The organism is Nocardia sp. NBC_01327, assembly GCF_035958815.1.
Classification (GTDB): Bacteria; Actinomycetota; Actinomycetes; order Mycobacteriales; family Mycobacteriaceae; genus Nocardia.
Genome location: NZ_CP108383.1, coordinates 7,636,803 through 7,863,124 on the forward strand (window position 1 = coordinate 7,636,803; position 226,322 = coordinate 7,863,124).

222 protein-coding genes and 2 tRNA genes (1 of these 224 only partly in view) are annotated in these 226,322 nt (G+C 66.7%); 116 read left to right on the top strand and 108 right to left on the bottom strand.

All coding sequences use genetic code 11. The features are described from left to right. Both OG326_RS35280 and OG326_RS35285 read right to left on the bottom strand, forming a co-directional pair. On the bottom strand, nt 1–514 hold the beginning of the coding sequence (locus tag OG326_RS35280) for a PhoH family protein (RefSeq protein ID WP_327146679.1). It extends 545 nt beyond the left edge of the window; the window shows 514 of its 1,059 coding nt (coding positions 1–514); the start codon lies at nt 512–514; the stop codon falls past the left edge of the window. 186 nt (nt 515–700) lie between these two features. Then, complete coding sequence (locus OG326_RS35285) at nt 701–1,603, bottom strand: LysR family transcriptional regulator (protein WP_327141446.1); 903 nt, start codon at nt 1,601–1,603, stop codon at nt 701–703. 185 nt (nt 1,604–1,788) lie between these two features. Here OG326_RS35285 and OG326_RS35290 point away from each other — a divergent pair, with 185 nt between their 5' ends. Further along, nucleotides 1,789–3,015, top strand: a complete 1,227-nt coding sequence (locus OG326_RS35290) for an MFS transporter (protein ID WP_327141447.1) — start codon at nt 1,789–1,791, stop codon at nt 3,013–3,015. 131 nt (nt 3,016–3,146) lie between these two features. Here the strand turns inward: OG326_RS35290 and OG326_RS35295 are convergent, their stop codons facing one another. The 5 genes from OG326_RS35295 to hemW all read right to left on the bottom strand — a co-directional run bounded on the left by OG326_RS35295 (nt 3,147) and on the right by hemW (nt 8,644). Continuing rightward, a complete protein-coding gene (locus OG326_RS35295; protein WP_327141448.1) occupies nt 3,147–3,887 on the bottom strand; it encodes a 16S rRNA (uracil(1498)-N(3))-methyltransferase in 741 nt (246 codons plus the stop codon). Between the two features lie 4 nt (nt 3,888–3,891). Continuing rightward, entirely contained in the window at nt 3,892–5,040 is a 1,149-nt protein-coding gene (gene dnaJ, locus OG326_RS35300; RefSeq protein WP_327141449.1) for a molecular chaperone DnaJ, read from the bottom strand. A gap of 35 nt (nt 5,041–5,075) precedes the next feature. Then, on the bottom strand, nt 5,076–6,116 hold the full coding sequence (hrcA, locus tag OG326_RS35305; RefSeq protein WP_327141450.1) for a heat-inducible transcriptional repressor HrcA: 1,041 nt from the start codon (nt 6,114–6,116) through the stop codon (nt 5,076–5,078). Between the two features lie 165 nt (nt 6,117–6,281). Further along, the gene (locus tag OG326_RS35310) at nt 6,282–7,427 is read right to left on the bottom strand and encodes an epoxide hydrolase family protein (protein ID WP_327141451.1); all 1,146 of its coding nucleotides are present in this window, start codon (nt 7,425–7,427) and stop codon (nt 6,282–6,284) included. Nucleotides 7,428–7,486: 59 nt separating this feature from the next. Then, a complete protein-coding gene (gene hemW / locus OG326_RS35315; RefSeq protein WP_327146680.1) occupies nt 7,487–8,644 on the bottom strand; it encodes a radical SAM family heme chaperone HemW in 1,158 nt (385 codons plus the stop codon). A gap of 319 nt (nt 8,645–8,963) precedes the next feature. On the opposite strand from hemW, the gene OG326_RS43105 reads away from it, so the two are divergent. The 7 genes from OG326_RS43105 (at nt 8,964) to OG326_RS35345 (ending at nt 15,817) form a co-directional block, all read left to right on the top strand. After that, the gene (locus OG326_RS43105) at nt 8,964–9,056 is read left to right on the top strand and encodes an Ms4527A family Cys-rich leader peptide (RefSeq protein ID WP_354835468.1); all 93 of its coding nucleotides are present in this window, start codon (nt 8,964–8,966) and stop codon (nt 9,054–9,056) included. Between the two features lie 122 nt (nt 9,057–9,178). Further along, a complete protein-coding gene (locus tag OG326_RS35320) occupies nt 9,179–10,969 on the top strand; it encodes a nitrite/sulfite reductase (RefSeq protein WP_327141452.1) in 1,791 nt (596 codons plus the stop codon). A 15-nt stretch (nt 10,970–10,984) separates the two neighbouring features. Next, nucleotides 10,985–11,695 carry a phosphoadenylyl-sulfate reductase gene (locus OG326_RS35325; RefSeq protein ID WP_327141453.1) on the top strand — a complete coding sequence of 237 codons (711 nt, stop codon included), beginning with the start codon at nt 10,985–10,987 and terminating at the stop codon, nt 11,693–11,695. Then, nucleotides 11,692–12,627, top strand: a complete 936-nt coding sequence (cysD, locus tag OG326_RS35330) for a sulfate adenylyltransferase subunit CysD (protein WP_327141454.1) — start codon at nt 11,692–11,694, stop codon at nt 12,625–12,627. The genes OG326_RS35325 and cysD overlap by 4 nt, the downstream gene beginning before the upstream one ends. Then, nucleotides 12,627–13,913: a sulfate adenylyltransferase subunit 1 gene (locus OG326_RS35335; protein WP_327141455.1), complete on the top strand. Its 1,287-nt coding sequence runs from the start codon at nt 12,627–12,629 to the stop codon at nt 13,911–13,913. The genes cysD and OG326_RS35335 overlap by 1 nt, the downstream gene beginning before the upstream one ends. Nucleotides 13,914–14,094: 181 nt before the next feature. Beyond that, complete coding sequence (locus OG326_RS35340) at nt 14,095–14,928, top strand: sirohydrochlorin chelatase (protein ID WP_327141456.1); 834 nt, start codon at nt 14,095–14,097, stop codon at nt 14,926–14,928. A 241-nt stretch (nt 14,929–15,169) separates the two neighbouring features. Beyond that, nucleotides 15,170–15,817, top strand: coding sequence for an HAD family hydrolase (locus OG326_RS35345; RefSeq protein WP_327141457.1), 648 nt, complete (start codon nt 15,170–15,172; stop codon nt 15,815–15,817). Between the two features lie 582 nt (nt 15,818–16,399). On the opposite strand, the gene OG326_RS35350 is transcribed toward OG326_RS35345, so the two are convergent. The 7 genes from OG326_RS35350 to OG326_RS35380 all read right to left on the bottom strand — a co-directional run bounded on the left by OG326_RS35350 (nt 16,400) and on the right by OG326_RS35380 (nt 26,400). After that, the gene (locus OG326_RS35350) at nt 16,400–18,682 is read right to left on the bottom strand and encodes an Hsp70 family protein (RefSeq protein WP_327141458.1); all 2,283 of its coding nucleotides are present in this window, start codon (nt 18,680–18,682) and stop codon (nt 16,400–16,402) included. Nucleotides 18,683–19,234: 552 nt separating this feature from the next. Next, a complete protein-coding gene (locus tag OG326_RS35355; protein ID WP_327141459.1) occupies nt 19,235–20,821 on the bottom strand; it encodes an FAD-dependent oxidoreductase in 1,587 nt (528 codons plus the stop codon). A 15-nt stretch (nt 20,822–20,836) separates the two neighbouring features. Next, nucleotides 20,837–21,841, bottom strand: coding sequence for an AurF N-oxygenase family protein (locus OG326_RS35360; RefSeq protein WP_327141460.1), 1,005 nt, complete (start codon nt 21,839–21,841; stop codon nt 20,837–20,839). Between the two features lie 152 nt (nt 21,842–21,993). Further along, nucleotides 21,994–23,028, bottom strand: coding sequence for an Hsp70 family protein (locus tag OG326_RS35365; RefSeq protein ID WP_327141461.1), 1,035 nt, complete (start codon nt 23,026–23,028; stop codon nt 21,994–21,996). 344 nt (nt 23,029–23,372) lie between these two features. Continuing rightward, a complete protein-coding gene (locus OG326_RS43110; RefSeq protein ID WP_442790867.1) occupies nt 23,373–24,995 on the bottom strand; it encodes an N-acetylmuramoyl-L-alanine amidase in 1,623 nt (540 codons plus the stop codon). Nucleotides 24,996–25,260: 265 nt separating this feature from the next. Next, nucleotides 25,261–25,731 carry a QcrA and Rieske domain-containing protein gene (locus OG326_RS35375; RefSeq protein WP_327141462.1) on the bottom strand — a complete coding sequence of 157 codons (471 nt, stop codon included), beginning with the start codon at nt 25,729–25,731 and terminating at the stop codon, nt 25,261–25,263. Nucleotides 25,732–25,821: 90 nt separating this feature from the next. After that, a complete protein-coding gene (locus OG326_RS35380; protein ID WP_327141463.1) occupies nt 25,822–26,400 on the bottom strand; it encodes a sigma-70 family RNA polymerase sigma factor in 579 nt (192 codons plus the stop codon). Nucleotides 26,401–26,696: 296 nt separating this feature from the next. Here OG326_RS35380 and OG326_RS35385 point away from each other — a divergent pair, with 296 nt between their 5' ends. From OG326_RS35385 to OG326_RS35400, 4 genes are all read left to right on the top strand, one after another. Then, nucleotides 26,697–27,011, top strand: a complete 315-nt coding sequence (locus tag OG326_RS35385; RefSeq protein ID WP_327141464.1) for a hypothetical protein — start codon at nt 26,697–26,699, stop codon at nt 27,009–27,011. Between the two features lie 76 nt (nt 27,012–27,087). Beyond that, nucleotides 27,088–27,390 (top strand): hypothetical protein, encoded by a 303-nt coding sequence (locus OG326_RS35390; RefSeq protein WP_327141465.1) that lies wholly within the window; start codon nt 27,088–27,090, stop codon nt 27,388–27,390. Next, nucleotides 27,383–27,700, top strand: a complete 318-nt coding sequence (locus OG326_RS35395; RefSeq protein WP_327141466.1) for a hypothetical protein — start codon at nt 27,383–27,385, stop codon at nt 27,698–27,700. The genes OG326_RS35390 and OG326_RS35395 overlap by 8 nt, the downstream gene beginning before the upstream one ends. 42 nt (nt 27,701–27,742) lie before the next feature. Beyond that, nucleotides 27,743–28,495 carry an alpha/beta fold hydrolase gene (locus OG326_RS35400; protein WP_327141467.1) on the top strand — a complete coding sequence of 251 codons (753 nt, stop codon included), beginning with the start codon at nt 27,743–27,745 and terminating at the stop codon, nt 28,493–28,495. A gap of 25 nt (nt 28,496–28,520) precedes the next feature. Here OG326_RS35400 and OG326_RS35405 read toward each other — a convergent pair whose 3' ends face one another. The 4 genes from OG326_RS35405 to OG326_RS35420 all read right to left on the bottom strand — a co-directional run bounded on the left by OG326_RS35405 (nt 28,521) and on the right by OG326_RS35420 (nt 32,853). Continuing rightward, a complete protein-coding gene (locus OG326_RS35405; protein WP_327141468.1) occupies nt 28,521–29,900 on the bottom strand; it encodes a bifunctional lysylphosphatidylglycerol flippase/synthetase MprF in 1,380 nt (459 codons plus the stop codon). A gap of 109 nt (nt 29,901–30,009) precedes the next feature. After that, a complete protein-coding gene (locus OG326_RS35410; protein WP_327141469.1) occupies nt 30,010–31,008 on the bottom strand; it encodes a DUF5996 family protein in 999 nt (332 codons plus the stop codon). Nucleotides 31,009–31,096: 88 nt separating this feature from the next. Next, a complete protein-coding gene (locus OG326_RS35415; protein ID WP_327141470.1) occupies nt 31,097–31,747 on the bottom strand; it encodes an FMN reductase in 651 nt (216 codons plus the stop codon). After that, nucleotides 31,744–32,853, bottom strand: coding sequence for an LLM class flavin-dependent oxidoreductase (locus OG326_RS35420; RefSeq protein WP_327141471.1), 1,110 nt, complete (start codon nt 32,851–32,853; stop codon nt 31,744–31,746). The genes OG326_RS35415 and OG326_RS35420 overlap by 4 nt, the downstream gene beginning before the upstream one ends. Nucleotides 32,854–33,078: 225 nt before the next feature. On the opposite strand from OG326_RS35420, the gene OG326_RS35425 reads away from it, so the two are divergent. Next, the gene (locus OG326_RS35425; protein WP_327141472.1) at nt 33,079–33,390 is read left to right on the top strand and encodes a hypothetical protein; all 312 of its coding nucleotides are present in this window, start codon (nt 33,079–33,081) and stop codon (nt 33,388–33,390) included. 144 nt (nt 33,391–33,534) lie between these two features. Here the strand turns inward: OG326_RS35425 and OG326_RS35430 are convergent, their stop codons facing one another. Beyond that, entirely contained in the window at nt 33,535–35,376 is a 1,842-nt protein-coding gene (locus OG326_RS35430; protein WP_327146681.1) for an alkyl/aryl-sulfatase, read from the bottom strand. 368 nt (nt 35,377–35,744) lie between these two features. On the opposite strand from OG326_RS35430, the gene OG326_RS35435 reads away from it, so the two are divergent. The 3 genes from OG326_RS35435 to OG326_RS35445 all read left to right on the top strand — a co-directional run bounded on the left by OG326_RS35435 (nt 35,745) and on the right by OG326_RS35445 (nt 38,411). Then, on the top strand, nt 35,745–36,383 hold the full coding sequence (locus tag OG326_RS35435) for a TetR/AcrR family transcriptional regulator (RefSeq protein ID WP_327141473.1): 639 nt from the start codon (nt 35,745–35,747) through the stop codon (nt 36,381–36,383). A 478-nt stretch (nt 36,384–36,861) separates the two neighbouring features. Next, complete coding sequence (locus OG326_RS35440) at nt 36,862–37,830, top strand: patatin-like phospholipase family protein (RefSeq protein WP_327141474.1); 969 nt, start codon at nt 36,862–36,864, stop codon at nt 37,828–37,830. Next, the gene (locus OG326_RS35445; RefSeq protein WP_327141475.1) at nt 37,827–38,411 is read left to right on the top strand and encodes a QsdR family transcriptional regulator; all 585 of its coding nucleotides are present in this window, start codon (nt 37,827–37,829) and stop codon (nt 38,409–38,411) included. The genes OG326_RS35440 and OG326_RS35445 overlap by 4 nt, the downstream gene beginning before the upstream one ends. On the opposite strand, the gene OG326_RS35450 is transcribed toward OG326_RS35445, so the two are convergent. Continuing rightward, nucleotides 38,400–39,074 (bottom strand): DUF3159 domain-containing protein, encoded by a 675-nt coding sequence (locus OG326_RS35450; RefSeq protein WP_327141476.1) that lies wholly within the window; start codon nt 39,072–39,074, stop codon nt 38,400–38,402. The genes OG326_RS35445 and OG326_RS35450 overlap by 12 nt on opposite strands. A 68-nt stretch (nt 39,075–39,142) precedes the next feature. Next, complete coding sequence (locus tag OG326_RS35455) at nt 39,143–39,271, bottom strand: hypothetical protein (RefSeq protein WP_327141477.1); 129 nt, start codon at nt 39,269–39,271, stop codon at nt 39,143–39,145. A 160-nt stretch (nt 39,272–39,431) separates the two neighbouring features. Here OG326_RS35455 and OG326_RS35460 point away from each other — a divergent pair, with 160 nt between their 5' ends. Beyond that, nucleotides 39,432–40,856, top strand: a complete 1,425-nt coding sequence (locus OG326_RS35460) for a DUF1254 domain-containing protein (RefSeq protein ID WP_327141478.1) — start codon at nt 39,432–39,434, stop codon at nt 40,854–40,856. Between the two features lie 87 nt (nt 40,857–40,943). On the opposite strand, the gene OG326_RS35465 is transcribed toward OG326_RS35460, so the two are convergent. Both OG326_RS35465 and OG326_RS35470 read right to left on the bottom strand, forming a co-directional pair. Next, a complete protein-coding gene (locus OG326_RS35465) occupies nt 40,944–43,076 on the bottom strand; it encodes a heavy metal translocating P-type ATPase (RefSeq protein WP_327141479.1) in 2,133 nt (710 codons plus the stop codon). A 76-nt stretch (nt 43,077–43,152) separates the two neighbouring features. Beyond that, entirely contained in the window at nt 43,153–44,475 is a 1,323-nt protein-coding gene (locus OG326_RS35470) for a serine hydrolase domain-containing protein (RefSeq protein ID WP_327141480.1), read from the bottom strand. Nucleotides 44,476–44,748: 273 nt separating this feature from the next. Between OG326_RS35470 and OG326_RS35475 the strand changes: the two genes are divergently transcribed. Then, complete coding sequence (locus OG326_RS35475) at nt 44,749–45,402, top strand: double zinc ribbon domain-containing protein (protein WP_327141481.1); 654 nt, start codon at nt 44,749–44,751, stop codon at nt 45,400–45,402. 69 nt (nt 45,403–45,471) lie between these two features. Here OG326_RS35475 and OG326_RS35480 read toward each other — a convergent pair whose 3' ends face one another. Together OG326_RS35480 and OG326_RS35485 are read right to left on the bottom strand one after the other, a co-directional pair. After that, a complete protein-coding gene (locus tag OG326_RS35480) occupies nt 45,472–45,753 on the bottom strand; it encodes a hypothetical protein (protein ID WP_327141482.1) in 282 nt (93 codons plus the stop codon). A 129-nt stretch (nt 45,754–45,882) separates the two neighbouring features. Continuing rightward, the gene (locus OG326_RS35485) at nt 45,883–46,533 is read right to left on the bottom strand and encodes a TetR/AcrR family transcriptional regulator (protein ID WP_327141483.1); all 651 of its coding nucleotides are present in this window, start codon (nt 46,531–46,533) and stop codon (nt 45,883–45,885) included. Between the two features lie 186 nt (nt 46,534–46,719). Here OG326_RS35485 and OG326_RS35490 point away from each other — a divergent pair, with 186 nt between their 5' ends. Further along, a complete protein-coding gene (locus tag OG326_RS35490) occupies nt 46,720–48,759 on the top strand; it encodes a CocE/NonD family hydrolase (RefSeq protein WP_327141484.1) in 2,040 nt (679 codons plus the stop codon). A gap of 53 nt (nt 48,760–48,812) precedes the next feature. Here the strand turns inward: OG326_RS35490 and OG326_RS35495 are convergent, their stop codons facing one another. From OG326_RS35495 to OG326_RS35510, 4 genes are all read right to left on the bottom strand, one after another. Next, entirely contained in the window at nt 48,813–50,078 is a 1,266-nt protein-coding gene (locus tag OG326_RS35495) for a CHAT domain-containing protein (protein WP_327141485.1), read from the bottom strand. 205 nt (nt 50,079–50,283) lie between these two features. Next, nucleotides 50,284–51,738: a tetratricopeptide repeat protein gene (locus OG326_RS35500; RefSeq protein ID WP_442791079.1), complete on the bottom strand. Its 1,455-nt coding sequence runs from the start codon at nt 51,736–51,738 to the stop codon at nt 50,284–50,286. A 67-nt stretch (nt 51,739–51,805) separates the two neighbouring features. Next, entirely contained in the window at nt 51,806–52,822 is a 1,017-nt protein-coding gene (locus tag OG326_RS35505; protein WP_327141487.1) for a hypothetical protein, read from the bottom strand. Continuing rightward, nucleotides 52,819–54,120, bottom strand: a complete 1,302-nt coding sequence (locus OG326_RS35510) for a hypothetical protein (RefSeq protein ID WP_327146682.1) — start codon at nt 54,118–54,120, stop codon at nt 52,819–52,821. The genes OG326_RS35505 and OG326_RS35510 overlap by 4 nt, the downstream gene beginning before the upstream one ends. 147 nt (nt 54,121–54,267) lie before the next feature. Here OG326_RS35510 and OG326_RS35515 point away from each other — a divergent pair, with 147 nt between their 5' ends. Together OG326_RS35515 and OG326_RS35520 are read left to right on the top strand one after the other, a co-directional pair. After that, entirely contained in the window at nt 54,268–54,831 is a 564-nt protein-coding gene (locus OG326_RS35515) for a lipoprotein LpqH (RefSeq protein ID WP_327141488.1), read from the top strand. Between the two features lie 128 nt (nt 54,832–54,959). After that, nucleotides 54,960–55,748, top strand: a complete 789-nt coding sequence (locus OG326_RS35520; RefSeq protein WP_327141489.1) for a hypothetical protein — start codon at nt 54,960–54,962, stop codon at nt 55,746–55,748. A gap of 75 nt (nt 55,749–55,823) precedes the next feature. Here the strand turns inward: OG326_RS35520 and OG326_RS35525 are convergent, their stop codons facing one another. After that, nucleotides 55,824–57,002 (bottom strand): ROK family transcriptional regulator, encoded by a 1,179-nt coding sequence (locus OG326_RS35525; protein WP_327141490.1) that lies wholly within the window; start codon nt 57,000–57,002, stop codon nt 55,824–55,826. Nucleotides 57,003–57,131: 129 nt separating this feature from the next. Here OG326_RS35525 and OG326_RS35530 point away from each other — a divergent pair, with 129 nt between their 5' ends. The 3 genes from OG326_RS35530 to OG326_RS35540 are packed head-to-tail and all read left to right on the top strand — an operon-like array spanning nt 57,132 to nt 60,630. Further along, nucleotides 57,132–58,589 (top strand): APC family permease, encoded by a 1,458-nt coding sequence (locus OG326_RS35530; RefSeq protein ID WP_327141491.1) that lies wholly within the window; start codon nt 57,132–57,134, stop codon nt 58,587–58,589. 56 nt (nt 58,590–58,645) lie between these two features. Beyond that, entirely contained in the window at nt 58,646–59,596 is a 951-nt protein-coding gene (locus OG326_RS35535) for an ROK family protein (protein WP_327141492.1), read from the top strand. Further along, nucleotides 59,593–60,630, top strand: a complete 1,038-nt coding sequence (locus OG326_RS35540; protein WP_327141493.1) for an SIS domain-containing protein — start codon at nt 59,593–59,595, stop codon at nt 60,628–60,630. The genes OG326_RS35535 and OG326_RS35540 overlap by 4 nt, the downstream gene beginning before the upstream one ends. Here the strand turns inward: OG326_RS35540 and OG326_RS35545 are convergent. From OG326_RS35545 to OG326_RS35565, 5 genes are read right to left on the bottom strand one after another with little or no spacing between them, the layout of a single operon-like run. Next, nucleotides 60,614–61,477 (bottom strand): STM4011 family radical SAM protein, encoded by an 864-nt coding sequence (locus tag OG326_RS35545; RefSeq protein WP_327141494.1) that lies wholly within the window; start codon nt 61,475–61,477, stop codon nt 60,614–60,616. The two genes, OG326_RS35540 and OG326_RS35545, sit on opposite strands and share 17 nt — an antisense overlap. 4 nt (nt 61,478–61,481) lie before the next feature. Beyond that, nucleotides 61,482–62,807 carry an STM4012 family radical SAM protein gene (locus OG326_RS35550; RefSeq protein ID WP_327141495.1) on the bottom strand — a complete coding sequence of 442 codons (1,326 nt, stop codon included), beginning with the start codon at nt 62,805–62,807 and terminating at the stop codon, nt 61,482–61,484. Then, nucleotides 62,804–63,634 (bottom strand): STM4013/SEN3800 family hydrolase, encoded by an 831-nt coding sequence (locus OG326_RS35555; protein WP_327141496.1) that lies wholly within the window; start codon nt 63,632–63,634, stop codon nt 62,804–62,806. Before OG326_RS35555 ends, OG326_RS35550 begins: the two co-directional genes overlap by 4 nt. After that, complete coding sequence (locus OG326_RS35560; protein ID WP_327141497.1) at nt 63,621–64,751, bottom strand: STM4014 family protein; 1,131 nt, start codon at nt 64,749–64,751, stop codon at nt 63,621–63,623. Before OG326_RS35560 ends, OG326_RS35555 begins: the two co-directional genes overlap by 14 nt. Next, entirely contained in the window at nt 64,748–65,701 is a 954-nt protein-coding gene (locus tag OG326_RS35565; protein WP_327141498.1) for an STM4015 family protein, read from the bottom strand. The genes OG326_RS35560 and OG326_RS35565 overlap by 4 nt, the downstream gene beginning before the upstream one ends. A gap of 183 nt (nt 65,702–65,884) precedes the next feature. Between OG326_RS35565 and OG326_RS35570 the strand changes: the two genes are divergently transcribed. The 3 genes from OG326_RS35570 (at nt 65,885) to OG326_RS35580 (ending at nt 69,321) form a co-directional block, all read left to right on the top strand. Further along, nucleotides 65,885–66,205, top strand: a complete 321-nt coding sequence (locus OG326_RS35570) for a hypothetical protein (protein WP_327141499.1) — start codon at nt 65,885–65,887, stop codon at nt 66,203–66,205. Between the two features lie 73 nt (nt 66,206–66,278). Then, nucleotides 66,279–67,307, top strand: coding sequence for a DUF6745 domain-containing protein (locus OG326_RS35575; RefSeq protein ID WP_327141500.1), 1,029 nt, complete (start codon nt 66,279–66,281; stop codon nt 67,305–67,307). A gap of 322 nt (nt 67,308–67,629) precedes the next feature. Next, the gene (locus OG326_RS35580) at nt 67,630–69,321 is read left to right on the top strand and encodes a DEAD/DEAH box helicase (protein WP_327141501.1); all 1,692 of its coding nucleotides are present in this window, start codon (nt 67,630–67,632) and stop codon (nt 69,319–69,321) included. Nucleotides 69,322–69,531: 210 nt separating this feature from the next. On the opposite strand, the gene OG326_RS35585 is transcribed toward OG326_RS35580, so the two are convergent. Further along, complete coding sequence (locus tag OG326_RS35585) at nt 69,532–70,335, bottom strand: TIGR00266 family protein (RefSeq protein ID WP_327141502.1); 804 nt, start codon at nt 70,333–70,335, stop codon at nt 69,532–69,534. A 27-nt stretch (nt 70,336–70,362) separates the two neighbouring features. Here OG326_RS35585 and OG326_RS35590 point away from each other — a divergent pair, with 27 nt between their 5' ends. From OG326_RS35590 to OG326_RS35615, 6 genes are all read left to right on the top strand, one after another. Continuing rightward, entirely contained in the window at nt 70,363–71,187 is an 825-nt protein-coding gene (locus OG326_RS35590) for a heavy metal-binding domain-containing protein (RefSeq protein WP_327141503.1), read from the top strand. Between the two features lie 3 nt (nt 71,188–71,190). Next, nucleotides 71,191–71,568 carry a DUF5073 family protein gene (locus tag OG326_RS35595; protein ID WP_327141504.1) on the top strand — a complete coding sequence of 126 codons (378 nt, stop codon included), beginning with the start codon at nt 71,191–71,193 and terminating at the stop codon, nt 71,566–71,568. A gap of 56 nt (nt 71,569–71,624) precedes the next feature. Beyond that, entirely contained in the window at nt 71,625–72,554 is a 930-nt protein-coding gene (locus OG326_RS35600; protein ID WP_327141505.1) for an AraC family transcriptional regulator ligand-binding domain-containing protein, read from the top strand. Nucleotides 72,555–72,588: 34 nt separating this feature from the next. Continuing rightward, the gene (locus tag OG326_RS35605; RefSeq protein ID WP_327141506.1) at nt 72,589–73,578 is read left to right on the top strand and encodes an AraC family transcriptional regulator; all 990 of its coding nucleotides are present in this window, start codon (nt 72,589–72,591) and stop codon (nt 73,576–73,578) included. Between the two features lie 153 nt (nt 73,579–73,731). Next, entirely contained in the window at nt 73,732–73,923 is a 192-nt protein-coding gene (locus OG326_RS35610; protein ID WP_297613687.1) for a hypothetical protein, read from the top strand. Nucleotides 73,924–73,943: 20 nt separating this feature from the next. Then, nucleotides 73,944–74,747 carry a transglutaminase-like domain-containing protein gene (locus OG326_RS35615; RefSeq protein ID WP_327141507.1) on the top strand — a complete coding sequence of 268 codons (804 nt, stop codon included), beginning with the start codon at nt 73,944–73,946 and terminating at the stop codon, nt 74,745–74,747. A 21-nt stretch (nt 74,748–74,768) separates the two neighbouring features. On the opposite strand, the gene OG326_RS35620 is transcribed toward OG326_RS35615, so the two are convergent. Next, nucleotides 74,769–75,413 carry a DedA family protein gene (locus OG326_RS35620; RefSeq protein ID WP_327141508.1) on the bottom strand — a complete coding sequence of 215 codons (645 nt, stop codon included), beginning with the start codon at nt 75,411–75,413 and terminating at the stop codon, nt 74,769–74,771. A gap of 49 nt (nt 75,414–75,462) precedes the next feature. After that, a complete protein-coding gene (locus tag OG326_RS35625) occupies nt 75,463–76,137 on the bottom strand; it encodes a TMEM175 family protein (protein ID WP_327141509.1) in 675 nt (224 codons plus the stop codon). Nucleotides 76,138–76,436: 299 nt separating this feature from the next. On the opposite strand from OG326_RS35625, the gene OG326_RS35630 reads away from it, so the two are divergent. Together OG326_RS35630 and OG326_RS35635 are read left to right on the top strand one after the other, a co-directional pair. Continuing rightward, complete coding sequence (locus OG326_RS35630) at nt 76,437–76,970, top strand: Imm42 family immunity protein (RefSeq protein ID WP_327141510.1); 534 nt, start codon at nt 76,437–76,439, stop codon at nt 76,968–76,970. After that, complete coding sequence (locus OG326_RS35635) at nt 76,967–78,376, top strand: ABC1 kinase family protein (RefSeq protein ID WP_327141511.1); 1,410 nt, start codon at nt 76,967–76,969, stop codon at nt 78,374–78,376. The genes OG326_RS35630 and OG326_RS35635 overlap by 4 nt, the downstream gene beginning before the upstream one ends. On the opposite strand, the gene OG326_RS35640 is transcribed toward OG326_RS35635, so the two are convergent. Further along, complete coding sequence (locus OG326_RS35640) at nt 78,369–81,818, bottom strand: tetratricopeptide repeat protein (RefSeq protein ID WP_327141512.1); 3,450 nt, start codon at nt 81,816–81,818, stop codon at nt 78,369–78,371. The genes OG326_RS35635 and OG326_RS35640 overlap by 8 nt on opposite strands. 196 nt (nt 81,819–82,014) lie before the next feature. Here OG326_RS35640 and OG326_RS35645 point away from each other — a divergent pair, with 196 nt between their 5' ends. Beyond that, nucleotides 82,015–82,992: a hypothetical protein gene (locus tag OG326_RS35645; protein ID WP_327141513.1), complete on the top strand. Its 978-nt coding sequence runs from the start codon at nt 82,015–82,017 to the stop codon at nt 82,990–82,992. Between the two features lie 188 nt (nt 82,993–83,180). Continuing rightward, a complete protein-coding gene (locus OG326_RS35650; protein WP_327141514.1) occupies nt 83,181–83,747 on the top strand; it encodes a YbhB/YbcL family Raf kinase inhibitor-like protein in 567 nt (188 codons plus the stop codon). Here OG326_RS35650 and OG326_RS35655 read toward each other — a convergent pair whose 3' ends face one another. The 4 genes from OG326_RS35655 to OG326_RS35670 all read right to left on the bottom strand — a co-directional run bounded on the left by OG326_RS35655 (nt 83,748) and on the right by OG326_RS35670 (nt 86,762). After that, entirely contained in the window at nt 83,748–85,178 is a 1,431-nt protein-coding gene (locus OG326_RS35655) for an MFS transporter (protein WP_327141515.1), read from the bottom strand. A 70-nt stretch (nt 85,179–85,248) separates the two neighbouring features. Then, nucleotides 85,249–85,725 carry a MarR family winged helix-turn-helix transcriptional regulator gene (locus tag OG326_RS35660; RefSeq protein WP_327141516.1) on the bottom strand — a complete coding sequence of 159 codons (477 nt, stop codon included), beginning with the start codon at nt 85,723–85,725 and terminating at the stop codon, nt 85,249–85,251. 41 nt (nt 85,726–85,766) lie between these two features. Further along, nucleotides 85,767–86,108 (bottom strand): hypothetical protein, encoded by a 342-nt coding sequence (locus tag OG326_RS35665; RefSeq protein WP_327141517.1) that lies wholly within the window; start codon nt 86,106–86,108, stop codon nt 85,767–85,769. A gap of 18 nt (nt 86,109–86,126) precedes the next feature. After that, nucleotides 86,127–86,762, bottom strand: coding sequence for a TetR/AcrR family transcriptional regulator (locus OG326_RS35670; protein ID WP_327141518.1), 636 nt, complete (start codon nt 86,760–86,762; stop codon nt 86,127–86,129). Between the two features lie 103 nt (nt 86,763–86,865). Between OG326_RS35670 and OG326_RS35675 the strand changes: the two genes are divergently transcribed. The 4 genes from OG326_RS35675 (at nt 86,866) to OG326_RS35690 (ending at nt 91,889) form a co-directional block, all read left to right on the top strand. Next, nucleotides 86,866–87,792, top strand: a complete 927-nt coding sequence (locus OG326_RS35675) for a metal-dependent hydrolase (protein WP_327141519.1) — start codon at nt 86,866–86,868, stop codon at nt 87,790–87,792. Then, a complete protein-coding gene (locus tag OG326_RS35680) occupies nt 87,792–88,925 on the top strand; it encodes a hypothetical protein (protein WP_327141520.1) in 1,134 nt (377 codons plus the stop codon). Before OG326_RS35675 ends, OG326_RS35680 begins: the two co-directional genes overlap by 1 nt. Before the next feature lie 173 nt (nt 88,926–89,098). Then, on the top strand, nt 89,099–90,259 hold the full coding sequence (locus tag OG326_RS35685) for a cytochrome P450 (RefSeq protein ID WP_327141521.1): 1,161 nt from the start codon (nt 89,099–89,101) through the stop codon (nt 90,257–90,259). A 346-nt stretch (nt 90,260–90,605) separates the two neighbouring features. Next, the gene (locus tag OG326_RS35690) at nt 90,606–91,889 is read left to right on the top strand and encodes an acyltransferase family protein (RefSeq protein WP_327141522.1); all 1,284 of its coding nucleotides are present in this window, start codon (nt 90,606–90,608) and stop codon (nt 91,887–91,889) included. Between the two features lie 9 nt (nt 91,890–91,898). Here OG326_RS35690 and OG326_RS35695 read toward each other — a convergent pair whose 3' ends face one another. After that, a complete protein-coding gene (locus OG326_RS35695; protein ID WP_327141523.1) occupies nt 91,899–92,504 on the bottom strand; it encodes a response regulator transcription factor in 606 nt (201 codons plus the stop codon). A gap of 69 nt (nt 92,505–92,573) precedes the next feature. Here OG326_RS35695 and OG326_RS35700 point away from each other — a divergent pair, with 69 nt between their 5' ends. The 5 genes from OG326_RS35700 to OG326_RS35720 all read left to right on the top strand — a co-directional run bounded on the left by OG326_RS35700 (nt 92,574) and on the right by OG326_RS35720 (nt 97,193). Next, entirely contained in the window at nt 92,574–94,373 is a 1,800-nt protein-coding gene (locus tag OG326_RS35700; protein WP_327141524.1) for a sensor histidine kinase, read from the top strand. Between the two features lie 66 nt (nt 94,374–94,439). Next, nucleotides 94,440–94,718, top strand: a complete 279-nt coding sequence (locus OG326_RS35705; RefSeq protein ID WP_327141525.1) for a hypothetical protein — start codon at nt 94,440–94,442, stop codon at nt 94,716–94,718. Nucleotides 94,719–94,731: 13 nt separating this feature from the next. Then, nucleotides 94,732–95,082 carry a DoxX family protein gene (locus OG326_RS35710; protein WP_327141526.1) on the top strand — a complete coding sequence of 117 codons (351 nt, stop codon included), beginning with the start codon at nt 94,732–94,734 and terminating at the stop codon, nt 95,080–95,082. Between the two features lie 203 nt (nt 95,083–95,285). After that, nucleotides 95,286–95,513 (top strand): hypothetical protein, encoded by a 228-nt coding sequence (locus tag OG326_RS35715; RefSeq protein WP_327141527.1) that lies wholly within the window; start codon nt 95,286–95,288, stop codon nt 95,511–95,513. A 228-nt stretch (nt 95,514–95,741) separates the two neighbouring features. Then, a complete protein-coding gene (locus tag OG326_RS35720) occupies nt 95,742–97,193 on the top strand; it encodes an amidase (protein ID WP_327141528.1) in 1,452 nt (483 codons plus the stop codon). Nucleotides 97,194–97,224: 31 nt separating this feature from the next. Here the strand turns inward: OG326_RS35720 and OG326_RS35725 are convergent, their stop codons facing one another. After that, nucleotides 97,225–98,349, bottom strand: a complete 1,125-nt coding sequence (locus OG326_RS35725) for an FAD-dependent oxidoreductase (RefSeq protein WP_327141529.1) — start codon at nt 98,347–98,349, stop codon at nt 97,225–97,227. 96 nt (nt 98,350–98,445) lie between these two features. Here OG326_RS35725 and OG326_RS35730 point away from each other — a divergent pair, with 96 nt between their 5' ends. After that, nucleotides 98,446–99,171, top strand: a complete 726-nt coding sequence (locus OG326_RS35730; RefSeq protein WP_327141530.1) for a TetR/AcrR family transcriptional regulator — start codon at nt 98,446–98,448, stop codon at nt 99,169–99,171. A 39-nt stretch (nt 99,172–99,210) separates the two neighbouring features. On the opposite strand, the gene OG326_RS35735 is transcribed toward OG326_RS35730, so the two are convergent. Continuing rightward, nucleotides 99,211–99,567, bottom strand: coding sequence for a VOC family protein (locus tag OG326_RS35735; protein ID WP_327141531.1), 357 nt, complete (start codon nt 99,565–99,567; stop codon nt 99,211–99,213). Between the two features lie 4 nt (nt 99,568–99,571). Then, entirely contained in the window at nt 99,572–100,210 is a 639-nt protein-coding gene (locus OG326_RS35740) for a GNAT family N-acetyltransferase (RefSeq protein ID WP_327141532.1), read from the bottom strand. Nucleotides 100,211–100,587: 377 nt separating this feature from the next. Between OG326_RS35740 and OG326_RS35745 the strand changes: the two genes are divergently transcribed. After that, on the top strand, nt 100,588–101,034 hold the full coding sequence (locus tag OG326_RS35745) for a VOC family protein (protein WP_327141533.1): 447 nt from the start codon (nt 100,588–100,590) through the stop codon (nt 101,032–101,034). 138 nt (nt 101,035–101,172) lie between these two features. Here OG326_RS35745 and OG326_RS35750 read toward each other — a convergent pair whose 3' ends face one another. The 3 genes from OG326_RS35750 to OG326_RS35760 form a co-directional block, all read right to left on the bottom strand. Beyond that, nucleotides 101,173–101,571, bottom strand: coding sequence for a hypothetical protein (locus OG326_RS35750; RefSeq protein WP_327141534.1), 399 nt, complete (start codon nt 101,569–101,571; stop codon nt 101,173–101,175). A 134-nt stretch (nt 101,572–101,705) separates the two neighbouring features. Further along, entirely contained in the window at nt 101,706–102,098 is a 393-nt protein-coding gene (locus OG326_RS35755; protein ID WP_327141535.1) for a hypothetical protein, read from the bottom strand. Between the two features lie 151 nt (nt 102,099–102,249). Then, nucleotides 102,250–102,819, bottom strand: a complete 570-nt coding sequence (locus tag OG326_RS35760) for an LppP/LprE family lipoprotein (protein WP_327141536.1) — start codon at nt 102,817–102,819, stop codon at nt 102,250–102,252. 145 nt (nt 102,820–102,964) lie between these two features. On the opposite strand from OG326_RS35760, the gene OG326_RS35765 reads away from it, so the two are divergent. The 3 genes from OG326_RS35765 (at nt 102,965) to OG326_RS35775 (ending at nt 106,043) form a co-directional block, all read left to right on the top strand. Further along, complete coding sequence (locus OG326_RS35765; protein ID WP_327141537.1) at nt 102,965–103,705, top strand: SDR family NAD(P)-dependent oxidoreductase; 741 nt, start codon at nt 102,965–102,967, stop codon at nt 103,703–103,705. A gap of 180 nt (nt 103,706–103,885) precedes the next feature. Further along, the gene (locus OG326_RS35770; RefSeq protein WP_327141538.1) at nt 103,886–104,386 is read left to right on the top strand and encodes a hypothetical protein; all 501 of its coding nucleotides are present in this window, start codon (nt 103,886–103,888) and stop codon (nt 104,384–104,386) included. Between the two features lie 16 nt (nt 104,387–104,402). Next, on the top strand, nt 104,403–106,043 hold the full coding sequence (locus tag OG326_RS35775) for a hypothetical protein (protein WP_327141539.1): 1,641 nt from the start codon (nt 104,403–104,405) through the stop codon (nt 106,041–106,043). A gap of 697 nt (nt 106,044–106,740) precedes the next feature. On the opposite strand, the gene OG326_RS35780 is transcribed toward OG326_RS35775, so the two are convergent. Genes OG326_RS35780 through OG326_RS35790 form a run of 3 tightly spaced genes read right to left on the bottom strand, consistent with a single transcriptional unit; the run spans nt 106,741 to nt 109,345 of the window. After that, nucleotides 106,741–108,303: a multicopper oxidase family protein gene (locus OG326_RS35780; protein ID WP_327141540.1), complete on the bottom strand. Its 1,563-nt coding sequence runs from the start codon at nt 108,301–108,303 to the stop codon at nt 106,741–106,743. 5 nt (nt 108,304–108,308) lie between these two features. After that, on the bottom strand, nt 108,309–108,701 hold the full coding sequence (locus OG326_RS35785) for a hypothetical protein (RefSeq protein WP_327141541.1): 393 nt from the start codon (nt 108,699–108,701) through the stop codon (nt 108,309–108,311). Then, nucleotides 108,698–109,345 carry a class I SAM-dependent methyltransferase gene (locus OG326_RS35790; protein ID WP_327141542.1) on the bottom strand — a complete coding sequence of 216 codons (648 nt, stop codon included), beginning with the start codon at nt 109,343–109,345 and terminating at the stop codon, nt 108,698–108,700. Before OG326_RS35790 ends, OG326_RS35785 begins: the two co-directional genes overlap by 4 nt. 139 nt (nt 109,346–109,484) lie before the next feature. Here OG326_RS35790 and OG326_RS35795 point away from each other — a divergent pair, with 139 nt between their 5' ends. The 7 genes from OG326_RS35795 to OG326_RS35825 all read left to right on the top strand — a co-directional run bounded on the left by OG326_RS35795 (nt 109,485) and on the right by OG326_RS35825 (nt 115,335). Continuing rightward, the gene (locus OG326_RS35795) at nt 109,485–109,952 is read left to right on the top strand and encodes a MarR family winged helix-turn-helix transcriptional regulator (protein WP_327141543.1); all 468 of its coding nucleotides are present in this window, start codon (nt 109,485–109,487) and stop codon (nt 109,950–109,952) included. Nucleotides 109,953–110,101: 149 nt separating this feature from the next. Next, nucleotides 110,102–111,484: an ATP-binding protein gene (locus tag OG326_RS35800; protein ID WP_327141544.1), complete on the top strand. Its 1,383-nt coding sequence runs from the start codon at nt 110,102–110,104 to the stop codon at nt 111,482–111,484. A 77-nt stretch (nt 111,485–111,561) separates the two neighbouring features. Next, complete coding sequence (locus OG326_RS35805) at nt 111,562–111,933, top strand: roadblock/LC7 domain-containing protein (RefSeq protein WP_327146683.1); 372 nt, start codon at nt 111,562–111,564, stop codon at nt 111,931–111,933. Continuing rightward, entirely contained in the window at nt 111,930–112,274 is a 345-nt protein-coding gene (locus tag OG326_RS35810) for a DUF742 domain-containing protein (protein WP_327141545.1), read from the top strand. Before OG326_RS35805 ends, OG326_RS35810 begins: the two co-directional genes overlap by 4 nt. 52 nt (nt 112,275–112,326) lie before the next feature. Next, nucleotides 112,327–112,881, top strand: a complete 555-nt coding sequence (locus tag OG326_RS35815; RefSeq protein WP_327141546.1) for a GTP-binding protein — start codon at nt 112,327–112,329, stop codon at nt 112,879–112,881. Further along, on the top strand, nt 112,878–114,104 hold the full coding sequence (locus tag OG326_RS35820; protein WP_327141547.1) for a cytochrome P450: 1,227 nt from the start codon (nt 112,878–112,880) through the stop codon (nt 114,102–114,104). Before OG326_RS35815 ends, OG326_RS35820 begins: the two co-directional genes overlap by 4 nt. 10 nt (nt 114,105–114,114) lie before the next feature. Next, on the top strand, nt 114,115–115,335 hold the full coding sequence (locus OG326_RS35825) for a cytochrome P450 family protein (RefSeq protein ID WP_327141548.1): 1,221 nt from the start codon (nt 114,115–114,117) through the stop codon (nt 115,333–115,335). Between the two features lie 65 nt (nt 115,336–115,400). On the opposite strand, the gene OG326_RS35830 is transcribed toward OG326_RS35825, so the two are convergent. The 3 genes from OG326_RS35830 to OG326_RS35840 all read right to left on the bottom strand — a co-directional run bounded on the left by OG326_RS35830 (nt 115,401) and on the right by OG326_RS35840 (nt 118,013). Further along, on the bottom strand, nt 115,401–116,021 hold the full coding sequence (locus tag OG326_RS35830; RefSeq protein ID WP_327141549.1) for a pentapeptide repeat-containing protein: 621 nt from the start codon (nt 116,019–116,021) through the stop codon (nt 115,401–115,403). 116 nt (nt 116,022–116,137) lie between these two features. Further along, nucleotides 116,138–117,052, bottom strand: a complete 915-nt coding sequence (locus tag OG326_RS35835; RefSeq protein WP_327141550.1) for a D-alanyl-D-alanine carboxypeptidase family protein — start codon at nt 117,050–117,052, stop codon at nt 116,138–116,140. A 118-nt stretch (nt 117,053–117,170) separates the two neighbouring features. Further along, on the bottom strand, nt 117,171–118,013 hold the full coding sequence (locus tag OG326_RS35840; protein WP_327141551.1) for an SDR family NAD(P)-dependent oxidoreductase: 843 nt from the start codon (nt 118,011–118,013) through the stop codon (nt 117,171–117,173). Nucleotides 118,014–118,079: 66 nt separating this feature from the next. On the opposite strand from OG326_RS35840, the gene OG326_RS35845 reads away from it, so the two are divergent. Both OG326_RS35845 and OG326_RS35850 read left to right on the top strand, forming a co-directional pair. Then, nucleotides 118,080–118,685, top strand: a complete 606-nt coding sequence (locus OG326_RS35845; protein ID WP_327141552.1) for a TetR/AcrR family transcriptional regulator — start codon at nt 118,080–118,082, stop codon at nt 118,683–118,685. A gap of 67 nt (nt 118,686–118,752) precedes the next feature. After that, the gene (locus OG326_RS35850) at nt 118,753–119,607 is read left to right on the top strand and encodes a hypothetical protein (protein ID WP_327141553.1); all 855 of its coding nucleotides are present in this window, start codon (nt 118,753–118,755) and stop codon (nt 119,605–119,607) included. Nucleotides 119,608–119,755: 148 nt separating this feature from the next. Here the strand turns inward: OG326_RS35850 and OG326_RS35855 are convergent, their stop codons facing one another. Next, nucleotides 119,756–120,235: a hypothetical protein gene (locus tag OG326_RS35855; RefSeq protein WP_327141554.1), complete on the bottom strand. Its 480-nt coding sequence runs from the start codon at nt 120,233–120,235 to the stop codon at nt 119,756–119,758. A gap of 296 nt (nt 120,236–120,531) precedes the next feature. On the opposite strand from OG326_RS35855, the gene OG326_RS35860 reads away from it, so the two are divergent. After that, nucleotides 120,532–121,221 carry a respiratory nitrate reductase subunit gamma gene (locus OG326_RS35860; protein WP_327141555.1) on the top strand — a complete coding sequence of 230 codons (690 nt, stop codon included), beginning with the start codon at nt 120,532–120,534 and terminating at the stop codon, nt 121,219–121,221. 9 nt (nt 121,222–121,230) lie between these two features. On the opposite strand, the gene OG326_RS35865 is transcribed toward OG326_RS35860, so the two are convergent. After that, nucleotides 121,231–121,983, bottom strand: coding sequence for a DUF1460 domain-containing protein (locus tag OG326_RS35865; protein ID WP_327141556.1), 753 nt, complete (start codon nt 121,981–121,983; stop codon nt 121,231–121,233). Between the two features lie 294 nt (nt 121,984–122,277). Here OG326_RS35865 and OG326_RS35870 point away from each other — a divergent pair, with 294 nt between their 5' ends. The 5 genes from OG326_RS35870 to OG326_RS35890 all read left to right on the top strand — a co-directional run bounded on the left by OG326_RS35870 (nt 122,278) and on the right by OG326_RS35890 (nt 127,107). After that, on the top strand, nt 122,278–123,240 hold the full coding sequence (locus OG326_RS35870; protein WP_327141557.1) for an SDR family NAD(P)-dependent oxidoreductase: 963 nt from the start codon (nt 122,278–122,280) through the stop codon (nt 123,238–123,240). After that, a complete protein-coding gene (locus OG326_RS35875; RefSeq protein ID WP_327141558.1) occupies nt 123,230–124,852 on the top strand; it encodes an AMP-binding protein in 1,623 nt (540 codons plus the stop codon). The genes OG326_RS35870 and OG326_RS35875 overlap by 11 nt, the downstream gene beginning before the upstream one ends. An 88-nt stretch (nt 124,853–124,940) precedes the next feature. Further along, entirely contained in the window at nt 124,941–125,576 is a 636-nt protein-coding gene (locus OG326_RS35880) for a TetR/AcrR family transcriptional regulator (protein ID WP_327141559.1), read from the top strand. 96 nt (nt 125,577–125,672) lie between these two features. Next, on the top strand, nt 125,673–126,578 hold the full coding sequence (locus OG326_RS35885; protein WP_327146684.1) for an RNA polymerase sigma-70 factor: 906 nt from the start codon (nt 125,673–125,675) through the stop codon (nt 126,576–126,578). A 40-nt stretch (nt 126,579–126,618) separates the two neighbouring features. Next, the gene (locus OG326_RS35890) at nt 126,619–127,107 is read left to right on the top strand and encodes an SRPBCC family protein (RefSeq protein ID WP_327141560.1); all 489 of its coding nucleotides are present in this window, start codon (nt 126,619–126,621) and stop codon (nt 127,105–127,107) included. Between the two features lie 3 nt (nt 127,108–127,110). Here OG326_RS35890 and OG326_RS35895 read toward each other — a convergent pair whose 3' ends face one another. The 6 genes from OG326_RS35895 to OG326_RS35920 all read right to left on the bottom strand — a co-directional run bounded on the left by OG326_RS35895 (nt 127,111) and on the right by OG326_RS35920 (nt 135,288). Then, nucleotides 127,111–128,256, bottom strand: a complete 1,146-nt coding sequence (locus tag OG326_RS35895) for a hypothetical protein (RefSeq protein WP_327141561.1) — start codon at nt 128,254–128,256, stop codon at nt 127,111–127,113. Then, a complete protein-coding gene (locus tag OG326_RS35900) occupies nt 128,253–129,449 on the bottom strand; it encodes a glycosyltransferase 87 family protein (protein ID WP_327141562.1) in 1,197 nt (398 codons plus the stop codon). Before OG326_RS35900 ends, OG326_RS35895 begins: the two co-directional genes overlap by 4 nt. A 132-nt stretch (nt 129,450–129,581) precedes the next feature. Further along, complete coding sequence (locus OG326_RS35905; RefSeq protein ID WP_327141563.1) at nt 129,582–130,544, bottom strand: S1 family peptidase; 963 nt, start codon at nt 130,542–130,544, stop codon at nt 129,582–129,584. A gap of 387 nt (nt 130,545–130,931) precedes the next feature. Beyond that, the gene (locus tag OG326_RS35910; protein WP_327141564.1) at nt 130,932–132,080 is read right to left on the bottom strand and encodes an alpha/beta fold hydrolase; all 1,149 of its coding nucleotides are present in this window, start codon (nt 132,078–132,080) and stop codon (nt 130,932–130,934) included. Nucleotides 132,081–132,133: 53 nt separating this feature from the next. Further along, nucleotides 132,134–133,915 (bottom strand): gamma-glutamyltransferase family protein, encoded by a 1,782-nt coding sequence (locus tag OG326_RS35915; protein WP_327141565.1) that lies wholly within the window; start codon nt 133,913–133,915, stop codon nt 132,134–132,136. 11 nt (nt 133,916–133,926) lie between these two features. Beyond that, nucleotides 133,927–135,288: a flavin monoamine oxidase family protein gene (locus OG326_RS35920; protein WP_327141566.1), complete on the bottom strand. Its 1,362-nt coding sequence runs from the start codon at nt 135,286–135,288 to the stop codon at nt 133,927–133,929. A 55-nt stretch (nt 135,289–135,343) separates the two neighbouring features. On the opposite strand from OG326_RS35920, the gene OG326_RS35925 reads away from it, so the two are divergent. Beyond that, on the top strand, nt 135,344–135,946 hold the full coding sequence (locus tag OG326_RS35925) for a TetR/AcrR family transcriptional regulator (protein ID WP_327141567.1): 603 nt from the start codon (nt 135,344–135,346) through the stop codon (nt 135,944–135,946). Between the two features lie 77 nt (nt 135,947–136,023). On the opposite strand, the gene OG326_RS35930 is transcribed toward OG326_RS35925, so the two are convergent. Next, nucleotides 136,024–136,650 (bottom strand): peptide deformylase, encoded by a 627-nt coding sequence (locus OG326_RS35930; RefSeq protein ID WP_327141568.1) that lies wholly within the window; start codon nt 136,648–136,650, stop codon nt 136,024–136,026. Between the two features lie 170 nt (nt 136,651–136,820). Between OG326_RS35930 and OG326_RS35935 the strand changes: the two genes are divergently transcribed. The 4 genes from OG326_RS35935 (at nt 136,821) to OG326_RS35950 (ending at nt 139,903) form a co-directional block, all read left to right on the top strand. After that, entirely contained in the window at nt 136,821–137,111 is a 291-nt protein-coding gene (locus OG326_RS35935) for a hypothetical protein (protein WP_327141569.1), read from the top strand. A 68-nt stretch (nt 137,112–137,179) separates the two neighbouring features. Further along, nucleotides 137,180–138,814 (top strand): adenylate/guanylate cyclase domain-containing protein, encoded by a 1,635-nt coding sequence (locus tag OG326_RS35940; RefSeq protein ID WP_327141570.1) that lies wholly within the window; start codon nt 137,180–137,182, stop codon nt 138,812–138,814. Beyond that, nucleotides 138,811–139,479, top strand: coding sequence for a Crp/Fnr family transcriptional regulator (locus OG326_RS35945; RefSeq protein ID WP_327141571.1), 669 nt, complete (start codon nt 138,811–138,813; stop codon nt 139,477–139,479). Before OG326_RS35940 ends, OG326_RS35945 begins: the two co-directional genes overlap by 4 nt. A 73-nt stretch (nt 139,480–139,552) precedes the next feature. Further along, nucleotides 139,553–139,903: a hypothetical protein gene (locus tag OG326_RS35950; RefSeq protein WP_327141572.1), complete on the top strand. Its 351-nt coding sequence runs from the start codon at nt 139,553–139,555 to the stop codon at nt 139,901–139,903. On the opposite strand, the gene OG326_RS35955 is transcribed toward OG326_RS35950, so the two are convergent. After that, complete coding sequence (locus OG326_RS35955; protein ID WP_327141573.1) at nt 139,900–141,177, bottom strand: glycosyltransferase 87 family protein; 1,278 nt, start codon at nt 141,175–141,177, stop codon at nt 139,900–139,902. The genes OG326_RS35950 and OG326_RS35955 overlap by 4 nt on opposite strands. A gap of 728 nt (nt 141,178–141,905) precedes the next feature. After that, nucleotides 141,906–142,127 carry a hypothetical protein gene (locus OG326_RS35960; protein WP_327141574.1) on the bottom strand — a complete coding sequence of 74 codons (222 nt, stop codon included), beginning with the start codon at nt 142,125–142,127 and terminating at the stop codon, nt 141,906–141,908. Nucleotides 142,128–142,280: 153 nt separating this feature from the next. Between OG326_RS35960 and OG326_RS35965 the strand changes: the two genes are divergently transcribed. After that, complete coding sequence (locus tag OG326_RS35965) at nt 142,281–143,201, top strand: helix-turn-helix domain-containing protein (protein ID WP_327141575.1); 921 nt, start codon at nt 142,281–142,283, stop codon at nt 143,199–143,201. Between the two features lie 83 nt (nt 143,202–143,284). On the opposite strand, the gene OG326_RS35970 is transcribed toward OG326_RS35965, so the two are convergent. After that, nucleotides 143,285–143,512, bottom strand: coding sequence for a DUF397 domain-containing protein (locus tag OG326_RS35970; protein ID WP_327141576.1), 228 nt, complete (start codon nt 143,510–143,512; stop codon nt 143,285–143,287). A 248-nt stretch (nt 143,513–143,760) separates the two neighbouring features. Further along, nucleotides 143,761–144,117, bottom strand: coding sequence for a winged helix-turn-helix transcriptional regulator (locus OG326_RS35975; RefSeq protein ID WP_327141577.1), 357 nt, complete (start codon nt 144,115–144,117; stop codon nt 143,761–143,763). 36 nt (nt 144,118–144,153) lie between these two features. Here OG326_RS35975 and OG326_RS35980 point away from each other — a divergent pair, with 36 nt between their 5' ends. After that, nucleotides 144,154–145,047, top strand: coding sequence for an SDR family oxidoreductase (locus tag OG326_RS35980; RefSeq protein WP_327141578.1), 894 nt, complete (start codon nt 144,154–144,156; stop codon nt 145,045–145,047). A 47-nt stretch (nt 145,048–145,094) separates the two neighbouring features. Here the strand turns inward: OG326_RS35980 and OG326_RS35985 are convergent. Next, nucleotides 145,095–145,167, bottom strand: a tRNA-Ala gene (locus tag OG326_RS35985). Between the two features lie 338 nt (nt 145,168–145,505). On the opposite strand from OG326_RS35985, the gene OG326_RS35990 reads away from it, so the two are divergent. From OG326_RS35990 to OG326_RS36010, 5 genes are all read left to right on the top strand, one after another. Beyond that, nucleotides 145,506–145,979 (top strand): phosphatase PAP2 family protein, encoded by a 474-nt coding sequence (locus OG326_RS35990; protein ID WP_327141579.1) that lies wholly within the window; start codon nt 145,506–145,508, stop codon nt 145,977–145,979. 75 nt (nt 145,980–146,054) lie between these two features. Continuing rightward, entirely contained in the window at nt 146,055–147,134 is a 1,080-nt protein-coding gene (locus OG326_RS35995; RefSeq protein ID WP_327141580.1) for a serine/threonine-protein kinase, read from the top strand. 10 nt (nt 147,135–147,144) lie between these two features. Further along, nucleotides 147,145–147,291 (top strand): hypothetical protein, encoded by a 147-nt coding sequence (locus tag OG326_RS36000; protein ID WP_327141581.1) that lies wholly within the window; start codon nt 147,145–147,147, stop codon nt 147,289–147,291. A gap of 10 nt (nt 147,292–147,301) precedes the next feature. Next, nucleotides 147,302–148,492, top strand: coding sequence for a hypothetical protein (locus OG326_RS36005; RefSeq protein ID WP_327141582.1), 1,191 nt, complete (start codon nt 147,302–147,304; stop codon nt 148,490–148,492). Further along, nucleotides 148,489–150,702 (top strand): GAP1-M domain-containing protein, encoded by a 2,214-nt coding sequence (locus tag OG326_RS36010; protein ID WP_327141583.1) that lies wholly within the window; start codon nt 148,489–148,491, stop codon nt 150,700–150,702. Before OG326_RS36005 ends, OG326_RS36010 begins: the two co-directional genes overlap by 4 nt. 6 nt (nt 150,703–150,708) lie before the next feature. Here OG326_RS36010 and OG326_RS36015 read toward each other — a convergent pair whose 3' ends face one another. After that, nucleotides 150,709–152,211, bottom strand: coding sequence for a condensation domain-containing protein (locus OG326_RS36015; RefSeq protein ID WP_327141584.1), 1,503 nt, complete (start codon nt 152,209–152,211; stop codon nt 150,709–150,711). Nucleotides 152,212–152,499: 288 nt separating this feature from the next. Further along, on the bottom strand, nt 152,500–153,675 hold the full coding sequence (locus OG326_RS36020; RefSeq protein WP_327141585.1) for a cytochrome P450: 1,176 nt from the start codon (nt 153,673–153,675) through the stop codon (nt 152,500–152,502). A gap of 34 nt (nt 153,676–153,709) precedes the next feature. On the opposite strand from OG326_RS36020, the gene OG326_RS36025 reads away from it, so the two are divergent. Then, nucleotides 153,710–154,522: an SAM-dependent methyltransferase gene (locus OG326_RS36025; RefSeq protein ID WP_327141586.1), complete on the top strand. Its 813-nt coding sequence runs from the start codon at nt 153,710–153,712 to the stop codon at nt 154,520–154,522. A gap of 19 nt (nt 154,523–154,541) precedes the next feature. Here OG326_RS36025 and OG326_RS36030 read toward each other — a convergent pair whose 3' ends face one another. From OG326_RS36030 to OG326_RS36040, 3 genes are all read right to left on the bottom strand, one after another. Next, the gene (locus OG326_RS36030; protein ID WP_297614430.1) at nt 154,542–154,979 is read right to left on the bottom strand and encodes a hypothetical protein; all 438 of its coding nucleotides are present in this window, start codon (nt 154,977–154,979) and stop codon (nt 154,542–154,544) included. Continuing rightward, a complete protein-coding gene (locus tag OG326_RS36035; protein WP_327141587.1) occupies nt 154,976–155,827 on the bottom strand; it encodes a hypothetical protein in 852 nt (283 codons plus the stop codon). The genes OG326_RS36030 and OG326_RS36035 overlap by 4 nt, the downstream gene beginning before the upstream one ends. Before the next feature lie 303 nt (nt 155,828–156,130). After that, nucleotides 156,131–157,204 (bottom strand): polyprenyl synthetase family protein, encoded by a 1,074-nt coding sequence (locus tag OG326_RS36040; RefSeq protein WP_327141588.1) that lies wholly within the window; start codon nt 157,202–157,204, stop codon nt 156,131–156,133. A gap of 419 nt (nt 157,205–157,623) precedes the next feature. On the opposite strand from OG326_RS36040, the gene OG326_RS36045 reads away from it, so the two are divergent. Continuing rightward, entirely contained in the window at nt 157,624–158,832 is a 1,209-nt protein-coding gene (locus OG326_RS36045) for a UDP-N-acetylglucosamine--N-acetylmuramyl-(pentapeptide) pyrophosphoryl-undecaprenol N-acetylglucosamine transferase (protein ID WP_327141589.1), read from the top strand. 165 nt (nt 158,833–158,997) lie between these two features. Here the strand turns inward: OG326_RS36045 and OG326_RS36050 are convergent, their stop codons facing one another. Continuing rightward, the gene (locus tag OG326_RS36050; protein WP_327141590.1) at nt 158,998–159,528 is read right to left on the bottom strand and encodes a PaaI family thioesterase; all 531 of its coding nucleotides are present in this window, start codon (nt 159,526–159,528) and stop codon (nt 158,998–159,000) included. Between the two features lie 54 nt (nt 159,529–159,582). Between OG326_RS36050 and OG326_RS36055 the strand changes: the two genes are divergently transcribed. Both OG326_RS36055 and OG326_RS36060 read left to right on the top strand, forming a co-directional pair. Next, entirely contained in the window at nt 159,583–160,062 is a 480-nt protein-coding gene (locus OG326_RS36055; RefSeq protein WP_327141591.1) for a winged helix-turn-helix transcriptional regulator, read from the top strand. 85 nt (nt 160,063–160,147) lie between these two features. Continuing rightward, nucleotides 160,148–160,504 (top strand): ribosomal subunit interface protein, encoded by a 357-nt coding sequence (locus tag OG326_RS36060; protein WP_327141592.1) that lies wholly within the window; start codon nt 160,148–160,150, stop codon nt 160,502–160,504. 13 nt (nt 160,505–160,517) lie between these two features. Here OG326_RS36060 and OG326_RS36065 read toward each other — a convergent pair whose 3' ends face one another. Beyond that, nucleotides 160,518–161,393, bottom strand: a complete 876-nt coding sequence (locus OG326_RS36065; RefSeq protein ID WP_327141593.1) for a helix-turn-helix transcriptional regulator — start codon at nt 161,391–161,393, stop codon at nt 160,518–160,520. 62 nt (nt 161,394–161,455) lie between these two features. Here OG326_RS36065 and OG326_RS36070 point away from each other — a divergent pair, with 62 nt between their 5' ends. The 4 genes from OG326_RS36070 to OG326_RS36085 all read left to right on the top strand — a co-directional run bounded on the left by OG326_RS36070 (nt 161,456) and on the right by OG326_RS36085 (nt 166,162). Further along, complete coding sequence (locus OG326_RS36070; protein WP_327146685.1) at nt 161,456–163,108, top strand: AMP-binding protein; 1,653 nt, start codon at nt 161,456–161,458, stop codon at nt 163,106–163,108. Next, complete coding sequence (locus tag OG326_RS36075; protein ID WP_327141594.1) at nt 163,105–164,820, top strand: AMP-binding protein; 1,716 nt, start codon at nt 163,105–163,107, stop codon at nt 164,818–164,820. The genes OG326_RS36070 and OG326_RS36075 overlap by 4 nt, the downstream gene beginning before the upstream one ends. 45 nt (nt 164,821–164,865) lie before the next feature. Further along, a complete protein-coding gene (locus OG326_RS36080) occupies nt 164,866–165,060 on the top strand; it encodes a hypothetical protein (protein ID WP_297614420.1) in 195 nt (64 codons plus the stop codon). A gap of 367 nt (nt 165,061–165,427) precedes the next feature. After that, nucleotides 165,428–166,162: a phosphoribosyltransferase gene (locus OG326_RS36085; RefSeq protein ID WP_327141595.1), complete on the top strand. Its 735-nt coding sequence runs from the start codon at nt 165,428–165,430 to the stop codon at nt 166,160–166,162. A 92-nt stretch (nt 166,163–166,254) separates the two neighbouring features. On the opposite strand, the gene OG326_RS36090 is transcribed toward OG326_RS36085, so the two are convergent. Continuing rightward, complete coding sequence (locus OG326_RS36090) at nt 166,255–166,896, bottom strand: TetR/AcrR family transcriptional regulator (RefSeq protein ID WP_327141596.1); 642 nt, start codon at nt 166,894–166,896, stop codon at nt 166,255–166,257. A gap of 107 nt (nt 166,897–167,003) precedes the next feature. On the opposite strand from OG326_RS36090, the gene OG326_RS36095 reads away from it, so the two are divergent. Continuing rightward, complete coding sequence (locus OG326_RS36095) at nt 167,004–167,726, top strand: SDR family NAD(P)-dependent oxidoreductase (RefSeq protein ID WP_327141597.1); 723 nt, start codon at nt 167,004–167,006, stop codon at nt 167,724–167,726. A gap of 39 nt (nt 167,727–167,765) precedes the next feature. Here the strand turns inward: OG326_RS36095 and OG326_RS36100 are convergent, their stop codons facing one another. Continuing rightward, on the bottom strand, nt 167,766–168,344 hold the full coding sequence (locus OG326_RS36100; RefSeq protein WP_327141598.1) for a TetR/AcrR family transcriptional regulator: 579 nt from the start codon (nt 168,342–168,344) through the stop codon (nt 167,766–167,768). Between the two features lie 75 nt (nt 168,345–168,419). Here OG326_RS36100 and OG326_RS36105 point away from each other — a divergent pair, with 75 nt between their 5' ends. After that, nucleotides 168,420–170,219 carry an ABC transporter ATP-binding protein gene (locus OG326_RS36105; protein WP_327141599.1) on the top strand — a complete coding sequence of 600 codons (1,800 nt, stop codon included), beginning with the start codon at nt 168,420–168,422 and terminating at the stop codon, nt 170,217–170,219. Here the strand turns inward: OG326_RS36105 and OG326_RS36110 are convergent. From OG326_RS36110 to OG326_RS36120, 3 genes are all read right to left on the bottom strand, one after another. Further along, entirely contained in the window at nt 170,209–171,003 is a 795-nt protein-coding gene (locus OG326_RS36110) for an alpha/beta fold hydrolase (protein ID WP_327141600.1), read from the bottom strand. The genes OG326_RS36105 and OG326_RS36110 overlap by 11 nt on opposite strands. A gap of 117 nt (nt 171,004–171,120) precedes the next feature. After that, nucleotides 171,121–171,369, bottom strand: coding sequence for a hypothetical protein (locus tag OG326_RS36115; RefSeq protein ID WP_327141601.1), 249 nt, complete (start codon nt 171,367–171,369; stop codon nt 171,121–171,123). 158 nt (nt 171,370–171,527) lie between these two features. Beyond that, nucleotides 171,528–171,600 (bottom strand) — tRNA-Ala (locus OG326_RS36120). A 127-nt stretch (nt 171,601–171,727) separates the two neighbouring features. Between OG326_RS36120 and OG326_RS36125 the strand changes: the two genes are divergently transcribed. Further along, nucleotides 171,728–173,800: a DUF222 domain-containing protein gene (locus tag OG326_RS36125; protein WP_327141602.1), complete on the top strand. Its 2,073-nt coding sequence runs from the start codon at nt 171,728–171,730 to the stop codon at nt 173,798–173,800. Nucleotides 173,801–174,384: 584 nt separating this feature from the next. Here the strand turns inward: OG326_RS36125 and OG326_RS36130 are convergent. From OG326_RS36130 to pgm, 3 genes are all read right to left on the bottom strand, one after another. After that, complete coding sequence (locus OG326_RS36130) at nt 174,385–175,125, bottom strand: DsbA family protein (protein WP_327141603.1); 741 nt, start codon at nt 175,123–175,125, stop codon at nt 174,385–174,387. An 83-nt stretch (nt 175,126–175,208) separates the two neighbouring features. Continuing rightward, nucleotides 175,209–176,381 (bottom strand): MFS transporter, encoded by a 1,173-nt coding sequence (locus tag OG326_RS36135; protein ID WP_327141604.1) that lies wholly within the window; start codon nt 176,379–176,381, stop codon nt 175,209–175,211. 34 nt (nt 176,382–176,415) lie between these two features. Further along, nucleotides 176,416–178,056 (bottom strand): phosphoglucomutase (alpha-D-glucose-1,6-bisphosphate-dependent), encoded by a 1,641-nt coding sequence (pgm, locus tag OG326_RS36140; protein ID WP_327141605.1) that lies wholly within the window; start codon nt 178,054–178,056, stop codon nt 176,416–176,418. Nucleotides 178,057–178,684: 628 nt separating this feature from the next. On the opposite strand from pgm, the gene OG326_RS36145 reads away from it, so the two are divergent. Further along, entirely contained in the window at nt 178,685–179,857 is a 1,173-nt protein-coding gene (locus tag OG326_RS36145) for a lipase family protein (RefSeq protein WP_442791080.1), read from the top strand. A gap of 135 nt (nt 179,858–179,992) precedes the next feature. On the opposite strand, the gene OG326_RS36150 is transcribed toward OG326_RS36145, so the two are convergent. Beyond that, nucleotides 179,993–181,495: an MFS transporter gene (locus OG326_RS36150; RefSeq protein ID WP_327141606.1), complete on the bottom strand. Its 1,503-nt coding sequence runs from the start codon at nt 181,493–181,495 to the stop codon at nt 179,993–179,995. A gap of 118 nt (nt 181,496–181,613) precedes the next feature. Between OG326_RS36150 and OG326_RS36155 the strand changes: the two genes are divergently transcribed. The 7 genes from OG326_RS36155 to OG326_RS36185 all read left to right on the top strand — a co-directional run bounded on the left by OG326_RS36155 (nt 181,614) and on the right by OG326_RS36185 (nt 188,065). Next, complete coding sequence (locus tag OG326_RS36155; protein ID WP_327141607.1) at nt 181,614–182,288, top strand: TetR/AcrR family transcriptional regulator; 675 nt, start codon at nt 181,614–181,616, stop codon at nt 182,286–182,288. Between the two features lie 34 nt (nt 182,289–182,322). Then, complete coding sequence (locus tag OG326_RS36160; RefSeq protein ID WP_327141608.1) at nt 182,323–183,621, top strand: D-arabinono-1,4-lactone oxidase; 1,299 nt, start codon at nt 182,323–182,325, stop codon at nt 183,619–183,621. Between the two features lie 103 nt (nt 183,622–183,724). Next, nucleotides 183,725–183,916, top strand: a complete 192-nt coding sequence (locus tag OG326_RS36165; protein WP_327141609.1) for a hypothetical protein — start codon at nt 183,725–183,727, stop codon at nt 183,914–183,916. A 9-nt stretch (nt 183,917–183,925) separates the two neighbouring features. Continuing rightward, nucleotides 183,926–184,225, top strand: a complete 300-nt coding sequence (locus tag OG326_RS36170) for a hypothetical protein (protein ID WP_327141610.1) — start codon at nt 183,926–183,928, stop codon at nt 184,223–184,225. 89 nt (nt 184,226–184,314) lie between these two features. Further along, nucleotides 184,315–185,883 (top strand): BCCT family transporter, encoded by a 1,569-nt coding sequence (locus OG326_RS36175; protein WP_327141611.1) that lies wholly within the window; start codon nt 184,315–184,317, stop codon nt 185,881–185,883. 125 nt (nt 185,884–186,008) lie between these two features. After that, nucleotides 186,009–186,422 (top strand): large conductance mechanosensitive channel protein MscL, encoded by a 414-nt coding sequence (gene mscL / locus OG326_RS36180; RefSeq protein WP_327141612.1) that lies wholly within the window; start codon nt 186,009–186,011, stop codon nt 186,420–186,422. A 92-nt stretch (nt 186,423–186,514) separates the two neighbouring features. Beyond that, nucleotides 186,515–188,065, top strand: a complete 1,551-nt coding sequence (locus tag OG326_RS36185) for an MFS transporter (protein WP_327141613.1) — start codon at nt 186,515–186,517, stop codon at nt 188,063–188,065. Nucleotides 188,066–188,101: 36 nt separating this feature from the next. Here the strand turns inward: OG326_RS36185 and OG326_RS36190 are convergent, their stop codons facing one another. After that, on the bottom strand, nt 188,102–188,779 hold the full coding sequence (locus OG326_RS36190) for a CDGSH iron-sulfur domain-containing protein (protein WP_327141614.1): 678 nt from the start codon (nt 188,777–188,779) through the stop codon (nt 188,102–188,104). 4 nt (nt 188,780–188,783) lie between these two features. Further along, nucleotides 188,784–190,088 carry a YhgE/Pip domain-containing protein gene (locus OG326_RS36195; protein WP_327141615.1) on the bottom strand — a complete coding sequence of 435 codons (1,305 nt, stop codon included), beginning with the start codon at nt 190,086–190,088 and terminating at the stop codon, nt 188,784–188,786. 79 nt (nt 190,089–190,167) lie between these two features. On the opposite strand from OG326_RS36195, the gene OG326_RS36200 reads away from it, so the two are divergent. The 3 genes from OG326_RS36200 to OG326_RS36210 all read left to right on the top strand — a co-directional run bounded on the left by OG326_RS36200 (nt 190,168) and on the right by OG326_RS36210 (nt 192,183). Beyond that, nucleotides 190,168–190,773 (top strand): TetR/AcrR family transcriptional regulator, encoded by a 606-nt coding sequence (locus OG326_RS36200; protein WP_327141616.1) that lies wholly within the window; start codon nt 190,168–190,170, stop codon nt 190,771–190,773. 87 nt (nt 190,774–190,860) lie between these two features. After that, nucleotides 190,861–191,490, top strand: coding sequence for a TetR/AcrR family transcriptional regulator (locus OG326_RS36205; protein ID WP_327141617.1), 630 nt, complete (start codon nt 190,861–190,863; stop codon nt 191,488–191,490). Nucleotides 191,491–191,520: 30 nt separating this feature from the next. Then, nucleotides 191,521–192,183, top strand: coding sequence for a DUF4132 domain-containing protein (locus tag OG326_RS36210; RefSeq protein WP_327141618.1), 663 nt, complete (start codon nt 191,521–191,523; stop codon nt 192,181–192,183). Here OG326_RS36210 and OG326_RS36215 read toward each other — a convergent pair. The 5 genes from OG326_RS36215 to OG326_RS36235 form a co-directional block, all read right to left on the bottom strand. Beyond that, on the bottom strand, nt 192,159–193,616 hold the full coding sequence (locus tag OG326_RS36215) for an FAD-binding protein (protein WP_327141619.1): 1,458 nt from the start codon (nt 193,614–193,616) through the stop codon (nt 192,159–192,161). The genes OG326_RS36210 and OG326_RS36215 overlap by 25 nt on opposite strands. Next, nucleotides 193,613–194,104, bottom strand: coding sequence for a VOC family protein (locus OG326_RS36220; protein ID WP_327141620.1), 492 nt, complete (start codon nt 194,102–194,104; stop codon nt 193,613–193,615). Before OG326_RS36220 ends, OG326_RS36215 begins: the two co-directional genes overlap by 4 nt. A gap of 98 nt (nt 194,105–194,202) precedes the next feature. Then, nucleotides 194,203–194,457, bottom strand: a complete 255-nt coding sequence (locus OG326_RS36225) for a hypothetical protein (RefSeq protein ID WP_327141621.1) — start codon at nt 194,455–194,457, stop codon at nt 194,203–194,205. A gap of 120 nt (nt 194,458–194,577) precedes the next feature. Next, the gene (locus OG326_RS36230; protein WP_327141622.1) at nt 194,578–195,258 is read right to left on the bottom strand and encodes a VC0807 family protein; all 681 of its coding nucleotides are present in this window, start codon (nt 195,256–195,258) and stop codon (nt 194,578–194,580) included. Between the two features lie 125 nt (nt 195,259–195,383). Further along, nucleotides 195,384–195,821: a MarR family winged helix-turn-helix transcriptional regulator gene (locus tag OG326_RS36235; RefSeq protein ID WP_327141623.1), complete on the bottom strand. Its 438-nt coding sequence runs from the start codon at nt 195,819–195,821 to the stop codon at nt 195,384–195,386. Nucleotides 195,822–195,884: 63 nt separating this feature from the next. On the opposite strand from OG326_RS36235, the gene OG326_RS36240 reads away from it, so the two are divergent. Next, nucleotides 195,885–196,964 (top strand): substrate-binding domain-containing protein, encoded by a 1,080-nt coding sequence (locus OG326_RS36240; protein WP_327141624.1) that lies wholly within the window; start codon nt 195,885–195,887, stop codon nt 196,962–196,964. A 41-nt stretch (nt 196,965–197,005) separates the two neighbouring features. On the opposite strand, the gene OG326_RS36245 is transcribed toward OG326_RS36240, so the two are convergent. Further along, nucleotides 197,006–198,730 (bottom strand): purine-cytosine permease family protein, encoded by a 1,725-nt coding sequence (locus tag OG326_RS36245; RefSeq protein WP_327141625.1) that lies wholly within the window; start codon nt 198,728–198,730, stop codon nt 197,006–197,008. A 222-nt stretch (nt 198,731–198,952) separates the two neighbouring features. Here OG326_RS36245 and OG326_RS36250 point away from each other — a divergent pair, with 222 nt between their 5' ends. Both OG326_RS36250 and fmdA read left to right on the top strand, forming a co-directional pair. Further along, a complete protein-coding gene (locus OG326_RS36250; protein ID WP_327141626.1) occupies nt 198,953–199,234 on the top strand; it encodes an FmdB family zinc ribbon protein in 282 nt (93 codons plus the stop codon). A gap of 14 nt (nt 199,235–199,248) precedes the next feature. Then, nucleotides 199,249–200,502 carry a formamidase gene (gene fmdA, locus OG326_RS36255; protein WP_327141627.1) on the top strand — a complete coding sequence of 418 codons (1,254 nt, stop codon included), beginning with the start codon at nt 199,249–199,251 and terminating at the stop codon, nt 200,500–200,502. Nucleotides 200,503–200,523: 21 nt separating this feature from the next. Here the strand turns inward: fmdA and OG326_RS36260 are convergent, their stop codons facing one another. Together OG326_RS36260 and OG326_RS36265 are read right to left on the bottom strand one after the other, a co-directional pair. Beyond that, on the bottom strand, nt 200,524–201,846 hold the full coding sequence (locus OG326_RS36260) for an MFS transporter (protein WP_327141628.1): 1,323 nt from the start codon (nt 201,844–201,846) through the stop codon (nt 200,524–200,526). A gap of 107 nt (nt 201,847–201,953) precedes the next feature. Next, entirely contained in the window at nt 201,954–202,478 is a 525-nt protein-coding gene (locus OG326_RS36265) for a PadR family transcriptional regulator (RefSeq protein WP_327141629.1), read from the bottom strand. Nucleotides 202,479–202,574: 96 nt separating this feature from the next. Here OG326_RS36265 and OG326_RS36270 point away from each other — a divergent pair, with 96 nt between their 5' ends. Continuing rightward, entirely contained in the window at nt 202,575–203,132 is a 558-nt protein-coding gene (locus tag OG326_RS36270) for a hypothetical protein (protein ID WP_327141630.1), read from the top strand. Then, the gene (locus OG326_RS36275) at nt 203,129–204,451 is read left to right on the top strand and encodes a carotenoid oxygenase family protein (protein ID WP_327141631.1); all 1,323 of its coding nucleotides are present in this window, start codon (nt 203,129–203,131) and stop codon (nt 204,449–204,451) included. Before OG326_RS36270 ends, OG326_RS36275 begins: the two co-directional genes overlap by 4 nt. A 56-nt stretch (nt 204,452–204,507) precedes the next feature. On the opposite strand, the gene OG326_RS36280 is transcribed toward OG326_RS36275, so the two are convergent. Beyond that, nucleotides 204,508–205,446, bottom strand: a complete 939-nt coding sequence (locus OG326_RS36280) for an alpha/beta hydrolase (RefSeq protein WP_327141632.1) — start codon at nt 205,444–205,446, stop codon at nt 204,508–204,510. 301 nt (nt 205,447–205,747) lie between these two features. On the opposite strand from OG326_RS36280, the gene OG326_RS36285 reads away from it, so the two are divergent. The 3 genes from OG326_RS36285 (at nt 205,748) to OG326_RS36295 (ending at nt 207,957) form a co-directional block, all read left to right on the top strand. Then, complete coding sequence (locus OG326_RS36285; protein ID WP_327141634.1) at nt 205,748–206,452, top strand: tat pathway signal sequence; 705 nt, start codon at nt 205,748–205,750, stop codon at nt 206,450–206,452. Between the two features lie 77 nt (nt 206,453–206,529). Beyond that, nucleotides 206,530–206,946, top strand: coding sequence for a nuclear transport factor 2 family protein (locus OG326_RS36290; RefSeq protein ID WP_327141635.1), 417 nt, complete (start codon nt 206,530–206,532; stop codon nt 206,944–206,946). A gap of 258 nt (nt 206,947–207,204) precedes the next feature. After that, nucleotides 207,205–207,957 (top strand): dienelactone hydrolase family protein, encoded by a 753-nt coding sequence (locus OG326_RS36295; RefSeq protein WP_327141636.1) that lies wholly within the window; start codon nt 207,205–207,207, stop codon nt 207,955–207,957. Nucleotides 207,958–207,993: 36 nt separating this feature from the next. On the opposite strand, the gene OG326_RS36300 is transcribed toward OG326_RS36295, so the two are convergent. Next, nucleotides 207,994–208,983 carry a helix-turn-helix transcriptional regulator gene (locus tag OG326_RS36300; RefSeq protein ID WP_327141637.1) on the bottom strand — a complete coding sequence of 330 codons (990 nt, stop codon included), beginning with the start codon at nt 208,981–208,983 and terminating at the stop codon, nt 207,994–207,996. Nucleotides 208,984–209,077: 94 nt separating this feature from the next. Between OG326_RS36300 and OG326_RS36305 the strand changes: the two genes are divergently transcribed. Then, nucleotides 209,078–209,641 (top strand): DinB family protein, encoded by a 564-nt coding sequence (locus OG326_RS36305; protein WP_327141638.1) that lies wholly within the window; start codon nt 209,078–209,080, stop codon nt 209,639–209,641. Nucleotides 209,642–209,712: 71 nt separating this feature from the next. On the opposite strand, the gene OG326_RS36310 is transcribed toward OG326_RS36305, so the two are convergent. After that, nucleotides 209,713–210,954 (bottom strand): cytochrome P450 family protein, encoded by a 1,242-nt coding sequence (locus OG326_RS36310; protein ID WP_327141639.1) that lies wholly within the window; start codon nt 210,952–210,954, stop codon nt 209,713–209,715. Between the two features lie 143 nt (nt 210,955–211,097). Here OG326_RS36310 and OG326_RS36315 point away from each other — a divergent pair, with 143 nt between their 5' ends. Beyond that, nucleotides 211,098–211,910, top strand: coding sequence for an MmyB family transcriptional regulator (locus tag OG326_RS36315; protein WP_327141640.1), 813 nt, complete (start codon nt 211,098–211,100; stop codon nt 211,908–211,910). Between the two features lie 42 nt (nt 211,911–211,952). Continuing rightward, the gene (locus OG326_RS36320) at nt 211,953–212,894 is read left to right on the top strand and encodes an aldo/keto reductase (RefSeq protein WP_327141641.1); all 942 of its coding nucleotides are present in this window, start codon (nt 211,953–211,955) and stop codon (nt 212,892–212,894) included. On the opposite strand, the gene OG326_RS36325 is transcribed toward OG326_RS36320, so the two are convergent. Both OG326_RS36325 and OG326_RS36330 read right to left on the bottom strand, forming a co-directional pair. Next, the gene (locus OG326_RS36325) at nt 212,875–214,476 is read right to left on the bottom strand and encodes a DHA2 family efflux MFS transporter permease subunit (protein WP_327141642.1); all 1,602 of its coding nucleotides are present in this window, start codon (nt 214,474–214,476) and stop codon (nt 212,875–212,877) included. The two genes, OG326_RS36320 and OG326_RS36325, sit on opposite strands and share 20 nt — an antisense overlap. Continuing rightward, on the bottom strand, nt 214,473–215,105 hold the full coding sequence (locus tag OG326_RS36330; RefSeq protein ID WP_327141643.1) for a TetR/AcrR family transcriptional regulator: 633 nt from the start codon (nt 215,103–215,105) through the stop codon (nt 214,473–214,475). Before OG326_RS36330 ends, OG326_RS36325 begins: the two co-directional genes overlap by 4 nt. A 92-nt stretch (nt 215,106–215,197) precedes the next feature. Here OG326_RS36330 and OG326_RS36335 point away from each other — a divergent pair, with 92 nt between their 5' ends. Beyond that, nucleotides 215,198–216,001, top strand: coding sequence for an SDR family NAD(P)-dependent oxidoreductase (locus OG326_RS36335; protein ID WP_327141644.1), 804 nt, complete (start codon nt 215,198–215,200; stop codon nt 215,999–216,001). Nucleotides 216,002–216,008: 7 nt separating this feature from the next. Here the strand turns inward: OG326_RS36335 and OG326_RS36340 are convergent, their stop codons facing one another. Beyond that, a complete protein-coding gene (locus OG326_RS36340; protein ID WP_327141645.1) occupies nt 216,009–216,968 on the bottom strand; it encodes a DNA polymerase domain-containing protein in 960 nt (319 codons plus the stop codon). 51 nt (nt 216,969–217,019) lie between these two features. Next, nucleotides 217,020–217,640, bottom strand: a complete 621-nt coding sequence (locus tag OG326_RS36345) for a TetR/AcrR family transcriptional regulator (RefSeq protein ID WP_327141646.1) — start codon at nt 217,638–217,640, stop codon at nt 217,020–217,022. Nucleotides 217,641–217,760: 120 nt separating this feature from the next. Here OG326_RS36345 and OG326_RS36350 point away from each other — a divergent pair, with 120 nt between their 5' ends. Then, nucleotides 217,761–218,309 carry an SRPBCC family protein gene (locus tag OG326_RS36350; RefSeq protein WP_327141647.1) on the top strand — a complete coding sequence of 183 codons (549 nt, stop codon included), beginning with the start codon at nt 217,761–217,763 and terminating at the stop codon, nt 218,307–218,309. Here the strand turns inward: OG326_RS36350 and fabG are convergent. Continuing rightward, entirely contained in the window at nt 218,241–218,939 is a 699-nt protein-coding gene (gene fabG / locus OG326_RS36355) for a 3-oxoacyl-ACP reductase FabG (protein WP_327141648.1), read from the bottom strand. The two genes, OG326_RS36350 and fabG, sit on opposite strands and share 69 nt — an antisense overlap. Before the next feature lie 63 nt (nt 218,940–219,002). Further along, nucleotides 219,003–219,203 (bottom strand): hypothetical protein, encoded by a 201-nt coding sequence (locus tag OG326_RS36360; protein ID WP_327141649.1) that lies wholly within the window; start codon nt 219,201–219,203, stop codon nt 219,003–219,005. A gap of 145 nt (nt 219,204–219,348) precedes the next feature. Between OG326_RS36360 and OG326_RS36365 the strand changes: the two genes are divergently transcribed. The 3 genes from OG326_RS36365 (at nt 219,349) to OG326_RS36375 (ending at nt 221,576) form a co-directional block, all read left to right on the top strand. After that, on the top strand, nt 219,349–220,038 hold the full coding sequence (locus OG326_RS36365; RefSeq protein ID WP_327141650.1) for a DUF899 domain-containing protein: 690 nt from the start codon (nt 219,349–219,351) through the stop codon (nt 220,036–220,038). A gap of 61 nt (nt 220,039–220,099) precedes the next feature. Then, nucleotides 220,100–220,312, top strand: coding sequence for a DUF5302 domain-containing protein (locus OG326_RS36370; RefSeq protein WP_327141651.1), 213 nt, complete (start codon nt 220,100–220,102; stop codon nt 220,310–220,312). Nucleotides 220,313–220,424: 112 nt separating this feature from the next. Then, nucleotides 220,425–221,576: a serine hydrolase domain-containing protein gene (locus tag OG326_RS36375; RefSeq protein WP_327141652.1), complete on the top strand. Its 1,152-nt coding sequence runs from the start codon at nt 220,425–220,427 to the stop codon at nt 221,574–221,576. A 13-nt stretch (nt 221,577–221,589) separates the two neighbouring features. Here the strand turns inward: OG326_RS36375 and OG326_RS36380 are convergent, their stop codons facing one another. The 3 genes from OG326_RS36380 to OG326_RS36390 form a co-directional block, all read right to left on the bottom strand. Then, the gene (locus tag OG326_RS36380; RefSeq protein ID WP_327141653.1) at nt 221,590–221,916 is read right to left on the bottom strand and encodes an EthD family reductase; all 327 of its coding nucleotides are present in this window, start codon (nt 221,914–221,916) and stop codon (nt 221,590–221,592) included. A gap of 120 nt (nt 221,917–222,036) precedes the next feature. Beyond that, the gene (locus tag OG326_RS36385; protein WP_327141654.1) at nt 222,037–224,271 is read right to left on the bottom strand and encodes an MMPL family transporter; all 2,235 of its coding nucleotides are present in this window, start codon (nt 224,269–224,271) and stop codon (nt 222,037–222,039) included. Nucleotides 224,272–224,335: 64 nt separating this feature from the next. Beyond that, nucleotides 224,336–225,925: an ArnT family glycosyltransferase gene (locus tag OG326_RS36390; protein ID WP_327141655.1), complete on the bottom strand. Its 1,590-nt coding sequence runs from the start codon at nt 225,923–225,925 to the stop codon at nt 224,336–224,338. Nucleotides 225,926–226,322: the final 397 nt, after the last annotated feature.

Sequence of the window (226,322 nt, forward strand, 5' to 3'; positions counted from 1 at the left end):
GAATGATGCGGCTGACCTGCTTGGCCTGCAAGGCCTGCACGGCCTTGGCCATCGCGAGGTACGTCTTACCGGTACCGGCCGGGCCGACGCCGAACACGATGGTGTGCTTGTCGATGGCATCGACATAGTGCTTCTGGTTCAACGTCTTCGGGCGGATGGTCTTACCACGCCGGGACAGGATGTCCAGGCTCAGCACCTCCGCCGGGGAGTCCGAGGAACCCTCGGTGAGCATGGAATACGTGTGCCGCACGGCTTCCGGCGTGACCACCTTGTTGCGGGCCGTCAGCGCCACCAACTGGGCGATGACACGTTCCGCGAGGGCGATATCGGCAGGTCTGCCGGTGAGTGTGACGGAGTTGCCGCGCACGTGGATGTCGGCGTCGAGCAGCCGCTCGAGTTCACGCAGGTTCTCATCGGCCGAACCCAGGAAGCCGAATACCGACTCCGGTTCCAATTCGATGCTGGAACGAACGGTCCGGCCCGCCGGTCCGGACCCATTGTCGCCGACACCGATGCCGGCAGTAGGGGTACTCTGGTCGCCGATTTCGCCTGGTGTTCTCAAAAGTCGCTATGGCCTGCTTCCCGGTCTCGAGCACTACCTCTTTGAGGGAAGTTTACCGCCGACCACCGACACCGCCCAGTGAATAGATCGCTACCAGCTGCGGTGACACGAGACCGTCGCGCCCTCGCGGCCTGGGCGTTATTCGATTCCGGGCCGTACCCGGGCCCAGTCGAAGGTGAAATCCCGGAACCGGCGCACCGCCTCGGAGGGCGTCGCGGCGGTCGACCAGACCAGGCCGACCTCGCGCATCGGCTCCGGATCGGCGAGCGGGATCAGCGCGGGATCCGGTTGCGGGCCGCCCATCGGCGGGTACTCCAGCGGCAGAATCGACACTCCGAGACCCACTGCGACCAGGCCCGCGATGGTGTCCAGATTGCTGCATTCGAAACCGATGCGGGGGCGGAAATCGGCTGCGGCACAAAGCTCGTCGAGAACCCGGCGCATGCCGAATCCCGGGTGCATGGCGATGAATTCGGCGTCCGCGACCTCCGCGAGGCGTACCTGCCGCCGGGTCGCGAGGCGATGGTCGGGCGGCACGGCGAGCGCCAGGCGCTGCCGCAGCAGCGGCCGCCAGCCCACCCCGGCCGCGGACGGTCTCGGAGACACCAGCCCGAGATCGGCGGTGCCGTCCAGGACCGCGGCGGTCACCACATCGGCGGCGTCCTGGTTCAGCGTGAAGGTGATGCGCCCGGAGAGGCGGCGAAAACCCGCGATGAGTTCGGGCACCACCCGCGCACCCAGGGAATGCTGGAAGGCCAGGCGCACCACACCCCCGGCGGGATTGGACAGATCGGCGAGTTCGCCTGCGGCGGCATCGAGTTCGGCCTGGGCGCGGCGGGCGTGCTCATAGTAGACACGGCCGAACTCGTTGAGGGTCAGGCGTTTTCCGTGCCGGTCGAAGAGCAGGACGCCGAGGCGGCGTTCCAGGCGGGCCAGCATGCGGGAGAGCGTCGGCTGCGTCAGATGCAGGCGCTCGGCGGCGGCTCCGACGCGTTCGAGCTCGGCGAGCGTGAGAAACCAGTGCAGATCATCACTCGCCACCGCGGCACCCCCTCCGATAACCCCGAAACCGTCCGCACCTCGGTTGGGCGGCCCGGGCTTGACCATGTTGATCGTCACTCGCCGCGGTCGGCTCCGCGCCGATACCTCCACTAATACCGCCGACGCATCAGTTCTGCAATCATTATGCATTTCCTTTCGAAGCACCGCGCGCCCATGCTCGGCATATGACCACCGCGGCCGCTCTCGCCCCCGTCGACACCGCTGCGCACGAACGCCGGATCACGGTCGCGCTCTTCGCCGCCGGGCTGACCACCTTCGCCTCGATGTACAGCGCACAGGCGCTACTGCCGAGTCTGTCGGCGGCATTCGGTGCGACACCGGCGCGCGCGGCCCTGGCGGTATCGCTGACCACCGGACTGCTGGCGGTCACGATCTTGCCGATGAGCGTGCTGTCGAACCGATTCGGCCGGACTCGGATGATGATCGGCTCGGCGGTGGCCGCCAGTGTGATCGGGCTGCTGCTGCCCTTCAGTCCCTCGCTGGGAGTGCTGCTGGCCGGGCGGGCGGTGCAGGGAGTCGCGCTGGCCGGGGTGCCCGCGGTGGCGATGGCATATCTGGCCGAGGAGATCGGCGCGGCCGGGCTGGGCGCGGCCATGGGCGTCTACGTCGCGGGCACCACGGTGGGCGGGCTGGCCGGGCGGCTCATCCCGGCCTTCACCCTCGAAGTGGGGTCGTGGCGCTGGGGTCAGGCCACCGTCGCGGTGGCGGCGGCGCTCTGCGCGGGGATATTCGTGCGAATGCTGCCGCCGTCGCGCCGATTCAGCGCCCGGCCGCTCGATATCCGCACGCTCATCGCCGATTTCGCGGGGCACCTGCGGGATCGCACGCTGCTGCCGCTGTTCGCCCTCGCGTTCGTCATGATGGGCGGCTTCGTCTCGGTCTACAACTTCCTCGGGTATCGGCTGACGCGTGATCCGTTCGGATTATCCGCCGCCACAGTGGGTTTGGTGTTCGTGCTGTATCTGGCGGGCACCGTCACCGCCGCCGCGGCGGGCCGGTTGACCGATCGGCACGGGCGGTCCCGGGTGCTCGGGATATCGATTCTCGCCATGGGCGCCGGGCTGTCGCTCACCCTGCCTGATTCGCTGCCGATCATTCTGCTCGGCGTACTGCTGTGCACCGCAGGGTTTTTCGCCATTCACGCGGTAGCCAGTGGCTGGGTCGGCAGTGCGGCCACCGGCAATCGCGCAGCAGCTTCGGCCCTGTACCTGTTCGCCTACTACCTCGGGAGTTCGATTGCCGGAGGGGCGGGCGGGATCGCCTACGGCCGCTACGGCTGGACCGGACTCACCGCGTACGTGGCGGTTCTGCTCGTACTCGCGGCCGGGCTCGTGGGAGTGCTCGTCGTTCGGTCCCGCGCGGCCGGCGCAGGCGAAACAGCGCGCGCCTGAACGAGTTCAGCGAACCGGGCCAACGGACACGAGGTATCGCCATCCGCTTGAAGCCACTACCTGCCAGCGCGGGGTCGGTGCCTGCTACCAGCGCGGGAACAGTGGCCACTACCAGTGGGAGGCAGTGCCCACTACCAGCGCGGGGTCAGTGCGCCGAGAGCGCCGAGAGCGACGGCTGCGGCGGTGGAGGTGCGCAGGACGGTCGGGCCGAGCAGCACGATATCCGCGCCCGCCTCGGCCAGCGCCTTCAGTTCGGCATCATCGAGGCCGCCTTCGGGGCCGACAATGAGCACAACCTCGGCCACGTCCTCGAAGGACAGCTCGGTGAAGCGTCCCGCTCCGGATTCGTGCAGGGCGGCGACAATTGCGCCGCCGGACTTGGCTTCTCGTACCAGCGCCACCAGATCGCGGGTGCTGTGCAGATCCGCCACATCGGGGATATATGCGCGGCGGGACTGCCGGGCGGCCGATTTCGCGGTGGCACGCCATTTCTCGACGGCCTTGTGCGCCTTGTTCTCCCAGTTGGAGACACAGCGCGAAGCCTGCCACGGAACGATGGCGTCGGCCCCGGCCTCGGTCATGAGTTCGACCGCGAGTTCGGAGCGGTCGGACTTCGGCAGCGCCTGCACCACGGTCACCTGCGGGGTCGCCGGGGCTGCGACCCGGCGATCGAGGACCTTCAGTTCGAGGCGATCCTTCTGGGCCGCAATCACTTCCGAATCGGCGAGAATCCCGTGCCCGTCCGAGAGCGTGATCGGCTCGCCGACCCGGATGCGCCGGACGGTCGCGGCATGGCGACCCTCCGGGCCGTCGAGGACGGCGGTGGCACCCGGCTCGGGAACCTCGTCGAGGTAGAAGACGGTGGCGGCCAACGGATCAGCGTCCGCTGAAGGATGCTCGCAGCCGCGCGAACAACCCGCTGTTGTGCTCGGACTGGGTCGAGAGCACCTCGGTGCGCTCGTTCGGGCGCATGGCCTTGTACTTGCGCATGAGATCGGACTGCTTGGAGTCCATCTTGGTCGGCACCACGATATCGAGGTGCGAGATCAGATCTCCGCGCGAATTGGCGCGCAGCTTGGGCATACCGTGGCCGCGCAGCACCGAGACCTCGCCCGGCTGGGTGCCGGCCGGGATGGTGAGCTCGACCGGGCCGTCGAGGATGGTGTCGATGACGACCGTGGTGCCCAGCGCCGCATCCACCACGGGAACCCGGATGGTGCAGTGCAGATCGTCACTGTCGCGCACGAAGGTGTCGTGCGGCTGCTCCACGATCTCCACGTAGAGGTCGCCGGCGGGACCGCCGCCGGGGCCGACCTCACCCTGTGCGGCCAGGCGCACCCGCATACCGCTCGCGACACCGGCCGGAATCGGCGCGGCGATCTCGCGGCGGGCGCGCACGCGGCCGTCGCCACCGCACTTGCGGCAGGGATCGGGAATGGTCTCGCCCGCGCCGCGGCAGGTGGGGCACGGCCGCGAGGTCATGACCTGGCCGAGGAAGGAGCGCTGCACCGTCTGCACTTCACCCGCGCCGCCGCAGGTTTCACAGCGAACGGGCTTGGAGTTGCCATTGGTGCCCGCGCCCACGCACACATCGCAGATGATGGCGGTGTCCACGGTCAGGTGCTTGGTGACACCGACCGCGCACTCCTGCAGCGAGAGGCGGGTGCGCAGCAGCGAATCCGCTCCCGGCTGCACCCGGCCGCGTGGTTTGCGCGGGTTGGAGGTGTTCATCCCGCCGAAGAAGGCCTCGAACACGTCGCCGAGGCCGCCGAAACCGGCGCCGGAGAAACCGCCGCCACCGCCGCCGGACTCCATGGGGTCACCGCCGAGGTCGACGATGCGCCGCTTCTCCGCGTCGGTCAGCACCTCGTAGGCGGTCGACACCTCGCGGAACCGCTCCTGCGCCTCCGGTTCCGGGTTGACGTCGGGATGCAGTTCACGCGCCAGCTTTCGATAGGCGCGCTTGATCTCCTGGTCGGTCGCGTTGCGTGCGACGCCGAGCAGTGCGTAATAGTCCCGTGCCACTTGTGCTCTCTAGTCCGTTTCGTCTCTCCGCTTGCTCACCGTTCGGCGAGCACCTCACCGATATACCGGGCCACGGCCGCTACCGAGGCGATGGTCCCCGGATAGTCCATGCGGGTCGGGCCCAGCACCCCCATACCTCCCAGAACGGTACCGGGCATCCCGTATCCGGTGGACACCACCGCCGTTCCGCGCATCTGTTCGACCTTGGTCTCCTCACCGATCTGCACGGTGACCGTACCCGGCTGCTGGGCCGCTGCCAGCAACTTCAGCACGATCACCTGCTCTTCGAGGGCCTCGAGCACCACGCGTAGCGAGCCCGGAAATCCGTTCCCGGCGAAGTCGCCGGCATTGCGTGTGAGGTTCGCCGTACCGCCGAGCACCAGTCGCTCCTCGGGGTGCTCGACAAGGGTCTCCACGAGCAGTGTGGACACCCGCACGAGGACGTCCCGCAGCCGCGCGGGCGAATGTTCGGGCAGTTCGGCCACCGAGGCGGAGGCGGCGGACAGCCGCTTGCCCTCCATGGCCTTGCCGAGCATGCCGCGCAGAGCGGCCAGATCCTCTTCGCCGATGACATTGCCCAGATCGACCAGGCGCTGATCGACGCGGCCGCTGTCGGTGATGACCACGAGCAGCAGACGGGCGGGATTGAGCGCGACCACCTCGATGTGCCGGACCGTCGAAGCCGACACGGTCGGGTACTGCACCATGGCGACCTGGCGGGTCAGCTGTGCGAGCAGGCGCACACCCCGGCGCAGGACATCGTCGAGATCGACGCCGCTCTCCAGGAACTCCATGATCGCGCGGCGCTCGGCATTGGAGAGCGGCTTGACCTCGGAGATGTGATCGACGAACTGCCGGTAGCCCTTATCGGTGGGGATACGACCGGAACTGGTGTGCGGCTGGGCGATATAGCCCTCGGCCTCGAGCACGGCCATGTCATTGCGCACAGTCGCGCTGGAGACACCCAGATTGTGCCGTTCCACCAGGGTTTTGGAGCCTATCGGCTCCTTGGTCGATATGTAGTCCGCGACGATCGCCCGCAGGACTTCGAGCCGTCGCTGCTCCGTGGTCGCCATCGGCCCCACCTCCTCGCTCGCCGTCGGGTTCCGCCGCGCAGGCCTGTGGGGCATATTCGCAGGAATTCCCGGATGTTCCCGCCAGTTTAGTTGGCCGTTCGCAAATTGCCTGTACGCCGCCGGTCGGGTGCGGGACGAGGAGGTCTGGTTCAGGGAGCAGCGGTGTCAGGCGAGCAGATCTGTGAAGAAGGAGCGGATATCGGCGGTCAGCAGATCGGGGGTCTGCATGGCGGCGAAGTGGCCGCCGGTGTCGAACTCGGTCCAGCGGACGATGGTATTGAGCTGTTCGGCGAAGCGGCGGATGGCCATATCGCCGGCGAAATTGGCGACCGCGGTCGGAACCGGCGAGTGCGTGGGCTGATTCGGGGAGTGCAGGGATTCGTAGTACAGCTGCGCCGACGAGCCGCCGGTCTCGGTGAACCAGTAGATCGAGATTCCGGCCAGCATGTGATCGCGATCCAGCCGATCCTCGAGCGTTCCCGCGGCGCCGGTCCAGGCGTGGAACTTCTCCACGATCCAGGCCAGCTGCCCGGCCGGGGAATCGTTGAGGGCGAAGGCGAGGGTATGCGGGCGGGTGCCCTGGATCTGGTAGTAGCCGCCGCCGTCGGAGAGGAATTCGCCTATGAGCGTGAGCTTTTCGCGCTCCGGCTCGGTGAGGGTCGCGGCGGCGTCCGCGGGCAGGGGGCCGTGCGGGATGAAGCCCCAGGTGGCGGCATTGACGTGCACGCCGATCACCCGCTCGGCATCGAGGCGGCCCAGATCGGGGCCGATGAACGCACCGAAGTCGCCGCCCTGCACGCCGTAGCGCGGATAGCCCAGGCGGCGCATGAGTTCCGCGTAGGCGAGCGCGATGCGCGGGCTGTCCCAGCCCGGATCCGGTGCGGGACCGGAGAATCCGAAGTTCGGATGCGAGGGAATGATGAGATCGAAAGCGGGACCGCCGTCCTCGGGATCGGTGAGCGGTTCGATCACCTCGAGGAACTCCAGCACCGAACTCGGCCAGCCGTGCAGCATGAGCAGCGGGGTGGCGCCGGAGCGGTGAGATCTGATGTGCAGGAAATGAATTCGGGTGCCGTCGATCACCGTCGTGTACTGCGGATAGGAATTGAGCCGTTTCTCCCAGGCGAGCCAGTCGAATCGCTGCGCCCAATAGTGCGCCAGTTCCCGCAGATATTCTACCGGTACGCCGCGCGCCCAGCCGACGCCGGGAACCTGTGCGGGCCAGCGGGTTTCGCTCAACCGTCGGCGGAGATCCCGCAGTCGATCCTGCGAGATCTCGACCCGAAATGGAACAATATCCTCGTCGAACATAGCGATGAACAGCAGCGTAACCCCGCACCCCGGCACCCGTGGGGGATTACCGAACGCGCTCAGGTGAGCAGCGTGCGCACCACCGCATCGGCCAGCAGCCGCCCGCGATCGGTCAGGACCAGGCGCCCGTCCTGCCGCAGCGCCAGACCGTCGGCGACCACCCGCTCCGCGGCCGCACGACCATCGGAATCCAGGTCGCCGAGCGGCAGGCCGGTGCGCAGCCGAGCGGTGAGCATGACGCGCTCGGTGTAGCGCTCTTCATCGGTGAGCGCCTCCCACCCCGCGGCGGGCAATCCGCCGTCGGCGACCCGATCCGCATAGCGCGCAGGGTGTTTCACGTTCCACCAGCGCACCCCGCCGATATGACTGTGCGCACCCGGCCCGGCGCCGAGCCAGTCACCGCCGTCCCAGTACCCGAGGTTGTGCCGGCAGCGCGCACCGTCGTTCGCGGCCCAGTTGGAGACCTCGTACCAGGCCAGCCCCGCCGCCTGCAGCCGCGCATCGATGCGCTCGTAGCGGGCGGCCAGCACATCGTCGTCCGGCGCGGGCAGCTCCCCGCGCCGCACCCGCCGCGCCAGCGCGGTGCCGTCCTCGACGATCAGCGAATACGCGGAGACATGATCGACCCCCGCCGCGAGCACCGCATCCAGACTGGCATCCAGATCCCCGTCCCGCTCCCCCGGAGTCCCATAGATCAGATCCAAATTCACATGCTCGAACCCCGCCGCCCGCGCCTCCCGCGCGGCCGCGACCGCCCGCCCCGGCGTATGCGTGCGATCGAGCACCTTCAGCACATGCGCCGCCGCCGACTGCATCCCCAGTGAAACCCGCGTGAACCCCCCCTCGAGCAGCCGCTCGAAGAACTCCGGCGACGTCGACTCCGGATTCGACTCGGTCGTCACCTCCGCATCACCGGCCACCACAAAGTTGTCCCGCACCGCACCCATGACATTCGCCAACCCGTCCCCACCGAGCAGCGACGGCGTACCCCCACCCACAAAAATGGTCTCCACCGGCGGCGTAGCAGTCGGAAACGCATCGAATCGCGCTGCTGCAGTGGCCAATTCCCCGCGCAGCGCCTCGAACCACGACTGCGGCGACGCGGAAGTCCCCAACTCCCCCGCCGTATAGGTATTGAAATCGCAGTACCCACATCTCGTCGCACAGAACGGCACATGGATGTAGATCCCGAATGCCCCGCCCCCGAAGTCGCTCAGTACGGGAACGAGCGAATCGTCACCGGCCGGAACGGTCGCGGCGGCGGAGGTCGGGGCAGAAGTCACCCCACCAGTGTGACCCGTCGCGCGGGTCACACCCCACGCGCCTCGGACACCCTCCCGAGCCCGCGAGGAGTACCGGTCTCTCGCTATCTTGGAACCCCCGAGGGGATGACGGTCAACTGTCCAAGATCGATTCGGTCGTGATCTATGAGACCTGTCACAAATGGGGGGTGGTATCCAGGGGATTTCCCTTGAAAGTCCGGAAAATATCGGCGGACGGTCGGAACAGCCTGTCTGAGGTGGCACAATAGGCTCCATGACAGGACTCGGAGTGCGACTCGTGGCGCGGCGCCACGTCGACTTCAAGCGTGTCTGCAGCGCGAGCTGTCTGCCCGGAAGCCTCCGGTAGATCAGCTCCCCCTTCTTCCCGGATCGACGTCCTTCTTCGACGCCGAACTCCCCGGTTCGCTGATATCGGAGGCGTGAGTCAGCCCCTCTCGCCTGCCCGCAAGACCTTCAGGAGCGACCCCTATGACGTCGAGCACCGACGCCGACAGTTCCGGATCAGCTCGTCCCGCCCGGCCGCAACGGCCCGAAGCGGAACGACGCGTGCGTCCGGATCGCCCCCGTTCGGACGCGCCCACCGCGCCCCGCGAGCGCACCGGAAAGCCGGTGCAGCGCCGTTCGGAAGGGCAGTGGGCGCTCGGCTACCGCGAGCCGCTCAATGCGAACGAGCAGAGCAAGAAGGACGACAACCCGCTCAATGTGCGCGCGCGCATCGAGAACATCTACTCGAAGCAGGGTTTCGACTCGATCGACAAGGGCGATCTGCGTGGCCGCATGCGCTGGTGGGGTCTGTACACCCAGCGTGAACAGGGCTACGACGGCACTTTCACCGGCGATGAGAACATCGACATTCTCGAGGCCCGGTACTTCATGATGCGGGTGCGCTGCGACGCCGGCGCACTGAGCGCACAGCAGTTGCGCACGCTCGGGCAGATCTCCACCGAGTTCGGCCGCGATACCGCCGATCTGTCGGATCGCGAGAATGTGCAGTTCCACTGGATCGAGATCGAGAACGTGCCGGAGATCTGGCGGCGGCTCGAAGCGGTCGGCCTCCAGACCACCGAGGCGTGCGGCGACTGCCCGCGCGTGGTGCTCGGCTCACCGCTCGCCGGTGAATCGTTCGGCGAGGTGCTCGATCCGACTCCGGCCATCGACCAGATCGTCGAGCGCTATATCGGCAAGAAGGAATACTCCAACCTGCCGCGCAAGTTCAAGACCGCCATCTCCGGCCAGCAGGATGTGGTGCACGAGATCAATGACATCGCCTTCGTGGGTGTCGAGCATCCCGAGCACGGCCCCGGCCTGGACCTGTGGGTCGGCGGCGGCCTGTCCACCAATCCGATGCTGGCGCAACGGGTCGGCGCGTGGGTGCCGCTCGACGAGGTGCCGGATGTGTGGGAGGCCGTGGTCTCGCTCTTCCGCGATTACGGGTACCGCCGCCTGCGCACCAAGGCGCGGCTGAAGTTCCTGGTCAAGGATTGGGGCATCGAGAAGTTCCGCGAGGTGCTCGAGACGGAGTACCTCAAGCGCAAGCTCATCGACGGCCCCGCGCCCGCGAAGCCGGAGCGTCCCATCGACCACATCGGTGTGCAGAAGCTGCGCAACGGCCTCAATGCCGTCGGCTTCTCCCCCATCGCCGGCCGGGTCTCGGGCACCATCCTGAGCAAGGTCGCCGACATCGTGGAATCCATCGGCTCCGACCGGATTCGGTTCACCCCGTACCAGAAGCTCATCGTGCTCGACGTGCCCGACGACAAGGTCGAATGGCTCATCGAGGAGCTGAAACCGCTGGGCCTGCACGGGCGTCCGTCACAGTGGCGGCGGAATCTGCTGGCGTGCAGCGGTATCGAGTTCTGCAAGCTGTCCTTCACCGAGACCCGCAAGCGGTCGCAGGTGCTGGCGCCGGAGCTCGAGCAGCGGCTGGCCGATATCAATGCCCAGCTCGATGTTCCCATCACCATCAATATCAATGGCTGCCCGAACTCCTGCGGCCGTTCGCAGATCGCGGATATCGGCTTCAAGGGCATGCTCGTCGACGATGGCGAGGGGAATCAGATCGAGGGGTTCCAGGTTCACCTCGGTGGCAGCCTCGGACTCGACAGCGGCTTCGGCCGCAAGCTGCGTCAGCACAAGGTGACCAGCACCGAGCTCGGCGATTACATCGAGCGCGTAGTGCGCAACTTCGTCAAGAACCGTGACGAGAGTGAGCGTTTCGCGGTGTGGGCTGTCCGCGCCGATGAAGCGGACCTGCGGTAGTTGGAGGAGACGGCAATGACCACAACAAAACTCGCTGAGGCAGAGCTGCGCGCACTCGCGGAGAAGGGCGCGGCCGAACTCGGGCCGGACGCCACCGCGCAGCAGCTGCTGCAGTGGACCGAGGAGAACTTCGGCGCCGATTACATTGTCGCCTCGAATATGCAGGACGCGGTGCTGGTGCAGCTGGCCGCGCAGGTGCATCCGGGTGTGGATGTGCTGTTCCTGGATACCGGCTACCACTTCGCCGAGACCATCGGCACGCGGGACGCGGTCGAAATGGTGTACGGCGTGAACATCGTGAATGTGCAGCCGGAAAACACTGTGGCGCAGCAGGATCAGCTGCTGGGCAAGGATCTGTTCGCCCGCGATGCCGCCGAATGCTGCCGCCTGCGCAAGGTGGTGCCGCTGGGCAAATCGCTGCAGCCGTACAACGCCTGGGTCACCGGCATCCGCCGCGTGGAGGCCCCCACCCGCGCCAATGCGCCCCTGATCTCCTATGACGAGGGCTTCGGGCTGGTGAAGATCAATCCGATCGCCGCCTGGTCCGACGATGAGATGGCCGCCTATATCGAGGCCAATGGCACTCTCGTCAATCCCCTTGTGGAGGAGGGATATCCGTCCATCGGTTGCGCTCCGTGCACACGGAAGCCGGAACCGGGATCCGATCCGCGAAGCGGCCGCTGGGCCGGCCTCGCCAAGACCGAATGCGGGTTGCACGCCTCATGAGCGCTTTCATTTCCGAGCCCCCCGTCCTGTCCGCGTCCGAAGAGTTCGACACTCTTGCCGCGCTGGAGAGCGAATCCATCCACATCTTCCGCGAGGTCGCGGGCGAGTTCGAGCGACCGGTGATCCTGTTCTCCGGCGGCAAGGACTCCACGGTGCTGCTGCACCTGGCGCTGAAGGCGTTCTGGCCTGCGCCGCTGCCGTTTTCGCTGCTGCACGTGGACACCGGGCACAATCTCGACGAGGTGCTCGCCTTCCGCGACCATGTGGTGGAGAAGTACGGCCTGCGGCTGCACGTCGCCTCCGTCGAGGAGTACCTCGCCGACGGACGGCTGACCGAGCGGCCGGACGGCATCCGCAATCCGCTGCAGACGGTGCCGCTGCTGGACGGCATTGCCGAGCACCGCTTCGACGCGGTCTTCGGCGGCGCCCGCCGCGATGAGGAGCGTTCGCGCGCCAAGGAGCGCATCTTCTCGCTGCGCGACGCCTTCGGACGCTGGGATCCCAAGCGGCAGCGGCCGGAACTGTGGAACCTGTACAACGGCAAGCACGCTCCGGGTGAGCATGTGCGCGTCTTCCCGCTCTCCAACTGGACCGAGCTGGATATCTGGCGCTATATCGCCCGCGAGGACATCGAGCTGGCCAGCATCTACTACGCGCACCAGCGCCCGGTGTACCAGCGCGACGGCATGTGGATGACGCCCGGCGTCTGGGGCGGCCCGGCCGAGGGTGAGGAGCTGTCGGTCAAGTCGGTGCGCTACCGCACCGTCGGCGACGGATCCACCACCGGCGCAATCATTTCCGATGCGGCCGACAATGAGGCGATTCTCGCCGAGGTGGCGGCCTCCCGGCTCACCGAACGCGGCGCGACCCGCGGAGACGATCGTGTCTCCGAGGCCGCCATGGAAGATCGCAAGCGAGAGGGTTACTTCTGATGTCCGACCTACTCAGACTGGCCACCGCCGGCAGTGTCGACGACGGCAAGTCCACCCTGGTCGGACGTCTGCTGTACGACACGAAATCGGTGCTGGCCGACCAGATCGACGCGGTCACCCGCGCCTCGGTCGACAAGGGCCTGTCCACTCCGGACCTGTCGCTGCTCGTCGACGGCCTGCGCGCCGAGCGTGAGCAGGGCATCACCATCGATGTGGCGTACCGCTACTTCGCCACGCCCGCACGGTCTTTCGTGCTCGCCGATACGCCGGGGCATGTGCAGTACACCCGGAACACGGTGTCCGGCGCGTCGACCGCACAGCTGGTGATCCTGCTCGTGGATGCCCGCAAGGGTGTTATCGAGCAGACCCGCCGTCATGCCGCCGTCATGGCGCTGCTGGGTGTGCCCAAGCTGGTGCTCGCCGTGAACAAGATCGACCTGGTCGATGATCCGGCCGGGGTGTTCGCGCGCATCGTCGCCGAATTCTCGGAGCTGACAGCCAAACTCGGCTGGGCGCCCGAGGATGTGGTGGAGATTCCGGTCTCCGCGCTGCACGGTGACAATGTCGCCTCGCGCTCGGCGAATACGCCGTACTACACCGGTCCGTCGCTCATCGAGCACCTGGAGTCGGTGCCCGCGGATGCCGACAGCACCCGCCACGAGGTCGGCCTGCGCTTCCCGGTGCAGTACGTGATCCGGCCGCGCACCGCCGAATATCCGGACTACCGCGGTTATGCCGGTCAGGTCGCGGCGGGCACCGTGCGCAAGGGCGACGCGGTCGTCGTGCTGCCGTCCGGTACCCGCACCACCGTCGAGCGCATCGACACCCCCAATGGTGAACTGGCGTACGCGCAGCCGGGCCGCAGTGTGACGCTCATCCTGGCCGACAATGTGGACGTCTCCCGAGGCGACACCATCGTGGCCGCCGATGACGCACCCGAGCCGATCGACACGTTCGACGCCACCGTGTGCTGGCTGGGCGACAAGCCACTGCGCCCCGGCGCCCGCCTGCTGCTCAAGCACGGCGCGCGCACCACGCAGGCCATTGTCGGCGCCCTCATCGAGCGCTTCGACGAACAGCGCCTGGCCGCCGACCCGAACCCGGAATCGCTGGCGCTCAATGACATCGGCCGCATCGCCATCCGCGTCGCCGAGCCCATTGCCGCCGACGACTACAGCGTCAACCGCTACACCGGCAGCTTCCTGCTGATCGACCCCGCGGGCGGCAATACGCTGGCCGCCGGCCTCGTCGGTGACGCACTGACCAAGGTCGAAGTCGGGGCCTGAGATGAATTCGCCTGTCCGCGGCGCTGTTCCAGCGGCCCCGCCGCCGGTCGCGCCGCCACAGGCGAACCTTCCGGCTGGCGTGGTCTCGGCGGACCTGCTGCCCGAAGCAGCTGTGCGGACGACCGCCGCGCCGCCGGTCTCGGTGCGACGGAGCCTCATTCGGCCTCGCCCTACGTACACGATGGAACAGACTGCAGCCGACACCGGCCATTCTGTCGGCGCGACGACACTGCAGACCCCCGTAGTGGACCGGATCATCGGCCCACGGCCGGCGCTGATCGCGGTGGCGCACGGCAGTCGTGACCCGCGGTCGGCGGCGACCATGTACGCCGTGGTGGAGCAGCTGTCCACCGCACGGCCGGATCTGGATGTGCGGCTGGCATTCCTGGATCTGAACGCGCCGTCGGTGGATCAGGTCGTGGATGCGGTTGCCGCCGAAGGGCATTCGCACGCAGTGGTGGTTCCACTGCTGCTGGGCAGCGCCTTTCACGCTCGCGTGGACCTGCCGGGCATGCTGGCGGCCGCTCGTGCCCGGCATCCCCGAATGCAGCTGACGCAGGCCGATGTACTCGGGGCCGATACGCGAGTGATCGCGGCCCTGCGTGATCGAGTGTGGGAGGCCCTGGCCGTCTCCTCGTTGGGCCAGGGCTTCCCGGCTCGTTCACGACTGGGTATCGCCATGGCCGCGGTGGGCTCATCCTCCGAGGCCGCCAATGCGCGCACCGCACAGATCGCCCGTCAACTCGCGGCGATCACCGGCGTACCCACCGAGATCTGCTTCGCCACCACCGAACCCAGCCTCCCCGAAGCGGTTTCGGCACTCCGCGCACGCGGCGCGGACCACATCCTGGTCGCACCCTGGTTCCTGGCCCCCGGCCTGCTCACCGACCGCCTCGAAGCAGCCGCACCCAACCTCGTGCACGCCCCCACCATCGGCGCCCACCCTCTCCTGACCGACGTCATCCTGGACCGCTACACCGCCGCTTCGGCGCTACCGCTGAAGCTCTCGGCCTGACGCGGGACTACCCATCGATCGGCCGCCACTGCCGGGCTGATCGGAGCCTCGACTGTCGGGCTGATCGGAGCCTCGACTGCCGGGCTGAGCGTTCATCAATCGATTCGGGGCGACGGTTTTGCCCGTGTCAGCGGGGTTCGTGACCGTGTATGCCGGTCGCGCCGTGACCGAAAGGTCATCGATCAATCGCAGCACCGAGATCCCGGCCATCCGGCGCCGCGCCGCCCGATAGGCTGGGCCGATGATCAAGGCTGTGGTGTTCGATGTGGGCGAGACGCTGATCGACGAGACGCGGATCTGGAGCCGATGGGCCGACCGGCTCGGCATTCCCGGCTTCGCGCTACTCGGAGTGATCGGCGGCATGGCGGCTACCGGGCGGCCGCTGACCGACGCCTTCGAACTACTGCTGCCCGGAGTGGATCTGGACAGGGAGCAGGTCAGCTGGGCCATGGACGAGCCCGAAAGCCTGCGCAACAATTTCGATGCCGACGACCTGTACCCGGATGTGCGGCGCGCCCTCGCTGGACTGCGGGAACGTGGGCTCAAGGTGATCATCGCGGGAAATCAACCGCCGCAGGCCAAATCGGCGCTGGAGAAGATGAATCTCCCCGTGGACGCCATCTACACCTCCGCGGAGTGGGATCTGGAGAAGCCCGACCCCAAGTTCTTCCTGAAGGTCGCCGAGGTGGCGGGCGTCCCGGCCGGCGAGATCTGCTACGTCGGCGACCGGGTGGACAACGATGTGCTGCCCGCAAGCGGCGCCGGCATGATTCCGGTGCTGATCCGCCGCGGGCCCTGGGGCTACCTGCACGCGGAGTTGCCGCAGAGCGCCTACAGCATCGTGGTCGACAGCCTGGACGCCCTGGCCGACCTGATCGCCCCGGTCTGACGTTCGCCGGCCACCGCCCGCGCCACCCGCTGTTCCCACGACCAGGAACTGGTGGCGGGGGCTACTCGCGAAATGCCGCCGCCAGTTCCTGGTGATCTTGAAGTACGCGCGGGGGTGATGTGCCGCAGCGGATTCCGGCTGTCGGCGGGACTGCTGCGGAAAGGACCTGGCCCACCCTGCGCCTGGGCACTGAGCGCGGGGTGGGCCGGTCCGTTCGACGTCGGGGTGGGGGTTCGAGGGGATTCCACACCCACCCGCGTCGCCGTCTTTTATCGGGTAAGCCGCGTAGGTTGCTGGGGCACTGCGTAAGTGAGGTCGGCGGCCGTCATGGTTCGGCCCGGCCGGAGCGTGTACTCGGCGCGGGTCGCTGGCCTCTGATGCACAGCAGTTGCAGTCGGCGCCGGGTCGCATAGTCGTTCGGGTCCACTCGTTTGGCCGCGAGTTCCGACCACGAGCCGCCCCCGCCACCCGACCGCTCATGTGTCGGCCCGCTAGCGATGACCATCACCGCCTCCGCCCGCATGACCTCCGCCGCGAAGGGCGCCGCCACCGCCGCCGCAGGATTGCATATGGCTCGCCCGGCTAGCGATGGCCGCCACCGCCTCCGTGGCCTCCGCCACCACCGGCACCGCCGCCGTGGCCCGCACCACCGCCTCCGCCACCAGCACCGCCTCCGGCACCACCGCCAGCGCCTCCTCCGGCACCACCACCGGAAGCTGCCCCGCCGTGCGCAGCGCCACCTGCGCCACCACCGGTCGCACCGCCACCGCCTGAGGTGCCGCCGCCGGAACTCGCGCCTCCACCGGAAGTTGCTCCGCCGCCAGCGGTTCCGCCGCCGGCCGCGCCGCCACCCGAGGTCGCTCCGCCACCGGTCGCGCCGCCACCCGAGGTCGCTCCGCCACCGGACGCGCCGCCACCGGACGTTGCTCCGCCACCCGAAGTCGTTCCACCACCGGTGGTTCCGCCGCCAGCTGTCGAACCGCCGGATGTCGAACCGCCGCTGGTTCCGCCTCCCGTCGTGGATCCTCCTCCGGTGGTGCCACCCCCTGTTGTGGTACCACCGCCGGTAGTTGTTCCACCGCCGGTCGTGGATCCGCCGGTCGTCCCGCCACCGGTAGATGCTCCGGAAGTCGTTCCGCCCGTGGTCGAACCGCCGGTGGTCGTGCCACCCGTGGTCGTACCACCGCCGGTTGTCGTTCCACCACCGGTGGTCCCGCCATCGCCGGGAGTTGTTCCGCCGGGCGAGGTTTCGCCGCCGGTGCCGCCCGTGGTGGTGCCGCCAGGTGCTGTCGTTCCGCCGCCCGTGCCGTCACCGGGCTTGGTCCCACCGTCCGTGGTGCCACCGCCGCTGGTCGTGCCGCCCGTCGTGGTGCCGGGACTTGCCGGGGCGGCTCCGCCGGAATCCGTTCCGCCGGGCGCGGTTCCGGGTGCACCACCGGGCGCGGTTCCCGGTGCGCCCGGGGTGGACTGTCCGGGCTGCGGTGCGCTGTTGCCGGGCTGGGCGGGAGGTCCGGGGAGGGTGCGGGGCAGGCTGACCGAGGGGATTTGGCCCGGGTAGGCGCCCAGGGCGAAAGGTGAGGCGAAGGGCAGCGGGTTGATGAATTGGGCCGGGTTGGCGTAGGTCGGAATGTCCTCTACTACACGGGTTTCGCAGTGGCCGCCGGGGCCGGTGTCCACGGGATGCCCAGCCGTCCAGTTCTGGGTGACCGTGGCCGGCATCGGGCCGTAGCTGGTGACGACGGCCGCGGTGACCACCCGATGCACGCGGACCATACCGTCGGGAGCGGAGGTGGCGTCTTCGAGGAGCAGGACATCGCCCGCACCGAGCGTCGCCCCGCCCGCATCGGCGCCGGGGGCCGCCTGCAGCGTCGGCGGTCCGGCCACCGGACCGCCGAGCACGGTGGCGGCCGACATGGCGAGCGCGGAAGCGACTGCGGCGCCGGAGAATACCGCCGCCCGGGGCGCATACCTGCCGATGGCGGAGCCGGTATCGACACTCCGGAAGGCCGCGATGGCCGCGCCGACCGCCACGGTGTGCGCGGGATCGGGCGACATGATGACCGGCCGCCCCAGATCGGCGAGCACCCGCGCCACCTCGATCGGCCGGGACGCGCCGCCGATGAGCAGCACCCGGTCGATGTCCTCCATGGCCAGCCCGGTCTGATGCACGCAGGCCCGCACCACCCGGAGCGAATTGCGAATGTGCCAGCTGCGCAACCGATTCGTATCGGCGGCCGAGACCACCGACGACACCGGCTGCGCCGCATCGGGCGCGATACTGCGGGCGTACCGCGCCAGCAGCGCACCGAGCGGCCGTCCGCCGTAGTCGTAGGAGCGTTCCGCGAACCCGAGAACGCCGCGTTCCTCGCGATCGGCCTCGGTGCGCACCACCGCGACATCGAGGCAGTTGCCCCCGAGGTCGTAAACGAGGGTGATACCGGAACTCGAGATGCCGTACTCGTTGTCCAGCCATTCCACCGCCGCAACGGATTCCGGCATGAGCATGACGTCCGAGGCGCCCGACCAGTCCAGCGCCCGCCGCAGCCGCGTCACATGCTTCTCGGTATAGCAGGCGGGGTAGGTCGTCACCGCCGGCGCCTCGGGGGCATTGGTCTCGATGAACCCGTTCACCACCGCCGCGATCAGATCGGCCGGTGACCAGATACGCCCGCCGATAACCACGGGGTCCGGATCGGCGGTGAGATCGGCGAAATCGGTGACCACCGGGGCGAAGCGAGGAATGCCTCCGATGCGAGCTCCGCCCGCACTGTCGAACGTCACCGCGGTCCGGCGAACCCGAACGGCGGGCCGGTTCGAACCACCAGCAGCAGTTGCCCATACGGAGTTCACTGTGCCGATGCTCATGCCAAATCCAACAGTCATCGCTATCCCGTCAACGCACCGAGACCACGGCCTCACAGGCGTACCAACCATGTGGACGCGGTCGTTTACCAAACAGCTGGTTCAGGTTAACTGGCACATGCCGGATGTGAATATCGAATCTAGAGAAAAGATTTCGCGTCCAGTAGCGAAGTTAGCGAACCTACTGGTCAGGCAAGGTATGCATCAAGATCGAATCGAACTGGACAACAAGAGAGTTCAGAAACAGGGGCGCTGTGGCTACGGTGCAGCGAACGACTAATTCATACCAACCGGTCGCTGATTAGTGTCCGGAAAAGAAAACCGCCACGTCAGTTTCACTGCGCGGATTACCGATCACTGGTCGGTTGCTGCCATCGAGTTCCCCACCCGCAACGCCTCATCGACCGTGATTCGCAGTCAAATCGTCCCTACTACACGTGATGTCGTACTGGACAAACGCAGCATTACAACTCGCACAACACAATCCGTATACAAAAAAAGGACCGCCCCGTATGACCTGAGGTCATACGGGGCGGTCCGTAGGTTTACTGCGGGCTAGCGGCTGCGCACCAGCAGCGGCAGTCGCCGCCGCGGCTTGGTCACCGCACCGCCGCGAATCGCGTGCGGCTGACGCTCACCGACCAGTCGGTCGAATTCGTGTGCGCCACGACCCGGTTCGCCCAACCGGCCCACATTGAAGTCGTCGACCAGCTGCCGCACCGTCTCCTGCGCACAGGACTTATTGGTCCCGATGAACCCGGTCGGCCCGCGCTTGATCCAGCCGGTCACATACGCACCCGGCACCACGGCGCCACCGGATTCCTCCAGCACCCGCCCGTCGAGATTCGGGATCACACTGGTCTTCTCATCGAACGGCAGACCGCGCAGCGGTACACCGCGATACCCGACGGAGGTCAGCACGAGCCCCGTCTCCAGAACGTCGACGCCGGCGGTGGCCTCGGCCCGCACCACACCGTCGGCGCCGGTGACCAACTCATTGCGCACCACCTCGACACCGGTCACATGGTCCACGCCGGTGAAGGCGACGGGCGAGGACAGGTATCGGAAGACGATCCGCTTACGCGCTCCGACCGGCCGATCGGCCAGCCCACGCAATAGCTTCAGCTTCTGCTCGACCTTCAGCGGCATGCTCGCATCGGTCTCCGGGATCTCACCCTCGACCACGATGTCCACATCCGCTCCGAGCAGACCGACGAATTCCGGCACAGTGAAGGCGGATTCGGCCGGACCGCGGCGGCCGAGCACGACCACTTCCTCGATCTTGCTGCGGCGCAGAGCAGTCAGCGCGCGCGGCGAAATATCCGTACCGGCCAGCAGTTCCGGATCGGTGGTGAGAATGCGCGCCACATCCAGGGCCACATTGCCGTTGCCGACAATCACCACCCGCTTCTGCGACAGATCGAAGTATCGACCGGCATGATCGGGATGCCCGTTGTACCAGGCCACGAACTCGGTGGCGGAGACGCTGCCGGGCAACCCCTCCCCCGCGATGCCGAGCTTGCGATCACTCGACGCACCGACGGCGTAGATCACCGCGTGGTGATGCGCCAGCAGCTCGTCGTGCGAAATATGTTCCCCGACATTCACATTCAGATACGACCCGAAACCGTGCTGCGCGGAGATCACCTCGAACAGCTCGCCGACCTGCCGCGTGCTGGTGTGATCCGGTGCGACGCCGAAGCGGGCCAGACCGTACGGCGTGGCCAGCCGGTCGAAGACGGTCACCGAAACCCCGTGCTGCGTCAGCAGTTCATCGGCCGCGTACATGGCCGAGGGACCCGATCCGACGATCGCCACCCGCAGCGGCTCCCGCCCGGGCTTGACCTCCGCCGCCGGAATCGGCTGCGCCAGTAGCGGTCGCGGCCGCTCCTCGCGGTAGAAGTCGGCATTGATCTCGATGAAGGGCAGCTGCGCATCGGTCAGCTTCTTCGTCGAGGTGATGGCGTCCACCGGGCAGGCGGTCGCACACGCGCCGCAGTCCACGCACGCCTGCGGATCCACGAACAGCATCTCCGCCGTCCGGAAATCCGGCTCATCGGGCGTGGGATGGATGCAGTTGACCGGGCATGCGTAGACGCAAGACGCGTCACTGCAACACGATTGGGTGACTACGTACGGCACTGTACGTCCCCTGTCCTAGGCGGCTTTGCCGGAGCGGATCGGCTCCGAGCGGTAACGCGAGGCGGTGCCGGCAATGCCGAGCATCTTCCACACCCGCTTGGAGATCGGGTTCATCAGGCCGATCTCGCTCGCCAGCGCGCGCACGTCGATGAAGTAGTCGCTGAAGGCCTGCTTGGCGTCCTTGGAACCGTAGAACAGCTCCTTGCGCACCTGCTCCGGCACATCGAACTCGTCGAAGAACGCCTTCGGCGGCGTCACGATGGAACGGCCCAGGATGAACATGACGATCGGCATGGCAATCGACAGCACCACCCGGCTGGGCAGATTCTTCTCCGGCACATGGCGCTTGAGGAATTCGTGCGCGAACGAGATATGGCGCGCCTCCTCCGCGACGTGAATCGCCATGACGCCGCGCATGATCGGGTGCACCTCCTCGCCCGAACGCAGGATCTGCTTCTGAATGTGGTCGATCGGCTCCTCGCCGGCGAGCACGGCCATGAAGAACAGGTTCGGGAACAGCACCGCGACGGGGACGGCGACCTGACGGAACTGCCGCACCAGCGGACCCATACCGGGCACGTCGGCGCCGATGCGGTTCACCATCTCCTGGAACATCAGGGTGTGGTTGAGCTCTTCGGACATCTCGTGCGTGCAGTACCGGAATTCCGGGTCACCGTTCGCGAGACCGAAGGTGTGGTTCACCATGCCGCTGATCAGAATCGACTCGAACTGCAGGCCGACCTTGGCCACATTGGCCTGGCGGTACTTGCCGACCTCGATCTTCTGCTCCTCGGAGAGGGCGAGATACCAGGGGTGGCGGCCGATGGTGTCGGCGGAAGCGGGCAGAATCCAGCGCTCGGGCTTCGTATTCGGATCGAAGTCCGGGTTCTCCCAGTCGATGTCCTCGTACGGATCGAAGCTCTTGTTGACCGATCCCTCGGAAAGCAGCAGCAGCTTCTGCGCGTATTCGAGAGCTTCGGCAACTACGGGGTCATCGACGTGGGTCGCGGTCGGAGACATCGTCGTCACCTCTCCTCTTCCAGCATTGGCGTTATCTGTATCTAATGGTTACACCAAACTGGAGAAGCGTCAACCAGTGCTAGCAAGATGCTTGCACGTGTTGCCTCGCCCCGATCCATGATCGAGGGCAAACCGGCCGGTAACCGGCCGGATTACAGTGCTGCCACCCGGGTGACGCGCCGGAACAGATCAGCTAGCACATGATGGCGATGCGCCGCGGAATCCTGTGACTGCGCCGCCTCCCGGGCCACGATGGCCGCACCGTCGGCGATGGTGCGTTCCGGATCGGGCGCCACGCTCACCGGGCGGGCCAGCTCCTTCGCCAGCACATCGGCCACCTCCGGCGGGCGGGCCGCACCGCCGACCACCAGTATCCGATCGACATCAGCCATGGTGACGTCGGCAATGCGCAGGCATTTGTAGACCAGCCGCAGCGAGCTCTGCACATGTTCGGTGCGCAGCGCCCCCGTATCGGAATCGGAGCTCACCCGGGAGATCACCGGCGCATCCACGGCGCCGCGCAAGCGTTTGGCGACCATGCCGCCGAAGGCCCGGCCACCGAAGTCGGTGCAGTGCAACGGCAATCCCACGATCGGATTACTGGGCGCGCCCGCGCCCACCCGCACCAGCGTCACATCGAGACCGGAACCGCCCAAGTCGTAGACGAGCGCCAGCCCCGGCATGAGCGGACCGCGCTGGGCCGCCAGCCAGGCGGCCGCGGCCACCGGTTCGGACAGCAGCCGCACACTCGTCAGCCCGATACCGTCGAGCGCGGTGCGCAGGTCGTTCACCAGGATCTCGGAGTACCCGGCCGGATAGGTCACGGTGATAGCGGTGTCCGCCTTACCGTCCTGCCCGGCCGGAGCCTTCCCCAGCACCTCCTCGATCACGCTGTTGGCCACGGTGGCAACAAGATCCGCGGCCGACAGCGCTCGGTGACCGACCCGCGCGACCGGCGCCCCGCGCTGGGTCAGGTCGGCGAATTCGGTAATGACCCGCCCGTGCCGCGGAATGCGGCCGACCCGGGCGGTACCGGAACTGTCGAAGGTGAGGGTGGTGCGCCAGGTGGTGGGCGGAGGAGCACCGCGGCGAGCCGCTAATTGGGCACTGCGACGGACCGACCGATCGGCGGCCGTCACACACACCGTATTTACCGTGCCGATACTCAAGCCCACACCGAACGCCATCACATCCACCTCGATCGACCAGTCGCTCCACGCGGCCGCACTGTCGTCAGCCGTCGTGACCCGACCCGAGATTCATGCAACTCCTGCGCCGAATGCTTGCCAACCACCGGACACGAGGTTGTCCGCACGTGCACCTCCCGGCGCGCACAGCCGTGCCTGCCAGGCCGGGGACGGCGGACACCCCTCCCGCGGCATCGATCGCGAAGTGTTTGCCCGACTTCGGTACTTCACGAGTCACGAGGCCGGAGATACCGGTCGGACGGAAATGACCGGGAGGGACGAAAATCGCCCCCGCTCCGAAGGATTCGAAGCGGGGGCGATTCGGTGGAACTACGCCGCCGGGACTACTTGGCGGTCGGCTGCAGCGTGGTGCTCAGTACGGACACCACGCTGTAGGCCAGGTTGACCAGATCCGAGGCGACACCGTTCTGCCCCATGAGAATCTTGGCCAGCGGGCCGAACATCTTCACCACGGACTGCACCAGACCGCTCATCGATTCGACATCCAAGGTATCGGCCGGCTTGGAGTTCTTATCGGTGGTGGACGGAGCCTGTGCACCCGGAGCCGTCTGCGCACCCGGAGCCGTGATCCCTGGATTGGGAATCGCGCCCGGATTGGACTGCGGCAGTTGCGGTGCGGAGTAACCCGGCCCCTTGGGCTCGATCGGTGCGGCAATGGGCCGCACCCCACCCGGAAGACCGGCGGACGCATTGCTGACCTTGAACGACGCACCCGGAACCGGCGGCACCGCGGGCTGTGCACCCGGCGCGGGCTGACCCGGCAGGGCCACCTGCGGCTGCACCGGACCCTCCGGCGCGGTCGTGGGAGCGACCGTCTGCTCCGGAGCCGATTGCGGCGGCACCGCAGCCGGCGGCGTGGTCGGCGCCGGAGATCCCGACGGGGCCGGCTGCGGCTCGACCGGAGCCACGGCGCCCTGCGGAACCGGTTGCGGCTGCGGCTGACCCGCACCGTTCTGCGGCGCCGGCGGCGCTGTGGTGGTCGGAACCACGGTCGGCTCCGGGCTCTGCGGCGCAGCCTGTGGCGCGGGCTGCGCCCCACCCTGCGGCAGTGCCTGCGGACGGACATCGTTCACCGACGGCACCTGCAATTGCGCGGGCTGTGCCGGCAGTGGCGCGGACGGCGCGACGGCCTGTTCGGCACTGTTCGGCGGAATCGCTACGCCGAGCAGGTACGACACCACACCGGTGGTGATGGTGACCGCGTGCCGCAGCTGACCCTCCTGCGATTCCAGCAGGGCCGCATCCTCGGCATTGGCGCCGTTCCCCATTTCGAGGAAGACATCCGGCACGGTGGTCAGCGCCGGTCCCGCGATATCGGCGCGCGTCTGCAGTCCTTCGACCGCGCCGTTGTAGGTGGCGACCGGGAATCCGGCCTGCGCGTAGGCATCTCGCATGGCCTTGCTGGCCGCCAGGCCCGCGCCGGACTGCACCTCATTGGCCTTGGGATCGGTGATCGGCAGCTGCGGGATGATCAGGTGGAAGCCGCGCGCATCGGCGGCGGCGCTGTCGGCGTGAATGCTGACAGCGATGTCGGCGCCGGATTGGTTTGCGGCACGGGCGCGTTCGTCGACGCATCCGCCCCAGCCGATGTCATCGGGGCGGCTCATGACGACGTGAGCCCCGAGTCCCTCCAGCGAGGTGCGCACCAATTGCGAGACATCCCAGTTGATGGTGTGTTCGGCGATTCCGTGCAGGCTGGTCATGCCGGTGGTCTGGCATGCCTTGGTGCCGCCGCGGCCGTCATCGACCTGCTTGGCGACATCCTGATTGTGGTTGGGGCCCTGATGACCCGGGTCCAGGAAGACGGTTTTCCCGGCCAGCCGCTGCGGCAGGTCCGGCAAAACGGGCGATGCGAGAGTTGTCGCCGGGATCAACCCGGCCACTGTCGAAAATGCCGCGGCCGTTACGGCGGTGAAGATACCGGCCTTGACCATGTTCGGCTTCATACGCGGCGGCGCTCCCTGGGCACGGGGCGCCCCTCCCTTCCCACTAGTAACACCAAACCCAGCAGTTCACTGTGGCCCCACAGCTATCTCCTGGCAAGCATGGTCATCAAACTGTTACTTGTGGTCAAACGCCCAATATGCATATGTCGAACTCATTTTCGACACCCTGGGCAAAGGCAGAGCTTCGCCACCGCGCGTGGACCGGGGGATCTGCGATCAGAGCCGGTCCGGCCGCACGGAGACGACCATTCGAATCCGGGTCGCGCTAGCCCGACACGACCGCGTCGCCCTCGACATGCACGGCTCGGGCATCGAGCGCACGCGGTGCGGGCCCGCCGGCGACAGTGCCGTCGAGATGGAAGGTGCTGCCGTGGCACGGGCATTTGATCAGCCCGTCGGTGACCTCACTGACCTTGCAGCCGAGGTGGGTGCAGGTGGAGGAGAACCCGGCGAAGGCGCCGGCGCTCGCCTGGGTGATCACGGTGTCACCCTTGATGACACCGCCGCCGACCGGCACCTCGGCGGTTTTGGCCAGCTCCGCGCTGCCGTCCTGCTTCTGGTCCGCAAGTCCGTTCGGCTTGTTCTGCACTCCGTTCGGAGCTGCTGATGCTTTATCACTGACGCTGTTACTGCTGCAGGCCACCGCGGTCAGCGCGGTTGCGGCCACTCCGGTCACGACCAGCGCTGTCCGGCGATCCAGCCGGAAGCCGCCGGGCGCCCCATCCTGTTCGGTCATGGGCTTACTCCTCGATCGAGGCGGACGAATACCGTCCACACCTGTGTGACGTGGCAGCCGCACCGGAGGTTCACTCGGCCCGGAGGTTCACTAGGCGCTGACGGGCAGGCGGCGCAGCGAGCGCAGCGCGTAATGCACGCGGGTCTTGACCGTGCCGACGGGAATGCCCAGATCGGCGGCCACATCCTGATAGGCGCGGTCGCGCAGGATGACCTGGACGACGGCGTCGCGCTGCGGTCCGGGCAGGTGGGCGAGGAGTTCGGTGACCAGGAGACCGTCGGCGAGCCGGTCGGTGAAGTCGGGTCCGGCGCCGCGGCCCTCGGCGAGATCGGTGATCTCGTCCCAGTGCGCGTCACCGGGCCGGGCCGCGCGCACCCGGGCGATATCGGTGAGGATATTGCGCTCGATGGTGAGCAGCCAGGTGCGAACGCTGCCACGGGCCGGGTCATAGCTGGCGCAGGCCTTCCACGCCCGCAGCAGGGTCTCCTGAACAGCGTGTTCGGCGAGGCCGGTATCGCCGAGCCGGCGCAGTGCCCGCCAGTGCAGCAGCGCCTTGTCCGAGGTGAGGACGTCGGAAAGACCGGATTCGGTACAGAGCCGGGCGCAGTCGGTGGCGCAGGTGAGCGGGCCGGTCCCGGCGCCGTCCGCGAGCGGGCGAAGACTTCTCATATCTGAATATCGTTGGCGGGGGCCAGAAGAGCATCGAAGTTCGAGACCGATTTCCGGAGACAAACCGCACAATCGAAACCGGTTAGTACGCAATCAATTACGCGGAACGCCCGAAACGGACGCCGAATATCTGATAGACCCCTCCCGGGAGATAGCGGGGATCACCCAGACCGTGCGCGTTCGCGAGGCCGCGCCGATTCAGTGAGTTCGAGGAGGGAAACACTGTGCGTGCACGCGCGCTCGTGACCGCGGGGGCCATAACTTCCGCACTGCTTATGTCTTTATCCGGTACAGCCATGTCCGGAACGGCCGCCGCCGCCCCGGCGGATCAGATCCCGGGTGACGGCCTCTACCTGGTGAACGTGGATATCCAGCCGGGCAACTACGTCTCCGACGGCACCGGCAATGCGGACGCCTGTTTCTGGCGGCGGCTCTGGCATGTGCAGACCGATACCGATTACAACGATCCGAACTACTACGTGATCGCCAGCGATTTCACGCGCCAGCATCCCCTGCATATCGTTATCAAAGCTACCGATGTCGCATTCCGTACCGATAACTGCGGAGCCTGGCGCCCGGACCCCAATCCACTGAGCACCGGCTCGTCTTAGTGACAATTGTCAATTCGTTGCAGGCGCCCCACAAAAATAGCCTCTAACCAGCGGTAGTCTCATGGTAGTCTGAATCGTGGCAATCGAGTGGTACTTTGCGCTGGCTCAGGTACTGACCCGCGCCGGGATCGACATCGACGACGTATTCGATCTGGTGAATGCCTGGCTAGCCGGCGAACGCCCGGTATGGCTGCGGCCTGCGGACGACCGCGCTACAGGTACCCGGTACGTGGTGCTGTGGGCACGCACCGGAGAGGGTCGGCCACTCGCGGTCCTGGCCCGCGTCATGGGCCCCGATCTCTACATCTGCGGCGCAAACTACCTACGCCCCGAACAGGTCACCGAATTCGAGAAATGGGAGGCGACCCGCAATGACTGACCCGTACCCCACCAACGCCGACGATATGAACGCCATCATGGATCGACTGAACTACCGCGACGACGAACCGGTGGACGTGCCGGTCCAGACCGGCCAGGATACCGGGGCTGACCTCGTCCCACGATCCATCAAGCTGCCTGGCGAGCTCGACACCCGATGCAAGGCTCGCGCGTTGCGGCTCGGGATGAGCCAGAGCGCCTACATCCGCTCGTTGATCGAACGCGACCTGGCCCAAGACGAACAGCATGATCGTCCGGTGATGTGGTCGGATCTGGCGCGGATAGTCACCGAGCTAGGCCGTACCGCGTGATTGCCGCCCTGATGCCGCGGTCGCAGCACTAACATCGGCCCGATGGCGAAGTTCACGACCTGGGACGGCTTACAGCTCAACTACCGCGTGTGGGAGGGCGAGGGCATGCCCGTCGTGCTGCAGCACGGCGTGGTCGCCGACACCAATGCGAATTGGATGAGTGTGGGCATCGTGGCGGCGCTGCAGGCCGCCGGGCATCACATCATCTCGCTCGATGCGCGCGGGCACGGGCGCTCGGAGAAGCCGCACGATCCGGCGCGCTACTCCTGGCAGGCCATGACCGCGGATATGCGGGCGCTCTTCGACGAGCTCGGCCTGGATGAGGTTGCGCTGGTCGGATATTCGATGGGCGGGATCATCTCGATCCTGGTGGCGCAGGCCGACGATCGGGTCAAGCGGCTGGCGGTGGGCGGCATCGGGTCCGGCGTGGTGGACTGCGGCGGAATCGATTGGCGGGTCATCGAAGCCGCCGATATCGCCGCCGCCATGACGGGCGACGGGTCCACCGCCGCACCACAGGCACAGATGTTCCGCATGCTGGCGGACGTACTCGGCACCGATCGCGAGGCGATCGCCGCACTGGCGGCGGGCCTGAACGAGGCGCCGATCAAGACCGTCGCCGATATCACGATCCCCACCCTGGTGGTGGCCGGTGACGCCGATCCGTTCGCGGCCGAACCGCAGCGGCTGGCCGCGGCGTTCCCGGATGCGCGCCTGGTGACGGTGCCCGGCGATCACCTGGTGGCCACCGCCGATCCCGGTTTCGCGGCGGCCCTGGTGGAGTTCCTGCGCTGAGCCGCAACAGCTCTCGATGCGGCGCTCAGTACTGGCGGCGGTGCGGCACGAACTCCAGGGTGAGCAGGGCGATCGCCGCGATCAGCACCTCGCGCCAGCGAATCAGCACGTAGCGCTGATCGGCGAAGGCATTGAACTTGCGCAGGAACCGGTACAGCGATTCCAGCCGGATGAGCGGATCACCGAGTCGCACAGCCATATACGCCGTCTGCCCGAGCCGCGAGCGCCCCTTCTCCGCGAAGAGCTCCGGAAAAGCCGCGAAGGCCAGCGAGATTCGGGTGATGCCGTGCGCGCGGGCGTACTCGACGAGGTCGACGATCATGCGTTCGTCGAGCCCGTTGGGGGCGTCCTTGCGCCGCCACGGCACGTCCAGACTCAGCTCGCGGCCATCGCCGGAGACGCCGTAGCGCTGGAAGCCGGCCACCTGGCCGTCGGCGTCGCGGGCCATGACCACCAGCATGCCCGGATGCCGTCCGTCGAGCAGGTGGTCGAGGATCATGGAGAATCCGCGGGTCTGCCGCCCGTGACCCCATTCGTCGACAATGGCGAGCAGCGTTTCGCGCTGCGGTTCGGTGAGCGCGGCCTCCGGAATCACCTCGGTGGTGACACCGAAGTTGCGGGTGCGGCTGACCGCCTGGCGCAGATTGCGGAAGTGGCGTCCCACCATGTCGAATCCAGCGACCTCGATCACCACGTCCCGCCCGATCGGGACGGCGTGCAGGCCGCGGTGCTCCAGGGCGCGGTGCTGCCAGATCTCGGTGAGTTCCGGGCTCGCCCCCAGCACCGCGATGCGCCAGCCGTGATCACTGGCGAATTCCGAGAATTCGGTGACCAATTCGCGGAATCTGCCCTTGTCACCGATGGGATCGCCCGCGACGACGGCAATGCCCAGCCGGGTCCGGTACGCGACGGCCGCCGAGGAATCGGCATTGAAGTAGTAGCTCTTGGACGAGTGCAGCGCGAACGGCGCGACCGGATCGTCGGTGCTGCGCCGCACCAGGTCGGCCACACGCGGCAGCTGCTCGGGTTGCGGCTTGCTGTTCTGCGGGGCCATCAGGATCAGCCCGGTCGCGGCGAGGAAGACGAAACCCACCCCCGCGTGATCGGTGCGATAGCTGAAGTTCGCGATCACCAGCACGACGGCGGCGGCGGTGAGATGCGGGAGCGTGAGGGGACGCCGCAGGTACAGCCCGCGCGCCACGAACAATCCGGCAATGGAGACCGCCACGAACCAGCCGTGGTCGTTGCCCTCGCTGGACGCGCGCTCGGCCGCCCAGGTCAACACCAGGCTGGCCAGCACCAGAGCACCTATGAGCGGGACGCGGGTGCCCGGTCCGGCGGTGAAAACGGTCTCTCGATAAGCGGTCAGGCCGGAGGTCCGCACCGCCATATTCTCATCAGACATGCCGCTTCCTTTGCTTGCTATGCGGCCCGCTCACCAGTCGTCTCCCCATGGTGATCCTCCTCGGTCCCTATCAACACACTATGCGGGAGAGACGATTCGAAGCACGCAGTTATTCCGGCCATCCCCGCCACGGGCTCTCGAGTACGGGGTCGGTAATGCCTCCGGGGCAGGCCAGAGCGGGTGCGTCCCAACCAGCGAGACGCGATCCCGCGGCATAGGCGGAGTGCAGGAAATCCAGGGTCGCGCCCACCGGGTCGGGGCTGCGCCGGGCCGCGTCGTAGGCGTAGTAGGCGGCGTGCGCGGAACCGGACGGCACCCAGCGGGCCTCGGGCGGCTGCAGTGGAAGTTCGGTCAGCCCTTCGGGTTCCGGTGCGGTGTAGGAGTAGAAGGTGGGTTCGGGCACTTTGCTGTCGCCGAACCAGAATCCGGCGCTGATCTCCTCACGCGAATACGCTTCGCGCGTCACGGGATCCACGCTGGCGGGCAGATCGATCTTGCGGTCGGAGAAGCGCTGCACCGCCAGATCGAAGGTGTGCCAGAACAGTTGGACCGGGCTGATCTTGCCCGAATAGGTGGCGCTGAACTCCTCGAGAATGCGGGCCACCTGGCTGGTGACCTGGAACGCGCGCTGGGCGGCGACCGGGTCGTAGTGGTGGTGCTCCTCGTCCTCGGCGAAGGGGCGGCCGTGGTCGGGCAGATCGTAGGGCGTGGGATGCGCGATCGTGACCTCGATGCCCAGATTCTCCAGGGCCCGCACGACCTCGCCGTAGAAGCTCGCCACCGACTGGCCGCCGAGCGGGATCTCCTCCTGGGTGCCGCGGTCGCTGGAGATGCGCAGGACGTGATCGAAGAAATCGAAGTCGCAGGTGAACACGGGACCGTCGGTGGCGGTGCCCAGCGGCACGGTGGACCATCCGCGCGCGGTCACGCGGTAGGTCATATGCCACCAGTGATTGCGGCGGATGCCTTTGGCCAGGGCCACCTTGCCGACGATCTGCACAAAGCGGTGCAGCGTCTCCTTGGTCGGCCGCCACGCGTCCAGCGGCAGCGCGGGCAGCGCCTCCCCCGTCGCCGGGCCCAGTGTGCTGGTTCCCGCGGACTCGCCCATGTCCCTACCCACTTTCGTCGAGACGTTCGTGTTCGAGGCCGGCAGTGCGGGCGGCCGATATCGGGCAGCCGCCGCAAAGCCTACTCAGCTACTGAGTAGCTATAACATCCGTCCGCCGATCTGCCCGCACCCGGTCCCCGCCGAGCAGCTGCGCGAAGGGCACCGGCTGGTCGTACGGATCGGCGGTCACGCGCCCCGGGTGCCGTGCCACCAGATCGGCGAATTCTCCTGCCGCACGCAGAATTCTGTCACTCAGTCCGGTGTCCGCGCCGGAACTTCCGGACCCCCAGTCCTCGGAGGCGGCGTATACCGACGTCGGCGCGACCACCGCACGCAGATAGGCGAAGAGCGGCCGTACCGCGTGCTCGAGCGCCAGCGAATGGCGTGCGGTACCTCCGGTGGCCGCGATGAGCACCGGCTTCCCGATGAGCGAATCCGGTTCGAGCACATCGAAGAAGGTCTTGAAAAGGCCGCTGTAGGAGGCATTGAAGATGGGTGTGACCGCGATGACGCCGTCGGCGGTCACCACCTTGTCGACGGCTTCACGCAGGGCGCCGGCCGCGAACCCGGTGACCAGGTTGTCGGCCAGACCGTGGGCGAGATCGCGCAGCTCGATGATGTCGAATTCGAGCTCCGCTCCGGTCAGGGCCGCCCCGGTGGCAGCGATCAGGCGATCGGCCAGCAACCGGGTCGACGAGGGCTGCGAGAGCCCGGCGGAGAGCACTGCGATACGGGTCATGCCTGCACCTCCGAGGTGTCGGCGGCGGCCGCGGTGTCCCGGGCGGCCAGCAGCGCGGCGTGGGTGGGACCGTCCGGCACGTGCGCCGGGCGCAGTGCGTCGAATTCCTTGCGCAGCACGGGGACCACCTCCTCGCCCAGCAGATCCAACTGCTCGAGCACGGTCTGCAGCGGCAGTCCGGCGTGATCCATCAGGAACAGCTGGCGCTGGTAGTCGCCGAAGTGCTCGCGGAAGGTCAGCGTCTTGTCGATGACCTGCTGCGGGCTGCCGACGGTCAGCGGCGTCTGGTCCATGAAGTCCTCCAGCGACGGCCCGTGCCCGTAGACGGGGGCATTGTCGAAGTAGGGCCGGAATTCGCGAATGGCGTCCTGCGAGTTCTTGCGCATGAACACCTGCCCGCCCAGCCCGACGACGGCCTGATCGGCGGAGCCGTGGCCGTAGTGCTCGAAGCGGCGGCGGTACAGCTCGATGAGCCGCTGGAAGTGCCCGGTGGGCCAGAAGATGTTGTTGGCGAAGAAGCCGTCACCGTAGTAGGCGGCCTGCTCGGCGATCTCCGGACTGCGGATGGACCCGTGCCAGACGAACGGCGCGACGCCGTCGAGCGGGCGCGGAGTGGAGGTGAAGCCCTGCAGCGGGGTGCGGAAGTTGCCCTGCCAGTCCACGACGTCCTCGCGCCAGAGCCGGTGCAGCAGCGCGTAGTTCTCGACGGCCAGCGGAATGCCGTCGCGAATGTCCTTGCCGAACCACGGATAGACGGGCCCGGTATTGCCACGGCCCAGCATGAGATCGACTCGGCCGTCGGCCAGATGCTGCAGCATGGCGAAGTCCTCGGCGATCTTCACCGGATCGTTGGTGGTGATGAGCGTGGTCGCGGTGGACAGGATGAGGCGCTCGGTGCTCGCGGCGATATAGCCGAGCATGGTGGTCGGCGAGGAGGGCACGAACGGCGGATTGTGGTGCTCACCGGTGGCGAAGACGTCGAGACCGACCTCTTCGGTCTTGCGGGCGATGGCGACCATGGCCTTGATGCGCTCGGCCTCGGTCGGTGTCCGGCCGGTTGTCGGGTCCGTGGTGACGTCGCCGACGCTGAAAATTCCGAACTGCACGGGGACCTCCTGGGCTCACACCCTTTTTGGTGGATATGTCAACCTAATGAACATAGACCCCCGCGACCCTATTCCGCCGGGGTGACCCAGCCCACCCCATGGCTATGATCACACGCAACTAACCTGCGACAACAACGAAACACACAGTAGTGCAATATGTTTCAAGTTAAGCTGAACATTCCCCGCGCAACGCCGGAAAAACCAGGGACCAGGGGGTAGATCCGAATGGCGGACACGAGCGTCGGTACGGCATATGCCGTCGTCGTCACCGCGGTCAGCGACCCGATGCAGGTGGAGGGTCTCGAATGGGAGCGGGCGGTGGAATATCTGCCCAGCCTGGATTCACAGGCCATGCAGAGCTGGGTCCGCGCGCAGGAGGCCACCGGAGCGCCCGTCCGGCACGGAGTGGTCATTCCCGGCCCGCAGCGCCGGGTCGCACCACGACATCCGTACCGGGAGGTGTGTGTACCGCCCGCGGAGTACCAGCTCTTCAGCGCGGCGGTGCGGCACCGACCGGAACCAGCGCTACGCGCCTAGCCGACCAACTCCCAGCCGACCGGCGCAGTGCCGCCGGTTTCGCGGACGAAACGGGGCCCTGCCGGACGGTCGGCGGCAGGGCCCCGCATTCGCAATTCGCCGCGCGGATATCCGGCGCCGCGAATTACGTTGTGTTACCGGTCTTTACGGTGTGACGATGGCGAAGTTCGGGTCCGGCTTGCCGAAGAGCCCCTTCATCTGGGCGAGCACGGCGGCATTGCCGTCGATCGTGATGTCGCCCTTGGCTACCGCGGCCTTCATATCGCCGCCGCCGATCATGTTCTGAATGAACCCGCCGCGGGTGAGCGTGACGGTCGCATCGGGCGCGGCCAGGCCGTCGTTCGGCCAGCGGTCGTAGTGCACCAGCACGCCATTGCGCAGCTCGGAGCGGTGCACCTTGCCGTTCTGGTCGCTGAACTTCCAGTCGGTGACCACGTGCACGTCCCAGGCCTCGGGCCCGTTGACGAACAGCGAGATGGCGTCGAACGCCTGATCCACGGTGAGCGCGGCGAGCAGGCCCTTGGAATTGGCCGAGGTGGGCGTGCCGAAGGAGCCGTTGCGCAGTTCGTACGCGCCGGAGAGGTAGAAATTGCGCCAGGTGGCGTTCTCGGATCCGTAGCCCAGCTGCTCGAAAGCACTGGCCTGCAAGTCTTTTGCCTTCTTGTTGCTGTCGTCGGCGAAGATCGCGTAGTTCAGCAGCTGTACGGCCCAGCGGTAGTCGGCGTCGTCGTAGGCCTTCTTCGCCTTCTTCAGCACCTCGTTCGCGCCGCCCATCGCATCGACGTGCCGCTTGGCGCTGTCGACCGGCGGATGCTCCCACAGATGCGCGGGATTGCCGTCGAACCAGCCCATGTACCGCTGGTAGATCGCCTTCACATTGTGACTGACGCTGCCGTAGTAACCGTGTGAGTACCAAGCCTTTTCGATCTCCGGCGGCATCTGCATGGCCTCGGCGATCTCACTGCCGACCATGCCGGTATTGAGCATGCGCAGCGTCTGGTCATTGAGGTAGCCGTACAGATCCCGTTGTGCGGAAAGGTATTCGACGATCTTGTCGGTGCCCCAGAGCGGCCAGTGATGCGAGGAGAACACCACATCCGACTGGCGCGCATAGAGATTGATAGATTCGGTGAGGTACTTCGACCACACATGCGGATCGCGCACCAGCGCACCGCGCAGCGTCAGCAGATTGTGCAGGGTGTGGGTGGCGTTCTCGGCCATGCAGAGAATGCGGCGATCGGGGAAGTAGAAGTTCATCTCCGACGGCGCCTCGGTGCCCGGGGTCATCTGGAACACCATGCGCACGCCGTCGATGACGTGCTCCTCACCGGTGGTGTTGATAGTCAGGGTCGGGTCGATGAGGGTGGTGGTGCCCACCGAGGTGGTCTGGCCCAGGCCCGCGCCGATCTGCCCCTTCGGCCCGCGCGGCAGTGCGGCCCCGTACATATAGGCGGCGCGGCGTGCCATGGCGGTGCCGGCGTAGATGTTCTCGGCGACCGCGTGCTCGAGGAATCCGGAGGGCGCGACCACCGGGCAGCGGCCCGCGTCGACATCCTCGCGGGTGGTCACACCGAGCGAACCGCCGAAGTGGTCGACATGCGCGTGGGTGTAGATCAATCCGGTGACCGGCTTGTTGCCGCGATGCGCGCGGTACAGCGCGAGCCCGGCGGCCGCGGTCTCATTGGAGATGAGCGGGTCGATGACGATGACGCCGGTCTGCCCCTCGATGAGGGTCATATTCGACAGGTCGAGGCCGCGGATCTGATAGAAGCCGGGCGCGATTTCGTAGAGCCCCTGCTTGATGGTCAGCTGCGATTGCCGCCACAGGCTGGGATTGGCCGAGGACGGGCAGGTGCCCTGCAGGAAGTTGTAGGAGTCGGTGTCCCAGACCACCTTGCCCTTGTCGTCCTTGATGACACCCGGCCGCAGCGCCTCGATGAAACCGCGGTCGGCGTCGGCGAAGTCGGTGGTGTCGGAGAACGGCATGGTCTCGGTGACCTTTTTGTTCGCCGCGGTGATGGCATCGGCCGGATCGGTTTGCGTGGTGGGCGGATTCACCTCGTCCGAGGTGCCGCAGGCGGTCAGCGCGCCGCCGACGCCGACCGCGGCCAGGGCTGCCGCGCCGACGCCGAGCATGCCGCGCCGGGACACCCTGGGTCCGGGATTCTCCGACTGCTGCCCACCGTCGTTCCGATTGCCGTCGACCACGTCACTCTCCTACCTCTTCTGATGCTCATCCGATGCTTGCCGTCGGTAACCACCCTAACCACTATTGCAGTTAGACTGCAATAGTGGGGCTACGAAATCTCTCGGCCCCCATAGACCACCGGGAGACGCTGTGATCGGATGCAGACATGAGTGACGGCACCGCCCAACCCGTGACCGACGCCCCCACCCCCGCCGTGCGCCGCCGCCGGCGCAATCCGGAGCAGACCCGCAGGGTGATCATCGACGCCCTGCTGGCTGCCATCAAGGATGGCAAATTCCTGCCGACCGCCAAGGACATCGCCGAGCGCGCGGGTGTTTCCGAGCGCAGTATCTTCGTCCATTTCCCGGGCCGCGACGATCTGCGCATCGCGGCGGTCGAGGCGCAGTCGGAATACGTGGAAACGCTGATCGCGGCGCCGGATCCGCAGCTCCCCCTGGACGCGCGCATCGATGCGGTCATCGCGCAGAGCGAGGCGATCTTTGCCGCGCAACGCAATCCGCGACTGCTCGGCCTGCTCGAATCACAATCGATTCCGGTACTCGACGAGCGCATGCGAACCACCGACGGCCGCACCCGCGACGGCCTGGCCCGCACCTTCGCCACCGAATTGAATCGCGACGGCGATACCGACACCGAACTGCTCGATCTGATCGAGGCCACGGCAGGCTGGGCGTACCGGCACCAACTGGTCGACCGTCGCGGCCTCACCCAGCAGGCGGCCTCCCACGCGATCGCCCGGGCGCTGCGAGTTCTGCTGGCGGGCAAGGACTCCGGCGACTCCTAGGCCACCCGGACACGCCGAAACCGCCGACCCGACCGGGACCGGCGGTTGACGATGCCGACCTACATCGAGCCCCATGCCTGCAGCAGGTAGGTGATCTGCGCGAGCGTCGAGGTAATCGTGTTCGCCAGATCGAGGGTGGCCGAACCCAGATTGATGATCGGGAAATTCATTGCGGGATCCTCGCTTTCGTTCGATCACAGGTGCACCTACACCGTAGGAACCGGAGCAATCGGACAGCAAGCCCTCTGACACACACTGTTCAGTCAATATTTCCCCTGGGCTAGCCTCTTGTTTTGCGACTCAGCGTGCGATACCGGCCCCCGACACTATGACCTCGCGCTCAGCGTGGACATCAGTCAGCAAACGCAAGGTTTCTTGCATTGACCTCCGGCGCAGCGCGTTCCGCAGAATATGGTACACAGAGACATAATTGTCTCAAATAGCCGCCGTAGACTCGATGGCTACAGGAAGGTGCCCTATGCCGGACCAGAACCACAGCGGCGACCTCACGACCGTCGGAGTCGGCGAACTGATCGCCCACCGGCATCGCGAAGGCAGCGCACCGGGCCAGCGCACCGACGGTCACCGGCTCGCACTGGTCATCGAGGGCGGTTCCTCCCGCGGCGCGTTCTCGCACGGAATGGCCATGGCCATAGAGGAACTCGGCGTGCTGCCCTGCTTCGACGCCGTGTACGGCGCCTCGGCCGGCGCGCTCAACGGCGCGTGGCTGCTGTGCGGGCGGGCCATGGAATCCGAGCGGGCCTGGCATCCCGAGGTGATCAACCGGGTCATCTCCCCCGTGCGCGCCCTGCGCGGCGGCCCGGTGGTCGACACCCGGTATCTGGTGCACACGGTGTACGAACGAATCGTGCCGATGGATTTCCCCGCCATCCTGGCGAATCCGGTCACCTTCCATCCCATCGCGACCGATGCCGATACCGGCCGTGCGGTCGATCTGCATTCCGAACTCACCGACGGCGCCTCGGTGCAGGCCGCCCTGCGCGCCTCCACCTGTCTGCCGATTCTGGCCGGGCGGCCGGTGCACATCGGCGCGCGGCGTTTCGTCGATGCCGGACTCTCCGAATCCGTGCCCATCCGCACCGCTTTGGCACAGGGTGCGACCCGCGTGCTGGTGCTGCGGACCCGGCGCGCGGACGAACTCATGCGCGCGCCTTCGTCATTCGAGAACAGGGTGGTGGCGCGCTTCCTGGCCCGGCACGCACCGGGCACCGTCGAACCGTGGCGGACCCGCATGCGGCAGCATCTGCGTGACGAGGAGGATTTCGCCACCGATCCGGCCGTACTGCAGATCCGGCCGCCACACCATGCCCCCGATATCGGCCGGGTCGACCGCGATCCGCAGATCCTGCGGGAGGCCCTGGCGCTGGGCCGGGTGGTGACCGCGCGGACGCTGTCGGAGTATCTGACCCCTATGCTTTCGGCGTGACGCGCGCGGAGGGAACCAGGGCGCCGGGCCGACCGGCCTCGGCCAGCCGTGAGGAGGTCCTCAAGGCCGCCATCACCATGTTCCTGGCCGGCAAGCGCGTCGATGTGAATGCCATTGCCGCACAGCTCGGTGTCGGCCGGGCCAGTATCTACCGCTGGTTCGGCTCCCGCGACGGGCTGCTCGGTGCGGCGATCGCCGGTCAGCTCGAGCGCATGGTCGGCGCGGCCGATCGGCGCTGCCGCAGCAGCGGCGGTCAGCGGCTCAACGAGGTGCTCGACCACACCATTCACCGATTGGTCGAAGACGATTCGCTGCGAACGTATTTCGACAATGAATCCACCGCCGCGCTGCGCCTGATCACCCGCAGCGACGGGGTCGTGCATCAGGCGGCGGTAACGATTGTCGAGCAGCTGATCCAGCAGGCGCAGGAGCAGGGGTACCAGCCGCCGATCGAGCGAAACACCCTGGCCTACGCCCTGGTTCGACTCTGGGAGGCATTCCTCTACAACGATGCCGTCGCCGGATTCCGGGGCGATGTGGAGCGCTTGCGACAGGTGCAGGCCGCGCTACTACGCGCCTGAGACCGCCACCGCCGCAGCCGAACCCGGATGCTGCAGCGACCGCCGCACCCAGAGCCAGCTGGCCGCGAGCATGACCACCAGCGCCGGCTTACCGAGAATCAGTGCGACGGAACCGAGGAGCACCACCTGGTTCCCGACGTACAGCGGCACCATGACCACCAGATGCAAGGCCCAGAAGGCGAACCACGCCAGAGTCACCCTGCGGTGCAGTCGAATTCGCTGCTGCGGGTCGGCATGCGCGGCGGGTTCGAGCCCCACCCTGCGGCTGATCCAGTGCGACAGCGGACGACCGCCGAGCAGGGTGAGCCCGAAGGCGAGCGTGCCGACGCCGCAGATGATCAGGTCGGGCAGATAGAAGCCGCGGCCCTCGCCGGTGATCCCGACGAAGAGCGAGAACACCACCACGACGGCGACCGAGATGGCCACCACCTTGACCGAGTCGCCCCGCAGCAGCCGGTAGCCTGCGACCGCGCAGGCCACCACCAGTGCGATGAGCACGCCGATCTCGGCATTGATCGCGGCGTAGCCGATCAGGAAGCCGACCGCGGGCGCGGCCCCGTCGACGAGGTGCCCGAGACCGCCGAGGGCGCGGAACTTGCCCCACATCTCGGCCGCGCCGGAGCGCTGCGGGCCGATGTGGATCGAAGGATCGATGGACTCCACTACCACTCCTAAGTCGTAGTACTCCAATGGCTAATTATCGGCAACGTTGCTGCCGTACGGGGTGGTACCTACATCGAGCCCCAGGACTGCAGCAGGTAGGTCACATTCGCGAGCGTCGAGGTGATCGTGCTCGCGAGGTCGAGGGTGGCCGAGCCGAGATTGATGATCGGGAAGTTCACGGTGTCCTGCTTTCGCATCGGGTTCTTATTGCAGTCTGACTGTAATAAGAACCGCGCCGTCGGGCAATACCGATATGACCCGGTTCGCTCCTTTCGATTTCCGTGAGCCGCGACACAGACGCCCGCCGAGAAGCGATGGTTCACCCAGTCAGCGAATCCATGGCTAAGCTCCGATGCCATGCATGATCACCTCCCCGCCACTCCCCGTTTCTCGCGCCGCTGGGTGCTGGGCATGGGGACGGCCGCCGTGGCAGGACTGGCCCTGACCGCCTGCGGTTCGAACGATGACAAGTCCACGACCGCCACCACCACGGCGTCGAGTGATCCCAAAGCCGTTGCCGCCGATGCCTATACGTTCGGGTATCCGCTGGTGCTGATGGATGCCACCCGCGCCTCGGGCGGGGCCGTCAATCAGTTCGCCAATGCCGTGCAGCTACCTACACCGGACGACAAGCAGGTGGTGCGGCTGAATCTGGACACGCTGTACTCGCAGGCCTGGCTGGATCTGGCCGCCGAACCGCTGGTGCTGCAGGTGCCCGGTATGGAGGCCGACCGGTACTGGCTCATGCAGGTGCTCGACGCCTGGACCAATACCCGCCACAATCCGAGCAGCGTCGCCCCGAAGGTCGGCGCCGGGGTCGCGACGCCGCCGTTCACCTACCTGGTGACCGGACCGGACTGGCACGGATCGGTGCCGGACGGTATGACACAGCTGCCCATGCCCACGAATACCTCCTGGGTGATCGGACGCATCCAGGTCAATGGCGCGGCCGATGTCGACCGGGTGCGCGCCCTGCAGGATCAGCTGAAGCTGGTACCGCTGAGCGCCTGGCTGCGCGGTGAGACCGACTCCCCCGGCCGGGTATACGCGGTGGACCAGTCCGCGCCCCCGCCGCCCAAGCAGGTGGCGGCCATGGACGGGCCGGCGTTCTTCGGCAAACTGTGCGCGCTCATGGCCGCCGAACCGCCCGCGCCGGAAGATGCCCCGGCACTGGAGCGTTTCGCCGAGATCGGCATCAAACCCGGTGCGACCGTGGACAGTCTGTCCGCAGATCTGCTGAATTCCGGTGCCGCCCAGTCGAAATCGCAGCTCACCACATTCGATGACCCGCAATCGAAGAATGAGAACGGCTGGAAGTTCTCCACCGACCTCGGCAGCTACGGCACCGATTACGCCCTGCGCGCGGTCACCGCGGTGCAGGCGCTCGGCGCGAACCTGGCCGAGGATGCGGTGTACCCCAGCCTTTTCGGGACCGCCGACAAGGACGGTCACCCCCAGCGCTTCCGCCTGCACTTCCCCGCCGGCCAACTCCCTCCGGTAGCCGCCTTCTGGTCCATCACCGCCTACGACGGCGACAGCTACCTGGTCCCGAACACCGCCGACGTCTACGCCGTCGGCCACCAAATCCCCCCGGTCCCCAACCCCGACGGCTCGGTAGACATAGCCGTCCAAAGTGAAGACCCGGGTTCCGCTGTCCCCCAGGGCAATTGGCTCCCCATCCCGCCGACCGGAAAATTCTCCCTGAGCATGCGCCTCTACGCCCCGAAGAAGCAGGCCCTCGACGGCGACTGGCAACCCCCGGCCCTCGACCCCGTCAGCTGACACTCCCCGTCATCCCTGCATGCATTTGGCCGGGATCCACACTTCCGGCGTGGATCCCGGCCGAAACGCGCCGGGCTGACGGGATATTCAGTTGCGGGTCGGGAGGTGTAGTCGCTTGAGGGACAGGGCATTCAGAGCGACGATGACGCTGGAGCCCGACATGGACAGGGCCGCGATCTCCGGGCGGAGGGTCCAGCCCAGCGCGGGTTCGAAGACGCCGGCGGCGATGGGCAGGGCGATGGTGTTGTAGCCGACCGCCCAGGCCAGGTTCTGGTGCATTTTGCGGAGCGTGCCGCGCCCGATGCGCAGGGCGGTGGGCACGTCCAGCGGATCCGAGCGCATGAGGACCAGATCGGCGGTCTCGATGGCCACATCGGTGCCGGCGCCGATGGCAATGCCGAGGTCCGCGCGGGCCAGTGCGGGGGCGTCGTTGACGCCGTCGCCGACCATGGCGACTTTCCTTCCGCCGGACTGCAATTCGGCGATCTTGTCGGCCTTGTCCCCGGGCAGTACCTCGGCGATGACGGTATCGATGCCGAGTTCGGCGGCAATGCGCTCGGCGGTGGCCTGATTGTCGCCGGTGAGCATGACGACCTCGACGCCCATCTCGTGCAGGTCCTGCACGGCCTCGGCCGAGGTCTCGCGCACGGCGTCCGCAATGCCGATGACCGCGGCCGCTTTGCCGTCCACCGCGGCGAGAACCGCGGTCTGGCCCCCGCCCGCCACCCGATCACGGGCGGTGGTCAAGTCTCCCAGTGCGATTCCCTCGCGCTCGAGCAGCCGTCGATTGCCGACCACCACGCGGCGGCCGTTCACGGTGGCAATGGCGCCGTGCCCGGGAATGTTCTCGAAGTCCTGTGCCCGTTCACCATTCGCGCCATGCCCCTCGGCATAACGCACGACCGCCGCCGCCAGCGGATGCTCGGATTCACGTTCCACCGCCGCCAGCAGCGGCATCAGCTCACCGGCCGTGATCACCCCGTCGGTGACGATTTCGGTGACTTCCGGCTCGCCCTTGGTGAGGGTGCCGGTCTTGTCCATGACCACGGTCTGGATCCGCGCCGAACTCTCCAGTGCCATCGCATTCTTGAACAGCACACCGCGTTTCGCGCCCAGCCCGGTGCCGACCATGATGGCGGTCGGAGTGGCCAGCCCCAGCGCATCGGGGCAGGTGATGACGACGACGGTAATGGCGAACAGAATGGCCTTGGCGAAGGTGGCCCCGGCCAGCAGCCACACCACGAGAGTCAGTGCGCCACCGATCAATGCGACCAGCACCAGCCAGAAGGCCGCGCGGTCGGCCAGTTTCTGGCCCGGCGCCTTCGAACTCTGCGCTTCCCGAACGAGATTCACGATCTGCGCCAGGGCGGTATCGGCGCCGACCTTGGTGGCCCGCACCCGCAGGACGCCGTTCTCGTTCAGTGTCGCACCGATGACCGTCGCGCCCGGAGCCTTGTGCACCGGCAGGCTTTCGCCGGTCACCATGGATTCGTCGACTTCGCTCTCGCCCTCGAGCACCTCACCGTCGGCGGCGATCTTGGACCCCGGCCGCACCAGCAGCACATCGCCGACAATCACTTCGGCCGTGGGGATTTCGACCTCCTGCCCGTCCCGGATCACCACGGCCTGCGGCGGCGCGAGATCCAGCAGCGCGCGAATGGCGTCATTGGCCCCGCCGCGCGCCCGCATCTCGAACCAGTGTCCGAGCAGGACGAAGGTGGCCAGCATGGTGGAGGCCTCGTAGAACACCTCACCGCCGCCGGTCAGGGTGATGGCGAGGGAGTACAGCCAGCCCGCGCCGATGCCGACCGCGACCAGCACCATCATGTCGAGCGTGCGCGCCTTCAGCGCCGCCACCGCACCGGTGAAGAAGATGGCCGAGGAGTAGAAGATCACCGGCAGGCTCAGGATCAGCGCCCAGATGTCCCGCCGCAGCCCGAACGGCGTCGGCAGATCCAGCCCGAACATCTCCTTCGCCATCGGCGACCAGAACATCACCAGCAGCGAGAAGACCAGCGCGACCAGGAATCTATTGCGCATGTCCTTGGCCATCTCGTCCATGGACATGCCGCCGTGCCCGGCGTGGCCCATGGCGGCATGGTCCATGTCCGCATGCGTGGTGTCGGCCATCGTGGAGTGATCCATTACCGCGTGGGTGGAGTGATCCATGGCGGAGTGGTCCCTCTCGGCATGACCGTTATGCCCGTTCTTCTGGTCCATTCCCTGACCATATACCCTCCAGGGGTATGTAGCCAGTAGATGTGACGGGCGAGCCATGCGGTAGCCGCGATACCCCCTACCGAATGCCCGGCGTCTTGGGATCAGCGCCGAAGCAGCCGACGATGTAGCAGCCGGGCGGCCAATCCGACACCGGCGGAGCCAGCGGCTTGTCGAGGCAGGTCAGCAATCCACAGCCGGGATAGGCCATGGGACCCAGACCCAGCGCGGCGAGGGTCGCGTCCGGATTGGAGATCATGGGATCGGACAGGCTGATATCGGGCCCGGCCACATAGGGCCCCGGATCGGGCAGCACCGGATCGCGGAAGGCGGCGGTCAGCGCCCGCATCGCCTCGTGCGGGAAGCTCACCGAACCACCGGGCACCGTCACCCCGGTCCAGCTGATCAGCAATCCCAGACTCGGCACAATGGTGTTGTCCTGCCGCATCATTCCCGACATCTGCACGGCGTCGGCGGGCATACCGGGGAAGATGGACCCGCAGTCCGGGCCATTGACCACGAACAGGAAGCCGTAGCAGTCGTTGGCGGCGATCGGCGTGGTCGCCTGGGTCAGATAGTCGGCGGAAATCACCTGTGTGCCATGCCAATTCCCATGGTTGGCAACAAGGAGCCCGAGCTTGACGAAGTCATCCGGCGGCAGCACCAGATGCGCGTAACCGTAGGTGTTGTTACTGCGATCCCGCGCCCAGTGGTAATCGGTGCGCTCGATCCCCAAGGGGTCGAAGAGTTTTCGCTGCGCGAAGGCCTGGAAGTCCTCCCCCACCGCCTGCTGCACCACATAGGCCAGCAGATCGACAGCCCGCTGGCTGTACTGCCACTGGGTGCCCTGCGGGTGCACGATGGGCATGGCCAGCGCCTGCGCCACCACATTCGGATCGAGCTGCACCAGCCCGGTGACCCCCTCCGAGGCCACCGCCACCTCCATACCGGAGGTCTCGGTCAGCAGGCTGCGCACGGTGATCGCACGATGCGCCGAATCCCCCAGCCCCGCAGGAAGATACCTGTCGATCGGATCATCGATGCGCAATCGCCCCGCATCCACTGCCAGTCCCGCCACCATGGACACCACACTCTTGGTGCTGCTCCACAGATTCCACGGCATCCCGCCCGCGCGTTGATTGTTCGGCCCGCTCGCCACCAGGCAGTTGTTCCGATACACCGACACCGTGAACCGCGAGGGATCGGCCACAAACCCCATCGCCTGCTGCAACCGCTGCGAATCCAGCCCCACCGCTTCGGGTGTCGCGGTCTCCGGCGTCCGTCCGGAGCTGACCGCACACTGCTTCAGCTCCGCCGGCTCGGCCCGCGCGCCGGGCGCACCGACCAGCAGCATTGCGGCGGCGACCACCGTCACAACACCGACCGTCCAAGTCCGAATCACACCAAACCACCTCTCCCGAAGTCCCATTCGAGACATCGACAGGTAGAGCGGTTCGTTATCTTTCCGTGACCCCCGAATTATCGGGGCGGAACTTCCAGGGGCGCACTACAGCGACACTCCCGCTATCGCCGCGGCGATAAACAGCGGCCTCCCACCGGTTCCCCGTGTTGCGCACCCACCTGGGCATACGATAAGAAGCTGACGATACGTGGTCCGGGGGGTTCCGGGCGCGTGCGTACGTAGTCCGCTCAGCCGCAAAGGAATCGCCCGATCATGGCCGCACCGGTCGTCTTCACCAGCTCCTATTACGACGAGTCCAATGACAATGGGTTCCAGTGGGAGTTCCGCTGCGATCGCTGCAGCACCGCCTACAAATCACCCTTCGAACAGAACTACCTCTCGCGAGGGCGCGGCGCGCTGCGCGTGGTGCGAGATCTGCTCGGCGACCACTTCAGTTCGATCACCAAGGTGTCCAACGCCGCCGAGGACTTCTCCAACACCTGGGGTGGCGGTTCGGCCTCCGCCACCAAGGACAAGGCGTTCAACAACGCGGTCGCGCACGTCAAGGACGACTTCCGGCTGTGCAGCGGTTGCGGGTCCTGGGTGTGCGCCCGCATCTGCTGGAACGACCATGTCAGCCAGTGCACCCGCTGCTCACCGCTGGTCGCCAATCAGATCGCGCAGGCGCAGGCCGAGGCGCGCGGTTCGCAGATCCGCGATGCCGCGCACCAGCAGAATTGGACGCAGAACCAGGATCTGTCCACACCGGCGCGGGTCACCTGCCCGACCTGCGGGACCACCACCACGGGTGGTCGCTTCTGCGGCGCCTGCGGCACCGGTCTCGATATGCGCGCGCACTGCACCGGCTGCGGGCACCAGCTCCAGGTGGGCACGGCCTTCTGCTCGAACTGCGGTCAGTCGCAGTAACTTCGGTCCACCATGAGAAAGCCCCGCCCGGTCGCATGGGACCGGACGGGGCCTTTCAGGTAGCGCTCGTTACCCGGCAGAGCCGGTGTTGAACGGAACCGGGAACGGGATGCCCTGGTTCCAGTCGCCCGGGTTGTTCCAGTCGTGGTCGTGGTGATCCCAGTCATGGTGATCGCCATGATGATCCCAATCGTGGTGGTGCCAATCGACATCGGTGGCGCTGGGCACGGTGGCATCGGCCGAGGCCGGAATGGCCAGCGCCGTGAGCGGCACAGCGGCAAGAACACCCGCGAACGCAACGCGGACAGCGATCTTTCGGGTCCCGGACGTCCTCATCAGGTTGGAGAGCATCGGAATTCCTTTCTCTCTAGCGACGAATCGCAGCAATACGATTCATTCACCTATCGAACGAGGTATTCCTCAAGGACCCATCCGAGGAGCCTGGCAAGACCCTGGGAATCCGGCTGAGCGGGACGGCGGTCAGGGGGCGTCGCAGTCCAGAAGCGTCAGCGCGATCGAGCACAGGGGCCGGGCGAGGCCGGGCAGCGCGGCGGGTCCGGCTGTCTGCATGCATTCCCGGATGCGGTCGTCGATACCGCCGATGAGGAAGTCGTAGACCACATCCGGCAGCTGCCCGCTGAGCTCGTCCTGCTGCACGGCGAGTTCCCGCGCCGCGCGCATGCGATCGGCGAACACCGTCATCAGACGCCTGCGGTATCCGGCCAGCGGCGGACCCGCGATGAGCGCCTCCACGTGCAGCGCCCGCGCTATGGCCGGCTCCTCCGCGAGAATGTCGAAGTACGCGGTGAGCGAGGTGCACACGAGCTGCCGCCAATCCAGTTGGCCCGCAGCCTTGATCGCGGCGGTGAGCCGCCCGTTCGCCACCTCGACGACCATTTCGAAGGCCGCGGCGAAGCATTCCTCCTTCGAGTCGAACAACTCGTAGAAGGTGCGGCGGGAGATCTTGGCCCGCGCCACCAGATCCGCGACAGTAACCGGGTGATAGCCGGATTCGGCCACCGCATCGAGCATGGCGATGAACAGGCGCCCGCGCTGCGATTCGGCCACCTCTGCGCGCGTCAACCGGTGCGGGCCGCGAGGCAACCGGTCGTCGGGAACTGACACCTTCACCTCGACACGATAGCAACCGTGAACTGCGCGATTGTCATGCCGCGCCACCCGTAATGAGAACCTGCCCAGTCGTTTTGCTTGCTCTCGATAGTGGGGAACGTTACGGTACCCGATAGGTAGTGAGGTACAGCACTGTTTTTCTTCATCCCTATAGCGGGTGTCCAACGAAGGGCTGGTCGGGTTTCGATGAGGTTGTTCGCACGATTAGGGGCAGCGAGCGCTGCCGCGGTCGTCGCCACACTGGCGCTGACCACACTGACGGTTCCGGCGGCCCATGCCGATCCGCCGGACAATGACCCCGCCGCCGCGTGGACGGCCGCGCAGGACGGGCCGCTGCAGTATCCGGGCGTGCATGTCGACTGGGATGTCCCGATCACCATGAGCGACGGAACCGTCCTGAAGTCCAATGTGTATCGGCCGATGGACGCGGCCGGCCACATTGTGGACACCCCGCTGCCGACCATCGTCAATATGACCCCGTACACGAAACTCGCGTACATGCTGCTGGATTCGGCCGTCTCGATCCCCGGCCTGTTCGACGGCGTCACCGATCTGATCAACCGATTCGATCTGTTCAACCTCAATGGCACACCGCTGTCCAGCCTCGGCGATCAGATCAAGGTGCTGTCCGGAGGCGGCGGGCGCGTGGTCGCGGCCGACCGCCATCTGATCCAGAGCGGGTACACCGAGATAGTCGCCGATGTCCGCGGCACCGGATTCTCCGAGGGCGTCTGGCCGGTCTTCGGTGAACGCGAACAGCAGGACACCGCCGAAATCGCGCAGTGGGCAGCGAATCAGCCGTGGTCCGACGGCAAAATCGGACTGGCGGGCGTCTCCAATGGCGGCATCAGCGCACTGCAGGGCGCCGAACAGCAGCCCGAATCGGTGAAGGCGGTGTTCTCCGTCGTTCCCGGCAGCGATCTGCTCCGCGATACCGTCGCGCCCGGTGGCGGATTCGATATCGGGTTCGTCCCGTTCTGGCTGCTCGCCGTCAATACGGCCAAATGGTTGCCGGATCTGTCCTCGATCGCCACCGGCAACTTCGATTGGAAGTGGCTCGCCGACCGGGTTGCCAGCCCCATCACATTCATCGACACCCTGCTGCGCGCTCTCGTCGTGCCATCGGTCGACGCGATACCCGCTGATATGAAACAACTTCTGGATCCCGAGGGCCCGTTCCGGTCCGGGATCACCGGACATCCCGATCGGATCACCGCGCCGACCTTCATCGTCGGCGGCTGGCACGATATCTTCAACAACTCGGAATCGACCGCCTACAACGCGATTCCGCTGCCGGCCGATCAGAAGAAGCTGCTGATGGGCGATTGGTACCACGTCACGCTCGGTTCCGGACTGGGTGTCGCCGGTGCGCCGCCGCGCCTGGATGTTCTGCAGCATGCCTGGTTCGACAAGTGGCTCAAGGGAATCGACAACGGTATCGATGCGTACAGCCCGACGACCCTGTTCCAGCAGGGTGGCGGGTGGACCAGCAGCGACCGGTATCCGCGTGCCGGAATGACGTACGCACGCCAGTACCTGTCGGCCGATCCGAGCGGCACCGCGGGCACGGTCGTGCACGATGGATCGCTCAGTGCGACAGCCCCTTCGGAGCCGACGACGCTGACCCACTCGCCCGGCCTGTCCACCGTGTGCTCTCGTGACGGAGCACAGGGCACCGCGGGGGTCCTGGGCATTATCGATGCCTGCGGCAAGGATTCACGACTCGCCGAGGTCGCGGCGCTCACGTTCACCGGACAACCCGTCGGCGCGCCCACCGCCATCTCCGGATCGGTGAACGTGCACTTGAACACCGTCCTGGACGCGACCGACGGGTACTGGTCGGCCACGCTCAATGATGTTGCGCCCGACGGGCAGTCGACGGTGCTGACCACCGGGCAGCTCACCGCGTCACTGCGCAAGCTCGACGAGGACAAGAGCAAGAAGTCGCCCAATGGCGATTACACCGCCCCCTTCCCGACCCTCACGCTGGAGGATCGGCAGGCCATCGTGCCCGGCGAGCCCACCACGCTCGAGGTGGGACTGGAGCCGACCGATGCGGTGCTGCAACCGGGTCACCGGCTGCGCGTCGATATCTACGCCGCCAATTTCCCCAAGGGCATGATGATTCCCGCACTGCTGCTGGAATCGCAGCTCCGGCCACAGCACCTGGTTCTCGACCCCGCCGCACCCAGCTGGGTGAATGTGCCTTCCAGCACGACCTTCTGACGGCTCGCGCCCCGCATCGATGCCCGCCGAGCTGTCAGCGGGCATTGCCGCTGTCAGCGGGCATCGACCGTCGCGAAGGCTGCCCAGACGAGCGGCGAGTGCTCGATACCGCCGGTCGCACGCCAGGCCGCCAACCGGCTCCGCTGCCAATCATTGAGCGCCGCAACAGGATCCGTCTGCTCGTGGGCGGCATCGATGGCGCACACCGCCTCCTGTAGCGGACGGCATTCCGGCCCCGCGCCACCCAGCCGCTGGAAAGCCAGATCTGTGGGCAGCGCCCAGCGCCCCGCCGTCACGAGTTCCGCACCGCCGGTGAGCATTGCGGCGACCAGGCCGAGCGCCTCACCGAAGCGCAGATCGCCGCCGCTCTCACAGGCGATCAGTGCCACCCGGCTCGGAATCGGCCACAATTGCGGGCCGCTGCGCGGTTCGGCGGACAGCGTATAGGTGCCGAGCAGCAGATCCCGCGCCGAGAGCGGCCGGTGATCACGCTGCGCGGGTGCGAATCCCACGGTGCCGGCCGTGCACGCCAGATGCATGGTGGCGGACTCGCTCTGCCCGGAGGACGGAGGCGCCGCCGTCACATGCCCCACGTACAGCAGCCGCGCCGCACCGGCGCGCAGTACCTCGCCGAGCCACACCCGATCCACATCGGTGCGCCGGAATGCGGCGACCGGATCACTCACCTTCGGCACCAATCGATCCCGCGCCGCGAGAGCGGCGACCAGGGCCGCCAGCGGCGCGTCCTCATCCATCCGCCCGAGCACCGAGCCCAGCGCGGAATCGGCCCGGAATCCCGGCACCCGGGGATCGAGCACGGCGACCACCGGCTGCTCCCGGGTCTGCGCCCAGGACCGCGCCACCCGCGCCGGCGCATGCACAATACCCGGCGGCGCAAGCAGACTCACCTCGGCGATATCCACCAGCCGCAGCCCCGGATCCGGCGCCAGCAACTCCCACGGAATCTGCGCCACCCGAGGCGAAGGCTGAATCCGCAATCGCGGCCGCACGCCCCGCACATGCAGCTCGTACAGCGCCACCGCCAGCTGATGCGGCAGAAATGTCGCCGAAAGCACCTGCGCCAAGGCATTTTCCGCCTCGTAGGACGCCAATTCCCCACTGGTGAGCGCCGCTTCGAGCCCACCCCCCGCCCCCGGCGCCGGCAGCGCCCCGGCGAACCGCTGCACCGCCTTCTCCACCTGCGCCTCGGGAACCACACCCACACCCCCGGGCGCATCGTGATCGACCCACCGCCACGTCAGATACAAATCCCCCGCATCCGCCATCCGCACATACGCGGTCGGCTGCACCCCTGTCATGCCCGAACCTCTCGTCCGACAGCGGATACCGTCGCTTCGAACCGCTCATACCGCTGACGGCCTGCTGCCACCCATCCCGATGGATACCGACCCTCTGTCACGCACCAGCGACGCACTCTTCGTGGCGATTGCGGCCGTAGCGCTGCTCGTATATCCCAGCCGCGCACGCGATCCGGCCGTCCGGCGACGAATGTTCCGGCCCGCGTCATGCCTGGACGACCCGATCGTCGCGGATGCGGCGGCCGTAGCGCTCTTCGGCGGCGGCTATCCAGCCGGCGAGGGCTATGTGGCCGTCGGGGGCGACCGCGACCTGTGGGGGCGGGGTGACCGGGAGCCCGGCGCCGGCGGCGACCGAGGCGAGGGCGGTGCCGAGCTGGAGGGCGTCGTTCACGGGGGCGGAGCTGGCGGGTGGCGGGGCGAGCGGATCCAGGGTGTCGAGGGGCAGGCGGGGCGGGGCGGCGGAGAGCCGGCCGATATCGAGGGTGGTTCCCGCGCAGGCGGTTTCGATGAGGTCGGCGACCAGCTGGGCGTCGCCGGAGAGGTAGGCGTAGCGGAAGGCCAGGCGCAGGGCCGGATCGGCCATGCGGCGGTTCCAGGTTTCGCGCTGCGCGCCGTCGGGAAGTTCGTAGCGGACCGCGTCGAGGGCGAGGGCGGCGGGGATGGCCAGATCCACGGCCTGGGCGAGCAGGCCGGGCACCGAATCGATGAGCGGTTCCGCCAATCCCGCGTGCCAGTAGTCCAATTGGGCGCACAGCAGCCCCAGACCGTGTTCGGCATAGGTGCTGCGGGCGGCGGCCAGTTCGGCCTCGCCCTCCTCCAGCCGTCCGGTGGCGAAGGCGACGGTCGCCAGCCTGGTCCGCACATCGGCGGCGTCCACCACCGCACCGGATTCGTCGAAACGCTGCAGCGCCTGCCGGTATCGGGTGACCGCCAGCTCGGGCTGGTCCCGGTCCTCGGCAATGAAACCCATGACCTTCCAGCCGATTCCGGCGCGATGCGCGTATCCGGCCGCCTCGAAATACTCCTGCGCGGTGATCAGCAGTCGCTCCGCATCATCGAAACGGCTGGAGCGCGTGTACATCACGGCGAGATTCTGGCGGGTCTCGGCGACACCGTCGTGATCGGCCGCGGCCTCGAAGGCGACCAGCGCCTGACCCGCGAAGTCCTCCGCCAGCTCCCAGCGCCCCGTCTCGAAATGCGCGGTCGCCAGGTTCATCAGCGAATGCCCGACCTGTCCGGGCGCGAAATGAATGGCGGCGTCGAGTGATTCATTGGCCAGCTTGATCCCGCGCGCCCACTGCTGCCGGTGCAGCGCCACCGCGGTCAATGACACCAGGCAGGCGTACCGCAGCTCCCCGGGCGCGGTATCGGCGCTCAGTAATTCGCGCGCCTGCTCCAGCGCCTCCTGCGCACCGTCCAGATCACCCAGGCGCTGCAGCGCCTGCGACAGATTGATCAGCGCGGCCGGCCGCATACGGGGCGCCTCGGGCCCCATCTGCCCCAGCGCGTCCCGGAAGCGCACCACCGCACCGGCGTGATCACCCAATTGATCTGCCACACAGGCGGAATTGACCATGGCGCACACCCGGATATCCCCGGTCTCGGTGCGCACCGCATCCTCGAAGATCCGCAGCGCCTCCCCCAACTCGCCGCGCGCCATCGCCTCGGCCCCCGCGCGCAGTACCGCGGATTCGTCGGCGGCCCCCCGGCCGGTTGTGCTCACCAATTCAGAAGTCCGAATCGTCGGCGGCAGCGGCGATCTCGGCGAGCAGCGGGGCATCCGGCGCCCCGTCGACCGAACCCGGAACGGCGGTGCGCCGCAGGCGTTCGGCAGCGAACGCGCGAATCCGCTGCCGCAGTTCCGCCGAATCGGCACCGTCGTCCACCCCGAAGCCGGGAACGTGAATATCCACGCGCACAATCGGATCGGCGCCGGCCACGGCGAGTTCGCCGACCCAGGCGCCGCCTTCGGCACGCAGCGCGATCTCTCCCACCTCCGTACCGGTATCGATACGCGCCCACGGCCGCAGATACGCGGGCACCTCGGCGGGAACCCCCGGCGCCGCCACCGCGCTGACCGCCACGGTCGTCGCACCCGCCGCGCGAACCGCCTGCCAGGACACCGCCCGCTCGGACGCGTCCACCAGCCCCGGCGGACACCGCCGCCAATCCCAGCCGCCGACCCCGCGCGCCAGCACCAGCCCGTCAGGTGTCTCGTCACCGGCCGCCAGCGCGTAATCCGAAGCCCGCATACGAGTTTCGACCATCTCCGCCACGACCGGCGCCAGCGCGTCCGCGCCGTCCACCAGCGATTCGCACTCCAGTGTGAGCGCCGCGATATCGCGCTCCAGCAGCCCCGCATCCAGCGGCGCGATGCCGTCCAGCGTCGAGGCGGGCCACCATCGAGCGGCCCAGTGCGCGTACGCGAGCCGCCAGGCACTCACCGCCAGTGCGGGTAGCGCGGGTGCGGCCGTCGCCTCGGCGGGCTGGTCCCGATCGAGGGCGAGCGCGATCGGTGCGCCGTAGATGGCCCACACCCACTCCTGCGCGAGCTCCAGATCGTCGATCACCGCCGCCGGAACCGATTGCCCGGCAAGCACACTCCAGCTCAGATAGCCGCCCGCGACCTCGAGCACCATGGTGTCCGCGGCGGCCGCCGCATCGAGCACCGTCGCGGCGCCGGCGGGCACGATGCCGCTCAGCCCGCCCCCGTAGCGCCGGATCTTCAATGCCGAGCCGGTCATCCCACCCTCGATTCCCTGTCATCGAGTTCGGCCGCGACCGCTGTCGCCGCCAAGGCCCGCTTCACTCGCATACGGTGATCGAGAATTACCGAGCGCGCCACACCATCGAGCAGATCCCACAGCTCATCCGGCGCGTACACCGGTATCTCCCGCACATCGCGTCCGTGCAGTCGCGGCCACAGCCGGCGCAGATACGGCCGCCAGGGCACCTGGAGATCGGCCGCGATCACCGCCAGCGGTCCCGCCGTCGCATCCGCCCGCACCACCATCCTACGAGCCTGCAGCACGTACGCTTCCCGCTGCCAACGCCCATTGATCACCCGCGCCGCACCCGCCGTCGCGACGGCCCGCGCTTCGTCGATGGGCCGCAGCTGAATGGCGAGCACGGTGCCCGCGGCGGCGGTGACCCGCAGCGATTCGTCCAGCAGCGCCCACGGCGCGCAGGCGCGGGCGATCTCGGCGTCCACGAGCTCCGGAATCGGCGGCAGGTCGGCGCGCTCGCTGGCGGCCTGCAGCACGGTGAAGACCCGCTCGTGAATGGTGCGATCGAACGGCAGGCCCAGGCTCGCCTTGGAGGCCGATTCACCCACCCGCGGCGGTTGCGGCAGCGGATGCGTGGTCAGCCCCAATTCCGCTGCCGCACCGTCGTTCTCCTCCCGCCACAGCCGAATCCCGCTGTGCGTTCCCATGGACGCCGCCACCAGATCGTCGAGATCGACGTCCTTACCGGCTTCGCCGAGCCGCGCCGCCGCGCAGGCATCGAGCAGTTCGGCCAGCGCCTGCGCGTGATCGGGGGTCGCGGTGAGCGGCCGCCGCCGCCAGGCCGTCCCGATCAGCTCGCTCACCTCGCGTGCCCGCGCCGGATCGGTCAGATACTCCTTCAGCGCCTGTGTGGTGCGCCCGGCGGTGAGATCGTGGATCTCCCGCAGTGCGGCCTCGGCCGCGGCCGCGTCCCGCGCGGCGTTCGGCATGCCCGAGACGGTCGCGAGTTCGAAGCAGCGCTGGAAGTACAGATCCTGCGCATTGCCCTCGGTGATGCGCAGCGCCCGCCGGGTCTGCTTGAGCAGGGTGAACCAGGCGGCGGTGGCCCGCAGGACATCGGCGGCGGCGTGGATGCGGGTTGCCAGCAGTACCGCCCCGTCGGCGGTCAAGATCGTGCCCGCACACAGCGGATGCTGAACCGGGCGGATGACCAGCGGATCCAGAATCAACTTCACCGTGCGGCGCAGCGGCCCGCCATTCGGCCCGCTCAAGGCCTCGACACCGGCCAGCCGGCGCCAGACCTCATCAAGCACCATTGCCCGCGGCTGTCGCATTCGCCCAGGTTAGCGGAGTTTCCCCCACTCTCGCGCGCTGAAAGTTGGTATCGGTAGGGCGCGGGGTGCTTCCTACGGTTCTCTCATCGGCTCCGCCAGCGAACCGAACCAGAGAAGCAAGGAACCACCATGAACACCAAGTCGATTCGCCTGACCACCGCCGCCCTCGCCGCGACCGCCGCCACCGCGATGCTGGTCACCGGCTGCAGTAGCAACTCCAGCAGCTCGCCCTCCTCCTCGGCGGCCCCCACCACATCGGCCTCGGTGGCCACCTCGGCCGCACCCGGCACCGCCGCTCCCGCCGGAAAGTCCAGCGCCTCCGTCGACGGCACTGCCCTGACCGCCAACTTCACCACCACCTGCGCCAAGCAGGGCGGCACCCTGGCCCTGGCACTGACCGATACCGGCAATTCCACCTACGGGCAGCTCAGCGTGAGCGCCGCCATCGTCGGTGACAGCACCGTGCAGGCGGTCGGCATCGCCGGCTCCAAGGGCGGCCAGAACGGTATGCCGTACGCGGTCGGCTACGGCAACGGCGCGCCCGGCGGCTCCGCCACCGTCACCAAGAGCGGCAATACCTATCACGTCACCGGTGAGGGCGTCGGCGCCCCCGACCTCACCAATCCGACTGCCGGAGTCAAGAACTCGAAGTTCGATATCACCTTCGCCTGCTCCAGCATCGTCGGCGGCTGATCGCTCCGCCTGCCCCGCGATGGCGGCGCCGCCTCCCCCGCAACGGCGATTCCACCCGCCCCGCTCATGCCGAGACCGGCATGAGCGGGCCTTATACCCCCTGCCCAGCAATTGATTTCGAGGAAATCATGAAGACCCAGATCCGTATCGCCGCCGCCGCTTTCCTGGTGCTATCCATCGCCTACTACGTATGGCACGGCCTCACCTCCGATGCCTTCCTGCCCTGGGTCGGCTGGCAGATGGGACTCCCCATCGCCGCCCTCACCATCGTCCCCATTGTTTTCGCCTTCACCGGCGACGGCATCATGTCGGCCCTGACCGGCAATAACAGCTCCGAATTCCGGCACGGCCTGATCGGGCTCGGCACCGTCGAATCGGTCCGCAATACCGGTGTCTCCCTCAATGATCAGCCGCAGGTGCGCATCGACTTCCGGGTCGAGGGCGTCGACGGCAAGACCTTCCCCGCCTACGCCAAGATGATCGTGCCGTTCACCGAACTGGCCCTGCTGCGCACCGGTGTGGTGCTGCCCGTCCGCTACCTGCCCGACCGCCCCGGCCGGGTGGAGATCGATCTCTCCGGCAATAGCGCCGCAGCGCAGGATGCCATGAACCAGGCCATGATTCGCAAGGGCATCACCACCGAGGCCAAGCTGAACATCGCCCGCAACGGCATCCCCGCCCAGGCCGTCGTGCGCGCGCTCTCGGTCCCCGGTGAAATCCGCGACGGCCACCCCCGCCTGGATCTGACCCTGATCGTCACCCGCCCCGACGGCAGCAATTTCGAGGCCCGCACCGAAAAGTTCCTGCCCCCGACCCAGGTCGGCCTCGTCCAGATCGGCCGGGTGGTCCAGGTGCACTATCTCCCCCAGAACGAACAGGACCTCGTCATCTCGCTCCCGGTCAACACCGGAGCCTGAGGGCGGTGCCCGATCACCGAAAAGCACAGCGCCGCAGGCCGAGAGCCTGCGGCGCTTCTGTGCGCCGGCCGGTCGTCAGTGTGCCGTTCTGCGGTCGAAGACCTGGGGCCGGGCCACGCGCAGAGCGGTGGCGATGGCTCCCAAAAGCACGGCGTCGTCACCCAATTCGCTCGACGCCACCCGGGGGCGCAGCGGCGTGGATCGGGCCAGGGCCTCGCGGACCTGGTCCAGGTAGAGGTCGGCGCTGTGGCCGAGGCCGCCGCCCAGGGCGATCACATCCGGGTCGAGTACCGCCGTCACCGCGGCTACCACCAGAGCGACGCGTTCACCTTCCTGCCGAACGACATTCGCGGCGATGGGGTGTCCCGCGCGGGCCTGTTCGAAGACCCGTTTGGCGGTGAGCCGGCCCGTCATCCCCTGCGCCCGGGCAGCGCGCACCACGGCCTCGGCCGACACCGCCTCCTCGAGCGCACCCCGGCGCGGCGGATCGACCTCCGGCACACCGAAAGTCGTCGGCAGGAACCCGACTTCACCGGCTGCCCCGTGCGCGCCGGTGAACAGTTCCCCCTGCGACACGATGCCGACGCCGAGCCCGGTGCCGATCAGCACGTACACGAACAACCGGCTGCCGCGCCCCACCCCGAATACGTATTCCCCCAGCGCCGCGAGGTTCGCGTCATTGTGCACCGACAGGTCCGGCCCGCCGAGCCGCTGCCGAATGGTGTCGAGCAGTCCGGCACGACCCCAGCCGGGCAGGTTCACCGCGAAGTGCATGCGGCCGTCCTCGGGATCGAAGACGCCGGGACTTCCGAGAGCCGCGTGGATCACCTGATCGGCCGTGACGTCCGCGGCGGCCAGCACCTCTTCGGCGGCCTGCACGGCACTGTCGGCGACGGCGGCCGCGGTGCGCGCCTTGTTCGCGATATCGGTGCGCGCCAGCACCTTTCCCGACATATCGGCCACGGCGGCACGCAGATTGGCGCGGCCGACATCGATGCCGAGCACATAACCGGCGGTCGGGTCGGGCTCGTAGAGCACGGCGGTCCGGCCGCGTTCGGGCGACACCGTGCCCCGCTCCCGGGCCAGTCCGCTCTGCTGCAGCGCGGCAAGGGCACTGGACACCGTGGGCTTGGAAAGTCCGGTGTCCCTGGCGAGTTGGGCACGGCTCGACGGGCCCGCGGTGCGCAGCTGTTCGAGCAGGAGCCATTCGTTATTGCTGCGCAGGCGTTGCCGGTTCCAGGGGACTTCGTCCATCGCCTTCCATTTCTCGCTCGGGGTGCCGCCCCAACTCTAGGCAGTCGAATCTTGATGACCTCTTGACGGCAATAGTAAAGGAACTTAACTTTACTAAACCACTCGCTCCGCTCCCACCGGAGGAACCTCATGTCCGGTCCCCGCCAACTCCCCCGAAGAATCGGCCTGTTCCAGGCCACCGCCATCAATATGAGTCAGATGGTCGGCATCGGCCCGTTCGTCACCATCCCGCTGATGGTCGCGGCCTTCGGCGGCCCGCAAGCCGTCATCGGCTGGGTCGCCGGCGCGGTACTGGCCCTGGTCGACGGCCTCATCTGGGCCGAACTCGGCGCCGCGCTGCCCGGCGCCGGCGGCACCTACATCTATCTGCGCGAGGCGTTCCAGTACCGCAGCGGACGCCTCATGCCGTTCCTGTTCGTCTGGACCGCAATGCTTTTCATTCCGCTCATCATGTCCACGGGCGTGCAGGGACTGGTCCAGTACCTCGGCTACCTGTGGCCGTCCATGAGCACCGGCCAGGGCGATCTGGTCGGCATCGCCGTGGTCGTCGCGGTGGTGCTGCTGCTGTGGCGACGGGTCGAGAGCATCGGCCGGATCACCGTCGTCATGTGGACGATCATGATCATCTCGGTGGGCGCGGTCATTCTGGCCTCGTTCACGCACTTCCATCCCGACCTGGCCTTCACCTGGCCCGAGCACGCCGTCGAACTCGGCCACGGCAGCTTCTGGCTGGGCTTCGCCTCCGGCCTGACCATCGGCATCTACGACTATCTCGGCTACAACACCAGCGCGTATCTCGGTGCGGAGGTCAAGGATCCGGGCCGGGTGCTGCCGCGGTCCATCGTGTTCGCCATCGTCGGCGTCATGGCCGTCTACCTGCTCATGCAGATCGGCGTTCTGGGCGTGACGCACTGGCAGGACATGCTCGATCCGAACAATGTCGCCTCCCAATCGGTGGCGTCGGCGGTACTGGAAACCACCATGGGCAAGGGGGCCGCCCAGGTCGTCACCGGGCTCATCCTGATCACCGCCTTCGCCTCGATCTTCACCGGACTGCTCGGCGGCTCGCGCGTGCCGTTCAATGCGGCGCACGATCGAGTGTTCTTCCGCTCCTTCGGAAAACTGCATCCCAAGCACGAATTCCCGGTCCTCGGGCTGCTGGCCATGGGTGTGGTCACCGCGGGCGGCTTCCTGCTGGCCCGCCATATCGGCACCAGCGCCGTGCATCCACCGCTGACGGTGCTCATCTCACTGCTCACCACGGTCATGGTGATCGTCCAGGCCTTCGCGCAGATCGCCGCGGTCATCGTGCTGCGGCGCCGCCAGCCGGATCTGCCCCGGCCCTATCGCATGTTCCTGTATCCGCTGCCCGCCATTGTCGCCGCGATCGGCTGGCTGGTCATCTACGGCTATGCCGACAAGTCGAATCCGGGTGTGCATCCCATCGAATGGTCGCTGGTATGGGTCGCGCTGGGCATTGTCGCCTTCGCGATCTGGGCTCGGGTGGAACACGTCTGGCCGTTCGGCCCCAAGGACATTCGAGAGGAGTACCGCAACCCCGAACCCGCCGAGGCCGTCGTCGACTGACCCGTTCCCGCCGGGCCGATGCACTCGCACGGCCCGGCCGACTCCGAGGATCGCTCATGCACGAAGCCAGCGAATTCGCCGTCATAGGCGTCGATTTCGGCGGCACCAAGACCGAGATCGCCCTCGCCGACGCCCGGGGCGCGGTGCTGGAGCGGGAGCGCCTGGACACCCGCACCGATCTCGGTCCCGACCACATCCTGGCCCGCACCGCCGAATCCGTACGACGACTCGAGCAGGCCGCGCGTGAGGGGCTCGGTCTGCCGGTCACCGGCTGGGCGGCGGTGTGCCCGGGCGTGATCCGGGCCGACGGCATTGCGCTCACCCCCAATCTGCCGGGTTGGGAGACGCTGGCGCTGTCGGCCCGGCTCGCCGCCGAATTCGGGGTCGCCGAGGTGCGGGTGGCCAATGATGTGCGGGCGGCGGCGCTGGCCGAGGTGCGGTTCGGGGCGCTGCGCGGCATCGACACCGGGATCTACGTCAGCCTCGGCACCGGCATCGCGGCCGCGCTGATCGTCGGCGGGCAGGTGGTGCCGGGCGCGCATCGGGCAGCGGGCGAAATCGGTTATATGAACCCGGGTTTCGCACGGGTGGGTGCGGTCGCCGCCGGGCGCGCGCCCTTGGAGGAGTACGTCGCCGGGCGCGGGCTGGCCCAGCGCGCCTCGGCCGCGCTGGGCATCGAGATCACCGGCGAACAGCTCTTCCGGCGCACCGATCCGGAGGCGCGAAAACTGGTGCGGCACATGCTGGAAACCCTTGCCACCGCACTGGGCAATCTGGCCGCGCTGGTGGACCCGGCACGGATAGTCATCGGCGGCGGCATGATGGCCGCCGCCGATGTCATCCTCCCGCCGCTCACCGATCTGGTGGCCTCCGCCACCGCCTTCCCGCCCGAGGTCCGGGCGGCCCACTTCCTGGCGGACGCCTCCCTGCACGGGGCCCTCACCCTGGCCCTCGCCGCCGAAACCAGCACGCCACCGATCCCCTCGACCACCGGAGGACTCCGATGAATGCCACCCGGCTCGGCCGCCTGATGGATGCCGAAATGCGCCAGCAGCCCGCGGTTCTGGCGGCCATGGCCGACCGCTTCACCGATATCGGAGCCCGGGCCGCCGCACTCTTCGGCGACCGCGGTCCCGCAGGCGTCGCCTTCCTGGCGCGCGGTTCGTCGGACCATGCGGCGCTACTGGGCCGGTACGCCGTGGAATTGCGGACCGGGCTGCCCACCTGCCTGGTCGCGCCCAGCCTGGCGACCGGCTACGGCCGTGAGCCCGACGGCTTCCGGGGCTGGCTGCTCATCGCACTGTCACAGTCCGGCCGCACACCGGAGATCGTCGAGCTCACCCGGCGCTACGCGGCTGCCGGAGCGCGGGTCGTCGCGATCACCAATGACCCGGACTCCGCACTGGCCCGAACCGCGCACTACACCGTCGGACTCGAGGCCGGGCCGGAGCGCGCGGTTCCGGCCACCAAAACCGTCACCAGCCAGATGCTCGCCGTCCTCGCCCTGGCCTCCGGTCTCGGCACGGGTGGTATGACCGCCGCGCAGGCCGCCGAATTATCTTCCGCCGCAGCGCAACTACTCACCGACACCGCCGGTGTCGACCGTGCCGCAGCCCTGCTGGCCACCGTCGATCGCCTGGCCGTCGTCGGCCGAAGCGCCTGCTACCCGGCCGCATTGGAGACAGCCCTCAAACTCCAGGAAACCACCGGCCTGATGGCACACGGCTTCTCCACCGCCGACTTCCGCCACGGCCCCATCGCCGTCACCGGCCCCGGCACCCCCGCGCTTCTCCTGGCCGGTTCCGGCCCCGCCGACACCGACACCCTCGACCTCCGCTACCCCCTCACCGCCCGCTACGCCCCTGTCGTCCTGGCAGGCACCGCCCCCGAGGCCACCCTCACCTGGCCCGCCCTGGGCCACCTCGGCGAATGCCTACTGGCAACCATCCGCGGCCAGCAACTCGCCCTGGCGGTCTCCCGCGCACTCGGCATCGACGCCGACCATCCGACAGGCCTCGCCAAGGTCACCCTGACCCACTGAACCTGATTCCCTGGGGAATTCGCTCGAGTACGCCGCCTGCGAAAACGTCGTAGAGCGGAAGGGTTTCGAGGTGGACGTAGCCGATGTGGCAGTCGCACAGGGCCAGCGGGCAGGGGCGGGGGGCCAAGGCGGTGCGGTAGGAACCGTCGTAGAGGTTGCCCAGTTCGGTGCGGACGAAGTGGCAGCGGCGGACAGTGCCGTCACCGTCGACGGAGATGACCGATTCTCCTGTGCGGCAGGGCATTCCCGCTGAGGTGTGCGGGTGTCTGCTGTATTCGAAGAGCGGGTCCAGGGCCAGCCAGTCGGCGGACTCCTGTTCCGAAAGCTGGTGCCCCTCCGGTGCATTCACCCACAGGTAGACATGGCCGGGGAGGTCGGCGCGGAGACTGCGCGCGGCGTCGAGGTGTTCCGGGAAACCCACCACGCCGACGCTGAAGCGGATGCCCAGGCGCTCGAGGTCGGCGATCTTGGCGGTGAAGCGGTCGTACGGCGTTTGGCCCGGATGGTAGGTGCACCACAGCGCCAGGGTGCCGGGGTCGGCGTCGGCGAGCCAGTCGGTGCGGCAGCTCAGATTGGTCTGGATGGCCACCCGTGCGACGTTCGGCAGGTGTGAGAGTTCGGTCAGCGTGCGCCGGTACCAGGAGCGGACCAGACCCTCACCCCACGGCGTGAACAGGATCGACAGGCGGTCATCGTGCTGCTGCGCGACCCACGCGGCGAACCGTTCGAGGGCCGCGCGGTCGGCGCGCAATTGCTCGCGGCTGTCGCGCCGCTTGGCGAAGGGGCAGTACGGGCAGTCGTAATCGCAGGAGGCCAGTGGGCCGCGATAGAGAATGGTCAGGTCCACGGGCTCACTTCGGTTCATAGGCCGCCATGGCGGCGTGCACCGCGGGCGAGAAGAGCCTGGGGCCCAGGGCATCCGAGTAGGCGAGACCCTCCGGGGTGAGGCGGAGCAGGTCCGATCCCGCATCCAGCCAACCCGATTCGGTGAATTCGCGTAGCTCCGTGGCGAAGTGCTCGGCCGGATGCGCGCCGAAACGCGTGCGATAGGCCGCGATATCCATTCCCTCGGCCTGCAGCAGTGATTGCAGGAGGTGGCGGCGGCGGGCCTCGTCCTCGTCGATCCGGCGGCCGACCTCGGCGTGACTGAAATCGACTGTGCGCGTGTAGGTATCGATAATGCCGCGCACCTCGCGAGTCTCGACCGCGTAATCGAACGAATAGTGCAGACCGGCGGTGTACGAGCGTGCGCCACAACCCAGGCCGATCATGCCGTCGGTCTGGCACGCGTAGTCGCCGGGTCCGGCACTCGCGGAACCGATTCGGCGGAACATGCGCATGGAGGTCTGCTCATACCCGTGTGCGAGAAGATGATCGCGGCCGAACGCGTACAGCCGCAGTCGCTGCCCATCCCAATCGGCCTCCGCGTCGCGCCTGCTCAGCCCCGTCAGCGGCCGCACGTACAGCGGATACAGGTAGAGCTCCTCGGGCTGCCAGGTCAGCGCCGCATCCAGTGACGTGCGCCAGGTCTGTTCCGTTTGCCCGTCGATGCCGTAGATCAGGTCGATGTTCAGAATCGGAATCCGTGCTGCCCGAATAGTTTCGAGCGCGGCCTCGACCTCCGCCCGGCGCTGCGGTCGCACCGCCGCCCGGGCCTCGGCATCGACGAAGCTCTGCACGCCGATGCTCACCCGGGTGGCGCCGCGTTCGGCCAGCACCGCGAGCCGATCCGCGGTCGCCGTGGCCGGTGAGGTCTCCACGGACAGCGGTATGGACCGCAGATCCGCGCCCATAACTCGCTCGGCGATATCGCAGAGCCGCGCCAACTCCGCGGCCGAGAGATAGGTGGGGGTGCCGCCACCGAACGCCGCCGCCGCGAACCGGACCGGGCCGTCATCGCCCAGGGCCGCGCGCACTGCCCCGGCCTGCCGCTCGAGGGCATCGAGATAGCGGCCGGTCAGATCATCGGGTGCGCCGACGCGGGTGAACAGATTGCAGAAACCGCAACGGTATTCACAGAACGGAATATGCGCGTACAGCGAGAGCGCGTCCTTGGGCTCACTCGCCCACAGCTCGCTCAGCAGCGGACTGTCCGCGCCGAGCGGCCGGTACGCCGTCTTGTGGGGATAGCCGTAGACGTAGTTCTGATAGGGACGCGGTCGGGTGATCGTGCTCATGCGTGGGCCTCGAGAAAGAACTGGGCATAGGGAATTGTCCACACGGCCTCGTGCCCGAGCCGGTGCCCGGTGAAACCGTCGTCGCCATAGGCGGTTCCGTGATCCGAGCAGACAATGGCGAAGCAGCGGCGGCGGCTGCCGGCGGCGGCGAACAGGCGGCCGATATGCCGATCCACGTATTCCAGTGCGGCGGCATGGGTTTCACGGGAGTCCCCCGCATCCTTGCTCGCGCCCGGCAGATGGAACCAGTTGGGCTGGTGCAGCGCGGACACATTCACGAACAGGAAAAGCCTGCGGTCGCGCGGCAATTCGGCGATCACCTGCTCGGCGCGGGCGATCTGCGCCTCGAAGGAAGTCGGCGAGGCGACGGAGAACTCCGATTCCCAATGGCTTTCCTGGAACAGGCCCGGCAGCACCGAGCCCAGTGCGCCCTGCTTGTTGAAGAAGCCGACACCGCCGAGGCATACCGTGCGATACCCCGCCGCGGCCAGGGCGGAGACGAGATCGGGAGTGTCGTAGACGAAGGTGCGCCCCGCCGTCGTCTCGCTGCCCGCGAATCGGGAGGCGAACAATCGCGGATGCGGGCCGGGCGTCGCGGGCGTCGGGAGGAAGCCCGCGAACATGGCCTGATGCGAGGCATAGGTGAAACTGCCCGGCGCATGGCGCTTCTCCCATCCGCCGGGCAGATGGCGCGCCAGATTCGGCAGCCGGCCCGCCTCGAACAGTTCGGCGGCCACATCGAAACGCAGCGTATCGAGGGTGACCAGCAGCAGATCGTCGCGGCCGATCACCTCGTTCATATCCGGCTGCGCGCTATGCGTCGACATGATGCTCGTTCCTGGCTCTGCGGACTATGGCGGTGACCTGCGCATCGTAGGTGTCGCCCGATTCCGCTCCGCTGCCCTCCAGCCCCCGCAGGCCGGGCAGCAGGTCGCCGAAGGCATTCACCTCACCGACAGCGAAACGCCGCCAGCCGATTCCGGGCAGGAGGTCCACTCCGACCCGGGAGAAGTGCGGGAAGCAGGCGGCGGCTCGTTCACACAGCGCGAGCATCTCGGCCCAGCTGCCGCCCGCGGTCTCGACGGCGGTGCGCGCCGCGGTGAGATCGCCGCGGGCTCCGCCGAGATGCAGGTTCGTCATGGGCGAAAGACTGGTCCGCACCACGGCATGTGTGGCCGCGCCGTCCACGACCACCACTCGCAGGTCGGCGCTCCGGCCGCCCTGCGCAGCCTTGGGCAGCCAGCGTTCGATGTGCAGACCGTCCGGTGCGAGGGCGTCGACGATGGCGGCCACCTCCGCCTCGGTGCTGTAGCGCCGCACCCGCAGCGAATTGAAAAGCCTGCCCTGCGCATCCCGCTGCACGGACGTCTTGGCCTGCACCCGGCCACCACTCGTGGTCTCGACGGCCAGCACACCGGATGCCGAGGAACCGTGCGCGAGCTTGATGAAGACCCGGCGCACACCGGCGTCGGCCATCAGGCTGCGCGCGTGGTCCCAGCCGCGCACCGGCGCGGATACCCCCGAGGTAGGCGAAAACGGCACGGCGACACCCGCATTCCGCAGCACCGCGTGGCATCTGCGCTTGTCGAACAGCACCGCGAGCTCGGCCGGATCATCGAGAAGTGTTGCGCCGCACGCGGACACCTGCGCCGCGACCGACCGGGCGGCCGCGGTGAAGCGCTCGTACCAGAGCGCCGTGCCCTCCACGCGGGTCGAATCTGTGACACCGCGCAGCGCCCGCTCGAGCGCCGGATCCTCACCCGGTGAATCGAGGCGAACCAGCTCACCGGTGTGGAACTCGGCCCCACCGGCGAGCACCTCGGCCCAGCCGACCGGGCGGGCCTCGGGTAATCCCGCCCGGCGCACCGCATCCCGGAACAGCGATACCCGGCGATTGCCCGGATTCCCGACGATCGCGATCCGGGGTGCGTGCGGAGAGGTCACTCCGAGACGGCGGTGTAGCGGCGATCCTCCGGATCTTCCTCTTCGTCCTCGGTCTCGGCGTCCGAGAGATCCAGGACGACGCCGGCCGGTTCCAGCGCCGCGAGCAGCCGCTTCTGCATCTCCGGGCCGATGAAGTGGTGATGCAGATCGAGCGTGCGCAGGTGTGTGAGGGGCTGCCCGGCGAGCAGCGCTTCGGCGCCCTCATTGCCGAGCGTGCCCATGGACAGGTCCAGCGTTGTCAGGCGCGCCACCACCGGCGCACCCGCCACGGCGGCGGCGACCTCGTCCTGAATCTCGCTGTTGCGCAGGGCCAGATGCGTCAGTCGCGGAAATTTCGCGCCGGACAGGATGGGCTCCAGATCGGCGATGGTGGTGGTGCCGCCGTACCAGGAGACGCCCAGCCAGATATCGAGGGACTCCAGGGCGGGCAGTTCACTCGCGCCGATGCCCTGCACCACCTCCGCACCCAGACCGCCGGCCTGCACGGACAGGATGCGCAGCGCGGTGTGCGTGAGGACCGGGAACGCGAGCTGTTCACCGCCGCGTACGCCGAACTCCTCGAGCTCGGGAAAGCCTGCAAGCAAAGGCGATACATCGGACTGGTGGATCCAGGAGATCTCGTTCTCCTCGTAGGTGATGTCACCCAGGAAGACGCCGCGCACCGCGGGCAGCCGATCCTTCGCCTCGATCAGCGCCGTGATGATCGGCGCGGAATCCTCCTCCGACTCACCCCAGGAGCCGACGACCAGAGCCCGAACCTGTGTGCTGTCCACCGTTTCGAGGAAGCGCGCGAAGGCCTCCGGCCACGTTTCCGTGGAGTCGCCGTACGGTTCGATCGCGATGCGCCAGGCCACCGTCGCGGGCTCCGGTAGCTCGACTTTCGTATCGGCGTCGGGGAATTCGAACACGGGCAGTCCGTGGAACTGCTGCAGGTGGTCGGAAATTGCCATATCGCGTGTGCTCCCCCGCCAAGGCTGTGGGTGGTCTGATGTGCCAGCCAGTTCTATCAAGTCACTCCGACAGGCGGGGGCGCGGGCGGTGAACAGTTTTCGTCCGACGCGAATTGTCGTACCCCACCGCTACTTTCGAATTCGAGCCGGCGCACGGGGTGACGGCACAGGAGGGAAGCGCTCATGTTCCGACAGGGGGATGTGCTGATCGTGCCGATCGCCACCGAGGCCGTGCCCGCGCAGGCGCTGCAGGCGCCGGGCGAGCCCCGGGATGCCCGCGGGCGCATGGTGCTCGCGCTCGGCGAGGTCACCGGTCACGCCCACGCACTGGCCGCGCCGGGGCGGCTGGTGCGGGCGAGCGCGCCGCATATGTTCCTGCACCTGCCCGAGGGCGGGCGGCTGGTGCACGAGGAGCATGCGGCAATCGTGCTGCCGCAGGGCTGGTTCCGGGTGGTGCGCCAGCGCGAGTACCTGCCCGGCGCCGTCCGCATCGTCGCGGACTGACCGCCGCACCCTCCGAATATCGAATCGCCACAGATATCGAATCGCCACAGCACCGGACACAGACGGGATTCTCATGCCGACCATCGATGAGTGGCGCGCCGTGGCGGCGGCCACCGCGCCCGCCGACCGCCGCGCCGCCGAGGCCGCGGCGCGCCGCGCCTATACCGACGCGGGGCTCGCCGCACCGACGCGCTTTCTCTGGGTCGATTCGCCGCTCGCGGCCGTGGCCGCGGTGCGAGCGCTGGAGAACCCCGGCCGGGCCGTGCTCGGCGAGATCCGGACGCGGCCGTGGGCGGCCGAACGCCGGAGTGTCCATGACGAACTCGGCCCCGAGGGCTGGGCCGAGCGGTGGAATGCCACCGGCGCACAGCTGTGGGACAACACCCGCATGCTGACCGACCGCATCCGCACGGGTGTCGTGGACACGCTGCTCGGTCCCGAATCCGAGAACGAGGACCGCAAGGTCCGCGCCGCCACCGCGAGCGAAATTCGCGGGCTGCTGCTGGACGCGGTCCTCGGACAGCACGATGCGCCCTGGCTGGCCGCGTTCGAGGGCAGCGACCGGCTCGCCGGACTCGCCGACGTCGCGCGCACTGCCGGCTGGTGGTGGCCCTTCGAGCGGGTGGTCGTCTTCTCCGAGCGTCCGGTCCGGCTGCTGCGCGATGAGGCGGGCCGACTGCACGCCGCCGACGGCCCCGCGCTGGTCTATCCCGATGGTTTCGCGCTGCACGCCTGGCGCGGCATGCCCGTCCCCGCGGACTTCCTGGCGAATCTGCACGCGCTGACTCCCGCGCGCATTCGCACCGAGGAGAATGCCGAACTCCGGCGGGTCATGCTGGAAATCTTCGGCTACGACCGCTACCTCGCCGAATCCGAGGCCGAGCCGGTGCATCGCGACGAGACCGGAATCCTGTGGCGCATACCGCTTCCCGACGACGAGGACGTGGCCATGGTCGAGGTCGTCAATTCCACCCCCGAACCCGACGGCACCTTCAACACCTACTGGCTCCGCGTGCCCCCGGGCACCCGCACCGCCAAGCAGGGCGTCGCCTGGACCTTCGGCCTCACCGCCGCCGACTACGAGCCGCTGCGCCAGACCTGAGCATTGCGCCAGACCCGAGCATTGCGCGAGATGCCCCTGATTCCTCGGGCATGCGTGGCCCCCGGCCGACCGTCGGCGCACTGCCGGACTGAGGCGTGGGTCACTCCGAAACGGGAGGCAAGCGACATCACATACGGCGGATGGCTGGGAATCAGCGGGCTTGAGCTATGGTTGTAGCCGTCGAGTAGCGATCTTGCATACTCCACTCCGTCGTGGATGTCTTTTCTTCGCGTCGGCCACGCAGCGAGGTCAGCAAGTGCGGACGACAGTCCGGCACGCCCCTGCGATTCACCCCGATGCTCGAAAGGCACCAGGAACCTTTATGACGACTCCCTCATCTAGCCCCACCACGTCTTTCGCCGCTCTCGGCGTACGCAAAGAAATCGTCGCCGCGCTGGCCAAGGGCGGTATTACCGCACCGATGCCGATTCAGGCCGCCACGCTGGTCGACGTCCTCGCCGGCCACGATGTGCTGGGCCGCGGCCGGACCGGTAGCGGTAAGACGCTGGCCTTCTCCATTCCGCTGGTCGAGCGGCTCGCCGGCGGCACCGGAGGCTCTCGCCGCCCCGGCCGCCCGGTCGGTCTGATTCTTGCCCCGACACGTGAACTGGCGACTCAGATCGCCACCGCCATCGAGCCGATGGCCAAGGCCACCGGGCTGTCGGTGACCACCATTTTCGGCGGTGTCCCGCAGAACCGCCAGGCCAAGGCCCTCAAGGCCGGTGTCGACATTGTCGTCGCCTGCCCCGGTCGCCTCGAAGACCTGATGAAGCAGCGCCTGGTGTCGCTGGACGGGGTGCGGATCGCCGTGCTCGACGAGGCCGACCACATGGCCGACCTCGGCTTCCTCCCCGGCGTCACCCGGATTCTCGCGGCGACCCCCGCCGACGGGCAGCGCCTGCTGTTCTCGGCCACCCTCGACAATGGCGTGGACAAGCTGGTCAAGCGATTCATGCGGAACCCGCTGACGCACAGCGTCGATTCGGCCGATTCGCATGTCCCGGATATGACCCACCACGTCTTCGAGACCAATGGCGCCGATGCCAAGCGCGATCTGGTCTACGCCCTGGCCTCCGGGGCGGGTCGCCGAATCCTGTTCATGCGCACCAAGCATCACGCGCGCCGGCTCGCCAAGCAGCTGACCGCCGCGGGCATTCCGGCCACCGATCTGCACGGCAACCTCTCGCAGGCGGCCCGCGATCGCAACCTGGCCGCCTTCTCCGCGGGCACCGCCCGGGTCCTGGTCGCCACCGATGTCGCCGCCCGCGGTGTGCACGTCGATGACGTCCAGCTGGTCGTGCACGTGGATCCGCCCGCGGAACACAAGGCGTACCTGCACCGTTCGGGCCGTACCGCCCGCGCGGGCAGCTCCGGCGATGTGGTCACGGTGGTCCTGCCCGAGCAGCGCAAGGATGTCGCCATCCTGCTGCGCAAGGCCGGCATCACCGTCGAGCCGCAGCGCGTGACCGCGCACTCCCCCTCCGTGGCGGAGCTGGTCGGCCCCGTCGCGGCGCTCGTAACGCCCTCCGCCGCATCTCTTTCCGACGACCGGATCGACAACCCCCGGCGCGCGGACAGCCGTCGCGGCGCGTCCGGTGGTCAGGGCGCCCGCCCGCAGCGGGCCCGCACCCCGGGCGCCGGAGCCGCGCGCGGCAACGGCGCGGCACGTGGCACCGGAGCCGGAAACGGGCGTAGCGGTGGCACCGCCGCCGCACGCAGCGCCAATGGCGCCGAGCGCCGTGGTGTCAGCGGCGGCCGTGGCGCAGGCTACGACCGTGGCGCGAGCGCCCCGAGCACCTACTCCACCAGCACCGGCGATGATCGCGGGACCGGTGGAACCTCCACTCGCAATGCCGGTTCCACCGGAAACGCACCCCGCGGCGCCAGCGCTGCCGGAACCGCCACCCGTGGCGCCGACCGCGCCCATGCCGCACCTGCTCGCCGCCGCGCCTCCCGCCCCCAGGCGGCCGCGTCACGCGATCAGTCCGCGTCCCCGCGCACCGGTCGCCGCTGATACCAGCATCTGACCCGCAGTAAACGAAACCGGCCGCCCCTCAACAGGGGCGGCCGGTTCGCGTTTCCGCGTACCACCCGCGATCCCGGCACCAGCTCGCCAGGTCAACACCAGCCCGTCATCCCGGCGCGTTGTTGGCCGGGATCCACACGGGCTGCGCTCCAGCGATTTCAGCGGATCCTGGCCGAAAGCATGCCGGGATGGCGGGGGTTACTGCGAGGCGCGGCGTTCGTCGAAGTAGGGCTGCAGGTAGGGCGCGAGGGCGTGGGCGAGGTTGGGCAGGGGCATGCTCTGGAGGCAGATTTCGCCGGGGCCGGTGAGCGCCACGAGCAGGAAGCCGTCACCGCCGAAGAGCTTGTTCCGAATGCCGGGCACCGTGGTCATCTTGAATTGCACACTCTGGTCGAACATTCCGACATGCCCGGGATGCACCAGCATGGTCTGACCTTTTTCCAGCGTGTAGCGGGTCAGTTCGCCGGACAGCTCGATCCAGCACCGGCCCTCGCCCTCCAGTCGCTGCAGCTGGAAACCGGTGCCGCCGAACAGCCCGCCGCTGAACCGCTGCTGCAGCGCGAGACTCACGTGCACGCCGGGCGTACTGGCCAGCCACCCGTGCCGATGCACCAGAATGCTGCGCTGCGGCCCGATATCGACCGGAATGATGTGACCGGGCAGTTTGGCCGCGAAGGCCACCAGCCCCGTGCCGCCGTTCGCCTGATACCTGGTCACCAGCAGCCCACCGCCGCCGGCGACCCGCTTCACGGCCTTCAGCAGCCCACCGCTACCGGTGCTGGCGGTCTGCGACATGGCGATATTCGTTGTCATCCACGACAATTCGCCGTGCGGGGTGATCACCGCCTCTCCCGGCTCCAGCTGGATCTCCAGCACCGGGAGGGTACTGCCCCTGACATCTGCCCGCATATCCCGCTCCCCGGCCGCATCGCGCTCACCCGAACGCCAGCATACGGCCGCTGCCACGCCTGCGCCGCTGCCCGAATTCCGATCACCGGGCATTCCCGGATTCGGCGTCGTACAGTGGCGATGGTCGTCATCGGAAGGGCAGGAACCGTGCAACCGAATACCGGATCACCGCTGGAACCGACCGCGAGTGAACGCCTGTCCCATGCGGGGCGGATCTTCACCTCGGACCTGTCGGTCAATGAGTTCGCGCTGCTGCACGGTGCGGGCTTCGAGCCGATCGACCTGGTCATGGGCGTTTCGGTCTATCACGTCGGTTTCCAATTCACCGGTATCCGCCAGCAGCAGGAGCTGACGGTGCTCACCGAGGCCACCTATCGGGCGCGCTGGAATGCCATGTCGCGCATGCAGGCCGAGGCCGACGCACTGCACGCGGACGGCATTGTCGGGGTGCGGTTGCAGTGGCGTCATGTGGGCGCCGAGGCCAGTCATCTGGAGTTCATCGCCGTCGGCACCGCGGTCCGCTTCACCGGTGAGCCGGGCAAGTTCCGCCGCCCCAACGGGCAGGCCTTCACCAGTCACCTCTCCGGTCAGGACATGGTCACGCTGCTGCGTTCCGGCTTCGCGCCGGTGGCGTTCGTCATGGGCAATTGCGTATTCCACATCGCCGTACAGGGTTTCATGCAGTCGCTGCGCCAGATCGGCAACAATGTCGAGATGCCGCAGTGGACGCAGGGTAGCTATCAGGCCCGCGAACTGGCCATGTCGCGCATGCAGGCCGAGGCGGAGCGTGATGGGGGCGCCGGTGTGACCGGGGTGGAGTTCCGGATCGAGAACTACGCCTGGGGCGCTCACACCGTGGAGTTCTACACGGCGGGAACCGCGGTGCGCCGCATCGGAAGTGGCGAGACCATCACCCCGCAATTCGTGCTCCCCATGGGCGGCTAGCCGATGACCCTTCCCGGATTCGATCCGGAGCGCGCGGCCGGCGTCATCGGTTCCGCGCTGCACGGCCCCGGTGGCGTCGGCCTGGTCTTCACGGTGTTCGCCGGAGTGCCGGGAGCGGTCCGCACACCGGCGCGGCGCGGGATGTTCCGCTCCGAACCCGAACGCCTGCAGCTGGGTAGCTGGCGCTACGAGGTCACCGGCGATCAGCGCATCCGCGCCGCGCACGTGGTCAATGGCATCGTGCTCGCCGAGGATGTGCTGACCGCCGCCGCGGTCGGACCACATGTGGCGCGGGCGCTCGCGGATCTGGTGGCGGGGTTCGGGCCGCCGGTACTGCCACAGATCGCCGCGGCGCTGGAAGTTCTCGAAACAGCGGGCTGAAACACACTTCGGCCGATTCCGGCTATTCACCGGTGATTTCGCCGCACCATTGCACAATGCACACCTCCGACACCGTTCTCATGCCGCGATTCATCCTCTCGCGCGCGGCAGCGGCGGGTATCGACCCGAACCGGCTGGCGCGCGCGGCGGGGATGCCGACCTGGCTACTGGCCGACAACAACTCCCGCACCCCCAGCGACTACTACCCGCGGCTGTGGGAGCTACTCGAACGTGAAGTGGGCGACCCGAATACGACGCTGCGGATGGTCGGCACCTACCGCGTCGGGGAGCTGGGCCTGTTCGACTATCTGATCTCCACCGCCGACACCCTCGGTGAGGGCCTGGCGGTGGTGGGACCCTACGTCGGCGCGGTGAGCACCAATTTCCGGATGGACGCGGGCGAGCAGACCGAGACCGAGGCGACCTTCGATCTGCATATGATCAATGCCGAAGGGCGCGGCCGGGATCTGGCCGTGCAGTCCTCCCTCGGCATTCTGGTTTCGCGGATCAGGCAGGTGACCGGGCGGCCCGTCAACCCCGTGCGCATGGCGTTCCGGCAGCGGGCGCCGCAGGACCACAGCGCTTTCATCGAGCACTTCGGTACCACCCGGCTGGATTTCGGTGCGCCGGTCGACAGCATGACCTACCGGCTCACCGATTTCGAACTGCCGCAGGTCACCGCCGATCCGATGCTGGCCGCGGTGCTGCGCCGGTACGCGGCGAGTGCACCGCCGCCGCCCCCGTACGCCACCGAATGGCCGGACCGGGTAGCCACCGAGCTGAAGCAGGAGCTGCGCCACGGCGAGCCGTCGCTGGATCAGGTGGCGCGCAGGCTCTTCACCAGTCCCCGCACCTTGCAGCGCCGCCTGGCCGATTCGGGGACGACGTGGCGACTGGAAGTGGACCGGGCGCGCAAGCGGCAATCGGAGACGCTCGATATCACCGGCGATCCGCAGACTCCGCACGCCGAGGCGAGCGACGAATAGCAGTGCGCCCGCTGCTATTCGGTGATGTCCGCGCGTGAATACCCGCTCGGATCGAGCCGACAGCATTCTCATGGCGCGGTTCGTCCTGCGGCGAGCCGCGCGGGCGGGGCTCGATCCCGACCGCCTGGCTCAGCGCGCCGGGGTGCCCGGCTGGTCCCTGGGCGGGGAGCAGGACCGGGTCTCCAGCCGGCACTGCCTGCGACTGTGGGAGTTGCTGGAACAGGAGTCGAACGATCCGGATATCGCACTGCGTTCCGCCGACGGCACGGACGGTGAGCTCGGGCTGCTGGAGTATCTGTTCCTCGCCGCACCGACTCTCGGTGCGGCGCTGGATGATTGCCTGCGGCTGTCCGGATCGCTCACCACCAGCTACGGCATGCGGATCACCGAGCGCGGCGATCGGGAAGTCACGTACGAGCTGCAGTTGCTCGTCGAGGAGGGCCGCGGTCGCGAGTTGACCGTGCACGCGGCCTTCGCATTCCTGCTGGGCCGGGCTCGTTCGGCGACCGGCTGCCGAGTGGATCCGGTACGGGTGACATTCCGGCAACGCGCACCCGAATCGCGCCTCGCCTTCGACGAGCTCTTCGGCACTGCGGCAGTCGATTTCGGGGCGACGAGCGATAGTTTCACCCTGGATGCGGCCGACCTCGCGCTGCCGCTGCGGACCGCCGATCCCGACCTGTCCGCGGTCCTGCACGGCTATGCGGCCACCTTGCCCGCGACGCCGCCGTTTCCCCCGACCTGGGCCGACCGATTGGCGGACGCGCTCGACACGGCCTTGGCGCAGGGCACGGCAACCCTCGATGCCGTTGCGCGCGAACTTCATACCTCGCCACGCTCCCTGCAGCGGCGGCTGGCCGAGTCCGGAACGAATTGGCGACGCGAGCTCGACCGCGCCCGCCGCCGGCGCCTCGATCGTGCCGGGCCGGTCCCGCGCGCCGCGCAGGCGGAGATCCTCGGCTACTCCGACGCCGCCAGTCTGCGCCGTGCCATTCAGCGCTGGCAGGAGCCCGGCAGGGGCTGAAAGCTCCGCTGCCAGAGCGCATTCCAGCACCCTCACAGCAAAGTTTGGCGTGTTGCCGACCGAGTTGGCGCTTTCGGTCCTCCCCCGCACCCATGCCCGGAATGAAACTGAACGGAAACGTTTTCGGCCCGGTACTTCGATTGGAGCTCTCCCATGCCCCACAGCGCAGCATCCGCCACCGTCTATGTCATCACCGCACTCGAGGCCACCGGCGCCGCCACCCGCAATGATTTCGATATTCCGGCCATTGTCACGACCACCTACAGCGTCACCGACACCTGGGATTTCGACAGTGTCGACCCGACGATCTTCTGGAATATCGCCGCCACGTTCATCAACCAGTAGAACGGTGGCACGATTGAGGTGTGAAGCGCGACGTCTCCGTACATCTCGACGTCAAAGTCCATGCCTCGACCGTCCTCGAATTCCAGATTGCCGTCGCCCGGCAGCCGGGAATCGATCTGAACGAATCACTGGTGTTCGAACTCGACGGCAGCCCACTGCAGCCGCAGGAGGTACCGGGGCCGCACGGCACCCGGATACACGTAATACACAGTGGCGCAGGGAATCTGCACGCGTACTACAGTGCGGCGGTATTCGGCGCGGCGGCGCCGGAACCCGTCACCGACTACGACCGCTCGATCTATCTGCGCCCGAGCCGATTCATCGACTCGGATAAGATGCTCGGCTTTGCCGCAGCCGAATTCGGCTGCGGCATAGACGATCCAGAAATGCCGGCGCGGGTCTCCGCCTGGGTGGCCCGCCGCATCTGCTACGCGCCCGGCAGCAGCCTGCCCAGCGATGGCGCGGTGGAGACGCTGCTGTCGGGCACCGGCGTATGCCGGGACTTCTCCCACCTGGTGGTCGCCCTGCTCCGGGCCATCGGCGTGCCCGCCCGGGTCGTATCGGTCTACCCGCCCGGCTGCTTCCCGATGGACTTCCATTCGGTCCCCGAAGCCTATGTGCGCGGCGCCTGGCAGGTCTTCGATCCCACCGGCCTGGCCCCGCGCACCAGCATGGTCCGAATCGCCACCGGCAGAGACGCTTCCGATATCGCCTTCCTCGGCAATCACGGCGGCGACATCACCGTCAACGGCCTGTGGGTCAAGGCCTTCATCGACGGCCCGCTACCCCGGGACGATTTCAGCCAACCGGCCACCCTCTGGTGAGGCTCGGCCGGGTGGTGCGGTTCAGTCGGCGTCGTGCGCGGACTCGTACTCGCTCTCGAAGCTGCGCTCGCGGCGGCGTTCGCGCAGCTTCCAGACGATGAGCGCGACGATCACGATGACGACGGCCGCGATGGCGGCATCGCGGCCCACGGTCTTCGCGACCTTCTCATAGGACTGTCCGGCAACAAATCCGAGCACTACGAAGGCCGTGCCCCAGACGATGCCGCCGAGCGCATTGAAGGCGAGGAAACGGCGGTAGGGCATCTTGGAGGTGCCGGCGAGCGCGGGCATCATGGCGCGGAAGAAGGCCACGAAGCGGCCCAGGAACACCGCCCAGCCCCCGCGGCGGGCGAGGAAATCCTGGGCCTGATCCAGCCGGCCGCGGTGCCGATCCAGAATGGAGACCTGCAACAGGCGCGGGCCCACCCGCTTTCCGATCTCGTAGCCGACGCTGTCGCCGAGGATCGCCGCGACCACCACGAGCAGGATCATGGCCCACAGGTACACATGCCCCTGACTGGCGGCGACCCCGCCGAGCACGGCCGCGGTTTCACCGGGCACCACGAATCCGACGAATATCGCGTCCTCGACGAATACCAGCGCCGTGACGATGAGGTACACCCACACCGGGGCGATATCCAGGATCCGGTGCAGCAGCGAGTTCATGACCGCAACGGTACCCAGTACCCGGCGGCCCGCGTCGCCCGCAGCGCACTCACTCGGCCGGTTGCGGGCGCTGCGCCCCGGGCCAGCCGCCGCTGGTGGCCGCGTACACGGCCAGCGCCACCATGTAGAGCACGAGCGCCACGATCGGCTGCACCAGCCCGATGAGCGCGATCACGTCGAACGCGATGAATCCCATCCACGCCAAACGGCTGTGCACACGCACGAATTCGGCATCGTGCCCCGGCTTGAACAGCGTCGGATCACGCCGCAGCGCCACCCACATGATCAGCCAGGCCATCGCCTGCACCGCGGCGACGACACCGTAGAACGCGGTCGCCACTCGCGCGTTCCAGGGGTCGCCATCGATATGGTGCGCCAGCGCCGTGGTCGGGAAAGGCAGGAATCCGACGCAGAGCAGCAGCAGCATATTGCCCCACTGCAGCAGCGAATCCACATGCTGGATACGGGCGAAGAAGTTGTGATGGCACACCCAGATGACCCCGACCGTGGCGAACGAGGCCACATAGGCGAAGTAACTCGGCCACAGCGACAGCAACTGATGCAGCAGATTCTCATGACTGTCCTCCGGCAGCCGAATCTCGAGCACCAGCAAGGTGATCGCGATGGCCATCACGCCATCGCTGAACGTCTCCACTCGCGCGGGCGTCCACCGGGTACGAGCTTCGGCGTGGTCTGTCTCGGCCGTCGAGCGCGGAAACTGCATCGTCGAATTATGGTCGAAGATCACCATCCCTGAACATGCCAATTCGACGCTGCCGAGGGTGCGATCGGCCGTCCGCAACGGATACCGATTCTCCGGACCGGAAAACACTCCCCAGCAGCGTCTTTCACCCGGCTGCCCACCGGAGTGGGACGGCGCGGACATTCCGGACTTCATACGATGCGGCGGTGGCCTGGTTCCAGCCCAGCCACGCGGGGTGCCGGGCTGGAGCCGAGCTGTGGCGCGGTGGCGGGTCGGAGCGGGTTGGTGGTGATCGTCGACAAAGATCTCCAGGGGGTGCGATGATGCTGGTCGGAGATCGTGGCCGCTTCGCGATCGAGTATGAGCTCGATCGCCTGCCCGGCGGCTCCGCGGGACTAGAACCGGGGCTGGGACACTGGATGTTCGGTCGAATTCGGTGGTGGTGTGGCGGTGAGAAGGTCGGTCGGTATCAGCCGAATACCGCGATCAGAGATGTGGCGGCCGCGGCCGATCGCATGCTGCTGTGCGACAGCGCCCGCCGCAGTCCGGCCCTGATGGCGCTGCCCGCGCCCGAGGTGGCGCATATCGTCACCGCGGCCCTGTTCGCCGACGACGATCGCTCCGATGCGCAGATCGCGGCGGACGGCGCACGCTACTGGCCGTTCTTCGTCGGCCCGCGCACCGAATCCTTCGAGCCGTGGGACATTTTCGTGATCGAGGACGATGCGGGCGCCAGACTGATCTGGGGCCCGGCCGGTCTGCCGGAAGTCCGCGAACGCGGTCTGCGTCGCGGTGAATTCGCCGGGGTCCTACGGGATTTCCTGGGTGCACTGGAGTGGGGTGATCGGCAATGACCGGATCGAAGCCGGTATCGACCTCCCGCCTGGCGCGGGGTTCCAAACTGGGCGCCGTGGTCGCCGCGCAGGCGGTGCGCAAACGCCGCACCAAGCTGTCCATGATCGGCCGTTCCGCCGAGGTCCGGGCCCGGATGGCCGATGAATCGGTGCTGCGCCTGGCCGAACAGCTGGTGGGCGTATTCGGCGAGATGAAGGGCCTGGCAATGAAACTCGGGCAGCTGCTGTCGCTGCTCGATCTGGAGCTGGTCCCGCCCCGCCAGCGCGAGGAATTCCAGCGCCGGCTGGCGGTGCTGTTCGATCATGCGCCCAGCGTCGACTTCGATGCCATGCGCGAGGTCATCGAGGAGGACCTCGGCGCACCCCTGAAGCAGGTGTTCGCCGAGTTCGATCCGGAGCCGATCGCCGCCGCATCGATCGGACAGGTCTATCGCGCAACGCTTTTCGACGGCACCGAGGTCGCGGTGAAGGTCCAGTACCCCGGCATCGATCTGGCGGTGCGCGCGGATCTGCGGAATCTGGGGCTATTGCGCGTCATGCTGCAGCAGGTCGCGCTGCCGGGCTTCACGCTCGCGGTGCTCGACGAGCTGCGCACCAATTTCGAGAAGGAGCTGGACTACACCGTCGAGGCGAACACCCAGCACCATGTGGCGACCATGTACGCCGGTCACCCGTTCATCACTGTGCCGCAGGCGTTTCCGGAACTGAGCAGCCGCCGCGTGCTGGTCACCGAATACTCCCCCGGTATCGATTTCGACGCCATGCGACAGCTCCCGGATGCCGAGCGCGATCGGATCGGCGAGATCATCTACCGGTTCTATGTGGGTTCCCTGTTCGAGCTCGCCGAGTTCTGCGGTGATCCGCATCCGGGCAATGTGCTGCTGCGCGCCGACGGCCGCGTGGTCTTCCTCGATTTCGGCCTGTACAAGCGAATGGCCCCGGAGCACATAGCGTTCGAGGCCACCTGCCTGCGCGCCGCCGCGGAGGATGAGTACGACGAGCTGTTCCGGCTCATGATCGAGCGCGGCGTCATCGACGAGCACTCCGCCGTCACCGCCGAGGAGTGCTACAACTACGTGCTCTCGGCCGCCGAATGGTGTCTGGTCGACGAGGAACTCCCGATCACCCCCGAACTGGCCTCCGGCGCCTTCCTGCACGCCATCGATCCACGCATTACCGAATTCGACGGCATGCGGCGGCAGTACCTGCCGCCGGAGCACCTGTTCTCCCGCCGCGTCGACTTCTGGACCTGTGCCACGCTGGGCCAGCTGCGCGCCACCGCGAACTGGCACCACATCGCCCGCGAGTGGATCAACGGCGCGGACCCGGTCACCGAATTGGGCCTGCAGCACCGGGATTGGAAGATCCGCCGCCAGGCCGCCGATCGCGCCGGGACGACTACCTAGCGGTATCGGGCACCGGCAGATCCCGCCAGACGCGGCGCTTCTTCCAGCGCACCTGGATCTCGCGCACCAGCCGGGTGGCATCGACATACGACACCACCGCATCCTGCGGCGCGCTGAATTCCCAGAGCGCGCCGAGCTTGTCGAGCAGTTCGGCCTGGCCGGGACGTTCGCCGATCTCCCGGAAGGTGGCCAGCAATTGCTGCACCAGGTCCGCGGCCCCGGCGTAGTCCCCGGCCTTGTACCGGACCAGCCCCAGCCCCATGAAGGCGTACACCTCGCCGAGGCGGTCGCCGATCTCGCGGAACAGCGCGGGCGCCTGTTCCACCAGTTCGGCAGCACCCGCGAGATCGCCCGCCTGGTAGCGCAGCAGGCCCAGGCCGATGAACGAATACGCTTGGCTGACACGATCATTGATATCGCGGAAGATGTCCACGGCCTGTTCGGCGAGCTGCGTCGCGGCGGCGAAATCACCGGTCGAATTCCGCAGAATGCTCAGGCCGCCCAGTCCGAAGGCATGCCCGAACCGGTCGCCGATCTCCTGATAGATGGTCAGCGCCTCCTGCACCAGCGCATCGGTTCCGGCCGCATCGCCGGTGGCGAAACGCAATCGGCCCAGACTGCTGAGGGCATAGGCCTCACCGACCCGATCACCGATCTCGCGGAAGATGTCCAGGGCCCGCTGCACCCGCCGCACCGCACCGGGCAGATCGCCCGCCGCGTACTCCAGCCGGCCCAGACTGCAGAGGGCGTACGCCTCACCGACCCGATCACCGATCTCCCGGAAGATCACCAGCGCCCGCTGCATGAGATCGCCCGCGCGGTCGTATTCACCACCGGCATACCGCACCAGCCCCAGCACGATCAGCGTGTAGGCCTGCCCGACCCGATCACCGATCTCGGTGAAGATGGCCAGCCCCTGCTCCATACGATCGGCCGCGCCGGCGTAGTCACCGGTCGAATACTGCACCAGGCTCAGATCATTGACGGTGTACGCCTGCCCGACCCGATCGCCGATTTCGGCGAAGATGGCCAGTGCGGGCTCCATGCGCGCGGCCGCGCCGGGCAGGTCGCCGGTGGCGTGCCGCAGCCGGCCGAGGCTGCACAGGGCGTACGCCTCCCCCAGCCGATCACCGACGTCCCGATAGATCGCCAGCGCCTGCCGGACCAGTTCGGCCGCATCGGGATAGTCGCCGGTCGCGAAGCGCACCGAGACCAGATCCTCGAGCGCGTTCGCCTCGGTGAAGCGATCCCCGATATCCCGGTAGATGGCCAGCGCCTCCTCCACCAGCCGCACCGCGCCCGGGTAGTCGCCGGTCGAATACCGCAGCACGCCCAGCTCATTGAGCGCGTGGGCCTCGCCGAATCGGTCGCCGATCTCCCGGAAGATGCCCAGGGCCTGCCGGAGCAGTTCCGCCGTCCCCGGATAGTCGCCCGTCGAGTAGCGCACCACGCCGAGTCCGATGAGGGCGTAGGCCTGCCCGCGCCGATCGCCGCTCTCCTGATAGATCGCCAGCGCCTGCCGCACCAGATCCGCCGTCGCGGGATAGTCACCGGTCGCATATCCCAAGCGCCCCAGGCTGCTCAGCGCCCGGGCCTGCCCGATCCGGTCCCCGATCTCCTGATAGCTCACCAGCGCCTGCCGCACCAGATCCGCGGTCCCCGGATAGTCACCGGTCGCGTATCGGACCATGCCCAGATCGCTGAGCGCATCGGCCGCGCCGACCAGATCGCCGCTGTGCTCGGCAATGGTGGCCGCGCGCCGATGCAGTTTGATGGCCAGCGGCCAGGGCCCGTCCAGCCGCAGCAGCCCGGACAGCACGCTGGTCAGCCCGACCACCCGGGCCGACTGATGCTGGGAGGCAGCATATTCCAGACAGCCGAGCAGATTGCCCCGCTCGGCCCGCAGCCACGCCAGCGCCTGCGCGCGGTCGGAGAAGTGCGGCGCACCGGTATCGGCCGCCGGGCGCAGCTGCCCGGCCAGATAGCGATCCGCACCCTCCCCGAGGTGCTGGTAGTGATCCAGCAGCCGCTCCACGACCTCGCGCCGGTCCTCGACCGGATCGGCCGCGACGAGCGCGACGGCGTACTCCCGCAGCAGATCGTGCATCCGATAGCGCCCGCCCGCCGGTTCGTCGAGCAGGTGATCGGTGAAGAGCGCGTCCAGCTCTCGTCGCGCGGCGCTCACCGGAATGCTGTCCAGCACCGCGGTGGCGTGCGTATCGATATCCTGACCGGGGTGCAGGCTCAGGCGGCGGAACAGGCGCTGCCGCTCCGGCGGCAGATCCCGATAGGACATGGTGAAGGCCGCGTAGACGGCCCGCTCCCCGGCTTCGAGCTCGCTCAGGCGATCCTGTGCCGTCGCGACATCCGCGGCCATACCGGAAATGGTCCAGGAGGCATGATGCGCCAGGCGGCTGGCGAGCAGCACGATGGCCAGCGGCAGATATCCGCACAGCCGGACGATGTCGGCGACCGCAGGGCGTTCGTCCGCGCTGGGTGTGCGGCGCGCGAGCGTGCAGAACAATTCACCGGCCTTCGCCGGATCCAAGGTGTCCAGTGCGAAGGGTTGCGAACCGTCCAGTGCCACCAGTCGCCGCCGGCTGGTGATCAGGGTCAGGCAGCCGGGCCCATTGGGCAGCAGCGGCTCCACCTGGGCGTGGTCCAGGGCGTCGTCCAGCACCAGCAGAATTCGCTTGCCCGCCAGCCGATCTCGCCACATGCTGCGGCGATTGTCGAGACTGTCGGGAATGCTGCGCGGGTCCGTGCCCAGATCGGTGAGCAGCCCGGCCAGCACATCGGCGGGCTTCGCGGTGACATGCCCGGGGGTGTGGGCATGCAGATTGACGAAGAAGCGACCATCCGGGAACTGGTCCGCGAGCCGGTGTGCGGCCCGAGTTGCCAAGGCGGTCTTGCCGATTCCGGGCATACCGTCGATGGTGTGGATGGACACCACCCGCTCGGCCCCGGCGACCGCGAGAATGCGCTGCAATTCATCCTCGCGGCCGATGAGTGTTTCCACATCACGCGGGAGGGTGTCGGTCAGGGTGAGGCGCGGCGGGATCGACTGCTGCGGCACCGGCGCGGCCACCGATCCGGCGCCGGCCTCCACCACGGCGTCCTCCCAGAGCCGGTGCCAGGCAACAATATTCAACTGCACCCCGGCGACCTGATCACGCTTCTGCTGTGTGAGGTAGATCAGCGTCGCCAGCACCGGTTCCAGTGAGGAGAACTTGGCCGGCACATTCTTCCCGGACCGCCAATCACTGAGGCGCTGGATTGTCGGCAGTCCCTGCGTGCGGCGCATCCGGACCTTGGTCATCCGCACCACCTGATCCAGCGTCGGATTTCCCGCCGCCTCGAACAGTTCAGACAACCGCTGTGCGAACAATTCTCGTGCCGAGACGGACTTTCCCTGAGCGCCCGTGCGGGCCGATAGTGCCACGCAAACAGGCTAACCGCGCTGATCATCCACGGGAATGGCCCAGACCGGTTGCCACAGCGTAGCCGAAGTCGTGATCATCACGTGACGACAATCACTCGGTTAACGGTCGGGCACTCCAGGAAGATTTCATTGCGAATAATTCGTCCGGAAGCTCCGGGCGACGCGCACTGAGATTGTAAATCTTCTGGGAGGCAGCGTGCGATCGATCATGAAATCGTCGATTCCGGTGGCGCGAAAGCGCCGTATTTTCAGCAGCATCGGGGCAGCGATGCTCATCGGCACATCCGCACTATTACTTACCGCGTGCAATGACAAGGACACCAAGGCCGGCCCGACCTCCGAAGCCGCGGCGCCGATGGGCACCGGCCAGCCGGGGGAAACCACCGCCGCCGCCAATGGTCAGGCCACGGTTCGCACCGTCGGCAAGACCGGTTGGTACGACGGCTTCGACATCACGGTGGACAAGGCGACCGTCGTGCCGGACCAGTACGGCGGGGCCAAGGTCCGGATCGACCTCACCTACAAGAACAACACCACCGACAACAAGACGCTGAGCGAGAACCCGTATCTGCAGGTCGGCAAGGAAGTCGACGCGGGGGCGAGCTTCGATAATCCGACCGTGCCCGGAAAGGGTTCGGCCGCAGGCGATATCACCACCTCAGTACAGAAGCTGGGCGATGCGCAGCACCTGCTCGATACCATTTCGGTGGTCTACGGCCAGGCCGCGGACAACCAGACCACCATTCCGCTGCAGGCCGACGGCAAGGTGGACAGCATTGCGCCGAAGACCCTGGACGTGAATGGCACGCTGGTTCAGGATCAGACCACGATCCAAATCACCGGCGGCACACTATCGCCCAGTTACACCAAGAACGAGCACGGCAAGATGGATCTCGCGCTGCATATCAAGATCATTGGCGGGACCGGGATTTCGGATGGCGGGCTGAATATCTTCACCGAATACTTCAGCGTCAAGACACCGGACGGCCAGTCCCTCACGGCCGACGATCGCTCGCCGATCAATGAGTTGCTCGCGCGGAGCCAAACCATCGACAATGCCAAGGATTTCGTCGATTTTGTGGTCCCGGCTCCGGGCCCCGGCACCTACGTGGTGGCCTACGACGCCACGAAGGGAGCGAGCACGGCGCCGACGTTCTCCTTCACCGTCAGCTGATTCGGCAGTCACCCACCCCATGAAGTACAGTCAAACTGCACAGTTTGACTGTACTTCTTGTCGGTGGAGGAAGACGATGACGGACGACCTCATCGCCTGCGGTGGAGATCTACCGCTTCGTGTGGCCCCTGCCCCTTCCCGCGGATGCACGGAAGCTGTGAAAACCGCTCTATCCCAGGGAGTTTCTCTTGGCCATCATCGGAAAGCTGCTCAAGAACCGTCGTGCGGGCGAGGACGGCTTGGCGTCGAATCTACCTAATCTGGCCGGAGGCAAGACCTTCGAGCTCACCAGCCCCGACTTCGATCACGAAAGCGTGCTCGACAAGATCCACGCTTCGAAGCGGATCGGCGGCCAGGACCTCTCCCCCGCGCTGATCTGGTCGGGAGTCCCCGGCGACGCGGCCCAATTACTGCTGGTGGTCGAGGATCCCGATGCGCCGACCGGTCTGCCCTTCGTGCACTGCGTGGCACTGCTGGACCCGGCGCTCACCGCACTGCCGCAGGGCGCGCTGCAGACCGGCACCGCGACGCCTGGCGTGCGGGTGCTCCGCTCCGGAATGGGTCGCGGCTATCAGGGTCCCGCACCGATCAAAGGACATGGCCCGCACCGCTACACCTTCCAGCTCTTCGCCCTGACGACCACGATCACCGAGGTCGGCGGTAAGTCCCCGGAGTCCGCCAAGCCCCGTGATGTCCTCGCCGCCGCGACCGCCGGCGCGAAGGCCCGAATCGACGGCTTCTACGAACGCCTCTGACTAGGCAGCTGCGACTAGCTGATCCGGAGCGGAATCCATTGCGGCAGTGGGACGTCGCAGCACGGTGAATGTGACGACCAGCGCGGTGGCCAGCAGTCCGGCGGCCACCGCGAAGGCGAGCCGGTAACCGGCGGTCAGTGCTGCCGCCTCGGAAGCGCCTGCGACCACACGGTTTCCGGTGCGCGAGGCGGCCAGGGTGGACAGCACTGCGACCCCGATCGCCATTCCGACCTGCTGGGTGGTGTTGAACAGTCCGGAGGCGAGTCCGGCGTCATCGGCGGCCGCGCCGGACATGCCCAATCCCGTCAGCGCGGGCAGCGCCAGACCACCGCCGGCGATCAGCACCATCATCGGCAGCAGATCCGGGACATAGGAGGCGTGCACGGGAAGTCGTATCAGCCAGAGCATTCCGCCCAGCAGCAGCACCAATCCGGCGATCAGCACGGTGCGCTCACCGAATCGGGTGATGAGCCGTGCGGACACCAGCAGCGAGACTCCGCCGATCGCCAGGGCCGCGGGCAGCATGGCCAGACCGGTCTGCAGGGCGCTGTAACCGAGCACCTTCTGCATGTACAGCGCGACGATGATCTGGAAGGCGAACATGGCCGACAATGTCAGCATCTGCGCCAGGTTCGCTCCGGAAACATTGCGCGAGTGGAAGATCCGCAGCGGCAGCAGTGGGGTCCGCGCCGTCTTCTGACGCAGCACGAAGGCGACCAGCAGAGCCAGGGACACCGCGCCCAAACCCAGCGTGTGCACCGACAACCAGCTGTACTGCTCGACCTTGACCACGGTGTAGATGCCGAGCATCAATCCGGCGGTCACCAGCAGCGCGCCGAGCGCATCGGCGCCCGCGGCCACTCCTGCCCCGCGGTCCGCGGGCAGCGCCTTGATCGCCACCGCGACGGTCAGCACGCCGATCGGCACATTGATCAGGAAGATCCAGTGCCAGTTCAGCGCGTCCGTCAGCACCCCGCCGAGCACCTGCCCGATCGAGGCGCCCGCGGCTCCGGTGAAGCTGAAAACGCCTATGACCTTTGCCCGTTCGCGGTTCTCGGTGAAGATCGTCACCAGAATGCCGAGCACCACCGAGGCGGCGATGGCACTGCCCACACCCTGTAGGAAGCGGGCGGCGATCAGCATGCCGGGACTTGTCGCCGCGCCGGCCAGCAGCGAGGCGCCGGTGAAGACGGTGTTCCCGATCAGGAACATCTTCTTGCGCCCGATCAGGTCACCGAACCGCCCGGCCAGCAGAAGCAGGCCGCCGAACGCGATCAGATAGGCATTGACGGTCCAGCTCAATCCGGCGGCCGTGAACCCGAGATCGCGCTGGATCGCGGGCATCGCCACGGTCACGATACTGCCGTCGAGAATCGTCATCAGCGCGGCGGCCGAGAGCACCGCGAGGGCAATACGTTTGGACACAGTCATGGTCTTCTCCTGTTCGAACCAACAAGAGAGACCGTACTAGATAGTTCCGTTGCAGACAATCTCCAACGGACTATTGCCGCGCCCGGCGGGCCGTAGAGGCCTCCGCCGCAGTCGAAAGATGGCCGTCCGCCAGGCGATTGAGCGCCTTCAACAGAATTTCGCGCTCCCGCACCGGCAGTGCCTCCAGCGCCTCCCGATGGACGCCGTCGACGATTTTCGCGCTGCGCCCGGCGAGTTCCGCCCCCTTCGGGGTGACCGCGATAATCCGCGCCCGCCGGTCGGCGCTGGACGGCCGGCGCTCGGCCAGCCCCGCCTTCTCCAGCGCGTCCACGGTCACCACCATGGTCGTCTTGTCCATATCCCCGAGCTCGGCGAGCTGCGCCTGCGTGCGCTCGTCCTCGAGCGCGTGCACCAGCACGCAGTGCATCCGCGCCGTCAGCCCGATCTCCGCGAGCGCCGCCGCCATCCGGGTGCGCAGTACATGACTGGTGTGGTCGAGCAGATACGACAGGTCCGGTTCGGTACGCGCGGGCGCCAATGCGGTCATGCCGCCATCATAGTTTTGTTGCAGATAATCTGCATTGCCCTCTATACGACGGCGAAGGAGGCGCTGCGCCCGCGGGCGTCCAGCCGCCCGTCACCCCAGCTCGCACTGCCGTAGGCGTCGATCTCGATCGCGTACTCACCGGCGGGCAGCGCTTCCGGCAGGTGCAGCAAGGTCGCGGGATGTCGGTCCACTATGTCGAGGTATGTCCGCTGCGGCTCAGTTCCCAAGGCCACCAGGAAGATTCGCGCGTACTCGAGCTTCTTACAGCGCGCGCCCGAGGCGGTATCCGGGGCCCAGCTGACAGCGAGCGACCGTGCCGCGGCGGTGAATTCGATGGCGACTCGCAGCGCCGCCGTTCCCTCGAGCTCTGCCCGATAGCCCACGACCGCCTCCTCGACCAGCTACTGCCGCCCAGCCTCCACAATACGTCCCGCCTGCGCCTGAGCGATGATGGCGGAGCCCATCCAGCGGCGTAGATAGCGCCGGAGATCGGCATCGCTGCGCGGCGGATTGCCCGGGGCGATGAAGAACGACTGCATGGTTCGCAGCAGGTATTCGACGAGTTCGTGCAGTGATTCGTCGTTGTAGCCGTAGTGCTCCCAGTCGACGTCGAAGCGCCGGATCATGGTCATGCCAAAGGCCTGCGCCTCCTCGGAGGTGATGCCTTCGGGATGGACGCTGGAGTAGGTGGCCGAGAGCAGAATGCCCAGGTGCGGGGTCCGGTGCACCTGCGTCAGGGTGTAGACCACGGCTTCGGTCATGGCTTCGACCGGATCTTCCATGCCCTTCACCTGCTGCGCCAGCCGATCCAGGTAGCCGTCGACCGAGGCGATCGCCGAGGCGCGCATGAGCGCATCCGCGCTCGGGAAGTAGCGGTACACCGTCTGGCGAATGACGCCCAGGGATTCGGCGACATCGGCAATGCTGATTTCCGAGCCGGTGCGGCCGATCAATTCGACTGCGGCAGCGACGATTCGACGCGATGCCTCGTCATCGGTCTCCGGCGGACTGCCGCCCCACCCGCGCCTTCTTGCCACTGCGCCGACGCTACCAGGGGGTTGTCGCATCTCCGTCGCATGCCTCGCTGATCGAGGCAATCATACACTTGTACGTTTCTCTGTATGTTTGTATGTTGACCAGATGACTGATCTGGTTGTGCGGAAGATGAATTTCGCCTTCGAGGACTACGACGTCCCCTTCCTCTGGAACGAGGAGAATCCGGCCTTTTCGAGCATGGCCAATGCCGTCTCGTTCCTGGCCATCGGCTTCGAGAAGATGATCGTGCAGCTGATCACGCAACTGAAGCCCGTGATCACCGATCCCGAAGTCGCCGAGGAGGCCGATGCCTTCATGCGGCAGGAGGGGCAGCACTCCACCGCCCACCGCCAGCATGTGCGCGGGCTGATCCGGAGCCATCCGGGACTGCAGGAAACGCTGGATGAGGTCATCGGCGAATTCGACCGGCTCACCGCGAATACGTCGCCGAACTATCGGCTGGCCTACACCGCCGATCTGGAGGCGACGTTCACCTCGGTGTTCAAGCTGATGCTCGACAATGAGGCCGCTCTTTTCCGGCCCGGCGACGATCGCGTCGCCTCCCTGTTCATCTGGCACTTCGTCGAGGAGGTCGAGCATCGCAGTTCCGCGCTCATCATCTTCGATTCCGTTGTCGGCAGCGATCTCTACCGGATGCGCATGGCTCCATCGATCTTCAAGCATGTGCTGAAGGTCGTCGCAATCGCCTGTGCGGGCTTCAATAAGCATGTGCCGCTGGAAGATCGGAAGGTCGACGCGGAGGCCATGTTCGCCAAGTACCGGAACAAGCAGCACCTGCGCAGATGGCTGCCCGGCCTGACACCGCAGAACACCGGCCCAATGCTGCGCGCGTTCGACGCCCTCCCCCTCGGCGAGCAGCTCATCGCACTGCGCGGCATCATTCGCAGCCAATTGCCGAAACACAATCCCGCACACGAGAAACTGCCGGCCCTGGCGGATGTGTGGTTCAAGCGCTACGACGCCGGATACGACGTCTCGCGCTGGTACACCGCGGATGCGAAGGTGCAGTGATGTCCGACCATTGCGCACCCACCTTCGACCAGCTGGCGAAGTCGCTCGGGTTCTCCTGTCAGCAGGCCGGTGGCCTCGTCGAGTTCCGAAATCCGTTCGGGCTGGAGAACTGGACCCTGCCGGTGCTCGAATGCACCGTCATACTCGGCTCGATCCTGGCGCTCGTGCTCGCCATCGTGCGCCTGCGCCGCGGCGATCCCACCAACCTGGTGCTCTGGTTCGGCGCCACCGCATACCTTTTCATCATCGAACCCCCGCTGTACTTCCCCGCGGCGTTCGGCATCAGCGGTCACGTCGACACCATGTTCGCGCACAATGTGTTCACGGTGGACTTCCTCTGGGGCCGCCTGCCGCTGTACATCGTGGCGATCTACCCGTTCATGGCGACGGTGGCCTACGAAATCGTCCGAATGCTGGGCGTTTTCAAGCAATACGGCGCCTTCGTCGGCGCGGTCTGCGTCGGCTTCGTGCACCACGCCTTCTACGAGATCTTCGATCACCTCGGCCCCCAGCTCCGCTGGTGGGAATGGTCCACCAAGAACTCCCTGAACCAGCCCTTCTTCGATTCGGTGCCCCTGCCGAGCGTGGTGGTATTCGCCGCCCTGTGGCCGATGTCCCTGGCCTTCTGCGTCTACTGGTTCGCCGGCCGCCACGTGGACCGGGGCCGGAGCTTCACCGGCCTCCAATTGACCTGGCGCACAATAGTAATCGGCCTCCTAGCCTCCCTGGGCACCTTCATCCTGCCCCTCCCCGCCACCATCGCCGGCTCATTCAGCACCACAGCCGGCGGCGTCCTCTACGCCGCGGAACTGATCATCCTCAGCGCGGTAGCCGCCGTAGTCCTCTTCCGCCAATGGCAGCGCCTGCGCCAAGACCCCGCCGACACCCCCCATTACACGAACAACCTCATCCGCTACTACAGCGCGGCCTACCTGATCGTCTTCGCATTCCTCTGGGCCACAGCCCTCCCCGACTTCTTCAACGCCGTCGACGGCAAAACCCCCAACGGCGACCCCATAGGCAACCTCTGGTACACCCTGGCCTGCTTCGCAGTCGCAATCCTCTGCGTCCTAGCCACTTTCACCGTCCAGCACAGAGCAACCCGGACAACCCCCGCCCTAGCCACAGTCTGAAGCCACCCCTCCGACGCCCAGCGACCCTCACCCTCAGCAGCGGGGTGGGGGTTTGTGCATTGAACACGATGGAAGCTGAGGCTCTCGCTCGTTCGGCCGTGTGATGCGGGGATCGAGCGGCAGTATGGGAGTGGGCCATCACGCCTGGTCGGCCACGTCCGGAGGAGTAGCCAATGAAACCTTCTGATCTGCCTCGTGATTCACGCTTCTATACGGCGGGCGAGCCGTTCGAGGAGCAGGGGGTGCTGCATTTCACGCGGATGGCGGATGTTGTCGAGATCTTTCGGTGGGAGAAGAAGGGGGCGTTCACAACAGATTTCAGTTATCTGCTCGAGTTCGTCGGGGGGTTGGGTGTGCCGATGCCGGCGCGACCGCACCTGAATATGCTTTTTCCGTGGACTCAGGGCGAGGAGAGGCTGGACGGCTCGCCGGGCAGGCACGCGGTGTTGCATGGACTGCTCGCCAAACACTTCGGCAGAACATCGATCGCGGAGCTGGAGACGACGGTCCGCGATTTGGCTGCCAGGGGGCTTCGCGAAGGGGTCGAAAACTCTTCGGGTGAGTTCGATCTGGTGGAGTTCGCCACCACGCTGTCGTCGCGAGTTGTTTCGTCATTGCTGGGGCTGCCGCTGGACGTGGCGGACATCGTCCGGGAGGAAGTGGAAGCCTACGAACGGCGGCCGGGGTTCGAGGCGCTCGAACCGGAGTCGCCAGAGCTGCGCGCATTCTTCCAGGGACTGTTCGACAATGAGCCGAAAGACGGCCTGCTGACGGATCTTTCGGCCGCGCATGCCGCGGGAACCATTGATCGGGACGAGCGCGATGCCTTGGTCTGGGGCTGCTGGGCCGCCGGGTTGAGCACCACGGCGACAGCCATCTCCCTTCTCATCGGCCTCATCATCGAGCTCGATCTGCTCCAGGCGGCAGCCGCGGCCGATACTCCCTGGCTCGAGGCGGTCACGCACGAGACCCTCCGCTACACAACACCTTTCACCCTGGTCCCGATGTACGCCACCGACAAGATCACCCTCACGTCTGGTACGACTCTCAGCGCCGGCCAGCCGATCCAACTCGCACTGAGTGCGGCCAACCGCGATCCGGCGGTATTCGGCCCCGACGCCGGCACCTTCCAGCCCGAACGCGCGCACTCCACCCGGCACATCGCCTTCGGATTGGGCATGCACTGGTGCCTGGGAGACAGCCTGGCCCGCCTCGAGATGCGCACGGCGCTACAGGAACTAGCGCGAACCCTCCCCACACCCACCATCCGCGCATGGCGCCGCGACACCGGCCTGCTGGACCGCGTCGCGGTCGCCCGACTCGCCTACCGATGACCAGACCGTGGGGTACCGCCGACTAGGCATGCAGGTACAAGTACATCGACATTGCTGTTGCGGCGGGGGCGGTCGGACGCACCGCGGGCCGAGGGAGAAGGCTGATCACCATTACCCCGCGCAAGATTGCTGCCATTGCCAGCGTTTGATGACGCATGCGCATAATGCGGCGTTGCGCGCCATTCGACCGTGATCGAAGTGCGCTCCTCCGCAGGAGATTTCGTCCCCGGGGCGAACGGCGCGGCAGATCGAGTGCGGCATCCAGTGAACGGGCCGGTTCGACGCCGGTCACGATCGCTGGCTATGTTTTGGCTGATCTTGTTCGAATTTTTTGGGGGAATACGGCGTGACCACATCTGAAGAGGCTGTTGCGGATTCGAACGCGCCGGTCGAAGACAAGGTACGGACCCGTGGCGGCCGGTTCGAATTTCTGGACGCGCTGCGCGGTCTGGCGGCATTGGCCGTGGTGATCCACCATTGTTCAGAAGTGCTGTGGCCAGGCTATATACGATTCTCGACGGAATACTTCGGGGCCGGCGTGTTCGGGGTCGTGGTCTTCTTCATCGTCAGCGGCTTCATCATTCCGGCATCGCTGGAGCGCGGGCGGTCGCTGGGGGCGTTCTGGGTGGGCCGGTTCTTCCGGCTGTTCCCGCTGTTCTGGGGCTGCCTGATCGCAGCGCTGATCCTGCATGCCGTGGGCGTATACGGTGGTCCGCCCGGATGGATGGCCAGCCCCGCATGGAACCTCGTCACGAATTTCACTATGGCGCACTGGTTCCTCAGTGGCCCGAACTCGCAGATGGTCATCGTCGCCTGGACCCTGTCCTACGAGCTGGTCTTCTACATGTTCGTATCGCTGCTGTTCATCGGCAGACTGAACCGCCGATCGGTGCCCCTGGCCGTGCTCGCGATCGGTTCGATCTTTCTCGCCGCGCTGTTCCTGCCGATCTCGATGGTCAACGGCTCCGACGCGACCCTCGCCACTCGCCTGACCGTCGTGGTTGCGACGGCAGTGGTCGCGGTGTTCTTCGCCCGCCGAGCGGCCACCAGGCGCTCGGCCGCCGCCGCGGTCCTACTCGCAGCGCTCGCTATCCCGTTGGTGCTCAACCAACCTGGGCCGTCCGGGTACTCCGCCGCGATCTTCGCCACGATGTTCGTCGGCACGGTGATGTACCGGATGACAGCGGGCGAGGTCTCCGCCAAACTCGGCTGGGCAGTCTTCGGCCTCGCCCTCTGCGCGATCATCGGACTCGCACTGCTGCAGCGGCCCGACCTGGAACCGGTGGGCGGCGCCGTCGTCATCTGGAAGAAGTACGGCATCACCATGGTTGCCTCCTACCTCCTGTTCGCGGCGGCACTCCTGCTGCGCCGATACCCCTTCCCACGCCCCTTGCTGTTCCTGGGACGGATCAGCTACTCCCTGTACTTCGTGCACGCCCTGGCGATCAACTTCCTACCCAAGTGCCCGGTATCGATCGCCGGAATACCCGCAGCCTGGCTCACCTTCTGCCTCTGGGTATTCGGCTCGATCGCCCTGGCCACCCTGACCTACCACAAGGTCGAAAAAACCTTCCTCACCCTCGGGCACCGCCTGATCGCCAAGCTGGACGCGCGAGCACAACCCCGGTAGCGGAAACAGCTACAACCAGCCCGCATCGGAGGCCAGGCGGACCGCATCGACGCGGTTGCGGGCCTGGAGTTTTGTGACGGCGGCGGCCAGGTAGTTGCGGACTGTTCCGTAGGACAGATGCAGTTGAGCAGCGATCTCTTTGGGGTCGGCGCCTGCGGCGCATCGGCGGAGCACTTCGGCCTCGCGGTCGGTGAGGGGATTAGCGGGGGTACGCAGTGTTGCGGAAGCCAGTGCCGAGTCGAGTACCTCACCGCCCGCGGCGACGGTCCGGATCGCCTGCAGCAGCGCGTTCCTGGGGCTGTCCTTCAGCACGAATCCACCGACGCCTGCCTGCACCGCGCGGCGCAGGTGGCCGGGGTTGGCGAGGGCGGTGAGGATGAGCACGCGGCAGTCCGGGTAGTGCTCGCGCAGTTCCGCGGCCGCGGTGAGCCCGTCCTTGCCGGGCAGGTCGATATCGATAATCGCCAGATCAGCCTGTTCGGCAACGGCACTGGCCACGATGCGCTCGCCACGATCCAGGGCTGCGACGACCTCGATATCGTCCTCGAACTCCAGCGAGGCCACCAGGGTGTCGCGGAGCAGTCGCATGTCCTCGGCAACCAGGACCCTGATCATGCGCACTCACTCCCCATCCGGAACAGCGTCGAGTTGCTCCTGTAGCCGTTCTCGTATGCAATCATCGGCGTGTCGCCATTGCCAAGATCGACCGGGTATCTGTTCCTGGTCTGTTTCACCCTCTCCGTGTTCGTGGGCGGGGCGAGTGTGGCGACCGTCGTCTGCTGTGCGGGCCTGGCGATACTGCTCGTGGCGGCAGAGCCACGGGCCTCGAACCGCTGGTGGATCCTTCCGGCCCAGGTTCCACTGACCTACCTGCCGATCGCCCTCGACGGCGCCGCGACAAATCTCGACTGCCTGATTGCCGCTACCGCCTTGAGATTTCTGCCTGCCCGCGCGAAGTGGCCGGTCTTCCTCGGCATTGTCGCGAGTTCGGGATTCGTGCACGGCAATTGGCGGACCGATCTCGCGGGCTCCGGTTACGCGGCGCTCACCACCGCGGCCATCGGACTGGTGGTGTACAGCCTGCTGCGGCTACCGGAACTGGTGGATCGGCTGACCGCGACCAACGACGAACTGGCACGGGTGACACTGGCTCAGGAACGCCTGCAGGTCGCCCGCACCTTGCGGGTCGCACTGGGTGAGCAGCTCAGCAGCGTCATGGACCTGCTCCGCGCCGCACGCCGGCAGCTCACCGAGCAACCCGCGCACGCCCGGGACACCATTCGCCGCGCGGCCACCGCGACCCGGACGATGATCGAGACAGTCCGGTCGACAGCCATGCTGCACAGTGAACTCGACAGTGCGCCAGGCGATCCGGAACCGGTGGCCCGGCTGGCACCCCGGCTGGCCATGCTCGCCCTGGTCACCAGCCTGTTCGCCTGGACTGCCCGGCTGACCATGGAGAGCACCGACAACCGGGTGGCGATGGCATGCGGCGGGGCCGCGCTGTCCGGACTGCTCCTGGCACAATTGTTCCGGCCCCGTTTCGCCACCCCGATGCTGATGGTCCAGGCAGCCATCGTCCTGATCCCGCTCCCCTGGCTGGGCGCCTCCTGGTCGGCGTGGCTGATCCTGCTGGCGACAGCGGTGCTGCTGACCCAGCCCGGAATCCGGGCGATCGCGGAAGTCGCCGCGCTGGTCGCCCTGCGTGCCCTCTACACCAAACCCGATGCGCGGCCGGGGTTTCAGGTGGGCTGGGTGGTGCCCGGCCTGGAGGCGACCCTGGTGCTGTTCGGGTTGCTGCAGCTCTGGCAGCTGTCGGACGGGCTGAATCGCTCACGCGCGGCGCTGATTCGGGTGACCGTGCAGGTGGAGCGGCTGCGGGTGGCGCGCGATATCCATGATCTGCTCGGCCTCACACTCTCGGTGCTGGTCCTCAAGAGCGATCTCGTCGCGGAACTCATCCCCTACCATCCGCAGCGCGCGGCAGCCGAAATCGACGAATCGCTGCGCATCGCGGCCAATGCGCAGCGCGATACCCGGCTGATGGGCCCCCGGCAGTCACTGTTCGACGAATTGACCACTGCCGCAGAAGTACTGACCGACAACAACATTCGCGTCGAGCTGACGTGCAGGACCGGACTGCCGGAACCGGCCGCCACGATATTGATACCGGTGGCACGGGAAGCAGTCACCAATATCCTGCGGCACAGTAGCGCCACCACTGTCGAGATCATTTGCCTTCAGCGAAATAACCAGTTGCACTTGAGTATTCGAAACAACGGCGTTGCCGCAGGCAGAACCGACGGACAAGGATTGCGCAATATGCGATCCCGCGTGGCCGATGCGGGGGGCACCTTCACCACAGCGATACAGCAGCACGAATTCCTGCTGACGGCAGCGGTGCCCAGCGCAGACTATGCAGAATGCATAGTCGCGACCGTGGATGATGCACCCGGAACCGGTGGTGTGCGCACTACCTGCTGACCCCGCTCGATGTGAGGCTATTCGTAGTCACCACGACAACGGAGGAAGCAGGAAGGATTCTTTGCCGTGCCGGTTGTCCGAGTACACAGCTATCACGTCGAATCCGATCAGCTGTGCGCACTACTGGCCCAACGCGCTGTCCTGATCGACGAGATCCGCAGCAGCCACCCAGGTTTGACCGAAACCCGATTCACCCGCCTGGACGACGGCACCTACACCGACACCTGGCGCTGGGCATCGGCCGAGCAGATGCTCGCCGCCTTCGGCAGTTCATGGGCCTACCCACTACTGAGCGCCATTACGGACGCCACCGTCCGCACCGGCGAAATCATCGACGAACGTTAGAAAGAAGTCAGTCATGCACATCGCGTACATCGCCGTCACCATTGCCGCCGCCCTCTGGGTCGGCTTCTCCGCCGTCTCGCTGCTGCGCCGCGCCGCCTTCGTAGTCGATCCGCTGGTCGAATACGGCGTGCCGCAATCCTGGTGGACCCCGCTCGGGATCATCAAGGCCCTCGGCGCGATCGGCCTGATCGCCGGCCTCTACAGCCACCAGATCGGCATCGCCGCAGCCATCGGCATCATCCTCTACTTCGTCGGAGCCGTCATCACCGTCCTGCGGGCTCGCTCCTACAAGACCGTGGCCTTCCCCATCCTCTATCTGATCCCGGTCGCAGTGGCCCTCGGCCTCGGCGCGGCAGCGGCCTGATCAGTTCCGGCCGAGGCTCGGAACTCCCTGGGCTGCAATGAATTCACGCCGGAGCCCCGAAGATCGGGGGCATCGACTGTCGGGGCTGTCTGAAGTGAGGTGCGGGTTGAATACTGGCTCGCACCGGGGTTCGAGAACTCGCGCCAGGTTCGAGACATTGTGGGGTCCTTATGAATTCGAAGAAACTCGTCGGAGCTTTTGCCGTGGCTGCCGCATTGTGCGCCCCGGTCGCGGTGCTGGCAGGGCCCGCGCAGGCGGCACCGGCCGGTGCGATGCAACCTGTTGATTCGGGGATACCCATGGGGTCGGCGGATTCGGCGTCGGGGATTCTCGGGGCGCGTACCGGTTCTGCCTATCAGACCCTGAACCATCTGGTCTGCGAGCTGTTCCACACCAGCTTGGACGGATCCGTGGGCATCATGCGCTGCTGACAGATCGGTGAACGGGGGGAGTATTGAGATATCTGTCCCGTTGTGCTGAATAGCATTTCGTGCCTTCGGCGAATGGAATCAAGCCGCGCCGACACCGTGACCTGGGGCGGGCCGTCTTCGACGGCAGGACAAGCGCGTGAGTTCGTCAGTGAAGGCGGCCCGATCGACATTCCCGTTGTGCGAAATGACATTTTATGGCTTTCGAGGCAGTTCGATAGCGTCGAATTCATGGAATGGAGTTTTCTTGCAGTAGAAGAGCTTTCGGCCGCATTGCGTGCCGGTGAGGTGACCTCGGCGGAACTGACCGAGGAGGCGATCGCTCGTATCGAGCGCGACGACAAGGCGATCAACGCGATCTGCGTACCGGACTTCGACCGTGCGCGGGCCGCCGCGCGCCGCGCCGACGAGGCGCTCGCCCGCGGCGAGGATCGGCCGCTGCTCGGCATTCCGGTGACGGTCAAGGAGTGCTACAACATCGCCGGGCTGCCCACGACCTGGGGCATGCCGCAGTACGCGAACTACATGCCCGCCGAGGACGCGGTACAGGTGTCGCGACTCCGGGCCGCCGGGGCGGTGATACTCGGTAAGACCAATGTGCCGCTGGGACTGCAGGATATCCAGAGCTTCAACGAGATCTACGGCACCACCAACAATCCGTGGGATCACGATCGCACGTCGGGCGGGTCCTCCGGCGGATCGGCGGCGGCCCTGGCGTCCGGGTTCGGCACGCTGTCCATCGGCTCCGATATCGCCGGTTCGCTGCGCACCCCCGCGCATTTCTGTGGCGTCTACGCACACAAGCCGACACTCGGGCTGGTGGCGAACCGCGGTATGGTCGCGCCGCCGGAACCGGCACTGCCGCTCGACCTCGACCTGGCCGTTGTCGGCCCGATGGCGCGCACCGCCCGCGACCTCACGCTACTACTCGATGTGATGGCTGGACCGGACCCACTGACACGCGGCGTCGCCTACGATCTGGCGCTGCCGGCCCCGCGCCACGAGCGGCTCGCCGACTTCACTGTCCTTGTCCTCGAGGATCATCCGCTCATCCCCACCGGGTCCGCCGTGCGGGCGGGCGTGAACCGGGTGGCCGATGCGCTTGCCGACGCCGGCGCCCGCGTCGAACGGCACAGTCCGCTGCTGCCCGATCTGACCGAGGCCGCGACGCTCTACACGCAGTTGATGTTCGCGAGCTCCATCGCTCGTTTTCCCGTCGAATCGTACGAGCAGCTGCAGACCCGCGCTGCCGGACTGAGCGCGGACGATCAGAGTCTCGACGCGACTCGGTTGCGCGCCATGGTGTTCAGCCTCCGCGACTGGCTCGAGGCGAACAACCGTCGCGAACTCCACCGCCACGGCTGGCGGCAGCTGTTCGCCGAGTTCGATGTCGTGGTGTGCCCGATCACGCCGACCCCCGCGTTCCCGCACGACCACAATCCCAATCCGCTGGAACGCCGGATCGATATCGACGGCGTCGGGTACCCGTACTTCGACCAGCTCGTCTGGGCCGGCCTGGCGACCATGCCCGGCCTGCCCGCCACCGCCATCCCGGCGGGCCGATCCCCCGAGGGCCTGCCGGTGGGAGTGCAGCTCATCGGCCCGATGTACGAGGACCGGACTCCGCTGCGGCTGGCCGAACTGCTCGAGCAGCGGATCGGCGGCTTCCAGGCTCCGGAATAGGTTCTCCCGCAGGCGGCTCGAGAATTCGGCGTCAGGACAGTTTCGCGTCAGGGGCGAAGGCGGGCAGCTTCTCGAGACTGCTGCGCACCGCCTCGGCGCCGTATTCGAACATCTGCCGCTCGTAGTCGCCGACCGCGCTGCGCAGATCCCGGCGGCCTTCGCCGGCTTCGATCAGGCTGCGGCGCAACAGGTCCGCATCGCGCAGCGCGGTATTCGCACCATTGCCGCCGGTCGGAGAGGTGGCGTGGATCGCGTCGCCGAGCAGCGTGACCGGGCCGGGCGCCCAGCGCTCACCGGGCTTGACCACGCGGATGGACAGCAGCGCGCTGTTGTCCGGGTCGGCCTGCTCGATCAGCGCGCGCAGCTCCGGGTGCCAGCCCTGCATTCTGGACAGCACGGCGTCCTGCGCGGTCAGGTCTTCCAGCGAGCCGTTCGGCGGCAGGATCATGGCCCAGCGCACGTAGTCGCCGATGTCGGGCAGCGTGACTTCGGGGGCCAGTTGTTCGGCGGCCTGCTTCGGCGGGGTGCGGAAGCGCATCGCGCCGAGCAGCAGGCTGACGCCGTCGCCGCTGATCTTCGAGCCGTACGCCTTGGACAGGCCGGCGAACTCGTCGGTCAGCGGGGTGCGGCCGATGACGAACCGGACGCCGGTATCGGTCGGGGTGGTCTGCGGCGACAACACCCCGCGAACCGCCGAGGTGACGCCGTCCGCGCCGACGAGCAGATCGGCGATGGCCGGATCGCGGCGCGCGAACCGGGCTCGGACCTTGCCGTCGGCCAGTACGTCGTAGCCGGTCAGCGCGGCGTCGGTGTGCACGGTGAGGCCGGTCAGCAGCAGGTGTCGCAATACCTGCCGGTCGACCACGATGCCCGTCCGGCCCGCGCCGAGCCTGCCGATCTCGTTCAGCTGCGGGTCGAAGATCAGCTGGTCGGCGGAGGCGTCCATGACGATTTCGTCCAGCAGCGGATGCCAGCGCGTCGGCAGGCAGTCGCGCACGGACTGGAAACCGATCGGGTTCAGCACGAGCCGGTAGCCCTGGAACCGGGCGATGATCCCGGTGTCACGTTCGAATACGTCGGCCTCGATCCCGGCTCCACGCAGACCCTGCGCGAGAGCCAGACCACCCAGGCCGGCTCCGATAACGGAAACTCGCATCACACACCTCCGGGACATTGAGACGAACTTAGTTCGTTTCTTACGATCTAAGTTCTACAGAACGAACTAAGTTCGTGTCAAGCTATAGTGGTCGGCATGCCCGCCGATCCCCGCCAACGCCGCGCAGCGCGCCACGCCCAACCCGTAGCGGAGGCCGCCGCGCCGGCGCCACGTAAGCAGCCCATCACCGTCCAGCGGATCACCGATGCCGCCTTGGAAGTCGTCGCCACCGAGGGGTACGACGCGCTGACCATCCGCCGGGTCGCCACCGTGCTCGGCACCGGCCCGTCGTCGCTGTACGCGCATATCGTCAACAAGGACGATATCGACGATCTGCTGATCGGCAGGCTCTACGCCGAAGTTGTACTCCCCGAACCGGATTCGGCCGTCTGGCGCGAGCAACTGCTCGGGGTGTACACGCAGATCCGCGACCTCTACCTGAAATACCCCGGAGTCTCGCGCGCCGCGCTGGCCATGGTGTCGACCAATCTGGAAACACTGCGGGTCGGCGAAGGAATCCTGGCGATCCTGCTCGCGGGCGGCATCGAACCCAGGACGGCCGGATGGGCCCGCGACGCGCTGTCCCTCTACGTCAGCGCCTATGCGCTGGAACAGTCACTGGTCCAGCAACGGCGCCGGCACCAGGATCAGGAATGGGTGCTCAGCCATGAGGAACTACTGGACCGCTTCTCCGCACTGCCCGCCGAGAAATTCCCGCAGACGCGACGCCACGCCGCGGAGCTGATCTCCGGCACCGGACAAGACCGCTTCGAGTTCGCCCTCGGCCTGCTCATGAACAATCTGCGACCCGCATCCGATTGACCTGCGGCGTAAGGCAACCCAGAGGTCAGTCGCCCACGACTACCCCGCGATCTCGATGACGAATACCGAGTTGCCGTCCGGATCGGTGAAGGGCGCCTTACGTCCCCCCGCACCCTCCGGCCCGACACGGAACAGCGGCCCGGGATCGATTCCGCGCGAAGCGATTTCGGCTACCTCTGCATCCAAATCCGACACCGCGATATTCACCAGCGCCCGACCGGCGTGATCTGGATCGACCACGACGTACACCAGCGCCGTATCGGTCAGTTGCCACATCACCTCGACCCCCGGTGTCACGAGTACATCGGCCGCACGCCCGAAAAGTCGGGTGTACCAGTCGACCGAGCTCGCAAAGTCCGTCACAGCCACACCCGAGAACAAGAATTTGATGTCCATGCCCCTATAGAAGCTCAACGGCCGGCGAATTCGCCGGAGGGCTCGGGGATCGCCACATCAACCACACTCGCGGACCACCGAAGTGCATCGTGATCTCATCGAAAACCTTGAATCCGAAACGCTCGTAGTAGCCGAGGTTTCCAGGATTGCTGGTTTCCAGGTAGACGGAGGCGCCGTCGTGGTCACAAGGAGCGAGTCGCGACTGCAGTAGCGAGCGACCGTAGCCCAGCCCGCGCACACCCGGTGATGTACCGATTGCCTGCAGGTACCAGTGCGGCTCGCTCGGGTGCACCCGCTGCTTGCGGCGATCCGCCAGCCCCAACCACGGGATACGCGGGCCGAATGCCCGTAACAGGCCGGGCATCATGCTCAGCTGCGCTCGAAGGGTGTGCCGCCAACGACCGGGTGGCGTCCACAGGGTCGCGCCCTGCACAGTGCCGGCGGCGTCGACGGCAACATCGACACGCCCGTGCAGCAGGTGATATCGGGTCAGGGCGATGAACATCTGCGTGGCTCGCGCCACCCGCGACTCGGAGTTCGGAAGCAACCACCCGACATAGGGATCATCGTCGAATGCCGTCGCAAGCACGCCTGCGATGGCATCGATATCGCCGGTGCCCGCAGCTCGGACCACTACGGCCATCACCGCATTCTCAACAATCCGACCCCCGTAATGCGCTGCGCCGCCCCCGCAGATTCCAAAACCGTTGATACGCACCAACAATCAAGCGCGATCTCCGCTATCAGCGTCCGACGATACTCCGACCACCGCTGTGTCCGCCGGACAACGCATCCAAGACGTCGGCCTGAGCGGTCAAAGTTCGTACCCGGACTGCATTTTTTGCCGCCGAGACGAGGTTTGTGACCGCTCAGGCCGGATGAACCCCACCTTGTCGAGAACGGTCGGGCGGCTCCGTCCCAGGGGTACGAGCAGCCGAACCGGCAGCGGGCCGAGCGTCAGAACGCCTGAACCGAACAAGCCCGGCCAGAATGGGCCGTGGCGAACCTGAGGAGGACATCATGACGATCCGGATGGATCACGTCGGCATTGTGGTCGAGGATCTCGCGGCCGCTATCGCATTCTTCGTCGAACTGGGCCTGGAAGTGGAGGGCGAGGCAGCGGTCGGTGGCCAATGGGCCGACGACCTGCTCGGATTGGACGGCGTCCGAGCGGATATCGCCGTCGTACGGACTCCGGACGGCCATGGCCGCGTCGAGCTCTCCACCTTCCACTCGCCGGTAACCACCAGCACCGCGCCGAAGGCGCCGGTGAACACCCCGGGCATCCCCCGCCTGACCTTCGTCGTCGACGATGTGGACACCGTCTTCGACCGCCTCCGCGCCCATGGCGCCGAACTCGTGGGAACGATTGCCCGATACGAAGACATCTACCGGTACTGCTACGTCCGCGGCCCGGCCGGCATCATCATCGGGCTGGTCGAGGAACTCCGCCGAACGACACAGTGATTTGCCGAGAACTCTTCGGCCCGTTGAGGGTTCGGGATTGAGGAGGGCCGGTGAGCCGATTCTGGAAGCACAGACCGGCCCTGAGACCGGCGCCCACTCCAGAGATCCGCTGTTGAGTCCAGTCCGTCTCGACGGGCGCTAGTGTGCCGATTCGCGTTGCTCGGCTATGCGGCGGCGGATCTCGTCCCACGACATGGGTAGTTCGTCGGCCGGGGCGGTGAAGAAGACGAAAGTGGCTTCTTGCATGACTTTTCGCTTGCGCTCGACCGTGGACTTGTGCGGTTCGGCGCCCGCGTAGGCATAGATGGCCGACTTGTCGGTCCACGCCGAGTAGGTCCAGAAGGTGCCCTTGAGGGTCTCTGCTTTCAAGGCGACGCCCAGCGCTCCCGGTGAGCGGCGGGCCTGCCACCACAGTGCCAGTGAAGCGATCAGGAAGCCGGGTGCGTTGCGCGGGGATTTGACTTCGAGGCGAGAGGCCATGCATTGGACCTCGGGCGTGCTGGGCGTGCCGACTGTCATCCACGGAATCGTGGGCATGGGCCACTCTTTCGATAGGAGGGGGCGGATCACCGACCGTCTCCGCAATACTCCACAGTGGAATGAATCCTGTCAACAGCAAGATGCTTCGTCCGCTATCGGAACCCGGAGCGGATGGCAGCTCCGGTGTACAGCTACGCCGTCTTTTGCCGGGGCAGCAGTATCGCGCGCCCGGTCGCCAGTAGCGGCTGCAGGTTCTGATCGTCGGCCAGATCGAGATAGATCGGACGCACACGGCGCCAGCGCGTGTGCCCGGGCTGCCCACTCATCACAGCGACCCTCCCGTTGGTCGTCACCACCGTGGCGCATTCGGCGCCGCAGCCGCGCCGATGCCCGCGACATCCTTCCAAGCTCCAGCCGACCAGCGTGATCGATTGCGCCCTACCAGGCATTGCAGGCCGACAATGCTCCGTCGGCCGGATCCCGGCGTGGGCGAGCTCGGCGATGAACGCGGCGATCTCGGCCCGGATCTTGACCCGGCCGCGGCGTGGGCGGGGGTTTCGTGGTGAGGCGAGATCGGCTGACATATCGACTCTTTCGTGAGGCACTCCGAAACTGGGAGCGTGGGATGGATCTTCCCCTCCACGATCGAGTCGAAACAGTCCCGGCGAATGTCTATCGACAACAATTTCACCGCGCGCAGGAATCTCGATCAGCTCCAGCACATTCGGGCACGGATCAGGGGTGCGGCGGGAACTGGCCGTTGGCGGTGATGGTGGTGCCGTTGAGGGTGAAGCTGACCACGCTGGGGCCGCCCTGGGGGCAGCACATCGGATCGTTGCCGACCGTCCAGTGGTAGGTGAGGGAGATGCTGGTGCGGGTGTGGGCGGTCAGCATGGTGAACATGTAGGGGTCGGAGGTGGTGGTGCCGAGGTACGTGCCGCCGGTGAACAGGAGGACCTGGGTGTAGGGGTGATTGGTGTTCGTATCGGCCATCATCCAGGACAGCAGCCCGTCGCAGCCGGAGCTGATCGGGTCATTGCTGGTCTGTCCGACGGACCAGGTGCCGATCGGGGCCGCGGGAAGCTTGGCCAGGGCGGATTGCGCGAGGGCGGAATTCGGGTCGAAGCACAGGCCGTTGGCGCTGCCGTTCGGGGCGCTGCGCTGCTGCGCGATGGGAGCAACGGCGCTCGTGGCCGGTGCCGAGGAGGTTGCCGTGCAACCCGTCGCGATCATGGCGACGGCCGCCGCGAGGACACCGATCGCCGCCGGCCGGACTGTGCTGAAGATGCTTCGAGTGCGCGCCACGTGATAGAGATCGCGAGGGTTGCCGATTGTGTTAGCGCAGGTAGAAGGGCCGCGAATATCAGGGGTCGCGGATTCGGGGTGCGGTGTCGTTGAATCGTCTGCGCGGACGGCGGTTTCGCCGGCCGGTGAATGAACGGAGACGGATATGTCAGGGCGTTTCGATGGCCGGGTCGCGGTGGTGACCGGAGCGTCGTCCGGGCTGGGGCAGGCCGTAGCACGGTCGCTGCAGGCGGACGGGGCGCGGGTGTTCGGCGTCGGACGCGATAAGGAACGCCTGGGAGCCACCCTCGACGGCCCCGAAACCGCTTGGCTGGCAGCCGATCTCGCCGATCCGGCCGCGAGCACCGCGGTGATCGAAGCCTGCGTCGAACGTTTCGGCGGAGTCGACATCCTGATCAATGCGGCGGGCGCCCACACCATGCGCCACACCGCGCAGACCACCGACGCCGACTGGCAGCACGACCTCGCCGTCAACCTCAGCGCCCCCTTCTTCCTCTCCCGCGCCGCCCTCCCCCACCTGCTCGAACGCCAGGGCAACATCGTCAATGTCGCCTCCATCGCGGGCCTCGAAGGCCAGGCCTACTCGGCCGCCTACTGCGCCGCCAAACACGGCCTCATCGGCCTCACCCGCGCCATGGCCCTGGAATTCGACAGCCGCGGCATCCGCATCAACGTCGTCTGCCCCGGCGGCATGACCACCCCCCTCCTGCAGAACTTCACCTTCCCCGAAGACCCCGACTACACCCTCATCATGAAAACCGCCGCCGCCCGCGGCCTCATGGACCCCGCCCAGGTAGCCAACGTCATCACCTTCCTCTGCTCCCCCGAAGCCTCCGCCGTCCACGGCGCCGTCTACACCGTCGACAACGGCAAAATGGCCCTCTGAACCGGGGTCGTGAACGAATCGCCGCATCTACCGATGGGCGCCCGCCGGCGCCGGCACAGCGGACTGCGTCCGCATTGCGGGATGTGTAATCGCTGGCTACGGTGAGGCCGTGATCATTTCTCGCGGGAAAGGCGCTGTGCGCCTCAGCCGTTGACCCCCGGAAAGACCCCGGCTACCGACGTGCGTCGTCGCGCGGGCGCGGTCCGGGATCGAAAGTGGCTGCAGCAGCGGCACTTAACTACCACCGGCGATTTCAGACTCGACTATCGTCCCGGACCCGGTGATGTCCTGCGGGTCATTCCCTGTATCGATACCATTCCCCTGACTGATCTCATCGACACCTTCGAGATCAGCGCGGGTATGCGGCCCGCCGGCGGTTGGTACGCCGGTCTCGCTCTGCGCTCCGGCCGATTCGAGCGACCGATGGCCTACTTCCATGGATCCGCTCCCCCCACCACGGAACACAAGACACCTGTACTCGTGTGCACCTGTGGGGAATTGGGCTGCGGCGGGTTGCTGACCCGCATCACTCTGACCGGCAACCTCGTCGTGTGGGATCGCTTCGGACTGCCCTATCGCACCGATCGTGACTACAGCGCATTCGGCCCTTTCCTGTTCGACCGCGACCGGTACGACAAAGCCGTCCGCGCTCTGGACGCCGAACTCGCCACCGACAAATGAAAGGAGCAATCGCAACATGTCTGGTTCGCTGATCACTCGCCGCATACTCGGCGACCGCCCCTTCGCCGAGATCGGCGAGCCTTCGGCTGTAGTTGTCGACGAGGAGCGTTACCTTGTTGCTGTAGGCGGCGACATGGGGTATCTGGGATGGTCCGGCTGCGGTACCACCAACTACCGGTGGCGCCAGTACCGCGTGGGACTCTATGGCACACAGGATCTTCGGTGCCGGTGGGTCGTGGATTCCCGGTGGCCCGTCCACTCGATGGCCTTTCACCCGACGCTGCCGATAGTGGCCGTGGGCACCGGGTCGTACGACGGGGGTTACTCCTACGAGGGCGAACTGCTGATCCTCGATCTGCGGTCGGGACTCTCGACCTCGGTGCTGCGCTGGGCACGCGAACTGATGCACGTCGAATGGGCCGACAAGCGGGCTCTACGGATCCTGGCCGCTCCAGTAGACAGCTTCCCCGGCGGCCGTTACGACGCGGCGGCGCACTCCTACGCGTACTCCGCGGTCCTCGAACGGCCCGACTGGAGCGATGTGGCGGGCAAATCGGTTCAGGCGGAAGAGCTCATCGGGCCGCGCGTCGAATTCCAGCGCCCATCACGAGAATCGGTGACCGGTCGGGGCATCGCGGCGCTCGCCGCGTTGACCGGGAGACCATGGGAGCCGCGCCGGCAGGTGTGGGATGTGCAGCAGCTGCAGGACGGGCGGGTGCTGGCCTGCGCGGAAGGTGTTATCGCCGAATCATGGCTGCCCGACCGGCAATTGCAGTGGCGAATCGAGAACGAGGGAGCCGGCCGACAACTTGTGATTCGGTCCGATCAGCTCGAGGCCTGGGTCAATGTGCCGTGGCGATCGCGCCGCGTGGGCGAGGAACGGGTCACCGAGTCACCGCTCGTCGCCCGGGTGTCGCTCGATGACGGAAGAGTGCTGGAATCCCTGCTCCTGAGTTCAGCCGTCACACTGACCACACGCGAAGATGGCTGGCTCGCACTGCGTTCCACTGACCACGAATGCGGCAACGGCTGGCTCGCGCTGATCGGCCCAGCGGGCGAAACTCCCGAATTTCACGTGCCGCTCGGAGGATTCGAAGCCCGCAACAATGCTTTTCCGATCCGCCACAGCGGGCAGTTGCTCTTCCTGCGGGGCAAAGACAGTGAGGAGCCATGGCAGGACAAACACGTTGTTGCCGTCGACATGACCGGCCCCGATGGCGTGCCGTCGACCCGGGAACTGTTTCCCCTCGAGTGGGATACCGCACGCGCCGGACACCTTTTCGGCGGGCCCGGCATCGAGATTGGCAGTCCAGGTAACCGAGACCTGGTGCACGCCGGGTTCGTTCACGACGGTGCCGGTCTACTGCCCGGCAATGTCTTCGTTGTCCGGCGCAGCGGCCTGTACGGCGCCGTGCGGTGGGTGTTCACCGCCGACTTCCCCGCCACCGCGTTGGACGGGGACGAGAACACGGTCTACGTCGCCTTCAATTCCGGTGAACTGGTCGCCCTGCACACCTCGGACGGGACCGTGCGGTGGCGGCAGCACCTGGAAGTCGACGGCCAACCAGTGGTCCCCCTTTCGCTCACACTCACCGGACCGGGGCGGTTGCTGATCGGAACCGTGGACGGACGGATCCTCGACTGTTCGATCGAGTAGGGCGGAGGGTGCGGGCGTCTCAGCTCACAAAGCGGGCCGATGGCGACGAAGGCTGCACGCGATCGGTCAGGAATAGTCGGGGATGTAGTGGTAGCCGGGGATTCGCTTCTGGCCGTTGCAGTTCGGGCATACCAGTCGCTTCGGCATTCCGCTGGGGTAGCGCTCTGTGTCCGAGTGGACATAGCCCCATCCGGAACAGAGTTCGCAGGGGACGATGCCCTCGACACGGCGGACCTGGCCGGTGGCATTGCAGGTCTGGCAGTGGCCCAGGGGCTTGTAGATGTAGCCGTTTCCGAAACAGGCACCGCATCGGACCGGGCGGGTCACCCACTGGGCGGAGGTTTCGAAGCCTTCTTGGGTGGAGTACTCGCTCCAGCCTCGTCCCTCACACTCACCACACGGTCCCGAGAGTGTGCGGTGACCCGCCCCGTTGCAGTCCGGGCACTTCATCGGGCTGCTAAGCGCTACCGAATGCACCGAGGATCGCGTTGGCGGCACCGTTGCCGAGACCCCAACCGAGACCGCTGACCAAGCTGTTGGCAAACATCTGAATCAAGTTATCCATATCGCTCCATAGCCTTTCGATCCGAAATCTTCGCCGTCATCCTACTCCGCGAAGAACGAGTAGATCGGTCTGTTCAAGCCGGAGGAAAACGGCACGACCCTCGATCCATTTGCGGCACAACGGATTAGATTCCTATTGCACGGTGGTGAAGGTAGCCATCATGGCCATATCCTCGTGCTCCAGATTGTGGCAGTGCAGAACGAATCGCCCGGCATAGTCGGTGAAGCGGATAGCGACTTCCGCCACCTCGGTTGCCGCCAGATTCAGAGTGTCCTTCCACCCCGCATCGGTCGCATGCGGCGGATTGCCATTACGCGAGAGCACCTGGAACTGGTTGAGGTGCACATGAATCGGATGATTGAGATCGGTGCTGAACCGCCAGATCTCCACCTCCCCCAGCTTCGGCTCGGCGATGACCTCGTCGACGGCATAGGCGCGGCCATTGATCGTCCAGCCCACCATGCCGTCGACATCGCCGCGGCGAAAGTCGAACAGGCGGGTGCGCACCGCGGCCGCCCGGTCCAGCCGCTCGATCGGAACGAGCACATCCGGAACCACCGAGGAATCATCGGCGCGGTCCCCCACCACAAAACGCATGACCTGCGCGGCCCTCCCGGAGCCGAGATCATTGTGGACCGTCACCTGATCACCCGGCGCGCACCCGGAGAAGTCCACCACCACATCGAACCGCTCACCCGGCGCGATATCCACCGCCGAAAGGTGTTGTGCGCGTTCCAGCAGACCACCGTCGGACCCGATCTGCACGAACCCACCGGCCCGGCCGCCGGGCGAATCCATGCGCAGCCGATACACCCGGGCATTGGAAGCATTGAGCAACCGCAGCCGATAGCGCGCACCCCCAACCCGATGCACCGGCCACGGCACACCATTGACGAGAATGACATCGCCGAGCACACCCTGCACGTACTTCCCTGTCACACCGGGCTTTTCCATCATCGACGGGTCCAGCGCCGGGTACATGAGAGACCCGTCCGCATGGAACGCCCGATCGGTGATCATCAGCGGCAGATCACGCTCTCCGGAGGGCAGCCGCAGCCGGTTCTCCGCCTCATCCACGATGAGATGGAATCCGGCCAGCCCGTGCCACACCGAAGCACCGGTGAAATCCATCCGATGGTCGTGGTACCACAGCGTGGCAGCCGGCTGCTGCGTCGGATACTCGTAATCCCGCTCACCGGTCATGGTCCGCGCCAGCGAATCACGCTGCATACCAGCCATATCGGCCATCGAATCCGAGCCGACCGGATACAGCAGATCGGTGGGATAGCCGTCGGAATCGTGCGGCACATGACCACCGTGCAGGTGCACGACAGTCGGCACGGGCAATTCATTGCGATGCCTGACGACGGTGCGCCTGCCGCGCGCCGAGACAAGCGTCGGACCAGGAAAAGTGCCGTTGTAGCTCAAAATCGGTGTGTCATAACCGGGCACAATCTGCGCCGTCGCCCGGCGCTGCGTCATGCGGTAGTAGTCCGTATCCGCATCCCGCCGTTCCGGCGCCAGCACCGCGGGCACCGTGAGCGACCGCGTGAACGGTTCGGGCAGTGCCACTTCCGAGGTGAGCTGCGCACCGACGGTCGCGCTGTCACCGGCGAACCGGAAACCCGCGGCCACGCCCGCCGCGCCCACCACACCGAGCGCCCCGGCCAGCCGGAAGACATCCCGGCGGCTCATCGCATTCACCTGTCCCCCAGCGCATCGGCGCCGACCAGCACCGGAGCACGCCACACCTGCACCAGCAACGCCAGCAATCCGGCAATGACGAGCACACCGAGCGGGACGTGAATCGCCAGAATCGCCTTATGCCCCAGCATGATCTCGATACCGCAGGCCAGGGTGAGACCCAGACTCGTCCAGAAGGTCCACGAGAGCGCCCCGCGCCGCCAGGCGACCGCGAAAGCAATGGTCAGCAGCAGTGAGATGACCGCGAGAATGAGCCCGTTGAGCGAATGCGCGTCCAACGCACGATAACTGCCGGACATGAATCGCCCCGCGAACATGGCCTGCGTCAGTCCGTCCACCCCGGCGAGCAGCGTCAGCCCGCGCAGAATCCAGAGCAGCGCCCGGTTCATCGCGCGCTCTTCCGAGCGGTGAGCAACCACGCCGGAATCGGGGCCGGACCGTGTCCGGGCAGCGATCCCAGCATTTCATCGCGACGCAGCACCTCGACGGTCCAGCCGATGGCGAACGCGGCACGCAGTTCGGCTTCGGTCATACGCTGCGGCCCCGGACCGGGCGGCGCCGCATCGCTGACCGCCAGGATATGGACTGCCGCATCCGAACTCGTCACCCGATGCAGCGCGGCGACATAGCGATCACGATCGGACCCGGTGAAGGTGTGGAGCAGACCGGAATCGAGAACAGTGTCGAAACTGTCTTCGTACCCGGTCAATTCACGAGCATCGGCGGTATCGAACTCGGCCCGCACGCCCAGCCGCTCCGCCTTCGCCCGGGCATGCGCGATGCCGGTAGCGGCGAAATCCAGTCCGGTGACGTCATATCCGCGACCCGCGAGATACAGCGCGTTCTCACCGGTGCCGCAACCGGCGTCCAGCACCCGGCCGCGGATGCCGCCGGTTTCGGCCAGTTCCACCACCAGCGGCTGCGGCTTGCCGATATCCCATCCGGCGGCCGTGATCACGGCTCCGGTCGGCGGTTGCGAGCGATAGACGGATTCGAAGAACTCCCCGGCTTCCGGCTGCTGCGGACCTGTCATGGCCATCCTCCCGACGCCCCGGCCCATACCGGGATCGAATAGTTCATATTTGAGAACTATTCAGAAGTCTGAAGTTGTAGAGTGACCCTGTCAAGGACGGATTTTCAGCGACACGGATTTTCAGAGACAGGGAGAACGGGTGGGTGAGCCACAGCCGGTCAGCGCGGAGGACCGCAGCCGATTGCAAACGGTCGTGCCGATGATCTCCAGCTATCTCCGGCGTGCGCACGGCGATATGCCCACCGCGCTCCGAGATGCCTTCGAGGCCAACGGCCTCGGTCCCCGGCACGGCGCGGCGCTGGTCTACGCGCTGTCCGCCGGTCCGGTCAGCGTCGGCGATCTCGCGCGCCAGCTGGGCATCGGCCTGACCAATGCCAGCCAGCTCACCGGCGACCTGTCCCGCGCGGGCTGGCTGCGCCGCGAGAGCGATCCGGCCGACAATCGCCGGACTCTGCTGTCGGTTCCGCAGGAGCGCCGCGCGGATGTCAGGGAGTTCGTCGGCCGCAGGTCCGAACCCCTCATACGCGCCATGGAGCGCCTGACCACGCAGGAGCGCAAGGCCTTTCTCGCAGGCCTCACCGCCTGGGCGGAAGAACTCAGCCGATGAGCGCGGGCGGGCGCGAGCCCTCGGTTTGACGAGATCTCATGTGAAAGTATCGCTGGGATAACGGAATAGGTATGTTGTGGGCTACGGTCGGTCGTGTTTGCGTAAGTGCGCCTGACCTTGGTGTAGCCGACAGGATTGACGAAACCCCTATGGCCGTGATGTTTCTCTGGATACTTGTTCCCCTACTTGTGCTCGCCGTCGCCGCGAATGCTTATACCGCGGTGCGTTTGCGCGCGGAGCGGGCCCGCGCCAATGATCTGACCGCGCAGGTGCGGGGCTGGGAGCAATTGCTCGAACAGCTTGTCCGCAAGACGCTGCCCTCGGTCTCCGAGTCGATCCGTCGCCCCGGAATGCCGCTGACCGCCCTGGAAGTGCCACCGAGCCTGGAAGATTCGGCCCTGCCCCCGCTGGTGTGGCAGGGCGTGGAATACCACGCGGACGATCTGCGACTGCTCTGGGCGGAGGCCGCCGATCAGGGCAAACGCGATATCGAGGCGGAGGCGCGGCTGGCAATCGCCAACGCGGAGCAGGCCGTTCGCGTCGAGATGCAGACCGTGCGCGACGCCGCGCAGGGCGCCTCGCGCGATGTGACCGGTGCGGCCGTGCGCTCGTTCGGCACCTCGGTGGTCAGCCTCGGTGCGGACGTCGGCAAGGTGGTCAGCGCCGCCCTGCGCGAGCATCGTGACGACGCGGTGTACGAAACCCTCATCCGCATCGACCACAGTGTGCAGCAGATGATCCGGCAGGCGCAGTCCTATGTGATCGTCAGCGGCGGGCTGCCCGGACGCCGGTGGCCGCAGCAGTCGGTGACCGATGTGGTCGGCGGCGCCACCGGGCGCGTGCGCGACTACCTGCGGGTGCGTGCCACCCAGGCCGACCGCGTGGTGGCCAGCCGCGTCGTGGAGCCGCTCGTGCACACCGTGGCGACGCTGCTGGACAATGCGCTGCGCTATTCGCCGCCGACCTCGTTCGTCGACATCAGTTTCCAGGAAGGTCACCACGGCGTGACAATCCTCATCGACGATGCCGGGGTGCGTATGAGCCCGGAGCAGTTGGAGGATGCCCGCCAGGTCCTCGCCGGCGAGCGCTCGATCGATATTCTCGAGCTCGGCCCGGCGCCGAAGATCGGCTTCCCCAGTATCGCGGCGCTGGTGCGCCGGTACGGGTTCAGCGTCTATGTCGACGGCCCCAATATGTACGGCGGTGTGCGGGCGATGGTGTACATCCCCGAATCCCTGCTGATGGCACCGCAAGAAGTCAAGGAGGAGCCGGCGGCGGCAACGACAACAGCAGTGTTCCCCGTGGAAGAACCCGCAGCCGACAATGCCGAGATCGCCGCGGCGCTCACCGCGAGCGGACTGGCGAAACGGCGGCGGCGCACCGTGGTTCAGCCGGGCGTGCAGCAATCCTCCACCCCCGCAACGACTCTCCAACTCGCTCGACCCGATATCGCAGTGGCGTGGCGCAGCGGTTCGGTCAGCGGCCGCGTCGCCGCCGCCGAAGCCGACCAGACCGAAGGGATGAACTCGTGAACTCACCGACAGCGACCGGCCCGCACAATGCGGCGCCGTCCGCGAGCCCGGCCGACAGCTCCAACCGGCTCGGCTGGATGCTTTCGGACCTAGACATCCCGGGGGTGCGGTTCGCGGTACTGCTGTCCGAGGACGGCCTGCGAATCGCACACTCGGGCAATATCACCCGGGACAATGCCGAGCGATTCGCCGCGGCCGCGTCCGGGCTGCGCTCGCTGGGCAAGGCACTCGGTGAATTCTGCGGTGGCCCCCACGACAATGTGCGCCAGAACGTCACCGAGTACGACGACGGCATGATCTTCATTACCGCCGCGGGCGACGGTGCGGTCATCGGCGTGTCCGCGACCGTCGAGGTCGATGTGGCGCTGGTCGCGCACCGGCTCAATGAGCTCGCCGCCCGAGTCGGGCACGAGCTCGGCGCAGTGCCGCGCGGCGGCGCTCTGACATGACCGGGCCGCGACGTGATCCCGATCTGGTCCGGGCGTACGTACGCACCGGCGGACGTTCGCGTCCGACACGCCTTTTGGACCTCGTCACCGTGATCGTCGCCGCCGATGTCCCGCTACAGGGCGGGACTCCCGACGGACGCCGCATCCTCGCGCTGTGCCGCAGTGCGCTGTCACTCGCCGAGGTCGCGGCCCATCTCGATCTGCCGCCCTCGGTGGTGAAGATCGTCGTCGCCGACCTGCTCGACAGCGGTCACCTGATAACCCGGACGCCTGCGCACACCATGCCGGACGTCAGCTTGCTGGAAGAGGTACTGAATGGGCTTCGCGCCCTTGCGGTCTGAGTCGGATCGTCCGCAATTACAGACGCCGGGTGTCGAATATCTGCCGCCCACCGTGACCAAATCGGTAAAACTCTTGGTGGCAGGGAGTTTCGGCGTCGGCAAGACCACATTCGTCGGCAGCGTCTCGGAGATCAAACCGCTGCGCACCGAGGAGACGATCACCGAGGCCAGTGTCGGCGTCGACGATCTGGCCGGCCTGCGGGAGAAGACGACCACCACGGTCGCCATGGACTTCGGTCGCATCACCCTCAATCCCCAACTGGCCCTGTACCTTTTCGGTACGCCCGGCCAGCGGCGCTTCATTCCGCTGTGGGAGGAGCTGGCCATCGGCGCGCTCGGCGCGCTCGTGCTCGTCGACACCCGCCGGATCGAACAATCCGACGAGGTGCTGTCGGTGCTCGAACAGCGCGCGGTGCCGTATGCGGTGGCGGTCAACGAATTCGAGGGCGCGAAGCGGTATCCGCTCGCCGAGGTCCGCGACGCCCTCGACCTCGCCGAGGGCACCCCGCTGACCGCCCTGGACGCACGCGATCGGCGTACGTGCGTGCAGTCGCTCATCACACTCGTCGAGTTCTTGTTTCAATCTCGTCAGGAGTCACACCTTTGACCACTTCGACCGAGCCGTCGGCGGTAGCCGGCGCGACGCGCTTCCCGATCTACACCGAGGAGTTCGCGGCCGATCCGCAGGCGAGCTACCGCGAAATGCGCCGCCGCTACGGTTCTCTGGTGCCGGTGGAGCTGGCGCCCGAAGTGCCCGCCACCCTGGTGATCGGCTATCACGACGCGGTGCGGATCCTCAATGATCCGGACCACTTCCCGGCCGATCCGCGCATGTGGGAGCAGACGATTCCCGCCGACTGCCCGGTGAAGCCGATGATGCAGTGGTATCCGAACGTGCTGCGCAATGCGGGCGCCGCGCACTGGCGGTACCGGCAGGCGAATGTCAGCGCCGTCGACGGGGTGGACCTGCACGGGCTGCACGCCATCGTCGAGCGCGAGGCCATCCCGCTGATCAATACCTTCTGCGCGAGCGGCGAAGCCGAGCTGATCACGCAGTACGCCTTCCCGCTGGTATTCGCCGGTCTCAATGACATGCTCGGCTGCCCGCCGGCCATCGGGCAGCGGGTGGCGCAGGGCATGGCCGCACTGTTCGATTCGGTCGACGAGAAGGCCGAACAGGGCATGGCCATGCTCAGCGGCGCGCTGCTGGAGCTGATCGAGCTCAAGCGACGCGAACCCGGCGACGATATGGTGACCCGGCTGCTGCAGCACGATGCCGGGCTCGACGACACCGAAATGCTCGCCAACATCATCAGCCTCTACGGCGCCGGGCTGGAACCGCAGCAGAATCTCATCATCAATACGCTGCGGCTGATCCTCACCGACGACCGTTTCGCAGGCGATGTGCTCGGCGGAAGTCTTTCCACGCGTGACGCATTGGACGAGGTGCTGTTCAACGACCCGCCGATGGCGAACTTCCCCACCTCCTATCCGCGCCAGCCCATGCTCATCGGCGATACCTGGCTGCCCGCGCACCAGCCGGTCATCATCAGCCTCGCCGGGTGCAATAACGACCCCGCGATCAGCGGTGGTGAGCGCATCGGCAACCGCTCCCACCTGGCCTGGAGTCTCGGACCGCACGGCTGCCCGGCCAAGTCGGTCGCGACGCTGGTCGCCCAGGAGGCGATCGATCAACTCCTCGACGCGCTGCCCGAGCTGCGTCTCGCCATTCCGGTTGATGAATTATCTTGGCGTCCAGGGCCTTTCCACCGCGCGCTGACCGCGCTGCCGGTGGTCTTCCCTGCGTGCCCGCCGTTGAATGTGAAGTAGGAGAACAGCAGTGACGATCGAACCCCTGGCGCTGGACCTCACCGGCGTCGACATTCAAGGCGAGAATACCCGTATCCGTGCGCGTGGACCGGTGACCCTGATCGAGCTCATGGGCGTGCCCGCGTGGTCGGTGACCGATGCCGATGTGCTCAAGCGACTGCTGGCCGATCCTCGGGTGTCCAAGGATCCGGCGCAGCACTGGGCGGCCTTCGGCAATGGTGAGGTCACCCCCGAGTGGCCGCTGTTCCCGTGGGTGGCGGCGACCAATATGTTCACCGCCTACGGCGCGGACCACCGGCGCCTGCGCAAGCTGGTGTCTCCGGCGTTCACCAATCGCCGGACCATGGCGCTGCGCCCGCGCATCGAGGAATTGGTGACCGACCTGCTGGACCGGCTGGCCGCCACCCCCGCGGGCGAAACCGTGGACCTGCGTGAGGGTTTCGCCTACCCGGTGCCGATCCAGGTGCTCACCGAGCTGATGGGCGTGCCGGACGATCGAGAGCCCGCGCTGCGCACCTGTGTGGCCCGGTTCTTCGATACCGAGATCTCGCCGGAGGCCGCCGGGGCCAACTATCTCGAAATGTTCGGCCTCATCGAGGAACTCGTGGCCTTCCGCCGCGACAACCCCGGCGAGGATATGACCAGCGTGCTGATCAATACCCGCGATGAGGACGGCGAGCGGCTGACCGAGAAGGAGATGGTCGATACGCTGATGCTGGTTATCAATGCCGGTCACGAGACCACCGTCAACCTGCTCGATCAGGCGATCTTCGCGCTGCTCACCCATCCCGAGCAGCTTGCCGCCGTGCGCGCGGGCGAGGTCGGCTGGGACGAGGTCATCGAGGAGACCCTGCGCTACGAATCCCCCGTCGCTCATCTGCCGCTGCGCTATGCCGTGGAGGACATCGAGATCGACGGCATTCGAATCCCCAAGGGCGAGGCCATTCTCGCCTCGTACGCCGCTGCCGGACGTGATCCGAAGATCCACGGCGAGACCGCCGAATCCTTCGATATCACCCGGGTGAACAAGGATCACGTGGCCTTCGGTCACGGAGTCCACCACTGCATCGGCGCTCCCCTGGCCCGGCTCGAGGCGAGCATCGCCCTCCCGGCGCTGTTCGCGCGCTTCCCCGAGCTACGCCTGGCCGGCGATCCCGCTGACGTTGCCCCCGTCATCGGCTTCATCTCCAATGGCCACCGCGAACTCCCGGTGCGCCTCACCGCCGAGTAATCAGCCCAGCAACCGACCGGGTCCGGCAGCTGCCGGGCCCGCGCCGGTTCGGCGACCCGGCGCCCTTATGCCGGTAGGACTTTCAGGCCGAGGGTGAAGGCGAGGGTGATGGCCTGATCCGGATCGATCACCGCGCGCGCCACCTCCACGTTGTACGGATCCAGCGCCGAAATATCGCTGCCGCGCAGATCCGCATCGGAGAAGTCCGCCTTGGTCAGCCAGGCGCCGGAGAGATCGATATCGCGAAAGGTCGCCTTCTGGCAGCGGGCTCCGGTCAAATCGACCTCACGCATGCGTAATTCGCGGAACGAGGCGCCTCGCAGATCGGCGCCGGGCAGTCCGGCAAACGACCAGTCGCCGCCGGATGCCTTCAGTAGCGAGTAGGTGCACCCGTCGAACATGCTGCCGGTGAGCTTGCAACTGGTGAAGGTGGCGTCGAAGAACGAGCAGGCGCTGAACGTGCAGTTCAGGAACCCGCTATTGGTGTGCGCCGACAGATTGAACGCCACCCCGCGGAAGCTGCACTCGTCGAAAACCGTGTTCTCCGTGGTGATCTCGGCCATATCCACATCGAGGAACTCGACCCGCCGGTACTGCTCCGCCGTCAGCGTCCGGCCGTACCAGTCCTCACCGCGAATGGTGCTGGTGGTGGGCGGCGCGGGCTCACCGTACTTACGGTCAGCCACAACGATTCCCGAGTTCGCTCATACGGGAACCGTAGCGACAGCCACCGACAACACTTCGGATGGAAACGGGATGCCGGCATTCGCCTCGAGTGAGAGCGATAGGCGGATCGGCGCGGCTAGCCGATCGGCAATGCGCTCAGGACCGGGTCGTAGGCCCAGTTCAGCATGCGCTCGGCGTCTTCCTTCGCTGCGATGCCGCTGCCCGGTGAGCTGTGCAGAACCACGCCGATCAGCGGGATTCCGGCCCGCACCGTCTCGAACAGCAGACACGCTCCCGCGGCGTCGGTGGATCCGGTCTTGATGCCGATCGTGCCGGGATAGTCGCGCAGCAGCAGGTTCGTCGTCCGCCAGACGTGATCACGATTGCCCGGACCGGCGGGCAGGTGATAGTCCCGGGATCCGGCGACCTCGCGGAACATCGGCTGGCCCATCGCACGCAGACCGAGGGCCAGCAGGTCCGCGGGTGTGGAGTAGGTGGAGTAGTCGTCCGGGTTCGGCAGTCCGCTGGGATCGGCGAAATTTGTTGCCATCATGCCCATTTCACGCGCGGTGGCGTTCATCTTGGCGATGAACCCGTCCTGGCCGGGCCCATAGCCCTCGGCCAGGGTGTAGGCGGCGTCGCAGCCCGACGGCAGCACCATCGCAAAGAGCAGCTGTCGCGTGGTGAGCACCTCCCCGGCCGCCAGCCCCGCATTGCTCCCGTCATACCTGGCGCAGTAGGCAATACCCTCCGGCGGCACCGTGATCGTCCGCTCGAGATCACCCGCATTGATCACCACCAGTGCCGTCATCACCTTCGCGATACTGGCGATCGGCACCGGCGTAGTCGCCTGCCGCGACCACAGCACCGTCCCGACCACCCCGTCGGCCAGAGCCGCCCCCGGCGCCTGCACCCCATCCGGCTCGGCAGTCGGCCACGGCAGCGGACCGAACGGGGCGCCCGCAGCCGGCGCGGCCGTGACCCCATGACTGAACGCCACAACCAAGGCCCCCGCGACGCTGACCTGCAACAATCGGGCAAATGTGCGCATGGCGACATTGTGCCTTCAGCCCCGGCCAACCAGCGGGATTTCACCACCCGAATCACCGCAGCATGGGAAATACCGGCGATGCCGCCCGCATACAGCCCGGAGTCGGGCCGCGTGCGGTTTACGGAGTGGCGTCGGTGAGGGGGCGCAGGAGGAATTGGGCGGCGCGACTGAAGAGGCGTTGATAGTTCGGGCCGAGGATGCGGACGACGAGGTCTATTGCGTGCGCGTCCAGGCCGATGAGGATTCGGCCGTGATTGCCGGTGACACCCCGCAGGATGGCGCCGGCCGCCGATTCGGGGGTGGTGTGTGTCAGGTATCGATCGAAGACCTGCTGGATTCCATCCAGGGCCGCGCCATTGCTGGCAGTCGCATTGTTGACGATATTGGTTTTGATGCCGCCGGGATGCACACACGTGACACCGACCGGCTGCTTGCTGATCAGCATCTCCTGGCGCAAGGCCTCGGTGAACCCGCGCACCGCGAATTTCGCCGCATTGTAGGAACTTTGGTTCGGCACTCCGAACAGGCCGAAGATGCTGGAGATATTGACCAGGTGCCCGTCGCCGGAGGCGATCAAGTGCGGCAGAAAGGCTTTCGTGCCATTGACGACTCCCCAGAAGTCGACGTCCATGACCTTGTCGAGATCGGCGAACGGGGTCTCCCGGACGGTGCCGAAGATGGTGATTCCCGCATTGTTGATCACCAGGTTCACCCCGCCGAAATGCGCGACGATCGTATCGGCGTAGACCGACATCGCTTCGCGGTCACGCACATCCAGCCGCTGCGAGTGCGGTACGGCCCCGCGCTCCCGGCACAGTTCGGCGGTCGCCGCGAGGCCCACCTCGTCGACATCGCTGATACCGACACGAGTGCCGCGCCGGGTCAATTCGACCGCCAGCGCGCGGCCGATGCCCGATCCCGCTCCGGTGACAACGGCGACTTTGCCTTCGAGTGACCTCATGTCGGCAGCCTAATTACCAGTCGATCGACTTACAAGTCTTCCGACTGGAAAAGATATGCTGCTCCGGTGAGCACTCCTTCGCGTACCCAGGCCGAGCGCCGCGCCGCGACCGTCGCGGCCCTGCTGGATGCCACCATCGAAAGCCTCGGCGACGTCGGTTATTACGCGACGACAACGCGCAGCGTCGCCGAGCGGGCCGGTGTCAGCCAGGGTGCGCAGCAGCACTACTTCCCGACAAAGGCCGATCTTGTCGATGCCGCCATCAGCCGTCTGCTGGAACAGCTGGCGATATCGGAGATCGGCGCCCCGATCGAGGCGCCCACCGAACTCGGCCGCGCCGCCATCCTGCTCGATCGCCTGTGGGACACCCACAACCTGTCGATCACCCCGGCGGTGTTCGAGGTGTTCAATGCCGCCCGCACCGATGCGGATATCGCACAGCGGGTCAATCATCTTCTCGGTCAGGCGATGTCGGCCGTCGAAGTCGCCTCGGCGCTGCTGCTTCCCACCTATGCCGAGCGGCCGGGCTTCCGGGACTTCCTGCTCTTGGCCGTTTCCGCCATGCGCGGCGCGGTTCTGGTCTCGGCGATTTCCGGCACCGGGCAGCTTCATCCGAGCTGGCCGGCTCTGCGTCGACAGCTGTTGGAGAGTCTCGAAGCGCTCAGCGCGTGAAATAGCGAGGACGGGCTCGAGGCTTCCGCGCGACCGTCGCGCCGAATGGTGGTAATACGAGTGATTTGTGCGCATCTTCTCGAAACTGCACCGCCGCAATGGGTTCCGTCATACCGCTTGGCTATCGACGGTTTTGGTCGCGGCGGCGTGTACGGCGCAGGCCAGCGCGCCCGAGGGGCTTGCTGTGCACAATGGCCTGGCGGCGAGCTTCGCGGAACTGCAGGCGCATGTGCCCGGCCGTCTGGGGCTGGCGCTCATGCCGGTGGGCGGGGACCGTGCGCTGACCTTCGGTGATTGGACCACCGGCATTGCCTGGTCGACCATGAAGGTACCGCTGGCGGTGGCCGCGCTGCGCAATGATCCGGACATTCAACAGGACGATCTCACGGCGGCGATCACCACTTCGGACAATGACGCCGCGCATGCGCTGTGGACAACGCTGGGCGGCGCGGAGCAGGCCGCCGAGGCGGTCGAGCGGGTGCTGCGCGAAACCGGGGACACCACAACCGATGTCGCCGATCGGCACAACCCCGCGACCCCGGGCTGGGCCGATGACCCGCTGGTCTTCGGCGCCACCGTCTGGCCGCTCACCGACCAGGTGCATTTCGCCTCACGGCTGCCGTGCCTGCACAGCACGGCGAGCGTGGTGGACCTCATGGGCCGGGTTATCGCCAGTCAGAGTTGGGGATTGGGCGGCTTCATCGGCGCCTCGTTCAAGGGCGGCTGGGGTCCGGACGAGATCACCGGCGCCTACACCGTCCGCCAGTTCGGCCTGATTCCCACCCGCACCGGATCTCTCGCCGTAGCCCTTGCCGCACAACCTGATTCGGGGACGTTCGACGATGCCGCGGCCGCACTGTCCAAAATGGCGGTGGTGCTCGCCGAGAACGCCGCCGAACTCACCGGCGGTCACTGCTCGTGACGCCCCGGACCGGCGCTGCATGACCTCCGGCTCCGGATGGTATTCGACCCGGTACGGCGGTCAGATTGATCCGGCCGTGGCCCCACCCAGAAAACTCACGCGCCGGAATCTACGCGATAGCAGCGACCGGCGCAGAGCGGCGGCGGCGTCAGCTGATGGTTGTGGATGTACCCAGGGTGAAGGTGTGGCCGTGTGAGGAACAGGTGAGTGCGCCGCCGTGCGGCTGGCCGCCGAGGCAGCTCGCGCCCGCATAGTCGAATCGTGTTCCGGAGTAGATATTTCCGTCGGGGCGGGGCACATCGGTCAGCCAGCGACTGCCCGGGCGGCCGTGCTGGCCGCCGAGGCCGAAGGTCGGATGGGCCGGCAGGAACGATCCGTCGATCACGATATCGCTGATCGGCAGAATGCCCCACAGCTTGTTGCCGGGACTGAGATCGCAGCCGACATTGCCGTCGGCGGTGATCGCGCAGTTGTTCACGCCGAGCCAATCCGAGAAGTACAAGGTGTCGCCGACCATGAAGTCGGCATTGTTGGCTTCGATAACTCCGGAATCGGCGGCGGCCACGCCATTGCCGGCCAGGGTCAAGCCCACAGCGGCCACAGCGGCCCACAGAAATTTACGAGTCATGATCGCCACCCTATGACATCCGGCAAAAACCGAAAAACGGTACTACACAATCGAATCCGTATCAGATTCGAGGTCGCGGCGAATGCCCCGGATTACCGGGGCAAGGTTTTCGCACGCCCCTGACGACCCGGATCGAGCGGGTCGGCAAACCAGCGGCACATAGGCGGTCGATCGATATCGAATGCGGTCCAGCTATCGGACAGAGATGTGGCCGCTGTTCGCCTCTATGCGAGGACGGGTGTACGTGCAACAGTGGTGCACTACAGCGGGATCGGATAGGACCGGGAAGTCGAACCATGATGTACGTGCTTTGGGTCTTCCTACCCGGCGCCGCGCTCGCCTCGTGTATCGCGGGGCATATCTGGCGCTACCGGACCGATAGGTTCCTCGGCTACCTGTACTGTCCGCGCGCCGATCGGGGGCAGCGGTTCGGGAGTCTGGCCTTCCGGCTCGGGGCCGCGGGAATGTTCACGGCACGAATCGCCGAAGTGCTACTGGCCGGGCCGCATTCGCGCACCACCGGTGATGCCCACCTGCTCCTCTCGGCGCTGCAGATGATCGCCGTTCCGCTGGCCGTGGTCGGCGCAGGCCTGATCCTGATCCCGCCGCTGATCGCCGCCGAGGCCCGCCCCCGGATCACCCCGATCGACCGCATCACCGTTCCGGTGCTCGTCGCCGCCCTGCTCTCCTCGGTCCTGATCACCTTCGACCCCTACTCCACCAATGACCGATATCGCACCGCGGAAACACTTTTCACCTGGTGCCGGTCGCTGGTGGCACTGCATCCCAACCCCGGGGTCATGGTGCACGCGCCCGTCATCTACCAGGCGCGCGGCCTGATCGTCATGCTGCTGCTGGCCATCTGGCCCTACACCCGGCTGGCCGGGATCTTCAGCATCCCGATGCTGCGCCTGCTGCGGCGGCTCGGCCGGGTGGCGCAGTCGTGGCAGCTCGCGATGCCGAGGCGGCTGCGGCATTCGGTATGAGCGCCCGGGCTACTGCGCGCGGTAAACGACGATTCCCGGTGTCGTCCGCACATAGTCGCTGAAGGACGAATCGACCACCTTGTTGTTCGCCGACAGCGAGGACGCATTGCGGAACACCGGGCCGCCGGGAGTCGCGACGAAAATCCCCACATGCGTGACATCCAGGCCCGGCAGATCCGCGTACGCGCCGATGTAATCACCGGTGCGAAGCTGTCCGATGACATTGCCGTCCACAGCCGCGCTGGGAATGTAGGTGATGCCCCGGGCGACCACCGGCAGCCCCGGCAGGTAATTGCTGCCGTCGGCCTTCTCATTGAGGTTCTTGGCCACCGTCACCGCGGCGGGACTCAGGGATCCGGTGATATCGGCCGCGGCGATGCGCGGGGCGTACGCCCAATCGCTGAAGAAGTGTTTGCGGTGCAGGAAGTCGACCTGCCCATCCCGGTACCGCGTCTGGATCAGGTTCGCCACGAACTGATCCCGGTCGGTGGATCGGCTGAGCGCTTCCACATAGTCGAGGTAGGTGAAGCAGTCCACCCCGCGGAAGTCGATGACCAGCTGTTCGGGCTCGTTCGCGGAGCCGATGAGCATATCCGCGGTGTACGGCGTACCCAGGAACTGCCGCGACAGCAGCTCGACCAGGTCGCCCTTGCTCGCACCGCCGCCGCGCGCCGCCAGCAGCTCGTCGATCTTCCGCGAGGTGAAGTCATCGATATTCGTAGCGTTCGGTGCGGCCAGCGCGGCAGGCAGTATCGATGCCATCCCGCACACAACGGCCAACATAACGAGCAGTACCCGAGCAGTTCTGCGCAAGACGCCTCCTCAATGTGAACACGTCGATCGTTGCACACTCCGATCGGCATCTGCCTGAACCGCCGCTTCCGCAGGTTATCCAGCGACCGTTCTTGGCGACCCGAGACCGAACAATGTTCACATTGATCGTTCAGCAGGGCCTTCACACCGGGGGTTGACACACCCTGGCACATCCGGCAATTCTGAACCTTGTTCACAATGAACGATGCTCCACGGCTGCCAACGAATGAATGAGGGTCAACGATGACGTCTCCCCCGTCACCGCCCACGCAACATCCACTGGTTCATTACCCGATCGCGCGGGGGCTCGCCTACCTCGTCGGTCCGCGCGGTCTGCGCGGCGACGGCCGACTGCGGTCGGAGGTAGCCGGGAAGGTTGTTGTCATCACCGGCGCCTCCTTCGGCGTCGGCGCGGCGACCGCGCGATTGTTCGCCTCGGCGGGCGCGACCGTGGTGCTCGGCGCCCGCAGTATGGACGCGCTGCGCGAGCTGGCCGAGGAGATCGACGCCGCCGGCGGTATCGCACAGATCTACCCGCTGGATCTGACCAGTGAGCAGTCGGTGGCCGAATTCGCCGCGTCGGTCCTGTCCGGCCACGGACATGTCGACTATCTGATTCACAACGCGGGCAAGTCATTACGCCGATCGATCCACCTGTCCTACCAGCGCCCCAAGGATCTCGCGGCGACCACCGGCGCGAACTACCTCGGCCCCATGCGCCTGACGCTCGCGCTGCTGCCCGGTATGCGCGAGCGCGGCAGCGGGCACATCGTGAACATGTCCACGGTCGGGGTGATGTTTCCGGTGGTGCCGAAGTGGGGCTTCTATCTGTCCTCGAAGCTGGCGTTCGACTGCTGGATGCGGGCGGTCGGCATGGAGGCCCGCGTCGACGGAGTCACGCTCACCACCGTGTACGGCGGTTTGATGCACACCCGAATGAGTGCGCCCAGTCGATGGATGCGAACCCTGCCGGGCCAGACGCCCGAGGACGCCGCGCGCGTGCTCGCCCGCGCGGTGGTGCGGAAACCGCGCACCCTGACACCGATCTACGGGCACCCGTCGGCCATCCTGTCCGCGATCGCGCGCACCCCGCTCGAGGTGCTGGTCGGCTTCATCTACAGCCACCTCGGCGATACCAGGGAATCGCTCGCGCGGGTGCATGCCATCGCTCCCGATACCGAACAGGTCCGCAGCAATGTCCGATGACCGTGGTGCCGCCCATCCCTGGCAGGCCGCGCTGTCGGCACTGCTCACCTCGGGTCTGCTCAGACCACCCACGCCCGCCCAGACAGCCCGAATCGTGCGCGGGCTGTGGCGATTCGGGCCGACCCCGGCGACTCTGCTCGCGACCGCCGCCGCCCGATATCCGGCCCGCCTAGCCGTCATCGACGATGCCGGGGCGATCACCTATGCCGAATTACAGGCCAGGGCCGAAGCGATCGCCGCCGGACTGCATGCCCTCGTGTACGCACCCCGGTCGGTGGGCATACTGTGCCGCAATCACCGGGGCTTCATCGAAGCCACCGCTGCCGCAGCACAATTGGGCTGTGAACTGATCTTCGTCAATACCGAGCTGCCCCCGGCCCAGCTCAGCGCGGTGCTGCGGCGGCACGGTCCGGACATCCTCATTGCCGATTCCGAGTACGACGACGCGATCGCGGCCTCGGATTTCGCCGGATCGCATATCCACGCCTGGCGCGACGGGCAACCGGCCACGGCGCGGCCGAGCCTGGATTCCCTTGCCGCCGAGCGGCATCCGCGTCCACCGCGCGTGCGCCGCAGCGTGGGCGTCACACTGCTCACCTCCGGAACCACCGGACTGGCCAAAGGTGTTCCCCGCTCGGTGAATCTGCGATCGATTCTCGAAATGGGCGCCAGCGCAATGGGTATCACCCGACTGCGGGCCGGAGATACGATCTGGGTCGGGCCGCCGTTCTTCCACGGCTTCGGCCTGCTCTCCATGTTCGGCGGCATCAGCCTGGGTGCGACCGTGGTGTGCCGCCGCCGATTCCAGGTGCGGCAGATGATCTACGATATCCGCACCCATCGCGCCGATGCGCTCATCGCGGTACCGGTGATGTTGCAGCGATTGCTGCGGCTGCCGGTCGAGCAGCGGGGGGATCTGTCGTCGCTGCGGGTCGTGATGACCGGGGCGTCGCCGATCAGTCCGGCCACCATCTCCGAATTCACCACGGCCTTCGGCCCGATTCTGATCAATGGCTACGGCTCGACGGAGGCCGGCATCGTCTCCATCGCCACCCCGGCCGATCTGGTCGAAGCGCCGGGCACGCTCGGCAGGCCCGCGATCGGCGTCTCCGCCCGGGTGCTGCGCCCCGACCACACCGATGCGGCGGTCGGAGAGATCGGGTCGATCTTCATTCGCAGCGGGTTCGTCTACAGCGGCTACTCCCCCGATCCGCAGTCGGCGGTTCCGGCGAAAACCGTTGTGCACGACCATGTCGACACCGGCGACAAGGGCCATTTCGACCGGCGCGGCCGGCTCTATATCGACGGCCGCAGTGATGACATGATCGTCTCCGGCGGGGAGAACGTCTTCCCCGGTGAAGTCGAGAACGCACTCGCCGCCCATCCCGCGTTCACCGATGTGGTGGTGATCGGCACGCCCGATCCCGAGTACGGGCAGATTCTCAAGGCCTTCCTGGTGCTGCACGAGAACACTCCGCCGCCCAGCGTCGATGAGCTGAAAACCCATGTCCGCCAACGCCTGGAGCGCTACAAGGTGCCCAAGGAGTTCGCATTCGTTCCCGAGATCCCCCGCAATGCCAGCGGGAAGATCCTGCGGAATCGACTCCGATGACCTGCGTGCCGCGGCGGTTTGACAAGCTCCGCGGCACGCCAGCATTCTGAACCGTCCAATGGTGAACGGTGTTTTCGAAAGGCGGGGCATGGCGACCAAGTGGGGTGACCGGGACAGCCGCCGCCGGGACATTGTGGCCGCGGGCCGGCAGCGGCTGACCGAAGCCGGTTATGCGGCACTGCAAATGCGTGATGTCGCCCGGGTCGCCGGTATCAGTACGGCCACGCTCTACACCTATTTCGCGAACAAGGAAGCGCTGTTCGCCATGCTCTACGCCGAGCGCCTCGACGAGCTCTCCGCCGAGATCGGACCGGCCTGCGAATCCGTCAACGATATGGAGGAGCTGTTCGCGACCGTGGCCACCGCGTATCTGCCCGTGTACCAGGTGTTCGGGCGGGAACTCAATATCTGGGTGCTGATCGCCGGCGAATCCGGAATGGATCCGGAGGCCGCGATCGCGCTGGCGGGTTCGGCGGGACGGCTGCTGGGCACGCTCGGCACCACGGTGGGCAGGCTGGCCCGCGAACAGCTCGACGTCCCCGAGGACGAACTCGGGCTGGTGCTGCCGCTGGCCTGGTCCACCATTACCGGTCTGGCCGATCACTTCACCTCGGTGCGGCAGACGCTGCACCCGTACACCTGGGATCAGCTGGTGCGGTTCACCGCGCGCACCTTCATTCGCGGACTGAGCCGCACGGCTGCGGACATTCGGCCGGGCCGGTAGGTCTCGGCCTGCCGAAACGCCGGGCGGTCCGCCGCGCCTGGAACGCGTGGCGCGGATACGTTGGTATTCGTGGAAGATCGAGGGGTAGCCGGCGAGATTCGCCGGGGGGACGATACGGAAACGTTCGACGAGCTGCGGCCGCTGCTGTTCACCATCGCGTACGAGATGCTCGGCAGTGCGGCAGATGCCGAAGATGTGTTGCAGGACAGCTATCTTCGCTGGCGGGAGACCGATCCGGAAGCCGTGGGCAATACCCGCGGATATCTGACGCAGATCGTTACGCGGCAGTCGCTCAACCGATTACGGTCGCTACGGCGGCGGCGCGAGGACTATGTGGGCGCGTGGCTGCCCGAACCGATCCGCATGGAGCACGACGCCAGTCATGATGTGCTGCTTGCCGAATCGGTGTCGATGGCCATGCTGCTCGTATTGGAGACACTGAGTCCGACCGAGCGGGCCGTCTTCGTGCTGTCGGAGGTGTTCGGCCACAGTCTGGTCGAAGTCGCCGAGATGATCGGCAAATCCGATGCCACCGTGCGCCAGATCGCACACCGGGCGCGGGAGCATGTTCGGGCCCGCCGCAAGCGGTTTCAGCCCGACAGCGATACCAGCCGGGCGGTGATCACCCAGTTCGTGCGGGCCGCCAATACCGGCGATGTGCAGACCCTGATGGATGTGCTGGCGCCCGATGTCGTGCAGATCTCCGACGGCGGCGGAAAGGTCCATGCCGCCCTGCGCCCGATCAGCGGCGCCGCGCAGGTGGCCAACTTCCTCATTCGCCTGGCCCGGACCAGCATGGCGGATATGCGTGCCGAATTCGGCGTCTTCAATGCGCTGCCCGCGGTCCTGTTGCGGTCCGCCGCCGACGGGCGGCTCGATTCCGTCCTCATGATCGAAATGACCGATGACCGCATTACGACGCTGTACGCGGTCCGCAACCCCGACAAACTGCATTCCACCGATACCGTCCGCATCCTGCGACGTGACACAGACCACAGCTGACCGGATGTCACGCTCGCGCGGCGGGCGGTGTCTCAGGGGTATGGAAACAATCACCGTCGAACGAGTCATCGCCGCCCCGATCGAGCAGGTCTTCGATTGGTGCGCCACAACAACGAACTACGAACGCACCCGCTGGGTACTGCGCTGCACCCTGGCCCACCCCGGCCAGGACGCGCCCTACGGCGTCGGCGCGATCCGCCTGCACACCTGGCTGATCGGCCGCTTCGACGAGCGCGTCACCCGCTACGACCCGCCCCGCTCCTTCGACTACGTCGTCGACCGCAGCTTCCCCCCGGCCCGGCACGACATCGGAACCATGACCTTCACCACGGTCCCGACCGGCACCAAGGTGGTCTGGTCGACCACCGTCGAAATGGCGATCCCCTTCGGCGCCGCCTTCGCCACGCACTGGATCAGCAGGCCGGTCATCACCCACGTCTTCGGCCGAATCCTGCACGCCTGCGCCGAGGATCTGGAGACGTCGAAGACTCCGGACGCCTCGCAGCGGTCTACGGACAGCGCCCTGTAGCGGTCACATGAAGGACGATTCCTTTGTGAGACCGAGGGATTCGTCGCCGCCGGTGATGATCGGCTGGCAGTTGCCGTAGCCGATCGCGCCGGAGGAGTCGGTGACTCGGATGACGGTGTCGCGGATTTGGTGGAGTCGGCGGGCGGCCTCGTAGGTGGAGCAGTCGGGGATGCGTTCGCCGTCTATATGTTGCTGGGGGCCGCGCCAGGATCCGTGGTGCTGGCCGTCGAAGCCGAAGTAGAGGCCGGCGCCGAGGTGGAAACCGGTGTCCGACACCGCTTCCAGAGTGAGTACCCGCTCCTTGCCGTCCTCTGTCGTCGCGAGGATCTCGCCGCCGCGCAGGCGACGGTTCACCGGGTCGAAGGTCAGGTCGGGAACCAGATCCTTCCACTTCTCGAACCAGGTGTCGTGCTCCACGCCACCCATGACGGTTTTGCTGAAATAGCCGTCCATCTGGATGATTTGGTAGTGCAGGTGCAGGCCGTAGCGGGAGCCGTCGGGGCGGGTCATCAGGATCGGCGCCCAGATCATCCGGAACGAGACCTCCGGCGGCAGATCCATCGATTCGACATCGGTGAGCGGTGCGCCGACGTCGTAGCGCACGCCCCAGGAGTGGTCCCTGGTCGAGATCCAGTCGTCGAACGAGGTGCGCACGCCGTCGACGCTCACCCAGCCGGAGGCGGTGCCGATCTGGTGGTAGCGCACCAGATCCGACATCACACGGTAGCCGCGCCGCATATGGGTGCGGTCCTCGAGCTGCGCGGGCAGGGCGGCCTCGAACAGCCAGTCGAAAGCAATGGGCTGACAGTCGTTTTCGTCGAGGCGGAAACGAATCTTGCGCAGCGGTTCGATGATCTCGTAGTGGATCGGGCCGATCGAGGTCAGCTCCGGTTCGGGCGCCAGCGTCCGGCTGCCGCGAACGGTGATCTGCTCGACGCCCTGCGAGATGCCCGCGTACGCGTCGAGCACATTGCGATTCTTGTACTGCCCCAGGCCGAAACCGAGCTGCCGCGAACCGTCGGGTGCGCACGCCATGGCGCAGACCTTCTCGGTCCAGGCCAGATCACTGGTGGCCACCGTGGCGACGGTATCGGCGATCTGATGGTTGAAGCCCTCATCGGCGGGGCCGAGCGGTCCGATCGGATTCATCCACAGGACTTAACGCATTCGGCGGGCGGGCGTGAAGTATCGGTCCCGGCCAGCGGACCCCGCACGATCAGAAAGCCGTAGGCCAGCACGGCGAGGAAGACCAGGACGTGGGAGTTCTCCAGGATCGGCTCGCTGTGCCAGGGCTTGGGGAGCAGGAAAATGCCTACGGACACATAGTTTTCGCCCCAGTGGTAGGCCCAGGCGCCGGTCGAGACGAACAGCAGGGCGGCCGCCGGCCACCAGCGCGGGTTGGACTGGGCCCGGTGCACGAGATGCACCAGCAGGGGGACGAACCACACCCAGTGGTGGCCCCAGGAGAACGGGGATACCGCGCAGGCGGTCATACCCGCGATGGTCACGGCCAGCAGCCGCTCACCGCGGCGGTGCAGGGCGGCGGTGAGGGCCAGGCTCGCGATCGCGACCACGCCGGTCAGTACGACCCACAGCCACAGCGGGGAGGCGCCGTCGGTCAGGTGTGCGAGCAGACCGCGAATCGATTGATTGGCCGGATTGGTCTCGGGCGCAATGCGATCGGACTGGAAGAACGTCGAAAACCAGTACTGGTGGGAATCATCGGGCAGGACGATCCACGCCACCGCGATGGAGCCGAGCAGTACCGCCGTGGCGAGGCAGGCCGAACGCCATTGGCGCAGAGCAAGATACTGCACGATGAAGTAGGCCGGGACGAGTTTGACACCCGCCGCAACACCGACGCCGATGCCGCGCAGTCGGCTGTTGTCGGGGCGCGAGAAGTCCCAGAGCACCAGCAGCATGAGCACCAGATTGATCTGGCCGTAGAACAGCGTGGTGCGCACCGGCTCGAGGAACAGGCAGGTAATCGCAAGCAGCGCACTGATACCCGCTAGTCGGCCGGTCATGCGGTACCCGAGGATGCGCCAGCACAGCAGCACACAGCCGTAGAGCACCGCCGCATTCAGCAGCAGCGAGGAATAGGTCAGCCAGGTCCAGGGCACCACGACAATCGGCAGAAAGACCAGTGCCGAAAACGGCGTATAGGTATACAGCAGACCGAAAAAGGTCGACTCGGTATACAGCGGCCGCCCCTGCAACACCCGGTCCCCGCCATCCCGGTAGACGTGCGCGTCCAACCCGCCCGCCAGGATCCCGCCAGACTCGTTCAACCACGGATCAACCGTGGCGAACACCAGCACCAGCGCCACCACCGCACTCACCGCCAGCACGAAAACCGTTGACGCCGAACACCCGAACTCCCGCAACCTCACTCTCCACACGGGTCTTTACCTTACGTAAAGAACTCGCCGGGTCATGACCCCGAAACTCGGGGTGTCGCGAACAACGGCCTCTCAGCTGGTACGGAGCCGCAGGCCCGGATTCTCCGCGAGGATATCGGCGACCGATTGGGCGGTCATGGTCACCTGCGGGACCAGCGGTAGCAGCTGTGTGATGAAAGGGGCGATCTGCTCGAGACGCTGCGGGCCGATCTGCTGCAGGATGCGCCCGAGATCGATCGGCGGTGCGGGCGAGCCCGGGGTGCCGAGCACTCCCGGCTTGTCATCCGAGAATCCCGGTTCGCTGCTCACGCCGCCCTCACTGACCAGGCCCATGGCCAGAGTTCCGGAGATGAGCGCGCCGCCGCTGTCCCCGGGCAGGGCAAGTGCGGTGTGCTGGAATCGGATCGGCGGCCGCTGCGGATCGGGCTGATCCACCGCGGTGATCACACCGCAGGTGAATCCCGTGGTGACGCCCGACTTGCACACCGGAGCGCCGACCACCGGAATCCCGACCCCGGTCACGGCGATAGCGGGAGCGCCGACCGGCCCCCGCACCAGATTGTTGTCGAACGAGTCCCGCGCCGCGTCGTCCAATCGAACAATCGAATAGTCACGCGTCCCGTCGACGACCGACTTGTCGAAGGAACCGAGACGCTCGCCGAGCTTGCGGTCAGGCAAGAGCTGATACGCCTTCTGATCGCTGATATTCGGCTCATCCGCGAGCGCCGGCAAATTACAGTGCCCCGCCGTGAGCGCCACCGATGCGCCATCACCAGCCGCCGCATTGAACGCCCAGGAGCACAGACTCCCCTTCACATTCGAACTCGGCGGCGCCCCGTCCGGTCGCGCGACAGCGATATATCCATCACCGCCCGCACTCTCGCCGAGCTCAGCAGCGTCCGAAAGCCCGGAAACCCGCTGATCGATCCGATCCGCACGCGGATCCCACTGCGCCGCAGCGGCATCCGCCAATTGAAACCCGTTCTGCCGAGCCGCAATTCGAACGTCATCGTGGCCGGGCTCCACCGAGACCACTCCCCCACCACCAGAATCGAGCCAGACTCCCCCCAACACCCCGCCAGACCGCCTGTTCTGCTCCGCCGCGAACAATCCCAGCCGCTGAGCCACCTCAGCCCGCCGCACATACTCCCCCGGCGACATTCCCAAATCACGCCCGACCGCCACACCCAGCGCCGCAGGCAAACCCGCCTCCGCCACACCCTCCCCACCCGCCGAACTGACCGCCGGCGTGGACAAAACCAGAGTGAACAGAGCAACAACCGCACTGTGACACATCATGTTTTTGACCTTCACACCTACGAAAGTACTGCGCCCCACTGCACCTAGTGGTGATTTACCCAGTCACTCCGGCCACGCCGGATATGCGAACAGTCCGAATTCGATCGAATGGCCGCATAGACCTCAGTGGGTGGGGAGGACTCGGGAGAGGAAGGAGGCCGTGTCGGGGTCGGATTGCTGGAGGACTGTGAAGTGGGTGGCTGCGGGGTAGATCAGGAGTTGGCTGTCGGTGGCGGCCTGTTGGAGTTGTTGCTGTAGGAGCAGGGTGGTGGGGATGGGTTGCAAGGTGTCGGCTGCGCCCTGGAGGAGTAGGACCGGGTGGTGGAAGCCGGTTGGGGGGACGGTGAGGTAGTCGCGGAGGGCCTCGGTTATTGCCGGGTCCGAGAGGGGTTCGGTGAAGAGGAGGCCGGTGGGCTGGGTGGCTGCGGCGGTTTCGAAGGAGGTTCCGCAGTCCTGGGCGGATTCGGCTATCGCGAGCAAGTGGTTGCCGAGGGGGGTCAGGTAGTCGGTGAGGTGGAGGTCGGGGCGGGCGTGGTCGAGGCCGGCCACGATCATCAGGAGTCTGGTTTTGAAACCGTCCAGGAAGGGCAGGGCGGGCACGCCGGGGCGGGCGAGGGCGGAGATCAGGTCTTCGACATTGCTGGTGGGGGCGTAGGCGACGGTGCCGCGCAGATCGAGTTCGGGGGCATAGGTCGCGGACAGCTGCGCACCGGCGAGTACGGAATGCCCGCCGATCGAATGTCCGGCCAGCACATACGATTCCGATAGTGCGGGATCGAGCGCACTGGCCGCACGGACGATATCGAGCACCGCGTGGCCATCCGCTCGTGCGGCCAGGTATTCGTAGAAACCCGGTGCGCCGAGACCGATGTAGTCCGTGGCCTCCACCGCATATCCCTGAGCGAGATATGTTGACAGCTCCGGTCTTTCGTTGAACGTATCCGCCATGCCGCCGAGAAGATTGGGGGCGCAGCCCTGTGTCATGCCGCTTGTGCCGTGCGCCCAGGAGATCACCCGCCAGCCGCCCGGCGGGGGTGTTCCCGCGGGCAGAAAGACATCGCCGCCACTGATTTCCGGCTCACCGCTCTGCCCGGTGGTCCGGTAGACGATCCGAAATCCCCTGGCCGCCTGGGGAATCAGCTCGGATTCGGGCAGGGGCCGGGACTGAACAATCGTCCCGGGACCGCCGGAGTCCGGCGGCTGTGCCGATGACACCGCGGTGACGGTTGCCGCTGATACGGCGACAAGCGCCGCCAGAACCATGCTGCGCATAGCAGAATCTCGCTTCGATTGTGTTCGGTGACGATTGTGGTCAGTGACGATGTTCAGCGGCCGGCCGCATAACCCTGCATCCCACGCGGATTGGCGGCGGCCGACAGCACGCCCGTCGCAGGGTCGCGGGCGACAGCGCAGATGCGGCCTTCCGACCACGGTTCGCCGACGGTGATCCGATGGCCGCGCCGGCGCAGTTCGGTGACGACCTCGGCATCGACCCGCGATTCCATGGTCACCCCACCGGGATTCATGGCATGCGGATAGAACGAGCCCGGAAAACTGTCCTGATGCCAGTTCGGCGCATCGATGGCGCCCTGCAGATCCCAGCCGCCGCGGACCTCTCCACCCAGGGCCACGGCCAGGAAGAAGTGCAGACTCCACTGGTCCTGCTGATCGCCGCCCGGAGTGCCGAACGCCAGCACCGGCTCGCCCTCCCGTAGCGCCAAGGTCGGGCTGAGCGTGGTGCGCGGGCGTAGGCCGGGAACCAGCGAATTCGGCAGGCCCGGCTCCAGCCAGGCCATCTGCAACCGGGTGCCCAGGGGGAATCCTAGTTCGGGGACAACAGGATTCGACTGCAACCAGCCGCCGCTGGGGGTGGCGGCGACCATATTGCCCCAGCGATCGACGACGTCGAGATGACACGTGTCGCCGCGGGTGGCGCCGGTCCTGGAAACGGTCGGCTCTCCGGCGCCCAGTGGAATCTCGTGCAGTGCAGCGGAATCCACGTGTTCGCCCAGCATGGGCAACCGGCCGTCCGGAGCGCCGGGGCGCAGCCGGTAGGACGCGTCCTCGCCGATCAACGCACGACGAGCGGTGTTGTAGTCCGGGGAAAGCAGTGCGTCCAGCGCGATATCCGCACTATCGCCGTACCAGGCCTCACGGTCCGCCATGGCGAGCTTCGAGCCCTCGATCAGGGTGTGGAAATAATCGGCCGTGCCGTAGTCGAGCTTGTCGGGCAGCAGTGCGAGCTGTTGCAGGAATACCGGACCCTGACTCCACAGCCCGGGCTTAGCAATCGTCCAGCCGTTCCAGGTGTACGTGGCCGGATCTTCGTACGTCGCACGGTAATTCGCGAGATCCTCACCGGTGAGCGTGCCCGCGTGCCGCTCGCCGGAGGTATCCATGGCAGGCCGTGCGGCGCAGGCGATCAGCGCCTCGGCAATGAATCCCTCTCGCCACACGCGCCGCGCGGCCTCGATCTGGGCATCACGGTCCGTGCTCGCGGCCTCGGCTTCGGCGATCACCCGGCGCCAGGTCTGCGCCAATACCGGATTCTTCAGCAATTCCCCTGGCGCAGGCGGCTTTCCGGCGCGCAGATATACCGGTACCGACGTCGTCCACTCGGTCTCGAACAGGTGCTGCATCGCCGAGATGGTGGCCCCGACGTCCTCGAGCACGGGATGCCCCTGCTCGGCATACCCGATGGCGTAGGCCAGCACCTCGGCCAAACGCTTGGTGCCGTGGTCACGCAGCAGCAGCATCCAGGCGTCGAAGGCGCCCGGCACCGCCGCGGCCAGCGGCCCGGTTCCCGGCACCATATCCAGCCCCAGGCCGGTGTAGTGCTCGATGGTCGCGCCCGCCGGCGCGGGTCCCTGCCCGCACAGCACTTTCGGCGCCTGTCCGACCGGCGCGAGAATAATCGGCACCTCACCGGCCGGACCGTTCAAATGCGGCTCGACCACATGCAGCACGAACGCCCCGGCCACCGCCGCATCGAAGGCATTGCCGCCGTCCTCGAGCACCGCCATCGAAGTCGCCGAGACCAGCCAGTGGGTGGACGACACCATGCCGAATGTGCCCTGCAATGTGGGGCGGGTAGTGAATGTACCCATAGCTCAACCCTTCAGAGGATGCTGTTGTTCTCGATGATTTCCTGGGCGGCGCGGTGTCCGGATTCGATCGCGCCGTCGATGTATCCGGCCCAGCGGGTCGCGGTTTCGGTGCCTGCCCAGTGCATCGGGCCGACGGGGCGGCGCAGTTGAGATCCGAAGCGGGTCAATGTCATCGGGGTCGCGAACGCGCCGTAGCAGCCTCGGCTGTAGGTTTCGGCGGCCCAGTCCTGCTCGAGGTAGTGCACCGGATTGCGCGCTTTGGGGCCGAAGTAGGCCGCCAGATCGTCGATCACCAAGTCGCGCCGCTCTTTCGGCGTCAGGCGCGCGGCGGCTTGCGCGTGACCGGCTTCGAGAAAGCCCACCAGGGCCGCGGGTTCGGCATCCGGCGGACTCGCGTCGAAGACCGTGCCGAGCGCGCGGCGGTCGCTATTGGCCTGCCCCGACAGCCCGTCCGCACGCCAGAAGGCCTCGTCGTAGACCACATTGATCTTGATCGTCCAGCCCATCGGCAACCGCTGCAGCAGCTGGGCGCGTTCGGACGGCAGGTCCGGAGCGAAACGGATGCGCGATACCAGCGGCGGCGGGACAGCGATGATCGCATGCCGCGCGCGGAACTGTCGATTGCCCGCTCGCACAAGGACTTCGGTATCACCCCACTCGATCTCCGATACCGGGGCGCCGAGGATGACGCGGTCTCCCAATTCCGCCGCGACGGCGATCGACAGTCCCTGCGTACCGCCGATCACCCGGTCCTGCTGCGCACCGCCGGTGGTATTGATCAGCGAGTCGATGCCGCCGCCGGAATGGATGTAGAACTGCGCCCACAGGGCGGACATGTCCTCCGGCTCCGCACACCACACCGCATTGGTGACGAGGCGGAAGAACGCACGGCCGGTGGCGGTATGGGTATGGTTCCGCAGCCAGGTGCCGAAGGTCTGACCGTCGAGCTCGTCCGCGCCGGGCGCGGTCCACGGCGATTGCAGCGGTACTCGGCGCGCGGCGCGATCGAGCCGCAACTGCGCGAGCCCGATATCGGCGAGCGCCAAGGGATTCAGCTTGGGTATGCGCCCCCGGTAGCGGGTGACCCGGCCACCGAATTCTCCGATGTGGACGCCGGTGTCGTGGGTCCGGTAGGTGGTAGCACCGAGCTCCGCGATCAATGCCAGCACGCGATCCTGCCCCGGCCCGACCCACATGCCTCCGGCTTCCACGTACGAATCGCTGCCCGGTATCTCGACATTGAGCGTGCGCCCGCCGACGCGGTCGCGAGCCTCGAGCACCACCACATCACGACCGGCCGCGGTGAGCGCACGGGCGGCCGCCAAACCGGCCGCGCCGGCTCCGACCACGATGACATCCCTGAGATCAGTCATTCATATACACCTTGCATCTCAAATACACGTTGTATGTGAGAGTACTATTGCCGGTGTGGCTGTCAAGGGACTACGTGCGGAATACGCGGAAGCGACACGGTCTGCCCTGCTCGAAGCAGGTCGCCGGTTGTTCATCGAACGGCGCTACGCCGACCTGTCCGCCGAGGAGATCGCCCGCGCCGCCCGCCTCACGCGGGGCGCGCTGTACCACCACTTCGGCGGCAAACAGGGATTGTTCGAAGCCGTCTTCGAGCAGATCGAAGAGGAATTGACCGGCCGCCTCGCCGCCTCGCTCACCGAAACCGACGCCTGGCACAGCGGACTTCAGGCCTTGGACGCGTTTCTGGACGAGTGCACGAGCGTGCCGTATCAGCGCATCGTCCTACAGGAGGGCCCGGTCGCCCTGGGCTGGGACCGCTGGCGCGAACTCGACGAGCGTCACATGCTGGGCCTGGTCCGCAATCTGGTCGACGATCTCACCGAGGCCGGCATCTTCCAGCCCCGCTCGACCGACCTCGTCGTGCGCGCCATATACGGGCTACTCACCGAAATGGCCTGGGGCATAGCCGAAGCCGACGATGCCGCCCAGGCGCGCCGCGATGCCGGACAGATCGCCCTCGACATGATCGGCGCCCTGCGCCGGAGCACGCCGGCGTAGGACGCCGATGAATACCGACAGCCCGGAACCGGACTGCGGCTCCGGGCGGTGCGTCGCCCGGCGGTAGCTCGACGAGGTCAGGGCAGCGGAAACCCCAGTGCCCGTGCGGCTTCCGCGGGTGTGGGCTGTGCCCACCGCTGCTGCAGATGCTCGTTGGTGGTCACCGATCGGGTCTGCGCCTTGTCGATGTAGACGATGCCGGCGAGGTGGTCGGTCTCGTGCTGGAAGATGCGGGCGGGCCAACCGGTCAGCTGCTGGGTGTGGCGGGTGCCGTCCAGATCCTCGTAGGTCGCGCGGATGGATTCGGGGCGGGCCACCACCGCCTGGTATCCGGGCATGCTCAGGCAGCCTTCGTAGAACCCGACCTCGTCGCCCTCGGCCGTATACGCGGGATTGATGATGGTGAACTCCGGCAGCGGCCGCCGCCCGCGCGCCACCGCCACCTCCTCCGCCACGCTCGCCGGATCCCCGAGCACCGCCACCCGCAACGGAATTCCGATCTGCGGTGCGGCGACACCCACCCCCGGAGCCGACCGCATCGTGGCAAACAGAATCTCCACCAACTCCTCCAGCAGTTCGGCCCCCACCTGCCCGTCCACCGTCTCCGCGACTCGCCGCAGCACCGGATCGCCCATCTGCACCAGCGGCGCGGGCCCACCCCGATACGCAGCAACCAGTTCCGCCACCAAGCCCGCAGTCTCCATACCGGTCATTATCGACGGCTCCGGATGCCCGCGGCCGGTCGCCCTGTTGTGTAAGCGCGGATACACAGTGGGTGTTGTCGCGGTGGCAGAACTCTGCTCCGAGTGGGGCCAGTATTGGTGTCAGACCGAACGCCGGCCGACAGGGCAGGTGAAATTCCTTGGAGGACAACATGATCAATGCATTCCGCCGGACCGCCGCCACGCTCTCCGCTCTCGCCGTGATCGGCGGCGCCGGAGCCGGAATCGCCAGTGCGGCAACACCGGATGCAGGTGGTCCGGTGCAGACCTCGGTGACAACCGGTGCGCGCACCTGGTTCGAACCGTCCTGCCAGTGGGGCGAAGGCTTCGACTGGCATTACTACCGCTACTGCGACACCAACTACTGGCACGGCGGCCACTTCAACGACTGGCAGCGGTTCGACCACGACAACCGCGACTACGACTACGGCTGGCGCCGCTGAACCCACCCTGTACTGCGGTGGCGTCACTGGCAATTCGACAGATGGAGCCCGGTGGGTAGGGTTCAGTAGTGTCGAAAGTGAGCGTGCTCACCTGGGCCGCGGCGATAACCCTTCCCGCGGCCGGGCTCTGGTTGCTGCTGTCGCATCCGAAGCTCGACGCTCACTACGAACACCATCCGCAGCACTTCTGGCTGGTGCTGGCCGCGGCGACGCTGGCGATGACGCTGGGCGTCATCCTGTTCCGCGCCGCGCGCGCCCGCCGCGATGTGCGACTCATCCTGGTGTCGTTGATGTTCCAGTTCGCGGCGGGCTTTCTGGGCCTGCACGCGATCGCCACGCCGGGTGTCATTATCCAGATGCCCAATGCCGGATTCGTCTACGCGGTTCCGGTCGGGCTGACCCTGGGCGGATTCGCCGCGCTGGCCTCGGCGATCGAATACGGTCCGGTCGCCGCGGCGCGACTGAACCGGCTGGTGTGGTTGCTGTCGGCCTTGCCGATCCTGGCGCTGGTGGTGTGGGCGGCGTTCTCGCTCACCGGATTGCCGCCGTTCAATGGGATGCCCAGCCCCACAGAGACATCGCGGCCGCTGGTCATCCTCGCCTATCTGGGTTCGCTGTCGTATCTGGGCGCGGCGATCGCCTACGCCCGGCAGTTCTCTCGCCGCCGCGGACTGCTGCTATTGAGTGTGCTGACCGCATTCGTGCTGCTGATCGAGGCGCTGCTGGCGGTCGGCTACGGGCGTAGCTGGCAGGCGTCCTGGTGGGAATGGCATGTGCTGATGGTGGCGGCCTTCGCGCTGATCGCACTGAGCAGTCACGCGCAATTCCGGCGGGAGGGTTCGGCACTGGGCCTGTTCGACAGTGTCACGCTCAACCAGACCATGGCCGCGCTGGAGCGCGATTACAGCCGGGCGCTCACCGAGATGGCGGAGGTATTGCGCCAGCGCGCGGCCGTCGGCGTGCCGGCGAATCAGCCGCTCGGGTCGGTCGGTGTCGAGCTGTCGAAACGGTTCGGGCTCACCGAGCGCCAGTTCGCCGTGCTGGAGCAGAATGCCCGGCTGTACCGGCAATTGGATGAGCTGTTCCGCTCGTACATGTCTCCACAGGTCGCCACGGCATTGCTCGCCAATCCGTCCGAGGCCGATCTGGGCGGACGGATCGCCGAGGTCAGCGTGCTGATGGCGGACCTGAGCGGGTTCACACCCTTTGCCGAGCACACCGACCCCGCGCTCGTGGTGCAGATGCTCAACACCTACTACGGCGCCATCGTGCCGGTCATCCTGGGCGAGGGTGGTGTGGTGGTGCAGTTCGTCGGCGATGCGGTGATGGCGGTGTTCAATGTGCCTACCGCACAACCCGATCACGCAGTGCGCGCCGCCCGGGCGGGGCTGGTGCTCCAGCAGGCGGTCGCGCAGATCGCGGCGGGCCGGCCGGACTGGCCGCGATTCCGGGTCGGGGTCAATACCGGACCGGCTCTGGTCGGCAATATCGGTGCGGCGCAGATGCGCAACTACACCGCGATCGGCGACACCACCAATACCGCGGCGCGGCTGCAGGGCGTGGCGCAGCCCGGTGACGTGGTGATCGGGCCGCTCACCCAGGTCCAGCTCGGATCGCGGGCACTCGTACAGCCGTTGCACGCGATCACGGTGAAAGGCCGGCGGGAGCCGGTCACCTGCTTCGTCCTGCGGGGTCTGCAGTGACCACCGATTTCACGCTGCTGCGCAGTCTCGATCCGGCCGAACGCCGCGAGGTCCTCGCCTCCTGCATCCCGCGCCGCTTCAAACGCCGTGAAATCCTGTGCCACGAGGGCGATCCCGGCGACTGTTTGCATCTGATCCAGTCCGGACTGCTGCTGATCCGGGTCGCGACCCCGCTCGGATACACCGCCACCCTGACCATGATCGGCCCCGGCGATTCGTTCGGTGAACTGGCGGTGCTCAGCCCTGATGCCGTCCGCACGGCGACCGTGGAGGCGGCGGAGAATGCCGAGACACTCACCCTGAGCCGGGCTCAACTCGACGTGCTGCGCGCCGCCAATCCCGGCATCGACCGCATGCTCACCGCCACCCTGGTCGAACAGGTGCGGCGACTGTCCGCGAATGTACTGGAAGCGCTTTACCTTCCGGTCGAGGCGCGAGTGGTGCGCCGACTGGCCAACCTCGCCCGCATCTACGGCGGACCCGCACCGATCGCCGAAATCCGGCTCACCCAGGACGATCTGGCATCGATGGCCGGAACCACCCGGGTCACCGCCAACCGAGTGCTGCGCGATCTGGAACAGCGCGGCATCGTCGCACTGCGGCGCGGGCGGATCATCGTCACCGATCGCGCCGGACTGCTGACGGCGGCCAACTCCCAGCACTAATCCGAATCTCCCTATCCGCAGCCCATTTTCGGACCACAATCGTGATGTTCCAGGAATTTCCCAGGAGGACACCATGATTCGCAAGATCGCAGCGGCAGCGGCCATCACCACCTCACTCCTCGGAGTCGGCGCGGGCATCGCGCAGGCCGAAACCCCCGCGGTCGAACCCGTTGCTGTGCAGCCGGTCGCCGCGGGACTGAATCAATCACTCGCCGGCGAGCAGGTCGGCACGGTTGTCGGAACGGTTATCGGAGTCGGCGTCGGCGCGGTCGTCGGCGGCGCCATCGGGTGCGTCGTCGTAGTACCCGTCTGCCCCGCCACCACGATCATCGGCATCGGTATCGGCGGCGTGACGGGCGGTGCTCTCGGCGCCACCCTCGGGGCCGGCGCCGGAGCAGCTCTCGGCGCACAGATCCCGGGTTAGCCCTCCTGCAAGCTCGTATGGCTCGAGTCTTGCGATGGGGCGTCGAGCCGGGGGCGCCGGGTGCTGAACAGGAACAGTGCTACCAGTAGGACGCTGAACCAGACGTAGGTGTTGCCGATGATGTGCTGCATTGGCGTCCAGTGTGATTCGCGGTGTTCACCGTCGGGGAGCCAGTTCTGCGGGCCGATCACGAAGATCGCGGCGGTGATCGCGGTGACCAGATACCAGCCGGTGGCTGAACGCCAGGGCAGTCGGGTGGCGTAGCCGACCATGGCCAGCAGGGCGGGGGCGATCCAGATCCAGTGGTGCGACCAGGAGATCGGGGACACCAGGAGCGTGAAGACGGCATTGATCGCGAGGGCCAGGGGCGGGAAGTCCACGGCGCGGCGCATGGCGGGCAGCACCAGGGCCAGCAGTGCGGCGCTCAGGACCAGCCACAGGATCGTGAGCAGTGGCTTGTGGATCTCGAGCCGAGCCAGCACAGCTTGAATCGACTGGTTGGTGTGGAATGCCGAACCGCTGAGGCCCGATACATTGCCCAACCCGCCGAACCAGTACTTCATCGATGCGTGCGGCAGCACGGCAAAGGTGAGGGCGGTCGCCACGGCGCCGGTGATCGCGGCGGTGACAGCGGCCTTGTAGTCGCGACGGATCAGGAAGAAAAGGATGAACGCGGCCGGTGTCAGCTTCACGGCCGCGGCGATGCCGATCAGCATTCCGCGCCGCCACGTCGGCTTCTCCGCCAGACAGTCGGCCACCACCAGCACCATCAGCAGCAGATTGACCTGGCCGAAATCCAGCGTCGAATGGGTCGGCTCCAGCAGTAGGCCCAGCGGCGTGGCACAGGCGGCCACCCACAGGCCGAGCCGCTGCCGGTTCTCCCCCGGCCATACCCGCCGGGCCACCAGATAGAACGAAATCGCGAGCGCGGCCACCGAGGTCACGAAGAATGCGATCCGGGCCGCATCCCAGGGCACCAGCGCGAACGGCGCCAGCACCAGCGCGGCGAACGGCGGATAGATGAACGGCAGCCCGATCCCGATGGTGGTCTGCGGCAACTGCCCATACATATCCCCGCCGTGCCACAGCGCCTGCACGCCCAGCCGATACACCTGCAGGTCTATGAACCCACCCGTGATCTTCTTGAACGGCCACACCGGCAGCATCAGGCACAGCGCGGTCAAGGCCACACACAACGCCGGAACCAGCCACATCACTCGCCCTAAACGGCGGTCCAGCGACTTCGGCACATCAACAGCGGTAGAACTCGTCATCCGCGACTACTTTATCGGCGTCCCCGACCGGTGTCGCACCCGCACCGACCGGGGCCTCCCACGAGGGATCGCGGCCTGGTCGCAGGCGCGAGGATTCCGCGATGGATAGGCGAGAGGGTGAGCCCGCAGCCACCGACGACCGGGCACGCTCGCGCTGCTCGACGACCTCAACGTCATGCCCGCGTCGGAGGACAGCCGCACAATCCCCGCTGCCGAGTCAGGTCGGGTCGGCCAAGACTTCGATCCGTCGAACCCCACGACTGCAAGCCGGATTTACGCAGCCGCATCCGGCGAATCGAACTCATCTGCGCGTACGACGAACACACGCCACTCGGCTCGTGTGTAAGCCAGCATCGTCTTTCTGCCGGGTCGAAGGCGGAGGGGATCCGTACAGAGCGGACCTCTCTCCCGATACGGAGTCCAGGAAGTCACCCACTCGAGTGCGTCTACGGCCATCGCGGGAACGCAGTCTGGCCGCGGACCGCGAGAATCCGGCCTGAGCGGTCAAAGATCGCACCTGGACGGCAAATATTGACGCCGGGAAGGGGTTTTCGACCGCTCAGGCCGGATGTGCGACCGAAGCGCTTCTCGCACAGTCGAAATGCCCGGCGGAAGACCGGCGGGTGACAACGATGGCACCTATCGAGCCGACCGGGCCGCGAGAGCTTCGGTCTCGTACCCGCGCCCCGTCCCGACGCTTTCTGTCGGATGAGGCGCGGGACGCGAGGTCAGTTGTTGTTCTGGAACAGCAACTTTCCGAGCATGGAGCCGATGGCGTGGCCGGAGCCGGCGGCGCTGCCCGAGCCGAAGTCGCTGATTTCGGAGTTCTGCTGGGTGTTGTCGACCGGCTGCAGTTGCACATCGGCGGCGGCGGTGCCGGCGGTGGTCACAACGGCGGCGATGGCGGCTGCGCCCAGGGCCGTACGGACGAGTGCGCTCTTGGCGTTCATGGGTTCCTCCCCGTGCCGCCCGGAGGGGCGGCGAAAAACGATCTTGACGGAGGGATTGTGCACTGCCGCAACGCTTCTACACAAGCGGTGATTCACGTTGTGAGCGGGCGAGTCTTGACTTGGCTGAATCAAGATGGTTCGATCTGAATCATCATGGTTCCAGTAAATCAGCCGACAGAGGGCGCAACCGCAGCGGCAGTCACTGCCGCGAATTCGGTTGCGCACCAGTCGCGTCCGCGCCAGCAGTTGGCCGCGGAGCTGCGTCGGTTGCGGGACCTTGCCGGAATCTCAGGAAGGGAGCTCGCCAAAAGGGTCGGAATCAGTCAGTCGACGTTGTCCCGGATCGAAGCGGGTACCGTGGTCCCGCCGCTACCGCAGGTGCTGGACTGGGCCAAAGCGGTTGGGGCGGAGGAGGATTCTCAGCAGTCTTTACGTGCTCTCACCGAAGCGGCGCATTCGCCCGAGGTGCACGACTGGGCGGCTTCGCTCGCGGAGCGCCCGCATCTGCAGGACGATGTGCGGGCATTCGAAGAGGACGCGCAGGTGGTGCGGAACTTCCAGCCCACGCTGGTGCCCGGACTGCTCCAGACCGCCGACTACGCCCGCCGGGTGTTCGCGACTTTCGATCCGCCCTATACGCCCGACGCTCTGACGGCCGCGCTCGCCGCGCGCCTGGATCGCCAGCGTGTGCTGTACGACCCTGCGAAACGCTTCGAATTCCTGATTACCGAAGCGGCCCTGCGCTTTCGGCCCGGACCGCATCGCATACTGCTCGCCCAGCTGGACCGGATCATCTCTATCGAGACCCTCGATACGGTCGTCATCGGGGTGATTCCGCAGGACGTCGAGGCGAGTACCACCATTCCGCACGGATTTGTCATCTACGAGAACGAGGATCACGCGCTGGCCTCCGCGGAGCCGATTCCGGGAAGTATGGTCACGCGCGGCCCCGAACTCGTCGATGCTCATCGCCGACGCTGGGTGGCTCTGACTCGAATGGCTTTGTTCGACACCGATTCCCGAGAATTTCTCGCGGAACTCCGGGACGAAATCCACCGCATTACAACCCATTGACCAGATTCCAGCGGCCGTCGAGGGGTCGGCCGCATGTGGGGGTGGTGGTGTCGCAGCGAATTCGCTGCGACACCACCAACACATCACTCGACGAAATCGAAATCGAATTCGCCGGCCCGCACACCTGAGACAAACGCTTTCCACTCGGATCTCGTGAACCACAGCGTCGGGCTGTGCCGATCCTTGGAATCACGCAGTGCGATCTGACCTTCGTGGTAGGCGACCTCGACACAATCGCCGCCACCATAGCTGAAGGTGCTCTTGGCGAACCTCGGCCCGCGACGCTCTCCGCGAATAATATTGCAGTTCATAGCATTCATTCCTTCCCCCCGAGGGTCACTCCCCATGACCCTTCTGGTGAATCACGTACGACACACACAGTGCTATCCGAACCACCGGCCGCGCAACTGAATTCGGCCGGGCCCGCCCGCCGGTGGATCGAAATGCTCATAAACGCAACCTTACGGCGACCCACCGACAAACTGCCGTGCCGGAAAAGCCGTGGACAACCCCTGCGGACGACCGTGGCGATCACCCGATGCAGGTCTGCTCACCGGAGTTATGGACGGCCGCGGCCGATGCGGTCGAACAGCTCCTCGAGCGGTTCGCCGATATCGCGGCCGAACGGGGTGAGGCCGTAGGTGACCTGGGGCGGGGTGGTGGGCTCGACCTCGCGCCAGACCAGGCCGTCCTGCACTAGTGCGCGCAGGGTCTGGGCGAGCATTTTCTCGCTGATGCCCCGGATGCTCTCGCGCAATTCGTAGAACCGAAGATCACTGCCGCGCAAGGAGATCAGCACCCAGACGCCCCATCTGCTGGTGATGTGGTCGAGCACGTCACGGGCGGGGCAGTCGGTGTGAAACACCTCATACCGCACCTGCGCCTCGGCCGGGGTGTCCTGCGTGCTTCCCACCATGTCATGAGCTTACCCACAGGTATGTACTTACCAATGGTGAGCTCCGGTCCTAGCGTCGTGGACAAGTGGACATCGAAGAAGGAGCTGATCATGATCGTGGTGACCGGGGCTACCGGCAATATCGGCCGCTCGTTGACGCGGGCGCTGGCCGAGGCCGGTGAACAGGTGGCGGCGGTGTCGCGGAATGCTGCGGCCGTGCCGGCAGGCGTCCAGCATGTGCGGGCCGACCTCGCCGAGCCGATGAGCCTCGAACCCGTTCTGGCACAGGCGAAAGCGCTGTTCCTGCTGCTGTCCGGGGACCTGCACGCCCCCGGGGCCCGGCCGGCCGGCCTCATCGACCTGGCCGCGACCGCCGGCGTCCGCCGCATCGTCCTGCTGTCCTCGCAGGGCGTGGCGACCAGACCTGACGGGCCGACGCGGATCGCCATGCGCGCGCTGGAGGACGCGACGCGACAGTCCGGTCTGGACTGGTCCATCCTGCGCCCGGGTGGCTTCGCCTCCAACGCCCTCGCCTGGACGGAATCCGTTCGCGCACAACAGATGGTCGCCGCCCCTTTCGGCGATACCGGTGTGCCCATCGTGGACCCGGCCGATATCGCCGACGTCGCGGCGGCCTGCCTGCTCGACGAGCGGCACACCGGCGGCGTGTACGAGCTGACCGGACCGGAGGTGATCACGCCGCGCGAACAGGCCGAGACCATTGCCGCCGCACTCGGCTCGCCGGTGCGTTTCCACGAGCTCACCCGCGCGGAGGCCAAGGCCGACATGGTCCGGTTCGTGCCGGCCGAACTCGCCGACGACACCTTGGACATCCTCGGCTCCCCGAATCCGTCCGAACTGCGGATCAGCCCCGACGTACAACGCGTCCTCGGCCGCCCCCCGCACCCATTCGCCGACTGGGTCACCCGCAACCTCGCCGCATTCCGCTGAGAGACAGGAAATGGGCCATGACTAGATGTCATGGCCCACTTGGAGAGTGGAGCTAAGGGGATTCGAACCCCTGACCCCCTCACTGCCAGTGAGGTGCGCTACCAGCTGCGCCATAGCCCCGTGCTCGTTGGACGAGCGACTGGATGAAGTTACCGAGCGGGGTGGGGGAACTGCAAATCGGGTGGGTGACACACCCGGGGAGGAGGGCGGGCGGGGTGGGGTGGTGATCGATGATGGGCGGCATGGTCCGGGTGCCGTGGGGGCGTGCGGGGTGGTTGGGGTTGGCTGCGGGTGGGGTGGGTGGGCTGTATGTGCTGCTTACCTGGCAGGTGTGGGTGGTGGGGTGGGCGGTTGATGGGGATGCGGGGGTGTGGGAGTGGTTTGTAGGGCATCGGGCGGCGGGGTGGACGACGGCGGCGCGGGAGTTGACGTTTTTCGGGAATCCGGGGCGGGCGAGCATGATTGCGGTCCTTGTCGCGGGGGTGGTCTGGTGGCGGCGGAGGGTCGGGGCGGCGGTGCTGGTGGTGGGGACCGTGCTGGTTGCCACCGGATTGAGCACGCTCACCAAATATGTGGTCGGGCGGGAGCGGCCGCCGGTGGCCATGCGGGTGGTGGGGGCGCTGCATCCGTCGTATCCGTCGGGGCATGCGACTGCCACGACGGCATTGGCGGGGGTGACGCTGCTGGTGTATCTCGGGTCGCGGCCGGGGCGCGTGCGGGCCTGGGGTGCGGCGGTATCGGCCGCGGTGCTGGTGGTGGCCATGTGCGCGACGCGGTTGTATCTGGGCGTGCACTGGTTCACCGATGTGGTCGGCGGGGTGTTGCTCGGGACCACGGTGGTGTTGTGTGCGGCAGTTGTGCAGATCCGGTGGCAAGTTGATAACGAACCGACTGCTCGTTCGCTGAATGCCCAGCAGGGCAAGGAAATATAGCGAGGCGCTCGCGCGTGGCGCGCGTACACTCGGCGATGATTTGGAGTCCGCCGGGCTTGGAGGGATCGCACGCGCTTGAGGCTGATCAATGGCCGTTACGAGCTACGGGAACTCGTCGGCAGAGGGGGAATGGCCGAGGTCTGGGACGCGTGGGACAGGCAGTTGCGTCGCCGGGTCGCGGTCAAGGTGCTCGATTCCGGGAGCTTGCTACCGCTGGAACAGGATGAGCGGATTCAGCAGGAGCGGTTCGAGCGCGAGGCGCATATTGCCGCGCAGATGAACTGCGGGAATATCGTCATGGTGCACGATGCCGGCGTCTTCGTCGAAAACCGCAGGCGCTACCCGTTCTTGGTGATGGAGTTCATTCCGGGCGAGAACCTACGCCAGCATCTGCGCCATCCCGAGAACTGGTCGCTACCGAGCCTGCTCAGCATTCTCACCGACGCCCTCAGCGGCCTCGTCTACGCGCACTCCAAGCACGTTGTGCACCGGGATATCAAGCCCGAGAACATAATGATCGGCCCGGACGGCGCCGCGAAACTGGCCGACTTCGGCATTGCCATCGAGATGCGCGAGCATATCCAGCGCCTCACCCAGGCCCAGCGCGCGCTGGGCACCCAGCACTATTCGGCTCCGGAGTATCTGCACCACGGGCAGATCACCCACCTCAGCGATGTGTATTCCTTCGCCGTGGTCTGCTCCGAGATACTCCCCCGCGCCTACGGCCCCGCCGGTATTCCCGACGAACTCAAAGCGGTGCTGGATCGGTCACTTTCACCGGATCCGGCGCAGCGGCACCGGTCGGCGGCGGAATTCCAGCACTATTTCTGCGAGGCGCTCGAACGCGTTTCTAACGGCACCCGGCGCACCGTCCCGGACCAGCTGCGACAGACCCACACCTCGGTGCTGACCCCGGGCGCGCTCCGCGAGCCGGAGCCCGAAACCGCTGACCCGCTGATGTATTCGTCGACCTGGAATTTCTTCCTGATTCCCGCACTCGCGTCGCGGCAGCGGCTGCTCGCCGGACTGGCCAAGGACGACTACCGCTATGTCGCCGCCCTGTTCGGCGTCGCCGCGACGGCCGGAATCGTGCTCGGCGGACTGGTTTTCCTGCTGCTCGCCTGGCTGCTCGTGCAGGTCGGGAAGTTCGTGTGAGGTGGGGGTAGTGAGAAATCGACAGGTGGGCATGGCATGGCAGCGGTACGTGTATCCGGGATCGCGTGCGTCGCACTGGCTTCGGACCGCCTTCCGGGTGGGCGTGGTGTTCTTCGCGGGCACGCTCGCCATATTCACCCTGGCGGTGCTCACGTGAGGTACCCGGCGTGAGAACCGTCTGCCTGAACTGCCTGAACGAATTCACCTACGACCGCGAGCGCAATCGCTGGTACACCGTCATCCGCCAGCGCAACGGCGGTCATGCGAAACAGATCGAAACCTATTTCGACAAGCTGAATCTGCGCTGCCCGAACGGATGTGAGATCGATCCGGTCATCCTGGACCATCCGACGAAGGTGATCGGATTCGTCGGCGAATCGGCCTCCTCCAAGAGCCATCTGATCGTATCCATGATCCATTCGATGATGAACGATCCGAAGCTCGCCGCACGGTTCTCCTTCATCGTCTCCCCCAAATCGGCGAGCCTGTGGACCGCCCTGGAGGCCCGGCTCCTGGATCGCCGTGCGCTCGACGCCACCGGGCCGCGGCGCATGGCCATGGAACCGACCCGCCACGTCGACGGCATCTCCACCTCGACGCAGCGGCAGACGCAGGGTCATACCTGGGCCGGGCTGGAGCAGCGCAAACCCATTCTGGTGACGGTGTATTCGGTGCACACCGCGAGCGCCGTCAATCTCGCCTTCATCGATGTGGCGGGTGAGGATATCGCCGACGGTGCGGTCGCCGCGCGGGTGAGTCCGCATCTGGCGGTGGCCGATTTCCTGTGGTTTGTGGTGCCGTCCACGCTGAACAAGCAGTATCTGGCGCTCATGCGGGAACAGGCCGATCCCGACAATCAGGAAAGCCTGGCCAATACCGTCGAACATTCGCAGACCGTCGGGCGCACCACGCTCATGATCGATCAGATCGCCAAACTCTGGCGGGCGGCCAACAGCTACCCCATCCAGCTGCCGATCGAACCGCCCCGCGTGCACGTCTCGACCATTGTCGCCAAGACCGATCTGCTGTCGCTCATCGATCTGCCCGATCTGAATATGGTTGCACCACCGTCGAATTGGTCGGACAGCCCGGTGAGCAGCAATGGCTCGGGCAACTCCTACGATCCGGTCCAGATCGTGCAGCGCAGTGAGATCACCCGAAATCTGGTGCGGCGGCTGTTTCCGGCCGTCGATTCGGCGCTGTCCATCCATTTCCCCTGGAATATGTACTTCCCGGTGTCGGCGGTGGGTTGCGGAAAGCGCAGCAATGGCACGTATCCGGTGTTCAAACCCTATGGTGCGGCCGATCCGGTGGTCTACATGCTGGACATGATCGAGGAGCTACGGGCCTACCGATGACAGGATTTCCGCAACTGCTGTGTGGGTGGGCACTGGTCAATCTCGAATCCTCCGGCGCCGGTGTCGGTGTGGTGGCGCGGTCCGGAAACTGGCCTGCCGCACTGGGTTCCACGGTGCGTGAGCTCGGCTCACTGGTGACTCTGCCCGACGGCGAGTACTCCGCGACGCCCGAATCGTTCGTACTGGAATTCCGGATTGCCCGGGGGCTGGCCGTCGCGGGCCTCAAGACACCGTCGGAGGTTCGGCCGGGCACCTGCATCACACATCTGGTGGCCGGTGAATGTGGTGCGCTGGACGGGATTACGGCGCTGCTGATGCACGAGTCCGGCGAATTGCTGACCTCCTTGAACGGATCGGTATCGCCCACCGAACACTGGCCGCTCGCCGATCCGGCACCGGAAACCGACGAGGAGATCTTCGCCGCGGCGACCCTGGCCGCGCTCGCGGACCCGTGGCTACCGGCGCTGGCCGGTGCGGTGCTCGCACATCTCGCCGGACAGGGACCGGGCATCACCCTGCACGTCGCCAGCGCCCGGGACGCCGTCACCATGCTGCAGGCGCTGTACGGGATGATCCCGCGAAACGCCCTGCAGGAGTTGACATTCTCGACCGGTCCGGGACAGCCGTCCGAGCCTCCGTCGATCGTGACCGTGATCGGCACGGACACCCCGTCCCCCGATCGCGTCACCATCAACCCGGACAGCTCCGCCGACGAATCCGGGGACACCTACCCGAGTCTCGGCCGGACCATTGTCGAGCACCGCCGCGCCGGTGTGGTGCTGCCCGCCGAACTCGCGACGGTGCACGACATCCGGCAGTGGTGCTACCAGCAGCATCTGCGCACCGTCGATCCCGCACTGCTCGACGATGCCCAGCTGGTACAGGTGATCACCGATCCGGGCCTGACGCCGGAGTGGTTCGACAACACCGCGGTCGCCCGGCGCGCGATCCATCTGGCCCTCGACAAGACCGCTGTCACAACGGCATTGGCGCATATGGACCATCTGCCGAGCGTGCGCACCGCCTTCGAACAGACGCTGATCGAATGCGTCATGAACGACAATCGCCGCCGCAACCGCGCGACACAGGTCGCCCATCAGCTCGGCTTCGATATCAGCGCGGTCGTGACCGCCTCGGCCTTTCAGCGACTCGAGAACGGCACGCTCACCGCGAGCGATGCGAAAACCGTGTGGCCGCAACTACAGCACGACTGGACCACCGGCGAGGCCGCCGACCGGAGCGTGGTCGTCGAACGGCTGCACCAGCATCGCGCCCTGCGCGAGTTCACCATCGGATCGCGCGATCGCGCCCTGGTGTACGAGACGGTGCGCGCCGAGATCAATGATCCGGCGGTCCATACCGGGAGCAGTCAGCTGCTGCGCAGCGCCATGTACAGCCATCTGCCGATCGTCGCGCAGCTCATGGTGAACGCCTCCTGCACCAGCCGGGACCGCTACCTCCTCGAACAGCTCATGGCGTGCGCACCCGCGGATCGCCTGGCGCCGTTGATCGCCGAGTGCATGCGCTATGCGGGTGTGGACGCCTTCGAACTCATGAAGGCCGTCACCATCGTGCGGGCCGAGCCGGCCGAGCTGGTCGAAGCGCTGCAACCGGCGTGGACTTCGCTGCGGCAGACGCTCGGCCTGCCGCAGGCGGTGGAGAGCCTGACCGTGCTCACGGCCGAGCAGCCGGAGCCCTCGCGTTCTCGTCTGCGCCACAACATATTCCAGCGCAGCCGCAACAGAGGTCACTGGACGAAGACCGAGGTGTCCGGCATCATCCACGCCGCCGCCGAAGACCCCCTGGTGATCGAGGAGAACTTCGGGATCCTGCGCGCGGCAATCGATTCCGATATGGAATTCGTCGCGGTCTGCATGGCCGGCCGCTCCGCCGCCGCCGAGGGTGAGGTGGTGCTGCACCAAATCCTCGGCTGCACCCCGCGCGAACAACTCCCCGCCCTCATCACCAGCTGCGCCCAGCAGCGCGATCTCGAACCGCTGACACTGCTGCGCGCGATCTGCGGCCTCGAACCGTCCCCCGAAGCGCTGGTCGCCATGCTCTCCAGCGGATGGCCCCACCTGCGCACCCACCTCGACCTCCCCCGCCGCATCGCCAACCTGGTGAGCCTGGACCCCACTGCAACCCATCCCCCGCGACTCCAGCCCCCAGATCGCCCGAAGAAGGCGCGCCGCAACCCCTTCGGCCGCTAGCCCTGCTCAGCAGGAGGCGGGGCGGGGGCGGCCGGCGCGGCGGCTGCGGCGGCGGGGGGCGGAATCCAGGAGTGGGGACAGTGGGCCGTCGTAGCCGGTGGCGATCAATCGGACTGTGGCGTGGAACTTTTCGACGAAGCGCTCGGCGGTGTCGCGGTCGAAGAGGGCGGTCGGGTAGAGGAAGGGGCCGTTGATGCCGGTGGGGGCGCCGGTGTGGTCGTAGTGCTCGGTGAGGCCGAATTCCAGATCGTGTTTGGCGCGCACCACGCCGGTCGGGACCTCGGTCACGGTCAGGCCGCGGCCGGTCACCGCGCCGGGGGGATCGGCCTCGGCGCGCTGCAGGATGAGGGTGGCCTGGAAGAGCGGGTGGCTCGGATCCTGTGGGAGGCAGCGCAGCAGACGGGGATTGGAGGTATCCGGATTCGCGAACGCCGCCAGCGCAACCCGGCGCACCTGCTCGAGCAGTTCGGTCATATCGGCGGCGCGGTCCAGGCGGATGCGCATGAGGACGTCATCGGCCAGATTGCCGACGATATCCGCGAGCAGCGGATCATCACGACCGGAGACGGCGGTCGCCACCGTGACGTCCGAGGATTTCGCGAAGGCCGCGACACTCACCGCGAAGGCGGTCTGCAGCATCATGAAAACACTCGAGCCCACCCGCCGCGCGCGGCACAGCAGATCACGGTGCACGTCGGCGTCGAACTGCACCTGGACCAGATCCCCGGTGGCCTCGCGGTGGACCGGACACGTTCTGTCATAGGGCAATTCGAGCGGCATGGGCCGTCCGACCAGATTATTGGCCCAGTACCGCAGCTGGGTGCTGGCGCGGCTGCACGGATCCTCGTACGCGCCCAGGTACTCGTGCTTCCACAGCGTGTAATCGATGTAGTCGACCGGCAGCGGCGGCCAGGCGGGCGCCTGCCGTGCGGTCCGGGCGCCGTACGCGGTGACCAGATCTCGCAGCAGCGGCCCGATCGAGGCGCCGTCCAGGGAGATGTGGTGAACCACCAGGGCCAGCACCACATCTCGCGCGCCGAGCCGATAGACGCGGGCCCGGATCGGAACCTCGGTGGCGAGATCGAAGGCGTCACCGCTGAATTCGGCGAGCCGCTCGGTGAGCTCGCCCGCGAAGCTGTCGACGACGGACACCTCGATCCGCGCCACATCGGCGTCCATGACCACCTGGATGGGCCCGTGCGCGGTGGCCGGATAGCAGGTGCGCAGCGGTGCGTGCCGGCGCATCACATCATCGATGGCGGCAATCAGCGCACCAATATTTACCGCCTGTCCACGAATGCGAAACGCGCGAGCAACATTCCAGTCAGCTGAGTAGCCGGCGGCCGCCGCATGCCACATGCGCTCCTGCGCCGGAGCCAGCGGGATTCTCGGTGCGCGTGGCATGCGCCGCAAAGGCTTCGGCTCTGCGATGATTTGCAGGAATTCAGCGACGTCAGCGGGTTTACGACGCACCACCGGGCTCGTCCAGGCAGCAACCGGTAGGGACATCGACGCCGTCCTCTCAGCTGCCACGCATGCAGATCACCGCCGCCCCATAAATCCGGCAGCACTGCAGGACGACAGTCCGGCCACCGTAGCAAAGGCGAGGCTATTCCGGGCGGTCAGAAAAGAGACACAGACCACTAGCGGATGAACGTTTAGCGAGGGCCCGTCACCGCGATGTCGTCAGGTGCGGCCGCGCGCGACCTCGATCCCGGGCGCCGAGGGATGCGCAACGCACTCGGATTGTGCGAAATCCTTGCGCGGGCCGATGCTCGCGGCGCCCGGGAGCCCTACTCAGCGCCGGGTGACGGTGGTCGGCAGGCTCGCGAATCCGCGATTGTTCGAGGAGTGGATGCGCCGCAGCCCGGACTCGTCGATCTCGTAATCGGAGACGGCGGCGGCGACCTCCTGCAGGGCGATACGCAGTTCCAGCAGCGCCAGATTCGAGCCGAGGCAGTGGTGGCGGCCGCTGCCGAAGACCAGGGAGTCGCTGGTATCGCGATCCAGATCGAAGACGTCCGGATCGGTGAACACCTCCGGATCACGATTGGCCGCACCGGTGAGCAGCAGTATCCGGGCGCCGGCCGGGATATCCGTACCGTGCAGCGATATGGCCTCGGTCGTGGTGCGCAAGGCGCTCTGCGACGAGGGATCCCAGCGCATGGACTCGTCGATCCAATCCTCGACCCGCCCGCCCAGGGCGAGGCGGCGCTGATCGGGGTGCAGCCACGCCGCATGCCAGGCATTGCCGAACGTCAGCATGGCGGTCTCGATACCCGCGCCCACGAGCAGGATGAGAACGCCGACAATCTCCTCCGGCGTCAGCCGATCGTCACCGTCGGCCGCATCGAGCAGCCCCGACAACAAATCGTCGCGGCGCTCTTTACTGCGTTCGATGGTGAGCTCGGTGTAGTAGCCGACCAGTGCGCCGATGGCCTGCATGGCCTCGGGCCGCAGATCGGTGGACTCCTCATCGGTGTACATGATCTCCATGCCGAGCTTGCGAATCATTTCGCGATCGGCCTCGGGCACGCCGACCAGTTCGGAGATCACATCGGTCGGGAACGGCCCGGCGAAATCGGTCATGAGATCGAAGCTGCCGCGTTCGAGCAGCGGGTCCAGCACGCCGCGCGCGATCTCCTGTAGTCGCGGGGCCAGCGACTGCACCCGATGGGCGGTGAAGGCGCGGGTCACCAGACCGCGCAGCCGGGTGTGCTTGGGCGGATCCATGGCGACGAAGGAGAAGAAGCGTTCCGCCTGCGGCCCCCAGAAGGCGGGCTCCATCCGCAGCCCGTTCACGCTGGAGAAACGCTCCGAATCCCGGAGCGCGGCCAGCACGTCGGCGTGCCTGGAGAGCGCCCAGAAGTCGTCGGTATCGTTCCGGTAGACGGGAGCCTCGGTACGCAGCCTGGCATAGTGGGGATACGGATCGGCGTGAATTTCGAAGTCGTATGGGCTGTAGCGCGACATGAGCAAACACTAATCGAATTGGATTGGGAGCGTAGTGAACTCGGAATCGGCAGCGGAGCGCATCGACACGACCAAACCGCATCCGGCCCGTCGTTACGACTATTGGCTGGGCGGTAAGGACAACTACGCCGCCGACCGCGAGTCCGCCGACGCGGTGGCCGAGGCCTTCCCGACCGTCCGGCTGGCCGCGGTGGAGAACCGCAACTTCCTGCGCCGGGTCACCGCGTACCTGACCGCCGAAACCGGCATCCGCCAGTTCCTGGACATCGGCGCGGGCCTGCCCACCGCGGGCAATGTGCACGAGATCGCCCAGGGCATCGCCCCCGAATCACGCATCGTCTACGTGGACAACGACCCCATCGTGCTCATGCACGCGCGCACCCTGCTCGACAGCGCCCCCGAGGGCGCGACCGCCTATCTGGACGCGGACCTGCGCGATCCGGAGCGGATTCTGTCCCATCCGGATCTGCTGGCCACCCTGGATCTGAACGAGCCGGTGGCGCTGATGCTGGTCGCCATCATGCACTTCTTCACCGATGAGACCCGCCCCTACGAACTGGTGCGCACCCTGTGCGAGGCACTGCCGCCGGGCAGCCACCTGGTCATGTCGCATGCCACCAACGACTACCTCGACGACGAGGATGTGGCCCGCACCCGCGAGGCCAATCAGCGCAGCGGAGTTCCCTTCCAGCTCCGCTCCAGCGCCGAGTTCGCGAAATTCTTCTCCGGGTTCGATATGGTCGCGCCGGGCATCACCTCGGTGACGGCATGGCGGCCGGACGAATGGCGGCCGCATCCGCGCGCGGAGGCCGTCTCCATGCTCGGCGGCGTCGCGCATATCTCGTAGCGCAGCGCCCGTCCTCGGCTCAGAGCCTGCCGACGTCCTTCAGCACGCGCCGGGCCTGCGCGAACAGCATGCCGACATTCACGGTTTTGCGGCAGACGACCACGATGACGACATCTTCGCGACTCTCGGTGCGGACGAACAGGTGTGTCAGGTTATCGCTGTTGACCAGAATCTCCTGGAAGTAGTGCCGGTCCAATCGGACACCGCGGCGCTCCTTCCAAATGTCCTCGATCATCACCACATTGCGGCCCTGGAACAGATCCAGGGTGGCCGCGGCGAGCAGATCGAGTACCTCCTGCGGATGATTGTCGACGGTCTCGACGGCCAGCAGCATTCCGGTGGTCATATCGATCGCACCGGCGGCCAGGCACTCCGGGACTTCCGATCGCAGGGTCTTGACCAGAACTCCGATGCGGTCGGACAGACTTCCGGGACCTGTCGCGTTCGAGGTATTCATGGTGTCCTTTCTGATTGCCGCACAAGGGCGGTCCGTTGATAACCACGGGTGGCGGGCTGCGGCGGGCGGGGCGGCAGCGTGTCATTGATGCCGCTGGCCCCGCGGCGGCGGCGCGGCAGCATCGATCTGGCCGCGCCGGAGTGCGCGGTCTCGGCGGACTGGGGCTGCGCGCGCTCCGGTGCGGCAATGCCGATGAGATCGGCGTCGAGCATGCGGACGACCTCCACCGTGACCGCATACAGGCTGCGGCACAGCAGCATTGCGATATCCCGACAACTGCGCCGGCCGTTGACCCACAGCAGGATCTCCTGCCGCTGCGCGCTGCCGGGGACCTCGAGCGCACTGCCGGGGCCGCTGAGCACCGCGCGGCCGATATCGGTGAGCACCAGGTGATTACGGTGCGGAGACACCCGGCCGTGCGCCAGCGCGGTCAGCCGCCTATCGGTCTCCAGCAGCAATCGGGCCGGCTCGACGCCGGGTTCGCGGGCGCCCGGCTCCTGCGCGGGTTCGGGCAGGTCGTGCCAGCTGCAGTCGGCGACCCAGCCGGCGGTAATGGCGAAGGCGCCGTCGAGCGCCGCCATCAGGACGACCACGCGCATATCGGCGGCCCCGGCGCAGCTGCGTCCGGGCCGGGACAGGAGTTCGCGCACACCGGGTGCGCCGGGCGAATCAACCGCGACAATCCGGCCCTGCCGGAAATGCAGATCTCCGCCCGGTTCACCGGCCACACGCAATAGTCCCGTATGTCCGGATGTTCCGGCATTCAGCAATTCCCGCACCAATTCTCGGGTGGATTCCCTGCCGAGCGCCGGCAATGGCCCGGACTCGGAGAGAGGCCCCGTTGTCATGGTGGAACTCCTGAGAAAATTCAGCACGAATAGCGAAAAGCACACGCCTGGTACGTATTCAGACGGTGACCCATATCGTGCCGAGTTACCGCGTGCTGGATATCCTGACAGTCCAGCAGTTTTGGAGCAACGGAATCCGGCGAATTGGTTACCAAAGTCCCATGGTGGGAGCGTCAAGCGGGGTTACGGCAAAAGTTTGCGGAAAAGCCTTGTCCAGCAACAAATACCGCCCGGTCGAATTCTCGACCGGGCGGCAAATGGAACAAATAGGACAATGTAGAACAATGGTCGATCAGTGGTCGATCAGTGGTCGCGCTCGACCACACAATCCGCGAGCTGCATAAGGTCCTTCGCACGCCCGCCGTATCCGGAGATACGCGATTTGGCCGCCCGCACATGACGGATCGATTCGGCCTGCGCCCAGCGCCTGCCACCGGCCCGGGCGATGAGATCGGCGGCGCGCACGGCGGATTGACCGTCCAGCGGCTCGTCCGAGCAGTACAGCTCGGCGAATTCGCGGCCGGCGGCGGTGCCCGATTCGAGCGCCACCACCACCGGCAGACTTCGCTTGTGCCGCAGCAGATCATTGCCGACCGGCTTACCGGTGCGCGCCGGATCGCCCCAGATGCCCATGAGATCGTCCACCAGCTGGAACGCCACGCCCAGTTCGCGGCCGAAGCGATCCATGGCCTCGACCTCCTCCGGCCGGGCGCCGGCGCAGAGCGCACCCATGGCACAGGCGCAGCCGAGCAGCGCGCCGGTCTTGTGCTGCAGGGTTTCCAGGCATTCGTCCAGTGTCACTTCGGGTTTCGTCTCGGCGGCGCAATCGGAATGCTGGCCCAGGCACAGTTCTATGACAGCTTCCTCCAGCCGGGCGATACCGGTCAGGGCCGCGACCGGAGCGCCCGCGAGAGTCCAGATCGCCAAGCCGTGCATGGCATCACCGGCGAGGACCGCATCGTCGATGCCCCAGACCCGCCACACCGTGGGGCGGCCGCGCCGCATCTCATCGCCGTCCATCACATCGTCGTGGATGAGCGTGAAATTGTGCACCAGTTCGATGGCGGCCGCGGCATGCACGGCCCCTGTCGACCATTCCGAATCCCCCCGCTTACCGGCGGCCCGGGCGGAGGCCAGCACCAGCGCGGGCCGCAGCCCCTTACCCGATTCGGCGACCGCGGCGACGCCGGCGGCATTCCACCAGCCGAGGTGATATCCGATCGGAAGCCGCAGCTCCGCGGGCAGCGTATCCACCGCCGCCCGCAGTAGCGGTTTCGTCAATTGGTGTGCGCGAGTGAGGATCTGCGCCGCCCCGTCGCCCCCTTCCCAGGGCGTTCCGGTGTCGAATGCGGGATCTGCCGCTGCCGACGAAGTCATGGCCACCTCCGGTTACTCTTGGAAAACGTTGTCGCCGAATTGATCTCGTGGTCAACGAGTCGGGGAATCCTGGGGAGAAGGGCGAGGGGATCGCTCGGGATGCGGGGGAACCAGCGGGGACCACGTGCAGGCCTTCATGCTCGGGCCCTCCCACTGGACGGATTGCACTGCTTACTGCACCACCATGATCCGAATCACATTCATGGTAAAGGCCCATTGGCTGTTAGCCAACACCTCGCAATCTCCGCAGACCGACCAGTACCTGCACGAGCGACCACCGGAGACCGCATCGAGATAGCCTGAACCGGACGTGGCACCGGCCCCGCAACGGCGGAAGTCACCGCTCCGACGGCACATCGTTGCGCCGCACACCCTTCCGGGTGTATTGCACAGCAACCCACATTCAGGAGGCTCGACACATGTCCGATTCCGCACTCGACCGCGCCGCGATTCTGCGGCGTGTCGGCGCGCACCGCGCCGTTCGCGTGATTGTCGCCGGCGGCGGTACGGGCGGGCACACCTATCCGGCGGTGGCCGCGGTGCGCGCGCTGCGCGATCTCGTCGCCGAGGCGGGCGCGACGGCGACGGTGCTGTGGGTCGGTACGCCGGACAGTCTCGAGCAGCGGGTGGCCGCCGAGAACGAGATCGAGTTCACCGGAATCAAAGCCGGGAAGCTGCGGCGTGATCGCAACCCCCTGCGCATGCTCAATGCCGCCAATGCCAAAGACGCGGTGCGGGTGCCGTTGAGCGTGCTCACGGCGCAGTCGGTCGTGCGGCGATTCCGGCCGGATGCGGTGCTGTGCACCGGCGGTTATGTCTGCGCGCCGATCGGCATGGCCGCGGCGCTGCGGCGACGGCCGCTGGTGATCCACGAGCAGACCACCGGTATCGGCAAGGCCAATCAATTGCTGGCCCGCGCGGCCGATCGCATCGCGCTCAGTTCCGAAGCCTCCGTAGCGCTGCTGCCCGCGAAGGTCCGCGCCCGAGCCCTGGTCACCGGCAATCCCATTCGGCCCGAACTCGCCACCGGCGATGCCGAAGCTGCCGCGCCCGCGCTGGAGTGGACCGGCTACTCCCCCGAGCTGCCCACCGTCTACGTCACCGGTGGCGCACAGGGCGCGGTGCAGATCAACGACCTCATCGCGGAAATCCTGCCGGAACTGCTGACCGTCGCCAATGTCATCCACCAGTGCGGACGGCGCTCCTACGATCAGGTGCGCGAGCGAGCGGCCGCACTTCCGGCCGAACTGCGCGACCGCTATCTGGTCCGCGATTTCCTCGGGGCCGAGCTCCCCGATGTGCTCGCGCTCACCGATGTGGTCGTATCACGTTCCGGCGCAGGCACTCTCGCCGAGCTGACCACCCTCGGCAAACCCGCGGTCCTGATCCCCTACCCGCATTCCGTCGGCGGTGAGCAGATCCGCAATGCCCGCATTCTCGCCGAGCGGGGCGCGGCCCGCGCGCTCATCGGCGAGGAGGCCACCGCCCCCGGACTGCGCACCGCCCTGTTCGAGCTGCTCACCGAAACCGATTCGCGCACCGCAGTTTCCGCCGCCGCCCGCGCCATGGGACACCCCGACGCCGCGGAGCAACTCGCGCTGGCCGTGCTCGACCTAGCGACACGCTGACACTACCAGCCCAGCTCCACGCTGACAGTCCGAGCTCGACGGATCCGCTGACTATGAACAGTCGCACGGCAGCGGATTCGGCACGCCCGACCGTGGTCGACTCCAATTTCGGGTACTGAACCGACTGCCGCTGAGGGGAATTCGACGGGCCGCCCGCCGAATCGATCAGCCGCCGAGGATCAGGCAGCTGCTCGTGGCGGTGGCGAGCAGGGCGCCTTCGGCGTCGCGGACATCCGCTTCGGCGAAGGCAACTCGCCTGCCCGGCTTGGTGACCCAGCCGTGCACGCGCAGTTCACCGGTGTGGGCGTGGATCGGGCGCAGGTAGGTCACCTTGATTTCGATCGAGGTGTAGCCGACATCGGCGGGCAGGGTGGTGTGCACCGCGCAGCCGGCCGCGGAATCGAGCAGGGTGCAGGCCACGCCGCCGTGCACGAGACCGATCGGGTTGTACATGGATTCGTCCGGGGTACAGGCGAAGACGATATCGCCGGGGCCGACGCTGACGGGTCGCATGCCCAGCAGTCCGCCGATGGGCGGGCCCGCGATCTCACCGTCCAGCATGGCGGTGAGGAATTCCAGCCCGGTCCGGCCGGGGGCGGCCGCGAGCGCGATCTTCGGGTCGTGCCAGTACACGGTCTTACTGCGCGGTTCACCCCAGGAGGCGGGGGCGGTGGCCGGTTCGGTCGAGATCGTCATGAGGCCGACCCTAACACCCTGAGTTCATAATGTGAATGCAGATATACTCTGCCCATGGCACGGAACTGTTCGGTGGCGGCCGCACTACAGGTGATCGGTGAGCAGTGGGCGCTGCTCGCCCTGCGCGAGGTATTCATGGGCGTGCGCCGGTTCGACGCCATCCAGGAGGCCACCGGCGCTCCCCGCGCCGTACTCGTCCGCAGATTGCGCACCCTCGTCGAGGCCGGCGTGCTGGAACTGCACGACTATCGGGAACCAGGCTCCCGCACCCGGCAGGAGTACCGCCTCACCGAAGCGGGCCGGGAACTACAACCGGTCCTCACCTCACTCATGCAGTGGGGGGACAAACATCTCGCCGGACCCGACGGACCGCCGCTGTCGGTCCTGCATACCGACTGCGGCGCACCCGTGCGCGCGGTACTCTGCTGCGCCGACGGACACCAGCTCGCCGATACCGGAAGGGAGATAAGTCCGGTTGTCAATCGGCAAAACCCGTCGCGGGCAATACCTTCCGGCGCGTCGCTCAAACAGTGATGTTCACAACCAACCGATCGGCCGGAGAGCGGGTAGTGTCGGAGACGTCAGCAAGTACTCGGCTATTCCAGAGTTTGGAGATGCCATGCAAATCCAGGTCTTCGCCGACAAGCACATCGGCGGCAGCGCGCCCCTCATCGAGCAGGCGCAGGACACCATCGGATCGATCCTGACCTATTACGCGGACCATCTCACCCGCGTCGAGGCCCACATCACGGATGTGAACGGCCACAAGGGCGGATCGGAAGACAAACAGTGCAATCTCGAGGCGCGACCCAAGGGGCAGCCTCCCGTGGCGGTCCGCCACCGCGCCGCGACCGTCGAAGAGGCGTATATCGGCGCCGCCGAAAGCATGGCCCACCTGCTGGACAGCCGATTCGGCCGGCTACATCACACCAAGGGCGGGGACACCATCCGCCATATGCAGCCCGCTGAAATTTAGGCAGGGCTGGAACTCAGGGCAATAAGCCCAGGCGGCGGGCTCGTACCACCGCTTCGTGCCGGGTATGCGCGCCGAGTTTGGTCATGGCACTGCGCAAATAGCTCTTGACCGTCTCGGCGCGCAATGAAAGCCGCAGCGCCGCTTCGATATTCGTACAGCCCAGCGCGATCTGGGCGAGCACGTCGAGTTCCCGGGGCGCCAGCGTCACCTCCCGATCCGGGTCCGCCACGCCGGATACCAATCGTGCCAATCGCTCCGTGACATCCCGTAATTTGCTGCGCGCCTGCGCATCCGAGACGGTGGGGGTGATGCCGCGCAATTCCGCGTGCAGATCCCGGAGCTGTTCGGTGACCATCGCATCCGCACCGGACAGCGGCTGGGCCTGCTGCCCGTCGTGCGCCAGGCGCAGCCGGACCCGCCGGTCCACCTCATCGCGAATCGCGAGTTCCACGCTCAACCGGCGTCCGGCCTGCACCATTTCATCGGCGATCCGGTCCCCGATCGGACCGGACTCCCGATTCGCGACATAGAGCACCGCACGCGCCTCACCGCTCACCACAACGGGCACCGCGACCACCGCGCGCAAGCCCTCGCCGAGCACCGCGCCGTCATAGTGATGCGTGATCGTCGAGGCCGATCGATAGTCCGCCACGGAGCGCGGCCTGCCGGTGGCCACCGCGCTGCCGCCCAGTCCGGAGCTCGGAGCCACCGCCAGCCCCCGCATCCGGTTCGTTCGCGTCCCCACGAACTCGCTGAGCACCAGCGTGCCCGCATGCACCGCGCCGCCGAAGACCACCGGCGCCTTGGACAGCGCGGCGAGCTGCCGCAGCTCGGACCGCAGCACGTCGCTGTCACGCGGACGCAGCAGCCCCTCGGGGGTCTGGTTCATCGGGTACCCCTTTCCGGGGGTAGTCGGTGCCTGAGTGTGACGTGAATCCTAGCTAGGTGAGCATGAGCATGGACCGGCTCCCGCCGGTGAGCTATTCCTTCGGGGTCTGGGACACGCCGCTGCTCGGCGATACCATCGGCACGAACCTCGATCGCACGGTCGCGCGGTTCCCGGACCGCGAGGCCTTGATCGACTACACCACCGGCATCCGGTGGACCTATCGCGAGTTCGCCGCGGAGGTGGACGCACTGGCGCTCGGGCTGCTGGCCACCGGGCTCGGCAAGGGCGACCGGATCGGCATCTGGGCGCCGAACTGCCCGCAGTGGACACTGACGCAGTACGCCGCGGCCAAGATCGGCGCGATCCTGGTGAACATCAATCCCGCCTATCGCGCACACGAGCTGCGATATGTGCTGGGCCAGGCCGGGGTTCACACGCTGATCGCCGCGCCCGCCTTCAAGACCTCCGACTACGCGGCCATGATCGACGAGGTGCGGCCGGACTGCCCGGACCTGGAACAGGTAGTGCTCCTGGACAGCCCGCGGTGGCGGCGACTGTTCGAGACCGGCCGGGCCGGCGATCCGGAGCAGCTGACGCTCGCGCAGTCGGCGCTCTCGGCCGACGATCCGATCAATATCCAGTACACCTCGGGCACAACGGGATTCCCCAAGGGCGCCACCCTCAGCCACCACAATATTCTGAACAACGGCTACTTCGTCGGCGAGCTGTGCGGTTACACCGAACAGGACCGCATCTGCATTCCCGTTCCCTTTTATCACTGCTTCGGCATGGTGATGGGGAATCTGGCCGCGACCAGTCACGGCGCGGCCATGATCATTCCGGCGCCCTCCTTCGAGCCGCGCGCCACCCTGGAAGCCGTTGCCGCCGAACGCTGCACCTCGCTGTACGGGGTGCCGACCATGTTCATCGCCGAGCTCGCCGATCCGGAATTCGACTCCTACGATCTGTCCAGTCTGCGCACCGGGATCATGGCCGGATCACCCTGCCCGATCGAGGTGATGAAGCAGGTCATCGAGCGCATGGGCATGCGCGAGGTGAGCATCTGCTACGGCATGACCGAAACATCCCCGGTCAGCACGCAGACCCGCGCCGGCGACACCGTCGAGCAGCGCACCGCCACCGTAGGCCGGGCCGGACCGCATCTGGAGATCAAGATCGTCGACCCGGTCACGGGGCGGACCGTACCGCGCGGCAGCACCGGTGAGCTGTGCACCCGCGGCTACTCCGTCATGCTCGGCTACTGGAACGATCCCGAGAAGACCACGGAGGCCATCGATTCCGCCCGCTGGATGCACACCGGCGATCTCGGCGCCATGGACGCCGACGGGTACATCGCGGTCACCGGGCGCATCAAGGACATGGTCATTCGCGGCGGCGAGAACATCTACCCGCGCGAGATCGAGGAGTTCCTCTACAGCCATCCCGACATTCTCGACGCCCAGGTGATCGGGGTGCCCGACGCCAAGTACGGCGAGGAACTGATGGTGTGGATTCGCATGCGCGAGAACGCGACCCCGCTCACCCCCGAAACACTGCGCGCATTCTGCACCGGGCAGCTGGCCCACTACAAGATTCCCCGGTACGTGCACGTCGTGGACGAATTCCCGATGACCGTCACCGGCAAGATCCGCAAGATCGAGATGCGCGAGGTCGCCGTGCGGCTGCTCGGGCAGTCCACCGAGGAGCAGGCATGACCGAGTCGTACAGCGCCAATACCCGGGCCTACCGGGCCGCCCGCGACCAGCTCGTCGCGGCCGCGACCGATTACCGCACGGCGGTGGACACCTTCGAATGGCCGCGGCTGACCGGCATATTCAACTGGGCGACCGACTGGTTCGACGTCATCGCCCGCGGTAACGACCGCACCGCGCTGTGGATCGTCGAGCAGAACGGCGACGAGCAGCGCATCACCTTCGACGAGATGGCCACGCGCTCGGATCGAGTGGCGACCTGGCTGGCCGGGCTCGGCGTCGGCAAGGGCGACCGGGTCATGCTCATGCTCGGCAATCAGGCCGAACTCTGGGAGGCCATGCTGGCGGTGGCCAAGCTCGGCGCGGTCATCATGCCGACCACCGCCGCGCTCGGCCCGGAGGATCTCGCCGACCGGATCGGCCGGGGCGGTGCGGGATTCGTCCTCGTCAATGCCGCCGATACCGCCAAGTTCGCCGAGGTGCCCGGTGACTACCGTCGAATCGCGGTGGGCGAGACGGTATCCGGCTGGCACTCCTACGGCGATAGCGCGACGGTGGAGTCCAGCGGTCCGTTCACCGCCGTCACCGCGGTGGACGATCCGCTGCTGGTGTACTTCACCTCCGGCACCACCAGCAAGCCGAAAATGGTGCAGCACTCGCAGATCAGCTATCCGGTCGGCCATCTGACCACCATGTACTGGATCGGGGTGCGCCCCGGCGACGTCCATCTGGCCATCAGCGCACCCGGCTGGGCCAAGCACGCCTGGAGCTGCTTCTTCGCGCCCTGGCTGGCCGAGGCGACCGTATTCGTCTACAACTACGGTCGTTTCGACGCGGCGGCGCTGCTGGAGCAATTGCGCCGGGCGCAGGTGAACACGTTCTGCGCGCCACCGACGGTGTGGCGCATGCTGATTCAGTCCGATCTCGGCGAGCGACCGGCCGGTCTGCGCGAAATCCTCGGCGCCGGTGAGCCTCTCAATCCGGATGTGATCACCCAGGTCGAGAAGGCGTGGGGACTGACCATTCGTGACGGCTTCGGACAGACCGAGACCACGCTGCAGGTGGGCAATATGCCGGGACAGCAGGTCAAGCCCGGTTCCATGGGCCGACCGGCCCCCGGAGTGCCCGTCATACTGGTGGATCCCCTCACCGGAGAACTCGCTGATGAGGGCGAAATCTGCCTCGACCTGGGCTACACTCCGGTCAACCTGATGACCGGATATTTGGGCGATCCGGAACGCAATGCCGCTGTCACGGCGGGGGGCTTCTACCACTCCGGTGATGTCGCCTCACGCGACGACGACGGATATATCACCTATATCGGCCGCACCGACGACGTCTTCAAGTCCTCCGACTACAAGGTGTCGCCGTTCGAGCTGGAAAGCGTGCTGATCGAGCACCCAGCCGTGGTCGAAGCAGCGGTCGTCCCAGCCCCCGACGACACTCGCCTCGCGGTGCCCAAGGCGTATGTTTCACTCGCCGCCGGTTGGGAACCCGATCGCGAAACCGCCCGCGCCATCCTCGACTACGCCCGCGACCACCTCGCGCCCTACCTACGGGTGCGCCGCGTGGAGTTCACCGAGCTACCGAAAACCATCTCCGGCAAGATTCGCCGCGTCGACCTGCGCCACCGCGAGGAGCAGGCACACGCGACGGGAACAGCCATACCCACCGAGTACCGATACGAGGACATTCTCTCCGATCCGAAGCCGTAGTCCCTTACACCGCAACCTCATTCCGACGACCGATTGGAGCCTTGCGTGCTGCCCCACAGTGTGGAGACCGCCACCGCATACGTCATCGCCGCCCTCGAGGACAAGGGCACTGCTACCCGCGACGATTTCGACGTATCCGGCATCGTCAGCGCAACCCATCAAATCGCCGAGACGTGGGATTTCCATTCGGTGGACCGCGACCGGTTCTGGGGAATCGCCGCCACATTCCTGAAACCGTGAACTGATTCGACTCGGCCGCTGCGCGGCGCCTCGACTCGGCCGCTGCGCGGCAACCGGATTCGGCCGGCGTCCCCTGCGGGCGCCGGCCGATCCTACGGTGAATGCCGAGGCCAGGTGGCCGATCGGGCGTACACTGGAGCTCTGCCTGCTATGAGTCTGTTCACCAAGCTCACGAACCGTGGCAGCTCACTGGAGAGGGCATCTGATGACGACGGTTCCTGAGCAGACGGTCTCCCTCTCGCATTCACCGTCCACGGCCCGCCTCCGGCCGAATAACCCTGGCGTGCACGATCATCGAATACCCCGGCTGCGCTCGTCGTCGACAACGGGCTGACATTCACAGTCGGGGAAACGAATGCCGCCGTTCATGGACCGCAATGACGCGGGCCGGCAGTTGGCCGGACTGCTGTCGGCCTTTCGCGGCCATGATGTGGTCGTCCTCGCCCTACCCGGCGGCGGGGTCCGGGTCGCGCACGAAATCGCGGCCCGGCTGCGCGTACTGCTGGATGTGATCCTGGTGCAACCGCTGGCTGTGGCCCGGTGCCCCGATCTCGTCTACGGGCTGCTCGGCGAGGAGCACACCCTGCTGATCGATACCGCCGCCGTGGCGCGCGGGGAGCTCTGCGACGAGGAACGCGAACACACCGAGCAGCTGCAATCGAAGATCCTGCGCCACAGCGCTTTCAGTTTCCGCGGTGAATATCCGCGGCTGAGCCTGGAGGATCGCACCGTCGTCATCGTGGACGAATGTCTCACCGAGGCGGGCACAGTGCGTGATGCCTGCCGGATGGCGCGCATGCACGGAGCCATTCGGGTCGCCGTCGCCGTCCCGGTCGCTGGGCGGCAGGCGCTGAGCGGTCTGTCCCCCTATGCGGACAAGATCGTCTGCCTCCATGCCCCGGCGCAATCGCCGACCGCGGGCCACTGGTACCGCGACGGCGCACCGACCACCAGCACCGACATCGCGTCGATGCTGGGCACGAATCATTCGGCGGTGGCATCCGATTCGGCTGCTGCCGCCGAATCGGCGGCGGGCTTCGACGGGGCCAGCCGGATCACTCCGGCATCCAGGTCGACGTCCATGCGCGGGCGATGGCCCTGACCGTCGCTGTCGCCACTGCCCTCGTCGTCGAGTTTCTTGCCCGGGAATAGTTCACCGATGACACCCACCCGTTCACCATAGCCCCGCAGTGGTCAGGATGGCTCCGAGCCCGCTCCGAGCGCATCCATGAGCTGCTCCTCGGTGATCGGCGGGACCGGCAGCGGATGTGCGGCCGCGGCGCGCAGGCCGTCGAAGACGAAGGCGAGATGGCGGCGCCAGGCGTCGGGGGCCAGCGTTCCCGTCGCCTCGACGATCCGGGTGTGCGCCCAGGTGATGAAGGCGATGTCCTCGAGTACCCAGTCGGCGCGCAGTACTCCGGCTTGCTGTGCGCGGGTGACGATTTCGCGCATCTTCCCATGACCGTCCTCACGCGCGCGGGCGATGGCCGCGCTCGGGGCGGCGCGGACCGCGAGTTCATTGAGCAGGCGGTCGCCGGCCTGCAATTCGCAGACCTTCTCCACCAGGTAGGTGAAGGACTCCCACGGGTCGTCGATCAGCAAGGCCTGCTCGGCAATTCGGCCGCCGGACTCGATGCGGTCCTCGACGGCGGCGGCGATCAGCTCGTCACGGGTCGGGAAGCGGTTGTAGAGGGTGCCGATGGCCACGCCCGCGCGGGCGGCGATCTCCTTCACCGGGGCGTCGAGGCCGCGTTCGGCGAAAACCTCGCGGGCCGCGGTCACCAGCGCATCGCGATTGCGGCGCGCGTCGAGGCGGAGCGGCTTGTTCGAGGACATTCGCCGATCCTACAAATCCGGGGCTCGAATTATCTTGAGCATGGGTTCAACTTAATGTTAGCGTCGAGGAGCAACTTGAACCACTGCTCAACTTAGTGAGGCACCGCATGAGCAAGACCATCGCGATCTTCGGGTTCGGCCCCGGGCTCGGCATGGGCACCGCACGCGTATTCGGCCGGGAGGGGTTCCGGGTGGCGGTTGTCGGCCGCCGCCCCGACAAGGCCGAACTGCACGTCAAGGACCTGCGCGCCGAAGGAATCGAGGCCGCGGCATTTCCCACCGATGTCACCGACGCGGCGCAGGTGCGCGACACCGTCAGCGCGATTCGCGCGCGCTTCGGCGAGATCGACGTCGCCGTGCACGGCGCGGCCGGGAATATCGGCGACCGCATTCCGTCCACACTCGATCTGGACGTCGCCGGACTGAGCGTCCCCATGGCGCTCAAACTGCACTCGCCCATTCTCATGACCCGCGCCCTGGCGCCCGCCATGATCGCCCGCGGCGAGGGGACGCTGCTGTTCTCCTCCGGCTCCACACCGCGCGCGCCCTGGCCGCACCTGTCCAATTTCGGTGTGGCCCTGGCGGCCCAGCACGGCTACGTGCAGCAGCTCGCGGCGGAGTTGAGCGGCACGGGAGTTTATGCGGGCGTACTGAATATCGGCGTTCTGATCGGGAACAGTGTCGCCGAGGAGCTCATCGACAATAATCCGGAACTTGTTCCCGAGGGTCTCGACATCGTTCGCATGTCGAATAATGAACTGGGCGAACACTATTGGCGGATGTACGTCGAACGCGACAGCGCGTCGGTGGACGTCGGTTTTCCCGAATAGGCCCGTACGCAATCGGATACGCGGAGCTACCGGGTTCGGTTATGCCGGTTCAGGTTCCGGGAGAACACCGCGGGTGAGGGTGGTCATGATGGCGTCCACCAATTCGTGACGGGGTGTGCCGTCCTCCTTCGCCGCCTCCCAGCCCGCATATAGCAGCGCCCAGAAGGTGCGGCGGATCCACGGCAGCGGGAGGGCGGACCCGGTCGCCTCGCGCATTCTGACCAGCACCGCGTCCACGGGATCGGCACCGCGCTCGAGTTCGTCCCAGAGTGCGCTGTCACCGGCGAGGCTCGGCTCGGTGTAGACGAACAGCAGGATCGGGCCGAGGGCGAACTGGCCTTCCACCACGCGGCGCAGGGCCGCGCTCGGAGTGCCGCCCATCGGCTCGGCGCGGACGATGGCCTGGCTGCTGAGATCGGTGACGTGCCGGGCGAGGGCGCGCAGCAGGTCGATCCGCTCGGGGAAGTAGCGGTGCAGGGTGGTGCGGCCGACCTCGGCGGCGGTGGCGATCTGGCCGAGGGAGGCCGCCGGGGTCGCCGTGAGGACCTCGGCCGCCGCATCCAGAATGGCCGCGCGGGTGCGGGCTCGGACGCCGGTTCGCGCGGCGGGGGCAGTCATATCCGGAACGGTATCAGGCGGCCCTAAATGGTGCATAACTTGACTCTAATGGAACATCTATGTTCCATTAGAGAAATGCGAGACACCGGAACCATTGCGTCCACCACCACCGGACGCGGACAGCATCTGCGGGTGCTGTGGTCTTTCGTGCGCCCGTATCGGCGACGCCTGCTGCTGGCTCTGCTGCTCGGATTCGGCTATACGGCCGCGGCGCTGGCCACACCGCTGGCCACCAAATGGATCCTCGATTCGGTCGGTACGGCGGGCTCACTGGTGCAGCCGATCTCACTGCTCGCCGCGCTGCTGGTGCTCGGCGCCGGCTTCGGACTGGCCGAATGGATTCTGCTGGGACGCATTGCCGAGCACATCGTGCTCGACGCGCGCGCCGGACTGGTGCGCCGGTTCTTCCGCGGAGTGCTGCCGGATCTGCAGTTCCGCCCGCCGGGCGAGCTGGTCACCCGGGTCACCTCGGACACACTGCTGCTGCGGGAAGCCGCGTCCTCCAGTCTGATTCATCTCATCAACGGCACCATCTCGCTGGTCGGCACGCTGATCCTGATGGCTGTGCTGGATGTGCCGCTGCTGCTGTGCACGCTGGCCGCGGTGCTGATCATCGCGGTGCTCGCGGGCTGGCTCATGCCCGCCATCGCGATTGCGCAGCGGCAGGCCCAGGAGTCGGTGGGGCGGCTCGGCGGAATTCTCGAAGGCGGCATCCGGGCGCTGCGCACGGTGAAATCCAGTGGCTCCGAAGAGCGGGAGACCCAGCGGGTGCTCACCGAAGCGCGGACCTCGGCCCGGCATGCGGTGCGGGCGGTGCGCATCGAAGCGGTGGCCTGGACGGTCGCGGGCAGCGGAATCCAGCTGGCCATTATCGTCATTCTCGCCTACGGCGCGTGGCGGGTCGGACAGGGCGAACTCGCGGTCTCGACCCTGGTTGCCTTCCTGCTGTACGCATTTCAGCTCGCGGATCCCGTGGGTGAGATGACCACGCAGGTGGCGCAACTCCAGTCGGGGGTGGCGGCGGCGGCCCGGCTGCGCGAGGCCGAATCCATTCGCACCGAAAATCTTTCGGCCGGGAGCGGCGATGCCACCGACCGGACCGGGCGCAATGTGCTGACCTTCGAGGATGTTTCGGTGACCTATCCGGGCAGCAGCCGGCCCGCGCTCCGTCATCTCAGCGCGGCCGTGCCGCGGCGCGGGCACACCGCCGTCGTCGGGCCGTCCGGGGCGGGCAAGACCACGCTGTTCTCGCTCATGCTGCGGTTCTATGATCCGGACAGCGGGCGAATCCTGTTGGACGACAAGGACTATGGCACCTTGCGCATCGACGGGGTCCGGGCGCGCATCGGGTATGTCGAGCAGGAGACGCCGCTACTGGCCGGGACCGTGCGGGACAATGTGATCTACCGCTATCCGGACGCCAGCGATGCGGAGGCCTGGGCGGCGCTGGCGGCGGTCGGATTGGACGACACCGTGCGGCGGATGCCGGGCGGATTGGATGAACCGGTTGCGCACACCAGCCTCTCCGGAGGTCAGCGTCAGCGTATTGCCCTGGCGCGCGCCATCGTCCGGCGACCCGACGTGCTGCTGCTGGACGAAGCGACGGCACAGCTGGACGGGCGCACCGAGGCGGCGGTTCAGGACATCATCCGGCGCATCGCCCGCGACAGCGCCGTGGTCACCATCGCGCACCGGCTCTCCACGGTGATCGACGCCGACACCATCTGGCTGATGGAGGACGGTGCGCTGCGTGCCGGCGGGACCCACGAGGAGTTGCTTGCCGGGGATGATCTCTATCGGGAACTTGTTGCCGCGCTGCGTATTTCGGTCACCGAAAGCCCCGGCACCGCGCCGGCGAATGCACTCAGCGCGTGAGGAATTCGTCGATCGCGGCATTGACCAGATCCGGAGCCGTCCAATTCGGCGCGTGGCCGGCGCCCGGGATCGTCACCACCGCACCGGCCGCGGGCAAGCCGGAAGCCAGTGCCTCGGACTTCTGCGCGGTGCTCGAACCGTCGAATTCACCGCGCAGAACCAGCACCGGGCAGGTGATTTCGCCGAGGCGATCCGCCAGGGACTCCCGTTCGATCAGGCAGGACGCCGCCTGCCGGATCGCGGGCCGGTCACTCGCTGCCCATTTGGCCCGCCACGGTGCCTGATCGGCGGGTGTGCCGCCGATCAGCTGGGCGGCCAGCCCGGGGGCCAGCTCGCTCAGCGGCACCTCCGGGTTGGTCCACGCATCGAACAGGGTGCGGTAATCCGCCTGCTCGGCCGCGGTCGACGCACCGGCTTCGGTATCGAGCAGGAGCAGTGCGTCCGTGCGGTCCGGCGCCAGCAGTGCCGCACGCAACGCCACATAGCCGCCCTGGGACATGCCGCCCAGGATCGCGTGCTCGACCTCGGCGGCATCCATGACGGCGAGCAGATCGCGGGCCGAATCCCAATAACTGAAGGGGGTGGCCGGATCGGCGGTGGTGCCGCCGTGGCCGCGCGCGTCCCAGCACAGCACCCGGAAACCCTTGGATTCCAGGAACTCCGCCTGCGGGGCGAACATCGACAGATCCATGAAGAATCCGTGGCCCAAGACTACGGTCGGCAGGCCTCGGCGGCCGGAGTCGGTGTAGAACACGCGGGCACCATCGGTATCGACGTACGGCATGGCGGTAGCGTAATCGCGCCGCCCGCGCTCGTGCGCGACCGAAACACAGTCCGGTCAGCGGGCGTTCGGGCCGCAGGGGCTGCTCGTCGTTCCGAATACCCTGGAGCGCAGCACTCTTCAGATCTCGGCGGCGGTCCGAGGCTCGTGTTCGGCGGCGAGATGTGCGGCTATCGCCGCTTCGACCAGTTGCCGCCAGCCCGGATTGTCCTGGGTGGTCTTCTCGTCGTGGAACCATCGACAATCAGGAACAGGGCATACGAACCGGTAGGTGCCGTAGTCGTCGATGCGACCTCCGGGACTGAAGGGCCGCTCGTCGGCCGGCCTGATAGCGCGGTGTTCGGCGAAGGCGCCAGGTTCGTCTCCCACCCGAGTACTCGATCACATACTGGTGCGCCGGTACCACTCACGAACCAAGCGGTACGCGATCCTGTGACGGCGGACACTCTCGCGGCGGTGGCCATCATGGGCCCGGAAACACGAAAACCGCCCTCAAGAGGACGGTTCCGGTGAAGAAAACATTCGAGTGGAGCTAAGGGGATTCGAACCCCTGACCCCCACACTGCCAGTGTGGTGCGCTACCAGCTGCGCCATAGCCCCATGTTCAGTTTTTGTTCGCGAGGCGTGCCCCGCTTGCTTGAAAGAAGTTACACGACCTGCATGGAACAAACCAAATCGCCTGCACAAATGCTGGCGGCGACGATCTTCGCGGCGTAGGGTCGAACACATGTTCGATAGCGGAGAGGCGGAGGCGATGGGCGATGCGGAGCTGATCGAAGCGCTGCGACGGGCACACGGCGCAGCGGCGTTCGCGCAGGCAGCGGAGATCACGGCCATTCGGGAGGTGTATCGCCGTCATCGCGCCGGCAATGCCGAACCCGGGCCGGGCGGGATCCGGGCCGGCGAGTTCGCCGCCGCCGAAGTGGCGGTCGCGGTGCAGGTTTCCGAGGCGGTGGCGGCGGCGCTCATCGATATCGGGCTGGCGCTGGATTCGCTACCGCAGACGCGGCTGGCCTTCGCGGCGGGGCGGATTGATCTCTCGCGGGTGCAGGTCATTACTGAGGCCATGCGCGGGCTCGCGCGTGAGGTGCGAGAAGCCTTGGAGCCCAAGCTCATCGAGGCCGCCACCCGCTCCGATCCGGGCCGGCTGCGGCAGACGGCGCGGCGCTGGGTGATTCGCCTCGATCCCGAGGGTGAGCAGCGACGGCGCGAGGCGCGCGAGTCCGACCGCGATGTCCGAATTCGCGCGGTGCACGACGGTATGGCGGTCTTCGACGGTCTGCTACCCGCCGCCGGCGCCCAGACCGTGGCCATGCGGCTGCGCGAGATGAGTCTGCAAGTGTGCGAAGACGATCCGCGCACCATGCCGCAGCGCCGCGCCGATGCGCTGGTCGCACTCGCGGACGGCACCGGCCGCCTCCGCTGCGGTTGCACCCACGGCAAAAACTGCCCCCAGGCCGGCGCCCCCGCCTCCCCCCGCCGCCCGCTCATCCAGGTCGGCATGTCCGCCGAAACCCTCCTCGGCCTCCGCGACGACCCCGCCTTCCTCTCCGGCTTCGGCCCCGTCGACGCCGCCCTAGCCCGCACCCTCGCCGAACACGCCCGCTTCCAAGTAATCCCCGAATACTTCGCCCCCACCACCCCCGCTCCCACCGCCGGCCCAACCCGATCAGCGGCACCCACCCCCACCGACCCGAGCCAACCGATCACACTCGCCACCAGCGACCAGAGTCGATCCGAGGCGCGCACCCCAGACGATCCGAACCCCTCCGCCACACCCGCGACTCCCCACCCGCGCCCATCTGCATCACCCACCGCTCGCGGCATCGGCGTCTCCACAACACCCCCAGCCCCTGACTCGAACTCATCGGTGACACCTGCCATCACGGACTCGAGTCCGTCGGCGGCACACGCCAAAGCAGACACGAATCCTTCGGCGGCCGCTACCGCCGGGGACCAGAGTTCTTCCGCGGCAAGCGCCGACACGGACCCGAATCGCTCGGCGGCCGGCGGCGGAGACCCGAGTTCATCGGCGGCGTCCTCGACTTCCGACTCGAGTTCCTCGACGGTGACGCGGATCGGGGGGCCGCGCTCGTCGGGGGCACGGCGGAATCCGACTGCTCCGATGGCGCCGTGGGAACGTTCGGCCGGGCTGTACGAGGTGCCCGCCGATTCGGTTGCGCCCGAGGCGCTTCGCGCGGCGGCACGCCAGGCAGCGGGTTCCGGTGCGCCAGGCGCTCATCCGGCGGGGTCGAAGCGCAATTCCGCGGCGGCGAAGGTCGAGGTATCGCCGCCGTTCTCGGCCGCTCCCCCGCGTGAGGTACGCGCCTTCGACGGGCTGTGCCGCTTCCCCGGCTGCACCATGCCGGCCGCCGAAACCCTGCTCTCCCAGTTCGATTCGCTGCGGATGCGCCGCGCACCCCAGGCCAGCGCAGCCCCCCGCGCCGTCCTGTGCTCCCACCACCACCGCCTGAAAGCCCTCGCCGACAGCGGAAAACAACCCTGGCGCGTCTACCTCGCCGACACCGACCGCATGCGCTGGATCGACCCTTCCGGCGAATCCCACGAAACCATCCGCGAGGGCGCCCGATACCTCTTCCCCCACACCGATATCGACGCCCCCGCCAAACCACCCCACCGCCCCTACCGCCTCCCCGAAGAACCAACCCCCCTACCCACCCCCGCAACCACCGACATCGCCTACCCCCTCGAAACCCACGTCCTACTCCACCCCCAGCTCTCCCGCTCCACCCCGGAAAACGACATCCCCACCCTCCCGGCCCGCCCGTCCCCACGGTGAATCCCACGACCCCCCTGGGCCGGCAAGCCCCAGCCCCAGCCCCCACACCGCAAGGCCTGAGCCACCCATGGCCAGACCTATCAGGACCTCGACGCGAGCGCGGCCCTACGCCACCCGCAACTCGATGAGCCCCCACCCTTCCCACCCCTGACCACGGACCCGTGCTGCCAGCTCGGTTCCCTGCCCGGGGTGCGGCTCTCCTGAGGCCCCGATGGGCCGCACCCCACCAATTCCTGCACACCCGATGCCCGGGAGCCGCGACTGGCACGCGACTCCCCCCGGGGTGCGGCCGCCCCGGCGCCCCCGACAGGCCGCACCCCACCCAATGTCCTTGCGCCCGTGCGATTCCACGAGGCGCTCATCGAGTTGGAGGTCGCCGCTGATGCTCTCCGGCGGGCCGGTGACTACACCAGCCGGCTGCGCCGCGCAGTCATCGATGGGTGATCGGCGTGGTGGGCGCCCGTATTGACCAAACAGCCCGTGTCCAAGTCGCACACCCCTTGTCGGGGCTGCGTGGTTTAGACACGGGCTGTGGCATTGGTCCGGACGGCAGGTGGCCGAATCAGGTGGGGCGTTGGTCCGGGTTACTTGGTGGCGTTGATGACCCAGTCGGATTTGTTGACGTCGATCTTCTTGTCGTTGACGAAGACCGAGGGGGTGGCTACGCGGTCGCCGGAGGCGGAGGTCAGGGCCTTCATGGCGGCTTCGGCGTGGTTGCGGGCGGAGTCGAGGCGGTCGGCGGTGGTGATGCATTTCAGGGTGTCGTCGGTGGCGCCTGCGTCTTTGGCGATGGTGGCGAGGTCCTGATTGCTGTGGTCGGGGCCGCCCTCCTCGGGCTGCTTGGTGGTGAAGAGGAGGGTGTGGAATTTGGAGTAGACGGGGCCGTCGCCGGCCTGGGCCACACATTCGTTGGCGGCTACGGCGCGGGTCGAGTAGTCCTTGCTGCGCGAGCGCGAGTCCAGGAAGTTGACGAGGCGGTAGCGCACCGCGAGCTTGCCCTCGTCGACCTGCTTGGCGATCTCCTGTCCGTAGGTCTTCTCCAGCTGCCCGCAGGCGGGGCACAGCGGATCCTCGTAGACGTCAATGGTTTTGGCGACCTGGGATTGACCCAGCACGATCGCGCCGTCGGAGTCCATGGCCACCGTCACGGCGGAATTGTGCACCGGGCCGTACCCGTCGTCGCGTACCGCTACGCTGCCGCTGTCGTTCCACTGATACAGCGCGAAGATGATCAGGGCGACCACCGCCAGCGCCACGCCGGCTAGGGCGTACGTGGTTTTGCTCGATACCGGCCGCGGGGTGTGTTTCGAAGACGGTGCGCTCACGCGCAACACTCTGCCGCACCGCCGCCGCACGCGCCCACCCACCCCCGCAACTCATACCGGGTGCGGGCGGACTGTGGCATTCGCTACGCCGGGGCCGGTTCCTTGCGGCGCAACGTTTCCGGCACCACCATCCAGGCCGCCGAGGCCGTGGCGAGAATGACGCCGGTGACCCCGAGCGCCACCCCGTAGGAAACCTGGTCGGCGAGCGTGCCGATCAGATACGGCCCGAGGAAGGTGCCCAGATCCGCGGACATCTGATACCCCGCGAGCACCGGCCCGCCCCGCACCCCCGGGCCCACGATATCCGCCACCGCGGCTTGCAGAGCCGGGGAGAACATGCCGGAGCCGATCCCCGCGATACAGGACGCCACCAGCAACCACGGGAACGTCTGCGCGAGACCCAGTCCCGCGGTCCCGATCGCGCAGATCAGCGTGCCCGCGATCAGGAAGGGCCTGCGGCCCAGCCGATCCGACCAGCGCCCCGACAGGAACAGCACCGACGCATTGCCCGCCGCGAAAACGGTCAGGGCAATACCGGCCAGCCCCGCATCCTCCTTCAACACCTCCACCACGATGAGCGGCACCAACGCCATTCGCACACCGAATACGGCCGCGCCATTGCCGAAGTTCGACCACAGCGCCGCCCGATACTGCGATTTGGCGAGCGCCTCCCGGAAGGTCATGACCGCCGTACCGCTCGCGGCCTCCGGCACCGCCAAATGCGAATTCCGCAGCGCCGCATACACGATGAAACTGGCCACCAGCAGCGCACAGCAGTAGATGATGAACGGCGCCCGCAACCCCAGGAAGGACAGCGCGCCACCGACCAGCGGCCCACTGATCGAGCCGATCAGAAAGCTGGTCGAGTACACCCCCGACACCCGCCCGCGCTCCAGCGGCGGCGAGATGCGAATCACCAGCGCCAGCGAGGACACCGTGAACATGGTGGACCCGATACCACCGAGCGACCGCAATATCAGCAGCTGCCAATAGGTCTGCGCGAAAGCGCAAGCGCCGGTGGAGATGGCCACGATGATCAGACCGGTCAGATACACCGGCCGCTCCCCCAGCCGCTGCACCAGCCGCCCGCCCAGCGGCGCGAACAGCAACCGCATCAGGGCGAAGGCGCTGACGATGAAGGAGGCCGCCGCGACTCCGACGCCGAAGCTCCGGGCGAACTGCGGCAGCGCGGGAGCGACGAGTCCGAATCCGATGGCAATGGTGAAGGCCGCCCCCACCAGTACCCAGATCTCCACCGGTAGAGGCTTGAGGCGCGGGGAGGAGGAGCCGCTACTCACCGGATAGTGCCTGTCCCACCATCTCTTCCGCGGCCGCCTGCACCTGCGCGAGATGCTCCGGCCCCTGGAATGATTCCGCGTAGATCTTGTACTTGTCCTCGGTGCCGGAGGGCCGCGCCGCGAACCAGGCGTTCTCCGTGGTGACCTTCACCCCGCCCAGCGCCGCGCCATTGCCGCGCGCGCGGGTCTGGATTCCGGTGATGGGCTCCCCGGCGATCTCGGTCGCAGTGATCATGTCCGGCGTCAACGCCGCCAGCCGCGCCTTCTGTTCCACGGTGGCCGTGGCGTCGACCCGGTTGTAAGCCGGACTGCCGTAGCGCTTCTCGAGTTCGGAGTAGCGGGTGGACGGACTCTGCCCGGTGACGGCGGTGATCTCCGCGGCCAGCAGCGAGAGCAGAATGCCGTCTTTGTCGGTGGTCCACACGGTGCCGTCCTGGCGCAGGAACGAGGCGCCCGCGCTCTCCTCACCGCCGAATGCCAGGCTGCCGCTGAACAATCCGGGCACGAACCATTTGAACCCGACCGGCACCTCGTAGACATCGCGCCCCAGCACGCTGACCACGCGATCGATCATGGACGAGGTCACCACCGTCTTGCCGATCTTGGTCAGCGCATCCCAGCCCATCCGATTGGCGATCAGGTACTCGATCGCCACGGCCAGATAGTGGTTCGGATTCATCAGGCCCGCATCGGGAGTCACGATCCCGTGCCGGTCGGCATCGGCATCATTGGCCGTGGAAATGTCGTAATCGTCGCGAATCGCGACCAGTGAGGCCATGGCGTACCGCGAAGACGGATCCATCCGAATCCGGCCGTCGGCATCGAGCGTCATGAAGCGCCAGGTCGGATCGACGAACGGATTGACCACCTCGAGTTCGAGGTCGTACCGCTGCCCGATCTCCTCCCAGTAGTCGACACTCGCCCCGCCCATGGGATCGGCGCCCAGCCGAATCCCCGCGCCGCGAATGGCATCCAGGTTGAGCACATTCGGCAGGTCGCCGATATAGCGATCGAGATAGTCGTAGCGTTCGACCTTGGTGACCAGCGCATGCGCCAGACTGGTGCGCCGCACCTCGGCGAGCCCACCGCGCAGCAGCTCGTTGGCGCGCGCGGCAATGGCATCGGTGGCGACCGTATCGGCCGGTCCGCCGTGCGGCGGATTGTATTTGAAGCCGCCGTCACGCGGCGGATTGTGCGAGGGCGTGACCACGATGCCATCGGCCTGATGCCGCGTGCCGCCGCGATTGTGGCGCAGCACGGCATGACTCAAAGCCGGTGTGGGCGTGTACCTGTCACGCGCGTCGATCATGGCGGTGACGTCATTGGCGGCGAGCACCTCGAGCGCGGTGGTCCACGCGGGCTCGGACAGCGCGTGCGTATCGCGGGCCAGATACACCGGACCGGTAATGCCGCGGGTGGCGCGATACTCCACGATGGCCTGCGTAATGGCGAGGATATGCGACTCGTTGAACGCGCAGTCGAGGCTGGAACCGCGGTGTCCGGAAGTCCCGAAGGACACCAGCTGCGAGGGATCCTCCGGATCCGGAATCCGGCTGTAGTACGCCGTCACCAGATGCGCGATGTCCTCGAGGTCTGCGGCGCGCGCCGGTCGCCCGGCTCGATCGTGCGCCATGCTCGCGGCTCCCTTCCGTATCGCCTGTGCCCGGCTGGTCATCAGCATCACGACCACACCTGCTGCCCCGGAGAGGCGTAGGTGTACTGCCGCGCAGAGGCGTGGGTGTGCTGCCTCGGCGAAGCGATCACGACGTTCGCCACCGCATAGCTGTCAACGCCCTCCTGTACCCGTCGAACCGTTGTGCAGCCGAAGGTACTGAACGGAGTCAGCATCCGGGTGCCCAGTGGGAAGACACTATCGAATCGACTGCCCACCGCGCGATCCGACGGTTGCCGGCGTCCGTCCGTCTCATTCATCGCCTGCCCCCAATCGTCGAATCGTCGCCGTATCCCCGAAGTTGCCGAGCGCAATCGCGCCCGCTTCACGGTGTGCCCATTTCCGGCCCGATCCAAGCAGTGTACGAACTTCCACGGCCGACGTGGAGAGGGTCGCGAGCCTGCCCCGCTCGACACCGCCGGCGCCGGGACCCACCAGCCTCCTCTTCAGTTTGCCAAATCGTTGCCAATCGGCGTGTTGCTGAGGCCGAACAGCACCCGGGAACTGCGAGGATAGTGCCGCTTGCCCGGTGTTGTCCCATCGGCCTCAGAGGAGAGCCAAGTTGGCGGTGCGGCAGTTGATCAGAAGCATGCTGGTCCGGAGCTGCGGCATTGCCGCAGCAGCGATCGCCGTGATGGCGACCGCTCCGGCGGCTCACGCGGGTGCGGTGTACCCGATCGCGGAACCCGACGGGTTCTACTATGCCCCAGGTAATCTCGGAGACAGCGCCCCCGGGGACGTCTTGCGCTCCCGCTTGATGCCGGCCAATCCCTGGCCCGGTGCGACGGTGTGGCAGTTGCTCTTCCACTCCACGAACTCATCCGGCGGGCCCATTGCCGCCGTCACCACCCTCATCGTGCCCGGCCCCGGCCCGCACCCCCTGGTCTCGTACCAGCCGTTCGTGAATTCGCTGGGCATGCAGTGCGCTCCGTCGCATGCGCTGTTCGACGGCGGACTCAAGGAATCGGGTGCGCTCGAATTGCTGCTGGCGCGTGGCTGGGCGGTTGCCGTCCCCGACCACCTGGGCCCGACCAGTGCCTACGGCGCGGCCCGGCTGGGCGGCCAGATCACCCTCGACGGCATTCGCGCCGCCGAACGCTTCGCCCCTGCGGGACTGGGTAATTCACCGGTCGGCATGGTCGGCTACTCCGGCGGCGCCATGGCCACCGGATTCGCCGCAGCACTGGCGCCCACCTATGCGCCCGAACTGCCCATCGTCGGTTTCGCGGACGGTGGCGTACCGGTGAATCCGGGCAAGATCGCCATCGACGTCGGCGATGTCCCGCATCCGCTGTTCGGGCTCGGCTTCGCGGTCGCGGTCGGCATGGAGCGCGAGTATCCCGACGCGCTTCCGCTCGACAATGCTTTGACCCCGGCGGGTTTCGCGATGCGGGACCGGATCGCCAATTCCTGTGTGGACGACATCATCTCGGCCGGGGCCGGGCACACCATCGGTGAGATGTTCCACCGCGGCATCGAGAACGATCCGACCCTCATCGGCGCCTTCCACGACAATGCCCTCGAGATCTACCCGGGCGTCCCCCGTGTCCCCATGTACGAATGGCACGGCGGCAATGATCAGGTGCCGCTGGATCTCGCGCTCAATACGGCGGGGCGCTATTGCGCGGCAGGCACTCCGGTGCAGTTCGACATCATTCCGGGCGCCGATCACGGCACGGCGATCTTCCCCGGCGCGGTCAAGGCCGTCAGCTATCTGTCGGATCGGTTCGCGGGTGTGCCGCCGCCGTCCAACTGCCGCTGACGATTCGGCACCGGCTCAGCTGTAAACACCGCAGCCCCACTCATTTCTATGAGTGGGGCTGCGGTGGTCCTCGGCCCGGAATGCACCGCACCCCACCCGCGCGAGCGGATGGGGTGCAGGTTTTCCAGGCAAATCTCAGTGTGCCAGAACGGGTTCGCCCTCGGAGGGGACCGGAACCTTGTTCGGCATGATGAGTCCGGTGACCACCGCACCCACCACGAAGATCGCGGCAGCCCACCAGAACGCGGTGGTGTAGCTCTGCACCGCGGCCTCGGCCAGCGCCGCCGGCGACGCGCCATGGTCGGACACGTAGTTCCCGAGGGCCGTGGCGGCCAGCGTGCTCAGCAGCGCGGTACCGATGGAACCGCCGACCTGCTGGCTGGTGTTCACCATGGCCGAGGCGACACCGGCGTCTTCGTGCTCCACCCCGGAGGTGGCGCCGATGAACGCGGTCGACATCGCGGTACCGAGGCCGACACCCATCAGGATGAGGCTGGGCAGGATGTGGCTGGCGTACGCGGTGTCCACGCCGATCCGGGTCAGCAGCGCCATACCCAGTGCGGCGAGCAGGAATCCGGTCACGACGGTCACCCGCGGGCCGACCCTCGGCACCAGCAGCGACGGCACGGTCGTGGAGGACACCACCATGCCCGCGACCATCGGCAGGAAGGCCACGCCGGTCATGATCGGCGAGAAGCCCAGCGACTGCTGCATGTAGTAGGTCAGGAACAGGAACATCGCGAACATGCCGATGCCGATGGAGAACACGGTCAGGTAGGACGCGGCCCGGGTGCGATCGAGGATCACGCGCAGCGGCAGCAGCGGATGTGCGACCCGCGTTTCCAGCCAGACGAACACCGCGAGCAGCACCACGCCGCCGATGAGGAAGGACAGCGTCGTCGAGTTGGCCCAGCCGTCGGTCTCGGCCTTGGAGAAGCCGTACACGATGGCGAACAGCGCGGCGCTCACCGAGAGCGTGCCGGGCAGATCCAGCTTCGGACGCTGGGTGGCGGTGTGCTTGGCGAGCAGCATGACCGCACCGACCAGTGCGATGGCGGCGAAGACCAGGTTCACGTACATGACCCAGCGCCACGAGGCCCATTCGGTCAGCGCGCCGCCGAGCAGCAGTCCGAGAGCGCCGCCGGCGCCCGCGATGGCGCCGAAGATGCCGAACGCCTTGGCGCGTTCCTTGGGCTCGGTGAAGGTCACGGTCAGCAGTGACAGTGCGGCGGGGGCGAGCAGTGCGCCGAAGACGCCCTGCGCCACGCGAGCGCCGACCAGCACCTCGAAGCTACCGGCGGCACCGCCGATGGCCGAAGCGCCGGCGAAGCCGATCAGACCCACGATGAAGGTGGTCCGGCGGCCGAAGAGATCGGAGAGTCGTCCGCCGAGCAGCAGCAGGCTGCCGAAGGCGAGCGCATAGCCGGTGACCACCCATTGCCGGTCACCGTTGGAGAAGTGCAGGTCGGCCTGTGCGGCCGGGAGTGCGATGTTCACGACGGTCGCGTCGAGCACCACCATCAGCTGCGCCACGCCGAGTACGGCGAGCACCCACCAGCGCAGGGCATGCGAGCCACGGCGACCGTCTCCGGTCGTCGGCGCGGCCACTGCCTTCTCTTTCTCGAGAGCTGTCGTCATGGTCGTTTTCCTTGTCCCCTAGGATTAGCGGAGAGGCCGTCTCCGTTTACCGGTTAAAGCTATCATCTAAACGGAGATATACCCTCCGGATAATCCCGGCCCCTGTTAGGATTACGGTGTGAATCACGTCACCACCGCGCCCCCACCGCGCCGTTTGCGCGCGGACGCCGCGCGCAATCAGCAACGCATCATCGCGGCCGCACGCGAACTCTTCGCCGATCGCGGGCTCGAGGTCACCCTGGACGATGTGGCCGAAAGAGCGGGCGTCGGCGTCGGCACCGTCTACCGCCGGTTCGCGAACAAGCAGGAACTCATCCTGGAAGTGTTCGACGCCATGGTCACCGAGCTGGCCGCCGCGGTCGAGCTCGCCCTGCACCACCCCGACCCGTGGCAGGGCCTGGTGGAACTGTTCGAGTACTCCTGCCGTCATATGGCACTCAACCGCGGCTTCGGCGAGGTCGTGCTGGAGATGCACGACAGTATGGACCGTTTCGTCTGCATGAAGGAGCGCGTCCAGCCCGGCATGCAGGCCGTCATCCGCCGCGCCAAGGAGGCGGGCGCACTGCACCCCAGCGTCGAGGCGGGCGATTTCTTCGCCATGGTGAACATGGTCGACGGTGTGGCCGGCTTCGCCCGTTCGGTCAATACCGATGTGTGGCAGCGCTATATGACCATCGTCCTCAACGGCGTCCGGGGCGACGGCGTCCCGCGCCTGCCCCTCACCCAGCGCGCACTGACCGACAGCGAGGTCGAACGCGCCAAAGAAGCGATGTGCACTAGCCGCAAACGGTAGCGCTTCTCACACCTGTCGGTTTAAAGTTGGTCGCATGACCAACTCTTGGGCGAACTGGGCCGGGGATCAGGGCTGTTCTCCGGCGTCCATCGCCGACCCGGGCACGCCCGAGGAAGTCGCCGCGGTGCTGGCACGCGCCGAGGCAGCCGGGCATACCGTGCGCGTCGCCGGATCGGGGCATTCCTTCACCGATACCGTGCTGACCGACGGCACGCTCATGCGCCTGAACAAGCTCGACAAAATTCTGTCGGTGGATCGGACTGCCGGGCTGGTGCGCGTCGAAGCCGGCGCCACGCTGAACGCCGTCAGCAATGCGCTGCATCCGATGGGGCTGGCGTTCCCCAATCTCGGTGATATCGATGTGCAGTCCGTCGCGGGCGCGACCGCCACCGGCACCCACGGCACCGGGGCGAAGCTGCAGAATCTTTCCGCCGCACTGCAATCGGTGGAGCTCATGCTCGCCGACGGCAGCCGGGTCGAGCTCAACGATCAGACCGATCCGGACGGCTGGCGCGCGGCGCGCGTGAATGTGGGCGCGCTCGGCGTGGTCACCGCCGTCACCCTGCAAATGGTGCCGTCCTTCGTGCTCGAAGGGGTGGAAAGACCGGTGCCCGTCGAGGAGGTCCTCGAGGACCTCGACACCTATGTCGACGGCAATGAGCACTTCGAGTTCTATATGTTCGCGCACAGCCCGCTGGCAATGACCAAGCGCAACAATCGGGTCCAGCTGCCGGAGCAGCCGCGCGGCAAGGCCGTCGACTGGTTCTCCGACATCCTGATCTCCAACTACACCTTCGACGCGCTGTGCAAGCTCACCCGGCGCAATTCGAGTCTCATTCCCTACGTGCAACGCGCCGCGGCCTTCGCGGGCAGTTACCGCCGCCAGGTGGAGCGTTCCTACCGAGTCTTCGCGACCACCAGGCTCTTCCGCTTCACCGAGATGGAGTACGCCATCCCGCGCGAGCACTCCGTCGACGCGATTCGCGAGATCAAGGATGTCGCCAAGCATTTCGACACCGTCATGCCGATCGAGGTGCGGTGGGTCGCGCCCGATGACGCCTTCCTGTCCCCCGCCGGTGGCCGCGACACCTGCTATATCGCGGTGCATCAGTACCAGGGCATGGACTACGAACCGTATTTCCGCGCCTGTGAGCGCGTTTTCGATCGCTACAACGGCCGCCCGCACTGGGGTAAGCGGCACTTCCAGACCGCCGAGACGCTGAGTCAGCGGTATCCGGAGTGGGAAAAGTTCGCCGATGTCCGCAAGCGCTTCGACCCGCAGGGCCGATTCACGAATGCCTACATCGAGCGCGTGCTGGGCCCTATCGGCTGAGTTATGATCGGTTGCTGAAAGATCGCTGAACGTAGCGATTCTGCTCGTCGAACTGTCCTGGATGTACGCCCGACCCGGGCGTGACCACACGTAGGAGGTTTCGATGTCTGATTTCAACGACAAGATCAATGATGCGACCGATCAGGCTAGGGACGCCGCGAAAGATGCCGCGGACAAGGCCGAGGGCATGGGCGATCAGATGAAGGACCGCCTCGAGCACGCGGGCGAGGACGTCAAGGAGAAGGTCGGCGGCTTCGTCGACAAGATGAAGGAAAAGCTCGGCGGCTCGAAGTAGCGGGCCGCCATGCCGACACCTGACGAACTCGGCGATTCCGCCGAGGGTCTGGCCGATAAGGCCGGAGTCGCCGCCGGGCAACTCGCCGAAAGGGCCAGCGGCGCGGCCGCCGAGCTCGCCGACCGGGCCAGCACCGCGGCGGCCGACCTCGCCGATATGGCGAAGGCGTTCGCCGACAAGCTCAATACCGAGGATATGCAGGGCACCCTCGAACAGGTGCGCGCCAACCTCGAGCATGCGGCGCAGGACGTCATGGCGGCGGTCAACGAGATCGTCACCGCCATGAAGGACAGGGTCAGCGGTAAGTAGTCGAGACAACCCCGATCCCGGGCTGCGGCCGGGGTCGGGGTTTTCCGCATCGGAGCCCGATCCCCCGAACTCGACAGAGGACACTCCACGTGAGCGCACCGAGCAAACCCTCCGGCTCGACTCCGATCCATTCACGAGCAGCAGTGGCGCCCAGGGTGTTCTGGCCGTCGGCCCTCGTGGTCACGGCATTCACGGTGTACGCCATCGTCTTTCGCGATACCGCCGCCCGGCAGGCGAAAGCGCTGCAGGACAATGTGATCGGCGGATTCGGCTGGTACTACATCGTCCTCGTCTCGCTGTTCGTGGTCTTCGCGATCTGGCTGGGCGTGGGACGCTTCGGTGGCATCCCGCTCGGCCCGGACGGCGAGCAGGCCGAATACTCCATCGGCGCTTGGCTTTCCATGCTCTTCGCCGCGGGAATGGGCATCGGCCTGGTGTTCTGGGGCGTGGCCGAACCGCTGTTCCACTACGACGATCCGCGGCCCGGCGTCGGGCCCTCGCCCGCGCAGCGCGCCGACTCCGCCATGGTGCAGACCTTCCTGCACTGGGGAATCCACCCCTGGGCGATCTATGTGGTGGTCGGGCTGGCGCTCGCGTATTCGATGCATCGCAAGGGACATCCGGTCTCCATCCGCTGGTCGCTCGAGTCCCTGCTGGGCGACCGGATTCGCGGCTGGTCCGGCGATGTCATCGATATCGTGGCGGTCATCGGCACCGTCTTCGGTGTGGCCACCTCGCTGGGGCTGGGCATTCTGCAGATCTCGGCGGGCCTCAATTATCAAGGCTGGCTGCACGAGCCGGGCAAGGGCCTGCAGGTGGTGCTGATCATCGTGGTCACCGCGCTGGCGACCGTGTCGGTGGTGACGGGTGTGGACAAGGGCATCAAGCTGCTGTCCCAGGCGAATATGGGTGTGGCCGGATTGCTGCTGCTGTACGTGCTGGTGGCCGGGCCGACGCTGTTCATCGTCAATGACCTGGTGCAGAATTTCGGCTCCTATATCCAGTCGCTGCCCAAGATCAGCCTGTACACCGGCGCGACCGAGGGCCCGAGCGGTACCGCGTGGACCCAGCAGTGGACGGTCTTCTACTGGGGCTGGTGGATCTCCTGGGCGCCGTTTGTCGGCGTCTTCATCGCGCGCATCTCACGCGGCCGCACCGTGCGCGAATTCGTGGCCGGGGTGCTGCTGGTGCCGACGCTGCTGACCTTCGTCTGGTTCGCGGTGTTCGGCGGGGCGGGCCTGCATCGGGAAATGTTCGGCGGCGGTGGACTTGTCGGGCCGGACGGGCCGGACCGCGACAGCGCCCTGTTCGCCATGCTGAATACGCTGCCGGGCGGCAGCATCACCGCGGGGCTGGCCATTCTGGTGATCGTGCTGTTCTTCGTCACCTCGGCCGACTCCGGAGCGCTGGTGGTGAACATGCTGTCCTCGGGCGGCAATCCGAATCCGCCGATCTGGAGCCGGGTGTTCTGGACCTGCGCGCAGGGTGCGGTAGCTATTGCGTTGCTACTTGCCAGTGGAACCGGCATTGCCGCACTCACGACACTGCAGACCGTGGCAATCCTGATCGCACTGCCGTTCAGTGTGGTCATGGTGGCCATGTGCTGGGCACTGGTCCGTACCTTCCGGGGCGAGCAGAGTCCGGCACGCCCGGACTGATCACAAACTGACCAGGATGTGACGGTGACCAATCGGGGCGTGCCATGTTCCGAAGGCGGAACCGGCACCCCCTAGACTTCGGCGCAGAAGATTACGGATTCGTCACGGATTGGATTTCCTGCGTCATGCTCAAGGGCTTCAAGAATTTCCTGATGAGGGGCAATGTCATCGATCTGGCGGTCGCGGTGGTCATGGGTACCGCCTTCACCGCCATCGTCACTTCGGTGACAAAAGGGCTGGTAGAGCCACTGCTGGCCACGGCGGGAGGTAATAGCGAATTCGGCCTGGGCTTCCAGATCCTGGCGAACAAGCCCTCGACCTTCGTGGCGCTCGGGCCGATCATCAGCGCCGGCATCAATTTCGTGACGGTCGCGGCGGTGCTCTACTTCGTACTGATCCTGCCGATGACGCATCTCAAGTCGCGGCTCGTCAAGCCGACCGTCAAGGCCGACCCCACCGAGCTGGAACTGCTCGCGGAGATCCGCGATCTGCTCGCCACGCAGCGGTCCGAGAAGACCGACGAGCTCGACAACCGGTAGCAGCGTTTTCCGCCGCCTCCCAGGAACGGCGATAGGGTGCTTGCCAGAGCATTGCTGGCACATCGTGAGTACCTATCGGAGGAGGCGGGAACGTGGGTCGCATCCCACCCCGGCAGTTATCGCAGGACCTGCCCGACAGCAGTCGTGCTCCGCTTCCCGGTCGCTGGGCGATGCTCGCGGTGCTGTGCGCGAGCCTGCTGCTCGTCGCCATGGACGCCACGATCCTGAATGTGGCGCTGCCGTCGCTGATCGACCATATGGATCCCAGTCCCATGCAGCAGCTGTGGATCGTCGATCTCTACGGCCTGGTGCTGGGCGGTCTGCTCATCACCTGCGGTGCGATCGGTGATCGATTCGGCCGCAAGCGCCTGTTCATCGCCGGCTTCCTGCTGTTCGGCCTGGCCTCGGTGGTCGCCGCCACCTCGCATACGCCCATGCAGCTGATCGCCGGGCGCGCGCTGCTCGGCGTCGGCGGCGCCATGGTGATGCCGTCCACGCTCTCGATCATTCGCACAATCTTCACCGACGATCACGAGCGCACCCAGGCCATCGGCATCTGGGCCTCGGTGGCGGGCGCGGGAGCGGCCGTCGGGCCACTGGTCGGCGGGCATCTGGTGCAGTCCTTCGGCTGGTCCGCGGCCTTCTGGCTGAATGTGCCGGTGGTGGTGTTCACCGTGGTGGCCGGACTGTGGCTGCTGCCGGAATACCGTGCGCCGCAACAGGGTCGGCTGGACTGGTTCAGCGCGGCGCTCTCGGTGCTCGGCATCGTCGCGCTGGCGTGGGGCATCAAGCATGTGGCCAAGGGCAATCCGGCGCCGGTCGATCTCGTGATCCTGGTCGCCGCGCTGCTGCTGCTGGGGTTGTTCACCTACCGGCAACTGAGGTGTCCCGATCCGCTGCTGGATGTGCGGCTGTTCCGCAATCGCGCTTTCACGGCCGCGGCGCTGGCGACGCTGCTGGCCATGCTCGCCATCGGTGCGGCACTGTTCCTGATCTCGTTGTGGCTGCAGTACATTCACGGCTTCACGCCGTCGGAAGCGGGACTGCGCACCCTGCCCGCGGCGGTGGCCATGCTGCTCGGATCGCTGTCGACGCCGTGGCTGCTGCAGCGGATCGGCGTGCGCGCCCTGATGGGTTTCGCACTGGGTGCGGTCGCCGTGGGTTTCGCGGTGCTGGCGGCTGTACCGGACACCACCTATCCGCTGGTGGCGCTGGTGCTGTTCACGCTCGGTCTCGGTGACGGGCTCGCAATCACCACTGCCGCAGCGGTTCTGGTGTCCGCGGTGCCGCCGGAGCGCGCCGGAATGGCGGGCGCGGTGGAGGAGACCAACTACGAATTGGGCATCGGCCTGGGTGTCGCCCTGCTGGGCAGTATCCACGGCCGGTTGTTCGTCTCACATATGACGGATCTGCCGCTGCACGGTGAGCAGCTCGATACCGCGCGCGGTTCGGTCGGCGGCGCGGCCTATGTGGCGGATCAGGTCGGCGGACCGGCCGGGGCGCACATCCTCGACATCGCCCAGCACGCCTACGATTCCGCCCTCACCACCACCTCGTGGATCTCTGCTGCCATGGTGGGCGCGGTGGCGGTGCTGACGGTGGTGCTGGTGCCGCGCGGTTTCACGGCCACGTCCGCGCACTGAGCGGTTCGGGGCCGAAAGTCGTTCGGCCCCAATCGGTCAGCCCGGGGCGTCGGTGAAACCGATGGCGGCGTGGCTGCCGTCGCAGAACGGCTTGTTGCGCGATGCGCCGCAGCGGCACAGCGTCACCCGGTTCCGCACCTCGTAGTCGGCGCCGTCGGCGGCGGTGACCTGAATGCCGCCGCGCACCCACAGCGGTCCGCTGACGCCCTGAGCCGGATCCTCGACCAGCGCAATGGATTTCGGAAGTTCTGGCTCCAATGCGGTGCGCTCGGCCAGATTCCAGGCGACCAGGCGACCGGACGGGCAGTCCTGCGATTGCTGCCTGGTGGCCGCGGCGGCCTGTGCTCCCGGCTGTTCGACCAGATTCCAGACCTGGCCGTCGGCATCGCAGAAGCGGGCGAACGCGCACAGCTGCTGCGCGTCGGTCAGGGTGACCTCGGGGCCGTCCTGTTCGGTGGCCTGCGCGAGATACGGTGCGCGCGTGGCGACTTCGGCGCCGTCGAAACCGATCTTGGCGTGTGTGCCGTCGCAGAACGGTTTCTTGCCCGATTGGCCGCAGCGGCACAGGCTGTAGCTGTCGCCCGGCGTTTCTACCGGCGCACCCTCCACCCACTCCCGCGAGGTGCCCGCGTCATCGGTGCCGATGGTCTGTGTCGCGAGCGGGACCGCGCCGGTGACGCGATACGGGCCGTTCTCGGTAACCCTGATCTGCACAGGACTACTCCACCAGCACCTCTTCATCGGGCTTGTGCGACACGCCGAGTCGCGACAGGCCGCGCAGATCGTAACTGTGGGTGGCGATCGCGCCGAGCAGTAGACCGGCGGTGAGACCGAACAGCGTCATCCACAGACCGGTGCTCAAACCGGCTTCGAGGTGTCCGTCGAAGTAGAGCAGCGAGCGCACGGCCAGGTAGATCTGGTGCATGGGTTCGAAATTCGCGAGGAACGCGATATAGCGCGGGGTCGCCTCGATGGGGATGGTGCCCGAGGAGGACGGCAGGCCCAGCACCACGAACACGATCATATTGATCAGCAGACCTGCGGTGCCGAAGGCGGCCAGCACCGACAGGCCCGTCACGCAAACCGCGATGATGGCGAGGGTGCCGTAGAGGAACAGCGGCAGCACGTGCTCGATCGGCATATCGAGCAGCGTCGCGATGCCGAGGAACACGCCCGAGGAAATCGGCGCGATCACCACCGCCATGGCCCACTTCACCAGCAGGGTGCGCCAGCGCGAGATGGCCACCGGCGGAATGTGCCGGTACCAGGGGCCGTATTCGGCGGGCACATAGCCGAGCACATTGTCGACCATGGAGTGGATGATCATGGCCCCGCTGAATCCGATGAACAGCAGGATAAGGGTGTAGAAGAAGGCCGACAGGCCCTGGCCGGTGCCCTCGGGCAGCGGATGGAAGGCGCTGACGCTGACATCGATCGGCTTGGCCAGCTGCAATCGGGCCGCACCGCTGAGTTCGGTGGGCGCCGCGCCCGGGGCGGGCTGCAGTTTCGCCTTGACCTGGCCGGTGAGCTGGGCGCCGACGGTGTCGTTGACCTGGGCCATGGCCTGATCGGTGACGCGCTGCACGATCGATGCGGAGTAGGTGCTCGCACGGGGATTGGTGTGCACGGTGATGACGGGCCGATCGATATCACCGGGCACCACCGAGGCGGCGGCCAGAATGGTGAGCCGCTTGGTGAAGTCGCTCGGGATGACGATTTCGCCGTAGAGGCGTCCGTCGGACAGCAACCGCTGGGATTCGCTGATGCCGATCACCCGCAGGTCGATCTTGTCGGCCGGAATCTTCGAGGTCAGCGCGTCGGTGATCTGGTTGCCGATATTCATCGGCTTGCCATCCAGAACATCGCCATTGTCCTGATTCACCAGGGCGATGGGGAAATCGTGCAGGTTTTTCTCGGGATCGGAGGTGTATCCCAGGTACATCGTCCCCATCAGCGCAGCCAGCAGGGTGACCACCAGGACCGGTCCGATCCAGCCGCGCAGCGGCACACTGTTTTTCGTCATAACACTGGCAAATGTAGGCACTGACAACAAAGTAGTCAATGCCAACATCCCGGAGTGTGTCCGATATCCTGCACTGACCATGTCTCGTCATGACACCGCCGTCACCCAGCGCTCGTATCACCACGGCGACCTCCGAGCCGAACTCCTGCGCCGTGCCGAAGCGCTGCTGCGCCGCGGCGGGATCGACGGGCTCTCGCTGCGGCAGCTCGCCCGCGATACCGGCGTCTCGCACGCCGCCCCGAGCCGCCACTTCCGCGATAAGCAGGCGCTGCTGGACGCACTCGCGGTCGCGGGTTTCGAAAGACTCGGCGCCTCCTTCGAAATCATCGCGGCCTCCGGCACGCTGCTGGAGCGCGTCACCGCCGTGGCGCGGGCCTATATGCGCTTCGCCATCGACAATCCGGAATTGCTGGCGGTCATGTTCGCGCGCAAGAGCCGACAGACCCCGGCCATCGAGGCGGCGGTGGGCAAGGCGCTCGCCACGCCGTTCGCCATGATCACCGACGGCCAGGAGCTCGGCGAGGTGGTGGCCGGTGATCCGCGGCGAATCTGCCTGTCCGCCATGGCGGCACTGCAGGGGCTGGCGACGTTCGTCGGCTCGGGCTTCGTGACCGCCGAGGATGCGGACGGGCTGTTCGAGGAAACCGTGACCCACATGTTGGACGGTTTGCGTCCCCGTCGCTGAATTCCCGGCACTCCCCCGTTACCTTTGGTGCGGACTATGGGAGAGCGTCATACACCGAAGGCAGGCAGTGAAACCCGAGGGCAGCCAGTGACCATCGAGGGCAGGCAGTACGGCGGCAGAGCCGTCACCGAGCGGAAAGCCGAACGCCGGCAGCGTTTTCTCGACGCCGCCATCCAGATCTTCGGCGACCGCGGCTACGCCAACTGCTCACTCGCCGATGTCTGCGCGGCCGCCGGACTGTCCAAGCGCCAGTTCTACGAGGAGTTCGCCACCCGCGAGGACGTCCTCGTCGCCGCCTACGACCAGATCCAGGACGCAGCGGCCGCCGCCCTCGCCGCCGCCCTGAGCACCCTCGGCCCCGACCCGGACCCCCGCGAGACGGTCACCCTGGTGCTGTCCGCCTTCCTCGAATCAGTCGGCGCCGACCCCTACCGCGCCAAGGTCGCCTTCGTCGAAGTAGTCGGCGTCAGCCAAGCCATGGAAGAGCACCGCCGCGCTCGCCGCCACGTCTGGATCGCCACCATCCGCGCCGCCCTGGAACCCCTCGCCGGCCCCGGCGCCCGCATCCGCGGCAATTCCGACATGGCAGGCAGCGCCCTGATCGGCGCCGTCAACGGCCTCGCCCACGAATGGCTCCTGTCGGACCCCCGCCCCCCGGTCAGCGAACTCGTCGACATGCTTGTCCCCATTGCGGTTTCGCTCATAGTCAGCGACTGACACCCACTGACGGCAGACGGAAGGGCGTGGGTGACCGGTATGGCAACCGAGCAGATACGGCGGCTCGAGTCCGCCATGGTCGATGGCCGGCGCTGGCGGGCCGATGCCTTTCGCACGCTTGTGGTCGAACATCCGGTGCTGGGACCGGTTGCGCGACAACTGGTCTGGGCGATTTTCGATGCCGACGGTGCGGCGGCCGGATCGTTTCGGATCACGAGTGACCGCGACCTGCTCGATGTCGACGGGACCCGACCGGAGCTACCGGCTGATGCTTTGATCGGTATAGCCCATCCGCTGCACCTGGGCGGCACGCTCGAGCAGTGGCGCGGGCTCTTCGCGGGTGAGGCAGTGCGCCAGCCGTTCGACCAGCTCAATCGGGGTGTGTATCGGTTCACGCCGGAGGAGGCGGCCGCCGATGAGCTGGTTCGCTTCGTGGATCGGCGGGTGCCAACCAAACGAATCTATGGTGTGCAGCAACAGGGTTGGGAGTTGTCGCATACTGCCCTGTTTCGGCGGTTCACTCCGAGGCGCGAGGTGATGGTCACGCTGACGCCGGGGATTCAGGGTGGTTATCGGTATGAGGTCGAGGAGCAGCGCATTGTGGCGGTGCGGCTCCGAGGCGGGGAGTTCGGCGTGCTGGATGCCGTGACCGCCTCGGAGCTGCTGCGTCAGTTGGAGCGGCTGGCGGCGTGACGGCCGGTGCGGCGGCCGAAGAAGGATCCGGAGCCGAGTTGGGTGCCGCTGGCGTAGCCCTTGCCGTCCTGGGCCAGGGTGGAGCCGTTCGCGCCCGCGGCGTACAGGCCGGGGACCGGTGAACCGTTGTCGCGCAGTACCTCTCCGTTCACGGAGGTCCACAGCCCACCGAGGGTGAATCCGGCGTACAGCGCCTTGCCCAGGGTCAGGTCGAACGCACCCCAGGGACCGTGGTCCTGCGGTTGCAGCCATTCGGCGCCCTTGTGGAAGTCCGGATCCTCACCCTTCGCGGCATGCGTGTTGTACCGATCGAGCGTGGATTGCAGTGCCTCAGAGGGGATTCCGAGCCCGGCGGCCATCTCCTCGACGGTCTCCCAGCCGTCGATGAACGGGGCGAGGGGGAAGTTCGGCCGCTCCATATGCTCCGAGTCGACAATGAGATACGCTGCCGCGCCGGGCTGTTCGAGCGCGAACGCCGAGGTGCGGGAGTGGTAGGAGTCCTCGGAGACGAAGCGCTTGCCCTCGCGATTGACCACAATGCCGGTCAGCAGCTTGGACGGCGGGTACACCGGCGCGGTCACGAACGCCTGATCCATATTGCGCGTCGCGGCCCCGGCCGAGACGCCGAGCCGGATGCCGAGTCCGTCGTCGTAGGTGGTGCCGAGCACAAACGGCTTCTCGGCGAGCTGCGGCACATGTTCAGCGACCATGTCCGAATTCATGACGAACCCGCCGGCGGCGAGGACCACCGATGTCGCCCGCACCGCACCGGTTTCGCCGGGCCGCCGCCATTTCACGCCGATGATGGCGCCGTCGGCATCGGCGATCAGATTGGTCACCCCGGTCTCGTACTGCACCTCGACCCCGAGCTGCGCGGCGCGCTTGACCAGCAGTTCGATCACCAGCGCCGCACCCTGGGTATCACCGGGCACCGGCACCTTGTGCCCGCGCGGGGCCGGTACGGCCTGCTCGCGGTACGGCCAGACCTTCTCGTTGCCGGTGTACATCAGCCCCTGCGTTCCGGGCTGGATCACCGCCTTCTCCGGGTAGTAGCTGCGCTCGAATTCGAAGCCGAGCCCCTCCAGCCATTCGAAGTGCGCGGTGCTGCCGTCGCAGTAGGCGCGAATCTTCTCCGGCTCGGGTTCGCGGGCCACCGCCATCAGGTACTTGTACATCTCGTCGGCCGAATCGGCGTGCCCGGTCGCCTGCTGGACCGCGGTGCCGCCGCCGAGATAGAAATGCCCGCCGGCCAGCGCCGTGGTACCGCCGGCAACCGCCGCGCGCTCGAACACCAGCACCCGCGCACCCTGCGCGGCGGCCTCCACCGCCGCGCATCCGCCGGCGATGCCGAAGCCCGCCACCAGCACATCCACTTCGGCGGTCCACTCGGTAATCGACTCCGCCGCAATGATTTCCGGTATCTGTGTGCTCACTGCGCTTCCCTCTTGATCTGTTCGAAGAACGTCCGCATATTGATACCGACCTCCGCGAGTTCGAGGAACGGCACCCCGGAGTCGGCGCCGTCCAGGTAGGCGAACCGCATCTGCCCACCCATGGTGCCCTGCTGCACCACGGGAATGCCCGCCGCGGCAGCTTCCTGCAACGCGATATCGAAGTCGTCCGGTTCCATGCAGATGTGGTGCAGCCCCGGCCCGTTCTGCTCCAGGAATTCGGTATAGATCGAGGTCCCGCGGACCGGCTGGATCAGCTCGAGCTGCGTGTCACCGCTGTAGGACAGTGAGATATGCGCCGTGAAATCCGCGGGTTCCCCACGGTAGGTACAGGTTTCGGGCCCGAAATGGATATCCGGCATCCGGGTCCAGCGCTGCGCCCCGAGCGCTGTGCCCAGGAACTTCTCGGTCTGCCCCACATCGGCGACCACCCAGGCGATCTGGGTGACGGGCCCCTTCGCCACGCTCATCACTGCTCCGTTCGACGTTCCAGTGGCCGCCGCTCGCGCAGAGCCGCGCGCCACCCATCACCGGCAGTTAATCACAGACGCTTAAATTTGCAGCCACATCACTCACCGCCGCCCACATCGCCCATGGCCGTCCAGCCCTGATTACTGACCCCGTAGAAGATCGCCACCAGCAGGAACAGCACCAGCGCCACCACCGGCTGCACGAACCCGATCGCCGTGCACACCGCGTAGACCACGATCCCCGGCCAGGCCCGCCACCCTTCGTGACGCGCGAACGCCGCATCGAATCCGGGGCGGAACATCTCCGGCCGCTTCGCCAGCCGCCACCACATGGGCGCCCAGGGGATGGTCATCAGCACACCCACAATCCCGTACAGCGTCACCGCTCTCGGAAGGAAATACCACTGAGAGTGGATCGGACCATACGACAAAGGCCCGGTCCATCGGACCGGGCCCGCGTACTGCCGTTCGCGCTATTCCGCGTTCTTGCGCACCCGCTTGATCGTGCGCGCGCTGATCATCATGAGCGTCGTGATGGTGACCACGATGAGCACGGTGCCCAGCCAGGCCATGGTGTGGATCGGCAGTTGGTATGCGAGCACTACGCGCAGGATCGCCTCGGCGAGCAGCCCGACGCCCCAGAGCACCGCGAGGTTCCGGTAGCTGCGCCGCGCGTCCGGATCGTTCTCGTAGGTCGACTCCAGAATGGGCAGCCGGTGCGGAGCCGAGGTGGCCACCGCCTTGCGCGCCGCCGCATAGGTGAGCGGCTTGCCCAGCATGGCGCTGATCAGGAAGGCGAGCCCGATGACCGCCGTGCCGAACGAATCTTTGATGATCATGATGCGGGGATCGCCGCTGATCAGCGAGCCGACGAGGCCGATGACGAAGACCGCGAGCACAAGCGCGGCCATGGCGTCGAGTTTCCGCGCCCGAATCGCCGGAATGCCCACCATCACCGCCGAGACGATCGCACCGGCCAGCAGGGCGATGAAATCGGAGTATCCGAGCCAGTGCAGAACGAAGTAGGCGAGCGTCGGAATCGCGACATCCCGCAGAATCGGAGCGAGCATCCGACCGATACCCGGGCGGGCCGGCTCCGGCGACGTGGCGGACTGCCCGTGCGATGCGATCCCGGTGGTTTCGATGGCGGCCATTTCGGCGACTCCCCTGTTAGTTCGACTGTGCGCTACCGGAAATGACGCTACGGACGAACGGGCTCCACGAGATCTGCCAACCATCACCTCCTCGCCATGACAACTGTCATGCCGGGCAGCGAACGTCAGACGGGTGCGGACTCGGTCGTGTGCACCCGGTCGATCAGGGTGGTCAGGGCCCGGGGCAGGCGACTGTCGGCGCCGAGCAGATCCAGGCCGCTCTCACCAATGGCCTTGCTCATCACCTGGTAGGTGATCAGGCCGCGACGGGTCGGGAAGACGAGCACGCGGCGGCGGTCGGCATCGTCCACCTTGCGGTGCACCAGATTGTCGGAGATCATCGCGTCGATCAGGCGCGTGAGGCTGGCGCCGGTGAGCAGGGTGGCCTCCGCGATCTGCGACATGGAGCGCCCACCTCCCCCTGCGACGGCGCCCAGCACATGCCACCGACCGACGGAGGTTTCCCCGATGCAGGCCGCGATCGCGCGATCCAATTCCTGTGATGCCAGGCGCACCAGTCGCGCCAACTCCTCCAGCGCGGCGGGCGCAGTGCTATCGTCCACCACAGCACTATATACAACGCCGTATGGTAAAGATTCAAATGGAAATATACGGTGGTGATTTCCATGGCACCCTTGGTTTCTCGCACCGCGCGCACAACGGTGGATATCGCGCTGGTCGTTCCACTGAGCGGGCCCGCGGGCATGTTCGGGCCGTCCTCGGAGGCGTGCGCCGCGCTCGCCGTCGAGGACATCAATGCGATGGGCGGCATTCTGGATCGCCCGGTGCGGCTGCATCCGATCGATTCCGGCGCGCCACTGCCGCAATTGGCCGACCGGATCGGCCGGATGGTCGATCGCGGTGAGATAGACGGTGTGGTCGGCTGGCATCTGTCCAATGCCCGCAAGGTCATCACACCGCAGACCGCGGGGCGAATTCCCTACGTCTACACCACTTTCTACGAGGGCGGCGAGAATTCCGACGGGGTCTACATGGTCGGCGAAACCCCCGATCAGCAGCTGTTCCCGGCATTGCGCTGGCTGCGTAGCGAATTCGGTATCCGGCGCTGGTGCGTGATCGGCAACGATTATGTGTGGCCACGCGAAACAGCGCGGGCAACAAGGGAATTCACGGCGGGCACCGATATCGATGTGGTCGGCGAAGAATACATCCCGCTGGGCAGCCGGCGTTTCGGCCGCGCCCTCGAGCTGATTCGCCATTCCCCGGCGCAGGGCGTCCTGCTGTTCATGGTCGGCGCGGACTGCGCGGCCTTCAATCGGGCCTTCGCACGCGCCGGTCTCGACGACGGCAGACTGCGGCTGAGCATGATGATCGGCGAAGATGTCCTCTACGCCGGTGGACCGGACAGCACCCGCGGATTGCACACCGCCTCAGGCTATTTCGAAAGCGTGGTCTCGCCCGAGGGCATGGATTTCGGCAGCCGCTACGTCCGCCGCTTCGGCACCTGCGCGCCCGCGCTGAACAATATCGGCGAATCCTGCTACGAGGGCATGCTGCTGTTCGCCTCCCTCGCCGAAGCCGCCCGCAGCCTGGACCTGCGCACCATCGAAAGACATGCCGCGCAGGTCAGTTACGGCGGCCCGCGCGGTGAGGTCCGGGTGCGTGGTGCGCACACCACGCAGCCGGTCTTCCTCGCCGATGCCGACGCCCTGCAATTCAGCGTCCTGGCCGAGCTCAATACCTGAGACCGTGAACCCGTGGGGGCCATGGGTTCACGGTCGCGGCATCAGCCGACCACGGACGGCTGCTGCAATCCGAGGCGCTCGGCGTCGGTGGTATCGCGATAGGCCGCCGATTGGCACTGCTCATGGCAGTTCTTGGTGAGCGTGCAGGTCAGCGAGGAGATGGGCCCGCCGTGGAAGGGGCAGTCGTGCACCATATCCGGGAGTTCGTAGCGCTTGCCGTCCACCACATCCAGCAGGGTCTGGCCCGCCCACAGCGGCTCCTTCTCGATTTCCTCCCGCAGCGGATTGGGCCGGGCCAGATAGTACTTCCCGCCCGTGGCCAGGGCGATCAGCGGTGTGAGCACCAGCGCGATGGTCAGTGCGAGATAGGGCGACCAGGCCTCGAGGAACGCGCCGAAGGCGCCGAAGTAGGCGGCGATCGATACCGCCGAACCGGCGAGCATGGAGCCGAAGCCGACCGGGTTGATCGGGTACAGATACGCCCGCTTGAATTCGATATAGGGCGGGCTGATCTTCAACAGCCCCTTGTTGATCACCAGATCCGCGACGATCGCGCCGATCCAGGCGATAGCCACATTCGAGTAGAAGCCGAGGATCGTATTCAGCACCGTGAACATATTCGCGAGCATGAGCGTCAGCGCGATTCCGATGTGCAGCACCAGCCACACCACGCGCCCGGGATGGATGTGCAGCACCCGGCTGAAGAAGTTGGACCAGGACAGCGAACCCGAATACGCGTTGGTGACATTGATTTTGATCTGCGAGAGCAGCACCATGACGGTCGCGACGGACAGCGCCGCGGCATGGTTGTGGATCATCGAGCCGTAGCTGCCCAGGAACATTTCGACCGGCTCGGTGGCCCGCGTGAAGCCCACCTGCCCGGCGATATAGAACGCGAGGAACGCGCCGCACAGCTGTTTGGCCGCGCCGAGAATCACCCAGCCGGGCCCGGCCGACAGCACCGCCGCCCACCAGCGCAGCGGCGGCGTCTCGGACTTCTCCGGCATGAAGCGCAGGTAGTCGACCTGTTCACCGATCTGCGCGATGAGCGAAAGAGCTACGCCCGCACCGGATCCCACCGCGATCGCGCTGATGCGATCACTGCCGCCGTTGCCCGCCCAGGACAGGAAGCCCTCGAAGCCGTGCGGATCGCTGATGGCGATCATGACCAGCGGCGCGGCGAACAGGATGAGCCACAGCGGCTGGGTCCAGACCTGGAATTTCGCCAGCGCCGACATGCCGTACAGCACAAGCGGAATAATGATCAGCGAGCCGATCAGATAGCCGAATACCAGCGGTAGATGGAAGGCCAGATGCATGGCCTGCGCCATGATCGCGCCCTCCAGCGCGAAGAAGATGAAGCAGAAGCTGGCATAGATCACGCTGGTCAGGGTCGAGCCGAAGTAGCCGAAACCCGCTCCGCGGGTGAGCAGATCCATGTCCAGGTTGTATTTGGCGGCGTAGTAGGCGATCGGGATGCCGGTCAGGAAGATGGTCACGGCCGCCACCAGGATGGCGATCACCGCGCTGGCGGCGCCGTGCGTGACGGCGATCGAGGCGCCGATCGAATAGTCCGCCAGGTAGGCGATGCCGCCGAGCGCGGCGATGGAGCAGGCCATCGGGCTCCAGCGGCGAAAGGACTTGGGCGCGTAGCGCAGTGAGTAGTCCTCGATATTGTCCTTGGCCGCCCAGGCCTGGAAGCGGGTCCAGCGGGTCGGGGGCGGCGCGGCGGGATCTACCGGCGCAGACGAGGCGGTGCTGCTCATCGGGGGTCTCCTAGCTAGAACGCCGCGGCGAGGCTGGGGGTCGCGGCGAAAACAGACGCTAGGTGGAATATTTTCAGATGACTATAATCCGAATGAAAGTTAACTCACGCGATACCGGGCTCGTTCGCCGTAATACGAAGTTCACGCGCCGGTTCCGCTGCGGAGACATCCGAGCCTTTGTATCGTCTCCGTACGGAATACATTCGTTTGAAACTAAATGAGGTGAGCGTGCCCCTCTACGAGTTCCGCTGCCGCGACTGCGGCAGCTTCGACCGCAGCTACTCCATGGCCGAGGTGCCGGCCGCCGCGGACTGCCCCGACTGCGCGGGTGCGAGCAGGCGGCAGCCGGGCGGGGCCTTCGTCCGTCCCGGCTCCGCCGCCGCCCGGCTCATCGACGCCACCACCCGTACCGCGAGCGAGCCCGCGGTGGTCGGCGCCCCGGCCGGGCGCGGCGGCGCGCCCGTCACCCGGAATCCGTTGCACCGCAAGCTTCCCCGTCCCTGAGAAGGAGTGCTGTCATGCCCGAGTTGCTATTCCCCCTCGATTCCCGCAAGAAGTTCACCGAGCAGCAGTTCGTCGGCCACAACCGCTGGCATCCGGACATTCCCGCGCCGGTGACCGTGAAGCCCGGCGACGAGTTCCGGGTGCATGTGCGCGAATGGTTCGACGGCGCGATCCACAATGACGACAGCGCCGAGGATGTGCTGAACGCGCCGCTGAGCACCGTGCACTGCCTGTCCGGTCCGTTCGCGGTGGAGGGCGCGCAGCCCGGCGATCTGCTCATTGTCGACATCCTCGATATCGGCCCCATCCCGCAGGAGGATTCGGGCCCGCTGGCCGGCCAGGGCTGGGGTTACACCGGCATCTTCCCCACCGACAACGGCGGCGGTTTCCTCACCGAGCACTTCCCCGACGCCTACAAGGCGATCTGGGATTTCAGCGGCCACACCGCGACCTCGCGGCACGTGCCCGGCGTGAAGTTCACCGGCATCATGCATCCGGGACTCATGGGCACCGCGCCGTCGGCCGCCCTGCTGTCCAAGTGGAATGCCCGCGAGGGCGCGCTGATCGCCACCGATCCGATGCGCGTACCGCCGCTCGCGCTGCCGCCGGAACCTCGCGACGCGATTCTCGGCTCGCTCCGCGGATCCGAATTCGACCGTGCCGCAGCCGAAGCCGCGCGTACCGCACCGCCGCGCGAGAACGGCGGCAACCAGGACATCAAGAATTTCACGCGGGGCAGCCGCGTCTTCTATCCGGTCTTCGTGGACGGCGCCAAGCTCTCGGTCGGCGATCTGCACTTCTCGCAGGGCGACGGTGAGATCACCTTCTGCGGCGCCATCGAGATGGGCGGCTTCATCGATCTGCGCGTCGATCTGATCAAGAACGGTATGGAGCTGTACGGCGTCAGCGAGAACGCCATCTTCATGCCGGGCAACGAAGGCCCCAATTACACCGAGTTCCTGGCCTTCTCGGGCACCTCGGTCACCCTCGGCGGCGAACAGCGCTACCTGGACTCACAGCTGTCCTTCGAACGCGCCTGCCTGCACGCCATCGACTACCTCACCAAGTTCGGCTACAGCCCCGAACAGGCATACCTGCTCCTGGGCGCCGCTCCCATCGAAGGCCGCTTCTCCGGCGTCGTGGACATCCCGAATTCCTGTGCCACCGTGTACATCCCGACTGCCATCTTCGACTTCTCGATCACGCCCACCGCGGGCGGCCCGGTCACCATCGACCCCGGCATGGGCGCACCCCGCGCCACCCGGTGACCGATACCCTCCGGTCGGCGGCTACCCGGCCGCCGATTGGAGGGTGGCGCCCTTGGTCTCCGGGGCTCCCCAGATACAGATTCCGAAGCCGACCGCGGTCAGGCCCGCGGCGTACAGGAATGTCGGACCCATGCCCAGGTGATCGAGTGACCAGGGCAGCAGATAGGTGCCCAGGGCCGCGCCGATGCGGCTGACAGAGGTGGCGATGCCGACGGCGGTGGCGCGAATGTGGGTGGGGAACAGCTCGTTCGGATAGGTCCAGTCCAGGACGTTCGGGCCGCCGCAGAAGAACGCGTACAGGCACAGCATGACGAAGGCCAGCATGGCGGGCATGCTCGGCCAGACGCCGATGAACAGCACCGGGATGATCATCAGGCCGAAGCACCAGATGATGGTCGGGCGGCGGCCGACGGTATCGATGAGCCGCATGGCGGGCAGGCAGCCGATCAGGAAGACCAGGCTGATCAGACCGACGCCCAGGGTGTCCATCCAGGTGCCCGAGGGCATGCCGAAGGATTCCAGAATCTGCGGGCCGAAGGTCAGCATGGCGAACAGCACCGCGACCTGGCAGACGAAGAATCCGCAGCAGAACACAATGCGCTTGCGGTATTTCGGGCCGAACAGCTCCCGGAGCGAACCCTTCTGCTCGGAGTGCTTTTCGACCAGATCGTCCGGATCGACCCGTACATGCAGGTACTTCTCCACCATGGCCGCGGCCTTGTCCGCCTTACCGTGCTCGGCCAGCCAGCGCGGCGATTCCGGGGCGGTGCTCTGCCGGATGATCAGGAAGAACGCGCACAGCACCGCGGCGCTCGCCACCTGCCACCGCCAGCTGCCGTTTCCACCGAAGGTCAGCAGCAGATAGCCGACCACATAGGCCAGCACGGAACCCATGTACCAGGCGATGATCTGGAAGCCGAGCAGTTTGCCGCGCTGTTTGATCGGCAGCCACTCCCCCAGCAACGAGGTGGCGATCGGATAGTCGGCGGCCACCGCCATGCCGAGCACAAATCGTAGAATGACTATGAGCCAGGTGGATTCGGCCCAGAACGACAGGATCGAGCACAGTCCCATGACAACCAGGTCGGCGGTGTACATGACCTCTCGCCCGAACTTGTCGGTGAGGATGCCGAACAGCGCGCCGCCGATGAACATGCCGACCAGCGATGCCGCACCGATCAATTGGGTATCGCCGGTGCTGAGATTCAGTTCGGCCGTCATACCGATCAGCGCGGTGCCGATAATGCTCAGAATATAGCCGTCCAGCAGCGGGCCACCCGAGCAGGCGATCGACAGCCGCCGGTGAAATCCGGTGAAGGGTGCGTCATCGATAACGGTGGTCACTTCAGCCCTCCCAGAGACGACCCGGCAAACACCTTGACACAGCGAATAATTAGCAAATGCCGCGAACTTACCCTCGCGGCGCCCCGCTGTGAGGTGCTGACACGCCGTTACGGGTTGCGCTCCGGGATCTGCTCGAGGGCCCACTTCGCCCATTCCTGGTTCATGGCGTAGTAGCGCTCGCCCCACTCCATGGCAATGCGGCCGTAGACGGACAGGTTGCTTTCGTCCCAGTCGATGCTGGCCTCGAGGCTGTGCAGATCGTCCTGCGCCCGTGTGGTTCCGGCGCCGATCTCGGACAGGTATTTTCGCGCCTGCGCCTGGCTGACGGCGCCGAGGAAGAATACGCGCATCAGCATTTCATTGCGCGCCACCCGTTTCGGCGCGGTCTCGGTCAGCCAGTGCCGCAGTTCGGCCAGGCCCTCGTCGGTGAGGGTGTATTCCTTGCGGCCGCGCGCACCCTCGTCCGATACCGAGATCAGCGCACTGTCGGCGAGTTTGGTGAGCTCGGTGTAGATCTGACTCTGCGTGGCGGGCCACACCGACGCCAAGGACTTCTTGAACCGTTGCAGCAGGTCGTATCCGCTCGCGGGATGGTCGGCCAGCAGGCCGAGCAGGGCATACCTCAGGCTCATAGCGATCATCCTACATTCCACTATTGACATGTCGAACACGGACGCTCTACCTTCGACATGTCACAATAGGAATGTCACGCCGAGGAGCTTTCGACGATGTCCTACCTGCGCACCTTCGCCCCCTGGATCGTCTACGCGATTATCCCCGCCCAGTACTGGAAGTGGGCCGCCCTCATCGCCTTCGGCATCTCGATCGCCGGAATCATCCGCCAGACCCGCGCCGGCCAGAAGTGGGACGCACTGATCATCGACATCGGCTCCGCGGTCTTCTTCGCGGCGCTGACGGTGCTCGCCTTCGCCGATCCGGACACCGCGCTGCACCCCTACACACCGGCGCTGTCCTCGGGTGTACTCGCGCTCATCGCGGGAACCACACTCGCACTGCGCAATCCGTTCACCCTGGCCATCGCCAAGCAGAGCACCCCGCGCGAACTGTGGGAGCATCCGGGATTCCTCCGCACCAATTACGTCATCACCTGGGTGTGGACCGCGAGTTTCGTCATCGGCTGCGTGGCGCTCACCGCGCTCGCCCATTCCTCCTCGGGGTTGCGCACCGCCGTCCAGGTCGCGGCCTTCGCGATCCCGGTCGCCTTCACCCTCACCTACGTGGCCCGGGTGCAGGCCCAGGCGAAGAAGCTGGTGGATCCGTCATGACCATGTCCCCGCCGTATCTGACCGGAAACTACGCCCCGGTCACCGAAGAACTGACCGCACAGGAACTTTCGGTCACGGGCCGCATTCCCCCGGAGCTGTCCGGGTGGTATCTGCGCAACGGCCCCAACCCGCACGAGGCCGCCTCCAGCCACTGGTTCGTCGGCGACGGCATGGTGCACGGCGTCCGCCTGGAAGCCGGTCGCGCCGTGTCCTACCGCAATCGCTGGGTGCGCACCACCAGCTTCACCGACGGCGCCAGCCCCTACCGCGGCGACGGCACCCGTGATCTGACCGCCGGTGTGGCGAACACCCACGTCATCCGGCACGCCGGGCGCACGCTCGCACTGGTCGAATCGTCCTACCCCTACGAGCTGACCAGCGAACTGGACACCGTGGGCCCCTACGATTTCGACGGCGCCCTGCACACCGCCATGACCGCGCACCCGAAAACCTGCCCGCGCACCGGCGAACTGCACTTCTTCGGCTACGAGGTCACCGGGCCGCCGTTCCTCACCTACCATCGGGCCGATGCCACGGGCAAGCTGCTGCTGAGCCGCCCGATCGAGGTCCCCGCGGCGACCATGCACCACGATTTCGCCCTCACCGCCGAACACGTCGTATTCATGGATCTCCCAGTGGTTTTCGAACTGGATGTCGCCAAAACCGGTGCCGGAATGCCGTTCCGGTGGCGCGAGGACTACCAGGCCCGGCTCGGCGTCCTGCGCCGCGACGACCCGCACGGCACGATCGCCTGGTTCCCGATCGACCCCTGCTATGTCTTCCACTCCCTCAATGCTTTCGACGAAGCGGGCCGGATCGTCCTGTACGTCATGCGCTATCCACAGCTGTGGCGCACCGGATCCGATTCGTTCACCGCGGCATCACTGTGGCGCTGGACTGTCGACCCGGCCACCGGCACGGTGCGCGAGGAGCAGCTCGATGACCGCGCCGCCGAATTCCCGCGCATAGACGACCGTTTGACCAGCCTCGACTCCCGCTTCGGGCACGCCACCATCTCCGGCAATGCCCGAGAATCCGGCGAGGGCGGCGCACTCGTCCGCTACGACCTGCTGACCGGCGCGAGCACCACGCACGAATTCGGCACGGGCCGCGTACCGGCCGAAGCCGCCTTCGCTCCCGCCGACGAAAACCCCGGCGGCAGCGGATATCTCATGACCTACGTGTACGAAGCCGCCACCGATCGCAGCGATCTGGTTATCCTCGACGCCGCCGATCTGTCGGCTCCGCCGGTGGCCAGTGTGCATCTGCCGCGCCGTGTTCCCTACGGCTTCCACGGCAGCTGGCTGGCCGATCGGTAGTACCCGAAACGAGGGCCCGGTCCGCTTGGACCGGGTCTTTCTCACTCCCGCCTTTCTCAATCCTGCAGTGCCAGGCGCAGATCCGTGAGCCAGCGCTGCCGAGTATCGCGCGCCAGGCGAGTGTGCGAGGCATGCAGCTCGAAGAAGTGCCAGGCGCCCGGAACATTGTGAACGGTGACCGGAATTCCGGCGTCCATCAGGCGGCGGGCGTAGTCCAGTCCCTCGTCACGCAGCGGATCCATATCGCACACCAGCACGAAAGCCGGTGGCAGCCCGGACAGATCGGTGGCGCGGGCCGGGCTGGCGTAGACCGGAACGGCGGTCACGTCCGGCAGGTAGTTCCGGTAAGTCCGCGCAATCGAGGCGCCGTTGACAATGCGGGGATCGGTGATGCGCCGGGCCGATTCGGTGTCGTGCCGATCGTCGACGGTCGGAATGTACAGCGACTGATAGGCAATGGCCGGGCCGCCGCGATCACGCGAGAGCAGGGTCAGCGAGGCGCTCAACCCGCCGCCGGCCGATTTTCCGGTCACCGCGATGCGGGTGTCGTCGATCCCGAGTTCGTTCGCGGACTTCGCCATCCACTCCAGGGTCGCGTAGCAGTCGTGCAGCCCCGCCGGATAGGGATGCTCCGGGGCCAGACGGTAGCCGACCGAAATCGCCACCGCACCAACCTCTTCCGCAATATCGATGGCGGTGCGGTCGCCTCCCGGCGCGGAAGCGCCGAAGGCGAAGCTGCCGCCGTGGATGTGCAGCACACCCGGCAGCGGGCCGGTCACACCCTTCGGCCGGTAGACGCTGATCGGAATCCGATTGCCGTCCGGGCCGTCGATCTCCAGATTGTCGATGGTCACGCGCGAGGTATCGATGGGCAGCAGGTCCATTGCGGCCTGGAAGTTCCGCCTGGTTGACGCGATATCGGCGAAGGAATCCGCCCGGTCGGGCAGGCCCGCCAGGATCTCGGCGAGCTCGGGATGCGCGGTCACGGTGGTCATCTCTACTCCAATAGTCTCAGCGATACCGTTGCAATGGGACTAAACCTATAGTCTCAGTGAGATGGTGTCAATATCGAGCTCGCGCCTACTCCCTTCCAGCGGGCGGATCGGCTAGGTTCGGGCGATGAGGCGGGGCATTGTCGGCATTGCTCTCGGTGCGTCGGTGCTACTCGCCGGGTGCTCGATAGGCGATGCCGGGCGCGTGGCAGCACCGACGTCCAGCACACCGCCGCCGCCGACCATGTGGGCCCCGACAACGAAGATGCCGCTGCCAGCACCGTGCCCGCCATTGGATTGCGATATGCGAGAACGCATTTCGGCGGTGAACGAGTATCTGGCATCGCGGCCCGGCACCGTCGGATATGTCATCCGCGATCGCGTGGGCGGCGGAACCTTCCGCAATAACAATGCGGGCACACGCATCTGGGCGGCCTCGACCATGAAACTCGCCATGGTCGTCGATCTCTTCACCCGAGCGGACGCGGGTTCGATCACCCTCTCCGCCTCCGATCGCGAGAATATCCAGCGCATGCTGCACAGCTCGGACAATGACGCCGCCGATGCACTGTGGCAGCGCTATTCGGGCGCCGATCAGACCGAATACAACACCGGCTTCACGCAATACGGGATGACCGACCTGCGCCCGCAGACCGCCGAGCCGTACTGGGGCCTGCAGAAATGCACCGCCGATGACCTGGACCGGCTCATCGTGCACGCGCTCACCGCACTCCCCGAGGCCGACACCGCGTATCTCGTCAAGCAGATGCAGAATGTCGACCCGGTCCAGCAGTGGGGCGTCTGGGGCGCGGGCGCGGCCGAAGAGCCGGGCAATAAGGACGGCTGGTCCGAGGAGGACACCGGCTGGGTGATCAACTCCGTCGGTTTCGCCGGCCCCGGCCAGCGCTACACGCTGGCGATCATGAACTCACTCGGCGGCGCCGGCGGGTACGACGAGGGTGTCGAAACAGTCACCCATGTGGCCGCACTACTGCTCGCCGACCGCTGAGGATCAGCGGTTCACGGACACCGGATGTTCATGTACCGTCCGAAGGACCTATTCAACGAGTTGCATACGAGGTGCCGATGAATTCCTTCCGACAGGCCGTGGAAGCCCGCGACGAGCAGGCCATCGAAGCGCTGCTGGCTGAAAATGTAGTTTTCACCAGCCCGGTAGCCTTCAAGCCGTACCCCGGCAAGGCGATCACCGCGGCCATCCTGCGCGCGGTCATGCGGGTCTTCGAGGACTTCCACTACGTCCGCGAGATCGCCGACAGCAATGGCCGCGACCACGCTCTCGTCTTCGAGGCCACCGTCGCCGGCAAGAAGCTCTCCGGCTGCGACTTCCTGAAATTCGACGAGGAGGGCAAGATCGTCGATTTCACGGTCATGGTCCGCCCCCTCTCCGGCGCCACCGCCCTGGCCGAGGCCATGGGCGCCCAGTTCGAGCAGATCCAGCAGGAAGCCATGGCCCAGATCCAGCGCGAAACCGCTGAGGCATAAGCATTTTCGTGCATGCTTCGCAATGCGGAAGGCCCGGTCCGGCCGGGCCGGGCCTCCGCCGTTCATACCACCTCAACGCCGCCCCGCGGATGACTCTCAGCGATCTCTGCGGTACCGCTCGAGGTCACCGAAGGTCGACCGACTGAAATGTCGATTGTCCTGCACCACCGCTGCGACGGAGACGTGTCGCTCCTCGACGGATGCGAACGTGGGTGTCAGGCTGCTGCTTGGTATCGCATCTACAAGGAGGTAACCGACGTGAGTTCGGTGAACGGCGTGCAGGTGGATGTGCCGACCGCGGATGGTGTCGCGGACGCCTATCTGGCGAGCCCGGCGGATGGGGCGCCCCACCCGGGTGTCCTGATGTTCATGGACGCCATCGGGATTCGCCCGCAGCTCGAGGGCATGGCACGGCGGATCGCCTCGCACGGGTACACCGTCCTGCTGCCGAATCTGTTCTATCGGAGCGGGCGGGCGCCGTTGCTCGAGCTGCCGGAATTCATCGATATGAGCAAGGCCTCGATCTTCTCGGACATCGGGCCGATGATGGCGGCGCTGACGCCGGATCTGGCCATGCAGGACGCGGGGAGCTACCTGGACTGGTTGTCGGCGTCACCGCTGACGAGCGGTGATCGAGTGGGCGTCACCGGTTACTGCATGGGCGGCCGGACGGCTCTGCTCACGGCGGAGCACTTCCCCGACCGGATCGCCGCGGCGGCCGCGTTCCACGCCGGCCGGCTGGCCACCGATCAGCCCGACAGTCCGCATCTGCTCGCCGACCGGATCACCGCAGAACTGTATTTCGGTCATGCGGACCAGGATCCGTCGCTGCCGGCCGAGCAGATCGAGCACCTGAACGAGGCGCTGACCGCCGCCGGAGTGACCTACCGCGCCGAGGTCTACCCCGGTGCGGGCCACGGCTACACCCAGGCCGATACCAGCCGATACGACGAGGCGGGCGACGCCCGGCACTGGCAGGAAATGCTGGCGCTCTTCGACCGCACCCTCTGAATCCGATACCCCGAAAGCCCAAGGCCCACAGTCCGATCAGGGCGTGGGCCTTGCCTCTGTCGTAATACTTCGAGCGGCGGCCTCGTAACGGCGAGCCAGGTGCGCGAAGGCGGTCACGAGTTCGGGCGGGCCGACGATTTCGATATCGGCGTCGAAACTGCCTATGGCAGCGGCCAATCCGGGCCATGACCACGATCCCATCTCGAGCCGGCAGCGGTGCGGGCCGAGCTCTTCGACGATTCCGTCGCGGGTGTACTGCCGGACCACCGCGGCGGGAGCGTCCAGGATCACCTCGCCTCGGCACGGCCAGTCACCGGAACCGTCCGAACCCTGAAACCTGTTGGCGACAAACGCCGCTACGTCTCCGCCGGGCAATTCACGCGGGGTGAAACGGGGACCGGTGGGAGCGCGCGGGCTGATGCGGTCGGCACGAAAGGTGCGCCAGTCTTCTCGATCGAGATCCCAGGCGACGAGGTACCAGCGCTCACCCCAGGTGACGAGGTGATGGGGCTGTACTCGGCGGGGCGGCGCATCGAATTCCGCTGGGGCATAGTCGAAGCGAAGCACTTCACAGGCATCGATCGCGGCACTGAGCGCGAGCAGCACCCCGCTGTCCGCCTGCGGATTCGGCCGGACCGCGGGCCGCGCGACCGCGGTGATGCGCAGCGCGTCGATGCGGTGCCGCAACCGTGCGGGCATGACCTGACGGACGGTGTTCAGCGCGCGGGCCGCGGCTTCCTCGATACCGGCGCCGGTGGTGGTGGCCAGTTGCAGGGCGACGGCCAGCGCGACAGCCTGCTCATCGTCGAACAGCAGCGGCGGCAGTTCCGTCCCCGCGTCCAGCCGGTACCCGCCATCGGGACCCTTCAGCGCCCGGATCGGATAGCCCAGTTCGCGCAGCCGATCGACATCGCGGCGCACCGTGCGCGGACTGATGTCCAGCCGCTCGGCCAGCAGCGCCCCCGGCCAGTCCCGGCGCGCCTGCAGCAGCGAAAGCAGGGAGAGCAGTCGCGCCGAGGTCTTCATATTTCCGATACTGCCACGAGAAGAGGACACACCCTGGCCGCTACCCCTGCGACTGTTGTCCCTGCCAGTCCACGACCGGAAGGACCCCTTCACCATGACCGCAACGATTCTCGACCCCGAGCGCACCGAACTGCTCGCCGAACTCGCGACCGCGCGAGCAGCGCTGATCATCACCACCCGCGACCTGAGCGACGAACAGGCCGGGCAGCGCCCGACCGCCAGCGCGCTGTGCCTGGGCGGGCTGATCAAGCATGTGGCCTCCATCGAAGAGGAGTGGATGCGATTTGCGGTCGAGGGCCCCTCGGCCATGCGGTACGACCTGCCCGAAGGCGTGACCTGGGCCGACCTCGCCTCCGGCGCCGCCCGCGAATTCCCGCAGTGGGCAATCGATCACCAGAACGACTTTCACATGCTGCCCGGTGACACGCTGGCCGGAGTCCTCGAGCGCTACCACCGCATTGCCCAGCGCAGCGCGGAGATCATCGCCACCGTCCCGGATCTGTCGGCGGCGCACCCCCTCCCCGAGGCCCCCTGGAACGAACCGGGCGCGGTGCGCAGCATTCGCCGGGTGCTGATCCACGTCATCGCCGAGACCGCCCAGCATGCCGGGCACGCCGATATCCTCCGCGAAACGCTGGACGGCCAGACCTCCACGTAGCGTCGACTCGTCAAGGACGCGCGCATAACCCCCTTCGTTATGCGCACGTCCTTGACGAGTCGTGCCGGTGGTCAGTTGCCCAGGCGCACCGGAAGCGTGGTGAGGCCGCGGATCACATAGCTGCGGCGCCATTCGGGTTCGGCGCCGGGCGCGAGTTCGAGATCCGGGTAGCGGTCCAGCAGCCGGGCGAGGCCGATGGCGCCGCCCATCCTGGCCAGCGGCGCGCCGACGCAGCGGTGGATGCCGTGGCCGAAGGCGAGGTGCTGATTATCGGTCCGGTCGATGTCGACCTGGTGCGCCTCGGCGAATCGATGCGGGTCGCGGCCTGTAGCCGCCACCGAGATCACAATGAGCTCACCGGCGGGAATGTCGATGCCCGCCACGGTGATCGGAGCCGTCGTATACCGGAATGTCGTCTCGCTGGTCGGCGACCGGTACCGCAGCACCTCCTCGATGAAGTCGGGAATCCGGCCGGAATCCTCGCGCAGCGTCTCGCGAGACTTGTTGTCGGTCAACAGCGTTGCAACCGCATTCCCGATGAGGTGGGCGGTCGTCTCGAATCCGGCGACCAGCAGCAGGAACACCATGCTGATCAGTTCCCGATGGGTGAGCCGGTCCTCGCCCTCCTCCGCGGTGAGCAGCTCGGACAGCAGATCCGCCTCGGGCGCAGCGGTTTTCGCATTGACGAGCTGGTCGATGTAGACGACGAACTCCTGCACCGCCGCCATGCGCACATCATTGGGATGGTCGCTCGAGACCAGCATGGTCGACCAGGTCCGGAAATTGTCACGGTCCCGGTCGGGCACACCGAGCAGCTCACAGATGACCGTCACCGCGAGCGGAACCGCGTAGTCCTCCAGCAGATCCCGGTCGGCCGCGCCGGTCGCCAGCTCGGCGAGCAGGGCATCGGCGACCGCCGTGATGCGGGGCTCGAGCACGCTGATCGCCCGGCTGCCGAACGCCCGGTTGACCACCACGCGCAGCCGGGTGTGCTCCGGCGGGTCGTAGAACACCAGCATGTCCTTGAACATGCTGTTCGCCAGATTATTGCCACCGCCATTGGCAGCCAGCGCCGTTCGCGCACCGGGAGACTTCAGGACCTTGCTGATCGCCGGTTCCATGAACGCCGCCTTGGCCGCGTCGTAATCGGTGATCAGCCAGCCGGTGCTGGCATCGGGGAACCGGACGTAGTTCACCGGCCCCCGGGTGCGCAACTGGTCGTACGCCGCATGCGGGTCCTGGTAGAAATCGGCGGTCAGCTCGAAGGGCTCGGTCGCCAATCCGCCTGCGGCAGACACAGTCTCGTATCCCATGTCCGTGGACACTAGCAGCGGAATTCTGCCGCCGCCCGGCCGGAACCACCCCCGCCACAATATGCACTGACAGTGCATACGATACTGGCGGCGGGCGCAGTCAGTCCGGACGGCCGATAGCAGAACAGGACATCTCTAGCACGATGCGTGACCCCGAAAACTCCACGCTGGGGCAATATCTCACCTTCCTGCGGCAGCGTGAGGAGCGGCAGCGACACGAGACGGGCGCCCTGCCCCCGACCAAGAAATTCAGCCGGGAGCGGGCGGCCAACGAAGCCCACATCACCGCCAGCTACCTGACCAAGGTCGAGCGGGACGAGGTCGGACAGGTCTCCGTCGAAATCCTGCGGCTGCTGACCGAGACGTACCACGCCAGCGAGGACGAATGGCGATACGTCTGCGATCTGGCCGGCCATGCCGCGCCCTATCCGGCGCTGCCCGGGATGAACGAGACGCTGGACCTGCCGACCATGGAGCAGTTCCACAGCGCGGTGACCTCGATGATGCTGACCGAAATGGACGAGGCCGACAGCGACCTGCTGTCCTTCTACACTCCGCAGCGCCGCCTGATCGCCGCCAATCGCGCCTACTACGAGACCTTTCCGACCCATGAGCCCGGCATCTACATGCTCGAATGGTCCTTCTCCGACGAGGCCAAGCAGCTCATGCTCAATTGGGACGATCAGGTGGATCAGGGTGTGGCCTGGCACCGCGGCATTATCGGCCGCTACGGCCAGACCACCTGGGCGCAGGAATCGCATCGCCGGCTGTGGCAGTTCGCCGACTTCCGGCACAAGTGGGACGAGCAGCAGGTGAGCTACGCGCGCCCGATCGTCTCCGAATCACTGCTGGCGGTGCGCGGCGGCCGCTACACCATGGTCATGGAGAACTGGTTGCTGCAGCACAATCTCCCCATCATGCGCTCGCGCGGGCGGCTGCAACCGCTGCCCGAGTGACGCTGCGAGCCTGCGGGCGCGGCAGCGACTAGGTTGGTCGGCATGGCACTTCTGGGAACGACCGACCTGGATATCTATCCGCTGTGCTTGGGCGGGAACGTGTTCGGCTGGACCGCTGATCGGGAGCAATCCTTCGCGGTACTGGACGCGTTCGCCGCGGCGGGCGGCAATCTCATCGATACCGCCGATGCCTATACCGCCTGGGTTCCGGGCAATTCGGGCGGTGAATCCGAGAGCATCATCGGCGAGTGGCTGGAGAGTCGCGGCAACCGCGATGCGGTGTTCATTGCCACCAAGGTCGCCAAATGGAGTGGGCGCCCCGGGCTGGGCGCCGCCAATATCCGCGCGGCCGTGGAGGATTCACTGCGGCGGCTGCGCACCGACCACATCGACGTGTACTACGCCCACCACGACGACGCCGAGGTCCCGCTCGCCGAAACCCTGGGCGCGTTCGACGAACTGGTGCGGGCGGGCAAGGTGCGGTACCTGGGCGCCTCGCAGTACACCGCACCACGACTGGCCGAGGCGCTGGCCGTTTCCGACCGCGAGGGCCTGGCCCGCTACCAGGTCGTGCAGCCGGGGTACAACCTGATGGATCGCACGGTGTACGAGGGCGAACTCGCCGAGCTGTGCGTCAGCGAAAAGCTGGCCGTACTGCCCTATTACGGGCTGGCCAAGGGCTTCCTTACCGGGAAATACCGGCCCGGCGCCGACGAATCCGGCGCGCCGAGCCCACGGGCGGCGGGCGCTCGCGCCTACCTGGACGAGCGCGGCATCCGCGTGCTGGACGCCCTCGACGGGGTCGCCGCCGCGCACGATGTCCCGGTCGCCGCCGTGGCACTCGCCTGGCTGCGCGCCCAGCCCGCCGTGGCCGCGCCGATCGCCAGCGCCCGCACACCCGATCAGCTGCGGGCGCTGCTCGCCTCCGCCGAGCTCACGCTGGACGGAGACGAGATCGAACTACTCAGCTCGGCGTCGAAATAGCCTGTGGCGCAGGCGCATCCTCTTCCATGACGGCTTCGCCACGGGCCACCATGCCGGCCTGATCCGACAGCGTCAGCTGCGGAATGAACAGGGCGAGCACGAAGGCGATGATCGCGCCCGGAATCAGATACCAGAACCCCGGGACCAGCGCCTGCACATAGGCATCGACAATGGCATCGTGCAGACCGGTGGGCAGATGCTTGACCACCGTCGGCACCAGATTGCTCGGATCCAGGTGCGAGCCGATCACCTCCGCGCCGTGTGAGCGGAAGGCGTCGGTGAGCCCCTCGGTCAGCCGGTGCGTGAAGATCGAGCCGAAGACCGCGACGCCGATCGCACCGCCCATCTCGCGGAAATAGTTGTTGGCGCTGGTCGCGGTGCCGATCTGATCCGGCGCCACCGCGTTCTGCACCACCAGCACGATGATCTGCATGATCAGGCCCAGACCCGCGCCCATGGTGAAGAGCATGCCGCCGATGACCCACATCGAGGTGTGCGCGTTCAGCCCGGTCAGCCACAGCAGGCTGGCGAGGATGATCAGCGCTCCCACGGGCGGATACACCCGGTAGCGACCGGTTTTGGTGATTACCGCCATCGAGGCGATCAGGGTCGCCATCATGCCGACCATCATCGGGATCAACAGCAGGCCCGAGACCGCGGCGGTGGTGCCGGTGGCCATCTGCAGGTACGTCGGCAGGAAACCGAGCGCCGCGAACATGACCAGACCGAGAATCAGGCCGATCGCCGAGGTCAGCACAAAGGTGCGATTGCGGAACAGCCACAGCGGCAGCATCGGCTCCTCGGCCCGCGCCTCCACAATGATGAATGCCGCGACCGCGAGGACCAGCGCCACGATCATCGAAATGATCACCGCCGAACCCCATGCGTACTGCTTACCGCCCCAATCGGTGATCAGGATCAGCAGTGCGGTGGAGGACGACATCAGCACCACACCGAGGTAATCGGGCCGGGTCGTCGGCCGGTGGCTGGGGATCGACAGATAGCGGAAGGCGATGACCAGCGCCGCGAGCCCGATCGGCACATTCAGCCAGAAGCACCAGCGCCAGCTGAGATCGTCGGCGAAGAAGCCGCCGAGCAGCGGTCCGGCCACCGAGGTGATGCCGAAGATGGCGCCCATCGGGGCCATGTACTTACCGCGATCCTTCGCGGGGACCACATCGGCGATGATGGCCTGCGCCAAGATCATCAGACCGCCGCCGCCGACACCCTGCAGCCCGCGGAAGGTGACGAACTCCCAGAAGCCGGTGGCCGCCGCGGCGCCGATGGACGCGGCGGTGAAGACCGCGATCGCGAACAGGAACAGCCAGCGCCTGCCGAACAGGTCACCGAACTTTCCGTAGATCGGCATGACGATGGTGGTCGCCAGCAGGTATGCCGTTGTGGTCCAAGCCATCTGGGAGATGCCGCCGAGATCACCGACGATGGTGGGCATGGCGGTGCCCACGATCGTCTGGTCCAGGCTGGCCAGGAACATCCCCGCGATGAGCGCCGAGAAGATGAGCCAGATCCGTTTCTGGGTAAGGACAATCGGGGTCGGCGGCGCAGCAGCCGTCGCGGTCATCTCGTTCTCCTGTCTTCGGGCCGTAGGAACAGCCGAGCAGCCATAACGGATTGATCGTGTAGAGCATCGGCCAGCGATCTGGTCGGATCGGCGGCCATCGACATGGCGGCTCTCGTGGTGAGAGTCGACATGAGTCCCGCTGTGAGCGAAGCGAATTCGGGCGGCACCGCACTACCCATCCGCGCGGTCAGCAGTTCGCCGAGCGCCGCCTCGTGCCGGGCGCCGGCGGCGACGAAGCCCGCCAGCACCCTGGGCTCGAGGGTGATGAGCTGGGTGATCAGCGAAATACCCTCGCGCGCTTCGTCTTCCGGCTCATACGCGGAGGCGTACAACGCCGTCAGATCATCGATCAGCACACCGCTGGGCCCACCGGCGACAAACTCCTCCTGCGATCGAAGCGTGCCGATATCGCTGACCGGTCCCACCACCGCATCCATCTTCGTCTCGTAGTAGTTGAAGAAGGTGCGCGGCGAAACCCCCACCGCGTGCGCTACATCCTCCACTGTCATGGCATCGAGCCCCCGCTCGACCGCCAATCGCCGCGCGGCCAGGCACAGTTCCAGCCGGGTCCGCCGCTTCTTCTGCTCCCGCAGACCGATCGGCGCCTCGCCATGTTCTACTGGGGACATGCCGAAAATTTAGCATAAACTGCAATATTTCAGAAACTGCAATTATTGGCGCTGGCATACAGTGGCTCGACAGCACCCTAGGAGTAATCGATATGTCAGATCTGCAGGGCCGCACGGTGGTCGTCACCGGAGCGAGCTCGGGCATCGGCGCCGCCGCCGTCGCCCGCTTCGCCGAACTCGGCGCCACGGTCGTGGTCGTCGGCCGCTCGCCGGAAAAGACTCGCGCCGTAGCCGATTCGATCAAGGCCGAGTACCACACCGCCGACTTCAGCCGGCTCGACGACGTTCGTGAACTGGCGGAGAAACTACGCGATCGGCGGATCGACGTGCTGGCCAATAATGCCGGCGGCGTCTTCTCCGGCCGCCGCCTCACCCCCGACGGCCACGAAATGACCTTCCAGGTCAACTATCTCGCGCCGTTCCTGCTGACCAACCTGCTGCTGCCGTCCCTGTCCGAAGCGCAGGTGATCAATACCGGCAGCATCGCCTACCGGTTCGCCACCCTGGATCTGAACAATCTGGACGGGCTCGGCGGCCAACGGGCTTACGGCGCAGCCAAACTCGCGGTGCTGCTGTTCACCCGCGAACTGGCGCGCCGGGAGGAGAAGCTCACCGCCACCGCCTTCCACCCCGGCGGCACGGCCACCGAGGTGATGCGCGAGGACTCGATCCTCGGACCCCTCATGCGCGTCGGCCGCTACTTCCTTCCGAGCGCCGAGAAGGGCGCGGCCCCGCTGATCGAACTGGCCACCGTCGCCGATCCGGAGTCGATCAACGGCGCCTACTTCAATAAGCACCGCCGCCAGGAACCCACCCATAAGCAGGTCACGGATCCGGCTGTCGGCGAACAACTCTGGGATATTTCGGCCCGGCTCACCGGTCTGCCCGCCAGCTAGGACCGGCTCAGGTGTCGCGGCGGGCGCGGGCGCGGCGCTTGCCCTCGTGCATGGCCTGCACCCGCGCCACCGGGATGGTGTGACCCTCCGCGATCAGGTCGGCGGGCAGGGTCTGCGGCGGCGGCATGAGCTCCGCCCACGGGTCGCGATCGCCGAGTTCCTTTGCGGCAGTGCGGATCGTGAAGTCGCGCGGATGGATATCGGGGAGATCGGCCCAGCGCACCGGGAACGACACCGTCGCGCCGGGCCGGATCCGCGGACTGTAGGCGGCGGCCACCGTCGCGCCGCCCGCACGGGTGGAGTCGAGAAAGACCTTGCCGCCGCGGTCTTCTCGAATGAAGGCCGTGGTGGCCAGCGCCGGATCCAGCCGTTCGGCGCGGGCCGCGATGGCGCGGGTGGCGGCCGCCGCATCCTCGATGCCCACCTGTTCGACGGGCACGAAAATGTGCACGCCCTTGGAGCCGCTGGTCTTCACCGCACCCGCGAGCCCATCGGCGGTCAGCGCCTGATGAATCAGCTCGGCGGCGGCCACCACCTGCTGGAACGGCTGATCGGGCGCGGGATCGATATCGAGCACGAGATGCGTTGGGCCACCGGAGTAATCGATCAGATTCTCGGCCATCAGCAGCGTCACGTGATACTCGACCGCACGCTGATTGCCGAACCACAACAGCGTCCGCACATCATCACACAGCGCATACGACACTTCACGTTTCGAACTCCCCGCCCACACCGACACCCGATTCACCCACTCGGGCGTGTACTTCGGCAGATTCTTCTGCATGAACGGCTCCTGCCCCGGCCGCACCCGCACCACCGACAGCGGCCGCCCCCGCACCACCCGAACCAGCCGCTCCCCCACCGCCTCCAAATAGTCGATGAGCTCACCCTTGGTCGCATCGGCACCGTCGAACAGCGCACTGTCGAGACTGCTCAACTTCAGCCCGTCACGCACCCCATCACCCATCGGCCCACCATGCGCCCGATCCCGGACCCCGTCAACCACCACCGCGGTTCTTCACCCTGAGTTGGTGGTCCCTGTCATCAGGTCGTAGCAGTAGTCCACCCACGAGGTGATGAAGCGGGTCTCGTCGACGCCGAGCGGCGGTTGGCCGTAGGTCCACTGCGAATGCCTGTAGTTGAATACCGCGCCGATCATGATGGCCGCGGAGGCCTGCGGATCGTGGGACGGACGGCTCATCTCCCCCGCCCACCTCCCGGTGAACTCGACGGCGGCCAGATGCGCGGCATCTACGAGATGGACTCGGCAGCGGTCGCGCAGTTCGGGAAATCGGTCGCCGTCCCGCTCGACGACTCGGAACAGGTCTCGCTGCTGATCGATGGCACCGAGCAGCCAACGGCACACCAATGTCAGCTCGGAGCGTAGATCGCCGAGGGGTAGGAGCCCGAGCACTGCCGCCTGACCCCGCTCGGTTTCACCGATCTGACTGTCGACGGCGGCCGCGAGAACCTCCTCCTTCGAGGGGAAGTGCCGGTAGAAGCCGCCGCCCCGGGGCGCCAGCCCGGCCTCGCCCTCGATATCGCCGACGGTGGTACCCGCGAAACCCCTGTCCGCGAACAGTTTCAGCGCCGAACGCATGAGCCGCTCCCGCGTCGAGCCGCTGGCCTCAGGTGTCATCCGGTCATTATCACTCGGCCCGAGGGAACCGCAGTCGCAGGCATTGACCATGCCATCAAGTGATTACTAGAATCATCCTTCGATGGCATCTTCTGCATTTCACCAGGCAAGAGGGAAGCAATGACGAAGAAGAACCTCACCGCGACCATCGATATCGACGCCACACCGGAGCAGGTCTGGAGCATCGTCTCGCACCTGGAACGCATGCCCGAGTGGAGCGCGCAATGCCGCCTGATGCTCCCCCTGGGCGCCCTTCGCGAAGGCAGTCACACCCTGAATATGAATCGGCAGGGTTGGAAGTACTGGCCCACCGCATCCCGCATCGAACGCTACGAACCCCACCGGGCCATAGCATTCCGGACCCTGACCAACCGCAGCGTCTGGTCCTTCGAAATCGCCCCCACCCCAACAGGTTCCCGGCTGACCCACCGCCGCACCATCCCCCCGGCAGGCACGACCTGGATCTCCCGCACCATAGTCGAACACGCCCTGGGCGGCGAAGACCCCTTCGACCTGGAAATGGCCGAGGGCATGACCGCCACCCTGTCAAAAATCAAGTCCGCAATCGAACACCCCGATGCGAACCGAAACCCGAACGAATCAGTGCCCCATGCCGATACCACCATCCACATTGATCACAGTGCCGGTGATGTAAGCAGCACCGGGTGAAAGAAGGAATGCGGTAGTGGCCGCGACCTCCTCGGGCTTGCCGAACCGGCCGAGGGGGATGGCGGCCAGGGCGGTCGCGACAACCTTCTCGCTGACCCCGGCCGCCATATCCGTCTCGGTGAAGCCGGGAGCGATGACGTTGGAGGTGATTCCGCGCGAACCCAATTCGCGGGCCAGCGACCGCGCGATGCCCACGACACCGGCCTTGGCCGCGGTGTAGTTGACCTGTCCCGGCATCCCCGACAGCCCCGAAGCCGACCCGATGATGACAATGCGCCCGGCCCGGTGTTTGACCATATTCCGGGTGGCGCGCTTCACCACCCGGAACACCCCGGTGAGGTTGGTATCGATCACCCGGCCGAACTGCGCACTGCTCATCCGCAGGATCAGGGTGTCATCGGTGATCCCCGCATTGGCGACCACCGCCTGCACCGGCCCGTCCTCGGTCTCGATGTGCGTGAACGCGGCATCCACCGAATCATCGTCGGTGACATCGCATTCCACCCCACGCACCCCCTCGGGCACAGCGGCGCCGCGATGTGTCCCCCACACCGTATGCCCCTCGCTGACAAGGTGGGCCGCGATCGCGGCCCCGATCCCACGGTTGGCTCCGGTGACGAGAACACGCACGGCTGGACCTCCAAAAGCGCTGAAACCATTAGATTTTCGCGCTGAATCCTGCCATCCCGGCGGTTACAACCGGCGGCGGCCCCACTTCCGCGACCGCAATCCGCCGCCCTGCGACTGGATGCGGGAGCTGAATCCCCCGTGGTGGAGGGATAGGGCCAGCAGGCCGGCGATGACGAGAGCCACCACTCCGATGGTCGTGGCCCACTTCACGAGTTCGATCAACAGGGCGATGGCGAAAAGTACTGCGGCGACAATGGCGAACATAGTCGGGAGATACCCACAATCCGGCGGTTGCACCAGGCGTTCGGGGATGTCTCCGATCCGGTCGGCGGGGACCGATTAATTCGGTGAGTGGGCGGTGTCTGTATCTACGAGCCCGCAATGTGTGAGCACGGTCTGGGAGGACCCTATGAGCACCAAAGCACTGCCACCTGTGGTCGACGCCGATACCTGGCGGCGTGAACTCGACGCGCTGCGCGTCCGGGAGAAGGCCGCGACTCGGGAGCTCGATGCGATCGCCGCGCAGCGACGCCGACTGCCGATGGTCGAGATGCCCGATTACACCCTCGAGGGCGCGGACGGACCGGTCCGGCTCGTGGAGATCTTCGGCGATAAGCCGCAGCTGATCGTCTACAACCACATGTGGTTCCCGGGCGAGGAGTGGCAGTGCCCCGGCTGCACCGGATTGACCTCGCAGTACACGCGATTGGAGTTCCTGGACAATTACGACGCCCGGTTCGTCATCGTCACCCAGGGGCCGATCGACGAGGCGCTCGCCTACAAGCGGCGGGTCGGGAACAAGATGACCTGGTACTCCACGGCGAACAGTTCCTTCGGCAGCGATATCGACGCACCGCCCGGCGGCGGATTCGGCGTCAATGTCTTCCTCCGCGACGGCGATACCGTCTACCGCACCTGGCACACCAACGGCCGCGGCACCGAACAACTCAGCCACACCTTCCCCCTGATCGATCTGCTCCCGTACGGCCGGCAGGAGGTCTGGCAGGACTCCCCCGACGGCTGGCCGCAGTCCCCCACCTACAGCCGCTGGGGCGGTTCCAAGGAGATCGCCGCAGCGTACGGCGAATCCGGCGCCTGAATCGGCCGCGATCGGCGCACACCAGCTACTGTCCGGCGGCCGGAAGTGGCAGGCTGGGCCCATGGCCGATGAACAAGAAGTCCCAGCCGAACAGCTAGCGGACGAAGCGACCGAATCGCCGGAAGCGGCGACCAAGCGGAAGTTCCGCGAAGCCCTCGAACGGAAGAACGGCCACGCCTCAGCCGGCGGAGCCGCTCAGAACGCCGCAAAGGTACGCGGCACGCACGCCCAGGCGGGCGGTAAGCGCACCTTCCGCCGCCGCGCGGGAGGCTAGCAATAGGACGAAGGCCCGGTCCGGCAGGACCGGGCCTTTTTTCGTGTCCGACACCGGCGTAGATTCCGATACACGCTGCTCAGGCCGTTTCATAGACGAAGGGCTTGCGGTAATGGCTATGTGGAATCGATGCCGAGCGGGTGCGGCGCTGATCGCACTCACCATGATCATCACTGCCTGCGGGTCGGATCGGGACTCGAGTTCACCCGAATCCGCCGCTCCCTCACCGCAGGCCGCCCAGATCACCGATATCGTGCGCACCAAACTGGCCCAACTCGATCTCAGCGCAGCGGTTTTCGGTGTGTGGCGCGATAAGGAACCGGTCGTCATAGGCGCGGTGGGCGATTCCCCCCTCGGCGTCCCCGCCACCCCCGATATGCAGCTGCGGGTGGGCCAGCCGATGGAGCCGATGCTCTCCACCGTGCTGTTTCACCTGGACGAAGCCGGTGTGCTGAAAATGGACGAGCCCATCGCCCGATGGCTGCCGAACTTCCCCCGCGCCGACCGCATCACCCCGCGCATGCTCGCCGACAGCACCTCCGGAATCTCCGACTACGTCACCGATCCCGACTTCCTGAAACGCTTCGGCGACAACCCATTCCACACCTGGACCGCCCAGGAACTACTCGACCTGGCCAATGCCCGCCCACCGCTGTTCGACCCCGGAACCAGCTTCGCCTACGCCCACAGCGACCTGGTTCTGCTCGGCGAGGTACTGCAGAAGGCCAGCGGAAAATCCCTGGGCGACTTGATCTCCCAGTACATCCTGAATCCGCTCGGCATGAAGCAGTCCACAGTGGTGCTCGACGCCCGGATCGACGAGCCGATCCTGCACGGCTACACCGACGAGCGAAAGATCTTCGAAGACGCCACCTTCTGGAACCCGACCGCATTCCTGCACAGCGGCAATATGAACTCCACCCTCACCGACGTCGGCCGCTGGGTCCGCGCCCTCGGCAAGGGAGAACTGCTCTCCCCCAGCCAATTCCAGCAGATGATGGCCCCCTCCACCGCCGGCCTCGGCCCCCTCACCACCGCGAAGTACTTCGCCTTCGGCGTCCCCCACCTGGCCGACTGGCTCTTCATGAACCCGGCCTACGGCGGCTACAACGGCGTCGCCTTCTACGACACCGAAACCGCCACCACCATCGTCGTCTACGCCACCCTCGGCCCCACCGCGGACGCCGACAAGAACAACGCCCTCCCGATCGGCGCCGCCATCGCCACCCTCCTCGTCCCCAACCGCCCGCCCCCCACTCCGTGAGCCCAGCCCGAAGCTATGCCTCGTCGAGCTGGACAACCATGCTGCGGATGGTCGAGTACCCGGCGAGGATGGAAACATCGGCGGCACACTGCTGCCCGATCTCGGAGTCGAATGCCGCACCGAGCGCGGCCATATCATCCCAATCGAGCATGCCGACAAGGTAATACGGCTCACCGATGACCGGCCGCGCATCCTTGCTGACCGTATAGCGGCGCAGGCCGGGCAGCTGTTTGGCGAGCGGGATATGGACATCCCAGTAGTGGCGTTCGAAGGCCTCGACGTCGGCGGGCAGGTCGTACATGACCACGAATCGTGCAAGCGGCTTGGGCTGGGTACTCATCTGTCGAACTCCTGAGATTGCGGATCTGCCGGTCGAGCCGAAGGGACGGCTCGCTAGTACCGACGAACACCGCTCCGCCGGATCGACAAGATCGCAGAATCGAATGGAGTGATTCGGTGACTACCGGAGTTGCATGCTCGCCGAATCGGTGGCCCGGATGGCCTCGGCGAGGTCGATGATGTCGCCGGCGGGCCGTTCATCGTCGAGGATGGGTTCGCCCAGACCGATCTTCTGCTGGATCTTCTTCATCCACTTCGGCGCCCACCAGCAGTCGTCGCCCAGCAGTTTCATCGTCGCCGGCACCAGCAGCATGCGCAGCACGGTGGCGTCGATGAGCAGTGCGGCGATCATCCCGTACGCGATGTACTGCATCAACACCAGATCCGAGAAGGCGAAGGCGCCGGTGACCACGAGCAGGATGAGCGCCGCCGCGGTGATGATGCGACCGGTATGCGCGGTCCCGATGCGGATCGCCTCGGAGGTGGAGGCGCCCTTCGCGCGGGCTTCGACCATTCGCGACAACAGGAAGACCTCGTAGTCGGTGGACAGGCCGTAGATGAGGGCGATGATCAGCACCAGCACATTCGCCTGGATCGGCTGCGGCGTGAAATTCAGCAGCCCGGCGCCGTGACCGTCGATGAAGATCCAGGTCAGAATGCCCAGGGTCGAACCGAGCCCGAGCGCGCTCATGATCGCCGCCTTGATCGGCAGAATCAGCGAGCCGAAGGTCAGGAACATCAGCAGCGTCGTGACAAGCAGCACCAGTCCGATCATCAACGGCAACCGGCTCTCCAGCGCGTCCAGACTGTCCTTCTGAACAGCCGGCACCCCGCCGACGAGCATGCTCACCCCGTCGGTAGTCCGGATCGACCGCAGGTAGTCGATGGTGGCATCGGCGTGGTCGGAGTCCGTCAGCAGCGCGTGGGTCCGGTAGATATCCGGCTGTGTGGCGGATCGCTGTGGCACATCGAACTTCCCGGAAAGCCCCGGCGCCTCGTTCGCCCGCTGCCAGACCGCGCCCACCGTGGTGCTGTCGGCGGCGGCGAAGACCAATTCGATCGGATCGGACCTGCGCCCCGGGAACGCCGCGTCGATCTGCTGCTGCGCGAGCCGAGTTGTGTTGTTCGGCGGCAGGTATCGCTCACTGAATCCGCCGAAGGCCAGATTGTGCACCGGCAGGATCAACAGCAGTAGTCCGATGAACAGGGCGCCACCGACCTTCACCGGACGCCGCATGACCCAGCGCGCGGTCCTGCCCCAGAAGCCGTTCTCGACCTCCGCCGCGGTCCTGGTCTTGCGTAACCGCTTGATACCCAGCATGTCCACGCGCCGGCCGAGCACGGCCAGCAGCGCGGGCAGCACCGTGATCGCAGTCAGCGCCGCCAGCGATACGGCCGAAATCGCGCCGTAGGCAATCGATTTGAGAAAACCCTGCGGGAAGAGCAGCATGCCGCCGGCACTGGCGACGATCATGGTCGCGGAGAACACCACGGTGCGCCCGGCCGTCATCACCGTCCGCCGCACCGCCGCCGGTGTGTCGTACCCCTCGGCGAGCTCCTCCCGGAAACGGCTGACGATGAACAGCCCGTAATCGATGGCCAAACCCAGGCCGATCATCGAAACAACCGGCGCGACAAACGAATTGATATCGGTGTAGTCGGTCAGCAGCCGAATGATGCCGTTCGCGCCGATCATCGTCAGCCCGCCCACGATCAATGGCAGCGCCGCCGCCACCACACCGCCGAAGATGATGAACAGCAGCACCGCCACCAGCGGAAACGCAAGAACCTCCATGCGCTTGATGTCATCGGACATGGTGTCGTTGAGCGTCACCGCGACCGGCTTCAAACCACCGACCTGCACCACCACACCGGGGATCTCGAAGACGTCCTTGACCCGGCGGTAGTTGTCGAGCATCGCATTGTCGCTCTCACCGCGGATCGCGATCGACGCCAAGGCCTGCTTTCTGTCGGGAGTGGCGAGTTGCGATCCACTGGCCCTACCGGTTTCGGTCGGCCAGTACGCGCCGTTGATGCCGGCGATCTGCCCGGGATACAGGCGCGGCAGACTGTTGAGGTCATCGACGATCGTGCGACTGAACTCGGGATCGTCGACGGTCTTTCCAGGCGGCGCGGTGTAGAGCACAACCACATCGACATCGTGGTTCTGCGGGAACGAAGCAGCGGCCAGTCGCGCGGCCTGCGCTGATTCCGAGCTGACGTCGTCGAGTCCGCCGGAACTGAGATGACTCGCCAGTCCGAGGCCGTACGCACCCAGCGCCAGCAATCCGGCCACGACAGTACCGAGCACAGCGAACCGTAGTCGGTACACGAGGTTGCCCCAGCGCGTGAACAACTATGCCCCGCCAATCATCCAGAGGCCGCGCATCCAGTCCGCTGTAGCCCGTTCGAGTGTGCTCTCAGTGCGTGGGCCGAGTGGTGGCCCGGGGGTCGCGCCACAGACCCAGATCGAAGTACAGCGTGGTCATCGAATCCCACATGGTCGACCAGGACTGTTTCGGCCCTTGGCATTTCCAGACGGCGACCATGCGGTCGATGCCGGGGATGCCCTCGGGATCGTCGACTTCCGCCACCCGCTGCACCTGATCGAACCGGGTGCGCAGTTCGGGCTCGGCGGTGTTCAACCCGACGTAGATCACCGAGGTCGCCGAATCCGGTGGCGGGCCGAAGAATCCGAAGCCACGACTCGGACTGTACGTGGCCGGCAGATTGTGCGGGCGGCCGAACTCCTCGACGGCGCCCGCCTGCCAATAGCCTTGGGCGACAATGACAGCGTGCGCCTTTTCCGCCGGCGGCAGCGTGTCGTAGGCGCCGTCGACGGCGGAAACCATATCCGCCCAATTGGTGGTCCCGAAAAACGCCGACCGGATGCCGAGTTCGATGGCGTTCTTGGGCGGGGTCCGCCAGCTGGAAGGCAGCGGCAGGACGGTGAGCGCGGCGACGAATGTCAGCACCGTGAGCGCGGCGGCCGAGAGCACCACCAGGTTCATCCACCGTTTCCGGTCGTACTGCCACAGGCCGACCGCGCCGAGGGCGAAGACGGCGGGAAAGAATCCCGTCGGATAGTAGGGCCGGCCGTGAGTGAGCATGACCAGCACGATCATGATCACCAGTGCGACCACGATGAAGCGATACGGCCGCAGCGACTCCACCTTGACCACGCCCCAGAATGCGACCGCGATCAGCAATGCTCCGAGGAAGCCCGCCAAACCGATCCACTGCGGAATGAATCCGATCGGGCCGTAACCCGTCGCATCCTGCTCCGCGCCGATGATCGTGCCCATGGCCAGCTGTGGCCAATTGTGCTGCGACTGCCAGTAGAGAATCGGGATCAGAGACGAGGCGAGAATGCCCGTCGCCACCCACAGTGCGGGGCGACGCAGCATTTCCCGCGGCCCGCACAGGATGACGGCCAGGCCCAGGCACCCCCAGACGAGCGGAATCATCCACTTCACCTGCATATCCAGGGCGGCAACCAGTCCCGCCGCAATGAGCAGCCAGTCCTGGCGGGTACGAACCCAGCGGATGAGCAGCCAGGTGATCACCGCTGTCAGCGTGGCGTCGAAGGAGAACGTACTCAACGCAACCTGGGTCGCCAGCAGCGAGGACGTCGCATAGGTGCCCGCGGCGAGCAGTTGGACGCGGCGGTTGCCCCGCAGTTCGTAGGCGATCAGCGCCGCCACCACAATGGCGCCCACACCCATGACGACAGCCGGAAACCGCAGTGCCGTAACCGATCCCGGCGCGAGCAGGTCCGCGATCCGGGCGAACAGCGGCACCACCACGCCCTGATCCGCGTAGGTGTAGTCCAGTCGCCGTCCGGCGGACAGGAAATAGAGTTCGTCGCCGAAGAAGTCGTACCGTGCCGCCGTCACCGTCAGCACAATCGCGGAGACCACCGCCATCAGGGCGACACCGCGGAAAGCGAACCGCGGATGCGCATCGGGAATATTTTCCGGTTCGGTGCGAACCGCAACGACCGCTGCCATGAACTGCCCCCAAAAAACTTTACGACAGACGCGTTCGACGCCACCTCACGGTGTCGTCGCATCTATTCGCTGTGAACCGATTCCTCCCCGGCAGCGAACTTGATGAGCGCGGGCGCTCGCGGTCGTGCGCGGATCGTGCAATTTGTGAAATGTTAATATGTATCACTTGAAGCCGCAAATGCACTGTGGGACATGGTGATAGCGGCTTGCTGTAAACCGAGGTGATCAGCCCGTGATTGGTCGGACCAGGCGATGTGACCAGGGTTACTAAATGACTAAACGCCTATTACTCACCGGTATTTATTCACCCGCCGTTCCACGGCGGAACATGCTTATGCCCCGAAAACTAATGGCATGACATATTTCAGAAATTGCGTTATTTCACTAGCCGCCGCCA

Bases quoted from the DNA above. Each gene is read 5' to 3' on its own strand.
- OG326_RS35290 (WP_327141447.1), top strand. From the start codon at position 1,789: ATGACCACCGCGGCCGCTCTCGCCCCCGTCGACACCGCTGCGCACGAA.
- hrcA (WP_327141450.1), bottom strand. From the start codon at position 6,116: ATGGCGACCACGGAGCAGCGACGGCTCGAAGTCCTGCGGGCGATCGTC.
- OG326_RS35310 (WP_327141451.1), bottom strand. From the start codon at position 7,427: ATGTTCGACGAGGATATTGTTCCATTTCGGGTCGAGATCTCGCAGGAT.
- OG326_RS43105 (WP_354835468.1), top strand. From the start codon at position 8,964: ATGACAGGACTCGGAGTGCGACTCGTGGCGCGGCGCCACGTCGACTTC.
- OG326_RS35320 (WP_327141452.1), top strand. From the start codon at position 9,179: ATGACGTCGAGCACCGACGCCGACAGTTCCGGATCAGCTCGTCCCGCC.
- OG326_RS35325 (WP_327141453.1), top strand. From the start codon at position 10,985: ATGACCACAACAAAACTCGCTGAGGCAGAGCTGCGCGCACTCGCGGAG.
- cysD (WP_327141454.1), top strand. From the start codon at position 11,692: ATGAGCGCTTTCATTTCCGAGCCCCCCGTCCTGTCCGCGTCCGAAGAG.
- OG326_RS35335 (WP_327141455.1), top strand. From the start codon at position 12,627: ATGTCCGACCTACTCAGACTGGCCACCGCCGGCAGTGTCGACGACGGC.
- OG326_RS35340 (WP_327141456.1), top strand. From the start codon at position 14,095: ATGGAACAGACTGCAGCCGACACCGGCCATTCTGTCGGCGCGACGACA.
- OG326_RS35345 (WP_327141457.1), top strand. From the start codon at position 15,170: ATGATCAAGGCTGTGGTGTTCGATGTGGGCGAGACGCTGATCGACGAG.
- OG326_RS35350 (WP_327141458.1), bottom strand. From the start codon at position 18,682: ATGAGCATCGGCACAGTGAACTCCGTATGGGCAACTGCTGCTGGTGGT.
- OG326_RS35360 (WP_327141460.1), bottom strand. From the start codon at position 21,841: ATGTCTCCGACCGCGACCCACGTCGATGACCCCGTAGTTGCCGAAGCT.
- OG326_RS35365 (WP_327141461.1), bottom strand. From the start codon at position 23,028: ATGGCGTTCGGTGTGGGCTTGAGTATCGGCACGGTAAATACGGTGTGT.
- OG326_RS43110 (WP_442790867.1), bottom strand. From the start codon at position 24,995: ATGAAGCCGAACATGGTCAAGGCCGGTATCTTCACCGCCGTAACGGCC.
- OG326_RS35375 (WP_327141462.1), bottom strand. From the start codon at position 25,731: ATGACCGAACAGGATGGGGCGCCCGGCGGCTTCCGGCTGGATCGCCGG.
- OG326_RS35380 (WP_327141463.1), bottom strand. From the start codon at position 26,400: ATGAGAAGTCTTCGCCCGCTCGCGGACGGCGCCGGGACCGGCCCGCTC.
- OG326_RS35385 (WP_327141464.1), top strand. From the start codon at position 26,697: ATGTCCGGAACGGCCGCCGCCGCCCCGGCGGATCAGATCCCGGGTGAC.
- OG326_RS35395 (WP_327141466.1), top strand. From the start codon at position 27,383: ATGACTGACCCGTACCCCACCAACGCCGACGATATGAACGCCATCATG.
- OG326_RS35400 (WP_327141467.1), top strand. From the start codon at position 27,743: ATGGCGAAGTTCACGACCTGGGACGGCTTACAGCTCAACTACCGCGTG.
- OG326_RS35405 (WP_327141468.1), bottom strand. From the start codon at position 29,900: ATGTCTGATGAGAATATGGCGGTGCGGACCTCCGGCCTGACCGCTTAT.
- OG326_RS35410 (WP_327141469.1), bottom strand. From the start codon at position 31,008: ATGGGCGAGTCCGCGGGAACCAGCACACTGGGCCCGGCGACGGGGGAG.
- OG326_RS35415 (WP_327141470.1), bottom strand. From the start codon at position 31,747: ATGACCCGTATCGCAGTGCTCTCCGCCGGGCTCTCGCAGCCCTCGTCG.
- OG326_RS35425 (WP_327141472.1), top strand. From the start codon at position 33,079: ATGGCGGACACGAGCGTCGGTACGGCATATGCCGTCGTCGTCACCGCG.
- OG326_RS35430 (WP_327146681.1), bottom strand. From the start codon at position 35,376: ATGCCGTTCTCCGACACCACCGACTTCGCCGACGCCGACCGCGGTTTC.
- OG326_RS35435 (WP_327141473.1), top strand. From the start codon at position 35,745: ATGAGTGACGGCACCGCCCAACCCGTGACCGACGCCCCCACCCCCGCC.
- OG326_RS35440 (WP_327141474.1), top strand. From the start codon at position 36,862: ATGCCGGACCAGAACCACAGCGGCGACCTCACGACCGTCGGAGTCGGC.
- OG326_RS35455 (WP_327141477.1), bottom strand. From the start codon at position 39,271: ATGCGAAAGCAGGACACCGTGAACTTCCCGATCATCAATCTCGGCTCG.
- OG326_RS35460 (WP_327141478.1), top strand. From the start codon at position 39,432: ATGCATGATCACCTCCCCGCCACTCCCCGTTTCTCGCGCCGCTGGGTG.
- OG326_RS35465 (WP_327141479.1), bottom strand. From the start codon at position 43,076: ATGGACCAGAAGAACGGGCATAACGGTCATGCCGAGAGGGACCACTCC.
- OG326_RS35475 (WP_327141481.1), top strand. From the start codon at position 44,749: ATGGCCGCACCGGTCGTCTTCACCAGCTCCTATTACGACGAGTCCAAT.
- OG326_RS35480 (WP_327141482.1), bottom strand. From the start codon at position 45,753: ATGCTCTCCAACCTGATGAGGACGTCCGGGACCCGAAAGATCGCTGTC.
- OG326_RS35490 (WP_327141484.1), top strand. From the start codon at position 46,720: ATGAGGTTGTTCGCACGATTAGGGGCAGCGAGCGCTGCCGCGGTCGTC.
- OG326_RS35495 (WP_327141485.1), bottom strand. From the start codon at position 50,078: ATGACAGGGGTGCAGCCGACCGCGTATGTGCGGATGGCGGATGCGGGG.
- OG326_RS35500 (WP_442791079.1), bottom strand. From the start codon at position 51,738: ATGGCGCGCGGCGAGTTGGGGGAGGCGCTGCGGATCTTCGAGGATGCG.
- OG326_RS35505 (WP_327141487.1), bottom strand. From the start codon at position 52,822: ATGACCGGCTCGGCATTGAAGATCCGGCGCTACGGGGGCGGGCTGAGC.
- OG326_RS35510 (WP_327146682.1), bottom strand. From the start codon at position 54,120: ATGGTGCTTGATGAGGTCTGGCGCCGGCTGGCCGGTGTCGAGGCCTTG.
- OG326_RS35515 (WP_327141488.1), top strand. From the start codon at position 54,268: ATGAACACCAAGTCGATTCGCCTGACCACCGCCGCCCTCGCCGCGACC.
- OG326_RS35520 (WP_327141489.1), top strand. From the start codon at position 54,960: ATGAAGACCCAGATCCGTATCGCCGCCGCCGCTTTCCTGGTGCTATCC.
- OG326_RS35525 (WP_327141490.1), bottom strand. From the start codon at position 57,002: ATGGACGAAGTCCCCTGGAACCGGCAACGCCTGCGCAGCAATAACGAA.
- OG326_RS35530 (WP_327141491.1), top strand. From the start codon at position 57,132: ATGTCCGGTCCCCGCCAACTCCCCCGAAGAATCGGCCTGTTCCAGGCC.
- OG326_RS35535 (WP_327141492.1), top strand. From the start codon at position 58,646: ATGCACGAAGCCAGCGAATTCGCCGTCATAGGCGTCGATTTCGGCGGC.
- OG326_RS35540 (WP_327141493.1), top strand. From the start codon at position 59,593: ATGAATGCCACCCGGCTCGGCCGCCTGATGGATGCCGAAATGCGCCAG.
- OG326_RS35550 (WP_327141495.1), bottom strand. From the start codon at position 62,807: ATGAGCACGATCACCCGACCGCGTCCCTATCAGAACTACGTCTACGGC.
- OG326_RS35555 (WP_327141496.1), bottom strand. From the start codon at position 63,634: ATGTCGACGCATAGCGCGCAGCCGGATATGAACGAGGTGATCGGCCGC.
- OG326_RS35565 (WP_327141498.1), bottom strand. From the start codon at position 65,701: ATGGCAATTTCCGACCACCTGCAGCAGTTCCACGGACTGCCCGTGTTC.
- OG326_RS35570 (WP_327141499.1), top strand. From the start codon at position 65,885: ATGTTCCGACAGGGGGATGTGCTGATCGTGCCGATCGCCACCGAGGCC.
- OG326_RS35575 (WP_327141500.1), top strand. From the start codon at position 66,279: ATGCCGACCATCGATGAGTGGCGCGCCGTGGCGGCGGCCACCGCGCCC.
- OG326_RS35580 (WP_327141501.1), top strand. From the start codon at position 67,630: ATGACGACTCCCTCATCTAGCCCCACCACGTCTTTCGCCGCTCTCGGC.
- OG326_RS35585 (WP_327141502.1), bottom strand. From the start codon at position 70,335: ATGCCCGGTGATCGGAATTCGGGCAGCGGCGCAGGCGTGGCAGCGGCC.
- OG326_RS35590 (WP_327141503.1), top strand. From the start codon at position 70,363: ATGGTCGTCATCGGAAGGGCAGGAACCGTGCAACCGAATACCGGATCA.
- OG326_RS35595 (WP_327141504.1), top strand. From the start codon at position 71,191: ATGACCCTTCCCGGATTCGATCCGGAGCGCGCGGCCGGCGTCATCGGT.
- OG326_RS35600 (WP_327141505.1), top strand. From the start codon at position 71,625: ATGCACACCTCCGACACCGTTCTCATGCCGCGATTCATCCTCTCGCGC.
- OG326_RS35610 (WP_297613687.1), top strand. From the start codon at position 73,732: ATGCCCCACAGCGCAGCATCCGCCACCGTCTATGTCATCACCGCACTC.
- OG326_RS35620 (WP_327141508.1), bottom strand. From the start codon at position 75,413: ATGAACTCGCTGCTGCACCGGATCCTGGATATCGCCCCGGTGTGGGTG.
- OG326_RS35625 (WP_327141509.1), bottom strand. From the start codon at position 76,137: ATGCAGTTTCCGCGCTCGACGGCCGAGACAGACCACGCCGAAGCTCGT.
- OG326_RS35630 (WP_327141510.1), top strand. From the start codon at position 76,437: ATGATGCTGGTCGGAGATCGTGGCCGCTTCGCGATCGAGTATGAGCTC.
- OG326_RS35635 (WP_327141511.1), top strand. From the start codon at position 76,967: ATGACCGGATCGAAGCCGGTATCGACCTCCCGCCTGGCGCGGGGTTCC.
- OG326_RS35655 (WP_327141515.1), bottom strand. From the start codon at position 85,178: ATGACTGTGTCCAAACGTATTGCCCTCGCGGTGCTCTCGGCCGCCGCG.
- OG326_RS35660 (WP_327141516.1), bottom strand. From the start codon at position 85,725: ATGACCGCATTGGCGCCCGCGCGTACCGAACCGGACCTGTCGTATCTG.
- OG326_RS35675 (WP_327141519.1), top strand. From the start codon at position 86,866: ATGACTGATCTGGTTGTGCGGAAGATGAATTTCGCCTTCGAGGACTAC.
- OG326_RS35680 (WP_327141520.1), top strand. From the start codon at position 87,792: ATGTCCGACCATTGCGCACCCACCTTCGACCAGCTGGCGAAGTCGCTC.
- OG326_RS35685 (WP_327141521.1), top strand. From the start codon at position 89,099: ATGAAACCTTCTGATCTGCCTCGTGATTCACGCTTCTATACGGCGGGC.
- OG326_RS35695 (WP_327141523.1), bottom strand. From the start codon at position 92,504: ATGATCAGGGTCCTGGTTGCCGAGGACATGCGACTGCTCCGCGACACC.
- OG326_RS35710 (WP_327141526.1), top strand. From the start codon at position 94,732: ATGCACATCGCGTACATCGCCGTCACCATTGCCGCCGCCCTCTGGGTC.
- OG326_RS35720 (WP_327141528.1), top strand. From the start codon at position 95,742: ATGGAATGGAGTTTTCTTGCAGTAGAAGAGCTTTCGGCCGCATTGCGT.
- OG326_RS35725 (WP_327141529.1), bottom strand. From the start codon at position 98,349: ATGCGAGTTTCCGTTATCGGAGCCGGCCTGGGTGGTCTGGCTCTCGCG.
- OG326_RS35730 (WP_327141530.1), top strand. From the start codon at position 98,446: ATGCCCGCCGATCCCCGCCAACGCCGCGCAGCGCGCCACGCCCAACCC.
- OG326_RS35735 (WP_327141531.1), bottom strand. From the start codon at position 99,567: ATGGACATCAAATTCTTGTTCTCGGGTGTGGCTGTGACGGACTTTGCG.
- OG326_RS35740 (WP_327141532.1), bottom strand. From the start codon at position 100,210: ATGGCCGTAGTGGTCCGAGCTGCGGGCACCGGCGATATCGATGCCATC.
- OG326_RS35745 (WP_327141533.1), top strand. From the start codon at position 100,588: ATGACGATCCGGATGGATCACGTCGGCATTGTGGTCGAGGATCTCGCG.
- OG326_RS35750 (WP_327141534.1), bottom strand. From the start codon at position 101,571: ATGCCCACGATTCCGTGGATGACAGTCGGCACGCCCAGCACGCCCGAG.
- OG326_RS35755 (WP_327141535.1), bottom strand. From the start codon at position 102,098: ATGTCAGCCGATCTCGCCTCACCACGAAACCCCCGCCCACGCCGCGGC.
- OG326_RS35765 (WP_327141537.1), top strand. From the start codon at position 102,965: ATGTCAGGGCGTTTCGATGGCCGGGTCGCGGTGGTGACCGGAGCGTCG.
- OG326_RS35775 (WP_327141539.1), top strand. From the start codon at position 104,403: ATGTCTGGTTCGCTGATCACTCGCCGCATACTCGGCGACCGCCCCTTC.
- OG326_RS35780 (WP_327141540.1), bottom strand. From the start codon at position 108,303: ATGAGCCGCCGGGATGTCTTCCGGCTGGCCGGGGCGCTCGGTGTGGTG.
- OG326_RS35785 (WP_327141541.1), bottom strand. From the start codon at position 108,701: ATGAACCGGGCGCTGCTCTGGATTCTGCGCGGGCTGACGCTGCTCGCC.
- OG326_RS35790 (WP_327141542.1), bottom strand. From the start codon at position 109,345: ATGACAGGTCCGCAGCAGCCGGAAGCCGGGGAGTTCTTCGAATCCGTC.
- OG326_RS35800 (WP_327141544.1), top strand. From the start codon at position 110,102: ATGGCCGTGATGTTTCTCTGGATACTTGTTCCCCTACTTGTGCTCGCC.
- OG326_RS35805 (WP_327146683.1), top strand. From the start codon at position 111,562: ATGCTTTCGGACCTAGACATCCCGGGGGTGCGGTTCGCGGTACTGCTG.
- OG326_RS35810 (WP_327141545.1), top strand. From the start codon at position 111,930: ATGACCGGGCCGCGACGTGATCCCGATCTGGTCCGGGCGTACGTACGC.
- OG326_RS35835 (WP_327141550.1), bottom strand. From the start codon at position 117,052: ATGCGCACATTTGCCCGATTGTTGCAGGTCAGCGTCGCGGGGGCCTTG.
- OG326_RS35840 (WP_327141551.1), bottom strand. From the start codon at position 118,013: ATGAGGTCACTCGAAGGCAAAGTCGCCGTTGTCACCGGAGCGGGATCG.
- OG326_RS35855 (WP_327141554.1), bottom strand. From the start codon at position 120,235: ATGACTCGTAAATTTCTGTGGGCCGCTGTGGCCGCTGTGGGCTTGACC.
- OG326_RS35860 (WP_327141555.1), top strand. From the start codon at position 120,532: ATGATGTACGTGCTTTGGGTCTTCCTACCCGGCGCCGCGCTCGCCTCG.
- OG326_RS35865 (WP_327141556.1), bottom strand. From the start codon at position 121,983: ATGGCATCGATACTGCCTGCCGCGCTGGCCGCACCGAACGCTACGAAT.
- OG326_RS35870 (WP_327141557.1), top strand. From the start codon at position 122,278: ATGACGTCTCCCCCGTCACCGCCCACGCAACATCCACTGGTTCATTAC.
- OG326_RS35875 (WP_327141558.1), top strand. From the start codon at position 123,230: ATGTCCGATGACCGTGGTGCCGCCCATCCCTGGCAGGCCGCGCTGTCG.
- OG326_RS35880 (WP_327141559.1), top strand. From the start codon at position 124,941: ATGGCGACCAAGTGGGGTGACCGGGACAGCCGCCGCCGGGACATTGTG.
- OG326_RS35890 (WP_327141560.1), top strand. From the start codon at position 126,619: ATGGAAACAATCACCGTCGAACGAGTCATCGCCGCCCCGATCGAGCAG.
- OG326_RS35895 (WP_327141561.1), bottom strand. From the start codon at position 128,256: ATGAATCCGATCGGACCGCTCGGCCCCGCCGATGAGGGCTTCAACCAT.
- OG326_RS35910 (WP_327141564.1), bottom strand. From the start codon at position 132,080: ATGCGCAGCATGGTTCTGGCGGCGCTTGTCGCCGTATCAGCGGCAACC.
- OG326_RS35915 (WP_327141565.1), bottom strand. From the start codon at position 133,915: ATGGGTACATTCACTACCCGCCCCACATTGCAGGGCACATTCGGCATG.
- OG326_RS35920 (WP_327141566.1), bottom strand. From the start codon at position 135,288: ATGACTGATCTCAGGGATGTCATCGTGGTCGGAGCCGGCGCGGCCGGT.
- OG326_RS35930 (WP_327141568.1), bottom strand. From the start codon at position 136,650: ATGGAGACTGCGGGCTTGGTGGCGGAACTGGTTGCTGCGTATCGGGGT.
- OG326_RS35935 (WP_327141569.1), top strand. From the start codon at position 136,821: ATGATCAATGCATTCCGCCGGACCGCCGCCACGCTCTCCGCTCTCGCC.
- OG326_RS35950 (WP_327141572.1), top strand. From the start codon at position 139,553: ATGATTCGCAAGATCGCAGCGGCAGCGGCCATCACCACCTCACTCCTC.
- OG326_RS35955 (WP_327141573.1), bottom strand. From the start codon at position 141,177: ATGACGAGTTCTACCGCTGTTGATGTGCCGAAGTCGCTGGACCGCCGT.
- OG326_RS35960 (WP_327141574.1), bottom strand. From the start codon at position 142,127: ATGAACGCCAAGAGCGCACTCGTCCGTACGGCCCTGGGCGCAGCCGCC.
- OG326_RS35965 (WP_327141575.1), top strand. From the start codon at position 142,281: ATGGTTCCAGTAAATCAGCCGACAGAGGGCGCAACCGCAGCGGCAGTC.
- OG326_RS35970 (WP_327141576.1), bottom strand. From the start codon at position 143,512: ATGAACTGCAATATTATTCGCGGAGAGCGTCGCGGGCCGAGGTTCGCC.
- OG326_RS35975 (WP_327141577.1), bottom strand. From the start codon at position 144,117: ATGGTGGGAAGCACGCAGGACACCCCGGCCGAGGCGCAGGTGCGGTAT.
- OG326_RS35990 (WP_327141579.1), top strand. From the start codon at position 145,506: ATGATTGCGGTCCTTGTCGCGGGGGTGGTCTGGTGGCGGCGGAGGGTC.
- OG326_RS36010 (WP_327141583.1), top strand. From the start codon at position 148,489: ATGACAGGATTTCCGCAACTGCTGTGTGGGTGGGCACTGGTCAATCTC.
- OG326_RS36015 (WP_327141584.1), bottom strand. From the start codon at position 152,211: ATGTCCCTACCGGTTGCTGCCTGGACGAGCCCGGTGGTGCGTCGTAAA.
- OG326_RS36020 (WP_327141585.1), bottom strand. From the start codon at position 153,675: ATGTCGCGCTACAGCCCATACGACTTCGAAATTCACGCCGATCCGTAT.
- OG326_RS36030 (WP_297614430.1), bottom strand. From the start codon at position 154,979: ATGAATACCTCGAACGCGACAGGTCCCGGAAGTCTGTCCGACCGCATC.
- OG326_RS36035 (WP_327141587.1), bottom strand. From the start codon at position 155,827: ATGACAACGGGGCCTCTCTCCGAGTCCGGGCCATTGCCGGCGCTCGGC.
- OG326_RS36040 (WP_327141588.1), bottom strand. From the start codon at position 157,204: ATGACTTCGTCGGCAGCGGCAGATCCCGCATTCGACACCGGAACGCCC.
- OG326_RS36045 (WP_327141589.1), top strand. From the start codon at position 157,624: ATGTCCGATTCCGCACTCGACCGCGCCGCGATTCTGCGGCGTGTCGGC.
- OG326_RS36050 (WP_327141590.1), bottom strand. From the start codon at position 159,528: ATGACGATCTCGACCGAACCGGCCACCGCCCCCGCCTCCTGGGGTGAA.
- OG326_RS36055 (WP_327141591.1), top strand. From the start codon at position 159,583: ATGGCACGGAACTGTTCGGTGGCGGCCGCACTACAGGTGATCGGTGAG.
- OG326_RS36060 (WP_327141592.1), top strand. From the start codon at position 160,148: ATGCAAATCCAGGTCTTCGCCGACAAGCACATCGGCGGCAGCGCGCCC.
- OG326_RS36065 (WP_327141593.1), bottom strand. From the start codon at position 161,393: ATGAACCAGACCCCCGAGGGGCTGCTGCGTCCGCGTGACAGCGACGTG.
- OG326_RS36070 (WP_327146685.1), top strand. From the start codon at position 161,456: ATGAGCATGGACCGGCTCCCGCCGGTGAGCTATTCCTTCGGGGTCTGG.
- OG326_RS36075 (WP_327141594.1), top strand. From the start codon at position 163,105: ATGACCGAGTCGTACAGCGCCAATACCCGGGCCTACCGGGCCGCCCGC.
- OG326_RS36085 (WP_327141595.1), top strand. From the start codon at position 165,428: ATGGACCGCAATGACGCGGGCCGGCAGTTGGCCGGACTGCTGTCGGCC.
- OG326_RS36090 (WP_327141596.1), bottom strand. From the start codon at position 166,896: ATGTCCTCGAACAAGCCGCTCCGCCTCGACGCGCGCCGCAATCGCGAT.
- OG326_RS36095 (WP_327141597.1), top strand. From the start codon at position 167,004: ATGAGCAAGACCATCGCGATCTTCGGGTTCGGCCCCGGGCTCGGCATG.
- OG326_RS36100 (WP_327141598.1), bottom strand. From the start codon at position 168,344: ATGACTGCCCCCGCCGCGCGAACCGGCGTCCGAGCCCGCACCCGCGCG.
- OG326_RS36105 (WP_327141599.1), top strand. From the start codon at position 168,420: ATGCGAGACACCGGAACCATTGCGTCCACCACCACCGGACGCGGACAG.
- OG326_RS36110 (WP_327141600.1), bottom strand. From the start codon at position 171,003: ATGCCGTACGTCGATACCGATGGTGCCCGCGTGTTCTACACCGACTCC.
- OG326_RS36125 (WP_327141602.1), top strand. From the start codon at position 171,728: ATGTTCGATAGCGGAGAGGCGGAGGCGATGGGCGATGCGGAGCTGATC.
- pgm (WP_327141605.1), bottom strand. From the start codon at position 178,056: ATGGCGCACGATCGAGCCGGGCGACCGGCGCGCGCCGCAGACCTCGAG.
- OG326_RS36145 (WP_442791080.1), top strand. From the start codon at position 178,685: ATGCTGGTCCGGAGCTGCGGCATTGCCGCAGCAGCGATCGCCGTGATG.
- OG326_RS36150 (WP_327141606.1), bottom strand. From the start codon at position 181,495: ATGACGACAGCTCTCGAGAAAGAGAAGGCAGTGGCCGCGCCGACGACC.
- OG326_RS36160 (WP_327141608.1), top strand. From the start codon at position 182,323: ATGACCAACTCTTGGGCGAACTGGGCCGGGGATCAGGGCTGTTCTCCG.
- OG326_RS36165 (WP_327141609.1), top strand. From the start codon at position 183,725: ATGTCTGATTTCAACGACAAGATCAATGATGCGACCGATCAGGCTAGG.
- OG326_RS36170 (WP_327141610.1), top strand. From the start codon at position 183,926: ATGCCGACACCTGACGAACTCGGCGATTCCGCCGAGGGTCTGGCCGAT.
- mscL (WP_327141612.1), top strand. From the start codon at position 186,009: ATGCTCAAGGGCTTCAAGAATTTCCTGATGAGGGGCAATGTCATCGAT.
- OG326_RS36195 (WP_327141615.1), bottom strand. From the start codon at position 190,088: ATGACGAAAAACAGTGTGCCGCTGCGCGGCTGGATCGGACCGGTCCTG.
- OG326_RS36200 (WP_327141616.1), top strand. From the start codon at position 190,168: ATGTCTCGTCATGACACCGCCGTCACCCAGCGCTCGTATCACCACGGC.
- OG326_RS36220 (WP_327141620.1), bottom strand. From the start codon at position 194,104: ATGAGCGTGGCGAAGGGGCCCGTCACCCAGATCGCCTGGGTGGTCGCC.
- OG326_RS36225 (WP_327141621.1), bottom strand. From the start codon at position 194,457: ATGACCATCCCCTGGGCGCCCATGTGGTGGCGGCTGGCGAAGCGGCCG.
- OG326_RS36230 (WP_327141622.1), bottom strand. From the start codon at position 195,258: ATGGCCGCCATCGAAACCACCGGGATCGCATCGCACGGGCAGTCCGCC.
- OG326_RS36240 (WP_327141624.1), top strand. From the start codon at position 195,885: ATGGCACCCTTGGTTTCTCGCACCGCGCGCACAACGGTGGATATCGCG.
- OG326_RS36245 (WP_327141625.1), bottom strand. From the start codon at position 198,730: ATGAGCAGCACCGCCTCGTCTGCGCCGGTAGATCCCGCCGCGCCGCCC.
- fmdA (WP_327141627.1), top strand. From the start codon at position 199,249: ATGCCCGAGTTGCTATTCCCCCTCGATTCCCGCAAGAAGTTCACCGAG.
- OG326_RS36265 (WP_327141629.1), bottom strand. From the start codon at position 202,478: ATGAGCCTGAGGTATGCCCTGCTCGGCCTGCTGGCCGACCATCCCGCG.
- OG326_RS36270 (WP_327141630.1), top strand. From the start codon at position 202,575: ATGTCCTACCTGCGCACCTTCGCCCCCTGGATCGTCTACGCGATTATC.
- OG326_RS36275 (WP_327141631.1), top strand. From the start codon at position 203,129: ATGACCATGTCCCCGCCGTATCTGACCGGAAACTACGCCCCGGTCACC.
- OG326_RS36280 (WP_327141632.1), bottom strand. From the start codon at position 205,446: ATGACCACCGTGACCGCGCATCCCGAGCTCGCCGAGATCCTGGCGGGC.
- OG326_RS36285 (WP_327141634.1), top strand. From the start codon at position 205,748: ATGCGAGAACGCATTTCGGCGGTGAACGAGTATCTGGCATCGCGGCCC.
- OG326_RS36290 (WP_327141635.1), top strand. From the start codon at position 206,530: ATGAATTCCTTCCGACAGGCCGTGGAAGCCCGCGACGAGCAGGCCATC.
- OG326_RS36300 (WP_327141637.1), bottom strand. From the start codon at position 208,983: ATGAAGACCTCGGCGCGACTGCTCTCCCTGCTTTCGCTGCTGCAGGCG.
- OG326_RS36305 (WP_327141638.1), top strand. From the start codon at position 209,078: ATGACCGCAACGATTCTCGACCCCGAGCGCACCGAACTGCTCGCCGAA.
- OG326_RS36310 (WP_327141639.1), bottom strand. From the start codon at position 210,954: ATGGGATACGAGACTGTGTCTGCCGCAGGCGGATTGGCGACCGAGCCC.
- OG326_RS36315 (WP_327141640.1), top strand. From the start codon at position 211,098: ATGCGTGACCCCGAAAACTCCACGCTGGGGCAATATCTCACCTTCCTG.
- OG326_RS36320 (WP_327141641.1), top strand. From the start codon at position 211,953: ATGGCACTTCTGGGAACGACCGACCTGGATATCTATCCGCTGTGCTTG.
- OG326_RS36325 (WP_327141642.1), bottom strand. From the start codon at position 214,476: ATGACCGCGACGGCTGCTGCGCCGCCGACCCCGATTGTCCTTACCCAG.
- OG326_RS36330 (WP_327141643.1), bottom strand. From the start codon at position 215,105: ATGTCCCCAGTAGAACATGGCGAGGCGCCGATCGGTCTGCGGGAGCAG.
- OG326_RS36335 (WP_327141644.1), top strand. From the start codon at position 215,198: ATGTCAGATCTGCAGGGCCGCACGGTGGTCGTCACCGGAGCGAGCTCG.
- OG326_RS36340 (WP_327141645.1), bottom strand. From the start codon at position 216,968: ATGGGTGATGGGGTGCGTGACGGGCTGAAGTTGAGCAGTCTCGACAGT.
- OG326_RS36345 (WP_327141646.1), bottom strand. From the start codon at position 217,640: ATGACACCTGAGGCCAGCGGCTCGACGCGGGAGCGGCTCATGCGTTCG.
- OG326_RS36350 (WP_327141647.1), top strand. From the start codon at position 217,761: ATGACGAAGAAGAACCTCACCGCGACCATCGATATCGACGCCACACCG.
- OG326_RS36360 (WP_327141649.1), bottom strand. From the start codon at position 219,203: ATGTTCGCCATTGTCGCCGCAGTACTTTTCGCCATCGCCCTGTTGATC.
- OG326_RS36365 (WP_327141650.1), top strand. From the start codon at position 219,349: ATGAGCACCAAAGCACTGCCACCTGTGGTCGACGCCGATACCTGGCGG.
- OG326_RS36370 (WP_327141651.1), top strand. From the start codon at position 220,100: ATGGCCGATGAACAAGAAGTCCCAGCCGAACAGCTAGCGGACGAAGCG.
- OG326_RS36375 (WP_327141652.1), top strand. From the start codon at position 220,425: ATGGCTATGTGGAATCGATGCCGAGCGGGTGCGGCGCTGATCGCACTC.
- OG326_RS36380 (WP_327141653.1), bottom strand. From the start codon at position 221,916: ATGAGTACCCAGCCCAAGCCGCTTGCACGATTCGTGGTCATGTACGAC.
- OG326_RS36390 (WP_327141655.1), bottom strand. From the start codon at position 225,925: ATGGCAGCGGTCGTTGCGGTTCGCACCGAACCGGAAAATATTCCCGAT.